This window comes from Yersinia antarctica (assembly GCF_056636475.1).
Map to the genome: position 1 here is coordinate 1093295 of NZ_JBSJQF010000001.1, position 230686 is coordinate 1323980.

A 230686-nucleotide genomic window follows, 5' to 3' on the forward strand; every position below is an offset into this window, starting at 1 on the left:
GCCATTTAAAGTGGTACGCGAGCTGGGTTTAGAACGTCGTGAGACAGTTCGGTCCCTATCTGCCGTGGGCGTTGGAAGATTGAGAGGGGCTGCTCCTAGTACGAGAGGACCGGAGTGGACGAATCACTGGTGTTCGGGTTGTCATGCCAATGGCATTGCCCGGTAGCTAAATTCGGAAGAGATAACCGCTGAAAGCATCTAAGCGGGAAACTTGCCTCGAGATGAGTCTTCCCTGGGGCTTTAAGCCCCCTGAAGGAACGTTAAAGACTATGACGTTGATAGGCTGGGTGTGTAAGTGCAGCGATGCATTGAGCTAACCAGTACTAATGATCCGTGAGGCTTAACCTTACAACACCAAAGGTGTTTTAGATTTGAGAGATAGAAATTTTCAGCGAAGTTCCGAGATTGGGCTGACTGGCTGTGTGCAGGATTGCATAGCGGGTTTAGTTTAGACAGAATTTGCCTGGCGGCCATAGCGCGGTGGTCCCACCTGATCCCATGCCGAACTCAGAAGTGAAACGCCGTAGCGCCGATGGTAGTGTGGGGTCTCCCCATGCGAGAGTAGGACACTGCCAGGCATCAAATAAGCAAAAGAGGCTACCCTAACGGGTGGCCTTTTTTGTTTGTCTGTTGTGCAGGTTCGACTTGAGCATGATATGCGACAAACTGCGAATGCAGTTTGAACAGCGCTTGCGCTGGCCCCGGAGGGGGGAGACTCATCCTCAAGATGAGACGAATATTGTAGGAAAAAAGCGTCAGGAGCGATTTTAACGTTGCTGCAACGGCCCGAAGGGCGAATGGTAGGAATGCGCCAATTCCCAAACGAAATGCAACAAAGTGACCCACCGGTCAGGTACGGATAAAATAGCCGTATTGACCCTGTCGGAGACCCTGTTGCATGAAGGGAAAACATTTGACTCAGCATGAGCGCTTTTACATCGAAAAACGAAAAGCTGAAGGCGTTAATCAGTCCTGCATTGCCAGAGAGCTCGGCGTCTCTCGCTCTACCCTGAGCCGGGAGCTCAGACGTAATACGGACCCCGCCTTCAACGGACTTTACTCCTCCAGACGCGCTGATGCCTTAGCCAGACAACGGCGGGGCGCCACCTCGGCACACAATGCCTGTGTCCCTCTGGGCCAGCAGACACAAGACTTTCTCCGGCAGGCGCTGGCTGTACATACCTCCCCTGAGGTTATCTGTGGGAGACTGAAAATCCAGTTTGATATCGCCGTCAGCAAAAATACCCTCTACCGCTATATCCGTTCGGACAGACAGGCTGGCGGTAAGCTTTACCTTCAGCTCCCTCACCGGGGTAAACGCTATCGCTATGATACGGGTGAGCCCGGACGCACGCCCATCCCGGACAGGGTTGGCATTGAGCACAGGCCTGCTGAGGCTGAACTCAAACAGGTTCCCGGGCATGTTGAAATCGATACGATTTTTGGCAAAGACCAGAAGTCATTCCTGCTGACGGTCGTGGACAAAGCCACAAAGCAGGTCATTATCCGTAAACTCCCCAATAAGTGCGCTGAGAGCGTCGTGGAAGCGTTCAGGGACATCGTGGCGAATACTTTCTGTGAGTTTAAAACCCTGACGGCAGATAACGGACCCGAGTTTGCGAAACATAAGGACATCACTCAGGTAACGGGCGCAAAGGTTTACTTTGCCCGGCCTTATCATTCCTGGGAGCGGGGGTTGAATGAGCATACCAACGGTCTGATACGGCGGTTTTATCCGAAAGGAACCGATTTTAATGGCGTCAGCGATGAAGATATTGCGAGACTGGAGCACATCCTCAACACTCGGGGGCGCAAATCTCTGGAATACAGCTCACCGAATGAGGTATTTTTAGAGTATCTACTCGCTGCATAACGCATGATGGTTTGTTGCGTTTCGTTCGGGAATGGGGCATGCCATTCGTATACTGCCAGGCATCAAATAAAGCCGAGACCCCATGCCAAAAGCGTGGGGTTTTTGCTATGGGCAGAATAGTGAAATAGGTATAAATAGTGACCTTAGAGTGGTTGCGTCGCAGGGCTCATAGTCAGACGAGTCAAATATTGCAGGGGCAGGTGAGTCAAATCCGGCCGTCACAGCGATGAATAAAACAAAAGGCTACCTTGATAGGTGGTTTTTTTTGTTTATGGATTTAGCTGTGAGGATTTGAACCAGGTAAGTAAGGTTTTATCGTAGGAATAGCGTGTTTATTGCTGTAGTGGGGTCAGTTTGCCGCTTGATAAAGGCTGTAACCTGTCATTGCACCGGCGACGTCCCAGGCAAAATCCTTCCAGCTCCAGCCAGTCCCACCTTGACGACTATCATATAACTCCTTACCCGCCCCGATCCCGATAGAAAACAGCAGGCCAAAATTACGGCTCTTGGCATCGGACCAATTTTGATGTTCACCATAGGCAGTGCCAGCGGCGGCTAAAACGGCGGAGGCAAAGAAATGTTGTGCCTTATCTTTCCCAGTCCAATTATCATTAGCCATATGCGTGCATGCAGAACTGAGAAAAAACAGTGGGGCGATAAGTAATGGGCGAAGATAAGGTGGGCACCACATGCCGTCTCTCCTCTGGCTAGATACAAAAAACCCGGCATGTAACCGGGCTTTCATATTTATAGAATGCGGCTAATCAGCCGATCGATACGGATCCTGCGCAAACGACGGATCAATTTGCGAACCTTGACTGGATATTGCTGAATATTCTCAAGCTCAAGGTAATGTGAAACAACTTTAGTATGAGTACGGATACACTCCAGCTCTTTAGCGCGCTGCTCGTGCATCTCATGCTTAGGATCGTGGATCAAAATGGCATTTTCCAGATCCAAACGCCATGCGCGTGGATTCAGGTTATTACCGGTAATCAACTGCCAATTATTATCAACCCACATTCCTTTCAGATGATAAGTATTGTCGCCATCTTTCCACAGGCGCACGATTAATTGCCCGCTATCGACAAAACGCTGTAAGCGACTCAGGAAGCGACGCAGGTTGATTTCGTATAAGTAAGGTAACGCGCCAATAATCTTAAACGGTTGATCTTCTGGAATATAAAAGTCATTTGCTGTTTTGTCACCAACAATAATCTCGACCTGTTTGCCTTCACGCAGTAGATAAATGATATTGCGGACTAACAGTGCTGGCAGATTAAAGTAAGGTGTACAAATAGTGAGTCGTTCGTCAGCGGAGGCCATTAAATGATGAATTGTTTTATTCAGTTGACTCTTTTTGCCTAAGCCAACCAATGGGGTGACGGCCAGTTCATCATTACTCGCTTGTGCCGGAAATTGATAGCCGATGTCGCGCAGTGACGAGCGAAACTGTCGGGTCTCATTTTTAATCTCAGGATTGGTCGGCCGATCAGCACGATCCAAGCGTTGCACCGCTCCTGCACTTAGCATCCGTTGTTTCACGTAATCGACCATAATTTCGGCCAATGATGGGTTCGTGATTAATTGGTATCGGTCATAACGATACTTATCGTTTTGATAGAGGTAGACATCATTGATACTGGCACCACTGTAAATCACAGTATCATCAATGATAAAACCTTTCAGATGCAACACGCCGAGTGCTTCGCGAGTATTGACTGGAACACCGTAAATCGGAACGCAAACATTCGGATGATTGGCCGCCATTTCACAGTACCAATCAGCATTGGTATTGACCGCTGCGGCTCCAATACGCCCACGTTGTGCGCGGTGCCAGTCTACCAGCACGCAAATCTCCAGTTCTGGGCGCTGAAGCTTAGCCTGATAGAGGGCATTCATTACGTCCCGGCCTGCATCATCCTGCTCCAGGTAGAGCGCCACCAGATAAATACGTTTGGTCGCCAGGCCTATTAAATCCAGCAGAGTGGAGCGGAAAACCTTGGGGCAATAAAGTGTTTGGACATCATCAACTGACTGAGGGAGTTTGGGCAGTTGTGCAAGGTGTTGTTGATGTTTACTACGTTTGAATTTTGACAACATCACAGTGCGCTTCTTCTCTTGTTATTTGATGGCAGAACCGCCATATCCTAAAAACACTAATCCATTGAGTTGGGCGATAATACCACTACTTTCGCGGATTGTGCGCAAGTTTTGCCTGCCAAAGACCGAATCGTTTGGGGTTGTGGTATATATCACGGTGATTCATGTAACTGAAATCAAAGTGTCAGCTCCAGATTAACGATCCCATCTTCCATCTGTACATCAATACTAAAACCGAGTTTTTTAGCTAAACCGATCATGCCACGGTTGTTGGGCATGGTGACTGCGGTTAACCGTGTTAACCCATGGCTGCGAGTATACTGAATCATCTTTTCTAATAGTTCCCGCCCCAGACCCAGCCCTTTAAGGTCTGAGCGCACCAACACGGCAAACTCGGCGTCAATATTGTCAGGGTCAGACAATGCGCGCGTGACGCCAATAATTTCAGGGCCATTATTTTTTTGGCGCACAGCGACAAATGCCATTTCTCGATCATAGTCAATCTGCGTCATATTCGCCAAATCCTCATGGCTGAATTCATTTATTTCACTGAAGTAGCGATAGTAGAGATCTTCTTTAGTGACTTGATCAATAAACAATTTTAGTAGTGGTTCATCTTCTGGCAAAATTGGGCGGAACAGACAGTGAGAACCATCTTTAAGTTCGACCTTTTGTTCCAACTCGTGTGGATAGGGGCGGATCGCCAACCGTGCCTGCGGATCGCCGCTGACAGGTGCCAGTTGCATCGAAACATCCAACAGCGTGAATTCGCTGCCTGACGCAAGTACCGGGTGAATATCTAACCGGCTGATTTCGGGGCAATCGAGAATTAGATTAGAGACTTGTACCAGTAAACGGCTCAAGCCAGGGATATCCAAGGGTTGTAATGATCCACGGCTGCGAATTTTGCCGCCTTTGACCGCTTGTATAATCAGGTAGCGGGCCAGTGCCATATTGAGTGGCGGCAGCGCGACGGCGGCCTGAGTTTCATGATGCCATTCGATGCCACCTTCACCTAACATGATCAACGGGCCGAAAATCGCATCTTGCTCTACTGCAATTCGCAATTCCTGAGCGCCTGCGCGGTTCGCCATACTTTGCACCAGCAACCCGTGGATACGGGCTTGCGGATAAGTGCGCCTTACCCGGTCAAGAATATCGTCAGCAGCCCGCTGTACTTCAATTGCGGTACGAAGATACAGCATTACGCCCTGGACTTCTGACTTGTGCGGGATATCCGGCGAGCGTAGTTTGATGGCAACCGGATAGCCCAATCGTTCGGCGATATGCACCGCTTCTACGCTGTCACTGGCAATCCAGGTTGGCAGTGTGCTGAGGCCATAAGCTTCAAGTATCGGTTGTACTTCATGGGTATCAAGCTGGGTGGCACCTTCTGCCAGCGCCTGGCGAATCAACTGATGCACGTGGGCGGTGTTGGCGGTGAGGCCGACAGGCAGCGCAGGTGTCTCTTTCAATTGCTTCTGGTTACGGCGATATTCCACCATATGCATAAAGGCAGTAATCGCCCCTTCCGGTGTGCGATAGGTGGGGATCCCGGCTTCGGTGAACAGTCGGCGTGCATCTTGCGATGAATATTCACCACACCAGTTAGTGAGCAGAGTAAGGCGCTTGCCACGTGGGTGCTGACGGATAGCGGAAATCAGTAATTCTGCTGTTTTGCTCCCTGGCGCAGCAGCGCTCGGGGAATGAATCAGCAATAGCGCATCGTAGTCGGTACTGTCGAGTAGCGGTTTAAGCGCCGCCAGATAGCGCTCAGCGCTGGCATCATCGCGCAAGTCTATGGGGTTACGTAAGGAAACAAAAGAGGGTAGCACGGCACTCAGCGCCGATTGGGTGGTATCAGACAGTGTTGCCAACTTGCCATTACGGCTGATCAGCTCATCCAGCGCCATGGCCGCCGGGGCGGAACCATTGCTGACAATCAATAACCGTTCACCCCGTAGTGGGTGCATGTGGCTGAGTGTTTCGACGGCGGAGAATAGCTCGTGAGTATCCTGCACCCGCAGCAGGCCAGCCCGCTGAATCGCCGCATCATAAGCCGCGTCCAGCCCTTGCTGACCATTTAGCAACTGCTGAGCACGCTGTGTGCGGCCACTTTTGACCACCAGAATCGGTTTATTGCGCGAAGCGCTGCGCGAGGCGGATAAAAACCGGCGCGCATCACTGATATGTTCGATATACAGCATAATGGCACTGGTTTTGCCATCTCTGGCCAGGAAATCGAGTAAGTCATCGACATCAATATCCAGGCTGTCACCCAGCGCAATAAAATACGAGAAGCCAACTTCCCGCTGCTGCGCCCAGTCGAGAATGGTGTTGGCTACCGCGGCTGATTGAGAGATAAATGCCAGCCGCCCTTTCTTGATGGGAACGGGTGAGAAACTGGCATTTAACCCTTGCCACGGAGCCAGCAAACCCAGGCTGTTGGGGCCAAGTAAGCGCATATGATGGCGTTGCGCGCAGGCTTTCAGCTCTGGGAACTGTTCGGTTGCGGCAGACAGAATGATGACTGCTTTACAGCCACGGATGCCGAGATCTTCCAACAGGGCCAAATTGCGGCTGTCATGAGTACACAAAATCGCCAGATCGGGCGTAATCGGCAGGCTAGCGATATCTGCGTAAGCCAATACACCACATACTGCTTTATGGGTTGGGGTCACCGGTAGAATAGGGCCATTGAAGCCGCCATCCAGCAAATTACGCATCATCAGGAAACCGGCGCGATCCGGTTTTTCAGAAGCGCCGATAACCGCAATAGACTTCGGGCGTAGTAGTGCTTCTAATCCACGTTGGCTCATCGTTTATCCCCGTTATCTTTCAAGTTGCAGGTGTGTTGGCTGCGCTCACTCAGCCTGCGGGCTCGCATCAATACTGTTCAAACTGGTTCCAGAACGATTCGCCGCCTTTCTGCGCCCTGAAATCTATTGGGTATAAGTTAAAGACAGCTTATCTGATTTTATGTGCTTTCTTCGACAGTTGCTGTGACTCGCCCCACTGGATGGTGAGGTTTTCCCGCTAAATATTGCTGGCGGAAATAGAGGAAATGGGCCGTTAATTGGTCTGCGGCCTGAATATCACCCGCTTGTTGTAGCAGAGCAGCGGCGACTTCGACCGTGCAGTGTTGCTCTGGGCGTGGGGCTTCGCGTAACAGATAATCCGAGCTATTAGTGACATTGAGTGACAGCATCGGCAGGTCAGCCAGATAGGGACTTTTGCGGAACATCTTTTTGGCTTCGTTCCAGGTGCCGTCCAGCAGTATAAATAGCGGAGGCTTATCGCTAATGGGCAAGTGATTAAGTATCTGCCGTGGCGGTTCAGCGTATTTTTCTGGGAATACGACATATGGCTGACGCGCAGGGTCGCCAATGGCCGCCAGCAATGCAGGGTCAACTTCAGTGCGCGCCCAGAGAAAGGCTTGGGTGTCGGGTAGAATATCTGCGATCAAGCGGCCGGTATTGCTGGGTTTTAGGGGTTCGGTATCAAACATAATCAGGCAAAAGCGGCTGGCGGCTGGCTGCGGTTTTATGGTATCGCACAAACAAAAACGCTCTGCCAACAGGCAGCCCTGACAACGTATTGCGCGACAGCCACGGGCACGATAGGCGCGCGTGGATGCGGCTAAACGCTGCCGGCGTAAACGCAGTACGGCATTTTCCGTCGTGAGGATCGTATCTAATAAAGCATGGTCAGTGATCAATATTTCAGTCACGACGGACTCCTGATGAAATAGCGCTATTCTAATCAACCCATACGCTTAGTCATACCATAAAACAAAAAAACAATGCCCCGACAAAAAACTGTCAGGGCATCAATCTCACCGGGCGACTACGTTGCGCCGAGACGCGATAAATGAGTTAAACTAGCTTATCGGGTGGCTGGCTCTACTGATAATTGCTCATCTAGCCAATGATCAAAAGGCGCTTTTGGCAATGCGCCACTGAGCATGTCGACCATTTTACCGTTGCGGTACAGCATAATAGTAGGAATGCTGCGGATACGGAAACGGGTACTAAGCTCGGGTTCGGCTTCGGTGTTAACTTTGACGAAACGGACTTTTCCGGCGCGTTCTGCGGCAACATCTTCAAAGATAGGCGCGAAGCTGCGGCAAGGCCCGCACCACGGAGCCCAGAAGTCGATGACCACCGGCAGGTCATCTTGCAGCAATTTATCCAGCGTTTCAGTGGTGGCGTTAATCACCTCGCCATCAAATAAAAAGTGGCCGCAGCGCCCACATTTAGCGCCGTCATCAATACGTTCTTCCGGTAGGCGGTTAGTCGCCATACAAGCTGTACATACCGTATTCATAAATTAGCCTTTATTTAGTGTCTCAATAGATAGAAGAGAAAACATCGCTGACTTGTTTCCTTGTTGTTATCTATTATGGAGATAAATGGGATAAGTGCCAAAAAGGTTTATTCGATGAATACGATAGTTGCTAGCTTTTAGCGCTTGCTTATGGCTAACCGGGCGGACATCAGGTAATCTTCGCGCCCTGCGCGTTGGTGGAGAAGACAATGAACGATTCATTTAGTGGCAAAAACGGCAAAGTTAAAGTGATGTACGTCCGCAGTGACGAAAGCAGCAGTGACGACCGTAACAACAATAACCGTAGTAAAAACCAGCGTCCGGCAAGCAAAGGTCGTCCAGGTGACAATGCGAGTCGGGGCAGTTCATCGCGTAATAATGATTCACGTCGTAATGATTCCGGCCGTAATGAACGCGTGAGTCCTAGCCGCCCGGCACGTTCTGAAGGCAATGGCCCTTACGATTCACCGTGGAAAACGGTATCCCGTGCGCCATCAGAAGAGCCAGAGTTTGATCATGGTGGCATCAGCGGTAAAAGTCATGTAGATCCGGCGCAATTGCGCCGTCAGCGGGCTGAAGAAACACGTGTTTATGGTGAGAATGCTTGTAAGGCATTGTTTGAAAGCCGCCCAGACGCTATCGTCCGCGCCTGGTTTGTGCAGTCAGTTACCCCTCGTTTTCGCGAAGCGTTGAAATGGATGGCGGCTAACCGCAAGGCTTATCATGTGGTTGAAGAAGAGGAGCTGGCGAAGGCTTCTGGCACTGAACACCATGGTGGTGTGTGCTTCCTTATCAAGAAACGTCAGGGTCTGGATGCAGAAACCTATCTGCAACAGCAGACTCAGGCTAAAGATTGTGTACTGGCGCTGGAAGATGTGGGTAACCCACATAACCTCGGCGGCATTATGCGGACCTGTGCGCATTTCGGTATTAACGGCGTGTTGTTGCAAGATCCGGCGATGCTGGAATCGGGTGCTGCAGTGCGTACGGCTGAAGGTGGTGCGGAGCATATCAAGGCTATCAATGCAGACGATTTCCTCTCGGTATTGGATACCTTCCGTAAAGCCGGTTACACCATCGTGACCACATCGAGTCATAAAGGTGTCAGTCTGTCAAAAGCTGAACTGCCTGCCAAAATGGTGCTGGTATTAGGTCAAGAGAGTGATGGCCTGACCGACAGTGCCTGGCAGCAGGGCGATATGAGTGTGTCTATCGGCGGTACTGGCCGGGTAGAAAGCCTGAATGTGTCAGTGGCAACCGGTATTTTGCTGTCGGAGTGGTGGCGTCAGAATAGCGCCCAATAATACCCTGGTCCTTGCAGCAGCAGGGTTGTTAGCGGCATTGCTTGCTGCCTACCTGCAACTCCAATGACTTTGGGTATATCATTGAGCTAGAAAAATAAAAAAGGGCGCTGATGATAAGTCAGTGCCCTTTTTGTTGCTCAGCGTTAGCCGCTAGTGCGCACCGCCGCCGCCACCGGAGGTAAAGGGTGGCTTGGCAAACCACACCAGCGCCAGCAGCAGCAGGAATACCCCCGCCGAGAGCCAGAAGATCTCATTTGCTGAGATAATCAGCCCCTGATTGGTAATTTCCCGTGCCAGATAAGCCGAGGCTTGTTGCTGATTCATCCCCAGTTTTTCCAACTCCTGATACATCAATGTCGCATTCGGGTTGAACGGGTTAACAAACTCGGTCAGTTGCGAATGGTGCATCGATTCTCTTTGCGTCCAGAGCGTTGTGGTGATGGAGGTACCAATCGATCCCGCCAAGGTTCGCAGGAAGTTAGACAAACTGGATGCTGCGGCCATGCGCTCTGGCGGCAAGCCAGATAACGTAATGGCGGTCAGTGGCATAAAGAAGCAGGCAATAGCAAAGCCTTGCACAAATTGTGGCCACGCCGATGCACCAAAATCCATTCCCGGTTCGAATGTGTAAGCCCGCCAGTAGAAACATACCGCATACATAATGAAGCTGAAGGTGACTAACTGTCGCATATCAATTCGATGAGAGAAGCGGCCAATGATCGGTGATAACAGCACCGGCAATATGCCTACCGGCGCAGATGCCAAGCCAGCCCAGGTGGCGGTGTAGCCATATACCTCCTGTAGTAGTTGTGGCAGCAAGACAATAGCGCCAAAGTACAACATATAGGCCAGGCTGATACACAAGCAACCAATGGTAAAGTTTCTCGATTTGAATAACGAGAGATCAATCACTGGGTGGTCGTCGGTTAGTTCCCAGACTATCAAGAAGGTAATGGCAATCACGGCAATGACCGTCAGGACGATAATCTCGGTCGAGTTAAACCAATCCAGCTCCTTACCTTGGTCAAGCATGATTTGTAACGCGCCGATCCCAACCACCAATAGCACCAGCCCCACCGTATCAATGGGTTTGATTTCAGTTTTGGTCTCACGCCCTTTTAAGGTACTGCCTGCGACCAAAATAACCACCAGCCCGATAGGGATGTTGATAAAGAAGATCCAGCCCCAGTGATAGTTATCGCTGATATAACCGCCGAGGATCGGCCCAAATATCGGGGCCACGACAATTGTCATCGACCACAATGCCAAGGCCATACTTCGCTTGGCTGGCGGATAATTATTCAGTAACAGGCTTTGCGATAGCGGAATCAATGGCCCTGCGACCAATCCCTGAATCACCCGGAAGAAGATAAGCATCCCCAGGCTGTTGGAAATACCACACAACCATGAAGCCAGAGCAAATAGTCCGGTTGCCCACAGGAACAGGCGCACTTCACCAATGCGCTTGGCCAGCCAGCCGGTGATGGGGATCGAAATAGCATTTGCCACCCCGAACGAAGTAATAACCCAAGTGCCTTGCGAATTGGATGAGCCTAAATCACCGGCAATAGTAGGAATAGCCACGTTTGCAATGGTGGAGTCCAACACCTGCATGAAGGTTGCTAATGATAGCGCGACCGTCATCCAGGCGAGTTGGGCACCCTCAAGCGGTTTTTGTGCCACAGAGGCCTCCGGCGCGCTTAACTTGCATTTGCATCAACATTAACCCGCATTCGCATGAACAATGTCGCTAATCATTTGATTAACCGGTGCTAAATCCAGTGACAGCGCGTTAGTTACAAATGCAGGTTCTTTACGCACATTTTGTGCCAGCACTTGGCCGTCGGTATTGGCGGTATCCACTCTAACCGTGGTAGACAGGCCAATACGCAGCGGATGTTCAGCCAGTTGTTTGTTATCCAGTTCGATACGGACTGGCAGGCGCTGAACCACTTTAATCCAGTTACCGGTGGCATTTTGCGCCGGTAACAGTGAGAAGGCACTGCCGGTCCCCATGTCCAGACCAACCACTTTCCCCTGATAAACCACGTCATCACCATAGAAATCAGTTATGACTGTGGCGCTTTGGCCAATGCGCATATTCGCTAACTGTGTCTCTTTAAAGTTAGCGTCAACCCACATCTGGTTTGCCGGGATAACTGCCATTAATGGCGCGCCATTGGCAATTTCAGCACCCACTTGCACACTGCGGCGTGAAACAAAACCGTCTACCGGGCTGACAACTTTGGTCCGTTGCAAGGAGAGCCAGGCATCACGTAACTTGGCCGCAGCCTGCTCGACAGCCGGTTGTTTTTCTAATGGGGTATTTAAAACCAATGCCTGATTGGCATTGTATTGTGCAATCGCAACATCCAGCGAAGCCTGTGCGGCATCGACGGCATCACGGGCGTGTTGCAGCTCTTCACGGCCAATGACATTAGCCGAACCGAGCACCACACGGCGTTGTAGGTCATTTTGTGATTTACTCAGTTCAGTTTTTTTCAGGGCAATATTCGCCTGATACTGCTTACTGTTAATCATGAGCTGGTGGGTTTGACGCACACTGTTAGCCAGTGCGGTTTTTGCCTGCTCAAACGCCTGTTCGGCATCAGTTGGGTCAAGAGCCAGCAGTACATCGCCACTTTTAACAAAATCTGTATTTTCGAAATTGACACTGACTACGCTGCCGGGAACCTGCGACATGATCTGTATCTGGTTGCCTGAAATATAAGCATTATCAGTCTCTTGATGATGACGTAACACCAAGAACCAATAAATAAAATAGGCCACGCCAAGGATGATAAAAATAACCGTCAGGAGAAGAAGTATGCGTTTACGTTGCTTCTTCTTGTTCTGCGGTTGTTGCGGGATTTGAGCTTCCGCGCTTGTACTCATGGTCTTCCCCACATTTTATATTGTTTTATTTTGTGAACCCTCATTGACCGGGGCCTGATGACCACCACCCAATGAACGGATCAAACTAATCTTGGCCTGCAATAAATGGTTGCTGGCGCTAAGTTCCGATTGTTGCTGTTGTAGATATTGTGATTCGGTTACCAACAGCTCATCACTGCCGATAATCCCAGTTTTATAACGGACGTTGGGCTGCAATATCCGGGTATTAGCCGAGTAAATCAATCGTCAGTTCAGCCCTTAAAAAATGGCGAACAAAGGCGTGAGTCTCCAGCTATGTGGGGATCGCATAGTTGTTTACTTGGATCAAGTAATGCGCCTGGATAGATATATTGGAATTACTGCTCCGGTACTTCCATTTGATCTAAACGAGACAGTAATTTGCGCGTCAGCGTTTCAAGCTGTTGCTGTTCGTCAGCGTCTAGGGTTGACCAAAGAAAATGCAGACATTTATGTTGTGGGGGCAGCAGCTGATTCAAAAACTCAACGCCCGCCTCGGTCAGATGCAAATGCAAACAACGGCGGTCATTGTGGCTTTCGCGGCGCTCAATCCAACCTTTCTTTTCCAGTTCGTCAGCAATGCGGGTCGCATTGCTGCGCGAAGAACCCAGTGCCGCACTCAGTTCAGACGGTTGGATACTGCGACTTTCCTGCGCATCCAGCGTAATTAATGCCATAAATAAGGTTTCGTTAATTCCTTGTGCTTTCAGCATCTTGTTGCGATTTTCTAGCAACTTACTGTGCATATGCATACACAAGCGTGTCAGTAGAATTTCCTGATAAGGGAAATCTTTCTGGCGTTTGGCACGAAAATTAAGCATCTGTTCTATAGGACTAAACGAACTTCCCATTATAATGAGCCTCATTAATTTCAAATGGTACAGTAACGATAGTGACTAATAATGTAAACGGTATAATTCGAGAAAAATTTAGCAATTCGTGTTATTCAGTCACTGTTTGTAAGTAATTAGTATCACTAATTGTAAGGTTATTGTGTTTTAGCTCACAATTCAGGCAATCTCTTATCCCAAAATCATGAGCAATTTGAATGTCAGTCCATAGCTGATCGCGCCAAATAACGTGGCGAAGATAATACTGTTGGTTTTATAAAAGCAGCCACAGATAACCAGAAAGCCAATCAGTGTCGGCATGAGTTTCTGCGGGTTATGCATAATTTCTGGTGTACTGGAAACCACCAATAACGCACAGATAGAAGCAATCCCAATGCTGTCCAACAGCAGTGAAACTCTGCCTCGTTGCAGACCCGCTTGTTTACGTGCTGGTCCCAGGCGCAGTGGCAAATAACGAAACAGGTAATTTACCGTTCCCACCACTAACCCAATAATCAGGACATCTGAATTCATGGTGTCGGCTCCTGCTCGTTATTTTCACTGTGTTCGGTCACCACTTCTGGTGTGGGTTGCAGCAGGGCGGCCAGGCACCCTGCGCCAATTCCGGCCAAAATCGCCACCGGAATAGAGAACAACACGGCGCCGAGCAATGCGCCACTCAGCGAGGCGATAACGGTTAGGCTGTATTGGCGTTTAAATGAGGCCAGCAGAAAGCTCAAGAACAACGCCGGTAACATAAAGGAGAGGGAGGCCTCAATAGCGGGATAATTCTCCAACGGGCCATTGCCAAACATGGCACCGATTGCGGTACCTGCCACCCAAGATAGCCAAGAGGTAAACGCGATACCGAGCATCCAGTTTTCGCTCCAGCGTCGCTCTTCTTTCATTAACTTGGTGGTGGCAGCAGCAAACACTTCATCGGTCAAACCAAATGCCCACAGCGCGGTTTTTTTACCGGATAATTTGGTCAGAATACGGTGTTTGAGTGCCGGTCCATACAAGATATGACGGATATCCATTGCCATCACGGTTAAGGCGGAAACCCATAATGACATCCCGGCGCTGAGCAGGGCGGTAATAACGAATTGGCTGGCACCGGCATAAATGATGCAAGAGAAGAAAATACCTTCCAGCGGGGTAAAACCCAGTTTTACCGAACTCAGACCAAAGGCGAAGGCGACGGGTAAATAGCCGATAACGATAGGCAGGCTATCGGTAATGCCCTCCGTAAAGGTGGCGGTTGACCGGGTAGCTGGAGGAGAGTCGGTGATTTGGCTTGGCATAAGATCTTTGGGTTACAGGGCAAAATAACAAGTTAGGTAACATTACCAGAGTGGTAATTTTCTTAATACCCTATAACCCAAATTTATATCTGCATTGATTATTAGTTAGCTAACTAATTAAGGTCACTCAACGGGTTGATTAACGGGAGGATCAAAGCGTTTACCGGCCAGCCACGTCGTAATATTTAGTATGCACAGCACCAAACCGGCCATTGCCACACCATACCAGCCGGCATGTTGGTATGCTGCTGCTGAAATCAGCGAACCTAACGCCCCGCCGATAAAGTAAGTGGTCATATAACCGGCGGTTAAGCGATTTCTGGCTTCCGGCATCATGCGATATATCACGCTCTGATTGGTGACATGCACCCCCTGAACCGCCAGATCCAACACCACAATGCCGATAATCAGCGCGATTATGGAATGTTGCCCCAGGGCGATAGGTATCCAAGACAACAGCAGTAATCCCAAACCAACACTGGTGGTGATGCGGGCTTTACCTTTATCCGCCAATTGGCCCGCTTTGGTCGCCATCAACGCGCCAGCAGCACCGACCAGGCCAAATAGCCCGATAGTAGCTTCTGAATAGCCGAAGGGGGGAGAAGCCAGTAAGAAGGCCATCGACGTCCACAACACACTAAAGTTGGCAAACGAGAGCGCGCCGAGCAAGGCACGGGTGCGCAGCACGGGTGTTCGAATAAACAGCGAGAATATTGAACCAAGCAGCTGGCCGTAATTTAAACCGGTATGTTGTTTATAGCGCGGCAGGTAGCGCCACAATACCAATGCCATGACGAACATCAGCGCGCTGGCGACCCAATAAATGGTGCGCCAACCGCCAATGGAGGCCAGTGCTCCTGCCACGGTTCGTGCCAGCAAAATCCCCAGCAGCAGACCACTCATAATAATACCGACCACCTTGCCGCGTTTTTCCGGCGCAGCCAGAGTGGCCGCCAGCGGCACCAGTAATTGTGCCACCACTGAGAACAAACCAGTGAGCGCGGTGCCAACAATCATCATAGTGAGGTTTTGTGACATCGCGGTAATCAGCATGCCGCCAGCAGCCAGCAAGGTCATGCCCACAATCAGCCCACGGCGTTCAAACATATCCCCTAGCGGCACCAGGAACATTAATCCCACAGCATAGCCCAACTGGGCCGCAGTAACGATAAATCCAGCTTGATTGACCGAGAGATTAAAGGCTTGTGCGATGGTTTCCAGCAGTGGCTGGGCATAGTAGTTGCTGGCAACAGCCAGTCCGGTTGCGACCGACATCAACACGATCAATGCCGGACTTAACCCGGAGTTTTCAGCTTTTTGTGTCATAAGGAATTATTCTGAATTGATAAGAGCGACAGTATTAGATAATTAGGAATGATAAACCAAGGGATAAATTTTATCTCAGTTCAGATCGGGTTTTAGTTGATACTCGATCGGTGATCACTTTGCTTCAACCAAGCAGGCTAATCGAACCGTGGCCGACTCGCTGGCGAATGACAGATAGCACTCAGCATGAAAATTATCTTATTACTGCGGTGGGCTTGTGTGCTATTTTCCGCAAAAATGCTTATGCTGAAACGATAGTTTCATTGGCCGGAGAAGGGTATGAAACAGATTGATGAACGTTTGCGGGCGCATTATGCACAGTTGACCCCGCAGGAGCAGCGCGTTACTGATTTTATTTTTGATCATTTTGACGACCTGATTAGCTATAACAGTGCTGAATTGGCGCGCTTGAGTGGGGTGTCTAAGGCCACGGTTAGCCGGCTGTTTAAGCGCTTGGGGTACGCCAGTTATCGGGAAATGCGTGAAGAAGTACGCACCTTGCGTCAAAGCGGTATGCCATTGACCGATAGTCGTGATGCGGTACAAGGGAACACCTTGCTGGCGCGCCACTATAAGCAAGAAATGGCGAATTTAACGCATTGGGTGAGTCAGTTGGATAGCCGTCAGTTAGCCGAGGTTATCGATGCGATGATACGTGCGCCGCGTATCTTATTATTGGGGCTACGAAACAGTTACCCGGTTGCTCTGCATTTACGTCAACAGTTGTTGCAGGTGCGCCAGCACGTGCAGTTGGTGCCACAAGCGGGGCAGACGCTGGCAGAGGAGTTGGTGGATGTCACGCCGCGTGATTTAGTTATTGTGGCGGCATTTCGCCGCCGGCCAAAAGTTATCCGCGAGATCCTGCTACAAATGCAGGTACAAGGCGTGCCGACGCTGCTGATTTGTGAGCCGCAAGCTCAGTCAATATTGCCGTTAGCAGGTTGGCGGTTGACTACGCCGCTCGACAGCGTATCGGCTTTTGATAGCTACTCTTCGGCCATGAGTCTGGCAAATTTACTGAGTAATGCTTTGTTGCATGAAATGCTCGCACAGGGCCGTCAGCGAATTCATCAAATCGCTGATTTATATGATGATTTAGGAGAGTTAGAGCAACGGTAGTTTGTTCGCCATATAGGTCAAAAGGCTATCGTTTAGTTCAGTGTCCGAAGGGGTAACACTCTTCTGGCTGTTGCGACAGCTTATGTCACTTTCACCTCCCGGCGGCGCGCTAACGCCTTCTTTTTATCAATTAATGCACTTTTGTGGTGCATTTTGATTGTTGATTTGCACCTTGATTGTGAGTCTCTCTCTTCGATTTATTCCTTGTGATTCGTGTAGTGAGCCTAAATATGGGCCTCTCGTCATAGGTTATCATTGGCATAGTAGTTGCAACGATGGTTTCAGTATTTGCTTTTAAAGAACCCATCGTTTCATTACTGAGTTATCGGAGATATGCTATGAACATGAAAAAGCGGATGTTGGCCTTGCTGGGTGCTGCACTGATATGGGTTCAGGCTCCTTCGGTGTTAGCCGATCAGTTAGAGCAAATTCAGCAGCGTGGTGTGTTGCGGGTCGCCGTTCCACAGGATTTCCCGCCATTTGGCTCGGTTGGTACGGATCTTCAGCCGCAGGGTTATGACATCGACATGGCACATTATTTGGCCGATAAGATGAAACTAAAGTTGCAACTGGTGCCGGTGACCAGTGCCAACCGAGTGCCTTATCTGCAAACGGATAAAGTGGATTTAGTGATTTCCAGCTTGGGTAAAAATCCTGAACGGGAAAAAGCTATCGCATTTAGCCGTGCCTATGCACCGTTTTTCTTGGGTGTATTTGGTGCTAAAGACGATGCACTGAAGCAACCAGAACAATTGGCAGGTAAAACGGTGGGGGTAACCCGTGGTGCAGTGGAAGATATGGTGCTGAGTGAGTTAGCCCCTAAAGATGCTCAGATTAAACGGTATGAAGATAACAACACTACGCTGTCAGCCTACCTGTCTGGTCAGGTGAATTATTTGGCGACGGGCAATTTGGTGGTCAGTGCACTGGTTCGCCAGAATCCAACCCAGGCACCGGTGGCGAAGTTTATGCTGAAAGATTCACCGTGTTATATCGGTTTGCGTCAGGGAGAACCGGCTCTGAAAGCCAAAGTGGATGCTCTGATTGGGGAAGCATTGCAGGATAACACGCTAAATGGTTTGTTCGAGAAATGGTTGAAGGCGCCGTTACCGGCTGATTTGGGTGCATAACAGGAGTTGGCTATGACCTATCAGCTTAATTTCTCTGCTTTGTGGCCTTATCTGCCTGAACTATTGTCGGGCCTGTTGACCACCATTGAGCTGACGGCTATGGCCACCCTCGGCGGTATTGCGCTGGGGATAGCGGGAGCAGCAATTCGCTGTGGTGATAGGGTTATATTGCGCCGGATATGGGGCGGTTATGTAGAAATTGTGCGTAATACCCCATTCGTGGTGCAACTGTTTTTTATTGTGTTTGGTTTACCGGCACTTGGCTTGAAACTTAGTGCCGGTCAGGCAGCCTTATTGGCGATGACTATCAATCTGGGCGCTTATAGCACGGAGATTATTCGTGCCGGGATTCAAGCCAGCGCTAAAGGCCAGTGGGAGGCGGGGCGGGTATTAGGGTTACGCCGTAGTCAGACTTTTTTCCGCGTGATCCTACCGCCGTCGTTACAGCGCATTTATCCGGCGCTGGTAAGCCAGTGCATTATTGTGATGCTCGGTTCTGCGGTGGTATCACAGATGTCATTTGAAGAACTGACATTTGCCGCCAACCTGATTCAGTCGCGCACCTTCCTCAGTTTTGAAGTCTATCTGGTGACCACCTTGCTCTATTTGTTGTTAGCCATCGCAATGCGCCAATTACTGCTGGCGGTTGGCCGTCGATTCTTTGGGAGCCATAACTCATGATGTTTACTGACTGGGATATCATCCGTAACTTGTTATTGGCCGCCCGCTGGACGCTGTTACTGTCACTAACGGCCTTTTTCGGTGGCACATTAGTGACATTACCATTGATGTTGATGCGCTTGAGTCGTTGGTGTTGGGCAGCTCGTTTTGTCCGTCTATATACCGAATTGTTTCAGGGTACGCCGTTGCTGATGCAACTGTTTCTGGCCTTCTTCGGCTTAGCGCTGTTGGGTATTGATGTTAGCCCGTGGGCGGCTGCGGCGATGGCTTTGACACTGTTTACCAGTGCCTTTCTGGTGGATATCTGGTGTGGCAGTATTGCAGCGTTGCCGAAAGGCCAGTGGGAGGCCTCCCGCTGTCTGGGTCTGAGTTTCAGCCAGACGTTATTGCGGGTGATTGTGCCGCAGGCGATGCGTATCGCAATTGCACCGACCGTGGGTTTCTCGGTGCAGGTTATCAAGGGCACAGCACTGGCATCGATCATTGGTTTTGTCGAATTAACCAAAGCGGGCACCATGCTCAATAATGTCACTTATCAGCCGTTTAAAGTTTTTGGCTTAGTGGCGCTGGGCTATTTCCTGATGTGTTATCCGTTGTCGCGTTACAGCCATTATCTGGAGAGGAAATTTCATGCCGCTGATCACCATTAATCAGGTTCAAAAATACTATGGCCAGAATCATGTACTTAAAGGCGTAGATCTGGATATCGAGATGGGCGAAGTGATCTCGATAATTGGCCGCAGTGGTTCAGGTAAAAGTACCTTATTGCGTTGTATCAACGGGCTGGAGGGATATCAGGACGGCAGTATCAAGTTGGGCGGTATGACGGTAACGGATCGTGATTCGCAGGCGCGGGAGATTAGCCGCTCGGTAGGCATGGTGTTCCAGAGTTTTAATCTGTTCCCACATATGACAGCGTTGGAGAATGTGATGCTGGCACCGCGTCGGGTACTGAAAAAGAGCACGACCGCGTGCCGTGAACTGGCGGCGTTGATGCTGGAAAAAGTTGGGCTGGCCGACCGGCTCGATTATTACCCGGCTAATCTTTCCGGTGGGCAGCAGCAGCGTGTGGCGATTGCCCGTGCGCTGGCGATGCAGCCGAAGGTATTGCTGTGCGATGAGATCACCTCGGCTTTGGATCCTGAGTTAGTGGGGGAAGTGTTGAAAGTCCTCGAACAGTTGGCGGCAGAAGGTATGACACTGATTCTGGTGACCCATGAGATGAATTTTGCCCGTGAAGTGGGTGACCGGGTGGTGTTTATGCATCAAGGGCGGGTGTGGGAGCAGGGCGAAAGTCGCGCCTTATTTGCTAATCCACAAACTACTGAATTAAAACAGTTTATATCATCGGTCCGTGGTTTGTAGGCCACATTTCACTGAATTATTTAAGGATGGAGATTTTCTATGTCGGCAATAAACCCTAATCCGCTGTTTTGTCAGATTAACCCACCGGCACGGTTGCTGATGGGGCCGGGGCCGATCAATGCCGATCCCCGGGTATTGCGGGCGATGGCCAGTCAGTTGATCGGGCAATACGATCCGGCGATGACAGAGTATATGAATCAGGTGATGGCGCTATATCGTGGGGTTTTCCGCACTGAGAATCAGTGGACGATGTTGATCGATGGCACCTCTCGTGCGGGTATTGAGGCGGTTCTGCTGTCGGCCATCCGCCCTGGCGATAAAGTTCTGGTGCCGGTTTTTGGCCGTTTTGGTCACTTATTGTGTGAAATTGCCCGCCGTTGCCGGGCCGAAGTCCACACTATCGAGGTGGCGTGGGGCGAGGTATTCAGCCCAGAGATGATTGAAGATGCTATCAAGAAAGTACACCCACGGCTGCTATTGACGGTGCAGGGCGATACTTCAACCACCATGTTGCAGCCGCTAGCTGAGTTGGGCGAGATCTGTCGCCGCCATCAAGTGTTGTTTTATACCGATGCGACTGCATCGCTGGGGGGGAACCTATTGGAAACTGACGCCTGGGGGTTGGACGCAGTATCTGCCGGGTTGCAAAAGTGCCTTGGCGGGCCATCAGGCAGTGCTCCGGTGACCCTCAGCCCACAATTCGCTGAGCAAATTCGGCGGCGCAAATGTATTGAGCAGGGGATCCGTACTCAGGATCATGCTGATGGCGACGAAGAGATGATCTATTCCAATTACTTTGATTTGGGCATGATCATGGATTATTGGGGGCCGGAGCGCCTGAATCATCATACCGAAGCCACCAGTATGCTGTTTGCGGCACGGGAATGCGCACGAGTAATACTGGAAGAGGGATTGGATAACGGTATTGCCCGTCATGCTTTGCATGGTGCAGCGTTGTTGGCGGGCATTCAGGGAATGGGGCTGGCGGTGTTCGGTGATATGAAGCACCGCATGAACAATGTGTTGGGGGTGGTTATTCCGACCGGTGTTCCTGGTGAGCAAGTGCGGCAACTGATGCTAAATGATTTTGGTATCGAGATTGGTACCTCATTCGGGCCGCTAAATGGCAAAATTTGGCGCATCGGCACTATGGGATATAACGCGCGTAAAGATTGTGTGATGCAAACGCTGGTGGTATTGGAGGCGGTATTAAACCGTTTAGGTTTTGCCACGGTTCAGGGCAACGGATTGCAAAGCGCGTGGAATGTCTATCAAGCTGAGAGTGATAAACCGGCTATTGATCCACTAAACGGAGCGAACTGATGGCTGTTACCCTGCCGGATGCCGAGGCAGAGCAGGCTGCATTACGGGTCTTGGCCCGTTGTGATGTGCTGGCGGCAATCAGTGAATCAGCGGATGCGCTGACGCGGGTGTACCTGTCTCCTGAACATTTGCGGGCAAATCAGCAAGTGGGTGAATGGATGCAGGCGGTCGGGATGCGCGTGTGGCAGGATGCAGTTGGTAATATTTGCGGCCGTTATGAAGGGCTGCAACCTGATGCGCCGGCCCTATTGTTAGGCTCTCATCTTGATACGGTGCGCAACGCCGGCCGTTACGATGGCATGCTAGGTGTATTAAGTGCGCTAGAAGTGGTGGGGTATTTGTATCGTCAGCAGCAGCGGCTGCCGGTGGCCATTGAGGTGATTGGTTTTGCCGATGAAGAGGGTACGCGCTTTGGTATCACCCTGCTGGGTAGTAAAGGTATCACTGGGCGCTGGCCGGCCGATTGGTTGAGTAAAACCGATGCTGAGGGTGTCAGTGTGGCGCAGGCCATGGAGAATCTTGATTTTGACCCGGCGGCTATTGTCAGTGCGCGACGTGAGGTGAGTGATTTTTGTGCTTATCTGGAGCTGCATATTGAACAGGGGCCGTGTTTAGAAAAGGCCGATTTGGCATTGGGTGTGGTGACGGCAATCAATGGCGCGCGCCGTCTGAATTGCCGATTTATTGGCTTAGCGGGCCACGCTGGTACGGTGCCGATGGGGCAGCGGCAAGATGCATTGGCCGGTGCGGCGCAATGGATTGGTGCCGTTGAACAGTTGACTGCTTGCTATGGTGAACATTTAGTGGCGACAGTTGGAACACTCAGTTGTTCGCCAGGTGCTGTGAATGTGATTGCCGCAGAGGTGGTTCTGACGCTGGATATTCGTGGCCCGCAAGACTGTCACGTGGACCAGTTACTGGCCAGCTTGTTGGCGCAGGCGCAAGTGATAGCAGCACAGCGCGGCCTGACTTTTTCATCAGAAGAGTTTTACCGTATCAGTGCTACCGAATGTGATATGGCTTTGCGCCAGCGAATCAACGCCAGTATTGATCGGGTACAGGGGCGCTCATTATTGCTGCCCAGCGGTGCGGGGCATGATGCCATTGCTGTTGCTGAGTGCTGGCCAGTAGGGATGTTGTTTGTGCGCTGCAAAGGAGGGGTAAGCCATCATCCTGATGAATCCGTCATGCATAGTGATATTGCGCTAGCCATTCAGGCTTATCTGGAAACGGTGCTATCCTGGCAGCGGGTTTAATACACTTGGGGAGCACTTTTGCGGCACGGCTCCCCCTGGTTTTACCTTTACAACAATAAAAAATCATCAACATCGCGCCATGCCGGAAAGGCTTCGCGATAGCTCTGCAATGTTTCTAAAGACAACTCAGCATCCAGTTGCGCAGCCAGTCCCGGTTCTGCTTGCGCCAACACCTCACCTTGAGCATCCAGAATCACACTGTCGCCCTGGTAGTGATGGCCGTTATCATCATCGCCGACCCGATTACATCCGGCGACGTAAGCCTGATTTTCTATCGCGCGCGCTGTCAGTAAACTTTGCCAGTGTTTGGCGCGAGGAGCTGGCCAGTTAGCGACATAGAGTGCTAAATCATAATCTTGCAAATTGCGTGACCACACCGGAAAACGCAGGTCATAGCAAACTTGCATCAAAATTCGCCAGCCGCGCCATTCCACCACCTTGCGCTCTTTGCCCGCTTGATAGTGGTGGTGCTCACCGGCCATGCGGAATAAGTGGCGTTTGTCATAATGATGAACGCGCCCATTCGGTTCAACCAGCAGGAAGCGGTTCACCGCACCCTTGGTGGTTTTCAGCGCCACACTGCCGCCAATCAGGGCATCAGTAACCGTGGCCCAATGGCGTAACCAGTTGATGACCTCACCTTCTGATAATGCATTTTCAGCCGCATTCATGGCAAAACCGGTGGTAAACATCTCTGGCAACACAATCACATCACGCTGCCGGAGTGGCTCCAACAGCATGTCAAAATGGCGCAGATTTGCCTGTGCATCCAACCATACCAATGGCTGTTGCAGCAGGGTCAGTTTTAAAGTTGACACAATCGCTCCGCCGCAGCATCCAGCGTGGCATCCTGTTTGGCGAAGCACAGTCGGATCAGTTTATGGGGAAACGGGCCTTCACAAAATACCGATAACGGTATCGCGGCCACGCCGACATGTTCGGTTAACCATTGGCAGAATTCAACATCATCAAGATCAGAAACCACGCTGTAATCGGCCAACAGGAAATAGGTGCCTTCACTCGGCAGAATTTTCAGGCGGCTGGTGGACAGCGCATTAACGAAGCGATCACGACGGGCGCGATAAAAATCGGGCAGTTGCTGCCAGTGCTCTGGTTGGGCATTGAGCATATCCGCCAATGCGAGCTGAACCGGCGTGCAAACCGAAAAGGTCAGATATTGATGAATTTTACGTACTTCGGCACTGATAGCGACGGGGGCGATGCAATACCCCCACTTTCCAACCGGTCATATGGAAGGTTTTGCCGAAAGAGGACACTGCAATGGCGCGTTGGCGCAGGTGCGGATGAGCCAGCACACTGGCATGGCCTGTGGCGCTAAAGCAGATGTGTTCGTACACCTCATCGCTCAGCACATAGATATTACGTTCAGCAATCACTTGCCACAGTTGTTCAAAGTCTTCCGCCCGCCAAACAGTCGCTGAAGGGTTATGCGGCGTATTGACGATAACCAGACGAGTACGTTCAGAAACCAGATCAGCAAATTCAGACCAGTCGGTGGCGAATGTCGGGGGTTTCAGTGCTATGCGCTTGAGTATGCCGCCCGCCAGTTTAACTACCGGTGCATAGCTGTCGTAACTGGGGTCAAAGCAGATAACTTCGTCGCCTGGGCGCACCAGGGCGGTAATGGCGGCAAACAGGGCTTCGCTGGCACCGGTAGTGATGGTGATTTCGCTGTCGGCATCGGGCTGCCAGCCGTAGATTTTAGCCGTTTTCTCCGCAATTGCATTGCGCAGCGGCGCCACGCCGGTCATTGGGGCATATTGGTTTGCACCTTGACTGACATGATAGGCCAATTGCTGTTTCAAATAGTCTGGGCCATCAAAATCGGGGAACCCTTGCGATAAGTTAATCGCTTGGTGTTTTTGCGCCAATGCACTCATTTGCGTAAAGATTGTAGTGCCTTGTGCCGGCAATTTACTGTCTGGAATAAAGGATAAAGTGCTCATGGCAGATGAATACTCCTGGCGCTGTATGTTGCCGTCAATATAACACGATGTTAAGATTTGGCAATCAAGACGCTTAGATGTTTAAACGGCTAAATGCCGTAATTCGCTAAGCATAGATAAAAATGTACTAAAGCTGATCGTCGGGCAAATTGCGGTTGCTAAATGTGATGACCCACCTACACCACAACAGGGATATGCAATGACAGAAAATGTACAACTTGGCGCGCTGTTAACCGCCTGCCACTGGATCGGGGAGAAGGGCTGGTGCCCAGCGACTGGTGGTAATATGTCCCTGCGGCTGGACTCGACTCATTGTCTGGTTACCGAATCGGGTAAAGATAAAGGCAGCCTCACCGCTGACGATTTTCTACTGGTAGAAACCGCCAACAACCATGTTCCCAGTGGGCGTACTCCCTCGGCAGAGACCGGGCTACATACCTTGCTTTATCGTCGGTATCCAGAGATCAATGCGGTGTTACATACTCACTCGGTGAATGCCACCGTGCTATCTCGGGTTGAGCGTAGCCATGAATTAGTATTGCAAGGCTATGAAATGCAGAAATCACTATCGGGTCAGCGTAGCCATTTGGATGCGGTTGCCATCCCTATTTTTGATAATGATCAGGATATTCCGGCGCTGGCCCAACGGGTTGCCGCACTGGCAGATAATAACCCGCTACACTACGGATTCTTGGTGCGCGGTCATGGCCTGTATTGCTGGGGAAATAGCGTGGTGGAAGCCCGTCGTCATCTGGAAGGGCTGGAATTCTTGTTCCAGTGTGAACTGCAACGCCGCTTGTTTGATCTCAATCCTAACGTGGGGGCTAAATGATCCAGGCTATTGTTACCGATATTGAAGGCACCACCAGTGACATCCGCTTTGTCCATCAGGTGCTGTTCCCCTATGCCCGCGAGCGACTGACGCCCTATTTGCGTGCACATCAGCAGGATGAAGAGATTGCCGTAGCGCTAACCAGTTTGCGCCATGAACTTGCACAGCCGGATGCTGATATTGAAACATTGATTACCGCGTTACATGGTTTTATGGATGAAGACCGTAAATCCACGGCGTTGAAAGCGATTCAAGGCATTATCTGGCGCACCGGTTATCTGCAAGGGGACTTTCGTGGTCATCTTTACCCAGAAGTGGCCCGGCAATTGGCCGACTGGCAGCAACAGGGTTTGGGGTTATATGTCTACTCTTCCGGCTCGGTTGCTGCGCAGAAACTGTTGTTTGGTTACAGCGATGCAGGGGATTTACGCCCGCTATTCAGTGGCTATTTTGATACCCATGTTGGGGGGAAACGTGAGGTGAGCTCTTATCAGAATATTGCTAGTCAATTAGCTATCGCCCCACAAGCACTGCTGTTCTTATCTGATATACGTCAGGAGTTGGATGCCGCGCAACTGGCGGGTTGGCAAACTTGCCAACTGATTCGCGACTTTCCTGATAACGAAAGCCGCCACCCACAGGTGAGCCGTTTTGATCAAATCGTTTTGGAGGATTTTACAGCATGAGCGGATTAACGATTTTTAGTGATGAGCAGCCGGAGCAACCGCTGTGGCAAAGCCGTGATGCTGAAGAGATCCAGCAGCAACTGACTGCTATTGGTGTGCGCTTTGAGCGCTGGCAGGCAGATCGTGAACTGGGTGAAAATCCACAGCCGGAGGCGGTGATTGCAGCTTATCAACATGAGATTGACCGGCTGGTGGCGGAGAAGGGTTATCAGAGTTGGGATGTGATTAGCATGCGGCCTGATAACGCTCAGCGGGAAGTGTTGCGTGAGAAGTTTTTATCAGAACATACCCACGGTGAAGATGAAGTGCGCTTTTTCGTTGCAGGTGCAGGGTTGTTCTGTTTGCATCTGAAAGGTAAAATTTATCAAATACTTTGTGAAAAGAATGACTTACTTTCTGTCCCTGCCGATACTCGCCACTGGTTTGATATGGGGTCTGCACCGAATTTCACGGCTATTCGGGTATTTGATAATCCTGAGGGGTGGGTGGCACATTTTACTGGCGATAAGATAGCCGATGCTTATCCACGTTTGGATTGATCACCTTCTTACTTGAAGCCGCAGCTAACACCGCTGCGGCTTCAATTGCTTTGGGGATAAAATTACAAACATTGCTAATTCTTAGCTTGGAAGAAGCCTGCCGCCACTTGTTCTGGGCTAATGACGCCGCTGTCTAATACCCAACCACTGATCAATGCTGCCGGTGTGACATCAAATGCCGGGTTATACACAGCGGCATCTTCTGGTGCCCAATGGCAACTGCCAAAGCTGCCTGAGACACCGGTCACTTCACTGGCGGCACGCTGCTCGATTGGGATCGCTGCACCATTCGGGCAGTTTGGATCGTGAGTAGTGTGCGGGGCGGCAACATAGAACGGAATATTGTGATAGTGGGCCAACACCGCCAAACTGTAAGTGCCTATTTTATTTGCCACATCGCCGTTGGCGGCAATGCGATCCGCACCAACCCAGATAGCATCCACTTTGCCCTGAGCCATCAGGCTGGCAGCCATCGAATCACAAATCAATTGATATGGAATACCTAACTCACCTAACTCCCAGGCGGTTAAGCGGCCGCCTTGTAGTAAAGGACGGGTTTCATCGACCCACACCTGCTGAATATTACCTTGCTGATGGGCTTTCAATAATACGCCGATAGCGGTACCAATGCCTGCCGTAGCGAGGCCACCGGTATTGCAGTGGGTTAGCAAGTTACTGCCCGGTTTAACCAGTGCCGCCCCATGCCGGGCAATGCGCTCGCACAATTCTCGGTCTTCATCCACCAAATGTAGCGCTTCGCGGACCAAAGTATCGACCCAGTTGGCTTGTAGCAAAGCCTGCTGCATCCGTGCCAGATTATTCATCAAGTTGACTGCCGTCGGGCGGGATTCACGCAGCGCGATGAGTGCCTGCTCAAGTTGAGCTTGCGGCAAACCACGTTCTGCCAGTAAAGCCAATAATAAACTTGCTGACAGTCCAATGAGCGGTGCACCACGGACTCGCAATGTTTGGATATGACCAATCAGTAACTCTACCGTATCAGCTAATAGCCACTCCTGACGCTGTGGTAATGCCTGCTGATCGAGTATCCAGAGCTGGTTATCGATAATTCTTAAGCTGGTGGTTTGTAAATCGAGCCTGTTAAGCGTCTGCATTGTCAGTTAAATCCATGTTGCGTTATTGCATCTGGTTTCTTATTCTGCCAACATATCTTACGGATGTGTAGACGTCTATATGGTTTTACGCCTAAATACGGATTTTTTAGCTCTAACAGAGAATAATTTCACAGCTAAGCAAGTAGTTGGCGGTGAGTGAACCAGAATCGGGTAAAGAATAAAGAGGTCGAAGATGTCGCGCTACCATACATTTACTGCTGCGGATGCTGTTGAATATGCTCGCCAATTTGGTCAGGTTGCTAATCCACTGACCTTAGTGATGGCCGATGAAATTGGGGATGGCAATCTCAATCTGGTGTTTAAAATCCGTGATGCGGCCGGCGTCAGTCGGGTGATTGTCAAGCAGGCACTGCCTTATGTGCGCTGCGTTGGGGAGTCTTGGCCGTTGACCTTGGATCGCGCCAGAATTGAAGCGCAAACCCTGCTGACACACAGCCAATTTTGCCCTCAACACACGGTCAATGTGCTGCATCACGATGCTGAATTGGCGGTTATGGTGCAAGAGGACTTATCTGATCACCATATCTGGCGCAGTGAACTGCTGGCAGGTAAACACTATCCGCAAGCGGCGGGACAACTGGCTGAATATTTGGCGCAAACCTTATTCCATACCTCAGATTTTTATCAGTCGGCACAAGCCAAAAAAGCGGCAGTGAGCTGCTATACCAATCCAGAGTTGTGCCAGATTACTGAGGATCTATTCTTTACTGACCCTTATATTGATCATGAACGTAATAATTTTGATCCGGCATTACTCCCTGATGTACTGGCTCTGCGCCAGGATAATGCTCTCAAGGTGGCGGTGGCCTCACTTAAACATCGCTTCTTGAGTAAGGCCGAAGCATTGCTGCACGGGGATATTCATAGTGGTTCTATCTTCGTTGCTGAGGGGCGTTTGAAAACTATTGATGCCGAATTTGGTTTCTATGGCCCAATCGGCTTTGATGTGGGTACCGCACTAGGGAATTTACTGCTCAATTACTGTGGACTACCCGGCTTGGCCGGCCCCCGTGATGCCGCAGCTAGCCGCGAGCAACGGCTGAAAGATGTGCATATTATCTGGCAAACATTTTCTAGCCGTTTCGTGGCGTTAAGTCAGGAAAAAACGCAGGATTTAGCCTTAGCGACCGAAGGATATGTACAACAGTTCCTGCAACAGGTTTGGCAAGATGCGATAGGGTTTTGTGGTACTGAATTAATTCGGCGTACCATTGGCCTGGCACATGTTGCTGATCTGGATAGTATCGCTGATGAAGAGATGCGCCGGGAATGTCAGCGTCATGCGTTGAGTTTGGGGCGTAGTTTGATATTGGCCGCATCACACATTGATAACATTGATAATTTGATTGCTCGCATCAGGCAGAATGGATAGCAAAAATTATTCATGGTACTCGGTGATGGTCTGAACCAGAATATAGTGACCCCGTTAAGTAATGCGGGGCTTTTTATTATTTAAATTACTATATCTAATTATAATTATAAAAAGCATTGTTCATATTTAAGTGATTAGCGGGTATTTAGGCTGTTTTAAAATACGATTAATGTTTTTTATTGTTATTATTAGTATTCCATGTGGCTTATTATTTCTTTTACTGTAATTGTAGTTGGTGTTATTTGGCTGGCTGGCTATTATTTTAATGTGTTTTTTCATTTTGTTAAGTTATTACTTCACTCCCTATTTAAATTCTAATTACTTTGATTATTTATTTGTATGTGAATCTATTATTGTTTCATGTCGATAATGAAATATCTACCATAAATAACTATTTGTTATACGTGTGAGATGAATATTAGTCTTAACCAACAGAGGTTACTCTTTGGGATGTTGGTATTTATTAATTTGTCATGCCATTTTACATTCTATTTTATGTTTATTTAATCACTTTATTAACTTGCTAACTAAAATCAACTATGTGGGCCAGTATTAAATGACGGAGGTTCTTATTATTTAAACTGGCGTGATCATCATGCTAAGCAGGCGTATTTTATGCGACATTTTTATTATCCAGAAAAATTACGGTATCAGACTAAACTGAGTTCCACAGTAATCATGTTTGCCCTTTTTTTTTGCTCACAGGTAGTCGCCGCTCCTCAGGTCATAAATGTACCGAATGCGGGTGTGATTAGTAACGAAATACGGCAAACAACGCCGGTGCCATTGCGTGCGCCACAGGAAGCTGAAATCAAACTTCCACCTTTGCTCCTTCCTACATCGTTTGGCGGTTCTACCTCGGCGGGAAGAATCATGTTACGTGAGGTTAGATTCGAGGGTGATACCCAGTTATTACGGCACAGTAACGGAAATAATAAAGCACTACGCGCCGTAATTACGCCTTGGTTGGGGCAACAATTAACCTTTAATGATTTACAAGCCATGACGTTAGCGGTAACTCGCTTTTATCGACAACAAGGATTTGTTGCCACTCAGGCAATATTGCCACCACAAACTATCCGTGAAGGTGTTGTCATAGTTCGTATTATTGCTGGCAGATTAGATAAACCGGAGATTAATAATCAGAGCCGGTTGAATACTGATTTTGCTACTGCGGTGATTGAAAGTAATAGTTGTAGCAAAGAAGTGGGTTTTGTTGGCAATAAAGATTGTGCCGCTTCTCCGGCTGAGTTATCCAGCCTTGAACGCACCACCCTTATTCTTAATGGAATTCCGGGGGTTGATGCTGCTTTGGCATTAAAACCGGGAACTCAATCGGGAATGACGAGAGTTTATGCTGATATATCCCCAGGACAGACTGCGATGGGATATCTCGGTGTGGATAACCAGGGTAATGATTATTCTGGTCATAATCGGTTATTAGTCGGTGGGGTACTCAATAATATGACCGGCTGGGGTGATCAACTACGTACTGATTTGATTTTATCCAGCTCGGTAGATGTATTCAATGGCATGTTGGATTACAACTTCCCCATTAATACTTATGGCACCCGTGCAGCGCTTAATTATAGTTATCTGGATTATACCCTAAAGGGGCCTTTCGAAATATTGGATGCTCATGGCCATTCTAACACTTGGGGCATTAATTTACGCCATCCGTGGATCCGTAATTCGGCAGCTAGAATTGATGTGAATACCGGTTATTATCAGAGCAGAATGCGTGATTCACTGATTATGCTGCCAGAACAAAAGCGCAATCTGGATGCCGGTGAGTTTGGTCTTGGTGGTACGTTTACCGCAGTACCTAGAGGACTCAGTAATTTTACTTTACTGGGTACGGCAGGCCATCTGTCATTGGATGACGAATTCAGTCAAAGCATGAATTCCTTAACTGGTATTGGTGGCACTTTTGCCCGTTTTAATTATCGTGCCGGTCATGATCAGGGTTTTGGCCCTTATTTCACCTTTTTCAACCAATTTACCGGTCAAATAGCCAGTAAGAATCTTGATAGCTCACAAAAACTGTTATTAGGTGGGCCGCTGGCGGTGCGCGCCTATGGCATTGGTGAAGGGGCGGTGGATAAAGGCACTCTTTTCACTACCGAATTACGCACCCATTGGCAACTCTTACTTCCCACATGGGCAGGAACTGGGAATCAAATCACCTTCGCGGCATTTTTTGACCAAGGGTGGGGCTCTTACTATCGCCAGCCTATCGCGGGCCTGACGGGGAATAATATTAACCTGTCTGGCTTTGGTGCCTATATCACACTCTTTCGTCCGGCAGATTACACCTTGAATCTGACTTGGGCACATCGAACCGGCCAGGCTGCAATTGCACAACCGGATAACGACCAACTTTGGCTTAGCGCTTACAAGATGTTTTAGCGCTTATTGGCATATTTGTCAGATTTAATGGACGTGAATAATGAACAGTAAATTATACAAACTTATTTTCTGCCGTCGGTTGGGATGTTTAATTGCTGTCGGAGAGTTTACCCGAGCTTACGGACGGTCCTTTTCGTCTGGCGGCAAAAAAGTCATTAATGACAATAATACAAAAGCTGGAATATTAAGCCACCTGGCCATCATGACGGGATTAGCTCTTGGCATATTACCGCTACGGGTATTCGCCCATCCCTCACTGCCGGTTAACGGCAATATTATTATCGGTCAAGGTGTGTTGAATGTTCACAACACCACCCTTACCGTGACTCAGCAAAGCGATAAGTTGGCAATCAATTGGGGCAGCTTTGATATCGCGCAGGGGAACAGCGTTATTTATAACCAGCCAGGGCAGCAGAGTATTGCGCTGAACCGGGTGCTTGGTCGCGATGCATCGCAGATATATGGCAGCCTAAAAGCGAATGGACAGGTCTTTTTACTTAATCCGAATGGCATTCTGTTTGGAAAAGGTGCGCAAGTTGATGTTGGTGGTTTGGTTGCCAGTACTAAATCCATGTCAAATCAGGATTTTGTTTCTGGGCGCTATACGTTGACCAGCCGAAAACATGAAGGCAAGTTGGTTAATCAGGCTAATTTGCACACCACCACTGGTGGCTATATCGCGCTGATTGGCCAGCAGGTTGATAATCAGGCTTCCGGTGTTATCGCGTCGCCGCAAGGAAAAGTAGCATTAGCGAGCGGGAGTCGTGTCACCCTTAATCTGGATCACGGCAGCTTGCTGAGTGTGCAAGTCCAGGGTGAACAGGTCAGTACTTTGTTGCAAAACGGCGGGCTGATTCAGGCTGATGGCGGGGTTATCCAACTGACAGCGCGCGGCAAAGAGATGTTAATGAATACTGTGATTGATAATACCGGTATTTTGCAGGCGCATAGTTTATCTGAAAAAAATGGCGTTATTTACCTCGATGGCGGCAGTGAAGGGGTGGTGAGCCAGCAAGGTGTTATTGATGTCAGTAGTGCGCAGGGCCGTGGCGGGAATGTTATCTTGCAAGGTGAAAAGATACATTTGGTCGAAACGAGCAAAATTGATGCTCGCGGGGCTGAGGGCGGTGGCAAAGTCCTGGTCGGGGGCGATTGGCAGGGTAAAAATAATGCGATAAAAAATGCCCGAGCAGTCGTCATGGATAAAGGTGCGGATATTGATGTTTCTGCTTCAAACCACGGGTCGGGTGGTACCGCCGTGCTCTGGTCAGAAGATTACACTGGCTTCTATGGCAATATTTATGCTCGTGGTGGGCTACAGTCAGGTAATGGTGGGCAGGTAGAGACATCCAGTAACCGTAATTTACAGGCTTTTGGTCAGGTTGATACTGCGGCTATTCATGGTAGTCAGGGGAGTTGGTTACTTGATCCCGCAGAGGTAAGTATTGTTGGTAGTGGTGCTGAAAGCGGGGTAATGGTTCAGATTGGGGACATTCCTGCTGGATATGTGAAAAATACCCAGGTTTTCGCTCCGACGGTCAAGGTAGCGCAAATATTGAATAGCAGTATCAATACTCAACTCGATCGCGGCACCAATGTGACGGTGACTACCACTAATCACACTTTAACCAATTGCCGCTGGTGCAATATTACGCTAGAGGCTGATATCAATAAAACAGCGGGTGGCGATGCTACGCTGACGTTACATGCTGACGGCAATGTTGTTATTAACAATAATATTACCGCTAATCTTGGCAAGCTGAATCTTAATTTATTAGCGGGTAATTCTACTGCCGACTCTGTTATTACATTAAATAATAGTGATGTGTTGTTAAATAAAGGGGATTTATTGGCAAAACATGCCAATGATAACAGTGCGACTCGTATTATTATTATGGGTGGGAAATATGATGTCGGCAACCTCACTCTTGAAGGAAATACTGGGGTGGCATCGCAAATTGGGGTGAGTATCAGTCATGCTGCTAATATTTCTGTAGCAGGTGAAACGCGTATAGCGGGTGAAAGTAGTAATGCTAATGGGCAAGGGTGGCGGGGTATTGATATATCTGAGGATTCAGTCTTGACTGGTTCGGGTAATATTTTATTTGATCTTAAGTCTAATTCTAAAAGTTCGTGGGTAGGCACATTTACGAATGCAACCATTACCGGTGATAAAGATATCACATTCCTGGTAAATACCAATGGTAGTGCATATGGTGGAATGGATTTTATTAATGGCAGTATTTATTCTAAGTCTGGCAATGTTTTATTTGATATCAATGGTGATATCTTTACCCAGACTAATCTTGGGTTACGGATAAAGGAATCACAAGTTAATGGAAATAGTGTTAAATTAAATATCAATATCACTGGAGTTGATGGTTTATTACTTAGAGATAGTAACCTTACGGCGACTGCCGGTAATATTGATGTTGATGCCACTACTACCAATAAAGGGCTGTGGATCTCAGGTAACACTAATATAAATGCCAGTGGCGATATTAATCTGAAAGGTGTAACCACGAACTCTACAGTTGCGGGTGCTGATGGCATCAGGATAAGTGGTAACTCCAGTAGTGTTCAGGTCAATATGACTGCCGGTGGTAATATATCGCTGGTGGCGGTTAATGAAGGAACGGAAATCGGTACCACAGTTGTTGCGGATTTTGCCAATATAAAAGCACAGGAAGGAGATTTTAATTTAAATATCAGTGGGGTCAAAGGCAGTCCTTTCAATAATGTCACTATCAGTGCCGATAATATTTTGATGAATGGTAATATCATCGGTAATGAAGTTGTATTGATGAAGAATACAGTTCTTACTGCTAAAAATGATATTAGAACCAATTTAACCTCCGCCGCACATAAAGCCTTCGGGTTCAGCGGTAATGGTGCGATGACGGCAGGCCAAGATATACTATTAGTTGCCAATACCTCAGCACTCGCTGTGGAGGCGGTGACAATAAATGGGACCTCATCTAACAAAGTAAATATCACTGCGGGGAAAGATATATCAATAGAAGCGAATAATCATGGCAATACTTCAGGGGCGGGTATTGGTATTGATGGGGCTAATATTGAAACTAAAAACGGAAACTTCACAGTAAATAACAATGGTTCAAAAGGCATAACCTGGGCCAATTTAGATCTCACAGCAAATGAGGTTAACGTTGTCTCTAACTCGACTAGCTCTGCCGGATTGGCAATACGTGAATCTAATATTACTGCTACAACAGGTGATATTAATGCCAATGTAACCTCCGAAAAAGAAGGTATTTTGATTAAGCCAAATACCATTTTTAATGCTAACAAAGATATTAATCTGACGGGAGTTGCCACCGGTGATGGCGGAGGGATTTTTATTCAAGGGGATTCAAATACGTCACATAATAATCTTAATGCACAAGGAGATATCACCTTAAATGGTAAGGCTGATATGGGGGCTGCTACGCGAGCATCTGTCTATCTATTAAATACGACGCTGACATCAACTGAGCACAATATTGATATCAATGGTCTGTCTCAGGGGTCGAGACATGTTTATTTTACTGATGTAGAACTTAATGCTACTGCGGGGAATGTTACTGTTTATTCTGAAACACTGGCCGCTTTACCGACTTCATTAAGCACTGCATTAAGTTTGGGGGGGAATATCAGTATAAAAGCCAAAAATGGTTCGATGATCGGTAAAGCATTTAATACGACGCAGGGCTCAGGCGTTGGTTTTAGAGCCAATAGTACCTTGTCGGTTGAAGGGAATATTGCGTTTCAAGGCGAGACAGAAGGCAATGGTGCTACCCGCAAAGGGATTGATTTTAATGGGGTGAATACACTCAATATTGCTAAAGGTAGCCAATTATCTCTCCTCGGTGAAAATAAAGGGGCACCAGCGACTGCTGGCGGAGGGGGTATTACCCATACAGATGCAGCTCAGTTAACGATAAACAATAATGGTTCTTTCAAAATGGAAGGGCGCTCAACCAGCGGTGTCGGCATTAACTTTCCTGCCAGTAATAATAGCGTGATATTAAGTGGCGAGGGTGACACTCTCATTAGCGGCAGTAGTGTCGAAGGTATTGGGGTTGCTATTTCCGGTGTGGTTAATAACGGTACCGGCCCGGTCACGATTGAAGGAACCAGTATTGATAGCGCCGGTGTTCACCTCTTCAGTGCCGAGCATCAAATTAATCATATTAATGTCACCGGGAGTTCAACGCCCCATTCCCGAACGAAACGCAACAAACCATCATGCGTTATGCAGCGAGTAGATACTCTAAAAATACCTCATTCGGTGAGCTGTATTCCAGAGATTTGCGCCCCCGAGTGTTGAGGATGTGCTCCAGTCTCGCAATATCTTCATCGCTGACGCCATTAAAATCGGTTCCTTTCGGATAAAACCGCCGTATCAGACCGTTGGTATGCTCATTCAACCCCCGCTCCCAGGAATGATAAGGCCGGGCAAAGTAAACCTTTGCGCCCGTTACCTGAGTGATGTCCTTATGTTTCGCAAACTCGGGTCCGTTATCTGCCGTCAGGGTTTTAAACTCACAGAAAGTATTCGCCACGATGTCCCTGAACGCTTCCACGACGCTCTCAGCGCACTTATTGGGGAGTTTACGGATAATGACCTGCTTTGTGGCTTTGTCCACGACCGTCAGCAGGAATGACTTCTGGTCTTTGCCAAAAATCGTATCGATTTCAACATGCCCGGGAACCTGTTTGAGTTCAGCCTCAGCAGGCCTGTGCTCAATGCCAACCCTGTCCGGGATGGGCGTGCGTCCGGGCTCACCAGTATCATAGCGATAGCGTTTACCCCGGTGAGGGAGCTGAAGGTAAAGCTTACCGCCAGCCTGTCTGTCCGAACGGATATAGCGGTAGAGGGTATTTTTGCTGACGGCGATATCAAACTGGATTTTCAGTCTCCCAGAGATAACCTCAGGGGAGGTATGTACAGCCAGCGCCTGCCGGAGAAAGTCTTGTGTCTGCTGGCCCAGAGGGAAACAGGCATTGTGTGCCGAGGTGGCGCCCCGCCGTTGTCTGGCTAAGGCATCAGCGCGTCTGGAGGAGTAAAGTCCGTTGAAGGCGGGGTCCGTATTACGTCTGAGCTCCCGGCTCAGGGTAGAGCGAGAGACGCCGAGCTCTCTGGCAATGCAGGACTGATTAACGCCTTCAGCTTTTCGTTTTTCGATGTAAAAGCGCTCATGCTGAGTCAAATGTTTTCCCTTCATGCAACAGGGTCTCCGACAGGGTCAATACGGCTATTTTATCCGTACCTGACCGGTGGGTCACTTTGTTGCATTTCGTTTGGGAATTGGCGAACCCATGCCGAAGGTCTGCGCATTAGCGGCAATGCCACTATTACTGATACCACTCTGACCGGAGAATCAATTAATGGCAATGGTGTGAAAATTGATCCACTGCCGGGTTCTAATATTGTCACTCATGCCGTGTTAGATAATGCCACGCTCAATGGCAGTAGTACTAATGGCATCGGCGTAGAGATTGCCAATGATATAAAGGGTGTCCATCAGAGTGTTATTAATGGCAGCACCGATGGTGTTGGTTATGGCATGGATATAGCAGAAAATTTATATGTCATCGGCACCAGTGAAACCGATTTGCTGACACTAAATGGGGTGGCAACAACAGATACCGGTACTGGGATAAAACTCAATGGCAATAATGATTTAAGTAATACCAGCTTAAATGGCTCGGCTGTGGATGGTATTGCATTGCATATCATCGGCCCACTGACCAATCAAGGCAATACGGTATTGAACGGCACTGCTTCCGGCAGCGGTATTGGTGTGTGGGTTAATGGCCAACTGAGCGACAGTGTGGTGAATGGGACTGCGGCCAGTGGCATTGGTGTTCAAGTTATGAATGGTGTGCTTGATGACAGCCGCATCAATGGCATCTCCGATTCTGGTTCTGGGGTTGGCGTCAATGGCGACACGGTGCTGAATGATACCGTGCTGGTGGGAAATAGTTCGGATGGTAAAGGGGTGGAGATCGTGGGCCGCCTGTCAGGTAGCCACGGCAGCGCAGTACAGGGTGAAGTGGTTAACGGCACGGGAGTGTATATCGATAGAGATGCCACTCTCACTGGTGGTGGTACGGACGATCTGTTTGCTGTCAACGGTAATGCGATGGGCGATAAAGGCACCGGTGTGCAACTGGAAGGTAATAATACCCTTGATAATACCACGCTAAACGGTAGCGCCACTCAGGGTACCGGTGTTGATATTGCCGGTCCGCTGGTGAATAACGGCAATACTCGCGTGGTGGGTATTGCCACTGGCGGCAACGGGGTGGCGCTGAACGGGGCGATCGCTGGCGGCACGGTTAATGGCAACTCGGACAGGGGGACGGGTGTCAAAGTTGATGGTGATATCCAACTTAATAACACCATCATTAACGGTAACAGCTCTGACGGCAAAGGGGTGGAGATCGCCGGTAACCTCACTGGCCGCAATGGCAGTGCGGTACAGGGCGATACCACTAACGGCACCGGGGTGGACATTGGTAAACAAATCCTCCTGGAGGGCGGTGGCCTGGGTGACCTGCTCAATGTTACCGGCAACGCCACCGGCGAGAATGGCACCGGCGTGCAGTTTGACGGTATCAATCTCCTTGATAACACCACCCTAACGGGGAATGCCACTAACGGCACCGGGGTGGATATTAATGGCTTACTACAAAATGAAGGTAACACCACGATTGGGGGGCAATCGGAGAATGGCAACGGTGTCCAGCTTGGAGGGGCAGTCAGTGGCGGCACAATTAATGGTACATCAGCTAATGGCAGCGGCATCAAGGTGGCAAATGACAGTAATCTGGACCACGCCATCCTCAACGGCAACAGCCCGGACGGTAAGGGGGTGGAGATCGCCGGTAACCTCACTGGCCGCAATGGCAGTGCGGTACAGGGCGATACCACTAACGGCACCGGGGTGGACATTGGTAAACAAATCCTCCTGGAGGGCGGTGGCCTGGGTGACCTGCTCAATGTTACCGGCAACGCCACCGGCGAGAATGGCACCGGCGTGCAGCTTGACGGTATCAATCTCCTTGATAACACCACCCTGACGGGGAATGCCACTAACGGCACCGGGGTGGATATTAATGGCTTACTACAAAATGAAGGTAATACCACGATTGGGGGGCAATCGGAGAATGGCAACGGTGTCCAGCTTGGAGGGGCAGTCAGTGGCGGCACAATTAATGGTACATCAGCTAATGGCAGCGGCATCAAGGTGGCAAATGACAGTAATCTGGACCACGCCATCCTCAACGGTAACAGCCCGGACGGTAAGGGGGTAGAGTTCGCCGCTAATCTGACAGGTGGCAACGGCAGCGTGGTGCAAGGCGATACCACTAATGGCACCGGTGTTGATATTGGTGAAAACGCCTCGCTCAGTGGCCCTGCAGCGGATGATCTGCTGACGGTGATCGGCAATGCTAGCGGTGAGAAAGGCACCGGTGTTCAGTTCGGCGGCAACAATACGCTGAATGACACCACCTTAGGCGGTAATGCCAGCGATGGTCATGGCGTGGAGATCACGGGGCTAGTATTCAACAGCGGCAATACGACGATTAATGGTGATGCCGCAGGTGATGGTCATGGTGTGCATATTGGTGGCCCAATTAGTGGGGGGAGGGTGAACGGCCGTTCCGGTAATACTCATGGTATTTTCCTCAATGATTATGCAGCGATAACTGACATTACGCTTGGCGGGAATACCGGCTCATATAAGCCATCGGTGTTTTTCACCTTGCCGGAGAATATTGGTGACAATGTGATTATCAATGGCAAACCTGTTAATAAAAATAATTTTGGCGGTAAAGTCAGGTCGGCCCCTAACCCCGGTGATAAATCGACTGGAGATAGTACGCAGGTAGCTCAGTCTCAGGAGGGGGGGGAATCAGCCTCGTTACTCATAAGACGAAATCAAATTCTCGGCGCCCTCGAAACACAAACTTTACCGCCCTCTATCCTGACTGAATATGAGCATGATAGTACAGACCATATCAGCCTCACGGTTTGTATTCCTAAGGGTATAACCTCCGAACAGGTTACCAATGAGCACGAGCTATGCGGGACCCATGTTCTCGGTAAGTGGAACCCCCTGACTAAAATATCGGGTCAGGAGTAATGGATTTTTAACTCTCTAAATTTGCTAGAGAAATCGTGATGTCGATGTGACAAGGTGAGCTGACAATGGTGGAGAAAACGGCTGAATTAGCATCAGCGGTAGAGCAGTCGACCGCATTTTCATTACCCTATTTCGAGTTTTTAGTGTGTGTGCGGCGCTATGAGGAGGCGGGGCGATTACTGGTCTTGATGTTGGAGCAACTGGACCGCCAATATGGCCGCTGGGATGTTTTTTCGCTTAAGCATCAATCGGTACAGCAACAGGAGCATTACTGTAATCGCCTGGCTGCGGCTATTGGCAACCTACTTTCTGATCCTGGTTTTGTGGTATCCGATAAAGGTTTTTTACAACTGATTAATTTCCATCGCTGGATAGCGTTGATATTTGCCGCATCACCTTTTGGCCATGCGGATCATGTGATTACCAACCTTAATCAAGCGGGGGAGGGATGCGCCCATCCTTTGCGCTTTGAGCACCATAATTTTCTGAAATTTTGCCTGATGTATTTACCTGAATCGGGTATTCCGCTTCAGCCGGATATATTGTGGCAATTTAATCCCCCTGTGGCCGCGGCACTGTTTCTGGCGTTACTGTCGCCACGTATTTTACCCAGCGCTGCTGGGCATGCGAAACGTGAGCGGCTATTAGAGTGGTTACCTGAAAAACTACTAACGCTAGAGAATCTTGAGGGCTTACCTGAACGCATCCTGCACGATGTTTATATGCATTGCAGTTATGCAGATAGAGCAGCAAAACACGCCATAAAACGCAGTATTAATTTTCACTTACGTAACACGCTGCTGCGCAATGGGCTATCTGATAACCACTCCCTCCCACCTGCGCGGGATAAACCATTTATGCTGGTTATCCTGGAGTGGTTTAACAGCGGCCATTCTATTTACCGTACTCACTCCAGTACGTTGCGCGCCGCGCGTGAGCAGTTTTCCACCCATGGCGTCACCATTGTGGGGGCCACTGATGCCATCAACCGTGACGTTTTTGATGATTTTACCGAGGTCCAGCGGGCGGGGGCGGTTGAGGCTATTGTGGCATTGGCGCAACAATTGCGACCGGATGTTATCTACTTCCCCAGTGTCGGGATGTTTCCACTCACCATTGCACTGACTAATTTACGCTTAGCGCCCTTACAGATAATGGCACTAGGCCATCCGGCAACGACCCATTCCAGCTATATTGATGCGGTATTAGTGGAAGAGGATTATCTGGGGGATCCTCAGTGTTTCTCCGAAAAAGTGGTTGCGTTACCCAAGGACTGTCTGCCCTATGTGCCGCCTGCCAATATTTGCCAGCCGGAACCGATACAACATTTCGATGAGCGCCCAGCGGTACATATCGCGGTTTGTGCCTCGGCGATGAAAATTAACCCTCGCTTTATCGATACCTGTGCTGAGATTGCCCGGCAAACATCAACGCCGGTGATATTTCATTTTTTGGTGGGTTTTTGCTGGGGAATTACCCATCGAGTGATGGAAAAAGCCGTTAATGCTGTTATCCCTCAAGCTAAAATCTATGAGCATTTGGCCTATCAGGACTATTTATTGGTCATTAATCAGTGTGACCTGTTTATTAATCCTTTTCCTTTCGGCAATACCAATGGCATCGTCGATACTGTGCGTCAGGGGTTACCCGGTGTTTGCCTGAGTGGGGCTGAAGTACACGAACATATCGATGAGGGATTGTTCCGTCGGCTGGGATTATCTGAGGAGTTGATTGCACATGATTTGGCTGAGTATATTGCGGTTACCGTGCGGCTGATCACCGATATTGAGTGGCGTAATAGCCTACGTCGCCAGTTGTTAACAATTCAGCCTGATAATGTGCTGTTTAGCGGGAAACCTGAGCAATTCGGGCTAATTATTAGAGGCCTGCTTGATGATTGTGGTGCTGAAAGAGGATAAAAAAAGCCTCCTGAATCGGAGGCTTGAGTAGACACTAACATCAATAAGACTTATTTATTACGCTGCTTCAGTTTGCCGTTGTTTGGTTGGCTGCTTTAGTGCGGGCTTGGCTGCCAAGGCATCGGCTGCAAACTCATCGACATTAATTGAGCGCAGGCGACTCTCTTCTGCTTTAGTCAAAATAGCGGCCTCTTCAACATTGATTTTCCCTTCAGCCAGCGCATTTTTTGCCAGCACATCCAGGCGAGTAAATGGCAGGCTTTTACCCGCTTCTTTACTCAGGCGCTTATGAATTGGCTCTGCTGCAATCACATCTTGCAAAGCGGCTTCCAGCAAACCTACCGGATTAAACTCGCTCGGTGTCAGATACTGACCACGACCAATACGGCTGCGGGTTGCTGACGGTACTTGCAGTAACTGCGCCAGTTGATGGTCCAACTGGTCTGACGGTGCCTGATGTACGCGACCAAACGGGAAGACCACCAACCGCATTAACCCGGCAATAACGCCATTTGGGAAGTTACGCAGTAAATCATCCAGAGCCTGCTCTGCCTGATGCAGGGCATCCTGCACACCCCAATGAACCAGCGGCAGATCTTCTTTTTGGCGGCCTTCGTCTTCATAGCGTTTCAACGTTGCTGATGCCAGATACATTTGGCTGAGAATATCCCCCAGACGGGCAGAGATACGTTCACGACGTTTCAGGCTGCCACCCAACACCCCCATTGAGACATCAGACAGTAAAGCTAAATTGGCGCTCAGGCGGTTCAGATGCTGGTAATAACGGCGAGTGCTGTCTTTGGTTGGTGTGGCACTGGTGCGGCCATTGGTCAGCCCCAACCAGAAACTACGGATTTTGCTGCTACCCACATGGCCCAAATGACCGAACAGCGCTTTATCGAAGGCGGCAACATCATTAGATTGTGCTGCTGCCATTTCATCCAGAACAAACGGATGGCAACGGATTGCCCCCTGGCCGAAGATAATCATGCTACGGGTCAGAATGTTAGCGCCTTCAACGGTGATACCGATAGGGGCACCTTGGTAGCCACGGGCTACGAAGTTGGCCGGACCAAGGCAGATCCCTTTACCGCCGGCAATATCCATGGCATCCATCACAGCGCGTTGACCACGGTGGGTACAGTGATATTTAACGATAGCGGATAACACCGCCGGTTTCTCACCTAGCATAATACCGCTGGTAATTAAGGTTGCCGCCGCGTCCATCACATAAGCATTACCGGCGATTCGCGCCAACGGCTCTTCAATCCCTTCCATTTTACCGATTGAGATTTTGAACTGACGACGAATATAGGCGTAAGCACCGATCCCCATCGCCACACTTTTTAAGCTACCAGTGGCATTGGACGGCAAGGTAATCCCGCGGCCAACAGACAGGCATTCCACCAGCATGCGCCAGCCCTGCCCAGCCATTTTTGGCCCGCCGATGATGTAATCAATCGGCACAAAGATATCGTTGCCACGGGTCGGGCCATTTTGGAATGGCACATTCAGTGGGAAGTGACGACGACCAATTTCCACCCCAGGGGTGTTGGTTGGGATCAGCGCACAGGTGATGCCTAAATCAACGGTATCGCCCAACAGATGTTCAGGGTCAGACAGTTTGAACGCCAGCCCGAGCACTGTGGCGATCGGGGCGAGGGTGATATAGCGTTTATTCCAGGTCAGGCGCATGCCCAGTACCTGCTTACCTTGCCATTCGCCCATACAGACGGTGCCGGTATCTGGGATTGCGCCGGCATCAGAACCCGCTTCTGGGCTGGTTAGGGCGAAACAAGGGATCTCGTCGCCACGAGCCAAACCAGGCAAATAATGATTTTTTTGCTCTTCAGTGCCGTAGTGTTGCAGCAATTCGCCGGGGCCGAGAGAGTTAGGTACACCAACAGTGATGGCCAAAATGCCAGACACGCCAGACAGTTTTTGCAGTACACGTGCCTGAGCATAAGCTGAGAAATCAAGGCCGCCGTACTCTTTCTTAATGATCATCGCAAAGAAGCGGTGTTCTTTCAGATACGCCCACAGTTCTGGCGGCAAGTCAGCCAGTTCGTGGGTAATTTGGAAGTCATTAGCCATACGACAGGCTTCTTCTACCGGCCCATCAATAAAAGCTTGTTCTTCGGCAGTTAACTGCGGTTTTGGGTAGTTATGCAGTTTCTTCCAGTCAGGCTGGCCCTGGAATAAATCACCTTCCCACCAAGTGGTACCTGCATCAATCGCTTCTTTTTCGGTGCGTGACATCGCAGGCATGACTTTACGGAACATGCGCAATGCTGGTGCAGAAAACAGTGACTGGCGCAGTGGGGTCAGCGTCAGGGGTAGCAAAACAATCACCAGAGGCAATAATGCCCAGAATGACCATAACTGCAACGCTCCCATCGCGGCGGTGTAAACGACAAGAATCAAACTACTGAGATAGAGGTTCACCTGGTGATAGAACAGCACACCAATAAGAACCAGTAAGGCAACAATGCTAAGAACCATCATAGTGAAGCTCCTGAGATGTAGGAGGTCTGACCTGTTGAGAGATACATTTGTTGTAGTCCATCTCATTATTTTTATCAATACCATTACATGTTATTTACAACTCATCTCACAAACTGCCCGCATTAATAGTTAAAACTCTTATGTCTTATTCATTACAGTGCTTCTCGCTGTTTATGCTATCCGGTACACTGACGGCTGATGAATATCGATGCCATAGAACTATAAAGAGGCTCCCATGTACCAGGATTTAATCCGCAGTGAATTGAATGAAGCAGCAGACACACTGGCAAACTTTTTGAAAGATGATAGCAATATCAATGCTATTGCGAGCGCAGCCGTATTATTGGCTGATTCTTTTAAGGCTGGCGGTAAAGTCTTGTCATGCGGTAATGGCGGTTCCCATTGTGATGCCATGCATTTTGCCGAAGAGTTGACCGGCCGCTACCGCGAGAATCGTCCAGGTTATCCGGCGATTGCTATTTCAGATGTTAGCCATATCTCTTGTGTTAGTAATGATTTTGGTTATGACTATATCTTCTCTCGTTATGTTGAAGCCGTCGGCCGCGCAGGGGATGTATTACTCGGTATTTCCACTTCCGGTAATTCAGCTAATGTCATTAAGGCGATTGATGCTGCTCGTGCCAAAGGGATGAAGGTGATCACCCTGACGGGTAAAGACGGTGGCAAAATGGCGGGTACGGCAGATATCGAAATTCGGGTTCCCCATTTTGGTTATGCCGATCGCATTCAGGAAATTCATATCAAAGTGATTCATATCTTGATTCAATTGATTGAAAAAGAGATGGTTAAAGCCTGATATGTCGTGGTGATCAACGGTATTATCAATCTCGTTGATCACCTAGACGGTGAGCGAGAGCAGCTACAACGCTGCAACACCAAGAGCTAAGATATACGCGGGAGGTTGGTTATGTGCGAATTGCTCGGGATGAGCGCAAATGTTCCCACGGATATTTGCTTTAGCTTTACCGGCCTAGTGCAAAGGGGCGGGGGGACTGGCCCACATAAAGATGGCTGGGGTATTACCTTTTATGAAGGTAATGGTTGCCGCACGTTTAAAGATCCCCAACCCAGTTTTAATTCACCCATAGCCCGTTTGGTACAAGACTACCCGATAAAATCCTGTGCGGTGGTTTCTCATATCCGTCAGGCAAATCGCGGTGAAGTGGCGTTAGAGAATACCCACCCTTTTACCCGCGAAATGTGGGGACGAAACTGGACGTATGCCCATAACGGCCAACTTAAAGGTTATCGTCAATTAGAGACCGGTACTTTCCGGCCTATCGGTCAGACTGACAGCGAATATGCTTTCTGCTGGCTACTTAATCAATTGGCAAAGCGCTACCCTCGTACTCCCAGTAACTGGCCAGCGGTATTCCGCTATATCGCTACCCTATGTGAGCAGTTGCGGGCCAAAGGGGTCTTTAATATGTTGCTCTCGGATGGGCGTTTTGTGATGGCGTTCTGTTCGACCAATCTGTATTGGATTACGCGCCGGGCACCTTTTGGTAAAGCGACCTTACTGGATCAAGATGTTGAGATAGATTTTCAACGCCAGACCACACCCAAAGATGTGGTCACGGTGATTGCGACTCAACCCCTGACAGGTAATGAAACCTGGCACAAAATTGCACCAGGTGAATTTGCATTATTCTGTTTTGGTGAGCGAATTTGATTTGGTGAGCGCATATTGCGATACCGGTGCATTGGAGACTGGCGGGCGGCTGAGTACATACTGCCCGTTGATCACTGCAACGGATGGGGGCATCCGGTTTTTGGTAAAATAGGCATATCCCGGCTGCAATTGCCGCCAGAAGCTGTAATCCGACGAGTTACGGTGGCGTTGCATATTTTGTTCAGTCATACGGAATGGATAGATACTGATATCCACTTTTTCCTGACCAAAGATAAATGCCGTTTGCACGTAGTTAAATATCTCGTCCATATAGGCATCGGTCATTGCATAACAGCCGATTGATTTGCAAGCGCCGTGGATCATCAGATATTTCCCTGAATAACCCTGCGACTTATCATAATCATTTGGGAAGCCAATATTGATTGCCCGATAAAACTTACTGTCAGGTTTTAAATGGCGCATATCAATACTGTAAAAACCTTCCGGGCTTTTAAAATCCCCTTCACGGCGTTTTGGGCCAAGGCCACCTGAAAATTCACAGATGCGATAGCTTTGCACTAAACGATATTCACCTTGTAGCCTGGCGTATAATTCCAGGGTACGTTCTTCTTTGAAAATCTGAATATAGACCGATGACCCGAGTAATTGTTGTTTTAGCTCTTTGGATACTGCCACAGGCTCACTGGCTGAGCTGGTGAAGGATACCGCAGGCAAACCAATTATCACCACAAACGTAAGCATCGCAAACAACCGTGCGATTTTGCCCATTTATTATTCCTACTTATATTATGTAAATTATGCCACTGCATTTTTCGATTTATAGGCGCAGATTATCAGTCGGAAAAATTTTAGCAATATATGTTTTGTATAAAATAACCACAAAGTCGGTAAACATGAATTAACGATACGGTTTTACCGAGTGGATAGATAAATTAGCCGTAAAATATTCGTGTTTGCTTGACCCAGGTCACTGCATTTGTCAGACAGTGCGGAATGAAAATGCTAAAATCGTCCACTGCTGATGGCTTGCACATGTAATCGTTATAACAGCCATTTTACCCTGAAATCATTCAATGTGGGTATCAGTACTCATTACCGCGATGCTTTCAATTAGCGTTTATGTTTATCTAATTGACTGGGTATTAAACCGTCGTTTAACTGAACCATGAAAGTATCTTATCTTTATGTGGCTGTACGCTCTGGGCTAAGTACAGCATTTGATATAACTAATAAAGTCGCTCAAACCTATGATTAAAATAAAGAAAGGACTCGACCTACCCATCGCCGGAGCACCTGTGCAGGTGATAGAGGATGGTCCTGCTATTCGTCATGTGGCTCTGCTCGGTGAAGAGTATGTGGGCATGCGCCCCTCAATGTTGGTGCAAGAAGGTGATTGGGTTAAGAAAGGCCAGGCGCTCTTTGAAGATAAAAAAAATCCAGGGGTGACCTTTACTGCGATCGCCAGTGGCAGAATTAGCGCTATTAATCGTGGTGAACGCCGGGTGCTACAATCTGTTGTGATAGAGATTGAAGGGGATGAGCAAGTACCTTTCCCACACTATGATGCAGCGGACCTTAATCATCTGAGCAATGAACAGGTGCAAAGCCTATTACTGGCGTCTGGTTTATGGACCGCATTCAGAACCCGCCCGTTTAGTAAAACCCCTGTTCCTAGTAGTCGCCCACGCGCTATTTTTGTCAGTGCAATGGATACCCAACCGCTGGCAGCCAATCCGCAGGTCATTATTGCCACTGAGTCAGACGCCTTTAAGCACGGTTTAACTGTTCTTACGCGTCTAACTGAAGGCAAGGTGCATGTGGGCCATGCCCCGGGGCAGGTGGTTGCCAACCATTCTAATGCCCAGATAACTTATAATGAATTCTCCGGCCCCCATCCTGCGGGTCTGGTTGGTACCCACATCCATTTTCTTGAACCGGTGAGCTTGCGTAAAATGGTGTGGCATGTGGGTTATCAGGATGTGATTGCTATCGGTAAATTATTTACCCGTGGTGAACTCTGTACTGACCGCATCGTTGCGCTGGCGGGTCCACAGGTAAATCAACCGGTATTAGTGCGTACCCGTTTGGGTGCCAGCCTGGCTGAATTAACCGCGGCTAAGTTAAAAGAGGGGGAGAACCGTATTATCTCTGGTTCAGTCCTCAGCGGCACGGCTTTCTCCGCAACTCATGGTTATTTGGGCCGTTTCCACCAGCAAGTATCGGTTATCCGCGAAGGGCGAGAAAAAGAACTATTTGGTTGGGTAATGCCAGGTCGCGATAAATATTCGATCACCCGCACCACGCTGGGCCATTTCTTCAAACGCAAACTGTTTGCTTTCTCAACCGACATGCACGGCGGGGAGCGCGCTATGGTGCCTATTGGCAACTATGAGCGGGTGATGCCACTGGATATCCTGGCAACCCATTTGTTGCGTGATCTGTTATCCGGTGATACCGACAGCGCGCAAGCGCTAGGGTGCCTGGAGTTAGATGAAGAAGATTTGGCTTTATGTACATTTGTCTGCCCCGGTAAGTACGAATACGGTCCGGCACTGCGCGACATATTGACCCAGATTGAGCAGGAAGGATAACTGATGGGCCTGAAAAATTTTCTTGAGAAAATAGAGCACCACTTTGAAGCGGGTGGCAAATTAGAGAAGTACTATCCGCTATATGAAGCCGCAGCCACTATTTTCTATACGCAGGGCAAAGTAACACCGGGTGCTTCCCATGTACGAGATGCAATCGACCTGAAAAGGATGATGATTCTGGTATGGCTGGCGGTATTCCCAGCCATGTTCTGGGGCATGTATAACGTAGGGCTACAGGCTATCCCGGCGCTAAACCAACTCTACAGTGGCGCGGAACTGCAACAGGTTATAGCCAGTGACTGGCATTACTGGTTGGCACAAATGCTAGGGGCGTCATTGGCTCCAGATGCTGGCTGGGCAAGCAAAATGGTGCTGGGGGCGGTTTATTTTCTGCCTATCTATGCCGTTGTGTTTGTGGTCGGTGGTTTTTGGGAAGTGGTATTCTCTATTGTCCGCAAGCATGAAATCAACGAAGGTTTCTTTGTCACCTCGATTCTGTTTGCCCTGATAGTCCCTCCCACATTGCCATTATGGCAAGCAGCACTTGGGATCTCTTTCGGTGTGGTTATTGGTAAAGAGATTTTTGGTGGCACTGGGCGTAACTTCCTCAACCCGGCACTGGCTGGGCGTGCTTTCCTATTCTTTGCTTATCCGGCACAGATATCCGGTGATTTGGTGTGGACTGCCGCTGATGGTTTTTCTGGTGCAACTCCATTGTCACAATGGAGTGTCAACGGTAGCCACAGTTTGGTTAATACCATTACTAATCAGCCTATTACGTGGATGGATGCTTTCCTCGGTAATATTCCCGGATCTATTGGCGAGGTCTCTACGCTGATGATCCTGATTGGCGGTGCCATTATTCTTTTCGGCCGCATCGCCTCGTGGCGTATTGTGGCTGGGGTCATGATTGGCATGATTGCTACGGCCTACCTATTTAACTGGGTTGGTTCCACTACCAATCCGTTATTTGCCATGCCGTGGTATTGGCATCTGGTACTCGGTGGTTTCGCTTTCGGGATGATCTTTATGGCGACCGACCCAGTGTCGGCTTCCTTTACCAATAAAGGGAAATGGTGGTATGGCGGCTTGATTGGTGCGATGTGTGTGTTAATCCGCGTCGCTAATCCAGCTTATCCCGAAGGAATGATGCTGGCGATCCTGTTCGCCAACCTGTTTGCACCGCTGTTTGACTATGTGGTTGTTCAGGCCAACATCAAGCGGAGGAAAGCGCGTGGCGAGTGATAAACCAAGAAATAATGACAGCATCAGCAAAACGTTGCTGGTGGTAATTGTGCTCTGTCTGGTGTGTTCTGTGGTGGTTTCTGGTGCGGCTGTTGGTTTGAAAGCCAAGCAGCAGGAGCAACGGCTATTAGACAAACAGCGCAATATTCTAGCGGTGGCGGGTTTGTTGCAACCAAGAATGCCGGCAGAAGACGTTCAGCGGGAATTTGCGCTGCGCATTGAACCACGGCTGCTGGATTTGCAAAGCGGTGCGTTTATTCAACAAGATCCGGCAACCTTTGATCGTGCTCAGGCACTGCGTAGTGACCAAATGAGCATTGCCCTAACGCCCGCACAGGATATTGCTGGCATCCGCCGGCGCGCGAATGTCGTTGAAATTTATCTGGTACGTGGTGAAAGCGGGCAAATCAACAAGATAGTTCTCCCTGTTTATGGCTCCGGTCTGTGGTCAATGATGTATGCCTTTGTTGCCATCGACACTGACGGCAAAACGGTGCGTGGTATCACCTACTACGATCAGGGTGAGACCCCAGGGCTGGGAGGCGAGGTTGAGAACCCAATTTGGCGTAATCAATGGATTGGTAAGCGGCTATTTGACGAGCAAGGCCAACCGGCTATTCGGATTGTTAAAGGGCGCGCACCGGCTAATGATCCTCATGCGATCGATGGTCTGTCAGGTGCAACCTTGACCTCTAATGGGGTGCAAAACAGCTTTGATTTTTGGCTCGGTGAAAACGGCTTTGGCCCGTTCCTGAAAAAAGTGCGCGAAGGAGCGTTAAAAAATGGCTGATAGCAAAGAGATTAAACGGGTTTTATTTGGGCCGTTATTTGATAACAACCCGATAGCCTTACAGATCCTTGGCGTTTGTTCCGCGCTGGCGGTGACCACCAAGCTGGAAACCGCATTAGTGATGACGCTGGCCGTTACCTTGGTAACGGCGTTCTCCAGTTTCTTTATCTCACTGATTCGCAATCATATTCCAAACAGCGTGCGCATCATTGTTCAGATGGTGATTATTGCCTCGCTGGTGATTGTGGTCGATCAGATCTTACGGGCTTATGCCTATGAGATATCCAAACAGCTATCCGTATTTGTCGGCCTGATTATTACTAACTGTATTGTGATGGGGCGTGCTGAAGCTTATGCGATGAAATCGCCGCCGATTGAAAGCTTTATGGATGGTATTGGTAATGGTTTGGGTTACGGCGTAGTGCTGGTGTTGGTGGGTTTTGTTCGCGAACTGATTGGCTCCGGCAAATTATTTGGAGTAACAGTATTTGAAACCGTCCAGAACGGCGGGTGGTATCAGCCGAACGGATTGTTCCTGTTGGCACCAAGCGCATTCTTTATCATTGGTTTGCTGATTTGGGGTCTACGTACCCTGAAACCTGCGCAGATTGAGAAGGAGTAATTGACGATGGAACATTACATCAGTCTGTTTGTCCGCGCGGTGTTTGTGGAGAATATGGCGTTAGCATTCTTTTTGGGGATGTGTACTTTCCTCGCTGTTTCCAAGAAAGTGTCGACTGCCTTTGGCCTTGGTATCGCGGTAACGGTGGTATTGGGTATCTCAGTACCTGCGAATAATCTGGTTTATAACCTGGTGCTGCGTGATGGCGCATTGGTTGAAGGGGTTGATCTTAGTTTCCTCAACTTCATCACCTTTATTGGTGTTATTGCTGCCATAGTGCAGGTGTTGGAGATGATTCTCGATCGCTATTTCCCGGCACTTTATAACGCATTGGGTATTTTCCTGCCACTGATCACCGTCAACTGCGCCATCTTCGGCGGCGTCTCCTTTATGGCGCAACGAGATTACAACTTCCCTGAGTCCATCGTTTATGGCTTTGGTTCGGGTATCGGTTGGATGCTGGCGATTGTGGCCCTCGCAGGTATTCGCGAAAAAATGAAATATGCCAATGTGCCTGCGGGCTTACAGGGGTTAGGGATCACCTTTATCACAACCGGATTGATGGCCTTAGGGTTTATGTCTTTCTCCGGTGTGAATTTATAAAGGCAGGAATAATTCATGGAAATAATTCTGGGCGTAGTGATGTTCACCCTCATCGTACTGGCATTGACGGTGATGATTCTATTTGCCAAATCAAAATTGGTGAATACCGGTGATATTACCGTTGATGTTAATGATGATGCGGACAAAAGTTTTACCGCTCCGGCAGGGGATAAGCTGCTCAACATGCTTTCCAGCCAAGGTATTTTCGTTTCTTCAGCTTGTGGTGGTGGCGGTTCCTGCGGGCAGTGCCGCGTGACAATTAAAGAAGGTGGCGGGGATATCCTGCCGACGGAACTTTCACATATCTCAAAGCGTGAAGCGAAAGAAGGCTGCCGGTTAGCTTGCCAGGTTAGCGTTAAGCAAAATCTGAAAATTGAATTGCCAGAAGAAATCTTTGGGGTGAAAAAGTGGGAGTGTGAAGTTATCTCTAATGATAATAAAGCCACATTTATCAAAGAACTGAAACTGAAGATTCCAGATGGTGAAGTGGTGCCATTCCGTGCCGGTGGTTTTATCCAAATAGAGGCCGAACCGCATACTGTTAAATACGCGGACTTCGATGTGCCTGATGAATATCGCGGTGATTGGGATAAATTCAATCTGTTCCGGTTCGAGTCAGTGGTCGTTGAACCAACGGTGCGTGCCTACTCGATGGCAAACTACCCGGAAGAGCGTGGCATTATCATGCTTAACGTGCGTATTGCCACGCCACCACCGTCAGTTCCTGATGCACCGCCGGGCATTATGTCCTCTTATATCTGGTCACTAAAACCCGGTGATAAGGTGACTATCTCTGGTCCATTTGGTGAGTTTTTTGCCAAAGATACCGATGCCGAGATGGTCTTTATTGGCGGTGGGGCGGGTATGGCACCGATGCGCTCGCATATTTTTGATCAGCTTAAGCGGCTACATTCGAAGCGTAAAATCAGTTTTTGGTATGGTGCGCGTTCACGGCGTGAAATGTTCTATGAAGAAGATTTTGACCAGTTACAGGCTGAGAATGATAATTTCCGTTGGCACGTTGCATTATCAGACCCACAGCCGGAAGATAATTGGACGGGATATACCGGCTTCATTCATAACGTGTTGTTAGAAAATTACCTTAAAAATCATCCGGCACCGGAAGATTGTGAATTCTATATGTGTGGCCCTCCGATGATGAATGCGGCAGTTATCAAGATGCTGAAGGATCTCGGTGTGGAAGACGACAATATTATGCTTGATGATTTTGGTGGCTGATTTGCCATTACACGGCTTTTTACTGCAATTGGGGATATTGTGCAGAAACAGATAACACATTGGTTCATGGCAGTGGTGGGGATTTTGCTGCTCACAGGATGTGGTCCTGAGCAAGTTAATCTCGAAGGTAAAACCATGGGAACTTCATATTCAATTAAGTATATGAGTGACTCATCCACACCCAGCCCAGAGAAGTTACAGCAGGAAATAGACCGCGAGTTGGAACAGGTTAATGACCAGATGTCGACATATCGGCCCGACTCTGAATTGAGTCGCTTCAATCAAAGTCGTGCCGTGAATACACCTTTCGCGGTTTCAGCGGCGACGGCTAAAGTCGTGCGTGAGGCTATTCGCATTAATCGCCTGACCGATGGGGCGCTGGATGTCACCGTCGGACCTTTGGTTAACTTATGGGGCTTTGGTCCTGAAGGGCGGCCAGATGTTGTTCCTACTGAGGCTGAAATTGCCAAACGTCGGGCATGGGTCGGTATTAATAATCTGGCCGTAGAAAATGGTGCCTTGCTCAAACGGATCCCTGAGTTGTATGTTGATCTATCCTCTATTGCCAAGGGATATGGGGTCGATGTTGTAGCCGAATATCTGGAAACGCAAAATATCACCAACTATATGGTTGATATCGGAGGGGAAGTACGGACTCGTGGCAATAATGGGGAAAATAAACCTTGGCGCATTGCGATAGAAAAACCTGTCGCAGGTTCTGCGCAAGGTGCTCAAGAGGTTATCGAACCTGGACGTATGGCAATAGCAACCTCAGGGGATTATCGTAATTACTTTGAACAGAATGGTGTGCGTTACTCACATACGATTGACCCGGATACTGGCCGACCAATTAACCACCGATTAGTCTCAATTACTGTTTTGGACCCAAGCTGTATGACCGCAGATGGACTGTCGACTGGGTTAGATGTCCTTGGGCCAGAAAGAGGGATGGCACTCGCTAATTTACTGGGTATTCCAGTGTTTATGATAGTAAAAACCGATGAAGGTTTTGAGGAACGCTATTCTGATGCGTTCAAACCTTATCTGCAAAAACGGCCTTGATAGGAGAGGATATGTTGACTGTTTTTATCGCATCCTTTGTCTTTTTTCTATTGGCCATCGGCGGGATGTCGTTAGGTTATATCGTAAAACGTAAAACCTTACAGGGCAGTTGCGGAGGAATAACGGGTTTGGGGATGGAGAAAGTATGTGATTGCCCTGAGCCTTGTGATTCTCGTAAGAAGCGCTTGGCTAAGGAAGCCGCTCGCCAGAAAAAATTGGATCAATACCGTATCCTATAAGATGTGTTATAGATTACGATGCTTTAATGCCGAGCATTCTGTATAAAACGTGGTTATATGCACGACAAGCAAATTTAGACATAACCCCCCAGCCAACTCAGTGTTGACCAGGGGGGTATTTACGCTTTAGTGCTATTCGTGGCTGATTAGTCTACGTCGATAATGCTGTTTTTTCATTTTCTGATTTACGTCTATACCATTGTGGTTGTTCTTTACTTATTTATTCTTACTTACTCACTATACTTTTAAAAAGTGCAGGAGAATCAACCATAACTCCATTTGCCTGTAATTCCCTCGCTTTTTTATAATCTTCGGGAGTATTGATGCCGAAGAAAATAATATGTGCGTTGGTATTCCTTCTAAAACAATCCATCGCCTCTTTATCCCAACTTAATACTGCATCAGAACGCCCTTCGCCCAACGTGTATTTTTCTACCACTTGTACTTTGCGATGTAACTCTAAACCATACCAACGTTCTTTATTATCTGCTGGCAATTCACATTTATGATCCATCGTAATATTAGCTAATTGAGTCCGAGTAAAGTTGCGGCTTTCAAATCGATTGATTTTATGTGAGATATCACTGGTTTCATTCACTTTATCCAGTGCTTCCAGATAGTTATCATCCGTAGAGTAAACTCGGGTACGTGCGAAGCGATCTTTTTCTCCTTTGCTGGTTGCGGTAAGCGTCTCTTTTAGGGCTTTGGCAAAGGTTATTGGGTTGGCATCGGGCGATTTAATGTCCAGATAGAATGTCGTGTCAGGATACTTCTTCAGCACTTCATCAAGTGTGGGAATACCTGTGTGTGTGCCAGCCTTCGGTTGAATATGATGTTTCTTATCATAGGCAACGCTCGCATCCACTTTAGCCAGTTGTTGTGCAGTATAACCTGAGATGGTACCGGACTTATCTGTCAACTCTTTGAGGTCTATAGGGCGATACAATACCGGAATATTATCTTTCGATAGTTGTAATGTAATCCATATGGCGTCAGCACCATTAGATAGTGCTTTATCGATAGCCGGTAAGGTATTTTCTGGCGCATCAGCCGTTCCTGCACGGTGGGCAATAATTTGTGGCGCTGCAAGGGTAACAGATTGGGCGTTAACAACAAAGGTAGCGGAAAGGAGTAGGGTAGCCATTATATAATTTCGCATAATATATAGTTTCCATTCATTATCTAATAATGAATTTTATGAGGTGAAGGTTAATCATATAACTAACATTTTTCGACCTTGTCGAATTTAATGGTTTTTTATTAAAAATAAATGACAAAATGCAAAAAAAAACCAATAACAGTATTCAATTCTGTTATATACGTAATTAGTTGGTGTTTTGATTAGGATAATTATGACTCATCGCGATGGTTATCTTGATATGAATAAATAGGGTGGCATTCATCAACGATAGAATTACATACTGATATTGATGATGTTTATTCCCTGTCGCGGAGTGAGAAAACTCTGTATAAATCTTAAAAACCATTAGTTAAGCAGACAAAGATTGTATTAGTGTGAGGTGAGATTTCACTGGGTTGTTGCACCTTTAAGTGCCAGATTTTAAGAAGGAATACTGTGTGTCGAAATTGCGGGTTGGTGTGATTTTTGGTGGTAAATCGGCTGAGCATGAAGTGTCGTTGCAGTCGGCTAAAAACATCGTAGAGGCGATTGATAAGGAAAAGTTTGATGTCACGCTACTGGGTATTGATAAACAGGGGAAATGGCATGTTAACGATGCATCCAGCTATTTGTTAAATGCAGAGAATCCAGCGCTGATCTCCCTGAATCACTCAAACAGAAATGTAGCGTTGATTCCCGGTCAAGAGCGCCAGCAACTGATTGCGGCGGATAATGCCACAGCATTGGCGCAACTGGATGTTATTTTCCCGATAGTACACGGTACATTAGGCGAGGATGGTTCTTTGCAAGGCTTGCTGCGCATGGCCAATATCCCCTTCGTTGGGTCCAGCGTGCTGGGATCTGCGGTCAGCATGGATAAAGATCTCACCAAGCGGTTACTGCGTGATGCCGGGTTGAATATTGCCCCTTTTATTACGCTGACACGGACAAATAAAGATAATTACAGTTTTGAGCAGATAACGGCAAAACTTGGCTTACCTTTATTTATCAAACCGGCAAATCAAGGCTCCTCGGTTGGGGTGAGTAAAGTACGCAATGCGGCTGAATACCAGCAGGCTGTTACGCTTGCGTTTGATTTTGACCATAAGGTATTAGTTGAATCAGCTATTGTTGGGCGCGAGATTGAATGTGCGGTACTGGGTAATGATAACCCTCGAGCTAGCCTGTGTGGTGAAGTGGTCGTCAGTGATGAATTTTACTCCTACGATACCAAGTATATTAATGAAACCGGTGCTCAGGTGGTTATCCCTGCAGTGATAGACAATGCAGCCAGCGACAATATTCGCGCAGTAGCATTAGCCGCGTTTCGTACGCTTGAATGCCGTGGTCTGGCACGGGTAGATGTCTTTTTAACGCCAGAAAATACCGTTATTATAAATGAAATCAATACACTACCTGGTTTCACTAATATCAGTATGTACCCCAAACTCTGGCGCGCCACGGGAGTCGGTTCTACAGAGTTGATCACAACACTGATTGAACTGGCGTTAGAACGGCATCAGCAAGATAAGTCATTGAAGAGTTCTATTTTTAGCGACCACTAAATGAAGATTGTGGTTGAACCCAGCGGTTGCCTGTAGGCAGCCGTTGCGTTTGGTGATCAGTTCGATCTGCGCGGCAAACGGGCTGGTGTGATTCTTTCGAGAGGTAATGTGGATTTAGGCCGTCTAGCCAGCTTTATCGGCGGGACTTGCTGATATTGGAGAGGACTGAGTAAACAGCTAGCAGGCTAGCCTCCGATAAGCAATCTGAGGCGGGTTGAGGATTAGGATAATCTTGAATTTTTCCTATTTAACTGTATCCTTATACAGTGGTTTGGTTGGGGAAAGATAACATGCGTAAGATTATTCATGTCGATATGGATTGCTTCTTCGCGGCAGTGGAAATGCGCGACGATCCCAGTTTGCGTGATATTCCCATCGCGATTGGCGGCAGCCGCGATCGGCGTGGAGTGATCAGTACGGCCAATTACCCTGCCAGACGTTATGGTGTTCGTAGTGCTATGCCAACGGCGATGGCACTTAAACTCTGCCCACAGCTTAAAGTTATTCCTGGCAGAATGGCGGCTTATAAAGAGGCGTCGCTGCATATCCGTGAAATTTTCGCTCGCTATACCCCGCTGATTGAGCCGCTCTCGCTGGATGAAGCCTATCTGGATGTTTCTGATTGCTCTGCATGCAGTGGTTCTGCCACTTTAATTGCTCAGGAAATCCGTCAAGCCATTTCTGATGAACTGAGTCTGACCGCCTCCGCCGGTATTGCCCCGATAAAATTTCTGGCCAAAATTGCGTCAGATCTGAATAAACCGAATGGTCAATATGTCATCACCCCTAATCAGATTCAGCCTTTCCTGCATGATTTGCCGTTGAGTAAGATTCCTGGCGTGGGGAAAGTGACCGCTAAACGTTTACAAGAACTCGGGTTGGTTACTTGCGGCGAGGTACAAAACTATCCGCAGGCTGAACTATTAAAGCGTTTTGGCAAATTCGGTCATGTGTTGTGGGAGCGTAGCCACGGTATTGATGAGCGGGAAATATCCCCGGACAGATTGCGTAAATCGGTCGGTGTTGAAAGAACGCTGGCGGAAGATATTCATGACTGGGAAAGTTGTGAGGCATTGATTGAACAGCTTTATATTGAACTGGAAACTCGATTACGTAAAGTGAGGCCGGATCTGCATATTGCGCGTCAGGGTATTAAATTGAAATTTCATGATTTTCAACAAACTACGCAGGAGCATGTCTGGCCGGAACTGAATAAGACTGATCTGCTACAAGTGGCGCGCACTGCATGGAATGAACGGCGAGCCGGGCGGGGAGTTCGCTTGGTAGGGCTACATGTCACTTTACTGGATCCACAACTTGAGCGGCAATTATTGCTTAGTTGGGAATAGTATATGCAATAAAAAACGGCGGGTCGAAGCACCGCCGTTATCACATAAAGATCAATCAGATTTGTTTATGCCCGTTCTGGAATGGCTTTTAGCAGGGCGGTCAGTAACTGCCAATATTGACCCACGCTTTCGATATGAACTTGTTCATCCGGTGAATGTGGGCCGGTCATGGTTGGCCCAATCGACACCATATCCATATCCGGGTAAGGTTTTTTGAATAAACCACACTCCAGACCCGCGTGGATAACCATGATGTTCGGTGTTTTGTTGAACAGTTTTTGGTATGTTTCCCGCACCAATGCCATGACAGGAGAGGTTGGGTCCGGCTGCCAGCCAGGGTAACCGCCTTTCGGTAGCGTTTGTGCACCAGCTAACTGACCAATTGCCGTCAGCATGCTCACCACGTAATCTTTGCCGCTGTCGATCAGGGAGCGAATCAGACAGATGATTTCTGCTTCGTTCTCATTCATGGTAACCACACCGACATTCAGTGAGGTCTCAACCACGCCTTTAACGGCATCACTCATGCGAATTACACCGTTTGGCGTGGCATTCAGCAGTGCCACTAAACGCTGCTGTGTGTCTTTAGTCAGCGCTTTTGTCTCAGTGGATACCGGTTCGAGCAGGAGTGCCAGATTTTTTTCCACCGCCGCCAGCTCGTTTTTCAACGTTGCCAGATACGCCTGACTAAGGCTTTTCAATTGATCGACTTTATCTGCACTAACTGCCAGGATCACCGAACCCTCACGCGGGATAGCGTTACGCAATGTACCGCCATTGAGATCCAATACGCGCAGATCCAGATCTTTTGCGTGTTCAAACAGGAAGCGGGCCAGCAGCTTGTTGGCATTGCCTAAACCTAAATGGATATCCGCACCGGAGTGACCACCTTTAAGGCCTTTTAAGGTCAGTTTCAGGGTTTGGAACCCAGCAGGAACGGCTTCGCGCTTCAGGGCCAGAGTGGTGATAAAATCAATACCACCAGCGCAACCCATATAGATTTCACCTTCCTGTTCAGAATCGGTATTAATCAGAATATCGGCTTTCAACCAATTAGGTTGCAGGCCGAAGGCACCATCCATACCGGCTTCTTCGGTCATGGTCAGTAACACTTCCAGTGGGCCATGTTCAACGCTGTCATCAGACAATACGGCCAGCGCAGAAGCCATACCAATGCCGTTATCCGCACCCAATGTGGTGCCACGGGCTTTAACCCATTCACCGTCGATATATGGTTGGATAGGATCTTTGGTAAAGTCATGTACCGTATCATTATTCTTCTGCGGAACCATATCCAGATGAGCTTGCAGCGCAACTGGCTTACGGTTCTCCATCCCTTTGGTAGCAGGCTTACGCAGCAAGATATTACCGACCTTGTCACGCTCAGCGTGCAGACCTTTTTCTTTGGCCCACGTCATAATGTGCTGCGCCAGCGCTTCTTCATGGTAAGACGGATGGGGGATTGAGCAGATTTTTGCGAAAATATCCCACAACGGCTGAGGCGAAAGTTGAGACAGTTCAGACACTGTAAGTCTCCTGTAACAGCATGCTCATATCGGCAACCTCAGGATGAAGATGTCAGAGATGCTATCGGGTTGATGACTAAAGATTTTAAGGGTAGTGACAAACCGCCATCGGAATGGCGAGATGGTTTGAGAATATCACTTTCATCGGCATTACGCGCGTTTCGCCGCACAATTACCGCATTAGACCCGATTAATTAACCCGATAATTGCTGGTTTTTATCCGGCTGGCTCACTATAATCTCGCGCAACCTTTTTTCCCCTTCTGATACATGGCAAGCCACTCCTTTACTGGCTGGGATTACACTTTATGAGCGAAAAATACGTCGTTACCTGGGATATGTTGCAAATTCACGCCCGCAAACTGGCACAGCGTTTACTGCCAGCCGATCAATGGAAAGGGATTATTGCGGTAAGCCGTGGTGGTTTGGTGCCTGCGGGTATTCTGGCGCGTGAGCTGGGTATTCGTTATGTCGACACCGTTTGCATCGCCAGTTATAACCATGATAACCAAGGCGAGCTTAAAGTCCTGAAACGTGCTGAAGGTGACGGCGAAGGCTTTATTGTGATTGATGATTTGGTTGATACTGGCGGCACTGCGAAAGCTATCCGTGAGATGTATCCGAAGGCACACTTTGTTACTATTTTCGCCAAACCTGCTGGTCGCCCATTAGTTGATGATTATGTGGTTGATATTCCTCAGGGCACCTGGATTGAGCAGCCGTGGGATATGGCTGTAACCTTTGTTGCTCCTTTAAGCGGTAAGTAATTTAGTTGGCTTTAAACGCCTGGTCAGCTCCGGGCGTTTCATTTTCTCCGCAGTATGAGTACACTTGACCCCATCTGACCAGCCCTTATCGGGCCTGAATCACGGCTTATGGAGGCTATCGTTACCATGGCACAAGCCAACCTCTCTGAAATTCTGTTTAAACCAAAGTTCAAGCATCCTGAAACTTCAACTCTCGTGCGGCATGCTCACTGCAACCATCCTATGACGGTACATTCTGCCTTGGACGGTGATACCACCAGCCATTGGTATCGGATGATCAACCGTTTGATATGGACCTGGCGCGGTGTTGATCCCCTTGAAATAGAAGAAGTGTTGTCACGCATTGCCTGTTCAAAGGCAGAACACAGCGATAACGAACTGCTAGATACCGTGGTGGGCTATCGCAATGGTAACTGGATTTATGAGTGGGCCCATCAGGGGATGCTGTGGCAGCAAAAAGCCATGGAAGAGAGCGACCCGATGAATGCTGGTCAATACTGGTTAAATGCGGCCAATTTATACAGCATTGCGGGTTACCCACATCTGAAAGGTGATGAGCTGGCCGAGCAAGTCGAGGTGTTATCAAACCGCGCCTATGAAGCCGCCGCTGAACACCTGCCGTATAACCTGAAAGAGCTTAATTTCGCGATTTCAGATGGCGGTACGCTGGCGGGGTTCCTGCATATGCCGACTGTTGGCAGTGCGCCATTCCCAACGGTATTGATGTGTGGTGGGTTGGATACATTGCAAAGTGACTATCATCGCCTGTTCCGTGACTATCTGGCCCCGAAAGGGATAGCCATGTTGACGGTGGACATGCCATCGGTGGGGGCTTCGTCGCGTTGGAAGTTAACGCAGGACACCAGTTATCTGCATCAGCAAGTATTGCAGGCATTGCCGGATATCCCTTGGGTTGATCATCAGCGAGTCAGTGTTTTCGGTTTCCGTTTCGGTGCCAACGTAGCGGTGCGCCTGGGGTATTTAGAGCCGCAGCGGGTGCGTGCTGTGGCATGCCTTGGGCCGATTGTGCATTATCTTCTGTGTAACGCTGACAGCCAGCGCCAGGTGCCAGATATGTATATGGATGTTATGGCCAGCCGATTGGGAATGGCTGATGCGGCAGATGAAACGCTTAGAACAGAAATGAACCGCTATTCGCTGAAAACACAGGGGTTGCTGGGGCGGCGTTGCCAAACACCTATGTTGGCGGGCTACTGGGAAAATGATCCATTCAGCCCGAAAGAAGAGGCGAAGTTAATCTGTTCTTCCTCGGCGGATGGCAAGCTATTACCTATATCATCAACGCCGCTGTACGACAATTTCCACCGTGCATTATTGCAAGCCAGTGAGTGGTTAGAAGATAAAATGCGTTAATGAGTTGCTAATTTTTAACAGTTTGCTAAAAAGGATCGTCTATATAAGGAGATTTAAGAATGACGTCGACCAGTGCTCATCCTAAAAGTAAGCTTATGAAACGTTTTGCCGCTTTAGGACCATATCTGCGTGAAGGGCAGTGCCAGAGTGACCATTTTTTCTTTGACTGTTTAGCTGTTTGCGTCAATGTGAAGCTTGCCCCCGAGAAACGTGAGTTTTGGGGCTGGTGGATAGAGTTGGAACCGGCAGAAGACCATTTTACCTACGTTTACCAGTTCGGCCTGTTTAATAAAGAAGGCAGTTGGAAAGCGGAAAAGATTAAAGATCCTGAAATACAAGAGAAACTGGAGACCACGCTGCGTGGTTTCCATAAACGCCTTGCTGAGATGTTGACTTCAATTGAAATGAGATTGGAGCCAGCGCAGCATTTTAGCGATCAGCCGCTGAAGTTGTCCGCTTAGAAGTCTGTTTGTTAATGCCTAATTAAATAGAATATTCCCCCTTTAGCACAATAAAAGGGGGAATTTCTCATTCTGACTGTTGGCATTATGCCTCCCGCCTGCTACAAAGACCCATCCCCTTCGTACATAGAGCCGCAGGGTTGTTAGCTACGTTCATTCACCCGAGTCACATTTGTTCTTACATGAATAAGCTCATCGGGATGAGTTCGCTGGCAGCCATACTGCAACTCCAATTACTTTGGGTATATATTGTTTCTTTAATTCATCCCAATGGCAGAAAAATTATGAGTGGCAGCCAGACATTGGTTGTGAAATTGGGGACGAGTGTTCTGACCGGCGGTTCCCGTCGTCTTAACCGTGCCCATATTGTTGAACTGGTGCGCCAATGTGCCCAGCAACACGCAAAAGGTCATCGTATTGTTATTGTCACCTCCGGGGCGATTGCCGCCGGGCGTGAACACTTGGGTTATCCAGAATTGCCTGCCACTATTGCCTCAAAGCAACTGTTAGCCGCAGTCGGGCAAAGCCGGCTAATCCAGCTCTGGGAACAGCTGTTTTCCATCTATGGCATCCATATCGGTCAGATGTTACTGACCCGTGCTGATTTGGAAGACAGAGAGCGTTTTCTCAATGCCCGTGACACCATGAATGCCTTGCTGGATAACCGCATCGTGCCGGTAATCAATGAGAATGATGCTGTCGCCACCGCTGAAATCAAAGTAGGCGATAACGATAATCTCTCGGCACTGGCAGCCATTCTTGCCGGTGCCGATAAGCTACTGTTACTGACCGATCAGGCGGGGTTATACACGGCTGATCCGCGTAACAATCCTGAAGCTGAGCTTATTCGCGAAGTGCATGGTATCGATGATGCTTTGCGCGGAGTTGCTGGCGATAGTGTCTCAGGCCTTGGCACTGGTGGTATGGCCACTAAACTGCAAGCAGCAGATGTTGCCTGCCGCGCTGGTATTGATGTGATTATTGCCGCGGGCAGTCAGTCCGGTGTTATTGCGAATGTGATTGATGGCACGCCGGTTGGTACTCGCTTCCATGCACTGGAAACCCCGTTGGAAAACCGTAAACGCTGGATTTTTGGTGCACCGCCAGCGGGTGAAATTACGGTCGATGATGGGGCTGTAGCCGCTATTATGGAGCGCGGCAGTTCGCTGCTGCCCAAAGGTATTCGCAGTGTTCAAGGGGATTTCTCCCGTGGTGAAGTGATCCGTATCCGCAATCTTGGCGGGCGGGATTTGGCCCACGGTGTATCACGCTATAACAGCGATGCGCTGCGCATGTTAGCGGGGCATCACTCGCAACAAATCAGTGAAATCCTCGGGTACGAATATGGCCCGGTGGCGGTTCATCGTGACGATATGATTGTTAGCTAAGGAGCGAGCATGAGCATGCTGGAACAGATGGGTAAAGCCGCCAAACAGGCTTCCTGGCAGTTGGCAATGTTGAGCACGGCAAAGAAAAATCAGGCGCTGGCAGTAATAGCTAACCTGTTGGAATCTGAAAGTCAGGCTATTTTGCATGCCAACGAGCAAGATATGCAGGCTGCACGTGATACGGGCATGAGTGAGGCGCTGCTCGATCGGCTGTTATTGACCCCGGCACGCTTAGCGGCTATTGCTAATGATGTGCGTCAGGTATGCCGCCTGAATGACCCTGTGGGCCGCGTTATTGATGGCAGCCTACTTGACAGTGGCTTAAAGCTGGAACGCCGCCGTGTGCCTCTGGGGGTGATTGGTGTCATTTATGAAGCGCGTCCTAACGTTACGATTGATGTCGCCAGCCTCTGCTTGAAAACCGGCAATGCCGTGATTTTGCGGGGTGGCAAAGAGACTCATCACACTAATCAGGCAACCGTGAAGGTTATCCAGCAGGCACTGGAACAGTGCGGCTTACCCGCGGCGGCAGTGCAGGCGATTGAAAGCCCTGATCGGGAATTGGTAAATCAGTTACTGCGTATGGATCGCTATGTCGATATGTTGATTCCACGGGGTGGGGCTGGTTTACATAAACTGTGCCGTGAGCAATCAACCATTCCGGTGATTACCGGTGGTATTGGGGTTTGTCATACCTTTGTGGATGAAAGTGCTGATTTTGAGAAAGCGTTATTAGTGATTGAAAACGCCAAAGTTCAGCGGCCAAGTGCGTGTAACTCATTGGAAACCTTGCTGGTTCATCAAGCTATTGCAGAGCGCTTCCTGCCTGTACTCAGTACCCGAATGCATGCCTTTGGCGTGACACTGCATGCCAGCCCGCAGGCGCTGCCGTATCTGACCGAAGGTAAGGCCAAGGTAGTGGCTGTTGAAGCTGCTGATTATGACGATGAATGGTTATCTCTGGATTTGAATGTGGATATTGTGGCTAATATCAATGCTGCTATTGACCATATTCGCGAGCATGGTACCAGCCATTCTGATGCTATTCTGACCCGCTCACTCAGTAGCGCGGAACATTTTGTCCGGGCGGTGGATTCATCGGCAGTTTATGTCAATGCCAGCACCCGTTTCACCGATGGCGGCCAGTTTGGTTTAGGCGCTGAAGTGGCAGTAAGTACGCAAAAACTTCATGCCCGTGGCCCGATGGGGTTGGATGCATTGACAACCTATAAGTGGATTGGCTATGGCGACGATTTAGTGCGTAGCTAATTACCAGATAGAACATATACAGTAAAACGACATCTGGCTGCTGCTGCTGTCGTTTTATTTTTTTCTCTGGTTAATCTCCCTGTGAAGTATCAGCCTTTAAGTGTGAAATAGATCATTATTCGATGTAACGCGTTTATGGCTATTCATCAATTTACCTACCCAAAAATAGACAACCAAACACTTGTTGGGTTGCTTCTGCGTGTATTGTTATCCTCTTGATTATCTATCTTTATTTTTAGTGGAATATCCTTCCTGTCAGAATATTACTATTTAAAACTTATTTTCCTATCGGAAGAACTTGAGTTACCTCACAGAAAATGTGCTGTAACTGCTTGAAAACACGCTTACGATCGTTCTCTCAACTTTGAAATAGAGTAATAAAATACGCTTTACTCTATTTAGTCAAAATAATAAAACAAGCACATGTTTAAAAACAAACAAGTGTCCATTATGACCAGCCGAGAAAAACAAATATTGCAGCTTCTGAGACGAGATCCATTGATCCCCCAGCAAGAAATTGCCGATATTCTAGGCATTAGTCGCTCGGGGGTGGCGGGTCACATTATGAATCTAATGCAAAAAGGTTATATCAAAGGAAAGGGATATATATTATCTGAGCACAGTTATGTGGTGGTGGTTGGCTCGGTAAATATGGATGTTTGTGGTTATGCAGCCAGTAAGCTCATTTATGAAGATTCCAACCCAGGGAAAATAAAATGCACCCCAGGCGGTGTTGGGCGAAATATTGCTGAAAATATTGCGCTATTAGGCAAAGAGTGCCATCTCATCTCGGTGGTGGGAGATGATTTTTATGGTGCGACCCTGATTGATGAGGCTAAACGCGCCGGTGTCAATGTCAGTAATTGCCACAGTTTGCACGGTGAAAATACCTCTACTTATGTTTCGTTACTCGATGATGGTGGCGAAATGTTGGTGGCGATTAATGATATGCGCATATTAGAAAAACTAACGCCGTCATTATTAGCAACCACCAAAGAGATAATTCAACACGCGGGAATATTAGTCGTCGACTGTAATTTAACCGAAGAAGCCCTCTCATGGATATTTACCAATGCCGGTAATGTTCCTGTATTCGTCGATACGGTTTCAGCATTCAAAGCACCCAGAATTAAAAACTGGTTATCCCATATTCACACGCTGAAACCTAATCGTCTGGAAGCAGAGATACTCAGTGGCATGAAAATTAACAGCCACGATGATATTCCGGTGGTGGCGCACTGGTTTCACCAACAAGGCGTCCAGCGCCTGGCATTAAGTATGGGAAAAGAGGGGGTTTATTTCAGTGAAATTGATGGACAGGTTGGCTGGTCATTGCCACTGAATATCAACATTGTGAATGTTACCGGGGCCGGAGACGCGATGATGTCTGGTTTAGCAAGTTGCTGGCTGGATGACATGGAATTTGCTGAGAGTATCCGTTTTGCTCAAGGGTGCTCAGCATTAACGCTCTCTTCGGAACTGACTAATAACCCCAATCTGTCAAATGGCAGTGTTAAAAAACTATTGGAATTACAACCATGACAAATAACGCAATGGCACAATCTTATTTAGATATATCACCAGAGGTTGCACAGGCTTTGGCGCAAAATAAAGCCGTCGTCGCATTAGAATCTACCATTATTTCTCATGGGATGCCTTACCCACAAAATGTAGAAACAGCGTTACTGGTAGAGCAGAAAATTCGTGAGAATGGCGCTGTGCCTGCCACTATTGCCGTTATAAACGGCCGGATGAAAGCGGGCCTATCCCGTGACGAAATAGAATTGCTGGGCAAGGAAGGCCATAGCATTATGAAAGTCAGCCGTCGTGATTTGCCTTTTGTGATAGCAAATGGACAACATGGTGCTACAACAGTGGCTTCCACCATGATTATTGCACAAATGGCGAAGATTAAGGTTTTTGCGACCGGCGGTATTGGTGGTGTACACCGTGGTGCGGCCACCACATTTGATATTTCCGCCGATTTACAGGAGTTGGCGAAAACTAATGTGACGGTGGTTTGCGCCGGCGCTAAATCTATTTTGGACTTAGGTCTAACCATGGAATATCTGGAAACTAATGGGGTGCCGGTTATTGGTTATCAGACTCGGTCACTGCCCGCTTTTTTCTGTCGGACCAGCCCGTTTGAGGTCAGTATTACCTTAGACAGTGCTGAGCAAATTGCGGCAGCAATGAATGCCAAATGGAGTATCGGCCTGCGTGGAGGAATGGTTGTTGCCAACCCCATCCCACCACAATATGCTTTACCCGAAGAGATGATCAATGCTGCCATTGATCAGGCAGTAAAAGAATCAGAAGAGCAGGGGGTTATTGGTAAAGAAAGTACGCCATTCCTGTTGGCCAGAGTAGCTGAATTAACCGGTGGTGACAGTTTAAACGCTAACATACAGTTGGTATTTAATAATGCGCAGTTAGCTGCCAAAATTGCCTGCTCCTATCAGAGCATTATTTAATAAAGAACGGTAACACGCTTTAAATATTGTCCTTATTACAAAATACTTGCTCATATCTTTGAGGTGCCCTGACACATTTGTTGTCCGAGGGGCACCTTTTCGAGCATGAGCTATCTATATAGGAACTTCGAGGTACTTCGGGGGGGTTATGGATTTATTGCGTAGTTTGGCGGGGATATGCATTTTATTGTTTATCGCCTATGTTTTTTCAGTAAATAAAAGAAAGATAAGATTACGGACCGTCGGGGCTGCATTATTATTGCAAATAACATTGGGTGCAGTCATGCTCTATGTTCCTGCTGGAAAGTGGTTTATCTCTTCGATTGCTAATACAGTGAATAGAGTTATTTCATATAGTGACGCAGGTAGCGCATTTATTTTTGGTGGTTTAGTTAGCCCAAAAATGAATGAGTTATTTGATGGCGCCGGTTTTGTTTTTGCTTTTCATGTCCTGCCGGCCATTATTTTCATCACTTCATTAATTTCTATTCTTTATTATCTCGGCATTATGGGATGGCTAATTAATATTCTCGGTTCTATATTTCAAAAGTTACTCGGTATCAGTAAAGTAGAGTCATTTGCCGCTGTCACCACTATCTTCCTTGGTCAGAATGAGATCCCAGCGGTAGTTAAACCCTTTATTAATAAGATGAACAGCAATGAACTGTTTACCGTTATCTGTAGCGGTATGGCATCCATCGCGGGTTCTATGTTGGTGGGCTATGCCGGGCTTGGGGTTCCGATTGAATATTTGTTGGCTGCTTCGTTAATGGCTATCCCTGGCGGGATATTGTTTGCGCGTATTATCAGCCCGGCGACAGAAGAGTCAAAAGTTGAATTCAATGAGATGACATTCAGTGACAAACGCCCTGCCAGTATTATCGAAGCCGCAGCCAGCGGTGCCATGCTGGGGTTAAAAATTGCCGTTGGGGTTGCCACCGTCGTGATGGCATTTGTTGCATTAATTGCGTTAATTAACGGCATTATTGGCGGAATTGGCGGCATCTTTGGTTTCGAACAGCTCAGTCTGGAAAGTATCCTTGGCTATGTGTTCTCGCCTCTGGCTTATATTATGGGCGTATCTTGGGAACATGCTTCACTGGCGGGTGGTTTTATCGGCCAGAAATTAGCCATTAATGAGTTCGTAGCCTATTTGAGTTTCTCTCCTTATCTGAAAGAAACCATAGCGACATTAGATGTAAAAACGATTGCAGTTATCTCTTTTGCGTTGTGTGGTTTTGCCAACTTTGGCTCAATTGCTGTCGTGGTGGGCGCTTTCAGTGCTGTTGCACCCGAAAGATCATCTGAAATTGCGCGCTTAGGATTCCGTGCACTACTGGCGGCAACATTATCTAATCTGATGAGTGCCACAATCGCCGGGCTATTTATTGGTTTGGGGAGTTTATTACCGGGCTAGGCTTATTGATATTTCTTCTGGTGCATTAATCTACTGATAAAAAGGATTAATGCACTAATCAACCCTTTAATCTAGCGGATGGCGCTTGAGATAGTAACTGACTTTATAATCAACCGGATTAAAGGTTATCACCGAAAAATCTACCACGACTCCGTCAGTTCCATTGGATACGGCGAGTAATTGCAGCAGCAGGGTACGTGGGTCGCAATGGAGTTGCAGGGCAAACTCCTGACTGGCGACAATAGGTAAAAATGTCTGCCGGCAACCTTCAATCTGATAATTAGCATGTTTTTCAATAAAGTCATATTTAGATGATTCAAGATGATGGTAAGTTAAATCCGGCATCAGAGAGACTGGCAGATAACTCTCTTCTATCTGAATAATCTGTTTGTCAGCATAACGTAATCGTTTGATATAATATATTTTATCGTCTTGATTGATGTTTAACTGACTGGCAATGTCTTGCGATGCCCTAATAATTTTGAACTCAGAAACTTCAGTATGTGGTGTCTTGCCGAGCATTTTCATCTGTTCGGTGAAACTGTTCAGATGATTATTATCATGTTTAAGATCTTTCCCGATAATAAATGTCCCTCGCCCTTGTTGCCGTTCCAGTAAACCATCTTGAATTAAGACATCCAGTGCTTTTCTGACTGTCATTCGTGATGCACCAAAACGCTCTGCTAACTGAATTTCTGATGGTAAGCAATCACCCAGCGAAATATCCTGATGATTTATTAATTTTCGAATATTTGTTACCAGATTTTTATATACCATTTTTATACCTATTCAGAGGGCGGCTTGTATCATGAATATTTTTGTAATTCATTGATAATTAATTATTAAAATTTCATTGGTATAAAAAATGACTCAAATGTCTAATTTGAGCGTTAATAATGTACAAGTCAGACTGATGATTTAATGCTGCCTGGATCACAAATTTTTATCAATTGCCACGTTCTCTCTCTAGTGCTCTCCGTTTAAGATTAGTTGTAAAGGATATTGGTCTGGTTCAGTCCAACAGCGTATTCAAAGCCTATGCGGGTTTCTTATATCTTGAAATCCTGGGGTGGAAATTAAACTTTCGGTTTTTTTATAAAAATAATTAAAGTAATTCAAGCATCTGCCGATAACTATACTGATACTTATATGCTCATTAAAATAATCTGGGTAGCCAGAGCAATAAATTAAAGATGGGGAATGGCAGGTGAGCGAAACGTCTAAAGAAAATTTTGTCAAAACGAATAAATTAGCGATCTGTGCAATTCTTCGAGATTTAAAGAAGAACGATACCGCAGTGATGGTTATGCATGCGCGCGGACAATTTATCAGCCGTATTCTGGATGTGGTACCTGAGACGAATCAGTTTATTTTTGATTTTGGTAGTGTAGAACACGAGAACCGTCTGGCCCTTGCTGCTAATCAATTGACTATTATTGCAGAACCTACGGGCGCAAAAATTGAATTTACTTGTAATTCACTGAAAGAAATAAAATATTTATCACTACCTGCCTTTAGCTCGGCTATTCCTGAGCAGCTTTATTTTATCCAACGGCGGGAATATTTTCGTGTAAACATTCCTCAATGGCCCCCTTATTATTGTTCTGGGAAATTTACTGATGGCAGTAATTTCTCGTACACATTAGGGGATATTTCCCTGGGGGGCATGGGTCCGGCGCGTGTCAAGGTAGTTGTCGCCTCAGTTAATTCATGCGGCCAACGTTTCACGTTCCGGATTTAACCAGACCTCATCCTGCCGGTGCCAGTTTCTCGTTGAACCTGACCACCGATGTGGATTCTGCATTTTCGCCGCTTCATAGACCGATTTACGCTGCGCCAGTAGTGCCCGATCTCGGCGCGTGTCAAGGTAGTTGTCGCCTCAGTTAATTCATGCGGCCAACGTTTCACGTTCCGGATTTAACCAGACCTCATCCTGCCGGTGCCAGTTTCTCGTTGAACCTGACCACCGATGTGGATTCTGCATTTTCGCCGCTTCATAGACCGATTTACGCTGCGCCAGTAGTGCCCGATCTTCACCTCTGTGTCGTTGCCCTGGTGTGACGTAACGGATACCACTGTGCCGATGTTCTTCGTTATACCAGCCAACGAAGGTTTCTACCCACGCCTGCGCATCCTCCAGCGTCGCGAAGCCCTTCTCCGGCCAGCTCGGCACGTATTTCAACGTCCTGAACAGCGATTCAACATACGCGTTATCGTTGCTCACCCGTGGCCGGCTGTGCGACGGGGTTATCTTAAGTTCCGCAAGCTTTACCTGCAGCACCTGTGACTTCATCGGGGCTCCGTTATCCGCATGCAGTACCAGCGGCTCCTGCCAACAGCGTTCGCTCAGCACTGTCCGATTCATCAGCTCTGCCGCATGCTCACCACTTTCAACCAAGTGAACCTCGTGACCGACGATTTTGCGGCTGAACACGTCTTCTATCAGGTACAGATAGAACCAGTGTCCTGCCGTCAGCGACCTCAGCCAGGTAATATCCCATGACCACACCTGATTCGGTGCCGTCGCCCTCCAGGTCGATAGCGGCTTGCTTTGCGCTACCCTCTGCCGACCACGGTGCGTTGTTTCGCCAGCACGTCTTAGTATCCGATAAAACGTTGACTCACTGGCGATATAGCGCTTTTCATCCGCCAACAAAGGAACGATTTGCGTCGGTGGCAGGCTGGCGAACCGCAGTTCATGACAGAGGGCTAAAACCTGTTGTTCCTCTTCGGCAGTGAGTTTGTTCTTCGGGATGGGCCGTGACGCCGTGGGTCTGCGGTCATGCGTCCCTTTTCCCCAACGCTGTAATGTTCGCTCACTAAGCCCAATAGACTGGCAAGCCTCGCTCAGCCTCGCGCCTGCAGCAACGGCTTCCTTTACGATTGTCATCAATCGCAGCCTGTCCGGAGTCGGCGTCATTCGTCCCCGTTTTCCTCGACGAACAACGCCTTGAACTTTTTTTGCAATATCAGCAATGCCGCAGCCTCAGCCAACGCCTTATCCTTGCGGGCAATTTCACGCTTAAGCTGATGAATTTCGTTTTGCTGTTTCTTGACGAGTGCTTTCTCTTCACGCGGATCTGGCTGCATTATCTCATTCTTCCACTGCTGAATTTGCTCAGGGTAGAGCCCTTTACGGCGACAGTACTCAGCAACAGCATGGGCGGAAAGAGGTGCCGTTTCAACCAGGATGGCAAAACGAGCCTCACGGGACCATTGCTGCGGGGTTTTTACCTCAACGTGGGTGCTCGCGGTCGAAATACCTGCCTTGGAGCGCCAGGTGTAAAGCGTATTGACAGGGATCCCCTCAGAGCGTGCAATCTGAACAACCGGCTGATTGTGTGGTGGCATCATTCTGGCAATCACAGCGGCTTTAAGCTCAGGTGAATACGTTTTCATTCTTGTTGTCTCCAGCCCCTTGGATGTTTTCAGTTAGAGGCGACAACTACCCTGACATGGGGGGGGTCTGTATGCAGTGAAAGGCAGTGAGTTCCCCCTTCAGGAATGCGGTATATTACGAGATGCCTCAGTGGATTTATGTGGTTTTGGTGTTTTTAAGCTGGACCTGCAGTTTATCCGAGCCATTGATAAACAGGTAGTGAATAACAAAGGTGAAACCCTCACAGTACAACGCTTGAGTTTTAAATTTCCTCGTCTGAGTCCAATCCAAGAAAAAGGGCTGCAACGCGCCATTTTTGAGTTAGAGAAACAGCAAACTGCCAAGGCACGAAAATTTCAAGACAGCATCTAGTTTCTGAAAGTATGGGGTGATTACCAACAGTCTGTGTAATAGTGGCAAGGCGGCAGGTATTTAAATTACAGTACCTGCTGTTAATGTAACCTTTTGATTTATTTCTCTCATTTTATGCCCTGATCCTTAATTTCTCCTTTGGGCTATAGTTAGTACTATTCAGCTTTTTTGCTGTCGTACGTTTATTGCGTATCGTCAGCCTTTACTCGCCCCTTTTTTATGACTGGATACTTTGGTGTATCCGTCTTTTGCTTTCCACCTTCACTCGGCATTTTTGACAGCATTCTGCCTGTAAGGCGTTTTCTGCTCAATATCACGCGGCTCGCACGGCTCAGGAAGCTCACCTGAGCAATCCGTTTGGATACGCCTTTTAACGGCTATTCCCGACTTTTCATTATGCAGATTGCCATCAGACTGTATGAGCACCCGACCAGAAAGGTACCTATGAAATTATTTCTAAAGGCTATTCTTGGATCACCCACCGCAGCGACTCCCCCTTGGCATGATACTGCACCTGTAAGGGATGAGCTATTCAGTGTGGAGCGATTGGAACAGCATGCTGAGAGCCTTGCCAAAGCGCAGTCGATAACTACCCACCCACCACGGGTATCTACTCTGCATGCCCGCCTGAATGATAATGCCAATACGCTGCTGGCAGCATATCGGGCCAGTGCCGCAGAACTGGAAAAGGGCCGCGCAGTAGTCCCTGCGGCTGAGTGGCTGTTGGATAATTATCATCTGGTTGAAGAGCAGATCCGCGAGATCCGTGATGATTTGCCGCCGGGTTATTACCGTCAATTGCCGAAGCTGGCCGACGGCCCCTTCGCTGGCTATCCACGGGTATTTGGCATTACCTGGGCTTTTGTGGCGCACACTGACAGCCATCTGGACCCGGATGTATTATGCCGTTTTATTATGGCGTATCAGCGTGTTCAACCGCTGACTATTGGTGAACTCTGGGCGGTGGCGATTACGCTGCGTATTGTGCTGATAGAGAATTTACGCCGTCTGGCTGATCAGATAACTCAAGGTCGTAAAGATCGGGCAGATGCTGAGGCGCTGGCGAATCGCTTATTGGACGCCGGCGATAGCCGATTGGCTCTGGAGTCTGATATTACGGTGCGATCCAGTGAGCCTTTATCTGAGCAATTTGCATCTCAATTGGCAAAGCGGTTACGTGATCAAGACCCACGCACCACGCCAGCATTGGGCTGGCTGGAAGATCGCCTTCAATTACAAGGGCTATCGATTAGTGAAGTTGTACAACGAGCTCAACTACGGCAGGGGTCATCTAACGTTTCGGTCCGAAATGTTATTACCAGTATGCGGTTGATCTCGGATATTGACTGGGCTGATCTGTTTGAGAGTGTAAGCCTGGTCGATGAATGCTTACGCCAGGGCAGCACCTTCGCCAGTATGGATTTTCAAACCCGCAATTTGTACCGCAGTGCCATCGAACAATTATGCCGAGGTTCCACCTTCACTGAACTGGAAATTGCCGCTCTTGCCCTGCAAGTCGCACAGACTTCAGCCGAGGCCGCGGAGCCAGAGAATGTCGAACGCTGCCGTGACCCAGGCTATCACTTGATTGGGGCGGGAAGGCGTGAATTAGAGAATCAACTCAGATTCAGTCCTTCAATACGTTTGTGGTTTAGCCGCTTGAGCGTCAGCTTTGGTGTTGGCGGTTTTATGGCGGCCATTTTCCTGGTCACTGCCGGATTACTGGCATTGGTGCTGTGGGCACTCTCTTTCCCCGGACTGGCGACGGGCTGGCTGGTATTATTTACCTTAATCGCATTTATCCCTGCGACAGATGTGGCAACTGCCCTGGTAAACCGCGTTATCACCTGGAGCTTTGGTGCCACGATTTTACCGGGATTGGAGCTAACCAGTGGCGTACCGGATGGATTGCGTACCTTGGTGGTGGTGCCCACGTTGCTCACCAGTAAAAGCGATTTATTGGAGCAAATCGAGCAGCTAGAAGTCCATCATTTATCGGGGGCTACAGGTTCTCTTACCTTTGCTCTGTTGTTGGATGGGGTTGATGCAGACCAGCAAGTCATACCGAGTGATGGTCCACTACTGCTATTAGCCGATGAGGCTATTGCACGGCTTAATCAACGATATGGCCCCGGTCCTGCCGGGCCGCGCTTTCTGCTGTTGTACCGTCAGCGAAGGTTTAATGAAAGTGAAAACCGTTGGATGGGCTGGGAGCGTAAACGGGGCAAGTTGCATGAACTTAACCGCCTGTTACGGGGGGCGACGGACACCTCATTTATTGCCACCGCCGCCGGTGAACCACAGGTGCCAACCGATGTGCGTTATGTCATTACGCTGGATGCCGATACCCGACTGCCGCGCGATGCTGCCCTGCGCTTGATTGGCAAAATGGCGCATCCGCTGAACCAACCACGCTTTAGTGCAGACCAGCAGCGGGTCATCGATGGTTATGGCATCCTTCAGCCGCGTGTGACGCTGGCATTGCCGATGGGCAAAGGTGGATCGTTATACCAACGGGTATTTTCTGGTCCTGGGGGGATGGACCCTTACGCTGCCGCAGTTTCAGATGTTTATCAGGATATGTTTGGCGAAGGCTCTTATACCGGCAAAGGTATTTATGATGTTGATGCGTTTGAAGCCTCGCTGGCCGGCAGGGTGCCAGAAAATGCCTTACTCAGCCATGATCTGTTTGAGGGGATTTTTGCCCGTGCCGGATTGGCTTCGGATATTGAAGTGGTGGAAGAGTCACCCGCCCGCTATGACGTAATTACCAAGCGTCAGCATCGCTGGACGCGGGGTGACTGGCAATTATTGCGTTGGGTGGTCAGGAACGACAAAGACAGCAAAAATGTTCCATTGCTGGGCCGTTGGAAAATGGTGGATAACTTGCGCCGCTCACTGGTTGCTCCCTTTGCGCTAATGTTGCTGGGTTGCAGTTGGATGCTACCCATGCCTGCTGCGTGGGTTGGGGTGCTGGTAGTCATCTTGCTGATCGCGTTCCCCTCTTTTCTACCCATTTTGTTCTCATTATGGCCGGCTCAGAATACTCGGCTGAGTAACCATTTACGTTCTTTACTCGATGATACTAAACGAGCAGGCAGTCAGACGTTGTTGTCATTGATTTTCCTGGCTGACCACGCCTGGCAGATGGTTGATGCTATTGGCCGCACGCTAATTCGCCTATTTATTACCCATCGTAATTTACTGGAGTGGACCACCGCCGCACAATCTGCCGGTAAACCCCACCCCGGTGTCGCCGGTTTTTATCGCCATATGGCGGGTGGAACGCTATTAGGTTTGCTGATGGCCGCCATTGCATTGATGGTTTCGCCCTTGGCCTGGCCACTGATTTTACCCTTTGCCATTATATGGTTTTTCGCTCCGGCCATCGCGTTGTGGGTCAGTCGCTCCCATCAGGTAGCACAACATAAACCGATAACGGCGGAAGATATCCCCGAGTTGCGTCTGACCGCCCGGCGCACTTGGCGCTTCTTTGAAACCTTTGTTACGCCTGATGAAAACATGCTGCCGCCTGATAACTTTCAGGAAGATCCAAAACCTGTGGTGGCACACCGCACTTCACCGACCAATATGGGATTGTATTTACTCTCGACTGTGGCTGCTCGCGATTTTGGTTGGGCGGGTACCTATCGCACCTTGATGCGGCTGGAAGCAACCTTTGAAACCTTTCATAAACTGGCGCGTTTCCGCGGGCATTTCTTTAACTGGTATGGCACGCAGGATCTACGGGCGCTGGAACCGGCTTATGTTTCTTCGGTCGACAGTGGCAACCTGGCCGGGCATTTGATTGTGCTGGCCAATACCTGTGAAGAGTGGGCGGCAGAACCGCTGGCGACTAACGGCGCTAAGGGGTTGATGGATAACCTGTTGTTGGCCGAGATATCCTTTAACGCGTTACCCGCGGGTGATGCTGATTTTAAACGTAAGCTGTGGGCAGTTTTAGAACAAATCCGTATGGATTTAAAGGGAGTCGGTGACACTGAAATGTTACCGCTGTCGTTAAAACCGTTATTGGTCAAAGCCTCAGCGATGGTGCATGGTGTCGCACGCTCTATTGATGATAATGCATTTATTGATTTGAGTTATTGGATTGAAGTACTGATTTTGGCGGCCGCTGAACATGAATATGACCAGCAACTCACGCAGGAGATGCAGGAGCAAGTTAATGATCGGTTGTTGAAATTGGCTGCTGAATCCCGCCATATGGCGCTGGCGATGGATTTTGCTTTCCTGCTTGATCCCGAGCGTAAATTATTATCCATCGGTTATTCGTTGGTGGATAACAGCCTTGATCCGAGTTGCTACGACTTACTGGCCTCAGAGGCTCGCCTTGCCAGTCTATTTGCTATCGCCAAAGGCGATGTACCGACCCGTCATTGGTTCCGTCTGGGGCGAGCGGCGACCCCGATTGGTAAAGGGGCTGCGCTGATTTCATGGTCTGGCTCGATGTTCGAATACCTGATGCCCTCACTGGTGATGCGCGCGCCGGCGGGCAGCTTGCTGGAACAAACGAATCAACTGGTGGTTGAACGGCAGCAGGTTTATGGCCGCAGCTTGAATATCCCGTGGGGCATTTCTGAGTCGGCGTACAGTGCACGTGATATCGAGTTTACTTATCAATATTCTAACTTTGGTGTCCCTGGGTTGGGGTTAAAACGTGGTTTATCAGAAAATACCGTAATCGCGCCTTATGCTACCGGGCTGGCAGCTATGATTGATCCACACGGTGCGCTGCAAAACTATGAAAAACTGGCGGAGATGGGTGCGTTAGGCCGCTATGGTTACTATGAAGCACTGGATTTCACCCGCTCGCGCTTACCGGAACATCAGCAGGTGGTAATTGTACGCAACTATATGGCGCACCATCAGGGAATGACCATTGTTGCTATTGCCAATACCTTACAGCAAGGACGGATGCGCAACCGTTTTCACCATGAGCCAATGATTCAGGCTTGCGAATTACTGTTGCAGGAGCGGATGCCTCGCAATGTGGCGATTGCTTATCCTCGGACCGAGGAGGTGTTGCTTTCAGCGGTGGCAGACAGTGCATTACCAACCATTCGCCGCTTGTCCTCACCGGTTATTGGAGCACCCGTGACTCACCTGTTATCCAATGGCCGTTATGCTGTGATGCTGACCAGCGCGGGGGCTGGCTACAGCCGATGGCTGGATGTCGCGGTCACTCGCTGGCGGGAAGATACTACTTGTGATGATTACGGCTCCTTTATTTTCCTGCGTGATTTGCGCAGTGGCCGCAGTTGGTCTGCCGGGGCGCAACTGGCCGCCAGTGATAATTCCCATCGTGAGGTGATTTTCAGTGAGGATCATGCCGAATTTATCTGCCGCGACGGTACGCTGACCAGCACCATGGATGTGCTTATCTCCAGTGAAGATGATGGTGAAGTACGGCGGATCTCGTTACTTAACACGGGTCGCCGTGCGCGGGAGATTGAACTGACCTCTTATGCTGAAGTGGTACTCACTGCGGCCGCAGCAGACAGTGCGCATCCGGCATTCGCCAAAATGTTTGTGGTTACTGAATATCTGGCGGAATTGGGTGCATTAATTGCGACGCGGCGGCCCAGAACAGCACAAGAACCGCAAGTCTGGGCGGCGCATTTCTTGGTTGCTGATGGCCTGCCGATGAGTGAGCTGCAATATGAATCGGATCGGGCCAAGTTTATTGGTCGCGGTAACCGGGTTATTAGCTCGGCTGCCATGCAAGTGGGAGTGGCACTGTCAAATACCGTGGGTACAGTGCTGGATCCGATATTCTCACTGCGCCAGAGCTTGCTGGTACCGGCGGGCAAGACGGTTACGGTTTCCTTCTGGACACTGATTGCTTCATCGAAAGAAGCTTTGCTGGATATGGTGGATAAACACCGGGACCGCAGTGCGTATGATCGTGCTAAAACATTGGCTTGGACCCAGGCTCAGGTGCAGTTACGCCATTTGGAGATTAAAGCTGAGGAGGCGGCAGATTTTCAGCAACTGGCCGCGCCTATTTTGTATGCCGATGCCCGCTTCCGTTCGCCATCGACAACTATCATACGTGGTGCAGGGGTCCAATCAGTATTATGGACTCAATCCATATCGGGTGATTTGCCGATAGTTCTGCTGCGTATTGATGATATCGAAGACATTGATCAGGTGCGGCAATTACTGCGCGCACATGAATACTGGCGCATGAAACGTTTGGCGGTTGATCTGGTTATCATCAATGAACGGGCGTCTTCTTATGTACAAGATTTGCAAATCGCTATAGAAACCGCAGTGCGCAGTAGCCAGTCACGGCCACACTTGGGTGATCAGCTACGACAAGGTTCGGCCTATGCCTTGCGTGCTGATCTGATGAGTGCAGAGACTCGATCGCTACTCCGTTCGGTTGCTCGGGTGATGTTATCAGCCCGTTATGGCACATTGGGTAATCAACTCAACCATCTGTTATTCACTCTGGACAAGAAAATTGTTCCTTCAGATAAAAAGCTGTTCGCATCGGATAAAAAGTTATTCACATCAGATAAGCGCCTGTTAGCACAGGATAAAAAGTTATTAACAGCAGATAAGAAAGTCAGTTTCTCACTGGTCAAACCGGTTAACTTGCCGACGGCAACCTTATTACCCTTACCTGAAAATCTGGAGTTCTTTAATGGTCTGGGAGGGTTTGGCTTGCAAGGGCAGGAATATATAACTTGCCTGAATGATGGGGAAAATACCCCCGCGCCCTGGGTGAATGTGATTTCCAATCAGACCTTCGGTTTTCAGGTTTCGGCTACCGGTAGTGGCTATACCTGGGCTGAAAATAGCCGAGAAAACCAGATAACGCCGTGGCTCAATGATCCCGTTATCGATTCGTCTGGCGAATGCCTGTATCTGCGCGATGAAGACTCTGGGCTGCTCTGGAGTCCTACGGCACAGCCGATCCGCGATGGTGGCACCTATATCGCTCGCCACGGTCATGGCTATAGTCGGTTTGAGCATCAGGCTAATGGTATTGGCATGACGCTGCTGCAATTTGTGCCGCTGGCGGATCCTATCAAGATATCCCGTCTGACATTGCGCAATATGTCGGATAAACCACGGCGTATCTCGGTGACCGCCTATGCCGAATGGGTACTGGCGACTTCTCGCGGGGCTACCGGGCCATTTATTATTACCGAAATGGATGAACCAACCGGTGCCATGTTGGCGCGAAATCCCTGGAGCACCGCCTTCCCCGGCAGAGTTTCCTTCGCTGACTTAAATGGACAGCAAACTAGCTGGACCGCCGATCGTAGCGAGTTCCTCGGACATTATCGAGACAGCTCTGCACCGTTAGCCCTATCGGCAATAATACCGCTTTCCGGTACGACCGGTGCCGGGTTTGATCCCTGTAGTGCGCTGCAACAAACGATTGAACTGGCGGTGGGTGAACAGGCCGAGGTGGTGTGGTTTATCGGCCAGTGTGCTTCAGTGAGTGAGGCACAAGCTTTAATTACCCGTTACCGTACGGCAAATCTGGATGCGGTGTTGAGTGACGTCACCGATTACTGGCGTACCTTGCTGAAGGCTATCCAAGTGAAAACGCCGGATCGGCAGATGGATATCATGCTCAACGGCTGGCTGCTTTATCAAACGCTGGCATGCCGTGTTTGGGCAAGGTCGGCATTTTATCAGGCCAGTGGCGCTTATGGTTTCCGCGATCAATTACAAGACGGCATGGCGCTAACCTTTGTTCAACCGGATACGACGCGACATCACCTATTGCGCGCCGCCGGGCGACAATTTATCGAAGGTGATGTACAGCACTGGTGGTTGCCTCACTCCGGGCAGGGGGTGCGAACTCGTATCTCTGATGACCGGGTTTGGCTCTCTTTTGCCACCGCCACGTATATTCTTGCAAGCGGTGATAGCGGTGTGCTGGATGAAACAGTACCGTACCTCGAAGGGCCGATATTGCACCCAGGCGAACACGATGCTTTCTTCCAGCCACTGGTGGCACAGGAAAGCGCCTCACTGTTTGAACATTGTGCCAAAGGGTTGGATCAATGCATTGAATTGACCGGAGAGCTTGGTTTACCGCTGATGGGGACCGGTGACTGGAATGATGGCATGAATCGAGTCGGTGAAGGGGGAAAAGGGGAGAGTGTTTGGTTGGGTTGGTTGCTGGTGGCAACGCTGAAAATGCTCATTCCGTTAGCGAGCGAGCGTGACCCTCGACGGGCCAGGCAGTGGCAGGAACATCTCAGTGGTTTAATCGAGGCATTAGAGCGGGAAGCATGGGATGGCGACTGGTATCGCCGTGCAACCTTTGATAATGGCAGTTGGCTGGGATCTAAAGCGTGCAACGAGTGCCGTATTGACTCTATTGCCCAGTCGTGGGCGGTGCTATCGGGGGCCGCCGACCCACTACGAGCCGTACAAGCAATGGCTTCACTGGAACAACATCTTATTCGTCCCGATGATGGGATGGCACTGCTATTCACTCCGCCTTTTGACAAAACGCCAGATGATCCTGGTTATATCAAAGGCTATCCGCCTGGTTTACGGGAAAACGGGGGGCAATATAGCCATGCTGCCATGTGGGTGATTTTAGCCTTTGCTGAATTAGGTGAGGGGGATAAGGCCCGCAACCTGTTTGCATTGCTCAATCCGATAAATCATGGCAATACCCCTGCGGGGATTGCGCGTTACAAAGTCGAACCCTATGTGGTCGCAGCCGATGTCTATTCAGTCGCACCTCATGTTGGGCGCGGTGGCTGGACGTGGTATACCGGTTCTGCGGGCTGGATGCAGCGCGCGGGTATGGAAGGTATTCTGGGGATCCGGCGTGAAGGCGGGGAACTGGTGATTAATCCTTGCATACCCGCCAGTTGGCCGGGATTTGAGGCGACGGTTAATCTGGCTAACACGCGCTATGTTATTCGTGTTGAAAGTCCGGCCCAGCGCTGTCAGGGGATTAGTTCGGCGACATTGAATGGTTTGGCACTCGCTTATCAATCCGACGGGGTACGAGTTGCTCTGGATGGTGGCGAATACGAACTGATTATTATTTTATAACCAATATCGATTCAGTCGGGGTAGTCAATTAGCACTATCTTGACTGAACAAAATAAAAACTGAAAAATATGTTGAATTATCATGCAACTGCCCCAATATTATACACTTGTCACTAAGGAGGTTGCGCATGGGAATTAGCGAAGAAGAGAGTATCCGCCGTCTGACTGATGAGAAAAGCTCTATTGGTCATTCGGCTAAATGGGTGGCAATCATTTCTGCCATCTATTTCATTATAATGCTGTTTTATCAGCATGAGTTAGGTGTGTTAACACTGGCGGGCGGGATTTTTGTTGTATCGTTTTCCATTTGGATGAAGAAACGCCAAAAAGTGAAATCTTACAAAAACCAACTGCAACAGATGGGCGACGATAAAGCAGTTTAACGCAGGCCACCATCTGATGAACCGTTAGTCCGATGTTCCGGCTTTTATTTTTCGTTTGCAGTGATGCAAGCGCTATCTGCTTATTTTCTTTCGCCTTGTAGTCGCCTGTTTATCCCTATGGTTTTCTTGCCAGTGATTTGGACATATTAAATCCTGTTACTACAAATGCCATTTGCTCATACAATCTTTTCGCTTGTGGATTATCCGCAGCGACCCGCAGTTTTATCTCAAATATGCCCTGAGCGACCAGTATATTTTCTAATTCCTGTAAACACGCAGAACCATAGCCTTTACGCTGATGTTGCGGCAGAACATAGAAATCTTTAATAAAAGCTGCGCTATCATTGTTAGCCTGGCCGTACCATAAATAGCCCACCAGTGCATTATTATCGCTCTCGCCATCCTTATTTTCGATGCAATACAGACGGTCACCGGGAGTATTAACACCCTCTGGTAAGTAACCATCAAAAATTTGCGTTGCATGATCCAATGCTTGCTCGATGCTATAACCACTATTGGATGATAAATCTTGCGCATACTCACTAATAAAGAGATTCCGATAGTCGTTTAGCTCTTCGGTATGCATTGCTCTGAGTGTGACCATAATATTCCCTTGGTATTTGAAGTGCTAAGGGGGTTAGCGGCGCTCTCACCCCTGAATAAGCTTATGGAGATGCGTTTACTTGCGGTCTGCCTACAACTCCAATAGCTTTGTGTATATAGTAGATTTAGTTTGAGATAAACATAGTAACGTTTTGTAGGAAATAGGATACATAAATTAAATCAGAAGGTTAAACCATAAAAGGGGATGTAATGACCATGCAGAATAGCCATAAAGATGCCGTTGAGCGGCAATTTGGCGATCAAGCCAATGCTTATCTGACCAGTGCGGTTCACGCTCAAGGTAAAGATTTACAGCGTCTGGCTACACTATTGCAATCTGATGGCGATGCCCGTTTACTTGACCTTGGATGTGGTGCCGGACATGCCAGTTTTACCGCTGCGGCAGTGGTGAAATCTGTAGTTTCTTATGATCTTTCAGCGCAAATGTTGCAAGTGGTCAGTCAGGCGGCAACAGATAAAGAACTGACTAATATTGAAGTACAGCAAGGATTAGCAGAGTCATTGCCGTTTAATGATCAGAGTTTTGATATTGTTATCAGCCGTTATTCTGCCCATCATTGGCATGATGTCGGCCAAGCGTTACGAGAAGTTAAACGTGTATTACGCCCCGGCGGAAAGATAATCTTTATGGATGTAGTTTCCCCCGGTCATCCGGTGCTGGATATTTATTTACAGACCGTGGAGGTGTTACGTGATACCTCACATGTGCGAAATTACTCTCCCGGCGAATGGCTGGCACTAGTGACCGATGCCGGGTTAGTGATAAATGAAGTCACCTCCGATAGACTCTATTTGGAGTTCAGTAGTTGGATTGCCAGAATGCGTACTCCACAGCATTTTGCTATCGCGATCCGTGAGTTACAAAAATCAGCATCTGATGGTGTAATCAAGCATTATGAGATCCAAACTGATGGTTCATTTACCAGTGATATTATGATGATTGTAGCAAAGCGTGACTGATACCCGTCACCTTTCAAGCCGCCTGCATCTTGCAATATATAGGGTCTACCAGCAGGCGGCGGTGTTAATGCATCGACGATTTCCCATAAATATTTGTGATTTATTTTTCTAATGACACAAATTAATTTCTTTTCTCCTTATTACTCTCACAATGATTGAGCTTCTTTACATTGCATTACGTCACCTTGCGTTAGTCCGCCCATAATTAACCTCAGCAAGACGTTACATATAACCCGTCAGTTGGAGCATATTATGAAACTATTACCTGTTATCATCGCTGCATTTATTACTACCACCTCATTCGCCACTCTGGCCGCGCAAGAAATTAGCTCAGAACAAGCCACTAAATTGCAAAGTATGGGGGTGATTTCTCTTTCTAATGTTAGCGGTTCACCCATGGATGTGGAATCAGCATTGAATACCAAAGCGAGCGCTGATGGTGCCAGCCACTATCGGGTCATTGGTATCAGTAACCCTGGTGATTCCAGCCATTACAACGCCAGTGCCGAGATTTATCGTTAATGTTCTAAGCCTAAGTTAGTGTGAGTGAAATATTTAGATACTATATTGATATGGCAATATTTTTTTAATCAGACTCTAAAAATAGGTTAACAATAATGGGTCATTGTTAACCTAAGACTGTACATTTCATTATTACCCATCGGTACTATCAATTTATCTGCTAAAAATAATTAACTCTTAGAGCAATCTTAATGCGCTCTTAATAAATATAAGGTGTTATTGTGGTCCATTCGGGTTTCCGAGGAGAGGCTATGCTAAACACTGTCCGGCGTAATTTTAAAAGTCAGTTTTCCTATTTACAGCGCTTTATTGCCTCACCACGTACCGTTGGTACGTTAGCTCCTTCTTCGCCTTGGTTATGTCAGGCGATGTTGAATCAGGTAGATTGGACCCAACACCTTAATATTGCTGAATTAGGGGCTGCTGATGGTGTGCTGACAAAGCGTATTTTGTCACATATGTCAGCAAAGTCTCACTTACAGGCCTACGAGATTCAGCCACACTTTGTTCATGCATTACACCAGATTAAAGATTTACGTTTGCAGGTAGCTGATCGTTCAGCCGAACAGTTGGATCAGAATTACGATGTGGTATTTTGTTGTTTGCCATTACTCTCGATCCCAACCAAAATCAGTATTAGAATATTGCAGCAAACTCAGCAGCGCTTACGCGCTAACAGCGGAGTGTTAGTCTTATTTCAATACAGCCACCTTTCCGAGCCACTGTTATCTCGTTATTTCACGTGGAAAAAGATACGCGTGGTACGTAATTTCCCTCCTGCATTGGTGTATATTTGTCAGCCCCGTTAATGGTCTAACCTTGATAGTCACCTCATATTACCTGTGCAATAGCCTCTGGTTTGCCAGAGGATTATCAGGTAAAAAGCCCAATCGTATTGATCAAATACACGCTTGAGTGTGACTTTCAGCGACTTTTCGCTCTCATCCAAATGCCTTCCCAATTCAATTGAGCTGATAGATAAGTAGGTTGTACTGGCAGGTTTACGTTTCGATCAGTTTGATGCTTTCGCCGGTAAAGGGCGGCCTTTCGTCATCAATCCCGATAGCTCTGATAGTCAATTGGTCCCTCGTACCGGTGTGGTCTATAAGCTGACACCGAAAGTTTCTCTTTATGACGCTTACAGTGGATCCTTCAAACCTAATTTGTCTATTGCCAACCAGATTGATTGCCACCGCAGCAGGGGTAATCTTGGGCGGTTGGCAGTAAAGTAGAATGGCTAATGGTGTATCGTTAATTTTACGATGCTGTAAAGTTTGCACTACCTTTAATTATCGGTATGATTCGCATCTACAGTGTAGAGCTGAGTGTTAATACTATTTAGCTGGTCGACAATAGTGGCCAGTTTTTTGATGCCGAGAATTTATCCTCAGAAGTTGATGCGAAAGGACTTTCAAGTAATGACACAGACTATCTTCATGGTAGGCGCGCGCGGTGCGGGTAAGACAACGGTAGGGAAGGCGTTGGCACAGGCGTTGGGATATCGTTTTATAGATACTGATCTGTTTATGCGGCAAACCTCACAGTTGAGTGTTGCTGAAGTGGTTGCTCGCGAAGGCTGGGAGGGTTTCCGCCAGCGGGAAAGTATGGCTCTACAGGCTGTCACTGCGCCTAAAACTGTTGTTGCAACCGGTGGCGGTGCGGTGCTCGCTCTTGAGAATCGTACTTTTATGCGTAAGCATGGGCAGGTTATCTATTTACGCGCATCAGCGAATGTGTTGGCTGAACGATTAGCCGAAGCCCCGGAAGATGCCCAGCGACCAAGTCTTACAGGTAAACCGATCGTAGAGGAAATGCAGGATGTGCTGGCTAGCCGGGAAGCTCTGTATCAAGAGGTTGCCCACTATGTGCTGGATGCGACTCAAGCGCCGCAAGATGTTGTTGAACAAATTTTGCAGCTTCTGACTGATGAAACCGTAAAGTAGCTGGGAAAGTAAGCGTAATTTATCCGATGAATAATTAGCCCACCTGATTGCCTGATAATTATACGAAGCGTACAATTATCACCTACGTAATCATTTCAGCGTAAATCGTTTGCGTTGATAAATGCCCCTTAAGGCAAGGCCGATCAAGGCGGGCCGATGAAAACCTTCAAATCCTTTATTCACCAACACACCAATTTTATGCCAGCGTTCTGGTCAATATTGATTGTGATTTTTGAAACCTCGCTGGCGCTGTACATCTTACGCAACCTCTAATACCACTCTTATTTCGATAAATGAACCTTCACGACAACTGTGAAGGTGTTTGCTATGGCTAATTTTCAACCATATGGCAGCTATTTACCGGCCCCAATAGGGCTATTTGCCGCTAAATTGTACGCTTTATCCACAACTTCGGGAGTGAATCCGGCGATGATCCCATTTCGCCATAATAATCAGTGACAGAGCGTTTATAGAAACCCTAATATGAAAGCTCAATCTTGATTAAGACGCGGGTACAAAACTATGCTGAAATTTAATGAGTATTTTACCGGGAAAGTGAAATCTATTGGTTTTGACAGTGACAGCATTGGGCAAGCTAGCGTTGGGGTGATGGAAAAGGGAGAGTACACCTTCAGTACGGCTAAAGCGGAAGAAATGACGGTGATCACCGGCTGCTTAAAAGTACTGATTCCTGGTTCGGCTGGCTGGGAAGTGTTTAAGCCAGGTGAAACCTTCTACATTCCAGGGGAAAGTGAGTTTAACCTGCAAGTTGCTGAAGCATCTTCGTATCTGTGTAAATATTTGAGCTAAAGAATTCAGATACTCGCCCTCTCATCGCGAAAGGGCGATATCAGCTTAAGCTGTGTTATGCACCTAAGTTAGTGCTGAGCCTCGCCACCCAAGGCTTCAATCAGATTTTTAATTAAGGCGGCCAGTTCACTGGTCATCAGAATAAAATCGGCATCGAAGCGCTGCGCAAAATCATCCCGATCAATATCATCATTCTGTTCACGCAGCGTGTCAGCGAATTTCAGACGCTTAAGTGAGCCATCATCGGACAGAACCAATTGAACGCGTTCCTGCCAATCCAGTGCCAGTTTAGTGACCAGCTTGCCCGCTTCAATATGTACTGCGATTTCATCACTGAATAGATCCTGCTTCTTGCAACGGATCACGCCGCCGTCTTCCAGAATGGCTTTCAACTCAGCTTCATCCATCAGCGCAAATCCGGCGGGCAATTCTTTACTACGCACCCACTCGGTTAACGTCAGCTCGATAGGGTTTTCTAAGGTCAGTGGTACCACCGGCAAGGAACCCAGACTTTTACGCAACAATGCCAAGGTGTCTTCAGCCCGTTTAGCGCTGGCAGCATCAACCATAATCAGATCGTTGACGGTATCAATCCACAAAAAGGTTTGGTTAAAGCGACTGAATGCGCGTGGCAATAAACTGTGCAAAACTTCATCTTTTAATGCGTCTTTTTCAGTTTTTTTCAGTTTACGATGCTGTTCACCTTCCAGGCGCTCAATTTTGGCTTGCAACTCTTGCTTAATCACTGGTGATGGCAAGATTTTCTCTTCTTTGCGGGCACAAATGACAATCTGGCCATTAACCGTATGGGTTAATGCATCGCTATGCGACCCCATCGGTGATACCCAGCCCGTTTTTGCCATATCCTGACTGCCACACGGCGTGAAACTGAGGGCGCTTAACTGTTTCTCCATTTCATCCGCAGATAGTGAAACTTCCCGGCTCAAACGGTAAACCATTAAATTCTTAAACCACAACATAGTGTTATCCCTGGCTCGGGCGCGCCTGGAGCGCGCGAGTTAATCAAACGCAGGGCGGCATGATAACGAATTGACGCCTCGGCCCCTAGTAAAAAGAATAAGAAAAAAACAGAGCCAACCGCTCATCTGCTGAGCACTATTTTAATCCACAGGGATTCAAACACGACAGAATGCAAAATAGCGGGCGACAAAGATTGTGTCACTGGGGTGTATTGTCCAAACTGAAAGAAGAAGATTTTTATTGTCGTCACGTTTTTGGCAAGCAGGGCCTTATTTTTTGATAAAATCGGTTATCACCAACAATGAATTTTCCTGTCAATGAGGTAAAGCGCTATGCGCATTGGTATAGATCTGGGTGGCACCAAAATAGAGGTCATCGCATTGGCCAACGACGGGCAGGAGTTATTTCGTAAACGGGTTGATACACCCCGCCACGATTATCAAAATACCTTGCAGGCGATTGCAACGTTAGTTGCAGATGCGGAGCAGGCGACGGGCCAGCAGGGGAGTGTGGGGGTGGGTATCCCAGGGACTCTCTCTCCGTTTACAGGCAAAGTAAAAAATGCCAATTCAGTGTGGCTGAATGGTCAGATGGTAGATAAGGATTTATCAGAACTACTCTCCCGCCCAGTGCGATTGGCAAATGATGCTAACTGTTTGGCGGTATCAGAGGCTACCGATGGTGCGGGGGCGGGGAAACATCTGGTATTTGCGGCCATTATTGGTACCGGCTGTGGCTCTGGTATTGCTATTGATGGCCGGGTACATGCTGGCGGCAATGGTATTGCGGGTGAATGGGGCCATAACCCTTTACCGTGGCAAAATGATGAAGAGCGGCAATATCAACAGGAAGTAGCCTGCTATTGTGGTAAAAAAGGGTGTATTGAGACTTTTGTCTCCGGCACCGGCTTTACGACAGATTATTTTCGTATGAGTGGCAAGCAGCTTAAAGGCCACGAAATTATCGCCTTAGTAGCACAAGGGGATGCCATCGCAGAGCAAGCAATGAGTCATTATGAACAACGCTTTGCCAAGTCGTTAGCCCATGTCATTAACCTGTTTGACCCAGATGTGGTGGTATTAGGAGGTGGCATGAGCAATGTTGAGCGGCTATATGCAACCTTGCCCGCGCTAATCAGCCCATGGATATTTGGTGGTGAGTGCCAGACCCCGGTGCGTAAAGCACTTCATGGCGATTCTAGTGGTGTGCGTGGGGCCGCTTGGTTGTGGCCTGCTATTACCCAGCATCCTTGACACTACAGCGTTGTTAGCGGCTCTCGCGCACCCGAATCACTTACTTGTGTAAGCTCATCGGGACTTACTCGTTTGCTGCCTAGCTGTAATGCCAATGCTTTTGGGTAATACTCTTTGTCCTTGACACGACAGCATTGTTAGCAGCTCTCGCGCACCCGAATCACTTACTTGTGTAAGCTCATCGGGACTTACTCGTTTGCTGCCTAGCTGTAATGCCAATGCTTTTGGGTAATACTCTTTGTCCTTGACACGACAGCGTTGTTAGCGGCTCTCGCGCACCCGAATCACTTACTTGTGTAAGCTCATCGGGACTTACTCGTTTGCTGCCTAGCTGTAATGCCAATGCTTTTGGGTAATACTTTTTGTCTTTGACACGACAGCGTTGTTAGCGGCTCTCGTGCACCCGAATTACTTACTTGTGTAAGCTCATCGGGATTAATGAGCCTCATCCTTGAGGCTCACCCTGCGGGCTAGCATAAATGCTGTTCAAATCGGTTCCCGACCGATTTGTAGCTCGTTTGCTGCTAATGACGCTGGTTAATATGCGGTTTTGCTATACCTACTTGACCTGGAAGATACTGTCTAAGCGGCTAACGCCCAGTCCGTTGACTTTCTTCACTTTAATCTGCACTGGAATCCGGTCTTTCATTGCTTCAACATGGCTGATGACTCCAATGGTTTTGCCCGACGCATTCAGGCTATCCAGAGCATCCAGTGCAGTATCCAGTGTTTCAGCATCGAGCGTACCAAAGCCTTCATCAAGAAACAGAGAGTCAATGCTGGTTTTATGGCTGACCAGATCCGACAGCGCCAGAGCAAGCGCCAAACTGACTAAAAAGCTTTCGCCCCCAGATAAGGTGCGGGTATCTCGTATTGCATCCGCCTGCCAGGTATCCACAACTTGCAGCTCTAATGCATCGCTGGTTTTGCGTTGTAACAAATAGCGGCCATGTAAGCGGCTGAGCTGGTTGTTTGCCAGATAGACCAGATGATCGAGTGTCAGACCCTGAGCAAATTTGCGGAATTTATCACCCTCTTTGGAACCAATTAAATGATTGAGATAGCTCCAATCTTCATATTGCTGCTGACTGTGCTCAATTTGCTCAAACAGTGCATGCTGGTTACTACGGCGCGCTGTATCGCTTTCTAACTGATTGCGTAACTCGCCTTGCCGTAATGTATTGGCCTTTAGTTGCATCAACAATTGCTCTGATTGCTGTTGCAATACCACCAATTCAGATGCTTTATCGACACCCGCCGGACACTGCTGTAATAGTTGCTCCAGCGCTTCACTGGCATGTTGCTGGCGGATGTTGATTTGTTGTTGTCGCTCGCTCAATTGCTGTTTTAATTGCTGCAAACGTTGCCTTTCCTCTTCATCCAGCAGTGCGGCGTTTAAGGCGGCTTCGTCCTCGAACTCGCTGATCGCCAGTGCTTGCTGTAATTGAGCTTGAGCGGTGGCAGCGCGCTGCTGATTATGCTGATATTGTTGCTCTAAGCCCGCCAGCTCACCCGCTAATCGGTTTAGCTGGGACTGAGTCTGTTGCAGGATTTCTGCCGCATTCTGTTGTATCAACTCAGCTTGCTGTTGTTGTTGGCGCAACACCTGACGAGCCTCAGTAGTACTGATATCACCAAACAGTGCCTGACGTTGCTGACTCTGTTGTTGTAATAGGGTTTCAGCCTGTTGGTGTTGTTGGGTGAGCGCCGATAACTGGTCAACGCACTCTTGTAAATGGCGACGCTCTTCTTCAATCCGCGTTTCCAGTGTTTTTTGCCCCAGAACCAACTGTTGTTGTTCTTGCTGATTCTGCTGCCAACGCTGGTATTCCTCTTCCCGCAGAGTCAGCCAACTCTGCTGCTGGTCTGCTGCTGGTACTGATAATGATAAATCAGCCAAACTATTATTGAAGTCTTGGCGCATCTGAGCTAAATCATCTTGCTGGCGTTGATGCTGTAACTGCAGTTTCTGTTGGGCTTGCTGAGTATCTTGCTGGCGCTGAGTGATTAATGCCAGTTGTTGCAAGTGTTTTTGCTGCTGTTGTTCTGCTTGAGCCAGAGCATCTTTAGCTTGTTGGTATTGCTGGTTTAGCCGCTCATATTCAGCCAATTTCCGCTGGCAGTGTTGCTCTGATTGTTCCTGCTGTTCCAGCCAATCCATTAATGCTGCATGTTCATGTAATGCAAATGTCAACGCCAGAGGTTGCGCCAGCAGCTGCCAGCGCTGTTGATAATCGGCCAATTGCTGGCGGCTGTGCTGTAACTCTTGCTCTAGATGCTGCTGCTGTTGCTGCATACTGTTTTTTTGTGCGCTTAATTCTGAGCCTTCAGTGGCGAGTTGTTCAACCTGACGGCGCAGTTTCTCGAGGCGTTCGGCTGTTTCCGACGGTTTTACCGCCTGATACTCAGTGATAGCGGGGTGATCCAATGCGCCACATAGTGGGCAGGCATCTCCCGGTTGGAGTTTGGCTCTTTCCGCTTCCAGTCTGACTATCTGATTTTCGCGTTCCCACAAGGCTTCCAGATCAGCATGATGTTGTTTTTGATGTTTGTAGCGCTGACGTTTTTCTTCTAACTGCTGTTCAAGCTGTTTTAATTGCTGCTGTTGGCTGGTGAATTGTTGCTGTTGTTTATCGTGCTGTGCCTGAACTTGTTGTGCTAAAGGTGATAATGTGGCGAGTTGTTGCCGGGCCGGTCGCTGTTGCTGCAACTCGTCAAGTTGTTGGCGCAATTGTGTTGTGGGCTGTTGCTGCTCGAATGCTGCTAATTGCTGCTGGATGCTACCTGCTTGCGAGGCCGCGTGTACTAATACGGCCTGTTGCTGTTTATCCTGCTCATTTAATGTGGTCGCTTGCTGTTGCAAGCTGCTCAGTAATAAGGCTTGCTGCTGTAATTGCTGCTCGTTAGCCACTGACTGCTGGTGCTGTATGTGCAATTGGCGGAACTGTTCGCGCCATAACGGTAGGTACTTTACCCAGTGTTGATGGTGGGGATATTGCTGTGCATATTCAGCTAATTGTTGCAGGCGCTGATGCGTCTTTAGCAACTGCTGCTCATTTAACTCAAGTTGCTGTCTACCTTGTTGTTCTTTGCCGCGCAATTGCTGCAATTGAGTGGCAAATTGCGCTAATGAGTGCTGTTGTTGCGCGATAAGGTTATCCAGCGGTACCACTTTTTGCTCAATCAGTGTTTCTTGTTCATGCTGCTTGGCCGCCTGTTGTTGGCGTGCGGTATTGGCTTGTTCCAGAGCTTGAGCCAGGGGGGTTAGTTGGCTCTGAAGCTGTTGCTGCTGTTGGGTCAGCGCGGTGATACGCAGTTGTGTCTGTTGTGCATCCTGTTGGCTGAGTGAGCAGTCACGCAGTAAAGGGCGCAACTTCTCAGCCGGTTCACTACGGGCCAGCCAGTGTAATTCAGGTTGTGCCTGCTGATATTCTTGTTCAATAATTGTTTGCTGCTGCTGATATTCTTGTAGATTCTGTTGCTGTCTTTGCCAGCCGGTTAACCAGTTTATTTGGTTTTGACTCGCTGATTGTGCTGAAACAAGCTGCTTTTCTTGTTGGTGGAGATCATCGATTTGTTGCGTTAATGCCAAGCGCTGTTCTTCATTGAGCAGTTCAATACCACTGGCACGTTGATGTAAAGCATCCAGATTGGCCTTGGCCTGTTTATGTTGCTCAAAGACATATTCAGATAGCCGCCCGTAGATATCAGTCCCCGTTAGCTCTTCCAATAATTCGGCACGGTCATTGGCATCGGCATTGAGAAAAGCAGCAAACTGCCCTTGCGATAACATCATTGATTTAGTGAAACGGCCAAAATCCAGGCCGGTGATCGCTGCAACCATCTCCAACTTATCACGCACTTTATCGGCCAGGATTTTACCGCTGTCGCATAGCGCCAACTCAACTTTAGGGGCTTGCAGATTGCCTTCCGGGCTGTTTTTTGCCCGCCGCTGGCTCCAGAATGCACGATAGCAGATGCCTTTTACTTCAAACTCAACTTCGGCTAGTGACTCCGCTGTGTGGCGTGTCATTAGCTCATTTTGGCTGGGCGTGACAGTCAAACGTGGTGTTTGGTGGTATAGCGCAAGGCATATGGCATCCAGCAGTGTGGTTTTACCTGCGCCTGTCGGGCCAGTGATAGCGAATAAACCGTTGCTGGCAAAAGGTTCGGCGGTGAAATCTATCTTCCACTCCCCTTGCAGAGAATTAATGTTTTTTAGACGTAAGCTTAAAATCCTCATGCAGGCTGCTCCTGTGCGGCATCTTTATCTTGCGTGATGTCATCAACCACCTGATTGAACATTTGACGCATCCGCTGTTGGCGCGGCTCGGCTAAGTCTGGCTCCAGCGCCAGCCTGCGTTCAAACACATCGGTAACACTCAGCTCATTGAGTGTCTCTTTTTCCTGCCGCTCGATACTGTTGTTACGTTGTTCTTTACTGCGACGTAACAATACAATTTCAACCGGTAGCTCTGTGGTCAGAGCCTGAATACGGCGTTGGATATCAGTAAGATAGTCTTGGGTGGCAACTTCTATATCTAGCCATACGGGTAAGCCTTGATGCTCAGAGAATTGAGCCAGTTGCTGCTCTATTTGCGCTAAATCCCCTTTAATTAATTGCATTGGCTGAAATTGTGGGATGAAGAGAGGGGTAACTGATGCCAGTGCCTGTTGGTGGAATTCCACCAGATAGACGCTTTTCTCCTTGCTCAATTCATCAAAACTGAGAGCAATGGGGGAGCCGCTATAACGGATATGTTCAGTTTTAGCCACTTGCTGGGCGCGATGAATATGGCCTAAAGCAATGTAATCTGCTGGTGGAAATGCCTGCGCGGGGAAAGCATCCAATGTACCAATATAGATATCGCGAACCGAGTCTGTCGTGGTGACGCCAACGGTAGTCAGGTGCCCGGTGGCAATAATGGGCAGTAGCAAACCCAGTTCGGTACGCAATTCAACCGCCCGCTGATACAGTGCCTGGTAGTGGCCCGCGATCGCTTCTTGTAAAGCCAGTTGTTTTTGCCCTCCAGATTCACCCGCCTGACTGGTGACTAAGTCCCTTGGCCGTAAAAACGGGATCGCACACAGCAGAGCCGCAGGTTGATGTTGGCGGTCTTTTAGAATAATGATTTGTTGATCGAGATTGCTGTTGGCGCACGAAATAACGGTGGTATTGAGATAAGAGAGCAAACCCCGTGATTCATTCAGTGTTGACACAGAATCGTGATTACCCCCCAATACCACTAACTGACAGCCAGTGGGTTGGAGCTCAACCACGAAACGGTTATATAGCTCACGGGCGTAACTGGGCGGGGAGCCAGTATCAAAGATATCACCTGCTACAATTAGCGCATCTACCTGATTTTCTTCGATCTGATTAATGAGCCAGTGCAGAAATGCCTGATGCTCAGCAGCGCGGCTTTTAGTGAAGAAATGCTGGCCTAAATGCCAATCAGAGGTATGAATAATGCGCATAAATCTCCCGCACGGCAGGTTATCAGTCAAAGATAATGGCGCTGATTATAAACGCTGCCCGCCGGATGTCGCGGCTAAAAAAAGGCTAGGAGGAAAATCTCCGAGACGTCTCGCAAACTTGACTGCTGTGTTTTGCAATTATCATGAAATTTATCACTATGCTTATTGCTAGTAGAAGCGTGATGTTTTTCATAAAAATGTCACAAAACTGACGCATAATGGCTCCCGAAATCAAATAGTGACCACTAACATATTGGCAGGGTTGATGATGGCAAGACGCATACTTGTGGTGGAAGATGAAGCGCCAATCCGTGAGATGGTGTGCTTTGTGTTGGAACAGAATGGTTACCAACCATTAGAAGCCGAAGATTATGACAGCGCAGTAACTCGTCTGTCGGAGCCTTTCCCTGATTTAGTGTTGTTGGACTGGATGTTACCTGGCGGCTCGGGTATTCAGTTCATTAAACATATGAAACGTGAAGCGTTGACCAGAGATATTCCGGTGATGATGCTGACGGCCCGTGGCGAAGAAGAGGATAGGGTGCGCGGTTTGGAAGTGGGCGCAGATGACTATATTACCAAGCCGTTTTCGCCGAAGGAGCTGGTTGCGCGTATTAAAGCAGTGATGCGCCGAATATCGCCGATGGCTGTTGAGGAAGTTATTGAAATGCAAGGGCTAAGCCTTGATCCTTCCTCACATCGGGTTATGGCCAATGAGCAAGCGCTGGATATGGGGCCGACCGAGTTTAAGTTATTGCACTTCTTTATGACCCACCCGGAGCGCGTTTACAGCCGTGAACAGTTGCTTAATTATGTTTGGGGCACTAACGTTTATGTAGAAGATCGTACGGTTGACGTGCATATTCGTCGGCTACGCAAGGCGCTTGAAATTGATGGTCATGACAGAATGGTACAAACTGTCCGGGGAACTGGATACCGTTTCTCAACGCGCTACTGAGTTTTCAGTGCCGGAGAATTCGTTGTGTTAGAACGCTTATCATGGAAAACGCTGGCTCTCGAGCTGGCTCTTTTTTGTCTGCCTGCATTACTCCTGGGTGCCTTCATCGGCTATCTTCCGTGGCTATTGCTGATTTCAGCTGTCGCGGCGCTGGTTTGGAATTTCTATAATCAACTTAAGTTATCTCACTGGTTGTGGTTAGACCGTAGCATGACACCACCTGCTGGTCGCTGGAGCTGGGAGCCTTTATTTTACGGCTTGTACCAAATGCAGTTGCGAAATCGTCGGCGTCGGCGCGAACTGGCTTTGCTTATCAAACGTTTCCGCAGTGGTGCCGAATCATTGCCTGACGCGGTAGTTATTACCACAATTGATGGCAATATCTTCTGGTGTAACGGTTTAGCTCAGCAGTTGTTAGGGTTTCGTTGGCCGGAGGATAACGGCCAACATATCCTTAATTTATTGCGCTACCCGGAATTCAGCCAATATCTGCAACAACAAGAGTTCTCCCGCCCGTTGACTCTGCAACTGAACAATGGTTATTACGTCGAATTTCGTGTGATGCCTTATTCAGAAGGGCAATTATTGATGGTTGCCCGTGATGTTACTCAGATGCGGCAGTTGGAAGGTGCAAGGCGTAATTTCTTTGCCAACGTCAGTCATGAATTGCGTACGCCACTGACGGTGTTGCAAGGTTATCTGGAAATGATGAATGACCAAGAGCTGGTTGGGCCATTACGGGATAAAGCACTGGGGACCATGCAAGAGCAGACTAAGCGAATGGATGGATTGGTAAAACAGCTCTTGACGCTATCACGAATTGAAGCGGCACCTAATGTGGATATGAATGAGCGGGTGGATATTCCGTTGATGCTGAAAGTGTTACAGCATGAAGTTCAGGCTCTCAGTAACGGACGACATGAGATTACCTTCCGGGTTAACGACCAATTAAAAGTGTTTGGTAACGAAGACCAACTGCGCAGTGCGGTATCAAATCTGGTTTATAACGCCGTCAATCACACGCCTGTTGGTACCCAAATTGAGGTGTGTTGGCAGCAAACGCCACAAGGTGCACAATTTCAGGTCAGCGATAATGGGCCGGGAATCGGTCCTGAACATGTTCCACGGCTAACGGAGCGGTTCTATCGGGTGGATAAAGCCCGATCACGGCAAACGGGGGGCAGTGGATTAGGGCTGGCAATTGTGAAACATGCATTGAGTCATCACGATGCACGTTTAGAGGTCATGAGCGAAGTCGGTCTGGGGACTCGATTTATCTTTACCTTGCCGAATCGATTGATTGTTCCCGCAGTTTTAGCCGAGAATGCAGTCAAATCCTAAAAACTGCATGGATACCAAGCTGATGAAATGGGCAAAACTGACGTTGTTGCATGTCATGCTATGGTTTAGCCATGCCGTTTTAGCGCAATCTGAAGCGGTATTTTCCCCTCCGGTTGCTGTTTTGCCGATGGCTTCCGTGCCTGCCACCAATACCTTATCAGGCAACCTCTCCAGTGTGGGTTCTGACACCTTAGCCAATCTGATGTCCTTGTGGGCAGATGATTTTAATCATCACTATCCTGGTGTTAATTTGCAAATTCAGGCGGCAGGTTCCTCTACTGCCCCTGCGGCGTTAGCTGTCGGTGCCGCCCAGCTTGGTCCGATGAGCCGCCCAATGAAAGCGGGTGAGATCAACGCATTTATTCAACGTTATGGCTATCCGCCACTGGCAGTTCCTGTGGCAGTTGATGCATTGGTGGTGTTTGTTCATCAGGATAACCCACTGAACAAACTGACTTTACCTCAGCTTGATGCTATTTTTTCGCAAAATCGCCGATGTGGAGAGCCACACCAGATTCAGCGCTTTGGTGAGTTGGGATTGGAAGGGGCGTGGGCGGCGCGTTCCTTACAACGTTATAGCCGGAACTCAGCTTCGGGGACCTATGGATACTTCAAACATAAGGTACTGTGCGATGGTGATTTTATAAATAATGTCAATGAGTTGCCAGGGTCCGCCTCTGTGGTACAGGCGGTGGCTGGCTCATTGAATGGCATTGGCTATGCCAGTATTGGTTTTCGTAACAGTGGTGTTAAACCGTTGTCACTGGCGGCGGTGGGGCAAGATTTTGTGATGCCAACTCCTGAGAATGTTAAAGATGGCCGCTACCCTTTATCACGTTATCTGTATATTTATATCAATAAAGCTCCGGGCCAGCCACTGGAGCCATTGACTGCGGCGTTCCTTGAGCGGGTTCTATCACCTGAGGGGCAAAAGAGGGTCACCCATGACGGTTATCTCCCCCTGCCTCCCGAGATACTGATTCACACCCGAAAAGCGTTAGGTTTTACTGATTAAGGTGTTTCAGTCGTCGTTTTTTGCCTATGCAATCTTGCATCATTTCTGTGCGTAAAATGATCAACCTCTCCTGAGTATTCGTCACCAGATTGGCGGTAAATTGTTAACGACTGGCTACAAATAATACAAATCATATGGCGTGTATTTCTTAAAACATGGCATGATTAACTGGTTTGATAACATTATCTGGATGATGGCTCTGCTTTTATGATCCCGACTTGCCTTTCTCCGCTATAAACGGTCTACTTAGCGCCGTTGTTGGCCTATTCCACCTGCAAATAACTTCAAAAACACTGCATACTGACGAAATAGATTGCTTATTAACCGCCGGAGTTTGCGTTTATCAGAGCTTTGTATCGTTTCGATCACGTAGGAAAGACCACAACTTAGAACTTTTCCTTTTGGTCATTTAACTAGGCAACGCACATCACTATGAGTCATCGTTTATCGTCTAAAGATATTATGGCATTAGGTTTTATGACCTTCGCCTTATTCGTTGGAGCTGGCAACATCATCTTCCCGCCGATGGTTGGTTTACAATCGGGTGAACATGTATGGTGGGCAGCTCTTGGCTTCCTGATAACCGCGGTTGGCTTACCGGTTATTACCATTATCGCACTGGCCCGGGTGGGCGGGGGGATTGATGCCCTGAGTAGCCCAATTGGCCGTAGTGCTGGTTTGGTACTGGCTACCGTCTGTTATTTGGCTGTCGGCCCACTGTTTGCCACGCCACGAACCGCAACAGTTTCCTTCGAAGTGGGCATCGCCCCTTTGACTGGTGATGGCCCGTTGCCGCTGTTTATTTATAGTGTGGTTTATTTCGCGCTGGTGATTGGCATTTCGCTCTATCCGGGGCGTTTGCTGGACACCGTCGGTCATATTCTGGCCCCACTGAAAATTCTGGCGCTTGCTATCTTGGGTATCGCGGCGTTGATTTGGCCTGCCGGTCCGTTGATTTCAGCCACTGATGCCTATCAGAACGTGCCTTTCTCCTCCGGTTTCGTTAATGGTTATCTGACCATGGATACCTTAGGTGCCTTGGTCTTTGGTATCGTTATCGTCAATGCGGCCCGTTCGCGTGGAGTGGTTTCCGCAGGGCTGCTGACGCGCTATACCATTTGGGCAGGATTGATTGCCGGTATCGGTTTGACGCTCGTTTACTTGAGCTTGTTTAAACTTGGCAGTGGCAGTGGCAGCCTGACGCCTGACGCACAGAATGGCGCAGTCGTGTTGCATGCTTATGTTCAGCACACCTTTGGTGGTTTGGGCAGTGTGTTCCTGGCCGCATTGATTTTCATTGCCTGTATGGTGACCGCTGTGGGCCTAACGTGTGCCTGTGCTGAATTCTTTGCTCAGTACTTGCCGCTGTCTTATCGGGCGCTGGTATTCATTCTCGGTATCTTCTCAATGATGGTATCGAATTTGGGCTTGAGTCACCTAATTCAGATTTCCATTCCGGTGCTGACAGCGATATATCCACCATGCATCGTGCTGGTTTTGATGAGCTTTACTTTGCGCTGGTGGCATCATGCCTCACGTATCGTGGCTCCGGTTATGCTGGTTAGTTTGCTGTTCGGTATTCTTGATGCGGTGAAGGCTTCTACATTCGCGCACTTCCTGCCTGAATGGACTCAGCATCTGCCATTGGCTGAACAAGGTCTGGCGTGGTTATCGCCTTCCCTGCTGGTATTCGTCGTCGTAGGGTTGTACGATCGCCTCTGCTGTCGCCAGGAAGTTGCTGCTAAGCAATAACGGCACAGTTATAGGATTTTTTTAGCCACGGCTCATCCCCGTGGCTTTTTGCTGAAAAAAGACGGGGCAATGTACATGGAATTACCAGTCAAAAATAAGCTGAAACGGGGCCTGACGACCCGTCATATCCGCTTTATGGCATTAGGGTCAGCAATAGGTACCGGCTTATTCTATGGTTCGGCTGATGCGATAAGAATGGCAGGGCCTAGTGTGTTATTGGCATACCTGATCGGTGGCGTGGTGGCATTTATCATTATGCGCGCGTTGGGTGAGATGTCAGTGAATAACCCACAGGCCAGCTCTTTCTCGCGCTATGCACAAGATTACCTTGGGCCAATGGCGGGCTATATCACCGGCTGGACGTATTGCTTTGAGATTTTGATTGTTGCTATTGCTGATGTGACCGCCTTCGGTATCTATATGGGGGTCTGGTTCCCGGACGTGCCTCATTGGGTATGGGTGCTGAGTGTGGTGCTGATTATTGGCGCAGTTAATATGATGAGTGTCAAAGTCTTCGGTGAGCTGGAGTTCTGGTTCTCATTCTTTAAAGTTGCCACCATCATCATCATGATTCTGGCCGGGTTTGGTATCATTATTTGGGGTATTGGTAACGGTGGACAGCCGACCGGTATTCATAATTTATGGACTAACGGCGGCTTCTTCAGTAACGGTTTCGTCGGCATGATCCTATCATTGCAACTGGTGATGTTTGCTTATGGTGGTATTGAGATTATCGGTATTACCGCCGGAGAAGCGGAAAATCCAAAAAGCTCCATTCCGAAAGCAATTAACTCAGTGCCGTGGCGTATCCTGGTGTTCTACGTCGGGACCCTGTTTGTCATCATGTCTATCTACCCTTGGAATCAGGTGGGCACGAACGGTAGCCCATTTGTACTGACCTTCCAGCATATGGGGATTACCGTTGCGGCAGGTATTCTCAATTTTGTGGTGATCACCGCTTCATTATCTGCCATTAACAGTGATGTCTTTGGTGTCGGGCGTATGTTGAACGGAATGGCGGAACAGGGCCACGCACCAAAAGCCTTTGCGGCAATATCCAAGCGTGGTGTGCCTTGGGTGACGGTGTTGGTGATGATGTTTGCCATGCTGATTGCGGTTTATCTGAACTACATCATGCCGGAAAATGTATTCCTGGTTATCGCATCGCTGGCGACTTTTGCCACTGTATGGGTATGGATCATGATTTTGTTTTCCCAGATTGGTTTCCGGCGTTCATTAAGCAAAGAACAGATTAAGGCGCTGGATTTCCCACTGCGTGGCGGCACCTTTACTTCGGTGCTGGCAATCATTTTCCTGGTGTTTATCATCGCTCTGATTGGCTGGTTCCCGACAACCCGCATTTCACTGTATGTAGGGTTAGTGTGGATTGCATTGCTGTTGGTGGGGTATTACTTGAAAGTGCGCCATCAAAAGAAACAGCTAGAGCTTGCCAAAGAAACTGAGTAATACTGAGTCAATACCTACTATCAAGCCGGGAGATTTCTCGGCTTTTTTTTGCTCTATACAATCTGGGGCATTCTGCTATTTACCCACATACTTCTCCTCCCCCAATCTCATCCCTGATATTTATAGTGACAGATGAGGGGGAAGCAGCCACTACATGACATTATTTATATCGGCGAGCTGTATATTCAGATAAATCGCCTATCTCAGGTGAATGTGTCGCGGCGTTAATGTCTGCACCAGATAGCCTTAACAGGAATGGTTTTGGTTAACGCAGGAGAATTTTATGCTTAGTGGTTGGCATCTTCCGGTCCCGCCTTTTGTTCGTCAGCGAGGCGACGCATTACAGATTACTTTATGGTTGCATGGCGACACATTACCAGCACAGGTTTTCTTACGCTGCGAACCGGATAATGAAGAATGGCTACTGACGATGAAAGGCCAACAGCGTGATGGCTTTTGGTGTTATCGCGCGACGCTGCCTTTACATGAAGGGCAACCTACACGGCGCTACTGTTTTAAACTGTTATGGGATGACGACCAACAATGGTTCGGCCCGCTGGGATTCTCGCGGGTTCCTCCGGCGCAACTGGCTCAGTTTGCCATTGATATGCCCGACAGTGGCCCTGACTGGGTGGCCGACCAAGTCTTTTATCAGATATTCCCCGATCGGTTTGCCAGTAGTCAGGGTGAGAACGGCGTGCAAAATGCGAGTTATCATCATCACGCTGCGGGTCATTCGGTGGCTCGTCGTGCATGGCAACAACCATTGGATGACACTAATGCCGCTTCAACATTCTATGGAGGTGACCTGGCGGGTATCAGCCAAAAAATCCCTTATTTGCAACAGCTTGGCGTTACTGCGTTGTATCTAAATCCAATTTTTACCGCACCCAGCGTACATAAATATGATACGCAAGATTATTATCAGATAGATCCCTATCTGGGCGGCGAGGCGGCTTTTCTGCAATTACGTCTGGCTACCCGTGAGGCCGGCATAAAATTGGTACTTGATGGGGTGTTTAATCATACCGGTGATTCCCATCATTGGTTTGATAGGCACCAGCAAGGGGATAATGGGGCTTGTCATCATCAGGACTCACCTTATCGGGGCTGGTTTAATTTCTTCCCCGATGGGCGAGCGTTGGATTGGAAAGGTAATGCCAGCTTGCCAAAACTCAACTTCGCGAGTGAGGACGTGGTAAATCAAATCTATCGGGGCGACGATAGTGTGGTGCGTTATTGGTTACGCCCCCCTTACAGCATTGATGGTTGGCGGTTAGATGTGGTGCATATGTTGGGGGAGGAGGGCGGAGCAAAAGGGAATTTGCGCCATTTAGCCGGTATTTATCAGGCAGCAAAAGAAGAAAATCCGCAGGCCTATATTCTGGGGGAACACTTTGGTGATGCACGTAATTGGTTACATGCCGGTGTAGAAGATTCGGCAATGAATTACATGGGTTTTGCATTACCGGTGCGTGGCTTTTTAGCGGGCCAGGATGTGGCTTATCATCCAATAAAACTCAACGCTGAGGATTGTGCCTACTGGATGGATGAGTACCGAGCCGGATTGCCGCACGGCCATCAGTTGCGTTTATTTAATCAACTGGACAGCCATGATACTGCTCGTTTTATCACGCTACTAAATAATGATAAAGCCCGGATGCAGATGGCGTTGGTGTGGTTATTTAGCTGGATTGGTGTGCCTTGCTTATTTTATGGCGATGAAATTGGTGTTGATGGTGGCAATGATCCGTTCTGCCGCAAACCCTTCCCGTGGGATCAGGCTCAGTGGGATAATGACCTATTGAAGTTATGCCAACGACTGGCGGCTCTACGGCACAAAAGCATGGCGCTGCGGCGTGGTGGTTGTCAGGTGGTTTATGCCAATGGTGACACTTTGGTGTTTATTCGTAGCTACCAACGTGAACGAGTGATGGTCGCGATACAACGTATTAGTGATATCAATGTTTCGTTGCCAGCATCCCCTTTACTCAATGTCGCTAAGTGGCTGCGTCTGGAAGGCTCATCTGAGCTGGATGGCACTGAGTCATGCGTCAATCTGCACTTGGCTGGCGAGAGTGTCACTTTGTGGCGTGGTGTTGGTGAGCGCTAACTTAATCGTTAGCCAGCAGTGATAGCGATTAAAAGCGGCCAAGCGCCGCTTTTCCTTTTGTTGAGATATTATATATATGATAGGTAATTCGTATGGCTGGCCAAACAGTGGGCAGGTAATATTCAGCAAAGGGAAAATGATATGAGCACAATTAAACGAAAGGCATTGATCACCCCCCATGTCAGGGTAGTTGTCGCCTCTAACTGAAAACATCCAAGGGGCTGGAGACAACAAGAATGAAAACGTATTCACCTGAGCTTAAAGCCGCTGTGATTGCCAGAATGATGCCACCACACAATCAGCCGGTTGTTCAGATTGCACGCTCTGAGGGGATCCCTGTCAATACGCTTTACACCTGGCGCTCCAAGGCAGGTATTTCGACCGCGAGCACCCACGTTGAGGTAAAAACCCCGCAGCAATGGTCCCGTGAGGCTCGTTTTGCCATCCTGGTTGAAACGGCACCTCTTTCCGCCCATGCTGTTGCTGAGTACTGTCGCCGTAAAGGGCTCTACCCTGAGCAAATTCAGCAGTGGAAGAATGAGATAATGCAGCCAGATCCGCGTGAAGAGAAAGCACTCGTCAAGAAACAGCAAAACGAAATTCATCAGCTTAAGCGTGAAATTGCCCGCAAGGATAAGGCGTTGGCTGAGGCTGCGGCATTGCTGATATTGCAAAAAAAGTTCAAGGCGTTGTTCGTCGAGGAAAACGGGGACGAATGACGCCGACTCCGGACAGGCTGCGATTGATGACAATCGTAAAGGAAGCCGTTGCTGCAGGCGCGAGGCTGAGCGAGGCTTGCCAGTCTATTGGGCTTAGTGAGCGAACATTACAGCGTTGGGGAAAAGGGACGCATGACCGCAGACCCACGGCGTCACGGCCCATCCCGAAGAACAAACTCACTGCCGAAGAGGAACAACAGGTTTTAGCCCTCTGTCATGAACTGCGGTTCGCCAGCCTGCCACCGACGCAAATCGTTCCTTTGTTGGCGGATGAAAAGCGCTATATCGCCAGTGAGTCAACGTTTTATCGGATACTAAGACGTGCTGGCGAAACAACGCACCGTGGTCGGCAGAGGGTAGCGCAAAGCAAGCCGCTATCGACCTGGAGGGCGACGGCACCGAATCAGGTGTGGTCATGGGATATTACCTGGCTGAGGTCGCTGACGGCAGGACTGTAGTGGCATAGTGAATTTGGCCACCTGACCAGAGGTGTTATTCTTGCCTCAATAACTTTACAGGTGATCCATGACCAAATATTTCACGGCTGAATTCAAACTCGAAGCGGCAAAGCTGGTTGTTGACCAGAAATACTCTCATTCGGAGGCCGCTAAAGCCATGAATGTCAGTCTTTCCGCCCTTAGCCGATGGGTGGGTAAGCTCAGATTGGAACGTCAGGGTAAAACCCCCGTTGGGCTTCCACTGACGCCTGAACAAATAGAACTTCGGGAAATGAAGAAAAGGATTCAACGTCTTGAAATGGAGAACGAAATTCTAAAAAAGGCCACCGCTCTCTTGATGTCGGACTCGTTGAACAGTTCGCGATAGTCGATAAATTGAGAGCGCTTTATTCGGTAAAAGCACTGTGTAAGGCTTTTGATGTTCAGCGTAGCAGCTATCGGTACTGGCATAACAGAGAACGCGTCCCAGATGTCGAGCGCACCATTAAACGCAGCCTGGTTAACGAAGTCTGGCATGCTAGCGGCGGGTCAGCCGGTGCCCGAAATATCGCCATAATGGTGACGAATAAGGGCGTAAAACTGGGGCGTTGGCTTGCCGGAAAATTGATGGCAGAGCTGAACATGACAAGTTGCCAGCGTCCCACACACAAATATAAACGGGGTGGGCAGGAGCATGTTGATATATCGAATCTATTGGAGCGGCAGTTTGCAGTAACCCAACCGAATGAGGTTTGGTGTGGCGATGTGACCTATATCTGGACAGGTAAGCGCTGGGCTTATCTGGCTGTGGTGTTGGATCTGTTTGCCCGCAAGCCCATAGGCTGGGCGATGTCGTTTTCACCTGACTCAGCGCTAACGGGTAAAGCGTTACAGATGGCATGGGAACTCAGGGGACGCCCAGGCGGAGTGATGTTCCACAGCGATCAGGGCAGTCATTACACCAGTAAAAAATACCGTCAGTTGCTGTGGCGTTACCGGATAAAACAGAGCCTAAGCCGGCGTGGGAACTGTTGGGACAACGCGCCAATGGAGCGATTTTTCAGAAGTCTGAAATCCGAATGGGTACCGACGACAGGTTACCAGAGCTTCGGGGAGGGCAGAAATGCAATCACCCGATATATAACGGGTTACTACAGCGAACTTCGCCCGCACTGGTACAACGGAGGCTTAACGCCCAATGAATCCGAACGGCTGTTCTATGAACAGTCTACTACCGTGGCCAATTTTAGTTGACCACTACACACACTGGTTCTATCTGTACCTGATAGAAGACGTGTTCAGCCGCAAAATCGTCGGTCACGAGGTTCACTTGGTTGAAAGTGGTGAGCATGCGGCAGAGCTGATGAATCGGACAGTGCTGAGCGAACGCTGTTGGCAGGAGCCGCTGGTACTGCATGCGGATAACGGAGCCCCGATGAAGTCACAGGTGCTGCAGGTAAAGCTTGCGGAACTTAAGATAACCCCGTCGCACAGCCGGCCACGGGTGAGCAACGATAACGCGTATGTTGAATCGCTGTTCAGGACGTTGAAATACGTGCCGAGCTGGCCGGAGAAGGGCTTCGCGACGCTGGAGGATGCGCAGGCGTGGGTAGAAACCTTCGTTGGCTGGTATAACGAAGAACATCGGCACAGTGGTATCCGTTACGTCACACCAGGGCAACGACACAGAGGTGAAGATCGGGCACTACTGGCGCAGCGTAAATCGGTCTATGAAGCGGCGAAAATGCAGAATCCACATCGGTGGTCAGGTTCAACGAGAAACTGGCACCGGCAGGATGAGGTCTGGTTAAATCCGGAACGTGAAACGTTGGCCGCATGAATTAACTGAGGCGACAACTACCTTGACACGCGCCGATCATTGGCGCCTCAAGAGGTTTGGGACTGGGGCTGGTTGACGAACTTAATCGCCGTGGTTGGTCAGTGACTGCGACGACACGCGGTGCTGCGAAAGATACCGCAGCCCATGCCGCCCATTGGCTAACATTGGATATTAATAAACCTGAAAGTATTAAGCAGTTTTTGCCACAGGTACAGGGGCAGATATTCGACCTCATATTTGTTAATGCGGGTATCTCTGGGCCGCAGCATCAATCAGCTCTTGAGGCGCAACCGGAAGATATTCTGGAATTATTCCAAACTAATGCCGTTTCACCTATCCGTATCGCTCAGCATCTGCTGACACAACGTAATCCAACTCAAAGTGTATTGGCCTTTATGTCTTCTCAGTTGGGGAGTATTGGTCACAATGCCTCCGGCCATAAACCTCTCTATTCAGCCAGTAAAGCCGCACTGAATATGATGACCCGTAGTTTGGTTGCTGAAGTGGCCGATCCGGCTCTGACGGTGCTATCGATTCATCCCGGTTGGGTAAAAACGGATATGGGCGGGGATGCGGCACCCCTGACTATTGCGACCAGTGTGAAGGGTGTGGTCGACCAAATTGAGCACGCTTCGGGTAAAGGGGGGCATGGATTTATCGATTATCAGGGGCAGTCATTACCCTGGTGATATATACCCGTCATACTTCAAGCTGCATGTGCGTTGGCTGCTTTCGTTCACCCGAATCACTTACCTGAGTAAGCTCATCGGGATTTACTCGATTGCCGCCTTCCTGTAACTCGAATTATTTAGGGTATATAATGAAGTGGTAAATTCCTCCATCGATATATTGATGGAGGATGAGTTACATTAGTAAGCCATTACTATCAGTAACCGATGGCGGCACCGGCAGGGCGACGGACATCGTTAGCGCCGTACAGGTAACCTTCACGAACTTTGCCGGAAACTGCCGAGTCATTCCCCGAGTTGGCCGGGCTGACACCCTCCACTCCGGCCAAACCCACCAGAATCAGTTCGGCTGCACCCCATGGGTTCTGTTCGACCATCTTATATCCCATTTTTTTCAGCAGATTAAGGCTATCTGCGGATACGCCACGTTGTTCGTAATATACCTCATCAGGTAGCCATTGGTGATGGATGCGTGGTGCATCTACCGCCTCTTGTGGTGCCATGCCATGGTCAATGACATTGAGGGCTGTTTGCAGGGTGATGGTGATAATTCGGGAGCCACCCGGAGAGCCTAACACCATAAATGTCTTACCGTCTTTGGTCACTAATGTTGGGCTCATAGACGATAGTGGGCGCTTACCGGGGGTGATGGAGTTGGTTGCCCCCTGTACTAAACCATACAGGTTTTGCTCGCCCACTTTGACGGTGAAATCATCCATTTCATCATTCAGGAAGAAGCCAGTACCTGGGGCAATCACCACGGCACCAAAGCGGCCGTTAACCGTGTAGGTGGTGGAGACCGCATTACCTTCATTATCGACGATAGAGTAGTGGGTAGTTTCTGGTTTTTCATGAGGTTGCATCCCCGGTTGTACTTCTACCGAAGGTGTCGCTTTGTTGGCAACGATTTGCTTGCGGATATCGGCGGCGTAGCTTTTGCTCAACAGGCGATCAATCGGATTCTTAACAAACTCGGGGTCACCGAGGAAAGTATTGCGGTCCATATAGGCATGGCGCATGGCTTCTGTCAGGGTATGAATGTAAGCAGCCGAATTAAAACCCATGCTTTTTAAGTCATAGCCTTCAAGCACATTCAAGGTTTCACATAATGTCACTCCACCGGAACTGGGTGGTGGTGAGGAAACAAATTTATAACCGCGATAACTACAAGTAATAGGGGCAGTTTCAGTGATTTTATAGTTGGCGAAATCAGCGGCAGTGAGGATACCTCCGCCTTTTTTGGCCGCGGCTTCTACCGCTTGAGGTATTTTACCTTGATAGAAAGCATCCGGCCCTTGCTCCGAGATTGCGCTCAGGGTTTCAGCCAGATCAGCCTGAACTAAACGATCTCCCGGTTGCAGTGCTTCACCATCTTTGCGCAAGAAAATACGCGCAGATTCAGGGTCTTGACGGAAACGTTTGACGGTAGTGTCCAGAATGTCAGTATCGGCACGCGTCAGTACAAAGCCCTCACGGGCCAGTTTGATTGCTGGAGCCATCACTTGCTGGCGCGTCAATTTACCGTATTTCTTCTGCGCGCTATCCATTCCCAATACCGTGCCAGGGACGCCGGCTGCCAGATAACCATACAAGCTGGCATCTTTAGTGACTTTTCCCTCTTTATCTAAATACATATCGGCGCTGGCAGCCGCTGGTGCAGTTTCACGGAAGTTTATAAATGTGTCAGTTCCATCGGCAAGGTGAATGGTCATAAAACCACCCCCACCGATATTGCCACAGCATGGGTTTACGACAGCCTGTGCATATCCCACCGCCACTGCGGCATCAACGGCATTGCCACCCATTTTTAAAATATCAGTCCCCACTTGTGAAGCGAGATATTGCGAGGTCACCACCATGCCATGTTTTGCTTCCACCGCCGGTGTAGAGGCCGCATGCAGTGTACCACTGACCAGTAAAGCCAATACAGCCAAGGGTTTGTTCCATTTTTTTAACAACATTCTGACTCCTGTTAGTTCCTGCCCGCCAGGGATGACCTGATCATTTTTGTCTGGCAGCTTAAAAGCGCTGCTTATGGTGTGTGCAAAAAACACACCAGTAATAATTAATAGCAGAATTAATGTTTATGGCTGCTAATTAATTGGCGGCGAAAGGATAGTTTGTCAGTTGTTGCCTGGCAGATAGGTTGATTTATGCTTGAAAGGAGCCAAGATAAATAAAAATAACTTATTGAAAATAAATAAGTATTTACGGGTTTGATACGCTGGGAATGGAAAAGATTATTATATAGACTCTGCGGCGGGTGCTTGAAGCTGTCTGCTTTGGGCATCGTTTGAACCAGTGCTGTAAGTGCCTTGGTAAAAACAGTTGTTGTCATAAAGCAGATAGGAAAAAGCCCCGTACTGAGGTTAATCAATACGAGGCTCCCTAATGCCTAGCAACATTACGGTAGCTTCTTACCTGCTGAAAGGCAAGGAGGCTGAATATGCCACAAAAATATCCCCTTCTTACTTGAAGTTACAGCGTTGTTAGCTGCTCTCGTTTACCCGAATCACTTACTTATGTAAGCTCATCGGGATTTACTCGTTTGCCGCCTAGCTGCAACTCCAATTACTTTGGGGATATATCAGTATTGTTGGTATGTCGTCGTTTGGTTTTATATCAGTATAAAAAAAGCCAGTCAGGGTGAACTGACTGGCTTGATACCCCCGAGTAAATCAGGGGCGGCATAAACTGTTATTACAGTTTAGAGGCGTTTTCAGACAGGTATTTAGCTACGCCATCTGGTGATGCGCCCATACCTGCTTTACCTTTCTCCCACTGAGCAGGGCAAACTTCGCCGTGTTCTTCGTGGAATTGCAGTGCATCAACAGTACGGATCATTTCGTCGATGTTACGGCCGATTGGCAGGTCGTTAACGATTTGGCTGCGAACGATACCATTTTTGTCGATCAGGAATGAACCGCGCAGTGCAACGCCAGCTTCTGGGTGTTCAATGCCGTAGGCTTTCTGAATTTCACGTTTGATATCAGCAACCATTGGGTATTTAACTTCACCAATGCCGCCTTTATCAACTGGGGTTTTACGCCATGCGTTGTGCACAAACTCAGAGTCAAAAGAAACACCAACAACTTCAACGCCACGTTTCTGGAATTCTTCGTAACGGTGGTCGAAAGCGATCAACTCTGAAGGACAAACGAAAGTGAAGTCCATTGGCCAGAAGAACAGGACGGCAGGGCGGCCGTTCAGGTGTTTTTTCAGGTTGAAGTTTTCAACGATTTCGCCGCTACCAAGAACAGCAGCTGCTGTAAAATCAGGGGCTTGACGAGTTACCAGAACCATAAATTACTCCTGTTAATAGGGATGGATTAACCAGTTGTCTTAAAAGTATCGGCACAGCATAGGTATTTAAGCGCAATGAATAAAGGGATAAATACCAATCGCTGTGATAGCTTTTACCTATCGTTACGACGTTTTTAGTTTCGTAGTCTTGCTAAGATACCCATTCTGGCAGAAAGCGCAAGTGACTTAGTAGCAATAACCATACAAATAAAGATGTTTTAAGCTAGATTTGTTGGCGTTGTGCCTGCAACATCATGGCAGGATAAAACGCCCAAAACAGTTGTTCTAACGGCTGATAGTGTTGTTCTATATCCTGAAAAGAGCCAGCAAGTGCTGCCAGTTTGGGCCGCCGATTAGCCATACCTTGTAACACATCAGCTATAAAGGGTAGTTCAGCATAGCGTTCCAGCCAACGCTCCTGCCACAGATAGGCATTAAGGTGCTGAAAGCGCGCGGGTGTCTGTGGTAAATGGGGCACAATCTGGTTTTGCGCATGCTGGATAAACCCGGGCAGCGTGTAGTCCGGCACCAGTTTATCCCAATTACGTGCCAGAAAATGATCCCACAGCACATCCAGAGTGATAGGGGCAACTCGGCGGTAATCAGCACTAAAATAGCGACGGGCTTCTTTGACCAGCGGCTGTGCGTCGGTCATGACATCAACGCGGCGATGCATCATAATCCCAGCCACAATCTCAGGGGCATATTCATCTTGTGGATTACCACGGACGAAATCTGCCAGCAGATTGCCCAGTAGGGAACTGTCAGCCAGTGTGGCTAAATGGAGGTGAGCGAGAAAATTCATCTGCAAAGTATATCCCTTCTTACTTGAAGTTGCAGCGGTGTTAGCTGCCGTCATTACGCGGTCAATTTCCTGGCCCACCTCTGCGAAGCTACTGTAAGCCGTGCTCAAATCCGCATCTGGCAGATTTGCCAACTGAATCACTGGTGGGAGTCAGCTTATCGAGATGCGTTCATTTACTGCCTGGCTGCGACGACAATTATTTTGGCTATAGCAAATGACCACCAATTGTCCTTATTTCTTGCAGCCAGCCCTTGAGGGCTCTAGACTAGCGGCCTGTTTTTGTGAACCGGCTCCAATCATACTCGTGAGCTGGGTCTGTTCTGATATCAAGTGGAAAGCTATGCGTGTTGCCGATTTTTCTTTTGAGCTGCCGGAATCTCTGATTGCCCATTACCCCCAGCCCCAGCGTAGCGGTTGCCGCTTACTGTCACTGGATGGCCCGACGGGAACGTTAACGCACGGCATTTTCACCGATTTGCTGGATAAACTGACGCCCGGCGATCTGCTGGTATTTAACAATACCCGCGTTATTCCAGCGCGCTTGTTTGGCCGTAAAGCCAGTGGCGGTAAGCTTGAAGTGTTAGTAGAACGTGTTTTGGACGATCATCGTGTACTGGCCCATGTAAAAGCCTCCAAAGCACCTAAACCGGGCGCTGAACTGCTGTTGGGCGATGACGAAAGTATTCGAGCCACGATGTTGGCACGCCATGACACCTTGTTCGAGTTGCGTTTTGACGATGAGCGGGATGTTTTTACTATCCTAAATGCCGTCGGCCATATGCCTTTGCCTCCTTATATTGACCGCCCTGATGAAGATGCTGACCGTGAATTGTACCAAACAGTCTACAGTGAGCGCCCAGGGGCAGTCGCCGCACCAACGGCCGGTTTACATTTTGATGAGCCAATGCTGGCCGCACTGCGCGAGAAAGGCATTGAGATGGCTTTCGTTACGCTACATGTCGGCGCGGGGACGTTCCAACCCGTGCGTGTAGACACCATTGAAGAGCACATCATGCATTCCGAGTATGCAGAGGTACCTCAAGATGTGGTAGATGCTGTTTTGGCTTGTAAAGCGCGTGGCAATCGTGTCGTGGCGGTTGGGACCACCTCGGTACGCTCATTGGAAAGTGCCGCTAAGGCGGCAGAGAACAGCCTGATTGCTCCGTTCTTTGGTGACACCCGTATCTTTATCTACCCGGGTTATCACTACCAGGTTGTGGATGCTTTAGTGACCAACTTCCATTTACCTGAATCAACATTAATAATGTTGGTGTCTGCTTTCGCTGGGTATAAAAATACCATGAATGCATACCAGCAAGCGGTGGCGGAACAATACCGCTTTTTCAGTTACGGCGATGCGATGTTTATCAGCCGTAATCCACGGGCACCGCAAGAGACGGTTAACCCGTAAATTTTAGGTCACACATATTGTGTGATCCGGCAATAACAACATTAGACTGTTTCTCTAATGCTGTTGCTTATTAGTGATTAATGGTTAACGGAAATTTACTTTAACTTCATTAACTTACAAGAGAAATTCGGTTGGCGTTTTCACTGCTTCCAGCGTCGTGTGCCAGAAATGTGACAATGCCACTGAATTTGCTTAAATGTTCACCGCTCAGGTGGGCGTATTTATTTACCATTTCAAGCTTCTCCCATCCTCCCAATTCTTTCAGTACCATGATCGGCGTTCCGCTTTGAACATGCCAACTCGCCCAAGTATGGCGAAGGTCATGGAACCTGAAATCTTCAATTCCTGATAACAACATGGCCCGGTCAAAATCGGTCCTGTTGATATACCCCTCTCTGGCCCCGTCAGCAGAAAATACAAACTCATTATCAACTGGTATTTTCCTCATGATGGCTACAGCATCATCGTTAAGCGGTAATGGCCTTGCCCTTCCAGACTTGGCATTATCCGCCGTGATGACTGCAACCCTTCGGCCTAAATCAACATCCTTCCACTTCAGCGAAAGGATCTCCCCAAGTCTAGCCCCAGTAAGTAATGCGAATGAACATACATGCTTCATCCAGTCATGGCGCAGATTGTCGATAAGGCACTTGGCCTCACTCTTTTCTATCCAGCGGATCCTCACTTTTGGCTCACGCAGAGACTGAACATATGGTTGCCTGTTCAGCCACCCGCTTTTATCTGCTAGTGAGAATCCTCGCATGATGAATGATCGGTACCGGTTTCTGGTTGCGTTGGCTAAACGCTTTCTGGTCATCAAGTTATGTGTTGGCAGATTATCTGTTATTTCCTCGCCGGATATCGAAGAGATAACGCGGCCGCCAAAAACACTAAGCCAGTACCGGGCGTATATCTGCTTAATGTGGAAACTTGATTGCCCCTCTGCATCACGCAAAGCCAGTATCACCAAATCCTCAAATAACTTTTCAGGCCGCTTATCCAGATTTTCTACCGCCCACAGCTCATGTTTTATCTTGTCGTGGAGTTGCTGAGCCTTTGCTTTTTCCTCGGTGCCAGCAGAGCGTCTAATTCTCGTTCCGTCTGGCGCTGAGACATCGATCCAGTACGTTTTACCTCTTTTGTAGATCGGCATCGCTTCTTCTCCTTACCGCCTACAACAGCCAGCCGGATAACATTGTTGTCATTTGCGGCCTGTTGTTCAAACTTTTTAAGACTGTCGGAGTTAGCTCTCCAACAATCACCAACTTTAAACATGTGAAATTTGAGCGGGTTTCTGTAAATGGTTCCGGCTGAAACCCTTATGATCGCGGCGTATTCTTTAACCTTTAGAAATTCCTCGACCTCTTGCATATGGGCCTCCTGAGAAACTCATCACCTATTCCACTTAAACTGACCATTCAGAACGCCAATAGCGAAAAGAAGCCAAGCCAGCTTGTAGCCAAGCCAGCTTGTAGCCAAGCCAGCTTGTAGCCAAGTGGCTTTAGCTTTTCGTAGTGGCGCAGGATGATAGGGCGGGTGATGGAGTCTTTATTTGTGTTAGCCGGCAGAGCGGCGAGGGTGGTTTTAATTTCGTTGTTACAATTTTTTGCGGCTGATAGGAGGGCGCTCTGTCTCTCTTCAGGAGTCACATGTCACCATCCTTTCACCCAAACGAGATAGAACGTAGCGCACACGCCAATAACTAGCAAAATCCAATCGGCGTATGCCATTACAAAGCTAGTTACACTCATAAAAACATCCCTCTCACCATCTCACTTTCAATAAAGTAAATGCTCATCAGCGCTGCATACACAGCAAACGCGATAGCTACCAATGCGGCTTCTGATAGTCGTTTCATGATGCCTCCGAACTGCCTGGAATTAATTTGATTGATTGATCGCACTCATTGCCCCAGGTATCCCACCCATCTAAATCCTTCCTTGAAAACAACTCGATGCGCTTTACATCCCCGTATAGCAATTCAAGCCGGTGACGCACTTCCCACGGCTTCTCGCTATGTTCGCCAAGCGGTGAGTAAACAACTTGCTCTACGCAAGGCATATGACCAGACGCCAATTCCGGCGAAGAAGTGACACTGGGTAAATCCGGTAAGGTCTTCTGGCTTAACATCAACAATGCTCCGTTCGTCAACATAGCCTGGTGCGATATGACCGGCTTTGATAAGGCTTCTCAGCCATTGGGCCGCGTATGGATCAATCTCGTTGTACCAAGCAAAAGGTTTGCTCATGCCGCCCTCCCTTTCCTTCGCTCATCGATTTCGAAGTCATCACGACATCCTTCGTCACAGAACAGGCCGCGAGTGATTGGCTGGCGACACTCTGAGAAGTGGCACAGGCCGGTGAATGCCATCGCTGGCTTGCGGTTCGCGATACCGATTTCAATGTTGAGTTGTTCAAGTCTTTGGGCTTGGTCTATTTCGTCGAACATTAAGCCACCTCGTCATTTACCGGTTCGGATGTGAAATCTTTCAGCGCCTTTTCACATGCAAGGCTGACGCGAGTAATATGCTGCTGCATGGCTTGCAGGGATTCGATGCCTGATTTCATAACGCCGCGCATAATCAATGCGGTAATAACTTGGCTAAGTTTTGGGTGATAGCCGACAGCCTTTTCATATGTCTGCCCGGCATATTTACTATCTTTGCCAAACACATTTTTCTGACTGAGGGTGAACTGATATTCATCACTCGTAATGACGTAGTTTTCTATTTCTATACGCATAGGGAATCTCCAGATAGCGAAATCCGCTTCCGTTAATCCTGGGTTATTTACTGCCGGTAGACTTCAGAGCAAATCAGCACAGCATCAGGCCGCCGCTCATGTATCAGGGTTGATATTTTTTGGCATTCGGTGTGGGTAGGGTAGATATCTTCGGTTACTGGTAGGGCATTGCAGGTAGAGCATGAGGTGACGAGTAGAACGAAACCTATTAATGCCACTACTCACCCCCTTAAACCGGATAGCCAGCTTTGCTGATTGCGACCTCACAAGCGCTAACGCCGTTATTAAAAGCATAAACCTCGGCTTTAGTGGTGATGTCGTCATAGCTCCACTGAAGTTTTTCTGGCAACTTAACCGGCACAAGTAGCCGCGCCTCTGCTGCCTCTAACTTGGTGCGTAGGTCTGCGACAACACGTTTGGAGCTATCGTAATTTTGCTGAGTTTCCTCCCAGTCAGCGCAAGCGGTTTTGTAGTAGCGTTTAAACTCATCACGCTCTTTCTGTGCCGCTTCCAGCTTGGCTATCAGTGCTTCATTTGAGCGGGACAACCAGCGGATACGATCCTTGGCTGCGGTCAGGTAGACGATGCTGTCAAAGCTAGTGAGATGGTCGCAAAGGAATACCGCGTTTGCTATCTCGTCATCAGTCAGTTGCCCCATTGCGAGATCCGCCCGTTCACACTGGTAGCGAGTGTTGTGTGGATCGGCTTGCCCTTCCTGCCGCCAATTCGCCGCAGGGGTAGGTTTCACTTCTATATGCTTATCCATCATGCCTCCTCAATCTCATCCCAGCAGATGTAAGCCTCTTCTGGACTGTCGATTTCTGCGTGGCCTTGCAACCCACATTTAGGGCAACTGGCTTTGTCGTTGAAGTTAATCATCCCAATCGGGGCCGCGGTTTCCACAATCACTGGCGAATGGTCACGGCGTGCGCACCACAGCCATTTAATTTCGCGTTTTTCTTTGCTCATATCACTCACCTCCCCGCAGACTGGCGGCGAACTCATCAGCAGTGCCACCTGCATCCGTAAAGAAGTTATAAGCCCTGACTGCAGCTCTCTGTTTGCAGAAATCCACAAAAGCATCAACACCCTGCGCCTTTATCTCGTTAATCGCCTGAGTGGTGGCTGGGGTTCCATCTAGTGCCTTATTCAGCTCATCGACATACCAATCCAGATATTTGTATTCCAGTAAATTACCGTGCTCTTCCCACATATCAGGCGCAGTGGCGAATTCAATCGCAGTTTTTAACGCCACATTCTCAGCGACCACGGCCTGATATTTCTTTTCGAGTTCTGCATAATCAGTATTTTCAGACATGACTATTCCTCAGCAGACTGGCTGCCGGTTATATGGGGGGGGGAGGGTGATTAAACGCGGAGACTCTGAATCATTGCTGAAACATATTTGGCTTGATGTATTGCGTCATCTAGCGCGTTGTGGTGAATACCTTCGCGAGTGAAGTCTTTAATGTTCAATGGTGATAAATCGACAACTGTTCTTACATCGCGCACATTCCAGAATTTCCAAGGTACAGCAACGTTAACTGACGCAAACCAGCTTTCAAGAATTGTGATATCGAAGATTGAGCCATTCCCCCAAACTAAGTCATTTTTATCAATTCCGCTCGCCAAGGTATTTGCTACAACTACCGGATCTTCCGTACCACTAAATGCGGCTTCTTTTGCCTCTGGCGATTGCTGTTCCCACCAATCCAGGGTTGATTGAGAAGCATGACCATACTTTTGTGCTTGTTGCCCCATGCTTGCGTAAAGCTTATCGCCAATCTCACCAGTATTTCGGTCAAAGCGAACAGCCCCGATAGATAAGACCGCGCATCCATACGTGGTACCTAATGTCTCGATGTCGATCATGATGTCTTTCATGATATTTCCCTTATTTTATTAATTAGGCTGCCGAAAGCAGTCGCAGGCATTCTTGACGCCGCGCCACTAACTCTTCCTGAGTTGAGCAGTACGGCGTAGGATTGGCTGGCATGAACTCTGGTTTAAGCCGGTATATAATCCCTTTAGCTGAAATCTCTTTAGCCTCCCAGCGCTCTTCCGTGAGCAAGTGGCGCATGTTAAGCACATACGTCAGGGGAATGTGTACCGATACCGTTTCGAATCCCTCACCCAATCCCTTGTAGAATGAGTCCTTATAATTCAACGTGCACCCGATAGTTGCACCACCAGACAAGCGACCACGCCCCACACTGCCAATTGACCGGTGGAATGAGGTTATATAAGCATCTGGATGGGCGCGGAGGCAGGCCAGTATTTGTTCTGGCTGCATGGCGATTACCTGCTGGGAGGTGCGAACTTAGAAGCGTGGGTCTTCGGAAAAGAACTGATCATCACCCTGATAGTTTCCTGAGTGAGTTGGAGCGCTGTTTACTTGCTTACGCTCATCCTTGTCCTTCAGGGTGGTGAGCATCTTCGCTATTGTTTCGGCTGGGGAGCAGTCACTTACATGTTCCTGTAGTGTTCTCTGGCTTTGTGCAAAGTACGGGATGCGAATATCAAAGTTGTAAGTCTCACGGCCATCATCTTTTGTTTTAAGCGTTTTTTGTAGCACCAGGCCCAACTTTCGGCCTACAAACTCAGGGGCGACATCAACTCCAGTCTCATTTTTAATGATGGTAAGCTGCTTAACGCCAGAGCAACCCATCATCGCATTTATCATGTTTACGCCATGCGTATTGGGGCTTCCGTCTTTCTTTACGGTATAAACATTCAGATAGTTGGCCTTACGCCCATCATCAGTTTCCACGGAGAATTCAATTGATTTAGCACCGCCAGAACTGATCACATATTTAGCTTCTGAGATGGTGAAGATATAAGCCCCAGACTCATTGATGAAACCGCTTAATCCTGCTGATAAACCTGAATCCTGGTCATAGACGAAAGTTACATTGCTCATGCTGCGTTTCCTTTAATTTGGTGAACATTATTGATGCCGTAGTAATCGCAAATATCCCGATCTACAGTCAGAAGGTCGTTTTCAATTTCTTCTGTTTCGAACAACCCCATCGGGGATTTAACTGTGTCATTGCCATTATTTTGAGTGGTGAAAAAGTATTGCTTATCGTGGACGGTTGTTTTTAAAACAATGGTAAACATCCCCTCAACCGTTACCTTTTCATCCAGCATCTTGCCGATGGTTTTCATTTTGACGCGCCCAAGGTTTGTTTCCTCGGTATGGGCCATAAAGTAAATTCGCAAGTCATCTGGCGCGTCCTGCGCTGCTTTAATGATGTCCCACATGTGACGCCCCATCTGGGCGAATTTATCAAATCCTTTTTCGTTTACTGAATCCATGAACTCGGTGCACATCACATACTGGAAGTCATCAATGATGACTATTTTCTTCCCATATTTTGTTGCCCCATTAATGACGGCCTTAATCATTGACCAGTCATGCGTCGCAATAACACTCCCTGTTTTTTTCACGCCATCCCATGGCTGCCAGTTAGTTGATTTGAACGGTAGCCGCTTCCTTACCACCTGTATTAATAGGCAATCATCAGGGTTGAGATTGCGCAAGCTGGTAGACTTCCCTGTACCAGATTCACCAAGGATTAATGTTGCGGTACCCACAAATCACCTCCATAAATGATTTACGCTTTTTGGCTGCCGATTCCCTTACTTGCTCAACCAATTCGCCTTTAATCCCCATTGCATCCAGTGCAATGATTGCCAGTTGTTCAGCCGACACGCGCCCGCACTCCAATTCATTTTTAACAAAGGCCAGAGTGTCCATGCTCTTTAACGATTCACGCCTTGTGATAATCAGTTCTTTTAATTGATCTTCTGTCATGCCGCATACTCCATGTCTTGGGAGTCATCCCAGCCAAGCCAAACAATCTGGCACCACCGGTATGCCTCATGAATTCCCTGCGCTGTATCTGGGAAAGACTTCGTATAACGTTTTTTAAATCCGCTGTGCACTTGAGATGCGGTCACTGTGCCGTCACCATTCGGTTTTATTCTCATGGTTCACCCCGCTGGTTTAATATCTCAACAAGCCGCTTGGCTGCGTTATTAGCATTGCGGCATATACGGTCGAGCAAAGTCTCAGAGCAGCCCACGCAAGGCCACCCTGCTATACAAAAGGTATGCATGGGATACTCCGGTTTAATTAGTAGTTCATCTGGATAGGTGGCTGCTGGTTTAAAAACGATTGGGCAACTTGATTTTTGATGATGGCAATAACGCAAGCCTTGGCGCACTCAGCGTCAATTCCGGCTTTATTAATCTGCTTCTTCTTCATCTGGCTCGTTAAGCCATTCTGGGCGCTCACCCTTACCAAGGTAGAAGTCGATAATATCTAACAGGCGAGGGTAGAATTTAAGTGCTGTCTTGCCGTCCATATCTGCAATCTCGCGCTTACTGAATTTGCGCCACTCATCGGCTGTGTGACTCTGACATCCGGCACGAACAGTCTCCCCGTTGCTTATTTGCAGAAAATACTTATCACCCGTGATTATGTATGTGCGATCAGGATAGGCGGCACCGCGCAGGTCGGCACCGCGCAGGTCGGCACCGCGCAGGTCGGCACCGCGCAGGTCGGCACCGCACAGGTTGGCACCGCGCAGGTCGGCATCGCGCAGGTTGGCACCGCGCAGGTTGGCACCGCGCAGGTCGGCACCGCGCAGGTTGGCACCGCGCAGGTCGGCACCGCGCAGGTTGGCATCGCGCAGGTCGGCACCGCGCAGGTTGGCACCGCGCAGGTCGGCACCGCGCAGGTCGGCACCGCGCAGGTTGGCATCGCGCAGGTCGGCACCGCACAGGTTGGCATCGCACAGGTCGGCATCGCGCAGGTTGGCACCGCACAGGTTGGCATCGCACAGGTTGGCATCGCGCAGGTCGGCATCGCGCAGGTCGGCACTGCGCAGGTTGGCATCGCGCAGGTTGGCTCTAGATCCGTTTTGTCTATATGACTCTACCCAGATTTTATGCTCGGCGAGAATTTTGTTTAAATCGGTAAGATTCATTGTTACCTCGATTTTCAGGCATGAAAAAGCCGCATAAGCGACTTGTGTTTGTAGCGAACTTACCGAAGCCCTCACGTATAAGGGCAGCGGTAAATTGACTAGGTTAATTTAGGGAATAAAAAAGGCCGCGTTATGCAGCCTCTATCAGTAAACCTAATTAATCTGCTTCTTCTTCATCTGGCTCGTTAAGCCATTCTGGGCGCTCACCCTTACCAAGGTAGAAGTCGATAATATCTAACAGGCGAGGGTAGAATTTAAGTGCTGTCTTGCCGTCCATATCTGCAATCTCGCGCTTACTGAATTTGCGCCACTCATCGGCTGTGTGACTCTGACATCCGGCACGAACAGTCTCCCCGTTGCTTATTTGCAGAAAATACTTATCACCCGTGATTATGTATGTGCGATCAGGATAGGCGGCACCGCGCAGGTCGGCACCGCACAGGTTGGCACCGCGCAGGTCGGCACCGCACAGGTCGGCACCGCACAGGTCGGCACCGCGCAGGTCGGCATCGCGCAGGTCGGCATGGCGCAGGTTGGCATCGCGCAGGTTGGCATCGCGCAGGTTGGCACCGCACAGGTTGGCACCGCACAGGTTGGCACCGCACAGGTTGGCACCGCACAGGTCGGCACCGCACAGGTTGGCACCGCACAGGTTGGCATCGCGCAGGTTGGCATCGCGCAGGTTGGCATGGCGCAGGTTGGCACCGCACAGGTCGGCACCGCGCAGGTTGGCATCGCGCAGGTTGGCATGGCGCAGGTCGGCACCGCGCAGGTTGGCATCGCGCAGGTTGGCACCGCACAGGTTGGCACCGCGCAGGTCGGCACCGCACAGGTCGGCACCGCACAGGTCGGCACCGCGCAGGTCGGCATCGCGCAGGTCGGCATGGCGCAGGTTGGCATCGCGCAGGTTGGCATCGCGCAGGTTGGCATCGCACAGGTCGGCTCTAGATCCGTTTTGTCTATATGACTCTACCCATATTTTATGCTCGGCGAGAATTTTGTTTAAATCGGTAAGATTCATTGTTACCTCGATTTTCAGGCATGAAAAAGCCGCATAAGCGACTTGTGTTTGTAGCGAACTTACCGAAGCCCTCACGTATAAGGGCAGCGGTAAATTGACTAGGTTAATTTAGGGAATAAAAAAGGCCGCGTTATGCAGCCTCTATCGTTCTGTTGCTTTTTGACATCCTCCCCGCCCTGAAGGGCGAGGTTTGCCGCGCAACCGATCAATTATTCTCTTGAGACGCCGTAACATTTTTTCGTATCTCTCTGGCTCGCTGCTCGGAAAGTGATAGCCGGGATAAGTTATATATCCGTTATCATACTCACACTTTTCTACAGGGTAGCGCTGCATGATTTTGGCCTTGGCTTCCGCATGAATCGCGCCTTTCCTTGTGAGGTATCCATATCGGCAATGTGAGTCTTGATTTTTTGATTTAACTTGTACGCCATCGTCTTACCCTCTATCAGTGAACCTAATTAATCTGCTTCTTCTTCATCTGGCTCGTTAAGCCATTCTGGTCGCTCACCCTTACCAAGGTAGAAGTCGATAATATCTAACAGGCGAGGGTAGAATTTAAGTGCTGTCTTGCCGTCCATATCTGCAATCTCGCGCTTACTGAATTTGCGCCACTCATCGGCTGTGTGACTCTGACATCCGGCACGAACAGTCTCCCCGTTGCTTATTTGCAGAAAATACTTATCACCCGTGATTATGTATGTGCGATCAGGATAGGCGGCACCGCGCAGGTCGGCACCGCACAGGTTGGCACCGCGCAGGTCGGCATCGCGCAGGTCGGCACCGCACAGGTTGGCATCGCACAGGTCGGCACCGCACAGGTCGGCACCGCGCAGGTTGGCATCGCGCAGGTCGGCACCGCGCAGGTCGGCACCGCACAGGTTGGCACCGCGCAGGTCGGCATCGCGCAGGTTGGCACCGCGCAGGTCGGCACCGCGCAGGTCGGCACCGCGCAGGTTGGCACCGCGCAGGTCGGCACCGCGCAGGTTGGCACCGCGCAGGTTGGCATCGCGCAGGTCGGCACCGCACAGGTTGGCATCGCACAGGTCGGCATCGCGCAGGTTGGCACCGCACAGGTTGGCATCGCACAGGTTGGCATCGCGCAGGTCGGCATCGCGCAGGTCGGCACTGCGCAGGTTGGCACTGCGCAGGTTGGCATCGCACAGGTTGGCTCTAGATCCGTTTTGTCTATATGACTCTACCCAGATTTTATGCTCGGCGAGAATTTTGTTTAAATCGGTAAGATTCATTGTTACCTCGATTTTCAGGCATGAAAAAGCCGCATAAGCGACTTGTGTTTGTAGCGAACTTACCGAAGCCCTCACGTATAAGGGCAGCGGTAAATTGACTAGGTTAATTTAGGGAATAAAAAAGGCCGCGTTATGCAGCCTCTATCAGTGAACCTAATTAATCTGCTTCTTCTTCATCTGGCTCGTTAAGCCATTCTGGTCGCTCACCCTTACCAAGGTAGAAGTCGATAATATCTAACAGGCGAGGGTAGAATTTAAGTGCTGTCTTGCCGTCCATATCTGCAATCTCGCGCTTACTGAATTTGCGCCACTCATCGGCTGTGTGACTCTGACATCCGGCACGAACAGTCTCCCCGTTGCTTATTTGCAGAAAATACTTATCACCCGTGATTATGTATGTGCGATCAGGATAGGCGGCACCGCACAGGTCGGCACCGAACAGGTTGGCACCGCGCAGGTCGGCACCGCGCAGGTTGGCACCGCACAGGTTGGCACCGCACAGGTCGGCACCGCACAGGTTGGCACCGCACAGGTTGGCATCGCACAGGTTGGCACCGCACAGGTTGGCACCGCACAGGTCGGCACCGCACAGGTCGGCATCGCGCAGGTTGGCATGGCGCAGGTCGGCATCGCGCAGGTTGGCATCGCGCAGGTCGGCATCGCGCAGGTCGGCACCGCGCAGGTTGGCTCTAGATCCGTTTTGTCTATATGACTCTACCCATATTTTATGCTCGGCGAGAATTTTGTTTAAATCGGTAAGATTCATTGTTACCTCGATTTTCAGGCATGAAAAAGCCGCATAAGCGACTTGTGTTTGTAGCGAACTTACCGAAGCCCTCACGTATAAGGGCAGCGGTAAATTGACTAGGTTAATTTAGGGAATAAAAAAGGCCGCGTTATGCAGCCTCTATCAGTGAACCTAATTAATCTGCTTCTTCTTCATCTGGCTCGTTAAGCCATTCTGGGCGCTCACCCTTACCAAGGTAGAAGTCGATAATATCTAACAGGCGAGGGTAGAATTTAAGTGCTGTCTTGCCGTCCATATCTGCAATCTCGCGCTTACTGAATTTGCGCCACTCATCGGCTGTGTGACTCTGACATCCGGCACGAACAGTCTCCCCGTTGCTTATTTGCAGAAAATACTTATCACCCGTGATTATGTATGTGCGATCAGGATAGGCGGCACCGCGCAGGTCGGCACCGCACAGGTTGGCACCGCGCAGGTCGGCATCGCGCAGGTCGGCACCGCACAGGTTGGCATCGCACAGGTCGGCACCGCACAGGTCGGCACCGCGCAGGTTGGCATCGCGCAGGTCGGCACCGCGCAGGTCGGCACCGCACAGGTTGGCACCGCGCAGGTCGGCATCGCGCAGGTTGGCACCGCACAGGTCGGCACCGCGCAGGTTGGCATCGCGCAGGTCGGCACCGCGCAGGTCGGCACCGCACAGGTTGGCATCGCACAGGTCGGCACCGCGCAGGTTGGCACCGCGCAGGTCGGCACCGCACAGGTTGGCATCGCACAGGTCGGCACCGCGCAGGTTGGCACCGCGCAGGTTGGCACCGCACAGGTCGGCACCGCGCAGGTCGGCACCGCGCAGGTTGGCTCTAGATCCGTTTTGTCTATATGACTCTACCCAGATTTTATGCTCGGCGAGAATTTTGTTTAAATCGGTAAGATTCATTGTTACCTCGATTTTCAGGCATGAAAAAGCCGCATAAGCGACTTGTGTTTGTAGCGAACTTACCGAAGCCCTCACGTATAAGGGCAGCGGTAAATTGACTAGGTTAATTTAGGGAATAAAAAAGGCCGCGTTATGCAGCCTCTATCGTTCTGTTGCTTTATCAATTATTCTCTTGAGACGCCGTAACATTTTTTCGTATCTCTCTGGCTCGCTGCTCGGAAAGTGATAGCCGGGATAAGTTAGATATCCGTTATCATACTCACACTTTTCTACAGGGTAGCGCTGCATGATTTTGGCCTTGGCTTCCGCATGAATCGCGCCTTTCCTTGTGAGGTATCTGCGCCCCTTAGCTGGAGAGCGCCAAACTTTGGTTGTTTCTGCCGTGACCATCCTCTTACCCCTTAACTATGTGGTGGGCCTACTTAATAACGTGATAGCAATCTTCACGAACTTTACGGAAGCCTGCTGCAAACAACGAGGCTGGTATGGCTGAACGTATAACCGCTCCCGTAGCCGCCAATATCTCTCTTTCGTTTTGCCTGCGCTCGTGTCTCCACGCTCGTCTTTTTTGCTTTGAATTCATAGTCACCTCTACTTGTTCAGCACAGGCCGCTATCAAAACGACCTGTAATAAACATTTTTGCGCTTATCACATTCACCCATACAGTGCTGCCCATTCGCGCCCGTTCTCATTCTCATGCGGGGCTAATCTTCCCATCGACCGGATCGCGCTCGGTGGTACGTCGCATTTGTGCGTAGGGGGATGACAGAGATTCTGTGACCTTCCGACTTTCTATATTGTTAAATAAGCAGCCTGTCGTCCTGACTGGCGCGGCGAGTAGTTCCTTCTGCCGCATCGATGTTTCGTTTCGATGGGTTTAATTTATCTCAAAGATAAAGAATGGTAAATAGCAAAATGATAAATAATTGGGTGTTATTGACGTTAAATTTGATAAATATATGAATGGTAAAGATAAAATAATTTATCTTTTTTGCGATGGGCATAAAAAAACCAGCTCTAGGCTGGCTTGTTTATCAATCTTGCGGTGGTCAACCTAATCGAGAGTAGGCCATTTGCCATTTACCAACAATAAACCCCTCTATGTGGAATGTTTCTTCATTGTCTGCATTTATTTCCCAACGATCATATTTTTCGTTATCGCTGATCACGACTATTTTGTCTTTTAACATTTGTAGACGTTTGATGTGCGAACCCTCGCCATAAGTGAATGCATAGATACCATCGCTACGAAATGTTCTCACGGTAATATCTATAACAACCAGCTCACCTGGGTCTATCGTCCCGATCATGCTATCGCCATCAGCGGTGGTTAGCTTAAGTGATGATGCAGGTCTACCCCCAAACATGCGTTTAGCATATTCTGGGTCAACCTCAATAGATTGAATTATGTCGGGGTAATCACCATTCACTCGCCCACCTCCGCAACTATGCTCTGTATCCAACAACTCTAACCTGTATGGATGATCAGTATAGTTTCTAGCTAGGTTTTGCAAGTTAAAAGGGTCGTCTTTATTAGTTTCTTTACTTGAACCGTTATCTAAATCAAAAGAAGCATCAGAATGTGGTACATCTAGCCACCCCCGTAGCAAGCCCATATTAGCCTCTACGCGGCGCGCTATTATGTCCCCTACGTTACGGGTGGCATTTACGCTAATAAGCTGACTAAGTTGAGACGCCGGCAATCCAATGGCATCTGCGAACTGAGCCTTTGTCTTTCCCTCACGGACATATGAATCCATTAAGGCGCGCAAATTATTGCGTCTGAAATCTTTAGTTTCCATCCCTAGATGTTCCCATGTATTAGCAAATTGATAAATATTCAAATTGATAAATTTGCATTGTTATTAATTTATCTTTGAGATAAACTGACTTTATCTTTAATAAAGAAGGTAAATAAAATGAGCAATGATTTACTCCGCTGGCGCAAATCTGCCGACAAGGAAGAGTGGGCTGCTCTTGCTCGACTTGTTGGAACCTCTGTCGGTTACATGAACTTGATTGCCTACGGTGTTCGCCGTGCATCACCTAAGCGTGCTGCAGCAATTGAAAAAGGCACAAAGTTAATTGGGAAGTATGCACCAGTGACTAAAGAAAGCCTTGTATTCATGACCGTACGAGACAACGCAGCTTAAGCACTACCGCTCTTTAACACTACTGACATCTTCATCCTTTTGGCCGGAAAGGCACTGGATGGAAAACAAAAGTGACAAGCTCACAGCTTTGTCACGTACCAACATCAAATCACAAGGGAAGAGTACGCAATGGAGCGCACAACAGCACGCAACAAGGCTCGAATCATTGAGAGCCAATTACTGAACAAGATTGCATTACGAGGCGTCACTGACATTGCTGACGCTGTAGGCGTTGATAAGTCACAGATATCGCGCTGGAAGGAAAGCTTCATTCCGAAGATGAGCATGTTACTAGCTGTTCTGGAATGGGGAGTAGTCGATGACGAGATGGCAAGGCTGGCTAAGTCAGTGGCGTTGTTGCTTACAAAACAAAAAGCCCCACCTGCGGTAACAGGCGAGGATTCTCAAATAACAATCAGCTTCTGAGGTAACTATACATGAGTTTATCAACAGTAGTAAACCAGACGATGTGCAGCGTAGAAATAGCTGAACTTCTGGAGTCGCGCCATGCAGATGTTTGCAGAACCATTGAGCGCTTGATGGAGAAAGGCGTGATTCAGGGGTATGCGCCAATGGCGTACACCCACCCCCAGAACGGCCAGCAATATCAGCAGTACCATGTAAGCAAGCGCGATAGCTACATCATCGTTGCCCAGCTTTCCCCGGAGTTCACAGCTCGCTTGGTTGACCGCTGGCAAGAACTGGAGAATCAGACACGCATTCCTCAGAACCTGCCGGATGCTTTGCGTTTGGCGGCAGACCTTGCAGAGGAAAAGCTTCAACTTGAAAATCAGCTTGCCATTGCGGCCCCCAAAGCTCAGTTCGTTGACAGCTACGTCAATGCAACAGGATCCCTTGGTTTCCGTGAGACCTGCAAACTACTTCACATCAAAGAACCAGCCTTCCGTAAGTTCCTGCTCGACAGCGAGATCATGTACCTACTGGCGGGAAAGTTAACGCCTTACGCTCAGCACATCGACGCCGGGCGCTTCACTGTTAAAACCGGCGAGAACCAGAACAACGGACACGCTTTTACTCAGAATAAATTCACCCCGAAAGGCATCCAGTGGATAGCCGGATTGTGGGCTGCTCAGCAGATTCAGGAGCAGGCCGCATGAGTACAGCAATATTCTATGACCTGAGCGCCGAACGTGAGCGCAGGAGCAACCGGATGGAGAACCAGAAGCTTGGTTACGTCCCGTTGTACCGAAGCATCAAGAAGAAAACATGGGCGAAGGATGTGTATCTCCGAACTCTTTGGGAAGATCTGTTATTTGGGGCGCAGAGAAAGCCCCGCACAGTGAATTTCAAAGGTAACCAATGGAATCTTCAAGCCGGTCAACTGGTCGTGACAGTGGCTGATTTAGGCCTGTCCCTTTGCGACAGAGAGGGGAAGCCAACCAGCCGTGACGCCGTGGGTAGGATGCTTAACTTTTTCGTCAAGGAAGGGATGATTTCCATGGACGGGGAGAAGCGAAAAGGGACGGTGATCACCATCCTAAATTACGCTGAATATGCCGAAAAAATAGACAATTTACCCGCACATAACGCCGCACTTAAACCCGCACATGGTGAGACCAGTCCCGGCGCGGCTTTAGATGGTAGTGCCGCACATAACGCCGCACTTAAAGCCGCACATCATGAACAAGAAGGTAATAACAAGAATATAAAACATAAACACATATCCCCTACCGGGGACGTGAGTGTCAGGACTGTTTTTGAATTCTGGCAGAAATCCATGAATCACCCTGGTGCAAAGCTTGACGCTAAGCGCAAAGGGCGGATCCAATCCCGCCTGAAAGACGGTTTTTCTGCTGAAGAACTCTGCATGGCAATCGAAGGTGCGAAGTCAGATCCGTGGCTGATGGGAGGTAATCCATCGAAAAAGGTTTATGACGGGATAGATACAGTGTTGCGGGATGCAGCGCAGGTGGAGAAGCTGAAAGCCCTTGCTGGGCAGCCAGTAGCTTCCAATCAGCCAGGTGACTGGAACAACCGAGAAGCATGGGAGAGAGAATTCATATGACCAATCTTGCCAGACTTATTCAAAACCGTGATGGCTCAGCTCTATCCAAGGTGATCGGTTCAGCGCCTGAGCCTGCAAAGATGGTAAACCCAGAGGCTGAGAAGCTTGTCGATGCACTGTTCAGAAATTTAAAACAGGTATTCCCCGCTGCGGTATCTACCACGTTCCGAAACCCTGAAGATGAGATTGCAGCCAAGCGACAGTGGATCGCCGCCTTTGCTGAAAACGGAATCCGCAGTCGCGAACAATTATCGGCCGGCATGCAGTTTGCCCGCGCAAATGGTTCACCGTTCTGGCCATCTCCCGGTCAATTCATCGCATGGTGTAAGCAGGGCGCTCTCAAGGCCGCTGGCCTGCCTGACGAAGACGAACTCTACGTGATGACCATGAAGTATGCCCGCCGCCGTGGTGGCTACGTCAGTGCAGAAGCCTACCCGTGGACGAGTTCGGCATCTTACTGGATGGTGACGACGCTTTATGACCACATGCGCCACGAAAACTGGTCAGATGCTCAGCTTCGCAAGGGCTGCGGCACTGAGTTGAAACTAATGGCAAAGCGAATCGAGGCAGGAGAGAAAATTCCCGCGCCGGTCGCCCGCATTCCAGAGATGAGTCTCAAAAGTGCGATGAGCAAAAGGCAGGGGCTGGAAAAGGTGGCGGAACTCCGGGCCAGGCTTGGGTTGAGAAAGGCAACTCCAAATGCTGGGTGAATACATCAAGACGCAAGTCGCACTGGCTGAGAAAGCGCTATCGGGATCATAATTAAGGGGAAGACGGAATGAAAGCACTCCATTTGCTAGTTGGCGAGAAAATAACCATCCGCTTTATTGACCGGTCAAAGTCGCAGAATCATCAATGTGAACTGGGCGCGACGGATGGCAAGAACAGCATAATTTATTGCCAAGAGGGATATCCAGAACTGATTGGTAATTCTTACTTCGAAGTTATCAAAGAAGGCTGGCGGGTATGAATAACGATTTAGAGCAGTTCAGCGAAGAAAGGCTGAAAGAATTAGTGAACGACAAGCGCATATGCGTTACCAGTGAGGTTCGCCAACTCGCCCGCATCGCGTTATCGGTAAAGCAGGTCAAGCCGGTGGCGTGTAAATTCGGAAAGAACAATGGAGATGGGACGTACACCCCGACGTATGACTATTGGCCTCTTCCCTCATTCATTAAGCCCCACAAGGACTGGCCGGTAACTTTGTTCTACGATGCACCACAGCCAGCCCATACAGAGCAGAGCGAAATGCTAAAACAGGCGCATTCCTTACGTGATTCTATTGGCGAGATAAGACAGAGAATAGACGCCAGCGGTGGGTATGACTTTGCGGCTCTGCGTAATGAGCAGGTGAACTCTCCGGCAGTGCCGGATGGTTGGGTTGCTATTCCAAAGGACATGCTTGCTGATTATCGCGATGTGAAAAATGGCGAACTTCAGACCTATAAAGCATCATTCGGAAGTCATTGCGACATCCCCCGCTCCCGATGGCAGAGAGACCTTGCCGATTTAACTGAGGAATTGGCTGAAATCGACAAGTTAATCGCCGCCCCTAAACCGGAGAGTGAATGATGGCGGATATCAATAAAGTTAGCCGGGCTCTTCACGCGCTAAACATGATGTATCAAACGGCATTCTTTTCGCTGGGTGTATCTGAGGGTCTGAGACATCAGAAAAAGCACCGAAACCTGAGCTATCACTTTAATCGAGTGGCGCTTCGCAAAAAGGCTGGCGCACTCATCGAGCACGACAGGGTGCTAAATGAGAGGTGAATGATGCAGAAAATGGAATCATGCTACCGGTGCGGAGAGAGGAAAGATGCAGATAAGTTTCGACCAGGCCAACCATACTGGCATCGATGGTGCATTCGCTGTGAAGCAACCCCCATAGGCTCCATGCCTATCAGGGAAACCTCAGAATATCGGAGGCAATCTTGACCAAACAAACCTACCAGTTACGCAACGAACAAATCCTCAGTAACGCAATAAACCACCTCCGCAACACCCCGATTAATCCAGATAAACCTTACTTCGTGACCATTCAGGAAGCCACGCGCTCTCTATCTCAGAACGCGAAGCTTTGGTGCTGCCTGACAGATATCAGCGATCAGGTCGTTTGGTATGGGCAGAAGCTCACCACTGAAGATTGGAAAAATATTTTGACTGCCGGCCTAAAAGGTCAGCGATCGGCCCCTGGCATCAACGGCGGCTTTGTTGTGCTCGGACAATCTACCAGCCGAATGACGGTCGGTGAGATGAGTGAGCTTATCGAGATGATGAGTGCGTTTGGCATTGATCAGGGCGTCAAGTTCGGTGATGAGTCTCGGCTTGCTATCGAATGGGCTAACCGGTGGGGAAATACACCATGCGACAAAGGCAAAGCAGCATAGTTGCAGTAATGGAAAATTCAATCTTCAAAGTACCCCACCGAAATAAGCCTAAACCCCAAATCCCCGCCAGCCAGATACCGACATATGACCACATATGCGTATTGCTGCGCGCCAAATTCGACAGAGTAAGGAGAACGCGATGAAAGAATTACGAGCGGGTGGAATCGCTCTTGTTATTGCAGGTAGTCGAACACTGCTTGGATTCACCGTAACCACTGAGCGACTCATTCAACCAGGGGAATTATTCCGTGGTTCTGACGGAATACTTTCTAAAAATGACATTGTGCGTCCGAAATGGCTATGCACGAATCCCGCGATAACTGTGAAGTTAGCTGATGGCACTAACACTGACGGATGGGCGCTATTCAACTCTGAATGGCTTATGCCAATCAATGGTAAAGACTTCGACGAAGAGGATGAGAAATCCAAAGACAGGGAGGTCGGCCATGCCTGAACTCCCCCAATCAATATGCGCATTCTGCCTAGCCACGCTAAAGCCAGACGAGGTGTACAGTTGCGACCAATGCGAACGCGAAAACGCTTCAATAGAAATGCTGGAGGAAGCCGATGATAAACAAGCTGCCGAATCATCGTAACTGCAAAGTATGCAAAACTAGGTTCAAGCCTGACCGCGTAGAAACGTGGTGGTGCTGTCCAGAGCATCGAGAAGAGTACGCCATACTTTTATACCGAAAAGACCGTGAGCGAAGGCAGAAGAACAAATCAGTAGCAGATAAGCAGTTAGCCAAGATACAGAAAGACGAATTGAAAGCCAGGAGAGAGAAATTAAAGACCAAACCGCAGCGAATGGCAGAGGCCCAAGCAGCGTTTAACAAGTATGTGAGGCTCAAATATTTAGGCGTCCCCTGCATCAGTTGCGGCAGGTATCCAGAGCAAAAGTACGGCGGCACGATGGAATGTGGTCACTATCGAAGCCGAGGCGCAGCCCCCCACCTCCGATTTAATCTTCACAATACTGGGTCCCAATGCGTTTATTGCAACCGACACCTAAGCGGCAACGTAGCCGGATTCAGGATAGGGCTTATCGAGCGTGACGGCTTAGACAAAGTTCAGGAAGTAGATTCAAGCCACGAAACCCGCAAGTTCGACATTCCATATCTAATCCGCATTAAAACCATCTTCACCAAAAAAGCCAAGATGCTTGAGAAAAGGCGATCCCATTTTCAGGAGGTAGCAGCGTGAACGCATATGTGAAAACCATTCCAGAGTTACTTATCGCCGCTTATGGCAACCAATCAGCTGTGGCAGCCCAGCTAAATACTCAGCGCTCAACGGTAAAGAAATACGCCAATGACGTGAAGGGCGAGCGCCATGCAATTGTTAATGGGCGGCTGATGGTTGGGACAACTGGCAGGAAGAGGATTGAGAAATGAGGCTGGAATCAATAACGAAACACTTCTTCGCTAAATCCACCATGATTAGTGACTCTCCACGGGCAACGGCCTCTGATTCACTTACCGGCACTGATATCATGGCAGCGTTAGGGTTGGCAGACCTTAAAAGCGGCTTCGGGCTGGAATTGTTCTTGGCAAAGCAGGGGATCAGTAATCCGCATCGCGCCGTGGAAAGTCTCACTCAATATGCGCTTAAAGAATCCATTAAGTACAAAGCAATCTCTAAGCTCGATGAGGATATTAAACAAAGCGTCGTGCAAACACTCGCAAGATATGCGTTTGCTGATTATGCGCGTAGTGCTGCCAGTGTTCGTGAATGTGAATGTTGCAAGGGGGAGGGGTTCACTGAGTCTGAGGTGTTCACGACTAAAACATCAATGCCACTGTTCAACAGGGAGATCGTTAAAGGCTCCATTAGTTTTGGCGTTGAGGGATTCCGGCCTTCCGAGCATGAAGTCCATAGGGATCTGCGTGAAAAGGTTAGATTGCTATGCAAACCGTGCGGCGGGAAAGGTGTGGTTTCCAACTCATGTCGCTGTAATGGGAAGGGCACAGTAGTGGACAAAGAGAAATCAGAACAACAGGGAATACCGGTTTATAAAACCTGCGGGAAATGCTCAGGCCGTGGATATTCTCGCTTACCCTCATCTGAGGCTTGTGCGGCCCTTGAGGAGTTTGTCGGAGAGATACCAGAAACCACATGGCGACGTAACTTTAAACCGATGTACGAATCGCTGATAAGCAAATGCCACGCAGAAGAGGGATTCGCTGACGCGCAATTGCATTCGGTAACACGATAGGAACACGTTTGCCACGGATGGCGACATTTTAAAAGCAAAGTGTTGACTATTTGGCGGAAATGGACTAGATTCATCTCTAACGGTGGTAATTGCATCCGTTGAAGTGGTAAGGAAGAATTAGAGGCTCAGTTAATCACTGGGCCTTTTTGCTTTTCTGCATTCGCATGGGTACTGGGTTGGTTAATCCAATCGTTGTGAAACAGTATCCAGCCGAATGTGGTGAATGCGTAGGCTGATACGGTGACTCGCGTGGGCAATGGCAACAACTTATACGGATAGAAGCACACACGCCACGGGGAACCGTAACGCTGGGATACTCAGCCCCGGTCACCACATACCAATTTTAAGGCTCACTTCGGTGGGCCTTTTTTATTTCCACTACACACCCAGCCCGTCCGGGAGGGGGAGATATGAAAATGCATAACAACCCTGACCTAATGGACATCATCACCAAGTGGATAGCCGCACATCGCCTCGAATTAGGCTATGGCGCTATCGCTGGGATTATTGCCTGGTTACGTGGGCGGTATAACGAGAAGCCGTGGCGTAGATGTTTTCTCGATGCGCTGATGTGTGCCGCAATAGCGTTTGCAGTGCGGGACGTTCTTGATTTCTTCGGGTTATCGACAGACCTCGCTTACCTCTCAAGCGTCATCATCGGTTATCTCGGTACAGATTACTTATCCAGCTTATTTAAATGGAAGGTAACAGGCAGGCCGATTGAAGAAGGGAAGGGTAATGACAAGTAATTTCAGATTCAGTCAGCGCAGCGAGAACAACCTCAAAGGCATTAATCCGAACTTATTAAAGGTAGTTCGCCGTGCGTTAGAGATTTCAGCAGTCGATTTCAGCGTGATCGAAGGACTGCGCACAGTAGAACGGCAAAAGGAGCTGGTGGCCACTGGCAAGAGTCAGACCATGAATAGCCGTCATATCTCTGGCAATGCTGTAGATCTTTTCCCTGTTGGCGGTGACTGGAACGACTATAAGTGCTGGCTACCGGTTCTTAATGCTATGCACCAGGCGGGTAAAGAATTGGGCGTTAAGCTGCGTTTTGGTATTACGTGGACTGATAACCCTAATGATAAGCCTGCTAAGTTCTTGGATGCGCCTCATATTGAGATACCAGCATGAAAGAAACCCTATTGAGATTGATAGCCGTCGCACTGACGATTTCAGTTTTAGTCGGCGGTGGGTACTGGTGGGGTAGCGATAGTAAAAATTCGGAATGGTCTCTCAAGTGGACTAAGCGCGATAAATCAGACCTAACGGCAGAAATAGCCGCCAGAAAGAGCGCCACCGATAAAGAGGCTCAACTTCAGGCTGCACAGTCAGCCGGATTAAAGGCATATCAACAAGGGGTAGTAGATGCTGAGAACAAAGCAAAAGGCACTATTGCTGCTTACCGTGCTGGCAATATCAAGCTGCAAAAGCGTTTCGAGTGTCTCGCCGCTTCAGTTGGGGATATGCCCGCTACTCCCGCCAGTGGACAGCTCACTGATGCAGCCAGAGATTGCGGATTTTCAGACTCAGATGTCGGGTTTCTTATTTCAATCTCTGAACGAGCCGATAAGTTAGTCGAAAAAATCACCGCGCTACAAAAGGTTGTCACTGACGACCGGCTAATAATCAACAGCACCACACATCAATAGCGTACAGCTTAAATAACAGAGGAAATTATGAGCGAAGCAAAACCGCAGGATGGCAGCACAGTAAAAGGCTATCGGACGCTAACTGAAAAAGACATATCCAATATGAACCGGCTGAAAGAAATCAGTCGCCAATTCATCGCACAGCTTGATTTTCTTAATAATGGTGAGAGCGATGGGCGTTGGTTAGCGATCGCTAAAACTGACATGCAAACAGCATGTATGGCGGCGTGTCGTGCTGTAGCTCGTCCTGATGCAAACAGCTAGTCATTACAGATGGCATTCATTGAGTGCCATCGATAATGTCTGTAGTAATATGGTTTCGTTATTACTTCATTGACCAGAGGTTGTTATATGCAAGACATAATGCTTTTTGGTGAGGGGTGGAATGGGGAAGTGCGCAGTATTGAGCAGGGATTGCGCAAGCTACATTTAATTCCACAAATAGAAGATCCGCATTTACGTGAAGCTATCTTTGTGGTTGCTGAACACTATTCTGATAATGGTGAAATGTATCTTGTTGGTTATATTGGGAGTGAACCATTAATGGAAGATGTTGAAGAAGCAATTATGAGACAAAAACCAAAACCAATTTAAGCCCAAACATCTTGGTCAATCACTTAGCTAATCCCAAACCATTGGCCCTATAAGCCGGTGGTTTTTCTTTTGGAGCAACGCCATGAAGACCAGCAGCATTTATAGCAGTCCATGGCAAAAAGCCAGACTGACATTTCTTCGTAGTAATCCTCTCTGCGTTATGTGCAATCAGCAGGGTAGAAAGACAGCAGCGGTCGTTGTGGATCACATGAAGCCGCATCGGATGAAAGAGGCTAAGACCCCCGATGAACTAAAGAAAGCACAAAGGCTCTTCTGGGATAAAGGAAACTGGCAGCCATTGTGTAAGCAGCATCATGACTCAACCAAGCAGAGGCAGGAGAAGAGAGGCTATGTGGCGGGCTGTACCGCTGATGGCATACCGATTGACCCCAATTCACATTGGAATAAATGAGAATCACTATCATTTGACTGATGGGTATAAATGGGAATAAATATCATCTGGAGGGCGGGTCGAAAGTTCCCACCTCTTCGCCCTCCATACCGCCAGCCCTCATTTCTGTGCACAACCGCGAATTGAAAACTTTTTTTTGGGAGGTTTTCCATGGCTGGACGCCGACCAAAACCGACCCACTTGAAGGTGGTCACCGGTAATCCGGGCAAGCGCCCACTGAATAAGAATGAACCTCAACCAGCCCGAGAAATTCCAAGCCCTCCCTCTCATTTAACTGACTGGGGCAAGGCGGCTTGGGGACGGCTGACTTTACTGCTGGATCAGATGGGCGTATTGACCGTCGCCGATACCATGGCACTGGAACGCCTTTGTGATCTGTATGCTGAAATACTTCGGTTGCGGCAGCAAGTTCTTGATGAGGGTAATACCTACACAACCAAAACCCAGATGGGGGATTTTCTTATTAAAGGACATCCCGCCGTAGGGCAGCTTGCCGATGCGGATCGCCGCTTCAAAGGTTACTTAATTGAATTCGGCCTCACCCCAGCCGCAAGATCAAAGGTGAATGTTAATGGCGGAGAAAAAGAAGAAGACCCGCTCGCCCAGTTCTTCGGTTGACCCTGCAACGCAATATGCAATGGATGTAACAGCGGGAACCATTCTTGCTGGCCCCGATATTCGTCACTCTTGCGCCCGGCATTTGCGTGATCTGGAGTTTGGCCCCGCAAGAGGCTTGGTGTGGGATGTGGAGTCTGCAAGTCGAGCGATAGACTTTTTCGCCAAAGTATTGAAGTTGAATGGCGGAGAGCATGAGGGTAAACCCTTTATTTTGCTGTCGTGGCAATGCTTTGTTGTCGGTTCGATATTCGGCTGGAAGTCCAGTGATGGCACCCGTCGCTTTCGTATGGTGTATGTGGAGTCAGGAAAGGGTTCAGGCAAATCCCCACTGGCCGGTGGTGTCGGTCTTTATTGCATGATGGCAGATAAAGAGCCTCGGGCAGAAATCTATGCAGCGGCGACCAAAAAAGACCAGGCCATGATCCTGTTTCGTGATGCTGTTTCCATGGTGGACCAGTCCCCTGCTCTTTCTCAGCGGGTTGTTAAATCCGGTACCGGCTTGAATGTGTGGAATCTGGCATTTCTGCAAACGGGTTCATTCTTTAAACCTATCAGTTCAGATGATGGTCAGTCAGGCCCGCGACCCCATTGCGCACTGATTGACGAAGTGCACGAACATAAAACCAATCAAGTTGTTGAGATGATGCGCGCCGGGACGAAAGGGCGGCGTCAGGCTCTAATATTCCTGATCACCAATAGCGGTCACGATAAAACCAGCGTTTGTTATGACTACCACGAATACGGCAAAAAGGTCGCCAGCGGCGATCTGGAAGATGACAGTTTCTTTAGTTTTATCTGTTCATTGGATGAAGGTGACGACCCATTTAAAGACGAATCTTGCTGGGGGAAAGCTAACCCCTCGCTGGGCCAGACCTTTGAACTTAAATATCTGCGCGAGCAGGTGACTGCTGCAAGGGGGATGCCGGGTAAAGAAAGCATTGTGCGTCGCCTTAACTTTTGTGAATGGGTGGAATCAGCTACACCATGGATCGGCGGTGATACATGGATGGATTGTGAAGATGAATTCGATATTGAAGAGCTGTCTGGCGAGGAGTGCTATGGCGGACTCGACTTGTCAGGCTCCCGCGACCTGACCTCGCTGGCGCTCTTTTTCCCCAAGTATAACAAGTTGTTTGTCGAGTTCTGGACACCTAAAGATAGCCTGCTTGAGCGGGCCAAAACTGACCGAGTGCCTTACGACAAATGGCTAAAGGCTGGTTTTATCCACGCGCCACCGGGTAAGGCTGTGAATTATGGTTTTGTTGCCCACCGAATCGGTGAGCTAACAGCCATGTTTGATATCAAATGCATCGCTTTTGACCAATACCGCATCAAATACCTTGAGCCTGAACTGGAAAGTAACTCGGTCAGTGTCGTTTTGGTACCCCATGGGCAGGGCTATTACAAAGCACAGGAATCCGGCTTATGGATGCCGCGCTCAATTGAACTGTTTGAGGAAAAACTCAATAACAAAGAGTTGATTATCAAGCGTAACCCTTGCCTGCGCTGGAATGCAGCCTCGGCGGTACTCGAAGCAGACCAGAAAGATAACCGTATCTTTGCCAAGAAGAAAAGCACCGGCCGCATTGATGGCGTGGTTGCTTCTGCAATGGCAATCGGCGCTGCTGAAGATGCCGATATTGAGGAGGAGGGCGATCTGGATGGTTTCTTTGATAACCCAATAATAGTAGGTATCTAATGGCACGAAATAAACATCCGGGGCGCGTTAAAAGCGCGCTCCTTAACTGGCTTGGTGTGCCAATTAGCCTCACTACTGGCACTTTCTTTCAGGAATGGTTTGGTACCAGCAGCAGCGGCAAGGTGGTCACGGCGGATAAAGTGATTCAGTTGGCCGCAGCCTGGGCATGCGTCCGGCTGATCAGTGAGTCAGTTTCGACTCTTCCTCTGAAATTGTATAAGCGGATGCCGGACGGTTCCCGAGGCACAGCAACCGATCACCCACTTTATCCGGTGCTATGCCGTAGCCCCAACTCAGAAATGACCCCCTCGCGCTTTATGTTGATGCTGGTGGCCAGTATCTGTTTGCGGGGCAATGCGTTCATAGAAAAGAGAATGATCGGTAATCGCGTAGTTTCTCTTATTCCGTTACTGCCACAGAATATGGTAGTTAAGCGCCTTGATAACGGCCAACTCGAGTACACCTATACCGAGAACGGCAAGAAGCGGGTTATTCCGGTTAAAACCATGATGCACATTCGGGGATTTGGCCTAGATGGTATGTGTGGGTTAATGCCGATGAATACCGGTCGAGATGTGTTTGGTTCAGCCATGGCGATCGAAGAGTCAGCGGCTAAAGTTTTTGAAAACGGAATGCAGAACTCGGGTTTTTTGACCAGCAAAACCGCGCTAACAAAAGATCAGAGAGACAAACTGCGTAGCAGCATGACGGCATTCACTGGCTCAAAAAATGCCGGTAAGACCATGGTACTTGAAGCCGATCTCACTTACCAAAGCGTGACCATGAATCCTGAAGATGCTCAGATGTTGGAGAGTCGGGCATTCAGTATCGAAGAGATTTGCCGCTGGTTTAGGGTACCGCCGTTTATGGTTGGACACATGACCAAACAAAGCAGTTGGGCTTCCAGTGTTGAGGGGATGAATCTCCTTTTTCTGAGCAACACCTTGCGCCCGCTGTTGGTCAATATTGAGCAGGAAATTGTCCGTTGCCTGTTGGCCGGTGATGAGGATTACTTTGCTGAATTCTCTGTTGAAGGTTTGTTACGCGCCGACAGCGCAGGCCGTTCTGCCTACTACACCACTGCGTTACAAAATGGCTGGATGAACCGCAACGATGTTCGCCGCCTTGAAAATCTGCCTCCGATCCCGGGCGGCGATATCTATACCGTGCAGCTTAACCTTGTTGCACTTGAAGACCTTAAATCACATAACGCTGTTCTTAAAGCGAAAGCCATCACTGAGCTTCACGGATACCTGTTCCCTGACATCCCGCTCGAACAGTCACCGCTAAAACAAGCCGCTTAGGAGTAGAACCTAATGACAATTAAAAACCTTCCGGCAGCGCCGGTGGGCCGCCCGTGCGCGGGTGTTTCCTGTGAGGTTTCGCCAAGTGCGGTAGAGCGCTGGAACGGTGGGTTAAAAGCCGCTTCCACTGGCGAGAACAGCATTTCAATTTTTGACGTGATCGGGCAGGACTACTGGGGCGAGGGTGTCAGCACAAAGCGCATTGCTGCGGCACTGCGGTCGATGGGCGGCGAGGATGTGACGGTTAACATCAACTCGCCAGGGGGTGACATGTTCGAGGGATTGGCTATCTATAACCTACTGCGGGAGTACAGCGGCAAAGTTACGGTGAAAGTGTTGGGGATTGCCGCTTCTGCCGCCTCCATCATTGCAATGGCCGGTGATGAAATTCAGGTAGGGCGCGGGGCGTTTCTGATGATCCACAACTGTTGGATTGTCATGATGGGCAACCGTCACGATCTGGCAAAAGCGGCTATTGATATTGAACCTTTTGATCGTGCCATGGGTGATATCTATTCAGCTCGTACCGGTCTTCCAGCGGCTGATATTGCCGCCATGATGGACAATGAAACTTACATTGCAGGCAGTGATGCAGTGGAAAAAGGCTTCGCAGACAGTTTGTTATCGGCTGATGAAATTACCAATGATGACCAAAGCCCGTCAGCAGCTATTCGCAAACTCGATGCGCTGCTGGCGAAAGCCAATACCCCACGCTCCGAGCGCCGAAAATTACTTAAAGCCTTAACCGACAGCATGCCGGGCGCTGCTGTTACTCCATCCGGTACGCCAAGCGCTACCACCGAAATCAATACTGAAACTTTAGCTAGCTTCGAGTCTGCATTAAGTGGACTGAAAGCGGCGTGCCAATAATCTGGAGAATATATGTCTGATGTAAACGATGTACTGAAAAAGGTTTCCGCAGCACTGGAAGAGGCCACTGGCAAGTTTAACGCCAAGGCAGAAGAAGCGCTGACAGAGGCTAAAAACGCGGGCCAGCTTTCTGCATCTACTAAAGAAGCTGTAGACAAAATGGCGTTAGAGTTTAACGCGCTGACAGCAGCAGAGAAAACCCTCAAAGTGGCTTTGGGCGATCTGGAGCAGCACGTTGCCCAAATGCCATTGAATAATGCTGTACAGACGGTTGAATCAATTGGTCAGCAGGTTGTATCAGCCGAGGCGTTAAAAGGTTTTGTATCAACGCTTGCAGCAAGTCAGCGGATCAGTATTCCGGTGAAAGCAGCGCTATTGTCTGTCGATGTACCGGGGCAAATTGTGGCACCACACCGCCTACCTGGTATCGATGTTGCGCCTAAACAGCGTTTGTTTATCCGTGATTTACTTGCACCTGGTCGCACTCAATCAAGCACCATTTATTGGGTTCAGCAGACCGGATTCACCAATAATGCGCGAGTCGTTGCTGAAAACACGCAAAAGCCTTATAGCGATATTCAGTTCGGAGAAAAAATCACGCCAGTTCGTACCATTGCCCACCTGTTTAAAGCCGCTAAACAGATCCTTGATGATTTCTCACAGTTACAATCAACGATTGATACTGAAATGCGCTTTGGCCTGAAATATGCCGAAGAGCAAGAGATCCTGTTTGGTGATGGCACGGGTGTTCATCTTGAAGGGATTATGCCGCAGGCGTCAATATTCGATCCGTCATTTGACGTTGCCCAACAGAACGGCATTGATGATTTGCGTCTGGCTATGCTGCAGTCTCAGCTTGCACGTTTCTCCGCCTCTGGTCATGTGTTGCACTTTATTGATTGGGCCAAGATCGAACTGACCAAAGACACATTGGGCCGTTACATCCTGGGTAATCCGTCAGCATTGACTACGCCAACCTTGTGGGGGCTGCCTGTTGTCGCTACAGAAGCGGCGGCATTCAAAGGCAAGTTCCTGACCGGTGCCTTTAACGCGGGCGCTCAGATTTTTGACCGCGAAGACGCCAATGTGGTGATCAGTACCGAAAACTCCGACGACTTTGAGAAAAACATGATCACCATTCGTTGCGAAGAGCGTCTCGCACTGGCGGTGTATCGCCCTGAAGCGTTTATTACCGGTGCGTTTACGGTTCCTGCACCTGTCGGCGGTTAATCAATTCACCTCAATTAGCGGCCTGCGGGCCGCTTTATCAGAGATAACATTATGAAACTGATAGCACTAAAGCAGATTTATTTCGGCTATAGCGTTCTTGATAATGGTCAGGAATTTGAAACGGGTGAGCAGCATGGGCGTGAATTACTGAAAAAGGGTTATGCGAAGCTGCCTGAGGTATTACAACCTGCGGAGCCAACGGAGCCAACGGAGCCAACGGAGCCAACGGAGCCAACGGAGCCAACGGAGCCAACGGAGCCAACCCCTGACTCCAATGCTGGTGGCAAGAAAAGCAAAGCTAAATAAGGTTCTACCATGATCGATATCCTCGTTGTTAAAGAGCATTGTCGGCTGGATTCTGATGCAGATGAAACCTTACTGAAGATATATATGCGGGCCGCCTGGCGATATGTTGAAAACTACACACGGCGGACGATTTTTGAAGATGCCGCAGATCCTGATTTTGGTGAAGACTCTCTTTTTCTTGATGATGATGTGCTGACAGCCATGCTGCTATGTATTGGTCATTGGTATGAAAACAGGGAAGCAACCTCTACTGTTGAATCATCAGAAGTTCCATTTGCAGTAACTTCACTTCTCCAGCCTTACCGCATCTATGGGGTATAGCTATGACTCAACGTAGATTGACTGAAGTTACCGCCACTTACCGTGCACCGTCGATAGGCGAGCTAAACAAACGCGCCCAGTTCCGCACCCGTGAAGATGTTCCCGGACACGATCATATGGGTGTTGATACCGTTTATCACAATAAGTTCGATACTTGGGCAAAGCTGTCAGCCATTGGTGATTCTGTCCGTATCGGTTCAGTGCAGATTGATGCTGCCATTACTCACCGAATTGTTATTCGCTACCGAACGGGTGTCACCACGGATGATGAGGTGGTTATCAATAAAATGGTTTATCGGGTCAAGGGAACCACGAACCTGAATGAAGCCAACCGCTTTCTTGTTATCACTGCTGAAGAGCTGGGAGCCGTGGAAGTTATTGGGGAGGGGCATTAATGGCGATTGAGAATTCAACCAGCGGTCTTTATCTGCACGTCGATTTTGCCAAAGAGCCGGAATTAACCTTTAACAAAGCGCGAGTTCGCCGGGCATTTGTCACAATAGGTCAAAGTGTTTTACGGGAATCGCGTCGATTAGTGGCGCGGCGAGCGATATCAAAAGCAGGAGAGGCTCCGGGCTATCGTACCGGTGCTTTGGCTAAATCCATTGGTTTTCGTGTGCCAACAGCAACCGCCAATCGCCCTGGCTTTTTAGTCCGAATAGCTCCCAACCAGAAGGGGGGTAAAGGTTCTCGCCCCCTCGATGGTGATTTCTATCCTGCTTTTCTTTATTACGGCGTCCGGCGTAAAGCTAAACGCAATAAAAACCATCGTCGTGGTGGTTCGGGTGGCGATGGCTGGAAAATCAAACCCCGTAAAAACTTTATGGAACAGGCTTTGTTAAATCGTCGAGCGTGGATTGAGCGCGTGCTATTTGACGCCTTACAAAGTTCATTGAGGCCAGTTAAAAAATGAAACTTTCACTTGTTATTGCCGCACTTCGATTGCGCTGTCCGTCATTTAATGGCCGTGTATCCGGTGCGGCTGAATACAAACCAATACCCGAAGTGACAAAGATGGAACTGCCATCAGCATGGGTCATTCCGCTGGATGACAATGTTGGTGAGCAAAAGTCACAAACAGACTATTGGCAGGATCTTACTGACGGTTTCGCTGTGATTGTGGTGCTGGATAACACGCCTGATCAGCGCGGGCAAAAAGCCGCCTTTGATGCCGTGGATGATATCCGGTCCGAGTTGTTTAAAGCGTTGCTGGGTTGGGAGCCTGAATCTTGCTATGACCCGATTCAATATGACGGTGGCAACCTGCTGGATATGAACCGCGCTCATCTTTATTACCAGTATGATTTCTCAGCCACACGGGATATCACAGTCGAAGATACCCATCAGTGGGACGACCTTCAGCAACTTGAAGAACTGGAGAAAATCATGGTTGATGTCGATTTTATGACCCCTGACGGCATCATTGAACACAAGTTAAACATCCCACTTAACGACGAGTAACCCCTTATGCATGTGATCCCCAAAGATGGCCGGTCAGTTCCTGACCCGGTTAGAGGTGACTTTTTGCCCGCAGAGGGTCGAAACGTCGATGAAAATATTTACTGGCACCGCCGGATAGCGTCAGGAGAAGTGACCGTAAAGGCCGCAGAACCTGAAGAAATCGCACCACCGGCACCCATCGTTCAACCTGAGCAGAAGGCCAAAAAACAATGATCAGCTTTAACAACATCCCTGATGATTTACGGGTGCCGTTGTTCTCTGCCGAAATGGATAATAGCGCGGCAAATACGGCACAGGACAGCGGGCCATCACTGATTATCGCCCACGCGCTGGCAACCAGTTCGATTGAAAAGAATACGCTCGTTATTATGCCGTCAGCAGATCGGGCAGGGCAGGTGGCCGGACGGGGTAGCCAGCTCGCACGAATGGTTGCGGCATACCGATCTGTTGATCCCTTTGGTGAGTTGTGGGTGGTTGCCGTCCCTGAAGTAGCGGGTGACCCGGCAACTGGCACACTCACTGTCACCGGCACCGCGCAATCCTCCGGCGCTCTCTCTATTTATCTTGGCTCTACTCGAGTACAGGTGATTGTCACCGCACTGGATACTCCGGCGATTATCGCTACCAGCATTGCCGCTGCGGTAAATGCGCTGGTTGATTTACCGGTTACCGCCACAGCGGCGGCGGGTGTTGTCACCCTTGCGGCCAAAAACAGCGGGCTTACTGGTAACGGTTTGCCAATTAGCCTGAACTATCGCGGTACTGTCGGCGGCGAACAGAACCCATCCGGCGTGAATGTGGCGATTGTTCCAATGGCTGGCGGTGCCGGTGCTCCGGTACTGTCTGCAACCATTGCTACCTTAGGCGATGAATTGTTTGATTTTATCGCTTTCCCGTTCAATGACTCTGCATCACTGGCCACCATCGGTAAAGAGATGAACGACGATACCGGCCGCTGGAGCTGGTCGCGGCAGTTATACGGCCATGTGTATACCGCGAAAGTGGGTGATTTGTCGGATCTGGTGGCTTTTGGGGCCACATTCAATGACCCACACCTGACCATTGCCGGGTATGAAACCGGCGTACAGATGGCAACGGATGAGCTGATTGCAGCACGAACCGCGCGTAATTCGGTGTTTATCCGCAATGATCCGGCACGACCAACGCAAACTGGCTTGCTGAATGGCGCATTACCAGCTCCAGTTGGTACACGTTTCATTCTGTCAGAGCAACAATCACTGTTAACCCATGGCATCGCCACGGCTTACAGCGAGGGCGGGGTGTTGCGTATTCAACGTGATATCACCACGTATCAGAAAAACACCTACGGCAACGCCGATAACAGTTTCCTTGATAGTGAGACGTTACATACCAGCGCCTATGTGTTGCGCCGGTTGAAGTCGGTTATCACCAGTAAGTACCCGCGCCATAAGCTGGCGAACGATGGCACTCGCTTCGGTGCGGGCCAGGCGATTGTCACGCCCAAGGTGATCCGTGGGGAATTGCTTTCCATTTATCGCCAACTGGAACGCGCGGGCATTGTTGAGAACTTTGACCTGTTCAAGCAATACCTGATTGTCGAACGCAATGCTGATAACCCTAACCGGCTTGATGTGCTGTTCCCACCTGATTATGTGAACCAACTGCGAGTGTTCGCGGTGCTTAATCAGTTCCGTCTGCAATATAACGAAGAGGTGGCCTAAATGTCCCGAGTTGGCGGCACGTGCTTTTTTAAAATTGATGGTCAGCAATTATCACTGACTGGCGGTATTGAGGTGCCAATGAACACGGCGGTGAAAGATGACGTGATCGGCATGGATGGCTCGGTGTACTACAAAGAGACTCACCGCGCCCCCTATATCAAAGCGACATTTATAGTTCCTAAAGATTACCCCATCAGCAAGATCATTTCCGCCGATACCATGACCATTACCAGCGAGCTGGCGAATGGTCAGGTGTACGTACTTTCCAGCGCCTGGCTACATGGTGAAGCGAACCATAATGCCGAGGAAGGCACGGTAGATATGGAATTCCACGGGCAAGAGGGCTTTTACCAATGATTGTGATATTAACCAAAGAAATCACCGTTGGTGGTGAGAAGGTCAAAGAGTTAAATATTCGCGCACCTGAATATGATGAAATTGCCAAGTTTGGCATGCCGTTCTCTTACTCGGATAACGGCAGCGCTAAAATTGACATGAGTTGTACGCTGGCATATTTACCGGTACTGGCCGATATTCCCCCTTCATCAGCTAAGCAACTATTGCCGAAAGACCTGATCACCATCTCAATGCAGATAGTCGGTTTTTTTACGGCATCAGAAGTGTCGGCGATCTAACTAGCCGCATTTATAACATTGCCTATTTTTGGCGAATGAATCCCCTTACCGTCATGGCTTGCCCTCTATCCAAAATATTTGAGATGGAGGCGCAGGCTGAACGCATTAATACGGAGCTGAGTAATGTCAGATAGTTTTCAGTTAAAGGCGATTATTACTGGCGTCAATAAGTTATCTCCGGCGTTGACGACTATGCAGAAGGATCTGCGTAAGTTTAAGGGGGAATTTAAAGACGTCATGCAAAGTGTGGCAATGATGGGGGCGGCAATTGGTGGTGCTTTCATTATTCCGATCAACCAGGCAATGGAATTTGAATCCTCCATGGCCGATGTGCGCAAGGTTGTGGATTTTGATACTCCCGCCCAGTTTAAGGAGATGGGCGAGGATATATTGAAGCTTTCTACTGAATTGCCAATGGCAGCGGATGGAATAGCTGCCATCGTTGCTGCAGGTGGTCAAGCAGGTATTGCCCGCGCCGATCTGAAAGCTTTTGCGACTGATGCGGTGAAGATGGGTATTGCTTTCGATCAGACGGCAGAAGAGTCCGGCCAGATGATGGCACAATGGAGAACAGCATTTAAACTGACTCAAAGTGAAGTGGTAACACTGTCAGATAAAGTTAACTACCTGGGTAATACCGGCCCTGCGAATGCGGCAAAAATATCGGAAATTGTTACTCGAATTGGCCCGTTAGGGGGCATTGCTGGCTTGGCTTCAGGGGAAATAGCCGCAATGGGCGCAACTATCGCCGGGATGGGGGTAGAGTCAGAGATAGCCTCAACCGGTATTAAAAACTTTATGCTGTCATTAACTTCAGGGAAGGCCGCGACAGCCTCACAGAAAAAAGCGTTACGAGCGTTAAGAATCAACCCCAAACAACTCGCAGCTGATATGCAGAAAGACTCTAAGGCAGCGATACTCAAGGTGTTGGAGTCACTAAGTAAGCTACCAAAAGCTGATCAGTCAGCGATGCTGACACAATTGTTTGGTAAAGAATCACTCGCTGCTATTGCTCCCTTATTGGCTAATCTCGATTTACTGAAAGATAATTTTAACAAAGTTTCTGATGCTCAAATTTATGCCGGTTCAATGCAAAAAGAATATGAATCCAGAGCGGCAACCACGGCCAACGCAGTTCAATTACTGAAGAACCAATTAGAGATTGCCAGTATTACGCTCGGGGATATGTTCCTGCCCTATATTACCGAGGGTACTAAAGAGCTTAAACCTTTATTAGAGCAGTTTCGGCAATGGGTTAAGGCCAATCCTGAATTAATAAAGACAGTTTTTAAATTGGGGATTTATTTAATTTCTGTTGCCACTGGCGTTACAGCGGTAACGAAAGCGATCGGTATTATGAACTTCGTCACCAAAATGTCACCGCTGGGTAAGTTACTTACGCTGCTGATCGGTGCAGGTGCGTTGATTGTGGCTAACTGGGATACGGTGGGACCGGTATTTAAGGATGTATGGAACCAGATTAAGCCTATCGTCGATATGGTGGGTGGCTGGGAAGGCGTAATGAAAGGGCTTGCTCTGTATATGGCCGGTGATTTTGCTTTCTCATTTTTGAAAGGAATTAACGCTGGTGGTGCAGGCGTCAGAGGGCTTAATGGTGCACTAAAAACGCTCATTTCTTATGGGGGGAAAATGGTCACTATTGGTGTGATCATTAGCTTATTTAAGCAACTGGATGACCTAAGTAAAGAGTCTCAGTCCACCAATAAATCCAAAGGGGACATTCTGGTTGATAGGCTAAATAAAGGGGAGCAGGACAGAGGCTATACAGGGTTTATTCCCCGCATGAAAGAGCTGCTAAATATGGACGGCAGTCAAAATTCTAAGGTGCCATTAGCCTCGGCTCGACATCAGGCAATCAATGGGGAAATTACTGTAAAGTTTGATAATGCGCCTCCAAATATGGCCGTTGTCAGCACTACAACCAATCAGTCAGGTTTTGGTGTGGGCTATGATGTTGGCTATAGCCGTTTCGCTAATAAGTAATTAATTCCCTATAGACCCACTTCGGTGGGTTTTTTTATGCCCGGAGAATGTATGAGCTGGAAAGATAAGCTATTACCGGCCTCGTTTCGTGGTGTGCCATTTAAAACGCAGGATGATGAGGCCACTTTCGGGCGCCGGACACAGACCCACGAATATCCCAACCGCGATAAACCTTATTCCGAGGATTTGGGGCGGGTAACGCGCCGCGATACCATTTCAGCCTATCTAATTGGCGACGATTACCAGGCACAGCGCGATCAACTGATCACAGCCATTAATCAGGCGGGACCAGGGAAACTGATTCACCCGCAGTACGGTGAACTAAATGTCTGTATAGGCGGTGAGATAAGGGTAAGCCACAGCGCGGCTGATGGCCGCATGTGTACCATCAGTTTCAACTTTGTTGAAGCCGGTGAACTCTCTTTTCCGACCTCCGGCGTTGCCACTGGTCAGAAGCTGGTTTCTTCCTGTGATGCGATGATCGATTGTGTTACCGATGCGTTCGGTAAGGATTTCGGGCTGGATGGCATGGCCGACTTTATCCAGAACGGCGTTATCAGCGATGCCAGCGACATGATGAACACGGCGATCAAAGCTTTTGACGGCGTGAATTCTGCTATTGCTGATGCGGGACGATTGTTGGATGGTGATCTGTCTGTGCTGCTGATGCCACCCAGTTCCGGCATGAATTTCGTTAATCGTCTGCAACGTATGTGGCGTTCGGGTAATAGTCTGCTGGGTAACAGTGGCGATATCATTAACAAGATTAAAGGATTGAGTGGTTTTACCCTTGGCCGTGATCTGGCTCCACGCGGGGTATGGAAAACTGACAGCAAGACCATTCAGACCCAGACCACTCAGCGCAATGTTGTGGCTCAGGCTATCCGCACCACCGCACTGACTGAAGCCGCACAGAGCGTAGCTGATTTACCGCAGGCCCGCCCGCCACTGACCGCCACAGTGACACCGCAAGCGCAACTGCCGCTAGTCACTCATCCTGCAGTCACCTCATTGGATGACGGTGTCACAGTTACGCCGCCAGTGACCTACGAGGCATTAACTGAGATCCGCGACACACTCAATGCCGCCATTGATCAGGAACTATTACGGGTGACGGATGATGCTTTGTTCCTGGCTATTAATACCGTTCGCGCTGATGTGAACCGCGATATCAGCATGCGGCTTGAACAGATAGAAAAAACTACTTTCCGAACACCAGATGAAGTGCTGCCCGCACTGGTACTGGCGGCTGACTGGTATGACTCAGCCGCGCGTGAAGCTGACATTATCGGTCGCAACAAAATCACCCATCCCGGCTTTGTGCCAGTGAAAACACTACAGGTACCTATTCGATGAATAATGATGTCACGTTACGGGTGAATGGCCGCGAGTGGGTAGGGTGGACCTCTGTCTCTATCTCAGCAGGTATCGAGCGATTGGCCCGCGACTTTAATGTGGAAATCACCCGACAATGGCCCGGCAGTGAAGAGGCCGGACACCTCCAGCCGCGAGTGAAGAAGGGCGATCCGGTCACTGTGTTGATCGGTACTGACTTAGTGGCCACCGGCTATATCGATGCAACACCGGTACGCTATGACGCCCGCTCGGTATCGGTGGGCATTGTCGGTCGCAGTAAAACAGAAGACTTGATCGACTGCGCCGCACTGATAACCCAATTTACCGGCCGCTCTTTTGTCCAGATAGCGACCCAGCTCGCCGCGCCATTTGGTGTGTCAGTGGTCAATGCCGGTGTGGAAAATACGCCAATGCAGGGGCTGCAGGTAGATTACGGTGAAACTGTGGTGGATGTGCTCGATAAGATGATGGGCATTCAGCAGGTACTAGCCTATGACAATCCAGCGGGCGCACTGGTTATTGGTCCTGTGGGCGCTTCACGTACCGTCACTGCCCTGGTGCTGGGTGAAAATATTATCTCCTGCGACACAGAACAGAGCATTAAAGACCGTTTTTCTGAATATGTGGTTGCCGGACAACGGTCGGGCAATGACGACGACTTCGGTGAGGCGACCACCAATGCGATCCGGGCTAAAACCGTTGACGGTGGCGTGAGTCGCTATCGTCCCATGGTTATCAAACAGAGCGGTAATGCGACTGGCTCCACGGTGATTGAACGCAGCCAGTTTGAAATGCTACGGCGGGCGGCGCGTACCGATGAAGTGACTTATACAGTGCAAGGTTGGCGACAGGGTAACGGCGATTTGTGGTCACCAAATCAACTGGTGACGGTGTTTGATCCAGTGCTTGGCTTTAACAACCGCGAAATGCTGATAGCAGAGGTGACTTACAGCAAAAACGAGCAGGGAACAATCACCCAGTTACGTGTTGGCCCGCCCGATGCTTACCTACCAAAACCACCCAACCCCAACAAGCGCCGGAAGAAAGCCGAAGAGGATGATTTCTGATGAACAGAATGTTCACTGGTTTACAGCGTGGCCTGTCCAATATGTTGGTTCGTGCTGTTGTTCGCCATCTGGATACCGGCAGTAAAAATCAGATGCTGCAAATCCAGATGATAGCCAATGAGCTAAAGGACAATATCGAACACCTTGAACCTTATGGGTTTACCAGCGCGCCGCTGATGGGGGCGGAGGCTTTCGCCGCTTTCCCCGATGGCGATCGTTCGCATGGTGTGGTGTTGGTGGTTGCAGATCGCCGGTACCGAATTAAAGGGCTGAAGTCTGGCGAGGTGGCGATTTACAGCGACGAAGGGGACAGCATTATTCTCAAGCGTGGTAACAAAATAGAGGTGAACACCAAGCAGTACATTGTTAACGCCGAGGAAAAGACGGTGTTCAATACGCCCCTGATTGAAACGAATGGCAAGATTAAAGCGCTGGGCAACATTGAGTCGGCATCTGATATTAAAGATAAAACCGGCACCATGGAGGCTATGCGCGATCAGTTCAACGGGCATACTCACCCGCACGGCGAACCTAACACCGACGTTCCTAACCAGCAGATGGAGTAAACCATGATCCTGATAGTGAACGGCCAGCGGCAGTCAGTATCCACACCAACGGACAATCTGACTCGCGCCGTGATTATTTCTCTGTTCACCTGGCGACGGGCTGATCCGGATGATGGGGCAGAACATCCCATGGGGTGGTGGGGAGACACTTATCCCACGGTACAAAATGACCGTATTGGCTCCCGCCTGTATCTGCTGCAGCGCACCACGCTGACCAATAAAACGGTCGAGCTGGCCAGAGGCTATTTAGAACAGGCATTAGCCTGGCTAAAAGAGGACGGTGTAGTTTCACGAATATCCATCAATGTGCAGCGGCGCGGCACTGACATGCTGACCGCTGAAGTAACGTTATACCGCAACGATGGGAATTCTCAGCTAATCACATTCGATGACTTATGGAGTGCTCTCAATGGCTGACAGCGGATTTTCCCGCCCAACACTACCCCAACTTATCACCCAAATCCGCAGTGACCTGAATTCCCGATTCCAAACTGATGCTGTTCTTCGCCGTACCGACACCGAGGTTTATAGCCGGGTGCATGCGGCGGCCGTGCATACGGTTTACGGCTACATCGATTACCTGGCCCGCAACCTATTACCGGATCAGTGCGATGAGGATTGGTTAGCGCGGCATGGGAATATGAAGCGATGCCCACGCAAGCAACCATCAACGGCGACCGGTTTTGTACGCTGGGAAGGGGTAACTAACGACATTGAAGTTCCCGCCGGCAGAATTATTCAGCGAGATGATTTGCAGGAGTACACCACCACGGCAGCAGCGACATCTGTTGCGGGTGTTCTGCGGGTGCCGGTGATTTGTTCAGTCGCTGGCACTTTGGGGAATACAGATGATGGTATCGGCATGGTGCTGACTCAGCCGATTAACGGCCTGCCATCGTCAGCGGTGGCGGATAGTATAGAGGGTGGCACTGATATTGAGCCGGTAGAGGAGTGGCGGGCGCGGATCATTGAGCGGTGGTATTACACCCCACAGGGCGGTGCGGATGGTGATTATATTATCTGGGCGAAAGAGGTGCCTGGCGTTACCCGCGCGTGGACTTACCGCCACTGGATGGGGACCGGTACTGTCGGTGTGATGGTGGCCAACAGCGATTTAGAAAACCCGATCCCAGATAATGCGGTAGTGACCGCCGTCCGTGATCACCTTTTACCGCTAGCGCCAGTGGCGGGAGCCAGTCTCTACACCTTCCCGCCGGTTGCCAAAGTGGTGCCGTTCCATATTCGGCTCACGCCAGATACCGCCGAAGTGCGTTATGCAGTGGTGGCAGAATTACGCGCCATGTTTATGCGTGATGGCATGCCTGGTGGCACGTTGGATCATTCGCGCATCAATGAGGCCATTAGTATTGCGACTGGCGAATACAAACACGTCCTGGTCAGTCCTACTGACGATATACCGCTGACTGCCACTGAATTGCCCATTGTGGGAGAACTGACGTGGACCTAACAGACGGCTATGCCAAATTATTAAAAAACCTCTTGCCCCGCGGCCCGGCATGGGAGGGAGATGATCCCCTGCTGTTGGGGCTGGCTCCGTCATATTCCCGCGTACATCAGCGCGGTGATGCGTTGATGGTAGAGATAGACCCGCGCACCACCACTGAATTGATTGATCGTTATGAACAGTTAACCGGCTTACCCGATTCCTGTGCGCCAGCAGGCGTGCAGACCTTAGCCCAACGTCAGCAACGACTTGACGCAAAAATCAATATTATCGGTGGGATTAACAAGAGTTTCTATCTGGCACAATTGGCAGCGCTGGGTTACCCAGATGCCACCATTACCCAGTTTGAAAGTGATATTTTTCGCTGCACATCCACCTGTGTTGATTCGCTTTATTCGGAAGAATGGCGCTACTGGTGGCAGGTCAACATGCCGACCGCCACACAGATCACCGATATGACTTGCGTCTCACTGTGTACCGATAGCCTGAGAACGTGGGGCGACACTACCGCCGAATGCGTCATTAACAAACTTTGCCCCTCACACACCTACGTGACTTTCTTATATCTGGAGTAACCCTTTATGCATCGCATTGATACCCCCTCCGCGCAAATTGATAAATTTGGCGTGGGTAAGAACGGCTTTACGCGTGGCAACCCACAAACTGGCGTACCGGCCACGGCATTAGATGATGATTACTTTGATGCTATCCAAGAGGAGATCGCTGGAGTTGTCGAATCGACAGGTGTAGCGCTTGATAAATCCAACAGAACTCAACTACTGACAGCATTGAAAAAACTTTTTCTGCGAACAAGTAATAATTTCTCTGAAATTGCGGCGGCTGGTTCCGCGGCAGTAACTACTGCTCTTGCAAACCTTGGTTTAAGCGACGTGGCCCATCTTCCACAATTAACGGGTGTTATAGGCACATCCCGCAATGCCCGAATGAGTGTTACTGCCGCATCAGCAACAGCCACTTTTACAGCAGATGAATTAATCGTGCAAACGGCGTTAGGTGGGCGTCAGTACAAACTGAGTAATTTTAGTAAAACAATCAACCTTGCCACTACCGGCGCTGGCGGCATGGACACTGGCACCGTTCCGGCAGCGGGCTTTGTGGCTCTGTATGCGATTTATAACCCAACTACTCAAGTTTCTGCATTGCTTGCAGTTAATGCTACGTCAGTGCTGGCCCCTGAAGTGTATGGCGGGGCTAATATGCCAGCAGGTTACACAGCATCGGCCTTGGTTAGCGTATGGCGCACTGCTAGCAGCCAGTTAACTGTGGGGTATCAGGTAGATAGATCTATTTCATTTGCAAGGGTAACTATTGTAAGTTCATCAACCGCAGCACCAACATTAACCACACTAAGCCCGACAGCCTACCTCCCAATTAATGCGAGATTTTGTAGTGTTGATGGAAACACATCTACATCAACTGCCGGGGTTGTTGGCATGGGTTTTGCTGCATCGACTACGAGCATAGCATGGAGAGCCGCAGCAGGGACTACAAGCATGAATTTTAATCATACGTATACAGCACTTGACATTCCTATAATAACACCACAGACAATTTATTACTCCGCTGCTGCCACTTCTGGAACATTCAGTAATTTCGTCTGTAGCTTAGTAGATTACAAATTCTAACCGGAGTGATTAATGGATATTTTATATGTGCAATTTTCTGATGAAACAGAGACAGTAATTACTAGCTGGTTTTGTTGTCAACAATCGTCGGAGTATTATTCATTTTTAGGTGAAGTTTACGGTGATGATCCAAGATATATTGCTTATTTTGAGTCATGCAATGAATGGGTGAAGCCATTTTTACCCCAGCCAATTTATTAACATAAAACCCTTGCATTAACTCTGTTAATAATATACTTAAATCGTGCTCTTTATTTTGTTTCTGATTTTATTTATTACCCTGTCAGCAAATATCATTATTGATGAAATAAAGAGCGATAATATCAATCCCAGTGCGAGAACGTATAAACTCCTTTGATGCAAGTCGAATAACTTAAAAACTATAAATCCAGATGTAATGTGAATAAGGTAGACAGGGTAGGATAAATTACCAGAAATTCTACTTAACTTTCCTGGGGTAATGTTTACTATATTTATAATTAGTATGGCCGACAGTATCATTGTTAAATAAAAAATCACCGTTGGTATTAAGAAGTTAACGATGCATCCAAGGTTGTAAATCATATGCAGTGAAGTTAAAAGGTAGCAAAAAGATAATGAAAATATTGAAAAGAAAAACAAAGACTTATTCTTTATAAATGAAAAGTTATAATACCTTATTGCACACCCTATTGAGAAGCCTAGAGAACCCGCCATTACTGTCCCGTATCTGTCATTCCAATTGGCGTTTAAATTATCAGATGTAATTATAAAATAGGCATGGTAAAGCATTGATGATATAACCCATATAAATATAAATCTCCGACCAAAAATTAAAGCTATAGGGATAAATGCATAAAAGAAAATCTCAACAAACAAAGTCCAACTCTGAGGTATCAATCTAGTATAAACACTAAAGTCCAACCCTATCAGAGTAATGTTCATTAACCATGATTTGATTGTTGATGGCATCTCAATGTTTGGAGAAAATGATGCTATATCAGAAGTATCAAAAACAACAAGAGTAATTACGGTAATAGATAATGATATTAAATATAAAGGATAAATCCTTAAGAGTCTATTTATACTGTATTTAATTAGCCCATCCCTTGACAATCCATACCTTTCTATAATTACAGTTGTCATTAAATACCCGCTTAGAATATAAAAACCAAACACAGCGAATCTACCAACGGCACCAATAATCCATAGGTGATTCATGCAAACCATAATGGATAGTACCAATCTAAAATAACCCATAAACCACCACTAATATTATTGTGATATTTTAAAAACAATAACGCCAAGTTTAAAGTAAACATCAAATTAAACCAAGTAACTCACCTATATATTTTGGTTAAAACCACAAGTAAAGCATCATAGCTTCCTCCGTTCGCCAAAAGTATGCGGAGATAAAATGATAGTCTGTGCATGTGAAGGTGGGCAGGGATTCCTATTTAGGTGGGGGTGTGCCAGATTTGTGCCAGAACAATGACACAAAACGGTAGAAATCAGCAAAGCATGATAAACACCACTTAAGCTGGCTGGCTTGTGTAGCGGGTTAGACAGTTGCTATCATGCGTTCCTTTTAATCACGCATTAGACTGTTTCTCTAATGCTGGAGGTTATGTGAAGTACGAATTACAAACAACTGATGGGCGCGCCCGTCGTGGTCGTCTAATCTTTGAACGTGGCGTGGTAGAAACCCCGGCATTTATGCCTGTTGGCACCTATGGCACAGTTAAAGGGATGACACCGGAAGAAGTAAAAGAGACCGGTGCGCAGATTTTGCTGGGTAACACTTTTCACCTGTGGTTGCGTCCAGGTCAGGAAATCATGAAGTTGCATGGTGACTTACATGATTTCATGCAGTGGCATGGCCCGATTCTGACTGACTCCGGCGGCTTCCAGGTATTCAGCTTGGGTGCGATGCGCAAAATCAAAGAAGAAGGGGTGACATTCCAAAACCCGATCAACGGCGATAAAGTGTTCCTTAGCCCAGAAAAATCAATGGAAATTCAGTACGATCTCGGCTCCGATATCGTGATGATTTTTGATGAATGCACCCCCTATCCCGCGGACTGGGATTATGCCAAGCGTTCGATGGAGATGTCATTGCGCTGGGCGGCCCGTAGTCGCCAACGCTTTGATGAACTGAACAATAAAAATGCATTGTTTGGTATTATTCAGGGTGGCGTTTACGAAGATTTACGTGATGTGTCAGTAAAAGGGCTGGTAGATATCGGTTTTGATGGTTACGCTGTGGGCGGTTTGGCGGTGGGTGAGCCAAAAGAAGATATGCATCGTATTTTGGAGCATGTTTGCCCGCAGATTCCGGCGGATAAACCACGTTATCTGATGGGCGTGGGGAAACCAGAGGATCTGGTAGAAGGTGTGCGCCGTGGTATCGACATGTTTGACTGTGTGATGCCTACGCGTAATGCCCGTAACGGCCATTTGTTCGTGACGGACGGTGTGGTAAAAATCCGTAATGCCAAGCATAAGAATGATGTTGCAACGTTGGATGAACATTGTGATTGCTACACTTGTCGCAATTATAGTCGTGCCTACTTGCATCATCTTGACCGTTGCAACGAAATACTGGGTGCGCGACTGAATACTATTCATAACCTGCGTTACTACCAACGCTTAATGGCGGGTTTACGTCAGGCTATTGAAGAGGGTAAATTAGAGGTCTTCGTTGAAGATTTCTATGGTCGGATTGGGAAACCTGTTCCGCCATTAAATGCCTGATTTTAAAATTATTGCCTTTGTATTTGTAGATCTAACAGTTACGATTTACCGTTTCTGTTTTATCGCACTGATTTCACATTACTGATATTGATAACAATGAGGGAATTTTAATGAGTCTTTTCATTTCCGATGCTGTCGCATCCGCTGGGGCTCCGGCTCAAAGCAGCCCGTACTCCCTGGTGATTATGCTGGTGGTATTTGGTCTTATTTTCTACTTCATGATCCTGCGTCCACAGCAAAAACGTGCCAAAGAACACAAAAAACTGATGGATTCTATTGGTAAAGGTGATGAAGTGCTAACCACGGGTGGTTTACTTGGTCGTGTAACTAAAGTTGCGGAAACGGGTTATATCGTAATCGCACTGAACGACACCACTGAAGTGATGATCAAACGTGACTTCGTTGCTGCCGTTTTACCGAAAGGTACAATGAAGGCTCTGTAATTTTCGATTTTCCCGAAGGGAATTGCCGTGTTAAACCGTTATCCTTTGTGGAAGTATCTGATGCTGATCGTTGTGATCTTCATCGGTCTGCTATACGCACTTCCCAACCTTTATGGTGAGGATCCGGCTGTTCAAATCACTGGTGCGCGAGGAATCGCCGCCAGTGAAACAACGCTGGTCCAAGTCCGTGACGTTTTAGAAAAAGACAACATAGCGAGCAAGTCTATTGCGCTGGAGAACGGTGCAATCCTGGCTCGCTTTAGAGATCCTGACGTCCAGTTGCGTGCCCGTGAGGCATTGATGGCTGCGATGGGTGACAAATACGTTATCGCGCTGAATCTGGCTCCGGCAACACCCTCTTGGCTTGCCAAGTTAGGTGCAGAGCCGATGAAGCTGGGTCTTGACCTGCGCGGCGGTGTGCACTTCCTGATGGAAGTGGATATGGATACTGCGCTGGGCAAACTGCAAGAGCAAACGATGGATACCTTGCGCACAGATCTGCGTGAGAAAAATATCCCGTATGCCACGGTGCGTAAGCTTGATAACTATGGTGTTGAAGTGCGTTTTCGCGACGATAAAACCCGCGATGATGCCGTCAGCTACCTCTCTTCTCGCCACCGTGATCTGGTCATTGGCTCCAATGGTAGCAATACCTTAAAGGCAGTGATGACTGATGACCGTCTGCGGGAAGCGCGTGAATATGCAGTTCAACAAAACATTACTATCCTGCGTAACCGGGTTAACCAGTTAGGTGTAGCCGAGCCGTTGGTTCAGCGCCAGGGATCGGATCGTATTGTGGTTGAATTACCGGGTATTCAGGATACCGCGCGTGCCAAAGAGATTCTTGGTGCGACGGCAACACTTGAATTCCGTCTGGTAAATAGCAATGTTGATGCCTCTGTTGCTGCCTCCGGTCGGGTACCGGGTGATTCAGAAGTCAAAAATACCCGTGAAGGTCGCCCGGTTGTCTTGTACAAGCGCGTTATCCTGACCGGTGACCATATTACTGACTCAACCTCCAGCACCGACGAATATAACCAAGCTCAGGTTAATATCTCGCTCGATAGCGCCGGTGGTTCTCTGATGTCTAATTTTACCAAAGACAACATCGGCAAGCCGATGGCGACTTTGTTCGTAGAATATAAAGACAGCGGCAAAAAAGATGCTAATGGCCGAGCGATTCTGGTTAAGCAGGAAGAAGTTATCAACGTAGCGACTATTCAGTCACGCTTGGGTAACAGCTTCCGTATTACTGGCATTGATAACCCGGCTGAAGCTCGTCAGCTTTCCCTGTTGCTGCGTGCTGGTGCTCTGATTGCACCTATCCAGATTGTGGAAGAGCGTACTATCGGGCCAACTTTGGGGTCACAGAACATCACCCAAGGTCTGGAAGCTTGCTTGTGGGGCCTGGCGGTATCTATCCTGTTTATGGTGATTTACTACCGTAAATTTGGTGTGATTGCCAGTACGGCGCTATTGGCTAACCTGGTGTTGATCGTGGGTGTGATGTCCTTGTTACCGGGGGCGACATTAACCATGCCGGGTATTGCCGGGATCGTATTGACATTGGCGGTAGCAGTTGATGCTAACGTACTAATTAATGAGCGAATAAAAGAAGAGTTCAGGAACGGGCGGACGATCCAGCAAGCGATTCATGAAGGGTACAAAGGCGCCTTCTCAAGTATCGTCGATGCGAACGTAACGACGCTTATCACGGCAATTATTCTTTATGCTGTGGGTACCGGTTCGATTAAAGGCTTTGCCATTACAACGGCAATCGGTGTTATAACGTCAATGTTCACCGCTATAGTCGGTACTCGTGCCATCGTCAACCTGCTTTACGGCGGCAAGCGCATTAACAAGCTGTCTATTTGAGGAGTACGTTGTGGCACAGGATTATACTGTTGAACAACTGAACTATGGCCGTAAAGTCTATGACTTTATGCGCTGGGATTACGTCGCTTTCGGCGTCTCGTTGTTGCTGTTGGTGGCATCGATTGTGGTGATGTCCACTAAAGGGTTCAACTGGGGTCTGGATTTCACCGGTGGTACGGTGATTGAAATTAACCTGGAAAAACCTGCGGATCTGGATCAACTGCGTGACACGTTGGAAAAAGCGGGCTTTGAATCGCCAATTCTGCAAAACTTTGGTAGCACCCGTGATGTGATGGTACGTATGCCACCCGCCACCGGAACTGCCGGGCAGGAATTGGGCAACAAAGTCATCTCTGTTATTAATGAGTCAGTTGATAAGAATGCTTCGGTAAAACGTATCGAATTCGTCGGGCCAAGTGTGGGCAGCGATTTAGCCCAGGCAGGCGGCATGGCGTTGATAGTCGCGTTACTGTGTATTCTAGTTTATGTTGGTTTCCGTTTTGAATGGCGTCTGGCGCTGGGGGCGGTTATCGCTTTGGCCCATGACGTGGTCATTACCATGGGGATCTTGTCGTTATTCCAGATTGAGATCGATCTGACCATCATTGCTTCATTGATGTCGGTTATTGGTTACTCACTAAACGACAGTATCGTGGTATCGGATCGTATTCGTGAGAACTTCCGCAAAATCCGTCGCGGTACGCCTTATGAAATCATGAACGTGTCTCTGACCCAGACCTTAAGTCGTACTATTATGACCTCTGCAACTACGCTGATGGTGGTATTGATGCTGTTCATCTTCGGTGGTGCGATGCTGCAAGGCTTCTCACTGACGATGTTGATCGGTGTTTCCATCGGTACCGTTTCATCCATCTACGTTGCGTCCGCGCTGGCGTTGAAACTGGGTATGAAACGTGAACACATGTTGCAGCAGAAAGTTGAGAAAGAAGGCGCAGACCAACCTTCAATCCTGCCTTAAGTTGTAAGTGGTAGTACGAAAAGAAAGCCCTGATACAATTAGTATCAGGGCTTTTTTATTCGTGTATTAACCTAATGCTTCCGCCCCATTTATTTGCAGTGTAAATATTATCGCGTTATCTTTATTTTATTGAGTAATTTGTTTTCTCTATGAATATTTATTTAATTTTTATCCATGGTTTAATTGAGTAAGAGTAAAAAATCATTAATTTTATTTTTATAAAAACTATATAAGTAATTCGATAGTTAATTATTTTAATATTATTTATTATTCTAACTTGATTTATATGCTTAATGTAGTTGGATGATGTGAGTAAATTATCGGAGAATATATGAGTGATGTGAATTTTAACGGAGTTTACATAGCTAATGATATGATATATAAGTGTTTTGATGATATTCTACAAGGAAGCGATGATTGTGATTTTGTGTGTGGTGTTAAACGTGAGCTTAATGATATTTTTGAATCATTTAAGATTAAATATGATTTTAATCAAAAGTCAAAGTTTAATGAATTTGAGATCAATTTGGGTAAAAGTGATAATGAAATTGATCTTGTAACACTCATTAATAATTATATGGGGAGTGAGAATAAGCTTACGAGTAGAGTAAATGGTATTCATTATAATTTTATTAAAAGTATTAACTTGAATTTTAATCAATCAACACTTAGTAAAAAATATGAACTTACTTTAAATCATAACGGTCGTTATGATTTAATAAAAAGAGAGTCGCCAACCTCCGTGGTTAAAAGTGCCGGTTATAATGATTTTATTTCTTACCTAAATATATCAGTTGGAACTCCAAGTGAGCAGGTAATAAACGTAAAGTCTTTAAAAAATGAAAATGTGGGGTTTGAATATTGTCAGGGTGATGAAATAGTAGATATATGCAGTGCAAATTTCCCTAAGTGGAAGGATGTTATAATTACTCATGGAAGAGGTGGGTTGAGTAATAGTGAATGGAATGAAAATTATAATTCAATCAAATCGGAAAACTCTGGAAAAGGATGTAAATTTTGGAATGAATAGTATACGTTAACAATAACTAATACTACATTACCGCAAGCTTTAGAGAATGATTTAATTTATCTTAAAAATAGAATAATCCCAAGTATATCCGATATGATTAAAGTGGTAATGGATAAAGCATACCCCCCTTCAAAGGGATTATGGGGGCGATTAATTGATTTTATTGTTGCTCATTTATTTCCTTCACTATCTAAGGAAGTAAATGAGAAAATGATTAAGTCTAAAAGTGAACTTGAAGATTTTTATTTGTTACTATTGGGTGCAAAAAAAGAAGTGCAAGATGCAGAGCAAAATATAGACAAAGCCCCCTGTATTTATCACTTGGCCCTTCAGTTATTAAAACAATGCATACCTGCGCAATACCCTTTCGACCCTCTCAATATATTATCCCCAGATCGTAAAGTTTGGTTAGCACTGCAAAAGGAATGGCTAGAGCCGCTAAAGCCACCAAACCAGAACCCGCTCAATAGTTGAATAAAGATAAACTGCCGTTTCCGCACTTTGTTGTCGTGGCAGTTCGCGGTAAACTGGGGCTAAGTTTTGGCTCACTCATCAGGAAGCACTATGCATTGCCCGTTTTGTGCCGCTGTGGATACTAAAGTCATTGACTCCCGTCTGGTGAGCGATGGTTCGCAAGTGCGCCGTCGCCGCCAGTGTTTAGATTGTAATGAACGTTTTACCACTTTTGAAGTGGCAGAACTGGTGCTACCGCGCGTGGTTAAAAGTGATGATGTGCGCGAACCCTTCAACGAAGATAAATTACGGCGTGGCATGCTGAAAGCATTAGAAAAGCGTCCGGTTAGCTCTGATGATGTCGAAACAGCAATAAGTCATATCAAATCCCAATTGCGCGCCACGGGCGAGCGGGAAGTTCCGACGAAAATGGTGGGTAACCTGGTGATGGAAGCCCTCAAACGGCTCGATAAAGTGGCCTATATTCGCTTCGCCTCGGTCTATCGTAGCTTTGAAGATATTCGTGAATTCGGTGAAGAAATTGCCCGTTTGCAGGATTAATTCGCGCCAAATGGTTATTTAGCGAGGGTCGCGCAGCCATAAAGCGGCGCAATAAACGTAAGGAAAGCCATGCAGACTGATGAGTTCTATATGGCCCGCGCTTTTGAACTCGCGCGGTTAGGGCGGTTTACTACCTCGCCAAACCCAAATGTTGGGTGTGTGTTGGTGCGTGATGGTGAAATTGTCGGCGAAGGGTATCATCTGCGTGCCGGAGAGCCACACGCCGAAGTACATGCATTACACATGGCGGGTGAAAAAGCGCGCGGTGCAACGGCTTATGTCACCCTTGAGCCTTGTAGTCACCACGGGCGCACGCCGCCTTGTGCGGATGCACTGGTGGCCGCTGGTGTAACCCGAGTCGTGGCGGCAATGCAGGACCCCAATCCGCAAGTTGCCGGGCGCGGGTTATATAAATTGAAACAGGCCGGGGTTGCAGTCGACCACGGTTTGATGTTGGCGGAAGCTGAAGCCGTGAATCTTGGTTTCCTAAAGCGGATGCGTACCGGTTTTCCTTATTTGCAATTGAAAATGGCGGCATCATTAGATGGACGTACCGCGATGGCCTCGGGTGAAAGCCAGTGGATTACGTCGCCACAGGCACGCCAGGATGTGCAGCGTTTTCGAGCTGAGAGTTCGGCGATTCTCAGTACCAGTGCCACCGTAATAGCGGATGACCCTTCGCTCACGGTGCGCTGGTCGGAGTTAGATGCCCAAACGCAAGCCTTGTATCCCCAAGATTCGCTGCGCCCACCGGTTCGGATTATATTGGATAGCCATAACCGTGTAACGCCTGAACACCAAGTGACACAACAAAATGGCCCATGCTGGCTGGCGCGCGTTGAGGCGGATCAGCAGCCATGGCCAGATAATGTCGAGCAGTTATTGTTACCTCGCCATGGTAATGGTGTGGATTTGGTATTATTGATGATGCAACTTGGCAAGCGGCAAATTAACTCAGTGTGGGTTGAAGCCGGGCCACAACTGGCAGGCGCACTATTACAGGCCGGTGTGGTTGATGAGTTAATTCTGTATATCGCGCCAAAACTGTTGGGTAGCGATGCCCGCGGATTGTGCCAGTTGGCTGGATTAACGCATTTAGCACAAGCCCCTGAATTTGTCTTCAGTGATGTACGTCAGGTGGGGCCAGACTTACGTTTGCGTTTGAAACCGAAGTATTAATTGAATTTTCCGGCAGAGTTTCCCGAAGCTCAATCATCGTCTTGCCAAGCGTTTTGTAAATGCGCAGGGGCGGGGCGTGAAAGAATATGATAGAATCCGCCCCCCTGCGGGGTATGAACCCATATTGAGGAAAGCTATGAACGTTATCGAAGGTGTTGTTGCTACTCCTAATGCCCGCGTGGCGATTGCAATTGCGCGTTTTAACAACTTTATCAACGACAGTCTGCTGGAAGGTGCAATTGATGCCCTGAAGCGCATTGGTCAGGTAGCTGATGACAACATTACTGTTGTTTGGGTACCGGGTGCCTATGAGTTGCCGCTGGTTGCCAATGTATTAGCAAAAACAAATCGTTACGATGCGGTAATTGCGCTGGGTACGGTTATCCGTGGGGGAACTGCGCACTTTGAATATGTTGCTGGTGAAGCGAGTTCTGGCTTGGCAAGTGTCGCCATGAATAGCGATATTCCAGTCGCTTTCGGTGTGCTGACCACAGAAAGTATTGAGCAGGCAATTGAGCGTGCTGGTACTAAAGCGGGTAATAAAGGTGCAGAAGCTGCCCTGACCGCACTTGAAATGATTAATGTAATCAAAGCTATTAAAGGCTGAATTTAGTTAAGGGGAATTCCGTGAAACCTGCTGCTCGTCGCCGCGCTCGTGAGTGCGCTGTTCAAGCGCTTTACTCTTGGCAGTTGTCTAAAAACGACATCGCTGATGTTGAATTACAGTTCCTGTCGGAGCAGGATGTCAAAGATGTAGACATCTCCTATTTTCGCGAATTGCTGTCAGGGGTCGCAGTTAATGCCACATCTTTGGATGCGTTAATGACACCTTTTCTTTCCCGCCAGCTCGAGGAATTAGGTCAGGTTGAAAGAGCTATTCTGCGTATTGCACTGTTTGAACTGAGCAAACGTAATGATGTCCCTTATAAAGTGGCAATCAATGAAGCTATCGAACTGGCCAAAACTTTCGGTGCGGAAGATAGTCACAAGTTCGTAAATGGCGTGCTGGATAAAGTAGCTCCGACAGTACGTAAAAAGAAATAATATACCCAAAGTCATTGGCAGCGCTAACACCGCGTCAAGTGAAGAGGGATATGATTAAGGCCGGGAACCGGCCTTAATCATATATCGGTAAACACTCCTGGAATTGTATTATGGCATGTGGCGAATTTGACCTCATTGCCCGCTACTTTGACCGGTTTAGAAGTAATCGCCGGGATGTAGAGCTGGGTATTGGAGACGACTGCGCACTTCTCACAGTGGCAGAAAAACAGCTGTTGGCCATCAGTACGGATACACTGGTGTCGGGCGTTCATTTCCTACCGGATATCGATCCGGCCGATCTTGGTTACAAATCTTTAGCGGTAAACCTTAGCGATTTAGCTGCAATGGGTGCCGATCCTGCCTGGTTATCTCTTGCTCTAACCCTACCCAATGTAAATGAAGACTGGTTGCAGGCATTCAGTGATAGCTTATTTGATCAGCTTAACTATTACGGTATGCAACTGATTGGTGGTGATACGACTCGTGGGCCATTGAGTCTAACGCTGACCATTCAAGGGTTGGTACCGGAAGGGCGGGCATTGACCCGAGCTGGTGCGCGAATTGGTGACTGGATTTATGTTACCGGTACGTTGGGTGACAGTGCCGCAGGACTGGCGATTTTGCAAAATGCGTTGCGAGTTGATAACGAAGCCGATAGGTCTGCATTAATTCACCGTCATTTGCGGCCACAGCCACGCGTGCTGCAAGGGCAGGCATTGCGCGACCTTGCCAGCTCTGCCATTGATATCTCCGATGGGTTGATTTCTGATCTGCAACATATCCTGAAAGCGAGCAATTGTGGGGCGCGTATTGAGTTGGATGCATTGCCTTACTCTGATGCGCTAACACGGCAGGTTGACGCTGAACAGGCTCTACGCTGGGCGTTGAGTGGTGGTGAAGATTATGAGTTGTGCTTTACCGTACCTGAGATAAACCGTGGTGCACTGGATGTCGCGCTCAGTAATACCGGCGCAGGCTATACTTGTATTGGGCAGGTAGGCCCGCAATCGGAAGGTGTTAAATTCTTCCGTGAAGGTAAGGCAGTACAACTGGATTTTCGTGGTTTTGATCACTTCTCAACAGGTAAATCCCATGGATGAAGCCAAACGCCGTTTGCGGTTAACCAATCCTTGGCATTTGCTGGCCACCGGCTTTGGTAGTGGTTTATCACCATGGGCACCCGGTACCATGGGGTCAATTGCGGCAATCCCATTCTGGCTGCTATTGATCCAGCTCCCATGGCAGCTTTATTCTTTGGCTGTGATGTTCAGCATCTGCATTGGTGTCTACATTTGTCATCGTACCGCCAAAGATATGCAGGTTCATGACCATGGCAGTATCGTTTGGGATGAATTTGTCGGCATGTGGATAACCCTGATGGCATTGCCCGTCAATCATTGGCAATGGGTCGCTGCGGGTTTTGTCGCGTTCCGAGTTTTTGATATCTGGAAGCCTTGGCCGATTCGCTGGTTTGATCGCAATGTCCATGGTGGCATGGGGATCATGATCGATGACATTATTGCCGGGGTGATTGCGGCTGCTATTATTTTTGTCGTGGGGCATTACTGGCCAGCAGATCTGTTCTACTGATACCCGTCATCTTTCAAGTTGCAGGTGTGTTGGCTGCATTCGCTTACCCGAATCACTGACTCATGTCAGCTCATCGGGATGCACTTACTTGCCGCCTTCCTGCACCTTGAAATCTATAGGGTATATGTGTGGTCATCTTTCAAGTTGCAGGTGAAATTCGAACCAAGGGAAACACTCCGTTCGGGTCGTAGTGGCGCGAGCCACCGGAGCGGCTGTAGGAGTGGTCGGCCTTGGCTCAATCTGCGTAAATTAAGTTGTTATCACGCCAGCCACGTTTCAATCTGGCGTTGTATACCCGCAGCATCTAACCCAAACTCAGCGCGCATTTCCTCTTGTTCACCTTGTGGCACAAAGCTGTCCGATAAACCGAGATTCAGTACCGACACTAATTGCCGTTTCGCCATCAGCAATTCATTCACACCACTACCCGCACCACCCATGATGGCGTTCTCTTCCACGGTGACTAATACCTCATGGCTGGCAGCCATTTCCAGTACCAACGCCTCATCCAATGGCTTTACAAAACGCATATCCACCAAGGTGGCATTGAGGTTATCGGCCACGAGCTGTGTCTGAGCCAGTAAAGTACCAAAGCACAATATGGCAATCTTTTCACCTTCACGACGCACAATACCTTTACCTATCGGCATGATCTCTAACGGTTTCAGGTCGGTACCGGTGCCGTTGCCACGTGGGTAACGTACCGCCGCAGGGCCGTTGTGGTGATAACCGGTGTGAAGCATCTGACGGCACTCGTTTTCATCGCTTGGGGTCATGATGATCATATTTGGAATGCAGCGCATGAATGAGAGGTCAAACGCACCCTGATGGGTTTGGCCATCCGCGCCCACCAGGCCACCACGGTCAATAGCAAATAGAACGGGCAGGTTTTGGATGGCAACATCGTGAATCAGTTGGTCATATGCTCGTTGCAGGAAGGTGGAGTAGATAGCCACAATCGGTTTGTAGCCCCCAATGGCTAACCCTGCGGCAAAGGTCACTGCATGTTGCTCAGCGATAGCCACATCGAAATATTGCTGGGGGTATTCACGAGAGAAACGCACCATCCCAGAGCCTTCGCGCATAGCAGGGGTGACGGCCATTAACTGGCTGTCTTTGGCGGCGGTTTCACATAACCACTCACCAAAAATCTTGGAGTAAGTCGGCAGGCTACCCTGGCTTTTCGGCAAAGTACCGGAGGCGGGATCAAACTTCGGCACAGCATGCCAGCCAATCGGATCTTTCTCAGCCGGTGCGTAGCCTTTGCCCTTTTTAGTCATGATGTGCAGCAGCTGCGGGCCTTTCAGGTCACGCATGTTTTTCAACGTTTGTGCCAATGCTTGTACATCGTGCCCATCAACCGGGCCAATATAATTAAAGCCTAACTCTTCGAATAAGGTACTTGGCACCACCATCCCTTTTAGGTGCTCTTCAGTCCGTTTCAACAGGTCTTTAATCGGTGGTAAGCCAGAAAATGCCTTTTTGCCACCTTCACGCAGGCTGGCATAGAGCTTACCCGATAATAACTGAGCCAGATGATTGTTCAAACCACCGACATTTTCTGAGATAGACATTTCGTTATCGTTGAGGATAACCAGCATGTCTGAGTGAATATCACCGGCATGATTCATTGCTTCGAAAGCCATACCCGCCGTAATAGCACCGTCACCGATAACACAAACAGTCCGCCGCCCTTTACCTTCCCGTTCAGCTGCGACAGCCATCCCCAGGCCTGCACTGATTGAAGTTGAGGAATGGCCAACCGAGAGCACATCATATTCACTTTCACCACGCCAAGGGAAAGGATGTAAACCATCTTTCTGGCGAATAGTACCGATCTGTTCGCGACGACCGGTTAATATTTTGTGAGGATAAGCTTGATGGCCTACGTCCCACACCAGATGGTCGAAAGGTGTGTTGTAGACGTAATGCAACGCGACAGTTAGCTCGACTACGCCCAGCCCGGAAGCAAAGTGCCCACTGGAGCGACTGACGGACGCGAGCAAATACTGGCGTAGTTCATCACATAACTTCGGCAGGCTTTCTTTGGGCAACATGCGCAGTTCTTCAGGATTTTCTGCAAGTGCCAATGTCGGGTATTTGGCTATATCAAGGCTCATTCGATGCTCATATCAAAAGTGGGTGCATACCCTTAGAATCTGTTGCAGCAGGAGGGTTCGCTTTACCTGACTGCAACGCTAAGTTCTTGGGGTATAACAGCGTTTATTAACGGTCAGTATATTTCTAATTATCACGCTCAATAATAAAACAGGCTAACGCCTGCAACGGCGCTATGTTATAGGATTGTTCTGACAAGGTATTCAGGGCGCTGAGCGCTTCCTGATACAGATCCATCGCTTTAGCTTTAGCGCAATCTAACCCCAGCAGTGCTGGATAAGTGCTTTTGCCGAGTTGCTGATCTGAACCCTGACGTTTACCAATTGTAGCTGTATCGCCAATAACGTCTAAGATATCGTCCTGAACCTGGAAGGCCAGACCAATGGCCTCACTGTACCTGTCAAGTAACGGTAACGCTTCGCGCCCTGGTGTGCCCGCAGCCAATGCACCGAGGCGAACCGCGGCACGGATCAATGCGCCGGTTTTGTGGCGGTGGATGCGTTCAAGCTCTTCCAGTGAAATCTGGCGCGCTTCGGCTTCCAGATCCAATGCCTGACCCCCACACATCCCCGCGACACCGCTGGCCTTAGCTAATTCGGCAATCATCGATAAGCGATCTTTATCTGCCACATCGGGCATCTGCGCTTCAGCCAGAATAGAGAACGCGAGCGTTTGCAGTGCGTCCCCCGCCAGAATGGCATTGGCCTCACCAAATTTCACATGGCAAGTCGGCTGCCCACGACGTAAATCATCGTCATCCATCGCCGGTAAATCATCATGAATCAATGAATAGGCATGGATACATTCAATTGCCGCCGCAGGAGCATCTAAATTAGTCAGCGACAGACCAAACATTTGGCCGGTGGCGTAAACCAGATAAGGGCGCAGCCGCTTACCGCCGAGCACGGCACCATAACGCATAGCGGCGACTAAGTCGCTGTCGCCAAAGGGTAGCGGAGCAATAAAATCAAGCAGCGCCTGATTGACCCGTTGCTGATGAGCTGCAAGTTGATGATGAAAATCAGCAGATGAGTGGGCGATAGACATAAGGCTATTCAGTATCCGGGGTGAAAGGTGCCAAGGGTGCATCTACATCATCACTGAGAAGAACTTGCACTCGCTGTTCCGCTTGTAACAAGGTTTGCTGCCCCTGGCGGGCCAGTTGCACACCCCGTTCGAATTCGTTTAACGCTTCTTCCAGCGCTAATTCACCGGACTCCAGGCGGGTCACAATCTGTTCCAGTTCACTGAGAGATGTCTCAAAACTGGTCACTTTGGTTTCTGGTGTTGCGGGTTTTTTCGCCATAGCTCTATTCGACTCGATATTTTTATGAAACGTAACATTAATGGTGCGTAACGCATTCCTGCTAATGAGGTTTTTTCTGAGAGTAACTCACCATACCAATTACATTCGGGCCAAAAAATTATTACCGGCTATTCTAGCGGATAATGAAGGGGAAATCGTGACGTTTAAGTCGGGTTTTTAGTACGCAGTGGCACGTCTAATAGTGATATACTCCTCGGCTTGCATGTTTTCGCTAAAGCCTTTGACTGTTGCTATCAATAGCAGCGCCATCACTCCATAACCAGACAACTAAAGACTGCCATGAAGTTTATCATTAAATTGTTCCCAGAAATCACCATCAAGAGTCAATCTGTGCGATTGCGCTTCATTAAGATCCTCACTACGAATATCCGCAATGTACTGAAAAACCTTGAGGACGATACCCTCGCGGTAGTCCGTCATTGGGATCATATTGAAATTCGTACCAAAGATGAAAATCTTGGCCCGGTTATCTGTGATGCGTTGACCCGCGTGCCGGGGATTCACCATATTCTCGAAGTAGAAGATCGCAGCTACACCGATATGCACAATATTTTTGAGCAGACGCTGGAAGCCTATCGCGAGACACTGATCGGGAAAACTTTCTGTGTGCGGGTGAAGCGCCGCGGTAAGCATGAATTTTCGTCAGGTGATGTTGAACGCTATGTTGGCGGCGGTCTGAATCAGCATATTGAAAGTGCAAAAGTTAAACTGACCCATCCTCAGGTTACGGTTCATTTAGAAATTGATCAGGACAAACTGACACTGATCAAGGCGCGTCATGAAGGGTTGAGTGGCTTCCCGATCGGCACACAAGAAGATGTGTTATCGCTGATTTCAGGCGGTTTTGACTCGGGTGTGTCCAGCTATATGCTGATGCGTCGTGGTTGCCGCGTGCATTATTGCTTCTTCAATCTCGGCGGCTCGGCCCATGAAATTGGTGTCAAGCAAGTAGCTCATTATCTGTGGAACCGTTTTGGCAGCTCCCATCGGGTGCGTTTTGTTGCCATTGATTTTGAACCGGTTGTCGGCGAAATCCTCGAAAAAGTCGAAGATGGTCAGATGGGCGTGGTACTCAAGCGCATGATGGTGCGTGCGGCATCGCAGGTTGCAGAACGTTATGGTGTGCAGGCACTGGTTACCGGTGAAGCTCTGGGGCAAGTTTCCAGCCAAACATTAACCAATCTGCGGTTAATTGATAATGCTTCAGACACCCTGATTTTGCGCCCACTGATTTCCCATGATAAAGAGCACATCATTAATCTGGCGCGGCAAATAGGCACTGAAGATTTCGCAAAAACCATGCCGGAATATTGCGGCGTGATTTCGAAAAGCCCGACGGTGAAAGCGGTTAAAGCCAAGATTGAAGAAGAGGAGTCCCACTTTGATTTCTCTATTCTGGACCGGGTCGTCAGCGAAGCCAAAAACGTTGATATTCGTGAAATTGCCGAGCAAAGCCGTGAGCAGGTTGTTGAGGTTGAAACTGTTGCTGAACTGGCCGATACCGATGTGTTGCTGGATATTCGCGCACCGGATGAGCAGGACGAAAAGCCGCTTAACGTGGGCAGTGTAGAAGTTCACGCATTACCGTTCTATAAACTGAGTTCGCAATTCGCCAGTCTGGATCAGAGCAAGACTTATCTGCTGTATTGCGATCGCGGGGTGATGAGTCGTTTGCAGGCGCTTTACTTGCGTGAGCAGGGGTATACAAACGTAAAAGTGTACCGCCCTTAAATTATTATATTTAACGGCTACTGCGCTTTGCCATTCTGGACTTGCGCAGTGCTCGCCGCCGTCACGTACTACGTGTACGCTCCGTTGGCTGTGCGCTGGGTGCATCCAGACTGACTTTGCTCGCTACGCCTCGTTGGGGATAGTTAACGGCTACTGCGTGTGTGGATTTTGAGCTTGCGCAGTGGTTGCTATGTTCATATTCACTATATACCCAAAGTAATTGGAGTTGCAGGTAGGCAGCCAGCAAACTCATCCCGATGAGCGCACGACGGTAAGTGATTCTGAGTAGTGCGCGTAGCTAACAACCCTGCGGCTTCAAGTCCGAAGGGTATAGTTATAAATACCTGGCGGTAGTACCAACTGCCAGGCGATTTCTTCGGCCTTTTCCCTGCCGAGCAGCAAAAATACGATCTTCAGTGCGAAATCGAGGGAAGTACCCGGCCCTTGGCTGGTGACCAAATTCACCCGCCGATCATAAACTACCCGCTGATCCATCCATTTAGTGGCATCGATTTTATCTTTCAGTGCTGGGAAGCCGGTCATATTGCCAACAGGGAACAAATTGTGATGCTCAAGTACCAAGGCGGGAGCAGCGCAAATGGCGGCCACCAGTCGTCCTTCATTATGGGTTTGACGCACAGTAGCAACCAGCAGTGGGCTATCGCGAAAACATTCCGCACCTTTTATGCCACCAGGCAGTACCACCACATCAAATTTCTGATCCGCCACATCCACTAAACGGGTATCTGCCAGCAAGCGGACACCGCGTGAACAGACAATTTCCAATGCTCCATCACTGGCGACACTGGCGGTTGTTACCTCGATACCGGCGCGCACCAGAACATCAATAGTGGTGACCGCCTCGGTCTCTTCGCTACCAGGAGCCAGGCAAACCAGCGCCGATACGCTCATACTCATTTTCCTTACGTTTTATTAAATCATATAAGTGGGCATTTTCCGGCAACGTCATACCGTGGTTGCGCGCACGCCGCAGTAAATAACCAGTAATGTAATCTATCTCGGTATGCCGCTGGCAGCGTAAATCCTGCAATAACGACGAGGTATTATCTGCGGTACTCTGGATAACATCGTTAACATAACTTAACAGGCTGCTGGTTGAGGTGTGGTAGCCCTCCATCTCCATCACACTGGCTACCTCGGCACATAAACTGCTAATCAGCTCCGGGTAGCGCTGCAAGTCACCATTGCGGCAGTTATACAGCCCTGTGAGCGGGTTAATTACACAGTTTACCGCCAGTTTTTGCCAACAAGCTGCTGATATATCGTTATGCCAGGCGACATCCGGCAGTGCCTGATGTAGTACATCGGCCAGATGGCTGATATCTATTGCCGTTGGCGAGGTTGGGCCAATATGTGTAATCCCACTGGCAACATGGACTATCGTGTTGCCGTCATGCCGGGCTGCATGAGTGGTTACACCATGCAGGAAGGTATACTCATGGCGCGGCAGTTCGTCCTCTGTGCCCATACCATTATGCAGCAGTAAAATTTTACACTCAGGGTTAAGCTTGGGTAATAGGGCGATGACAGCGCTGGATACTTGCCACGCCTTTAAGCACACCAGTAATAATTCACTTTTCGACAAGTGCTCTGGATCATTAGTCGGCAGGTTCTGGTTGAACGCCTCATTGCTTAACGTAATAACATTGACTGAACAAAAGGGCTGTGGCACACGGAGCCAGCCTTGTACATCATGGCCTTGCTGATACAGCGCTGATAGCCATAACTGCCCGAGAGCTCCGCAACCAAGCACAGTAATTTTCATTGAAACCCCCTTGGTGTAAGCGGAAAGCACACTGCATCGTTCTAAATGTTATGCCTTGATTATACCCTAAATAATTCGAGTTGCAGGAAGGCGGTAAGCGAGTGAACCCCCAAGAGCTTACATAAGTAAGTGACTGGGGTGATTGAGCGCGGCCAACGTACATGCAGCTTGAAGTATGACGGGGATATAGACTTTTTAGTCATTAAACGCAGGGCTAGCAACAAATCGGGTCCGCTAATAATGGCGGCTTCGTTGAGTAATTGTCTGCGGCATGGCTTTGTCTGCGTAGATAAAGCGGTTATTATGCTTGCCAGTCATCTTATCAGGAGGAGGGAATATGCCATCTTTCGACATCGTATCTGAAATTGATATGCAGGAAGTGCGTAACGCAGTTGAAAACGCCACCCGTGATCTGGCGAACCGTTGGGATTTTCGTAATGTTCCGGCGAGTTTTGAGCTAAATGAAAAGAACGAAAGTATCAAAGTCGTCAGTGAATCTGATTTTCAGGTTGAGCAGTTGTTGGATATCTTACGTGCTCAATTGAGCAAGCGTGGTATTGAAGGTGCTGCATTAGAAATCCCGGAAGAGATGGAGCGCAGTGGGAAAACCTACAGTGTGGACGCCAAGCTGAAACAAGGGATCGAAAGTGTCCAGGCTAAGAAGCTGGTTAAGCTGATTAAAGACAGCAAGCTGAAAGTTCAGGCACAAATTCAGGGCGAACAAGTCCGGGTAACAGGTAAGGCACGTGATGATTTACAGAGTGTCATGGCCTTGATTCGTGGTGCTGATCTGGGGCAGCCGTTCCAGTTCAATAACTTCCGCGACTGATATTGAGTTAACGAGCCAGGTACAAAGGTGTTGATAGCCTTTGTACCTTAGCGCTCTCTTATACCGCGTTAACTAACTGCTCTAACTGGTTGCGATTAGTCTGTTTGGTATCAACTTTGATATATGCACTGCGTTCGGCCATCACTACAACCGCTTCTGTCACCCCTGGTTGAGCCTTGAGCCGCTGTTCCAATGCTGAGTCTTTCACCGCCAATTCAGATAAGGTAATGCGCAGGCTACTGACATAGGGGGGTTCTTGCATAGTTGCACTGACTGCAAACCACACTAGCGCAATCACCGCACCGCCAGCAAACACCATACTTGCCCCTTCCATGCCAAATAGCCATCCCCCCAAGCTGCCGCCAATAGCCACGCCAATAAATTGACTGGTGGAATAGATCCCCATTGCCGTGCCTTTATACCCGGCTGGTGACTCTTTACTGATCAACGAGGGTAAAATAGCCTCCATCACATTGAACGCAATGAAGAATAATTGCACTCCAGCAATAATCACCCAGAGGTTGTGACCGGCAGACCACAGCACTACTTCGGCGGCAAACAGCACCGCAACGCAGCCCATAAAGACCTGTTTCATGCGGCGTTTGACTTCAGCATAAATAATGAACGGCACCACCGCTGCGAATGAAATCAGCATTGTCACCAGATACACTTTCCAGTGTTGAGCCGGGACTAAACCTGCGCTGGCCATAATCTGCGGTAATGCAACAAAGCTCGACATCAGCAAAATATGCAGGCACATAATGCCAAAATTGAGCTTAAGCAACCGGCTGTTACTTAACACCTTACTGACGCTACCTTTAACAATACTGGACTCGCGGTTAAGTACATGGTTATCAGCATCCGGCACCACAGCTAATGTAATGACAATACCTAATAGCGCCAGTATGGCGATAGCCCAGAACAGGGCATGCAGGCCAAAGGCATGGGTGACGATAGGCCCGAGCACCATGGCAATCGCAAAGGTAATACCAAAACTGACACCGATAAATGCCATGGCTTTGGTACGATTTTGTTCACGGGTCAAATCAGATAGCAGCGCCATGACGGCAGCGGCAATGGCACCGGAGCCTTGTAGCGCGCGGCCCAGAATAATGCCCCAAATAGAGTCACTCATGGCAGCAATCACACTACCAAGGGCAAAAATTAACAGGCCGCCCACGATCAGCGGTTTGCGGCCAATACGATCGGAAACTAATCCAAAGGGGATCTGAAAAATAGCTTGAGCCAGTCCGTAGATGCCAATGGCTATGCCGATTAGAGCTTCGCTGGCGCCAGACAGTGCCATACCATAGGTGGTGAGAACCGGCAAAACCATAAACATGCCCAGCATGCGCAGTGAGAAAACGCTGCCCAGCCCCCAGGTTGCCCGAAGCTCAAGCGGAGTCATTTTATTGTCGTTCATTACACCTCAAAAAACATTCTGCACGATATCGTCATCTTTCAAGGTGCCGGTGTGTTGGCCGCACTTTGAAATCTATAGGGTGTATTGTAATGATGTTAATAGGGGCCGGTAAATCTATTGATGTTTAGAATGTATTACAGGCGAGATTTTAGGTGAAAGCAGGGTAGGGCAGAAAGAGAAAGTGGCTGGCAGGAACAGGCCCATCAGCCACTCTATTTGTGTCTATCAATGTGGTAGGTGTTACCCGACGTAAGTCAGTAATCCAACCGAGGAAGGGACATTGAAATCGACTGACATCATGACGCTCAATGACGTAATAGCAATGATTGAGAAGACAAAAAGTTTTCTCGCCCATACGCTGTCATTGGTCGCTTTGTAGCCACGTAATGCCATACCCAGCCACCAGACACTGACCGCCGCTGCGACAACCAGATACTTATAACCGGCATAACCACTTAATGTCAGCATCAGGGTCGCAACCATAAACGCCAGAATATACAGGGTAATATGGTTTTTGGTGACCGATATGCCTTTTATTACCGGCAGAACCGGAATGTTGGCAGCCTGATAATCCTTAAAGCGGAAAATTGCTATGGCATAGGAGTGCGGCATCTGCCACAGACTGAAAATCAGCAGCAAAATCAATGCACCCATATCGAACTGGCCGGTGACCGCACAGTAACCAATTACTGGTGGTGCGGCTCCTGACAAGCTGCCGATCAATGTCCCGTAGACTGACTTGCGTTTCATGTAGAGGCTATAAACCCCGACATAGATAACGAAACCGATAATCGCCAGCATCATTGCTAATAGATTGGCGGCCACGTAGAGCAACAGCATGCCAACAATACCCAGTACGGACGCATAAATCAGGCTCACTTTCGGATCGATAAGCCCTTTGACCAGGACACGATTCTTCGTTCTCTCCATGATGCTATCGATATCACGGTCGATATAGTTGTTAAATACGCACCCGGAGGCAACAACTAACGAGACACCGATCAGGGTGGCGAGAAAAAGGGGGTAATCAATCACGCCTTTGGAAGCGAGGAGAAATCCCCCAACGACAGAAATTAAATTGCCGAAAATAATTCCTGGTTTAGTTACTTGCAGGTATTGCTTAATCATCACATGCAGCTCTTCAGTCAACCATCATATTGATGTTGAGGTTGTACATAATCCAGAGTGAGCCCACTACAACGATTGCGATAATCATAGCGGTGAACAGGAACGCCACCAGATTCCAACGTTCTTCAGACGATCCATTCATATGCAGGAAGTACACCAGATGCACAATAATCTGCACCACAGCTAAACCGACCACTGTGGCCAGAATAGTTGTATGAGAGGCGGTACCGCTCATCACCATAGCGAATGGAATAACTGTCAGAATCACCGATAGAATGAAGCCAATAAGATATGACTTCAAGCTACCGTGGCTGGCTCCACCGTGAGTCGTTGTTGGGTGACTAGATGTTGGATGACTCATTACATGACTCCTAACAGATAGACAACGGTGAATACGCAGATCCACACCACATCCAGGAAGTGCCAGAACAAGCTCAGACACATCAGACGGGTGCGGTTGGTTTCATTCAATCCGCGTTTTGCTACTTGAATCATCATAATGATGATCCAGACCAGACCTGCGGTAACGTGAATACCGTGGGTGGCAACCAGTGCGAAGAAGCTAGACAGGAACGCACTGCGATCCGGGCCATAGCCTTCAGCAATCAGGTGATGGAATTCATAGATTTCCATTGCCACAAAGCCCAGACCGAACAAGAAGGTCAGACCCAACCAGGTGTTGACCTGGTTTTTATGGCCTTTGTTCATGCCCAGCATCGCAATGCCGTAAGTAATACTACTGAACAACAACAGGAAGGTTTCGACCAGAACAAAGTTCAAATCGAAGATATCCCGCCCTGAAGGACCGCCAGCGGTCCCGTTTACCAGCACTGCATAGGTTGCGAACAATGTCGCAAACAAAATACAGTCGCTCATCAGGTAGATCCAGAAGCCGAAGACTTTCGTCGCTCCCGCATCGTGATGCCCATGCTCTGCATGGGCGACGTTGTGGTTAGTCAGAGTTTCAGTTGACATGATTCACGCCTGCTTTGCTGATTTGTTCATGATGAAGATCCTCAATGCGCTCAACTTCTGCAACTGGCACATAGTAATCAACATCCTCGTCGAAGCTCTTCACAATCCAGGTAACAATCATGCCGACGAAGCCAATAATGGCCAGCCACCAGATGTACCAGATCATGGCAAAGCCGAAGATCAAGCTGAAGCCAGCAATAATCACACCTGCACCGGTATTCTTCGGCATGTGGATTTCTTCGTATTTCGCCGGACGTTTGTACGCTTCGCCTTTCTCTTTCATATCCCAGAACTCGTCACGGTCGACGACGTTAGGCACTACGGCGAAGTTATAGAACGGCGGTGGGGAAGAGGTAGACCACTCCAGCGTACGGCCACCCCATGGGTCACCAGTCAAGTCACGATTTTGTTCGCGGTCACGGATACTGACGAAGACCTGAATAACCTGACACAAAATACCGCAGGCAATCAGTACTGCACCACCAGCAGCCACCATCAACATCGCGTGGAATTCTGGATTGATATCTTGGCTCAGACGACGGGTCATACCCATAAAGCCCAGAACATACAGCGGCATAAAGGCTACGAAGAAACCGATTATCCAGAACCAGAAGGCACGGATACCCCATTTCTCATTAAGCGTAAAGCCAAAGGACTTAGGCCACCAGTAAGTCAGGCCAGCAAAGCAACCGAACACCACACCACCGATAATTACGTTATGGAAGTGGGCAATCAGGAACAGGCTGTTGTGCAGTACGAAGTTCGCACCTGGAACCGCCAGCAGAACCCCGGTCATCCCACCGATAGAGAAGGTGATGATGAAGCCAATGGTCCACAGCATTGCAGAGTGAAACTGAATACGGCCCTGATACATGGTGAACAACCAGTTGAAGATTTTCACCCCAGTTGGGATGGAAATGATCATCGTAGCTATACCGAAGAAGGCGTTAACGTTGGCACCGGATCCCATAGTAAAGAAGTGGTGTAGCCAAACGATAAATGACAATACGGTGATAGCGATGGTTGCCCAAACTAAAGAGGTGTAACCAAACAGACGTTTTTTAGAGAAGGTCGCAGTAACCTCGGAGAACACCCCGAACACCGGCAGGACCAAAATGTACACTTCTGGATGGCCCCAGGCCCAAATCAAGTTGATGTACATCATCATGTTGCCACCCATATCATTGGTAAAGAAATGGGTGCCAAGGTAACGGTCCAGAGTCAGTAACGCGACAGTTACGGTCAGGATCGGGAAGGAAACGATAATCAAAATGTTGGTGCAAAGTGCCGCCCATGTGAAGACAGGCATCTTCATCATCGACATGCCAGGTGCACGCATTTTCAAAATAGTGGCGAAGAAGTTAACACCGGTCAACAAAGTCCCCAGACCGGAGATTTGTAGACTCCATATCCAGTAATCTACCCCGACACCTGGGTTGTACTCTTTACCTGATAGTGGCGGATAGGCCAACCAACCGGTTCCCGCGAATTCACCGACCCCCAGAGAGATGTTAATTAACACCACCCCGACCACAAAGAACCAGAAGCTCAATGAGTTCAGGAACGGGAAGGCAACGTCACGAGCACCGATTTGTAGCGGTACGACCACGTTCATCAGACCCACAACAAAAGGCATCGCCATGAAGAAAATCATGATAACGCCGTGAGCGGTGAAGATCTGATCATAGTGATGAGGTGGCAGGAAGCCGGCCTCACCAGCGGAAGCAAGTGCTTGCTGGCTACGCATCATGATAGCGTCGGCAAAACCACGCAACAGCATGACCATGGCGACCAGGATATACATGATACCGATTTTTTTATGGTCAACCGAAGTCAGCCATTCGCTCCATAACCATTTCCATTTGCCGAAATAGGTCAGAGCAGCAACAAGAGCCAGCCCACCTAGGACAATTGCAGCAACGGTAACCATAATGATTGGTTCGTGTAGCGGAACCGCATCAAGTGTTAATTTTCCCAACATCGTTTTATTCCTCGGCTCCGGCGTGAGCGGCGTGTTCGCCCATATCCATGCCCTGGCTCATATCCATACCTGAATGGGTATCATCGCCTTTCTGGTGCATGCTCATATCGCCCATAAACTTGCCAATAATTCCTTTAAACAGCTCCGGTTTAACACTGGAGAAATACTCAACCGGGTTATTTTCGCTCGGTTCAGCCAGTTTATTGAAATCGTCAGTGGTATTCAGGGTGTTCGGCGATTTTTTCACCTGTGCGACCCACTGGTTGAACTCTTCCTGCGTCGGTGTTGCGATTGCAGTGAATTTCATACCAGAGAAGCCTTTGCCACTGAAGCTACTGGAAATACCATTATATTTACCAGGTTCGTTAGCAATCAGATGCAGTTTGGTTTGCATCCCGGCCATCGCATAAATCTGCCCGCCTAACTGAGGGATAAAGAACGAGTTCATTACTGAGTTAGAAGTGATTTTGAAATTCACCGGAACGTCAGTAGGGAAGGCCAGTTCATTAACTGTAGCAATACCTTGTTCTGGATAGATAAACAGCCATTTCCAGTCAAGGGAAACCACTTCAATAGTGATCGGTTCTTTACCAGCCACTACGATAGGTTTGAACGGGTCAAGTTCGTGGGAGGTTTTCCAGGTTATCGTCGCCAAAATAGCGATGATAATGATTGGAACAGCCCAGACAACAAGCTCAATTTTGTTGGAATGGGACCAGTTTGGGGTGTAGGTCGCACTTTTGTTGGACGCGCGGAACTTCCATGCAAAAGCAAACGCCATAAAAATAACCGGAACCACGACGATCAACATTAAACCGATAGCAGTAAGTATCAGTGTTTTTTGTTCGACTCCGATTGCGCCTTTGGGGTTCATCAATGCCATATCGCAACCACTGAGCATTACAGTGGCTGCAAATAAAGACAACATACCCATATTTTTAATGTATTTCTTAAGTCTCATCTAACGACCTCAATTACAAAAGGGCTCTATTGTCGTTTCATGTGTGCGGGCATTTTACGGGAAGGTTGCAAGACTGTAAACATGCTTAAGATTGTGTCAGCGGCTTGTTGACACTTTATGTTAAGGGGGTCACAGATGTTGCCTTGCGCGGTAATTTACTAATAGCAACAATATGTTGGCGGTAGGACATAGCTGCCAGACTGCGGATGTTAAGGAAAAACAACAGTAATTAGCCTTTTACTCATGGGAAATACTGATTTTAAATTCGTAGATAGACTTATTTTATGTAAATAATATGTGGTGTAAAAGTAAATTAAAATATATTCCGAGGTGATCTAAATAGCCACCTCGGAATCATTTAGCTAGAAATTATATTTAATAGAGTAAATGATGGCATCTTGTAAAAAGTCTTCCCCCAACTTGTTATAAGCATAGCGGTACTGAATACCGGTGGTAAATTGCTTAATCGGTGTCCACCAAAGTGAAATGGCACCATTCACACCGTTACGGCCGCCATTGCCTGCTGCATAGCGTTCTGCACGGTTGAATTCAAGCTCGTTCCAGTTGGTAATACTGAATTTTTCATCAAACGCGGTGAAGTCATAACCTGCAACCCAACCCACCACATAACCGTTATTACCTGAATAATAGGTTTGATCAACATAATGTAATGCCACGAAAGGCTTCATCCACACGCCCGCTAGCGTTGCGTTATAGCCAATACCGTACAGGGTGTTCACTTCGTGGAAGTTACTGTAATCATTACCTTCAGCACTCGGTAGCGAGTAAGTACCATAGACGTGACCGTACAGATTGAAACCGGTATCACCTAAATAGTAGCGGCCAGTAGTTTTAAAGGTGTAGCGCTGATTATCGCCGGGTTGTGCTGTTTTTGAATTAAATGGGTTTTCTAGATCAAAGAAACCATAGACCTCCCCCCAGCTATAACCTGCACCCCCTTCTAACTCGATATAAGCGAAGTCATCTTTATGTGATGAACCTCCTGATTTATGCGTAGTGCTTCGGGTCCAGTCAAGATAGTTCATGCTGATATTACCAAAACCCCACTGGTATTCAGCTTGTGCAACTGGAGCCAAAGTGACTGTTGTCAGCGCGAGCGCACCGATAAGAATTTTACGCATAAATGCCTCTGTGTAGTTGAAAGATGTCAGGGGAAACAAAAGGACACAGTCCTTAACAAAAAGTGCGCTCATCATAGTCCCACAGCACGAAAGGATAAATAGTTGAAAGTGATGCGGATCTCATTTTGTGAATAGCAATGTGCAACTGTTACTTAAATATGTGACTCATATCAATAAGTGAGCAAGGAAGGATTCAGGTGGCTTATTTTACTGGCATAAAAAAGGCCGGTATAAGTACCGGCCTTTGTCATCTAATGCAGTTTATTAGGCTAATTTTTCGCGCCTGAGTGCCAGATAATCTAATATTCCACCCAGAAGCATCCCGACTACGCTGAGCTGAATGCCGCGTAACAACAACATATCAGCTACGTGTGGAGCGGCGGTCCAATCCAATGCGTTACTTATCAGTAAAATTAGCCATATAGCTAACAATATGCAGCCAACCGTCAACAAGCGTAGCGCCCAGCGATAAGCGGTTTTAAAAGCAGTTCGAGGCATAAATTCATCAGTTTTCTGGGTGTGTTCCAGCGTTTGGCGACAAATATACAGTAGGAATAGGCCTGGAATGGCTGCCGCAATAGAGAATAGATAGAACAATGGCCAGCCATGTGTTTCAACAAACCATCCAGCAATCGGGCCAACATAAACGCGCCCAACGGCGGACAGCGCCGATAACAGGGCAAATTGTGTCGCGGAGAATGACTTGTTACACAATGTCATCAGCAATGCGACAAAGGCCGCAGTTCCCATGCCACCACACAGATTCTCCAGGAAGATGGCACTGCCCATGGAGAAGATATTCTTGTCAGTGATGGATAACAGCCAATAACCCACATTCGAGATAGCTTGTAAAATACCGAATATCATCAACGCGCGGAACAAGCTCAGGCGTTGCATTAACAGGCCGCCATACAGTGCGCCAATAATTGTGGCAATCAGTCCTAATGATTTATTCACCAACCCGACTTCACCGGCATCAAACCCAACGCCACGGATCAGAAAAGTGGTACTCAAACTCGCGGCAAAGGCATCGCCCATTTTGTACAACACAATTAACAGCAGAATCAGCCATGCATTGTTGCGGCCAAAGAAATCACGCAATGGGGCGACGATCGCCTGTTCCAACGTTTTTGGTGGCGCGATACGGATATCAGGTTCAGGAGCTAATAAGGTAGCAAACACCCCAATTAACATTAACCCGGCCATTAACCAGTAAGTGGATTGCCAGCCAAGATAGCGATCCGCTATCCATAGCGCCAGCCCGCCAGACACCAGCATTGCGAGACGATAACCCAGTACAGAAACTGCGGCACCAGTACCGCGCTCTTCTGCGGTGAGCAAGTCGGTTTTATAGGCATCAAAAACAATATCTTGCGATGCCGAACAGAAGGCGACCAACACGGCGATTGCCGCCAACCACCATAAATGCTTCGCCGGCTCCATAAAGCCCATGGCAATAATCGCGGCGATTAATAACAGTTGGCTTATCACCAACCAACCGCGCCGACGGCCAAGAAACGAGGGAGTGTAGCGGTCCATCAAGGGGGACCAGAGGAACTTGAAGACGTAGGCCTGACCAACCAGAGAGAAGATACCAATGGTTTTCAGATCGACGTTCTCAACCGTCATCCATGCTTGCAGCGTACCACCGGTAAGGGCCAAGGGAAGGCCGGAAGCAAACCCCAACAACAGAAGAATAAGGGAGTTACGTTGGGTAAAAAGGTTTGAATAGCGATTGGGCATGTGAGACCTACATGCTCTGCCCCAAGGTCGGGGCAAAGCATTCTGTTAAGCAGTAATAATGATATTAAGCAAACAACCGATTAGCGGGCATTTTGTTTGATAAAGCCGCTGACGCTAGTATCTTGCGCCATATCTGCAATAACATCGCTCAACACCGTATTAACGGCATTGGTGATTTTTTCGTTAGTTGCAGTAAATGCGCCCTGAACGTTGTAGCTGGCACGGTAGTTTTTAACCTGTTTATTACCATTTTTTGCGGTCGCAGTAATGGAAATATCCGCTTTAGTGGTGATGTTGTAGCGCAGGTTACCTTCCTGTACATCGGCAAACAGTTGGTTTACTACAATCTGCAAATCAACTGGAGCATCGGTACCAATCATATAGCCACGAGCAGTCATCTGTTTTTCCAACACTTCCTGTAACAGGAAGCGCAGGTCACGGGATGGGGTTAATACCACCAGTTGGCCTTCACGATTTACTTTAGCCAGTGCAGCATCTTGACGCTGGTCTGCACCATTAATGCTGATAGTAATCCCCATCAGAGTTGGATCTTGTGGTGGTAATACCACCTTCGGGGTGACATTCAGAGTGTTGTTACTGGCAGCACAACCCGCCAGTATAAAAACAGCCAACAGCGGGAAAAGAATTTTCTTTAGCATGTTCACTTTCTCAATAGTTATGGAATTCTTTAATAATCAGAGCGGGATAGCTGCCATGTTATTTTGCGAATGTGCAGTCGCGCCATCATAGCACTGAGATTGGCTGGTGGAAGATCCTGATGTAGAGAAATTCAGCAAAAAAAGTGATTTTTCGCCCTGTGACCTTTCATTTCGCTTAAAGACCTTACAAGTAACCTTTTCCCCTGACTATCAGATTAGCCTTATACCTTAAATGAGCAGAAGGGAGATATTCGGGATATTTTGTATCTGAAATGTTATAAAACAGCGAAAATCAACTAATATTGCAGTAGGTAGTGGGTTTGCAATAGATAGGTATTGGGTTTGGAATAGATAGGTAGTAGGCAGCTTTCTGCCTCAGCGGTAAGGAGATCATGATGATTTTGATTCGGGAACAAATTGAAGAAAAACTAAAAGTGGCATTTGAACCGGATCATTTGGAGGTGATTAATGAAAGTTATCGCCACAATGTTCCAGCCGGTTCTGAAAGTCATTTTAAAATTGTGATCGTCAGCGATAAATTTCAAGATCAGCGCTTTCTCAGTCGCCATCGTGCGATTTATAGTGTGTTGGCTGATGAGCTGGCCGGCACTGTTCATGCATTGGCTTTACATACCTACACGCTGAAAGAGTGGGCGGGGTTACAAGACACGGTACCAACTTCTCCATCTTGTCGTGGCGCAGGTACATTGGCTTAGCAGGTACATTGGCTTAAGTGACAGTATTAATCCAAAACAGGCTGGATAACAGTAGTAATTCCGGCCTGATTTAGGGTATTAGTAGGTGAGAATTTAGCAAGCGGCCTCAGGGCCGTTTGTGTTTCTGTATAGGCGACACCTTTATTTCCTTAGTGCGCCACAGGAGTTTTAGCTGAGGGAACGATTCACGCGTGAATTTTACCGCGACAACATTCGCTTGCTTTCCTCGACTCATAACCTGTGCGCCGCTATAATGTCGCGTCTTATTTTTCCGGAATGGTTTCGGGACGCTTCTGACATCTGGGATACTCGGTTCTGTATAATGCGGCCGTCCCGGTTCTTAGAGGGTGTTTTCAGAGTTAGCATCATTTAATGGTGTTGCTTTGTTTGCAGCTTCTGGAGTTGACCGAGCACTGTGATTTTTTTGAGGTAACAAGATGCAAGTTTCTGTTGAAACCACTCAAGGCCTTGGCCGCCGTGTAACAATTACTGTTGCTGCTGACAGCATTGAGAAAGCAGTAAAAAGCGAATTAGTGAAAGCCGCTAAAAGTGTTCGTATCGACGGTTTCCGTAAAGGCCATGTGCCGATGAACATCGTTGAACAGCGTTACGGCGCATCTGTTCGCCAGGATGTTCTGGGTGACCTGATGCAACGTAATTTCGTTGATGCGATCATTAAAGAAAAAATCAACCCAGCTGGTGCACCAAACTATGTGCCTGGTGAATTCAAGCAGGGCGAAGATTTTACTTATTCCGTTGAGTTTGAAGTGTACCCAGAAGTTGAGTTGAAAGATCTGGAAAGCATTGAAGTAGAAAAGCCAGTTGTTGAAGTAAACGACGCTGACGTTGATACCATGCTGGAAACTCTGCGTAAGCAACAAGCTACCTGGAAAGAAACTGACGCTGCTGCGACTGCAGAAGATCGCGCAACTCTGGATTTCACCGGCTCTATCGACGGTGAAGAGTTTGAAGGTGGTAAAGCGTCTGATTTCGTACTGGCAATGGGCCAGGGTCGTATGATCCCAGGTTTCGAAGAAGGTGTTATCGGCCATAAAGCCGGTGAAGAATTCACCATCGACGTAAACTTCCCAGAAGATTACCACGCAGAAAACCTGAAAGGTAAATCAGCTAAATTTGACATAGTGTTGAAGAAAGTTGAAGTGCGTGAGCTGCCAGAACTGACTGAAGAATTCATCAAGCGTTTCGGCGTTGCTGATGGTTCAGTAGCAGGTCTGCGTGCTGAAGTGCGCAAAAACATGGAGCGTGAGCTGAAAGGCGCAGTGCGCAACCGTGTTAAAACTCAGGCAATTGACGGTCTGGTCAGCGCTAACGAAATTGACGTTCCCGCGGCACTGGTTGAAGGTGAAATCGACGTTCTGCGCCGTCAGGCTGCACAGCGTTTTGGTGGTAACGAGAAACAAGCTGCTGAACTGCCACGTGAATTGTTCGAAGAACAAGCTAAACGTCGCGTAGTTGTTGGTTTGTTGCTGGGCGAAGTTATCAGCCAGCACGAGCTGAAAGCGGATGAAGATCGCGTTAAAGCACTGATCGAAGAAATGGCATCTGCTTACGAAGATCCACAAGAAGTGATTGAGTTCTACAGCAAAAATAAAGAGCTGATGAACAATATGCGTAACGTTGCTCTGGAAGAACAAGCAGTAGAAACTCTGCTGGCTAAAGCCAAAGTAACTGAAAAACCAACTACCTTCAGTGAACTGATGAATCAGACCACTGCTGCGTAATGTTTTTTAGCGCATCAAGCTGGATGTAATATATCGCCAAAAAATTGGCGTTGCAGGTAGGTTGCAATTGAACAAATACCGATGAGCTAAAGCAGTAAAGTGATTCGGGTGAGTGTCGTAGCTGGCACTCTGCAACTCCTGATACGAAGGGTATATCCGGTTTTTTGATTGATTAAGCCCGTAGCCTTTGGCTACGGGCTTTTCTTTTTGTAACAATAATCACTCAATAGTATGATTAATCTGGCATGTTTCGCCCTAATCTGCGCTATATTTGAAAAGTGAAATGCAATACTTAACAGATGAACAATCAATAGAGCGTCAGGATTACAGCAAAGATAATGAGCGTCCGCTTGGTTAAAAAAAAGTGCTCAGGGGCTTGAAAAAGACGATTAATCCCCCAATTAACCTAACAGACGTTCATATAAGATGTTGATGAAACACTGGCTGATTACCACCGTCGAATGTGTCTGGGTAACCAGACGGCTTGCACGCGACCTTGATGCATGAACATAGTCATCATTACTTATCTCAAGTAGAATCGGTTATGAATGGCGCCAAAGTAAATTCTATTAGGAGACGGTAATGTCATACAGTGGCGAACGAGATCAATTTGCACCTAACATGGCTCTGGTGCCAATGGTGGTTGAGCAGACTTCACGTGGGGAGCGTTCTTACGATATCTTCTCCCGTCTGTTAAAAGAGCGCATTATTTTCCTGACCGGTCAGGTTGAAGACCATATGGCCAACCTGATTACGGCACAGATGCTGTTTCTGGAAGCAGAAAATCCAGAAAAAGACATCTTTTTGTATATCAACTCACCAGGCGGGGTGATCACTGCTGGGATGTCAATTTATGACACCATGCAATTCATTAAACCTGATGTCAGCACTATCTGTATGGGCCAGGCATGTTCAATGGGTGCGTTCCTGTTGACTGCGGGTGCTAAGGGTAAACGTTTCTGCTTGCCGAATTCACGGGTAATGATTCACCAACCGTTGGGCGGTTTCCAGGGGCAGGCGACAGATATTGAAATTCATGCCAGAGAGATTTTAAAAGTGAAATCGCGCATGAATGAACTGATGGCACTTCACACGGGAAAATCTCTTGAAGAAATAGAGAGAGACACTGAACGTGACCGTTTCTTGTCGGCTGAAGAGGCTGTAGGATACGGATTAGTTGATTCCGTGTTCACCCGTCGTGACTAACGACTTATTTCTGTGAGCCGATATACTATAGTGTATGTAAATAGAACAAATCGTGTAATCGAACAGTTGTATTGCACATTGTTCACTAACTACCCGATATATCGGCTGTCCGCTGAAGGTTAGCGTGGCGTCCAGCAATAGCGAGAATAGTCTCCCTGCCACCATAGTTTCGGGTGTGGCAGATACTGAAGAAGAGGTTTACTGATGACAGATAAGCGCAAAGACGGTTCTGGAAAGCTGCTGTATTGCTCTTTCTGCGGCAAAAGCCAGCATGAAGTGCGTAAGCTAATTGCCGGGCCGTCAGTGTATATCTGCGATGAATGTGTCGATTTGTGTAACGACATTATTCGCGAAGAGATCAAAGAAGTTGCCCCGCATCGGGAGCGCAGTTCGCTGCCTACGCCGCACGAAATCCGCCATCACCTGGATGATTATGTCATCGGTCAGGAACCGGCGAAAAAAGTGTTGGCAGTTGCGGTATACAACCACTATAAGCGTTTGCGCAATGGTGATACCAGTAATGGCATCGAACTGGGCAAAAGTAATATTCTACTGATTGGCCCAACCGGTAGTGGTAAAACACTGTTGGCAGAGACATTGGCTCGTTTCCTGGATGTGCCGTTTACCATGGCAGATGCGACCACGCTAACTGAAGCAGGTTACGTGGGCGAAGATGTTGAAAACATCATTCAGAAGTTATTGCAGAAATGTGATTACGACGTGCAGAAAGCGCAACGTGGTATCGTCTATATCGATGAAATTGATAAAATTTCACGTAAGTCTGATAACCCGTCTATCACGCGTGACGTCTCGGGTGAAGGTGTGCAGCAGGCCCTGTTGAAATTGATTGAAGGGACGATTGCTGCCGTACCACCACAAGGTGGCCGTAAGCATCCGCAGCAGGAGTTTTTGCAGGTTGATACCTCTAAAATTCTGTTTATCTGTGGTGGTGCTTTCGCCGGCCTGGACAAAGTTATCGGGCAGCGCATTAACACCGGAACGGGTATCGGTTTCGGGGCTACGGTAAAAGGCAAGTCAGAAAAAGCAACCGAAGGCGAGTTGTTGAGTCAGGCTGAGCCAGAAGATTTAATTAAATTCGGCTTGATCCCTGAATTTATTGGCCGTTTACCGGTAGTTGCAACACTGAGTGAATTGAGTGAAGACGCGCTGATTCAGATCCTGAAAGAACCGAAAAACGCACTGACCAAACAGTATCAGGCGTTGTTCAATCTCGAAGGTGTGGAGCTTGAGTTCCGCGATGAGGCGTTGACTGCAATCGCCAAGAAAGCGATGGCGCGTAAAACAGGTGCTCGTGGCCTGCGTTCTATCGTAGAGGGCGCATTGCTAGATACCATGTACGATTTACCGTCAATGGACAGTGTGGAGAAAGTGGTGGTAGATGAGTCAGTTATTGCTGGCCAATCTGCGCCGATGCTGATTTATGGCCAACCGGAAGCCCAAGCTTCTGGCGAATAATTAGCCAAATAATCCAGATGGTTAGTATGACAATGGGGGATTTTATCCCCCATTTCTTTTTCCTCGCATTGTAATCGTTGAATGTAAGACATTCGTCCCCATATACTCAATTACCTATTTAGTGAAACTCGTGATGACTCGTGTTTCACGAGATTCCCAGTAATCTGGCGGAAGCTAAACTAAGAGAGAGCTCTATGAACCCTGAGCGTTCCGAACGCATAGAAATCCCCGTATTGCCTCTGCGCGATGTGGTGGTTTATCCGCATATGGTGATCCCACTGTTTGTTGGCCGGGAAAAGTCGATTCGGTGCCTGGAAGCGGCAATGGACCATGATAAAAAAATCATGCTGGTTGCGCAGAAAGAAGCTTCGACTGATGAGCCTGGTATCAACGATCTGTTTTCAGTAGGCACTGTAGCCTCGATTTTACAAATGCTGAAGTTACCTGATGGCACGGTCAAAGTGCTGGTTGAAGGGCTACAGCGTGCGCGTATTACCACGCTTTCCGACAGCGGTGAGCATTTTGCTGCTCAGGCAGAATATCTTGAATCGCCAGTGATGGACGATCGTGAACAAGAAGTATTGGTTCGCACGGCGATTAATCAGTTTGAAGGCTATATCAAACTGAATAAAAAGATCCCACCAGAAGTGCTGGCTTCACTGCACAGCATTGATGATGCAGCACGTCTTGCTGATACTATCGCGGCACATATGCCGTTGAAGTTAAATGATAAACAGGCTGTTCTGGAGATGTTCGATGTCACCGAACGTCTGGAGTACCTGATGGCGATGATGGAATCAGAAATCGATCTGTTACAGGTTGAAAAACGGATTCGTAATCGCGTCAAAAAACAGATGGAAAAGAGCCAGCGCGAGTACTATCTGAACGAGCAAATGAAGGCCATTCAGAAAGAACTGGGCGAGATGGACGATACGCCTGATGAGCACGAAGCGCTGAAGCGTAAAATCGAAGCGGCCAAAATGCCGAAAGATGCACGTGAAAAAACCGAAGCTGAGCTGCAAAAACTGAAAATGATGTCACCGATGTCTGCGGAAGCAACCGTAGTACGTGGTTATATTGATTGGATGTTGCAGGTGCCTTGGAACAGCCGCAGTAAAGTTAAAAAAGACTTGGTAAAAGCGCAGGAAGTTCTGGATACCGATCACTATGGTTTGGAACGAGTTAAAGATCGTATTTTAGAATACCTCGCAGTACAGAGCCGTGTTAGCAAGATTAAAGGGCCAATCCTGTGCCTGGTAGGGCCTCCTGGGGTGGGGAAAACCTCTCTGGGGCAATCTATTGCTCGTGCTACTGGCCGCCAGTATGTCCGTATGGCGCTGGGAGGGGTGCGTGATGAAGCGGAAATCCGTGGTCATCGCCGCACCTATATCGGCTCTATGCCGGGTAAATTGATCCAGAAGATGGCGAAAGTTGGGGTGAAGAACCCACTCTTCCTGTTGGATGAGATTGATAAGATGGCGTCCGATATGCGCGGTGATCCTGCGTCAGCACTGCTGGAGGTTTTGGACCCAGAACAAAACGTTGCATTCAACGATCACTATCTGGAAGTGGATTATGATCTGTCGGATGTCATGTTCGTTGCCACCTCCAACTCCATGAATATTCCAGCGCCGTTGCTGGATCGTATGGAAGTTATTCGCCTGTCCGGTTATACCGAAGATGAGAAACTCAATATTGCCAAGCAGCATCTGTTGCCGAAACAGTTTGAGCGCAACGCCATTAAGAAAGGCGAACTGACCATCGATGACAGTGCCATTATGAGCATTATCCGTTATTACACCCGTGAAGCTGGGGTGCGTAGTCTGGAGCGTGAAATCTCCAAACTGTGCCGTAAAGCAGTAAAAAATCTGCTGATGGATAAAACGGTTAAGCACATTGAAATCAACGGTGACAACCTGAAAGACTTCTTAGGTGTGCAGAAGGTCGATTATGGCCGAGCTGATACTGAGAATCGCGTAGGTCAAGTGACTGGGCTGGCATGGACGGAAGTGGGTGGTGACTTACTGACTATTGAGACTGCATGCGTTCCGGGCAAAGGCAAGCTGACTTACACCGGCTCGCTGGGTGAAGTGATGCAAGAATCAATTCAGGCGGCACTGACAGTGGTACGTGCGCGCGCAGATAAATTAGGTATTAACCCTGATTTCTACGAAAAACGCGATATCCATGTGCATGTGCCTGAAGGTGCGACGCCGAAAGATGGCCCGAGTGCAGGTATTGCTATGTGTACCGCGCTGGTTTCTTGTCTGACCGGTAACCCAGTGCGCGCGGATGTGGCGATGACCGGTGAAATCACCTTGCGTGGTTTAGTATTGCCAATCGGCGGTTTGAAAGAGAAATTGCTGGCAGCTCACCGTGGCGGGATCAGAATTGTGCTGATTCCCGAGGATAACAAACGTGATTTGGAAGAGATCCCAGATAATGTTATCGCTGATCTGGAGATTCATCCGGTTAAACTAATTGATGATGTTTTAGCCATCGCGTTGCAAAATCCAGCCTTCGGGGCACAGCCGGTAGCGTCAAAATAGTGACGGATCGCAAGAAGTATTGATAAAACTGATGCTGGTAAGTGAAATGCTACTTGCCAGCTATTTTTTGTGCCGCTAAGTTAGTTCGTCTGTCCGACAAAAGTTTATGCCTTTGGGCTGCTTGCCAAGGTTGGATAGGATTGATATAACAGCTGCGCTGTCGTGTTGTCCGTAGGGATTTTCGGCGCGACGATAGAATTCTAAAGGGGATGAAAGAGTGAATAAGTCACAACTGATCGACAAAATTGCCGCAGGTGCAGATATTTCCAAAGCGGCCGCTGGGCGCGCGTTAGATGCAATTATTGCTTCTGTTACTGAATCTTTGAAAGAAGGGGATGATGTAGCTCTGGTTGGTTTTGGTACTTTTGCAGTACGTGAGCGTTCTGCACGTACTGGCCGCAACCCTCAGACAGGCAAAGAAATCAGTATTCCTGCTGCTAAAGTACCAGGCTTCCGTGCCGGTAAAGGCTTGAAAGACGCAGTAAACTGATTGCCGCGTCAATTCTCATCTGCGCGTATACCCAAAGGAAATGAAGTAGCAGCCAGGTTGTAAGCGAACGAATACCGATGAGTCTGCTCAGGTCAGCGATTCGGGTTAGTAAAAGTAGCGGGCACCTGTGCAACTTCAAGTACCAAGGGTATATATTGTTTGTGTTAAACAATAACCTGACGCAGTTGAGCTGGTAAGGTAAGATACAAGGCGCATCGTTAATGATGCGCTTTTTTTTCGCTTAGGCAGTTGAACTGGCTGAGCGCTAAACGGGGGTAAAATGTTAGTCTGACGAGAGAATATCAGCGACCCGTTTAGAGCAAAAATAGGCAGTAACAAATAGAGTAAGCAGTTTAACGCGCAGCAGCACGAAGGGCTGTCGCAAGGAATGCTGGGTTTATTTAGACCTGCGCAACAGTTTTAATCCATATTACAGCGGAGTATTGTCACATTATGATGGACAATTTACGCGCGGCTGCTAATAACGTCGTGCTCAAAATCATTCTGGCCTTGATCATGTTGTCCTTTATCCTGACCGGGGTTGGCAGCTATCTGATTGGCGGTTCCAACGACTTCGCAGCCAAAGTTAATGGCCAAGAGATTAGTCGTGCTCAGTTAGAACAAGCTGTACAGAGTGAGCGTGGCCGCTTGCAGCAGCAATTAGGTGAACAATTCTCCGCACTGGCCGCCAATGAAGGCTACATGCTGCAATTACGCCAGCAGGTATTGGGGCAGTTGGTCAACAACATGTTGCTTGACCAGTACGCCAAAAAACTGGGCCTGACTGCTAGCGACGAACAAGTTAAAGATGCCATCCGCCAGGCACCTTATTTCCAGACCGATAATAAGTTCGATAACAACAAATATCTTGAACTGGTTAATCGGATGGGCTACACCCCTGATCAATTCGCGCAATTACAGCGTCAGCAGCTCATTAATCAACAATTGCTGCAAGCGTTTGGTGATACTGGCTTTGTTCTGCCTATCGAAGCACAGGCGATGTCAGAGCTGATTTTGCAGCAACGTGAAGTTCGTCTGGCGACAGTTGATCTCAAAGCCCTTCAGGCACAGCAGAAAGTCACTGATGAAGAGCTGCAAGCCTACTACGACCAGAACAAGAATAGCTTCATTGCACCGGAACAGATGAAAGTCAGTTTCATTACGATGGATGCTGCCGCGATGCAGGACAAAATCACGCTCACCGAGGAAGATATCGCGGCGTATTATGAACTGCATAAAAGCAGCTATACCCAGCCGGAACAACGCAACTACAGTGTGATTCAGTTTAAAACTGAAGCTGAAGCCAAAGCGGCGTTAGAGGAGCTGAAAAAAGGTGCTGATTTTGCTGCGATGGCAAAAGAGAAATCTACCGATATCATTTCCCGCAAAAATGGGGGTGAACTGGGGTGGTTGGAACCAGAAACTACGGCTGATGAACTGAAACAAGCGAATTTGACCGAGAAGGGCCAACTGTCTGATGTGGTTAAATCTTCGGTGGGTTATCTGGTTGTTCGCTTAAATGACATCAAACCTGCCCTGGTTAAACCTTTGTCAGAAGTGCATGATGCACTGGCAAAACAAGTTAAGCAGGAAAAAGCTGTTGACGCTTACTACGCGTTACAGCAAAAGGTCAGTGAAGCCGCTACCAGTGATAACGAATCTCTAGCCTCAGCGGAAGAAGCAGCAGGTGCTAAAGCTAAGCAAACTGGCTGGTTTACTCGCGACGCAGTACCTGCTGAGGTTAACTTCAAACCGGTTGTACAGGCAATCTTTGACGGTGGCCTGGTCGGTGAAAATGGTGCGCCAGGTAGTAATTCAGATGTAATCACTGTTGACGGCGACCGTGCTTTTGTTATCCGCATTGATGCTCATAAACCTGAAGGTATTCAACCATTTGATCAAGTACGTGATCAGGTTGCTGAGTTGGTGAAACGTCAGAAAGCAGAACAATTGGCACGTGTTGATGGTGAGAAACTCCTGACTGCTCTGAAACAAGGTAAAGGCGAAGAGGCGATGAAAGCTGCTGGTATCAGCTTTGGCGAGAAGAAAACCTTGTCACGTGCACCAGACGATGATCAATTAGTGCAGACTATTTTTGCCTTGCCTCATCCGCAAAAAGATCAGTCGGTTTATGGCTTATCCCAGGATCGTCAAGACAACATCGTACTGATCGAACTGCTATCAGTAACGCCGGGTAAATTGCCGGAAGGCGAGATGAAGACCTTTAGCGCTAAAATGCTAGAAGGGTCAAGCGGTGTGACTTTTGATGCATTGATGGCAAATCTGCACAAACAGGCAACCATTAAGATGGGGCCAGCGGAGCAACAGCAGCCGCAATAAAACCATAATTGCCATGAGTCTCGCATACATCTGCAACTCGATGTAATAAAGAAAGGTCGCTTTGGCGACCTTTCGCATATCTGAAATCTACCCTTTGTGATGAATCGGAGGTTGCGGCAAGGTAGTCATGCTGTCAAACACAAGGAGGATACAGCATGAAATTCATAGGAAAATTATTTGTTATAACCGCATTGTTCGCAGGTCTGAATATCCAGCAGGTAGTTTTTGCCGCTCCCGTCAGCCCTACGAGTACGACTCAGAATAAAGACCTCAATTCGCAAAGCCATACTCCAATAAATAGCCAGCTAAAAGCAGGCTCTTCGCCTGCCAAAGTGGCGGATAAGACCAATGCAACGGCAACAACCACAGCTGGCAGCTCAACGGACAGTGCATATAGCCAAATCAATATTAATAGTGCTAATGCGGAACAGTTGGCCCAGTTCCTGAGCGGAATTGGCAGGAAGAAGGCAGAGGCTATCGTTAATTATCGCGAGCAGTTCGGCCCTTTTACTGATGTTGAGCAGTTACTCGAAGTTCCAGGTATCGGCCCCTCGTTTTTAGAGAGAAACAATACCAAGCTTAAAATGTAACTTTAGTTGGTGATGGGGATGTGCTGTGGTCAGACAGATATCAGTGACTATTTTCACCACAAATAATCCCCATCTTTTCATAATGTAAGTCGCAGTAGCAGAGGGAAACTGTGATTTCGCTCTAGATTATATCGTAAGCATGCGATGAAGTGATTTCCCTCTGCTAATCTTGCTGTGAGGTCGTACCAGTTGTGCGGGTATTCTCTTGCCAACTCTATTTTACTGCCGAAGGTACATAATTTTTATTCACTGTCTGGAGAAGCTCGCTGTCATGCATACTCATATTAAAGTCCGGGGTTTTCATATTGATGTTTTCCAACATGTTAATAATGCCCGCTACTTAGAGTTTCTCGAAGAAGCGCGTTGGGAATGGCTTGATGGGGAGCCAGCAGCGCAATGGATGGCTGAAAACCAAATCGCTTTTATCGTGGTTAATATCAATATCAACTACCGTCGGCCTGCAGTATTGGGGGATCTGCTACGAATCGATAGCCAGTTATTAAAGCTAAACGGTAAAAGTGGTGTGATGAAACAGACTGTCACGCTAGAGCCTGAATCTATTCCGGTGGCAGATGCAGAACTAACGTTTGTCTGTATCGATCTGCGTAGTCAGAGAGCATTGCCCATTGAGGGAGAACTAAGGGAAAAACTGGACGAGTTTGTCAATCGAGGTATTACAGGATAACTCGGCTTTGTTGCCGGGGAGGGATATTTTCCCTGAATATCTGGTTAAATGTGCAATGGCCGCGATATACCTCGCTCTGATGAGCGAGGTCACGATTAGAACAAGGCAATGGGTCGATTACAGTGGCTATCTGAGTGAACAATAATCAAGCTAGCCCGGTTTTTTGTTTCAAGCTCAATAATACTTTTGGCTTATTAGCAAGATAGAACGCCAGCCCTTTGGCTCGTAAATGGCAGGCAGCACATTGGCCGCAACCATCGCCTTGAATCCCATTGTAGCAAGTAAGTGTCTCGTGGCGGACCAGCTCGAGTTGCTGATAATAATCAGCTAGTGCCCAGGTTTCTGCTTTATCCAGCCACATTAAAGGGGTAATGAAAGCGATATCTCGGCCAATACCCAAATCGATTGCATGGTTGAGAGCCTTCACGAACTCATCCCGGCAATCAGGGTAGCCGGAGAAGTCAGTCTCACAAACCCCGGTGATAACCGTCGGAGCTTGCACTTGATAAGCATAAATTGCGGCTAAGGTCAGGAATAGAATATTGCGACCAGGGACAAACGTACTGGGAACCGTATCGGCATCCTCTTCATCAAAAGAGGGGATAGGGATACTGTCTCGGGTCAGACTGCTCACCGCTAACTCATTGAGCATGCCAACATCTAGCACTTTGTGTGCTTTAGCACCAAGCTGCGTGGCAAGCGCGCGAGCAACATCAATTTCTGCGCGGTGGCGCTGTCCGTAATCGAATGTAATGCAGTGGACTTCATCATATTGCTGTAATGCTTGAATTAAACAGGTAGTGGAATCTTGCCCACCACTAAATACAACGACAGCGCGTTTCATACTGTGACCTCGTACGGCTGTGAGCCTCGAAAGAGCCAACCCACAGCAAAATAAAGAATTGGCGGTATGTTACTCAGTTCACGGACGAAAGGGTAGCAACCTGCATTTGGCAATCAGGTAGTCGCCGGTGGGAGCCATGCCTGATTGAAATCAAACCAACCATATGCGGTTAGGGTAACACCGTTAATCCGTGGTGGAGCATTGACCTGATACTGATAATTGAATAGTGGGAGAATCAGCCCTGCCAGCATCAGACCATTATAATATTCACGCAATTGGCGGAAACGCTCAGCCGCAAGTTCAGTTTGCTGAATCTGTATCAGTGTTTGTTGCTGTAGTTCTAATTGAGCAGGGGAGAGTATACCGCGCCACAGCGGATCAAGTTGGAGCCAGCTTTCCATCGCCGCTTCAGGAGATTCACCAACTAAGTGGTCCGCTAATAATAAGTCTGCCTCTTCAATTTGATGAGTATCTTTCCACTGCTTATCACGACTGGCGCGGATTTCTAATGTGCAACCATGGGTTGCCAATACCGCTTTTAGTTGTTCGGCAACACTCTCAAGTTCCATTGGAGGTTGATAGGTCAGTATCAGATGGGCAGGCAATGGCGGGTTTTCATCGGCGCTAAACCGGGGGATAGGCCAGCCGGGTAGCATTTCATGACTAGGCGTTATCACACCACGCCGAATGGATAACTCTTCTAAGATGCCGGAAGTTTGCACTAGCATCAGCAATTTGGCTATTTGCTGGGGAGTAATATTATTGAGGTGCCGATTGATGGCCAGATAGCAAAATCCAAGGCTCATACTGCGCTGAACAGGGCGGGCTAAAGGGAAATCCTCCTCCTGTCCAATGGTTATACGTACCGGGTGTTGGCAACTCCCATCCGCTGACTGTACGACAAGGCTTGGAGTTATCCAGTATTCAATGAATTCCAGATAAGGATGTTGCAAATGGTAAAATTCGTGCTGCTCCAACCGGACCAGATGTGGGTTAAAGGTCGCTAACTTAAATGGGCCAGCCCCCAGAAGTGAGGCGTCGGGATGAAACAGTTTACACGGTAAATCTGCCAGCCGATGTGCCAGCCAGTAATCAGGATGCAGCAGCGTAAATTTCAGGCATAAAGCATGGGGCAGGGTAATCGTTGCAATATTGGCAAAACTCGGTTGGCTGCGTGGATTTGCCCGCAGCAGTGCCAGCGTTTGCAACAACTGCTCGCTGCGGATATGTTCCCCATTATGCCAACGTAATTGACTGCGTAAGAAGAATTGCCAGGTTAAACCATCATCGCTGACTTGCCAGTGATGGGCCAGATCCGGTTTTGGCAGTGGGTCTCCGGTGTTAAATCGGGTCAGGCCAGCATGTAAAGTATAAATCAGATGCTGCTCTGCCCGGCCACTGACGGTCATTGGATTTAACGGTTCAAGCTCCCGATAATAAGGGATTCGCAGTATTGGGCTATCGGCTTGCCATTGTCCCCCCATGTGAGGGTTTAGTAACGCTTGAAGGCGTTCAGGTTCCAGTTGGGCGAGTGCGAGAGCAGCTTGATGGTCACCTTGCTCAAGGAACAATTGCAGGTAGGTTGCACGCAGTGCATCAGGTTTTTTCAGGCATTGTAGTTGCGCGCGTTTGCCGCGGCCAACTTGTGAATGCCAACTGAGCCAGTCATTCGCTTGTAGTTGTTGAATCAGAGTGCGGGCATGTCGCTCACTGCAAAATAGTAAGCCTGCCAGTTCACTGACGGTGGTCGCCGCAGGTTGATCGCCAAACTTCTGATACAAGCGCTGATATTGGGTTAGTCGGTGAATAATGCGCATAATTAAGATGTTATCCCATTAAGGCTATTTTAGCTCTTGGACGAACTCATCAAATGCCTTTATTTTTAAATGACTTAGGGATCTGCACGGTTCATTCTCATGTGGCGATGAGTTACAACGTGATCTGGCACTCTCAGTGCTGTGCGTGTTCAAACTGATAGTATCCATTACGCCTATTCGGGCTGCTTATAAATCAGGAATAGTTTAATTTAATTGTTCACTATTAGTTCCGTAAATAGTACGTCATAATTTTATTCATACCACCAGTTTTGCTGTTATCGAGGTTTTAAATGTACCGTTTAGCCGCTTTTGATATGGATGGAACCTTACTGATGCGCGACCATAAAATTGGCGGCGCTACATTGAATGCGTTACACCAGTTGGTGGACAACGGGATGATCCTAACCTTTGCTACCGGTCGACATTATATTGATATGAAAGGGATTTTATCTCACTCAGGCATAAATGGTTATTTGATCACTGGCAATGGGACCCGAGTCTGTGATGTAGAGGGTGAAGCATTATACGGTATGGATTTGCCCGCAGAACTGGTGGAGTTTGTGTTACGAACTCCGTGGCAGACCCGTGCCAGTATCCATATTTTCCGTGATGATGGTTGGTTTACTGATTGTAATGACCCTGCGCTGCTGACTGCACATAAAACCAGTGGCTTCCAGTTTCAGCTCACGGCACTGAGCGCATTGCCTCTAACTGGTAATCATAAGATTTGCTTTATTGCCTCACATCAGGAATTGACCGAGCTTAAAACCCAGCTTGAGCAGCAGATGGGCGGCGAAGCCGATTTTTGTTTTTCAGCGGTTGATTGCCTTGAAGTGTTGCCTCGTGGATGCAACAAAGGGGCGGCTTTAGAGCGATTAAGCCATCATCTCAATTTAACACTGGCCGATTGTATGGCCTTTGGTGATGCGATGAATGATAAAGAGATGCTATCGCGGGTAGGTCTTGGCTTAGTGATGGGAAACGCATTACCGCAATTGAAGCAAGAGTTACCTCAGTTACAGGTTATTGGGCGCTGTGAACAACAAGGCGTCGCTCACTATTTGCAACATTGGCTAAGTTCACCACACCTCACCTATTCCCCCGAATTCTGAGGTTTATCTCCTTGGTACTTAGAGTTGTAGCAGTGTTAACGGGCTTACTCACCCGAATCACTGATGGTGTCAGCTCAGCGGATCACTCGCTTGCTGCCTAACTGTACCTTTTGATGACTTGAGGATAGCTATTAGCCAGCCGGATAATCATCCGGTTTTTTTCTGCCAAAATTCGGTTTTCCTCGGTCATCCAAGAGGGGAAAACCGAATTTTATCGGTTAATTACAGGTTATTTAATTCATTACTAAATGGGGTCAGATCACCAATGTTATTACTGACCCATTCGGTATTGTAATAGGTATCCAGATAGCGTTCGCCACTGTCGCAGAGCAACGTCACAATAGCGCCGGTTTTGCCTCGCTCACGCATCTGTTTGGCTAATTGTAATGCGCCCCAGACGTTAGTGCCGGTGGATGCCCCCACTTTGCGTCCCAAAATACCTTCCAACCAATGAATGGTTGCAACACTGGCAGCATCGGGTACGCGCAACATACTGTCGATCACTTCTGGAATAAACGAAGGCTCAGCCCGTGGGCGGCCGATCCCTTCAATACGGCTGCCGCAACTACCGGTAACCGTGCGGTCGCGGTTACAGAAACAGTCATAAAATACTGAATTCTCTGGGTCGACTACCATCAATTGGGTGTCATGCCCTTGGTAGCGGATATAGCGGCCTAAGGTCGCCGATGTGCCGCCAGTGCCAGCACTCATGACGATATAGTCAGGTACCGGGAAAGGTTCACGCGCCATTTGGCGGAAGATGCTATCGGCAATGTTGTTATTGCCACGCCAGTCGGTAGCGCGCTCTGCATAAGTGAACTGATCCATATAGTGGCCATTCAGGTCACGAGCCAGTTGTTCAGATGCTGCATAAATTTGTCCAGCGCTTTCAACAAAATGACAGCGACCACCATAGAAGGTGATCTGCTCGACTTTGCGCCGCGCAGTGCAACTTGGCATAACTGCAATAAAGGGCAGGCCAATCAGCCGGGCAAAGTAGGCTTCAGACACTGCCGTGCTTCCTGAGGAAGCCTCGATTATCGTTGTTCCTTCTGTAATCCAGCCATTACATAAGCCATAAAGAAACAGTGAACGAGCTAAACGGTGCTTTAGGCTACCGGTTGGATGGGTGCTCTCATCTTTTAAATAGAGATAAATACCGGGGAAAGCCGGCAGGTTTAGGCGGATCAGGTGAGTATCAGCGGAGCGTTGGAAGTCAGCTTCTATTTCACTGATAGCATTTTTTACCCAAGTGTTGGTCATTTCATGGCCTGCGATGTAGGTAGTAAACTAATGATGACTAGATTAACGGTTATTAAAGAAAAAAACGTTGCCATTTTTCCTTCTTTATCGCCAAATGGTAGAAATTTATTCTATGGTTACTCGTTATGTTAGATAAAACTGACCGTAAACTCCTCTGTATGTTGCAAGAAGATTGCACTCAATCACTGCAAGTACTGGCCGAAGCCGTCAATCTTACCTCCACACCCTGCTGGAAACGGTTAAAACGCCTTGAGGATGAAGGATTTATCCGTGGGCGCGTGGCACTGCTGGACAGCGAAAAATTGGGGTTGGGGCTTACGGCATTTGTGCTGATTAAAACTCAGCAGCATAATAGTGGCTGGTATCAGGAATTTGTTGAATTTACTAAGCAAATGCCAGAGGTGTTGGCGTTCTATCGTATGGCCGGAGAATATGACTATCTGATGCAGGTCGAAGTTGCCGATATGAAAAGTTACGACAATTTTTACAAACGCATGGTTAATGGTGTTCCGGGGCTGATTGATGTGACATCAAGTTTTGCGATGGAAAAAATCAAATATACAACTATGTTGCCTGTTCCTGAGTGAATATTTGGATTAAAAGCCCTTTTACCGATGCTATGCTACCCCCTTCATCGCGCGTAGCGAGAAAATACCGATGTATTCGGTGTCAGACCAGGAAAAAACTGAGTGAGATTGTTTGCACAACTAGGCTGGTATTTTCGCCGTGAATGGCGCCGCTATGTAGGCGCGGTGTTGTTGTTAATTATTATCGCTATCCTACAACTGTTGCCGCCTAAACTGGTCGGAGTAATTGTGGATGGTATCAGCACAAAACAGATGCCTACCAATATGTTACTGGTATGGATTGGTGTGATGCTGATAACCGCTATTGTGGTCTACCTACTGCGTTATGTCTGGCGTGTTTTATTATTTGGTGCCTCTTATCAATTGGCTGTGGAGTTGCGGTCAAACTTTTATCGCCAACTTAGCCGCCAGGCCCCTGGTTTCTATTTACGTCATCGTACCGGCGATTTAATGGCTCGTGCGACGAATGATGTTGATCGCGTGGTCTTTGCTGCCGGTGAGGGGGTGCTGACGCTGGTGGATTCGTTGGTGATGGGATGCGCGGTGCTGATTGTAATGAGCACCCAAATTAGCTGGCAATTAACACTGTTATCATTGTTACCTATGCCGGTAATGGCGGTGGTGATCAAATATTACGGTGACCAACTGCATCAACGTTTCAAATCGGCCCAAGGGGCATTTTCTACGCTGAATAACCAGGCGCAAGAAAGCCTGACCAGTATTCGCATGATTAAAGCTTTTGGCCTGGAAGATCATCAATCACAGCAGTTTGCTCAGGTAGCGGCAGAAGCCGGTGCCAAGAATATGTATGTCGCACGTATCGATGCCCGTTTTGATCCAACTATCTATATCGCCATCGGGATCGCGAATTTATTGGCGATTGGCGGCGGCAGTTGGATGGTGGTTAATCACAGTATTACTTTGGGTCAACTTACCAGTTTCATCATGTATCTGGGGCTGATGATCTGGCCCATGCTTGCCTTGGCGTGGATGTTCAATATCGTTGAACGAGGCAGTGCCGCCTATAGCCGTATTCGCAGTTTGCTGGAAGAAGCGCCGGTGGTTAAAGATGGTGATATTGAGCTGAGCGATGGGCGTGGCACACTCGCGGTGAATATTCGCCATTTCTATTACCCAGGTAGTGAACAGCCTGCGTTACATGATGTGGCGCTGAAATTAGCACCGGGGCAGATGTTGGGGCTATGCGGGCCTACAGGGTCGGGTAAGAGTACCTTACTGGCATTGATTCAGCGGCAGTTTGATGTGGATGATGGTGCTATTTGTTATCAAGGGCATGCGCTGTCTGATATTAGGTTGCATGACTGGCGTGGCCGTTTATCTGTGGTCAGCCAAACGCCATTCCTCTTTTCTGATACGGTTGCTGGCAACATTACATTGGGTAAACCTGATGCCACGCAGGCTCAAATTGAGCGGGCCGCTCGTTTAGCCAGTGTGCATGAAGATATTTTACGCCTTCCTCAGGGTTATGACACTGAAGTGGGTGAGCGCGGTGTGATGCTATCTGGCGGGCAGAAACAGCGGATTTCCATCGCCCGCGCACTGTTGCTGGATACTGAAATCCTGATTCTCGATGATGCGCTATCCGCAGTTGATGGTCAGACCGAATATGAAATCCTAAAAAATCTGCGTGAATGGGGTGAGCATCGTACCGTGATTATCAGTGCGCACCGTCTTTCAGCGTTGACCGAAGCCAGCGAAATTTTAGTGATGCAACATGGTGGCGTGATGCAGCGCGGGACACATAACGTATTAGTCAGTCAATCCGGCTGGTATCGGGAGATGTACCGTTATCAACAACTGGAGGCAGCATTAGATGATGGTGAGTCGGAGGCCAAAACCGATGAGTAAAGTTCAGCAACTTTGGCCGACACTTAAGCGCCTGCTCTCCTATGGCTCCCCTTATCGTAAACCGTTAGGGTTGGCGGTATTGATGTTATGGATTGCGGCTGCCGCCGAGGTCAGCGGCCCGCTTTTGATAAGTTATTTTATTGACCATGTGGTCGCAAAAGGCACTTTGCCCCTCGGTTTAGTCAGTGGGTTGGCATTGGCTTATCTGTTGCTGCAACTGTTGGCAGCAGCATTGCATTATTTTCAGGCATTGCTTTTTAACCGTGCTGCCGTAGGTGTGGTTCAGCGCCTACGTATTGAAGTGATGGATGCCGCTTTGCGTCAACCTCTCAGTGCGTTTGATACCCAGCCGGTCGGGCAATTGATTTCCCGTGTCACAAATGACACCGAAGTCATTAAAGATTTATATGTGATGGTGGTCTCCACCGTATTAAAAAGCGCGGCATTAATTGGCGCGATGCTGGTGGCGATGTTCAGTCTGGATTGGCGTATGGCGCTAATTTCTATCTGTATCTTTCCAGCAGTGCTGGTAGTGATGGCCATTTATCAACATTACAGCACACCCGTAGTGCGGCGAGTCCGGGCTTATTTGGCTGATATTAACGACGGTTTTAATGAAATTATTAACGGCATGGGCGTGATTCAGCAGTTTCGCCAGCAAGCTCGTTTTGGCGAACGTATGGAGTCTGCCAGCCGTGCGCACTATATGGCACGCATGCAAACTTTACGCTTGGAAGGGTTTTTATTGCGCCCGCTGCTGAGCCTGTTTTCTGCCTTGGTACTGTGTGGTTTGTTACTGTTGTTCGGTTTCAGTCCTGATGGCTCAGTGGGGGTGGGTGTGCTGTATGCTTTCATTAACTATCTGGGCCGCTTAAATGAACCCTTAATTGAACTCACATCACAGCAGTCAGTCATGCAGCAAGCTGTGGTGGCTGGGGAACGTATTTTTGATCTGATGGACCGCGCCCAGCAAGGATACGGTACTGATGATCGCCCACTGACCAGTGGCCGTATCCAGGTGGATAATGTCAGCTTTGCTTATCGTAGCGATAAAATGGTACTGCAAAATATCTCCCTTGATGTACCTTCGCACGGGTTTGTTGCTCTGGTCGGGCATACCGGCAGCGGAAAAAGTACGTTGGCTAACCTGTTGATGGGCTACTACCCGGTGCAACATGGTGAGATTCTGCTGGATGCTCGTCCTTTATCCGCGTTATCCCATCAGACCTTGCGCCAAGGGGTGGCCATGGTGCAACAGGACCCAGTGGTGTTGGCTGATTCCTTTTTCGCCAATGTGACTTTAGGCCGTGATATCTCTGAACAGCAAGTGTGGGAAGCTCTGGAAACGGTGCAACTGGCCCCTTTAGTCCATGCGCTACCCGATGGATTGCACAGTCTGCTTGGTGAGCAGGGGAATACCTTGTCAGTTGGGCAAAAACAGTTGCTGGCGATGGCGCGAGTATTGGTACAGGCTCCGCAAATCCTGATTTTAGATGAGGCGACTGCCAATATTGACTCTGGTACTGAGCAGGCCATTCAGCGGGCATTGCAGCTAATCCGAAAAAATACCACGCTGGTAGTGATTGCTCACCGCCTTTCAACCATTGTTGATGCTGATACCATCTTGGTGTTGCACCGTGGTGTGGCAGTGGAGCAGGGTAAGCATCAAGAGCTGCTGGCCGCCCATGGGCGTTATTATCAAATGTATCAATTGCAATTGGTTAGCGAAGATTTAGCCGCCATTGATCAGGTAGAGACGGCGGTAAGTTAATTAATAAGTTGTGGGGCTAAGCGGCCCCGCACTATTTTCTGTGTTTTCCTAAGTCAAATCGTTAATGCATATCCCCGTTAATGCCCATTTTGCAGCTTTCGTGCACCATAATCTTGCAATGCAATAGGTCGTCGATGCTGTCGTGCACTTCTGTGACGCGCTTCGCACTATTTTGGTGCGCGAAAATTATTCAACACGATGAATTCAGCCGCTACACGGCTGACTCATGTATCTCAACCGCCCTAGCTTCGCCATTTCCGCATTAAATTATATCTATCATTACTTATGGCATAGCCTTTGCTTTACTTCATTTGTGGCAGACATGAATTCGACTTAATTCGAGAAGGGGCAAATATGAAGCTGGTTACCGTGGTTATCAAACCATTTAAGCTGGAGGATGTGCGTGAAGCCTTATCCTCTGTGGGTATTCAGGGGCTGACCGTAACCGAAGTAAAAGGATTTGGTCGCCAGAAGGGACACGCAGAGCTCTATCGGGGAGCTGAATACAGTGTCAATTTCTTACCTAAAGTGAAAATTGATATCGCAATTGCTGATGATCAATTGGATGAAGTGATTGACGTGATCAGTAAGGCGGCCTATACCGGCAAAATTGGTGATGGCAAAATTTTCGTTGCTGAATTGCAACGTGTTATTCGCATCCGTACCGGCGAAACCGACGAAGCAGCACTGTAATTTGCAGGCTCAAATTTAGTGAATAGGGATGGGTTGATGATGAAAAAACTTTTATCCATGTTGGGCCTGAGTTCGGTAGCGATGCTGCCTTCTTTGGCAATGGCCGCAGCACCGGCTGTAGCTGACAAAGCTGATAATGCTTTTATGATGATTTGCACCGCGCTGGTGCTGTTTATGACTGTGCCCGGTATTGCCCTGTTCTACGGCGGTCTGCTGCGTTCCAAGAACGTATTATCGATGATGACTCAGGTCATGGTGAGCTTTGCTCTGATCTGTGTGCTGTGGGTGCTCTATGGCTATAGTCTGGCTTTCGGCACCGGCAATGCATTCTTTGGTAGTTTCGATATGGCGATGCTAAAAGGTATTGGTTTGACCAGCCTGAGTGGCACTTTCTATCAATATATCCATGTGGTGTTCCAGGCTTCATTTGCCTGTATCACGGTCGCACTGGTGGTGGGATCATTCGCCGAACGTATTCGTTTCTCTGCGGTATTAATTTTTGCAGCACTGTGGTTCACCTTCTCATATTTGCCGATGGCACATATGGTATGGGGTGGTGGTTTCCTGGCAATGGATGGCGCACTGGACTTTGCCGGTGGTACTGTTGTGCATATCAACGCCGCGATTGCTGGTTTGGTGGGCGCTTACTTACTGGGTAAACGTGCTGGTTTTGGTAAAGAAGCGTTCAAACCTCATAACTTACCTATGGTGTTTACCGGTACTGCGATTCTGTATATCGGTTGGTTTGGCTTCAATGCCGGTTCAGCCAGTGCCGCGAATGAAATTGCTGCACTTGCCTTCTTGAATACGGTAGTTGCAACAGCGGGTGCTATCTTGTCTTGGGTCTTTGCTGAGTGGATTTTACGCGGCAAACCGTCGCTGCTGGGGGCATGTTCCGGTTGTATCGCAGGTTTGGTTGCGATTACGCCAGCGGCAGGTACAGTCGGGGTTGGCGGTGCATTGATTATCGGTCTGGTCGGGGGTGTTGCCGGTCTGTGGGGTGTGGTTCTGCTGAAAAAATGGCTGCGGGTAGATGATACCTGCGACGTATTCGGTGTCCACGGCGTGTGTGGGATTGTCGGTTGTATCCTGACCGGTGTCTTCACCTCGGCTTCACTGGGCGGTACAGGTTACGCCGCTGGCGTCACTATGGGCCATCAGGTAGGTGTGCAACTGTTCAGCGTCGGTGTGTGTTTGGTCTGGTCTGGTGTTGTTGCCTTCGTTGCCTTTAAAATTGCTGACCTGTTGGTTGGCCTGCGGGTACCAGAAGAACAAGAACGCGAAGGTCTGGATGTTAACAGCCACGGCGAAAATGCATACAACCAATAAGCTAGAAGTAGCAGTAAAATAAATAATAATGATGATAGCAGCAGGGGCGATATGATATCGCCCCTGTTCTATTTTTGGCAAAGGCTATCGAGGTATCATCGATGCAAACGAATGACACCTTCCTGCACGGTAGAAGCCACTAATATCCCTTCCCGGCTGTAAATCTGGCCACGGACAAAGCCCCGCGCGCCGGAAGCAGAAGTGCTTTCTACTGCATACAGCAGCCAATCGTCCAGGCGAAATGGCCGATGGAACCACATAGAATGATCTATCGTGGCAATCTGCACTCCTGGCTCCAGGAAACCAATCCCATGTGGCTGCAAGGCCGTTGGCAGGAAATTAAAATCAGAGGCATAACCCAGTAAATACTGATGAACCCTCAGGTCATCTGGCATGGCACCGTTGGCGCGGAACCAGACATAGCGATTCGGTTCTTCTACCGAGCCTTGCAATGGGTTGTGGAATTTCACCGGGCGCATTTCAATTGGCTGATGGCCGATAAACTTTTCCCGTACTTTTTCGGGGATCATATGTGCGAACTGGCGGGCAATGTCTGTTTCTGACATCAACCCTTCCGGTGGGGGAACGTCCGGCATGGTATTTTGGTGTTCGAACCCCTCTTCTTGACTCTGGAACGATGCCGTCATATAGAAGATGGGTTTACCATTCTGAATCGCACTGACCCGGCGGGCGCTGAAGCTGTTGCCATCACGTAGTGTTTCGACGTCATAGATAATGGGCTTGCTGCTGTCCCCTGGGCGCAGAAAATAGCTGTGGAAAGAATGTACTGCCCGCTCTGCCGGTACGGTTTGTTTTGCTGCATAGATAGCCTGACCCACTACCTGACCACCAAATACCTGGCGCAAGCCCAGATCTTCACTTTGGCCACGAAAGATACCTTCTTCAATTTTCTCAAGGAAGAGCAGATCGAGTAGTTTTTCTAATGCTTGACTCATGTTGTGGCCCCTGATGGTTGAGTTTATACACAGTGTGCTGAATCCGTTGGGCGCTCGTCAATATATTGCTGTGAAAGGCCTGTTCAACTGAGGAATATCGGATAAGGAATAGTCTGATAAATGCCTCAATGGGGTAAGCGTCGGCGGGAAGTAGAATATTGTGCTATAATTGGCTTGCTAGGTGGTTGAAGCCACTTATTAAACGCCGGCTGTTGTGTAGATAGCTTGCATCTTAATAATAAGAAGGAGTGCGACCTATGAAACCTTGGCAATCAATGAAATTCTGGCAGATAGCGGGTGGGGCAGCATTAGTGGTAAGTTTGGCTGGGTGTGCTCATCGAGGGGCTGATGTTCCGGTTCCCGCGCCGGCAGGTGTAACCACTGCTGCCGCACCTATTGCACAGCCTGCTGTACAGGGGACAGTGAACATCCGCGAGCGCATTGCATTACCACCTGATGCCGTAGTTACGGTTACGCTGTCGGATGCCTCACTGGCTGATGCACCATCACGGGTTATCGCCCAGAAAGCAATTCGTACTGAGGGCAAACAGGCTCCGTTTAGTTTTGCTTTGCCGTTTAACCCAGCCGACATCCAGCCAAATGCACGTATTATTGTAAGTGCAGCGATCACTCGCAATGGCCAGTTATTGTTTATCACCGATACCATTCAAGAAGTGATCAACCGTGGCGCGGGTACCCAGGCTAATCTGTTATTGGTCCCTGCAACCTCTGTTGCTATAGAAACAACCCCAGGGGGACCGGCAACAATACAGGGCGCGCCTACCATAACAGGCAGTGCGACCATCCAGTAATGTTTAACCCGCCATGAGCCGGTTTTTCAGAAAAGCCAATTAATTTGGCAATAGCGCCACAGGATAGCCACTATTCTGTGGCGTTTTTATTAGCGGTATTGCCAGCGATAGCGGCGTAAATCAATTCTACCCGAAGTATCGATATCAATACCTTCAGCCAGTAATGCCTTTTTTTGTCTAAGATAATCATCACCAATTAATGATATTTCGCCATGACGATTAATCACCCGATACCAGGGTAAGGCAGAGCCTTCCGGCAAGCGTTTGAGAACTCCACCGACTTGGCGTGCAGCTCTGGGGGAGCCAATCAGCCGCGCGATATCGCCATAAGTAGTCACCTGTCCATAGGGGATAGCGGCCACCACTTGGAAGACCCGCTGGCGGAAACTGTCGACAAACGGTAGGTCACCCGATTCTGTGGGCAAATCTGATATTGCAGATTCCCACTGATTTTGGCTCTCTGTTTTTGATGATGTCACAGCATTCTCTTTTTTATCTGCATGGGCGGATAGTGCGACGTTATAGAAATAAATAGAGCGATATAAATAGAACGAGATAAATAAATAACATCATCAATGCTTTTGGTGCTAGCAGAAAAGAGATTTAACCCAAACCTGAGGGGAAGTGGGCAAGAAACCACCGGTTAGTGCGGGTTGTCTTGCTATTTGGTGGGTCATGGTCGATAATGCCCACCGCTCCAGAGTACAAGGAGCCGTTAACGTCAATGGAGGTCCTGTTGGTTCTCCCGCAACACTAACTTGTGAACTCGGTCAGATCCGGAAGGAAGCAGCCGTAGCAGGCGAGGTGTGTGCCGGGATGTAGCTGGCAGGGCCTCCACCATTTCTGATAAGTGCATGATATCCATCATATTAAACACTTGTTTCGTGCATTGAAACGGCAGTGATACAACTTTTGTGTATCACCTAGGGCGCTAATCAATGTCACATCTTATACTTTCCCGTCATGGAATCTGGTACTACCATAGAGTCTACCTGACACCTAGAAAACGTCGTGAAATTCGAATCAGCTTTATCACAATGATATTATGCCAGTGCATAGTGTTTTTGGTGCTTCCGTATCGATAATCTGAATCCTATTCAAACCTTTCTACTTTGAAACTAGCTTGTTTTTTATTATCTGTCCGTCTTTCATGATGATAGTCAGGTTTTTTTCAGGATCTGCCAGCAGTCCGATATCAGCGAGTGGATCGCCGTTAACCAGCAATAAATCAGCTAAGGCTCCGACTTCGACAACACCAAGTTTTCCTGGATATGGATTGCGTCGATCTGATAGTGCTAACAATTTTGCATTATCAGATGTTGCCATTCTGAGCACTTCGGCGGGCGTATACCACCGTGTCATTGTAGAAAGCTGTGAGCCTTGTCGGGCTGCCAAATTTCCATCAAATAAAACATCTGTTCCGAACGCAACTTTCACCCCGTATTTTTTAGCTAAGCGATAAGCGTTATCAGTCCCGGCAAAAATCTGCGCTGCTCTGGCTTGTCCCGCGGGATCGGGCAGTTGATTTGCATTCTCGTCCGCCAAAAAAGGCTGCAGACTCCACCATGTACCTGTATCTGCCATTAATTTTGCAGTTGCATCATCTGCCAATTGACCATGCTCAATTACTTTTGCTCCAGCTTTGATAGCATTGCTAATGGCTTCAGGGGTATAAGCATGGACTGTCACATAAGTACCCCAATTAGCCGCGGCCTCGACTGCGGCGTGAATTTCATCGACGCTAAGTTGAACTGTATCTAATGGGCCATAGGGAGAAGATACGCCACCGCCTCCTGTCAACTTGATTTGGCTAGCTCCTTGCAACAATTGCTCTCTGGTGCGCTTTCGAATTTCATCGGCTGAATCAGCTATCGCAGACATGCCAATTCGTTCTGGGTAACTTAATTGATCAGGGGTAGCCGGTATTTCTGAAAGCATCCGAAAATCACCATGACCACCCGTTTGTGAAATCATTGCTCCTGATGGCCAGATGCGTGGCCCTTTGATTACGCCATTATCAATTGCGAGTTTTAAGCCAAACGCGGGTCCACCCAAATCTCGAACGCTGGTAAAACCGCGTAGAAGTGTTGACTCTGCTTCAGCACCGGCCAGCAATGTGATAAAACTTAACGGAGCGGTTGAAGCTAATGCCATGGAAGGACGAGCCATAAAAGTATGCCAGTGGGCATCGATAAGGCCCGGCATCAATGTTTGACCATTGCCAGCGATATGCACGGCATCAGTTGCTGGATTAATCGGTTGAGCAGAAATTTGAGTGATTTTATTGCCTTCAACAACCACATTCATTTTGGACGTTAAGGTTGTGCCGTCAAAGACCCGGACATCTTCGAAGATAGTCATTGGTAATTTATTTGGCGATTGAGCATAAGATAGTGAGGGTAGGAGGCTGACCATACAGGCAGCCAAAAATGTTGTTTTGATTGTCTTTGACATCAGTATTTTCCTCTCGTATCTGAGAACAAGATAGCGTTGAATATTATATATATCTTATCATCTCTTTTATTTTGGCACTGTTGCAAATAGCTGCTTAGGGCAAACTGTTGCAAATAGCTGCTTAGGGCAAACTGTTGCAAATAGCTGCTTAGGGCAAACTGTTGATGATAGGAGCTTGGATCCATTTTTTGCCCGACTGCTGCCGTGATTATATCTGGCATGATCTCGCGGCGGGGCTTTATTTCCTTAGCGATTGATACCTATTTCTTCGTCAGCCAGGGAGACGTTGTGCTCCAAAAAATAATATCTGCACCAAGATAATCGTCGGCAAATTGTACAAACTCATCCTTGCTAAATGGCTTACCCGTGTTGGGGTTCTTGTAGGTCAAGGTAGGCTCCTGCACTGCCATGGCAATGAGTGCTAGCCTCCACCATTTCTGATGTTATCTTCCTAGTGTGCTTACCTAAAGTGTCAACCCTTCTTGTTGAACCTCTTCTTTACGTTTTCTTATGCTATTGGTCAGATATTTTCAGCTAGACGTATTAATGAAGGGGAAAATAAGATTTTTCTCATTTATTTATTGGTTTAGGTGTCTATTTACATTTAAGATTTAGCAAAGGATTAATAATATTTTGAAATTATTAGCGCTAAGAGTGAATTTTAATAAATGAAGCGGACAAAGCACTTTGACTTAAATGCCCTTCCACTCTACTGATAACTCACTGGATTTACCTAAATCTGATATGCAATAACGTGGGATTCAAGTTAACCTTCAATACCGTGGGCCTATCAAGACATTTATCTCAAATTAAAACACGAACGAATTGCCTGGTTCATTGAAGCCGATAACGACTATCGGCTCAACGTTGTGTGTCTTAACCAGCGTTAAGCAGACTATTTCACATGTTGCCAAACCGTAGGTGGGATTTTATCATAAAGCTTATTCATTGTGAGTTCAGCCAGGCGATGGTCTGCCGCTGAGTAAAATAATTCCAACTCATCATCGGAAAGCTCATACTTATTCTTTTCAATTACACGTTCCAATGTATCAATAGTCGTACATTTTCTTAAACGCATCAGGTAGTCAGTTTTTGTCATGGTGGTTTTTCTTCTCGATATACAAATTAATATAGGGAAACTATCCCTTAAGTTTTCATCAGGGTACAGATGTATTCTCCTGAGAAAAGTCTGAATAAACGCTCTTTGGTTTTTTGCCAGCGCCGCAATTCAGGATCATTGATTCCGTAACTACTAAACAAAGTATATGTATCGTCTAAATATTCTTCCACTAACTCTGAAAGGTCGCCGTCATCCGGGTATTTTATTTTAAAACTCATCACAAATGAAGCTATATGCTCGATCAAATCATTGAGTTGCAGATTTACGGCAGATGTTGGGTCATTTACCCACCCATGATGGCTGTCGCCAAGGGTAGCAATGCCTTCATCATACAAGTTTTCACATAGAAACTTCAACTGGGCAATGTCATGCCGTTTAGGCGAGTACTCATCCATATCATCCCCTCCGTAAAGTCTTAATTCGGTGTTGATAACACAATGTGAGTAGATAGATAATCATATAAATGTAGAAGCTTATCGTTAACGTAAATAAACTTGTCTTGATATGAATATAAATCATTTCTTCGCTCACCGCGCAACTTTATTACTTAATCTTACAATTCGTCAGCGGTTGAGGGCCTGTCATTGTTAATTATATCAAAAGTGATTCTTTCTGGATGTACAATAAATGTTACAGCACCGGTTAAGGTTTCTTCAGTATTGATATCCAAACAGGGGTTAAAGATATGCCATTGATAACAGTAAGTCATTGAATAGCAGTTATCTTCTACGTGAGAAATATCAAGAATTTCTAATGAACCCGCCGTGTACCTGGCATTTTCCGAATAATACATTAAGCCGGAAACCAAACTTCCTTCAATTTCACGGATATTATTGCTGATAACACTCTTGAGTAATGAAATCGCGTAACACCCTGAGGTGAAGTCCCCGGCTATTTCATTGTTCATTAATTGTACGCTCATGGTGGCAAGATTAATTCATTCCTGTATCGCTATTGTAACAAAAAATGCTTTGGCATTTGTTTTTCAGCAACTACGAGCATGATTTGAATCAAAAAAATCAAATTTAATGAGATTTTTTCAACTAATACTATCAGCTACATGTTGTGATGTTATTTGATGCACTTGCTTTCAATAACACGCTCTTCCTATAAAATAACGCAGTCTAAATAGGGTTCTTCATATTTAGGGTTATTACTCACGATTAATTTAACTACTCTCTATTAACCTAGAATGCTCAGCGGGTTTGGTCAAGAGCAGGGGGGGATATTACCTGTTTTCTATTGTGTAATTTATCGTTTTGCGAGCATTACCGAACAATGTTGAGGTTAGAATACCAAAACCCTGCCTGACCTCACCAGTGGAGTAACAGTAAAAATTGTTTAATTTACTGTTACTAAGCATGTTTGCGCTGTCTAGTTTGCCATTAGCGGCAAGTTTGCTTCCGTTTACTGAGGGCGGTGGGGCTAGCGTGCTAAAACTTGTTACTTTTAAAACTCGTCAATCATGATGTTTTCTTGAATTTAATAATTTTATGTGATGTTATAATATATCACATGAAAACACATGCTCTGTTCTACTATGAATAAACACGCTTTCCTTACCTGGTTAAACCAGCCTTCCTACTGGACATTGTTCTCACTTTCGTCATTACAGCGCATCTCTGGCGTCGCCTTACTTTGCTTGCTGCTGTGGGGAGCTATTTATTGGGCGAATATATTGCCATGATAAAGTTGAGAAATATTGAGATTGGATATGATCGGCATGCACTTACCCCGCCAATTAATGGTGGTTTTGCTGCCGGGTCTCTCACGGCCATTATTGGGGCAAATGGAGCGGGTAAATCAATCCTACTTAAAACATTGGCAGATTTACAACCCGCAGTGATGGGGGAAATAACTTTTACCGGAGAAGATCGCCCTCAAATAGCCTATCTCCCACAGCAAGCTGAGTTAGATAAACAGTTCCCCATTGTCGTTCAGGATGTCGTGGCGATGGGATGCTGGCCCCAAAGTGGGCTACTAGGGGGCATTAATCATCAATCACGGCAACGAATCAAAAAGGCATTAGACACGGTCGGTATGCCGGAAATGGCGCGCCAACCCGTCGCTGAGCTTTCCGGCGGGCAGTTACAGCGGGTGCTGTTTGCCCGTCTTTTAGTGCAACAAGCACAACTGATATTACTGGATGAGCCTTTTACCGGTATTGATAGCCAGACCGTGCGGCTGTTACTCGATGTTATTCATCGGTTACACGATGAGGGGCGGACGATTATTGCTGTCTTACACGATATGTCGATGGTCGCTGAACATTTCCCCCGCGCCTTGTGGTTGACACCTCTTGGTAACTGTTGGGACTCATCTGAGCAGGTTCTGGCGCAATGGCATCACTGCCACAGCTCATCTTGCGCACTCTCTTCTCTGGCTCCTCAACCCGAACAGCAAAGGGTTATCAACTGATGACATTGTTCCATTTATTTGCTGATCCTTTTGTAGATTTTGGCTTTATGCGGCGGGCATTAGTCGCCTGTCTGGCTTTGTCACTCAGTTCAGCTCCTTTAGGGGTTTTCTTGTTATTACGGCGAATGAGCCTGGTGGGGGATGCTCTATCTCACGCGGTATTGCCGGGAGCGGCTATCGGTTACCTCATTTCAGGAATGTCACTGGTGGCAATGGGCGTGGGTGGGTTTATTGCCGGATTAGCGGTTGCTATGTTGTCCGGTTGGGTCAGCCGACGAACACTATTAAGAGAAGATGCCAGCTTTGCCGGTTTCTATCTGGGCTCGCTGGCATTGGGGGTCACGCTGGTCTCTCTACGTGGCTCGAGCATGGATCTGCTCCATGTGTTATTTGGTTCTATTTTGGCTGTTGATGTCAGTGCCATGACCATGGTCGGCGTTATCACGACGGTCTCGATGTTGGCTTTAGCGGCGATTTATCGCGCACTGGTGATTGAGTCATTCGACCCTGTCTTTCTACGGGTCAGTATGGGGCGCTGGCTGATGGTGGTCCACGCTCTGTTTTTATCGCTGGTGGTTATCAATCTGGTCGCCGGGTTTCAGATTCTTGGCACCCTGATGTCGGTAGGATTAATGATGTTGCCTGCTGCCAGTGCCCGTTTTTGGGCCAAAAATCTTCCTCATACATTAGGTATTGCCATGGCCATCGGCATGGTTGCCAGTTTTGTCGGCTTGTTGTGGTCTTATTACGCCTCGTTACCTGCCGGGCCGGCAATAGTCCTTAGCGCCAGCCTGATTTTCTTTGTATCTATTTTATTTGGAACGCGTGGTGGTGTTTTAGCAACCGCGCGCCGTTAAGAAGTACCGGTCGTTAAAGGAGAGTTAAATGAAGCGTTTACCTATTAGTTTGGCGGTAGCTGCCCTACTGTCTAGCCCATTGGCGATGGCAAAAACTGTTGAAGCTGTAGCCAGTTTTTCTATTTTAGGCGATATCGTCCAGCAGGTGGGGGGCGAGCATGTCAATGTGGTGACATTGGTCGGCCCGGATGGGGATCCCCATAGTTTTGAACCGATGCCGAAAAATAGTAAACAGTTATCTAACGCTGATGTAGTGTTTATCAGCGGGCTAGGGCTTGAAGGGTGGTTGGAGCGTTTGATCAGTGCTTCTGGCTATAAAGGGCAGGTCGTTGTCGCCTCAACCGGGATCGATACGCGTAAAATGGATGAAGAGGGAAAGAGGGTGACGGACCCCCACGCATGGAACAGCATGGCGAATGGTATCAAGTATGCCAACAACGTAATGAATGCATTGATTGTCGCCGATCCTGAGGATGCTGATTATTTCCGTAAACGTGGTGGAGAATACATTCAGCAATTGGAAAAACTGGATGCTTATGCGAAAGCTCAGTTTGCCACGATCCCGATAGATAAGCGTAAGGTCCTGACCAGCCATGATGCTTTCGGCTATTTTAGCCAAGAGTATGGGGTTAACTTCTTATCGCCCGTCGGATTCTCCACTGAGGCTGAAGCCAGTGCCAGCGATGTAGCCGCGCTAATTAAACAGATCAAACAAGAGAAAATAAAAACGTATTTTATTGAAAATCAGACTGATCCGCGTTTAGTAAAACAGATTGCCGCAGCCAGTGGTGCTAAAGCTGGTGGTGAGCTTTACCCTGAAGCCTTATCCGCAACCGGTGGCCCGGCAGCAACCTATGCTGAAGCTTTTAAACACAATGTAGATACCATTGTGAACAGTATGAAGTAACTATAAACCAATAAACAAAGTGGCTAGTGCTCAGTCTTTGATTTTGGTCAGAGGCTGAGTACTTGACCTTGGTTGATAACTCTCTTCTTTAACATGAAAAAGCCCCGTTGGGCAGTAACGGGGCTTATCAATACCATCAACTGATGGGCTAAAAACCAAATCAAAATCAACGCTTCTTATGAGTCCCTCCCTGAACTGCTTTAAAACGTGGATTACTTTTACAAATAACGTATACCCGACCACGGCGACGAACGATTTTACAATCGGGATGACGGTTTTTAGCTGAACGTAATGAACTCAATACTTGCATGATTAACTCTCAGGATTAGCTGGTTTTTTTAGTCAAGAAGCGACCAAAACGTTGATTGAAGCGCGCAGTACTGCCTTCTTTGGAGAACTCTTTTTGTTTACCGGTGTAGTACGGATGTGAGGCTGAGGAGATATCCAGCGTGACATAAGGATAGGTCTGCCCATCGCGCTCAATGGTGCGTGCTGTGGCAATGGTGGAACCCACGGTGAAATAGGTATCTGCGCTGGTGTCGTGAAAAACCACTGTCCGGTAGTTAGGGTGGATGCCGGGTTTCATAAAAACTCCAATTGTTATGTTATACTATAACAATAATTATGCGCTATTCACTTTTGAGTTTCAAGTACAGAAAATAAAAAACCCGCAAACCTAAGTCTGCGGGTTTTCTTAATGATGTATTTCATCAATTGTGGTGACGTAAGGTTTACTTGGCCTTATGGTCAACCGCATGCGAGTGTTCTACATCTTCGTTTTTTCGACTAAAGCGACGGCGAACCACCACGAAGAAGACCGGAACAAAGAAGATAGCCAGTACAGTTGCGGTTACCATCCCGCCCATAACACCTGTACCTACCGCATTCTGTGCACCAGAACCTGCGCCACTACTGATAACCAGTGGCAGAACCCCTAGGATAAAGGCTAATGACGTCATCAGAATTGGTCGCAGACGCATACGTACTGCTTCCAAGGTTGATTCCACCAAACCTTTCCCTTCTTTGTCCATTAAGTCTTTAGCAAACTCAACAATCAAGATGGCGTTCTTGGCCGATAGTCCGATAGTGGTCAATAAGCCTACCTGGAAGTAAACGTCGTTATTGAGCCCACGCAGAGAGGCCGCCAGTAACGCGCCCACAACACCCAGCGGTACCACCAACATAACTGAGAATGGAATCGACCAGCTTTCATACAGCGCAGCCAGACATAAGAACACCACAATCAGTGAGATGGCATACAACGCGGGAGCCTGGTTACCTGACAGACGTTCTTGATAAGACATGCCGGTCCAGTCATAACCGATGCCGCTTGGCAATTTAGACGCCAGATCCTGCATCAGGTCCATTGCCTCACCGGTACTTTTACCCGGCGCTGCCTGACCCAGAATTTCCATGGATGGCAGACCGTTATAACGTTCAAGTCGAGGTGAGCCGTATTCCCATTTCGCGGTGGAGAAAGTATTAAACGATACCATCTGACCGGTGTTGTTACGGACATACCACTTATCGATATCACCCGGTAACATACGGAAAGGCGCATCAGCTTGTACATAAACTTTCTTCACACGACCACGGTCGATAAAGTCGTTTACGTAACTGCCGCCCATCGCTGAACCGAGCGTGGTATTGATATCGGAAATCGAAACACCAAGAGCCTGTGCTTTTTCCTGATCAACTTCCACTTTGAACTGAGGTGTATCTTCCAGTCCGTTCGGCCGCATACCGACCAGCATATCTGAGTGTTGCGCCGCCATACCGAGCAGTTGGTTACGCGCTTCAGTTAATTTCTGATGGCCGACGTTACCCTGATCAATTAACTGGAAGTCAAAGCCGGTAGCAGTACCCAACTCCACAATCGCTGGCAAGTTAAAGGCGAAGACCAAACCGTCTTTGATTTGCGAGAAGGCAGCAGATGCGCGGCCGACAATTGCTGGAACTTTGTTCTGTTCTCCCGGACGCTCATCCCAGTTTTTCAGACTGACGAATGCCAGACCCGTGTTCTGACCCTGACCACTGAAACCGAAGCCGTTAACGGTAAATACAGAGTTAACCACGTCTTTTTCTTTGTCGAGATAATAGTCAGTAACCTGATTTAGCACTTTCTGAGTACGTTCTTGCGTCGCACCCGCAGGCATTTGCACCATGGTCAGGAATACACCCTGATCTTCTTCTGGTAAGAATGATGTCGGCAAGCGTAGGAACAACACGCCCATACCAATCACTATCAGCAGATAGATCAGCAGATAACGGCCAGTGCTGCGCAAAATGTTGGCAACGCTGTCAGTGTAGTGATGGGTGCTTTTCTCGAACATGCGGTTAAACCAACCGAAGAAGCCGGTACTCGGCCCATGTTCACCTTTGGTTATAGGTTTCAGCATTGTCGCGCACAGTGCGGGTGTCAGAATCAATGCCACCAGAACCGAGAGCACCATGGCTGAAACAATGGTGATAGAGAACTGACGATAAATCGCCCCGGTTGCGCCGCCAAAGAAGGCCATCGGGATAAATACTGCCGACAGTACCATCGCGATCCCCACCAATGCGCCCTGGATTTGCTCCATAGACTTTTTGGTGGCTTCTTTCGGCGGTAGCCCTTCTTCCTGCATCACACGTTCGACGTTCTCTACCACCACGATGGCGTCATCTACCAATAGACCTATCGCCAACACCATCCCGAACATCGTTAGGGTGTTTATCGAATAGCCAAAGGCGGAGAGAATAGCGAAAGTACCCAGCAATACGACCGGTACTGCAATCGTTGGAATCAATGTTGCCCGGAAGTTCTGCAAGAACAGATACATTACCAGGAACACCAAAATGATAGCTTCAACCAGTGTTTTAACCACTTCGTTAATAGAGATTTTAACGAATGGGGTGGTGTCGTACGGATAAACCACTTTCAACCCATTCGGGAAGAAGGGTTGTAATTTCGCCAGTTCAGCTTTTACTGCAGCAGAGGTGTCCAGGGCGTTAGCACCGGTTGCCAGTTTAATACCGATACCTGCCGCAGGTTTACCATTATAACGGGCGATGATGTTATAGCTTTCAGCACCCAGTTGAACGATAGCCACATCTTTCAGGCGAACCTGCGAACCGTCAGTATTCACTTTCAGCAAGATCTGGCTGAATTCTTCTGCGTTGGTTAAACGGGTCTGCGCAATGATTGATGAGTTCAGCTCTTGACCAGGTACGGGTGGAGTCCCCCCTAACTGGCCTGCTGCGACCTGATTGTTCTGTACTTTAATGGCATTAATAACATCAACCGGTGTCAGTTTGAAATTATTCAGTTTATGCGGATCCATCCAGATACGCATTGCGTATTGGGAACCAAATAACTGAACGTCACCCACACCGGCGGTACGGCTAATTGGATCTTTAACGTTAGAACCCACATAGTCCGCGATATCTTCTTGTTTCATGGTGCCGTCTTCAGAAATAAAGCCGGCAACCATGAGGAAGCTACTACTGGACTTTTCAACGCTCACGCCCTGCTGCTGCACTTCTTGCGGCAGTAATGGCATCGCTAATTGCAGTTTGTTCTGGACCTGAACCTGAGCGATATCTGGGTCAGTGCCTGAGTTAAAGGTCAACGTCAACTGAACGTTACCGGAGGAATCACTGCTGGAAGACATATACAGCAGGTTATCGATACCGTTCATGTTCTGTTCGATAACCTGCGTAACTGTATTCTGAACAGTAGTCGCATCGGCGCCAGGATAGTTGGCGGAGATTGTAATTGCCGGTGGCGCAATGGTTGGATATTGCGCAACGGGTAATTTCATTATCGCAAGTGCACCAGCCAACATCAGAATGATGGCGAGAACCCAAGCGAAAATAGGGCGATCTATAAAGAACTTAGCCATGAATTACCGGCTCCTTTTAAGACTTCTTCGCTGTATCAGCCGGAGCTGCTTTTTGCGCCGGGTCAGTAACTTCCTGCACTTTTACCTGCACGCCCGGTCTGATTTTCTGCAAGCCGGAAACAATAAGACGATCACCTGCTTTCAATCCTTCAGTAACCAACCATTTATTACCAATGGCCTGATTAGCAACCAGCGTGCGCATTTCAACTTTGTCATCTGCGCCGACAACCATAGCAGTAGCTTCGCCACGTGGGTTACGCGTCACACCTTGTTGAGGCACCAACAGTGCATCAGGTCTGACACCTTCATCCAAACGGGCACGAACAAACATGCCAGGCAGCAGCGCCTCGTTCGGGTTAGGGAAGATGGCACGGATAGTAATTGAACCGGTCGTTTCATCGACGGTGACACCAGAGAATTCCAGAGTACCGGTTTCTGCGTATTCAGAGCCGTTTTCCAGTAACAAGCGAACCTTGGCCTTACCGTTTTCTTGCTTGAGCGTGCCATCAGCCAGCTCTTTTTTCAGGCGCAAGAATTCATCGCTTGATTGAGTCACATCGACATACATCGGGTCAAGTTGCTGAACTGTGGTCATTGCCGTTGCCTGACCACTGGTCACCAATGCACCTTCAGTAACTGAAGATTTACCGGTACGCCCACTGATTGGCGACGTAACCTGAGTATATGCCAGGTTAATACGCGCTGTTTCTACCGCCGCTTTTGCTGCCAGAACACTCGCATTAGCTTGCATTGAGTCAGACATAGCCTGGTCATACTCTTGCTTACTGATGTAATTGGTACCCAGTAATGGTTTGTAGCGATTCACTGTCAGGCGGGCAATTTCAGCGGCAGCTTGTGCTTTCGCTAAATCACCTTTGGCGCTGTCATAAGCGGCCTGATATGTGGCTGGATCAATTTGATAAAGTGATGTTCCTGCGGTGACATCACTGCCTTCAACATAGTTACGTTTAAGAATGATCCCGCTAACTTGTGGGCGAACTTCTGCAACACGGAATGCGGACGTGCGGCCCGGTAGTTCGGTTGTGATATTCAGTGGTGCTGCTTTCAATGTCACAATACCAACTTCAGGTGCCTGTTGAGCATGGGCTTGCGCCGCATCTTTATCATTACATCCTATAAGTACTAAGCTGCCTGAAAGTACCAGAATTGCAGCCAGAGGCATTACCCCTCTGTTTTTGCTCATAGATAAACCTCAAGTGTCCGATTTTTAATTTAATTCAATGGATCACAAGCTTTAAAACCCATTGCTGCGTAAATTATATGTGCGTGCTATGGTACATACATTCGTGAATGTATGTAAATCGCACCCCCTCGAAAAAACAACGCTATGGCACGAAAAACCAAACAGCAAGCCGAAGAGACCCGGCAACAAATTCTTGATGCCGCAGTGCGGGAGTTTTCTGCGCATGGCGTTTCCGGCACTTCACTTACTGATATTGCCGCCGCCGCAGGCGTAACCCGAGGCGCAATTTATTGGCACTTCAAGAATAAGGTAGACCTGTTTAACGAAGTTTGGGAGTTATCAGAGTCTAAAATTGATCAGCTCGAATTAGAGTATCAGGCAAAATATCCCGATAATCCACTCCGCATCCTGCGTGAAATACTCATCTATGTTCTTGTTTCTACGCGTGAGGATTGCCGACGCCGTGCACTAATGGAGATTGTATTCCATAAATGTGAGTTTATCGGTGAGATGACCTCAGTCCATGACGCGCGTAAAGTTCTTGATTTAGCTAGTTATGAGCGAATTGAATCGGTTTTGCAAGACTGTATTGATGCAAATCAATTGCCCGTCAACCTTGATACTCGTCGAGCTGCGATTATCATGAAAGCTTATATTACAGGTTTGATGGAAAACTGGCTCTTTATGCCAGAAAGTTTTGATATAAAACAAGAGGCACCGGTATTAATTGATGCCTATCTGGAGATGCTAGGCCATAGTCTTTCGTTGCGAAAAGGGCTAAATAGCAAAGCATCGGATTAACTGGAGGTTTATATGAGTAGTTCACTGGTTGTGATTGCGAATGGGGCTGCCTATGGCCATGAGTCATTATTTAATGCTCTGCGTTTATCTATTGCGTTAAAAGAACAACAAGCCGATCTCGATTTACGCCTTTTTTTAATGTCTGATGCCGTCATTGCTGGCCTTAACGGGCAACAACCACGTGAAGGTTACAATTTACAGCAGATGCTAGAGATTCTTACAGCACAGAATGTTCCGGTTAAATTATGCAAAACTTGCGCCGATGCCCGTGGTGTGACTGGGTTAACGCTGGTTGATGGTGCAGAAATCGGTACTTTGGTTGAGTTGGCTCAATGGACGTTAGCCGCTGATAAAGTTCTCACATTCTAAGTAATAATGGGATTACTGCTCTTCCCCGAATCAACCGATATTGCTGGTTGTTACATCCTATTCAACAACAACTGCGTAACAGCCCGCATTATTACAGCTATTCACGTTCTGAAAGATTTTTCTTATTATTACTCGAGACTGAACGTGATAGGATTTCAGCCTCTCTGTTGAAATGAAGTTCAAATATGAGCAGCAGATCCCATAATCAATATTCTTTACCCTTATCCATGCCAGTCATGACGTCAGTGGGGGCATTTTTATTACGCCTTCAGACAATGCTTACCCTGCTTATAATTGCCTTTATATCTTTGCCATCGACTTTTGCATCTGGAATCAATATTGATGTGCCGACCCGCACTGAGGTATTAAGCCAACTGGATACACTATCAAAACAAAAAATATTGTCGCCAGCGGAAAAGCTATCACAGCAGGATCTAACTAAAACGTTGGAATACCTTGATACCATTGAGCTTACCAAGCAAGAGGCCAGTCAACTTAAACAACAACTGGCACAAGCTCCCGCAAAATTACGGCAGGCGACAGAGGGGCTGGATGCGCTTAAGAATAGTACCGCTGACACGCTGACTCGGGAGTCATTGGCGAATTATTCGCTGCGCCAATTGGAATCACGTCTAAATGAAACGCTGGATGATTTACAATCAGCTCAGGAAGACCTCTCCGCTTATAATAGCCAGTTAATTGCCCTGCAAACTCAGCCCGAACGGGTGCAGAGTGCGATGTATAACGCATCAATGCGTTTAATGCAGATTCGCAATCAACTCAATGGATTAGCGCCAAATCAAGAGGTTCTGCGTCCAACCCAGCAGCAAGAGTTATTGACTGAGCAGGTGATGTTAAATGCGCAGCTGGATTTGCAACGTAAAAATCTGGAAGCTAACACCACCTTACAGGATTTACTGCAAAAACAACGGGATTACACTACTGCTCACATAAACCAACTGGAGCGCTACGTACAGCTACTGCAAGAGGTGGTCAGCGGCAAACGATTAATCCTATCAGAAAAAACAGCCAAAGAAGCGCAAGCACCTAATGATGCAACTGATATTCAAAATGATCCGTTAGTTAGCCGAGAACTGACGATTAACAAAGAATTAAGTCAGCGCCTGATTAATGCCACGAAAGAAGGCAACACCCTGGTACAACAGAATATTAGAGTTAAAAACTGGCTGGACCGCGCGCTGCAATCGGAACGTAACTTAAAAGAACAAATTACCGTATTACGCGGTAGCTTGTTGCTTTCGCGTATCTTGTATCAACAGCAGCTCAATTTACCGGCTGCTGGTTTGATAACCAATATGGGTCCACGTATTGCTGACTTGCGCTTGGAGCAATTTGAAATAAATCAGCAACGTGACCAGCTATTCCAGGGGGATGACTATATCCAAACCCTGATGAATGACAGTAAAGAGAAGATCAGTCCTGATGTAGAAGACGCGCTGGGGCAAATTGTTGATATCCGCCGTGAGCTACTGGATCAGTTGAATAAACAGTTGGGTAACCAACTGACATTGGCTATCAATCTGCAAATTAACCAACAGCAGTTGCTCAGCGTCAATGAATCACTGCAACATACTCTGACACAGCAGATTTTTTGGGTCAGTAGCAATAAACCGATGGACTGGTCTTGGCTAAAAGCCTTACCGGGCGCACTTAAATCTGAACTGAGCAATTTTCACTTTACCCTGTCACCGGGTGATGTGTTAGCGGGGTTGATCAAATCAGTGGTGTTCTTGCTACCCATGTTGATTGTGGTGGGGGTGATCCGATCACGCTATAACATCATTAATAAACATTTGGATAGACTGGCGGCTGACGTCGGGCAACTCAAGCACGACAGCCAAATGCATACGCCAAATGCCATTATGCTCACTTTACTGAAAGTCTTGCCTGGGGCCTTAATTATCCTAGGTTTTGGCTATTGGTGTCTGCGTTCAGACTTTAATCTTAGTGACTTCCTCTGGAGCTTATTCCAACGTTTGGCGCTGTTCTGGCTAATATTTGATCTGACCTATCGTATGCTCTCGCCAGGGGGAATTACCGAGCGACACTTTATGATTGCGGCTGACCGATGCGCGCATTATCGCCGCCAAATGGTGCGATTAGGGGGGGCATTGTTGCCGGTGATATTCTGGTCGGAATTGGGAGAGAAAAGTCCACTTCGATTGGTCGATGATGTCATCGGGCAAATTGTTATTGTTATTGCATTGGCACTGCTGGCCCTGTTTGTCTATCCATTCTGCCGCGATAGTTGGCGTGAAAAAGATTCCCATGCGGTGCGGTTGGTGATTGTGACTGCGGTTGCTGTAACCCCCATCATATTGATTGGCTTAATGATGGCAGGATATTTTTATACGACACTACAACTGGCTGGTCGCTGGATTGATAGTCTGTACTTATTGTTCCTGTGGAATATCGTTTACCTGACGGCAATTCGAGGTTTAGGGGTTGCCGCGCGGCGTTTGGCCTATCGTAGGGCAATTGCCCGGCGGCAAAGTTTGGTGAAAGAGGGGGCTGAAGGTGGTGAGCCGGTTGAAGAGCCGCCATTAGCCTTGGACCAAATTAACCAACAGTCATTACGCCTGACAACGATGGCGCTCTTCCTGATTTTTGCCACTTGTTTCTATTGGATTTGGGCGGACCTGATAACGGTTATTTCCTATCTGGATAGTATCTCTTTGTGGCATTACACCTCAACAGTCGCTGGTGCTAGCGTCGCGCAGGCTGTGACCTTGGGGAATATGCTGGTGGCTTTGATGGCATTGGTGGTTGCCTATGTTCTGACTCGTAACTTGCCGGGCTTACTTGAGGTTGTGGTATTGTCGCGCCTGCAACTGCGCCAAGGCACTTCTTATGCCATCACCACCATTCTGACTTATCTCATCACGGCGGTCGGTGGGATAACCGCGTTAAGTTCGCTCGGTGTTTCGTGGGATAAATTGCAATGGTTAGTGGCGGCACTGTCTGTTGGTTTGGGGTTTGGCTTGCAGGAAATCTTTGCCAACTTTGTATCCGGTTTGATTATTCTGTTTGAGCGGCCCGTTCGTATCGGCGATACCATTACCATTGGTACTTTTTCGGGGAATGTCAGCAAGATACGCATCCGTGCGACGACAATTACCGATTTTGACCGTAAAGAAGTCATTATTCCGAACAAAGCATTTGTTACCGAGCGCCTGATCAACTGGTCACTGTCAGATACCATTACGCGCATCATCATTAAAGTGGGTGTCGCCTATGGTTCTGATCTGGCGAAAGTAAAAGATGTACTGTTACAAGCCGCCCATGAGAATCCACGAGTTATGGTTGATCCTGAACCACAAGTCTTCTTCCTAAACTTCGGTTCCAGCACTCTTGATCATGAGTTACGCCTGTATGTTCGTGAATTGAGAGATCGCAGCTATACGGTGGATGAATTGAACAGGGCTATTGATAAGTTATGTCGTGATAATGACATTAATATCGCCTTTAACCAGTTGGAAGTGTATCTGCACAAACCAGATGGTACCGAGGTTCAGGAAGTCAGTCGCCCGCTTGATAAACAAGGCTTACCGGCTGAGCAATCGGAATTGGGAGATACTAAGCCTGACTTACCGGATATCAATAAGCCGCTTGCTTAAGGCATTAGGCTGTATAGGCAGTAGCGCGCCATTACTGATGGAGTCTCTACAGGTCGGGTCATATACCTGCATCACTAAGGCGACACGTTAGTGTATCGCCTTGGCTAAATAGCAGAAGTGATATCTTCAATCTGAGTTTTGACGGCGGAGCTTACGCTGATAATCAAGTTGCACGATCGCTAACGCCGCCAGTGCTGTCTCGGGCGCTATCTCATTGCATTCCAGCAGATAGATAAGATCTACTGCCAGTTGCAGTTCTGGTGGAGCTTTTTCAACTGACATAATCTGACCAACATTTGATTTGCAGTTAATCGGGAAGTCGGGTGTGAATATCGTACCAGGGTTCCACCTGACCTGATTCAACCTATATACCCACTAGATTTCAACATGCTGGAAAGCGGTAAGCGAGGTAATCCCGATTAACTGACACCAGTCAGTAATTCGGGTGAACGCAAGCCGTCAACATCTGCATTTGAAAGAGGGCGGGCATAAACATTATAGAGAACTATTTGCTGTCGGAATCTCAATGATTCAAAAAATGTGACAAATATTCAAAAACCGTTCTCTTTTTTCTCAATACTGCGTTCTATTCTTATCAACGCCTGCCGGCAGCGCATTAGGCGCCCCTCGAGTGCCGCTAGCTCTTTCTGTATTTTCTGCTGCTCAGATAACAAACTTTGCTTACCAAGTTGGCTCTCTCTATCCTGAATCATGGCCAATATTCGCCGTTCATAATCTTGATGTTCAGCCAGCTTATGGTAAGGGTCCAATTTATTATCCCGAGGTTCAGGATTGGATTTTCTTAATTTTTGTGTAGCCAATTCTCTTTGCAATGCAGAAATCTGGGCAACCAGTTTTTCAGCGAGAAAAGCAACCTGTTGTGTGCGATTATCAGCAACCACCTGCTTTAGTTGGGCCATATTTTTACGTATTTCCTGAAGATAATCGCGGAAACGGTTGCCATGATTACCAAACAGGTTTAGATCAAAACGGGCTTGCTGAGAGGGGGTGTTTGCCTGAGGGCCAACTTGCGCTGACAGCGCTTCAATTTGGCTTTCAAGCACCTGCAATAATTTTTCCGTACTCATGGCGCTTCTCCTTGGCATTTCCCGCCAGCTTGCCTTCGAATGGCGGCAGATACAAGCTTGGAGGAGGGTAAATAAAATAGATACCGATGTCTTGTGCAAATAATGGCAAGAATATCTATTGATGATGTTCAACGCATGGGTTAATGATAACGCTTCATTAAAGTGATGATAAAGGGAGCTTATGTCTCGTTGGTTTTTGATAACCTTGGGTTGGCTGGCGGTGATATTGGCAACGTTAGGTGTCGTGCTTCCTCTGTTACCCACCACACCGTTTTTGCTGTTGGCCGCTTGGTGTTTTGCACGATCCTCCCCGCGATTTCATCACTGGTTGCTCTACCGTTCATGGTTTGGTAGCTATATACGTACCTGGCAACAACATCGAGCATTGCCTGTGGGCACTAAATGGAAGGCAATACTGGTTACCATACTTACATTTGCTGTTTCACTTTGGTTGGTGAAAATCTGGTGGGTGAGAGGCATATTACTTATTATGTTAATCCTACTGTTGACCTTTATGTGGCGAATGCCAGTTATTGACCTATCGCAACAAAAACGGCGCTGAGCAATTCACACTAGTTGCATTTTAGTGCCAGTTTGCATAGATTTGAGCGTTTTCGTGCGCGGGGTGATCCCTCGTTGCATCCTTAATGTTAAGGATGCAGTGACTTTAACTATCGGAGTATTATCGATAGTGAGACTAAGTTACTCAGCCGATGCCATTTAACATCGACTGGCCGCGCTTAAGTATGTACAGCAGTTTTATCAGGCACAAATTATGACCGCTACTGCACCTAATACAGCACAACAGCTTCAATATATTAAAGACAGTATCAAAACCATCCCCGATTATCCAAAAGCGGGAATACTGTTTCGTGATGTGACCAGCTTGCTAGAAGATCCATTAGCCTATGCCGCTAGCATCGAATTGCTGGTAGAGCGCTATCTGGGTAAAGGCGTGACTAAAGTAGTGGGTACTGAAGCTCGCGGCTTTCTGTTTGGTGCTCCGGTCGCCCTGTCGCTGGGTGTCGGTTTTGTTCCGGTGCGTAAACCCGGTAAATTGCCGCGGGAAACTATCAGCGAAAGCTATGAGTTGGAGTATGGCACGGACAAACTTGAGATCCACACCGATAGCATTAAACCGGGCGATAATGTCTTAGTGATTGACGATTTGCTGGCTACCGGCGGCACAATCGAGGCAACGGTTAAGCTCATCCGTCGGCTGGGTGGCGTCGTGACTGACGCTGCATTTGTGATTGATTTGCCTGAATTGGGTGGCGAAGCGCGCCTGACTCAGCAAGGGATCACTTGCTATAGTTTGGTCTCGTTCAGCGGGCATTGATTTTATCCCCAAAGAATGTGGAGTTGCAGGTAGGCTGCAAGTGAATACATCCCGATAAACTTACCCAGATAGATGATTTGGGTGAGTGAAAAAAGCCAACAGCACTCTGGACTGAAACATGGTAGGCATAATAATCTGGTGGTCATCAACGGTGACTGTCAGATTATTCGATGAATGTTGGGAAAATATTATCAATGCAAACTGCCATTCACTTATTAGAGTGGCAGCGAATAAATACGTGAAGACTCGCCCCATGGGTGATAACCCAATCCAGTAAAAGTAAAACCATACTTTTCGTAGAACCCGATATGGTCAGTACATAAATGTAGTGTATCAAAACCTAATTGTTTGGTTTCTTTAGCAATATGCTTGATCAGTAATTCACCATAAGCATACCCTCGGTGTTGCTCTTCAATATAAAGCGCACATAACCAAGGGTACAGATCCATACGGCTAATAAAATCATTGGTGATTAATCCAGCGCAACCAATAATTTCATTATTCATTTCCATCAAATACCATTGAGGTAAAGGATTTTTAGCTGCAATACAAAGACTGATGCAATCCTGATAAAGCATTTTAGTCTCTTCCGTGGCCCACTTATTCTGAAAATAGCGGATAGATTGATCTTTATACTCAGGGTGACTTCTCACCGAGATGATTCTTATCATTATTATTTTCCTAACGCACTAATTATACTCACTATTTTTGGTAAAGATCCCAGCGATTACCGTAAATATCTTCGAATACAACCACCATGCCATATTTCTCTTTGCGAGGTTCTTCGCAGAATGTCACTCCTTTTGATTTCATCAACTCATAATCACGCCAGAAGTTATCTGTCTCAAGAAAAAGGAATACTCGACCACCACATTGATTACCAATAAACGCAGTTTGATGGTCATTGGATGCCCGAGCTAGCAATAAACGACACTCACTGTCTTCTGTCGGCGAAACCGACACCCAACGTTTCCCTGGTTGTGCCTCATCTTCTCGCAGAAAAAAACCTAACTTTTCGGTATAAAATTCAATCGCTTTATCGTAATCATCAACGACGATAGCAATATAGCCCATCCCTCTTTTTTTACTTGTCATAAATCCGTCCATTGTTAATTGACCCAAACTGGGTGCCGCTGATTATTAACTATAACTTCTTGATAGCCTAGGCATCGGCACCGATTGAATACCATGCAAAATCCAGCAGTCAGGGAAGCACCTTACACTCTGCTAATCTCCGTTACCTGTCAGAGCAAATTTCCGATCGTACTAAGGCCGGTATTTCGGAATAGATTGCCAGCATAACATCCAGATTGTGGAATAAAAATGAATAGGCCACCGTTGTAAAATTCATTGCTGGCAATATCGATTCTTTCAACATGGGGGAGAGTCCGAAAGGAAATAAGAACGGGTTTATTACGGCATCGCAGGGTACAAAGAATCGACAACTCTACTTCCACAAAGTAAATTTGTGGGAATGACGATGGGCGTACTGGTACACTAAGATTCAACCTGTAGCTATTCGGGTTAATGTGTTCAAAAACAAACCACTTAATATATGTAGGTTAAATAGTGGTTTTTTTACTGGTGATTAAATTATTCTTTATAAATCAATGATGAAGTATTAATGAGCTATCAGGTCCTTGCCCGTAAGTGGCGCCCCCAAACGTTCGCAGACGTCGTTGGTCAGGAGCATGTCCTGACGGCGCTGGCTAATGGCCTTTCATTAGGGCGAATTCATCACGCCTATCTATTCTCCGGCACCCGTGGCGTTGGCAAGACGTCGATTGCACGGCTATTAGCCAAAGGTCTTAACTGCGAAACCGGCATTACAGCGACGCCTTGCGGTACCTGTGCTAACTGCCTGGAGATCGAGCAAGGCCGTTTTGTTGACCTGATCGAGATAGATGCCGCCTCGCGCACGAAGGTAGAAGATACCCGAGAACTGCTGGA

The 230686-nt window shown here is 48.2% G+C and carries 218 protein-coding genes, 2 rRNA genes, 1 other RNA gene and 8 pseudogenes (2 of these 229 cut by a window edge); 145 read left to right on the forward strand and 84 right to left on the reverse strand.

All coding sequences use genetic code 11. The annotated features are described in order from the left end of the window. From ACWJJO_RS04850 to ACWJJO_RS04860, 3 genes are all read left to right on the forward strand, one after another. Positions 1 to 348: ribosomal RNA gene (locus ACWJJO_RS04850) — 23S ribosomal RNA — on the forward strand (it extends 2560 nt beyond the left edge of the window). A 114-nt stretch (positions 349 to 462) separates the two neighbouring features. Next, a 5S ribosomal RNA gene (gene rrf, locus ACWJJO_RS04855) occupies positions 463 to 578 on the forward strand. 320 nt (positions 579 to 898) lie between these two features. Next, positions 899 to 1873, forward strand: a complete 975-nt coding sequence (locus ACWJJO_RS04860; RefSeq protein WP_481090692.1) for an IS30 family transposase — start codon at positions 899 to 901, stop codon at positions 1871 to 1873. A 349-nt stretch (positions 1874 to 2222) separates the two neighbouring features. Here ACWJJO_RS04860 and ACWJJO_RS04865 read toward each other — a convergent pair whose 3' ends face one another. From ACWJJO_RS04865 to trxC, 5 genes are all read right to left on the reverse strand, one after another. Beyond that, entirely contained in the window at positions 2223 to 2564 is a 342-nt protein-coding gene (locus tag ACWJJO_RS04865) for a YfiM family lipoprotein (RefSeq protein ID WP_083160207.1), read from the reverse strand. A gap of 56 nt (positions 2565 to 2620) precedes the next feature. Then, entirely contained in the window at positions 2621 to 3973 is a 1353-nt protein-coding gene (gene pssA / locus ACWJJO_RS04870) for a CDP-diacylglycerol--serine O-phosphatidyltransferase (RefSeq protein ID WP_372559835.1), read from the reverse strand. 179 nt (positions 3974 to 4152) lie between these two features. Next, the gene (locus ACWJJO_RS04875; protein WP_442848094.1) at positions 4153 to 6795 is read right to left on the reverse strand and encodes a bifunctional acetate--CoA ligase family protein/GNAT family N-acetyltransferase; all 2643 of its coding nucleotides are present in this window, start codon (positions 6793 to 6795) and stop codon (positions 4153 to 4155) included. A gap of 158 nt (positions 6796 to 6953) precedes the next feature. Beyond that, positions 6954 to 7706, reverse strand: coding sequence for a tRNA-uridine aminocarboxypropyltransferase (locus ACWJJO_RS04880; RefSeq protein ID WP_083160201.1), 753 nt, complete (start codon positions 7704 to 7706; stop codon positions 6954 to 6956). Positions 7707 to 7861: 155 nt separating this feature from the next. Next, on the reverse strand, positions 7862 to 8302 hold the full coding sequence (gene trxC, locus ACWJJO_RS04885) for a thioredoxin TrxC (protein ID WP_481090693.1): 441 nt from the start codon (positions 8300 to 8302) through the stop codon (positions 7862 to 7864). A gap of 209 nt (positions 8303 to 8511) precedes the next feature. Here trxC and ACWJJO_RS04890 point away from each other — a divergent pair, with 209 nt between their 5' ends. Then, on the forward strand, positions 8512 to 9606 hold the full coding sequence (locus ACWJJO_RS04890; RefSeq protein WP_083160197.1) for a tRNA/rRNA methyltransferase: 1095 nt from the start codon (positions 8512 to 8514) through the stop codon (positions 9604 to 9606). A 150-nt stretch (positions 9607 to 9756) separates the two neighbouring features. Here ACWJJO_RS04890 and emrB read toward each other — a convergent pair whose 3' ends face one another. The 7 genes and pseudogenes from emrB to ACWJJO_RS04925 form a co-directional block, all read right to left on the reverse strand. Beyond that, positions 9757 to 11289, reverse strand: coding sequence for a multidrug efflux MFS transporter permease subunit EmrB (gene emrB, locus ACWJJO_RS04895; protein ID WP_083160195.1), 1533 nt, complete (start codon positions 11287 to 11289; stop codon positions 9757 to 9759). Positions 11290 to 11328: 39 nt separating this feature from the next. Next, positions 11329 to 12501 (reverse strand): multidrug efflux MFS transporter periplasmic adaptor subunit EmrA, encoded by a 1173-nt coding sequence (gene emrA, locus ACWJJO_RS04900; RefSeq protein WP_083160193.1) that lies wholly within the window; start codon positions 12499 to 12501, stop codon positions 11329 to 11331. Between the two features lie 15 nt (positions 12502 to 12516). Beyond that, a pseudogene (locus ACWJJO_RS04905) lies at positions 12517 to 12708 on the reverse strand (efflux transporter outer membrane subunit); the annotation flags it as partial. A gap of 149 nt (positions 12709 to 12857) precedes the next feature. Beyond that, positions 12858 to 13370 (reverse strand): transcriptional repressor MprA, encoded by a 513-nt coding sequence (mprA, locus tag ACWJJO_RS04910; RefSeq protein ID WP_481090694.1) that lies wholly within the window; start codon positions 13368 to 13370, stop codon positions 12858 to 12860. 171 nt (positions 13371 to 13541) lie between these two features. Further along, entirely contained in the window at positions 13542 to 13883 is a 342-nt protein-coding gene (ygaH, locus tag ACWJJO_RS04915) for an L-valine transporter subunit YgaH (protein WP_083160189.1), read from the reverse strand. Beyond that, positions 13880 to 14653, reverse strand: a complete 774-nt coding sequence (locus ACWJJO_RS04920; protein ID WP_083160187.1) for an AzlC family ABC transporter permease — start codon at positions 14651 to 14653, stop codon at positions 13880 to 13882. Before ACWJJO_RS04920 ends, ygaH begins: the two co-directional genes overlap by 4 nt. Before the next feature lie 123 nt (positions 14654 to 14776). Next, positions 14777 to 15979 (reverse strand): MFS transporter, encoded by a 1203-nt coding sequence (locus tag ACWJJO_RS04925; RefSeq protein WP_442848092.1) that lies wholly within the window; start codon positions 15977 to 15979, stop codon positions 14777 to 14779. A 279-nt stretch (positions 15980 to 16258) separates the two neighbouring features. Between ACWJJO_RS04925 and ACWJJO_RS04930 the strand changes: the two genes are divergently transcribed. The 7 genes from ACWJJO_RS04930 to hpxK all read left to right on the forward strand — a co-directional run bounded on the left by ACWJJO_RS04930 (position 16259) and on the right by hpxK (position 22853). After that, the gene (locus tag ACWJJO_RS04930; protein ID WP_481090695.1) at positions 16259 to 17098 is read left to right on the forward strand and encodes a MurR/RpiR family transcriptional regulator; all 840 of its coding nucleotides are present in this window, start codon (positions 16259 to 16261) and stop codon (positions 17096 to 17098) included. A gap of 338 nt (positions 17099 to 17436) precedes the next feature. After that, on the forward strand, positions 17437 to 18228 hold the full coding sequence (locus tag ACWJJO_RS04935; protein WP_481090696.1) for a transporter substrate-binding domain-containing protein: 792 nt from the start codon (positions 17437 to 17439) through the stop codon (positions 18226 to 18228). A 12-nt stretch (positions 18229 to 18240) separates the two neighbouring features. Further along, the gene (locus tag ACWJJO_RS04940; protein WP_481090697.1) at positions 18241 to 18909 is read left to right on the forward strand and encodes an amino acid ABC transporter permease; all 669 of its coding nucleotides are present in this window, start codon (positions 18241 to 18243) and stop codon (positions 18907 to 18909) included. Continuing rightward, positions 18906 to 19559 (forward strand): amino acid ABC transporter permease, encoded by a 654-nt coding sequence (locus ACWJJO_RS04945; protein ID WP_372558134.1) that lies wholly within the window; start codon positions 18906 to 18908, stop codon positions 19557 to 19559. Before ACWJJO_RS04940 ends, ACWJJO_RS04945 begins: the two co-directional genes overlap by 4 nt. Next, positions 19540 to 20274 carry an amino acid ABC transporter ATP-binding protein gene (locus tag ACWJJO_RS04950; RefSeq protein WP_083160177.1) on the forward strand — a complete coding sequence of 245 codons (735 nt, stop codon included), beginning with the start codon at positions 19540 to 19542 and terminating at the stop codon, positions 20272 to 20274. Before ACWJJO_RS04945 ends, ACWJJO_RS04950 begins: the two co-directional genes overlap by 20 nt. Positions 20275 to 20313: 39 nt before the next feature. Next, positions 20314 to 21597 carry a pyridoxal-phosphate-dependent aminotransferase family protein gene (locus ACWJJO_RS04955; RefSeq protein WP_481090698.1) on the forward strand — a complete coding sequence of 428 codons (1284 nt, stop codon included), beginning with the start codon at positions 20314 to 20316 and terminating at the stop codon, positions 21595 to 21597. Then, the gene (gene hpxK / locus ACWJJO_RS04960; RefSeq protein ID WP_420073159.1) at positions 21597 to 22853 is read left to right on the forward strand and encodes an allantoate amidohydrolase; all 1257 of its coding nucleotides are present in this window, start codon (positions 21597 to 21599) and stop codon (positions 22851 to 22853) included. The genes ACWJJO_RS04955 and hpxK overlap by 1 nt, the downstream gene beginning before the upstream one ends. Before the next feature lie 47 nt (positions 22854 to 22900). Here the strand turns inward: hpxK and ACWJJO_RS04965 are convergent, their stop codons facing one another. After that, on the reverse strand, positions 22901 to 23671 hold the full coding sequence (locus ACWJJO_RS04965; protein WP_481090699.1) for an amidohydrolase: 771 nt from the start codon (positions 23669 to 23671) through the stop codon (positions 22901 to 22903). Continuing rightward, a pseudogene (locus ACWJJO_RS04970) lies at positions 23659 to 24820 on the reverse strand (pyridoxal phosphate-dependent aminotransferase). Before ACWJJO_RS04970 ends, ACWJJO_RS04965 begins: the two are co-directional and overlap by 13 nt. Before the next feature lie 199 nt (positions 24821 to 25019). On the opposite strand from ACWJJO_RS04970, the gene ACWJJO_RS04975 reads away from it, so the two are divergent. From ACWJJO_RS04975 to ACWJJO_RS04985, 3 genes are read left to right on the forward strand one after another with little or no spacing between them, the layout of a single operon-like run. Beyond that, positions 25020 to 25652, forward strand: coding sequence for a methylthioribulose 1-phosphate dehydratase (locus ACWJJO_RS04975; protein WP_420073158.1), 633 nt, complete (start codon positions 25020 to 25022; stop codon positions 25650 to 25652). Beyond that, entirely contained in the window at positions 25649 to 26338 is a 690-nt protein-coding gene (gene mtnC, locus ACWJJO_RS04980) for an acireductone synthase (RefSeq protein WP_083160167.1), read from the forward strand. The genes ACWJJO_RS04975 and mtnC overlap by 4 nt, the downstream gene beginning before the upstream one ends. Further along, positions 26335 to 26877 (forward strand): 1,2-dihydroxy-3-keto-5-methylthiopentene dioxygenase, encoded by a 543-nt coding sequence (locus ACWJJO_RS04985; protein WP_481090700.1) that lies wholly within the window; start codon positions 26335 to 26337, stop codon positions 26875 to 26877. Before mtnC ends, ACWJJO_RS04985 begins: the two co-directional genes overlap by 4 nt. A 74-nt stretch (positions 26878 to 26951) precedes the next feature. Here ACWJJO_RS04985 and mtnA read toward each other — a convergent pair whose 3' ends face one another. Then, positions 26952 to 27992 carry an S-methyl-5-thioribose-1-phosphate isomerase gene (gene mtnA / locus ACWJJO_RS04990; RefSeq protein WP_372568740.1) on the reverse strand — a complete coding sequence of 347 codons (1041 nt, stop codon included), beginning with the start codon at positions 27990 to 27992 and terminating at the stop codon, positions 26952 to 26954. A 193-nt stretch (positions 27993 to 28185) separates the two neighbouring features. Between mtnA and mtnK the strand changes: the two genes are divergently transcribed. The 3 genes from mtnK (at position 28186) to ACWJJO_RS05005 (ending at position 36124) form a co-directional block, all read left to right on the forward strand. Next, on the forward strand, positions 28186 to 29385 hold the full coding sequence (mtnK, locus tag ACWJJO_RS04995; RefSeq protein ID WP_083160161.1) for an S-methyl-5-thioribose kinase: 1200 nt from the start codon (positions 28186 to 28188) through the stop codon (positions 29383 to 29385). A gap of 615 nt (positions 29386 to 30000) precedes the next feature. After that, entirely contained in the window at positions 30001 to 31794 is a 1794-nt protein-coding gene (locus tag ACWJJO_RS05000; RefSeq protein WP_481090701.1) for a ShlB/FhaC/HecB family hemolysin secretion/activation protein, read from the forward strand. A 40-nt stretch (positions 31795 to 31834) separates the two neighbouring features. Further along, positions 31835 to 36124 (forward strand): two-partner secretion domain-containing protein, encoded by a 4290-nt coding sequence (locus ACWJJO_RS05005; RefSeq protein WP_481090702.1) that lies wholly within the window; start codon positions 31835 to 31837, stop codon positions 36122 to 36124. On the opposite strand, the gene ACWJJO_RS05010 is transcribed toward ACWJJO_RS05005, so the two are convergent. Then, on the reverse strand, positions 36048 to 37022 hold the full coding sequence (locus ACWJJO_RS05010; RefSeq protein ID WP_481090518.1) for an IS30 family transposase: 975 nt from the start codon (positions 37020 to 37022) through the stop codon (positions 36048 to 36050). The two genes, ACWJJO_RS05005 and ACWJJO_RS05010, sit on opposite strands and share 77 nt — an antisense overlap. Here ACWJJO_RS05010 and ACWJJO_RS05015 point away from each other — a divergent pair. Both ACWJJO_RS05015 and ACWJJO_RS05020 read left to right on the forward strand, forming a co-directional pair. Next, entirely contained in the window at positions 37008 to 39950 is a 2943-nt protein-coding gene (locus ACWJJO_RS05015; RefSeq protein WP_481090703.1) for a beta strand repeat-containing protein, read from the forward strand. The two genes, ACWJJO_RS05010 and ACWJJO_RS05015, sit on opposite strands and share 15 nt — an antisense overlap. 65 nt (positions 39951 to 40015) lie before the next feature. Continuing rightward, positions 40016 to 41869, forward strand: coding sequence for a glycosyltransferase (locus ACWJJO_RS05020; protein ID WP_481090704.1), 1854 nt, complete (start codon positions 40016 to 40018; stop codon positions 41867 to 41869). Between the two features lie 57 nt (positions 41870 to 41926). On the opposite strand, the gene fadE is transcribed toward ACWJJO_RS05020, so the two are convergent. Beyond that, positions 41927 to 44374, reverse strand: a complete 2448-nt coding sequence (gene fadE, locus ACWJJO_RS05025; RefSeq protein WP_083160153.1) for an acyl-CoA dehydrogenase FadE — start codon at positions 44372 to 44374, stop codon at positions 41927 to 41929. A gap of 235 nt (positions 44375 to 44609) precedes the next feature. On the opposite strand from fadE, the gene lpcA reads away from it, so the two are divergent. Further along, complete coding sequence (gene lpcA / locus ACWJJO_RS05030; RefSeq protein WP_083160151.1) at positions 44610 to 45191, forward strand: D-sedoheptulose 7-phosphate isomerase; 582 nt, start codon at positions 44610 to 44612, stop codon at positions 45189 to 45191. Between the two features lie 111 nt (positions 45192 to 45302). Beyond that, a complete protein-coding gene (locus ACWJJO_RS05035; protein ID WP_102970460.1) occupies positions 45303 to 46067 on the forward strand; it encodes a class II glutamine amidotransferase in 765 nt (254 codons plus the stop codon). Here the strand turns inward: ACWJJO_RS05035 and dpaA are convergent. Beyond that, a complete protein-coding gene (dpaA, locus tag ACWJJO_RS05040) occupies positions 46041 to 46796 on the reverse strand; it encodes a peptidoglycan meso-diaminopimelic acid protein amidase (RefSeq protein WP_083160149.1) in 756 nt (251 codons plus the stop codon). The two genes, ACWJJO_RS05035 and dpaA, sit on opposite strands and share 27 nt — an antisense overlap. Before the next feature lie 479 nt (positions 46797 to 47275). On the opposite strand from dpaA, the gene ACWJJO_RS05045 reads away from it, so the two are divergent. From ACWJJO_RS05045 to nqrM, 8 genes are read left to right on the forward strand one after another with little or no spacing between them, the layout of a single operon-like run. After that, positions 47276 to 48619, forward strand: coding sequence for a Na(+)-translocating NADH-quinone reductase subunit A (locus ACWJJO_RS05045; protein ID WP_420073270.1), 1344 nt, complete (start codon positions 47276 to 47278; stop codon positions 48617 to 48619). Positions 48620 to 48622: 3 nt separating this feature from the next. After that, positions 48623 to 49864, forward strand: coding sequence for an NADH:ubiquinone reductase (Na(+)-transporting) subunit B (locus ACWJJO_RS05050; RefSeq protein ID WP_083160144.1), 1242 nt, complete (start codon positions 48623 to 48625; stop codon positions 49862 to 49864). Next, positions 49854 to 50654 carry a Na(+)-translocating NADH-quinone reductase subunit C gene (locus ACWJJO_RS05055; RefSeq protein ID WP_083160142.1) on the forward strand — a complete coding sequence of 267 codons (801 nt, stop codon included), beginning with the start codon at positions 49854 to 49856 and terminating at the stop codon, positions 50652 to 50654. Before ACWJJO_RS05050 ends, ACWJJO_RS05055 begins: the two co-directional genes overlap by 11 nt. Next, positions 50647 to 51276, forward strand: coding sequence for an NADH:ubiquinone reductase (Na(+)-transporting) subunit D (locus ACWJJO_RS05060; protein WP_083160140.1), 630 nt, complete (start codon positions 50647 to 50649; stop codon positions 51274 to 51276). The genes ACWJJO_RS05055 and ACWJJO_RS05060 overlap by 8 nt, the downstream gene beginning before the upstream one ends. Before the next feature lie 6 nt (positions 51277 to 51282). Further along, positions 51283 to 51879, forward strand: coding sequence for an NADH:ubiquinone reductase (Na(+)-transporting) subunit E (gene nqrE, locus ACWJJO_RS05065; protein ID WP_004392325.1), 597 nt, complete (start codon positions 51283 to 51285; stop codon positions 51877 to 51879). Between the two features lie 15 nt (positions 51880 to 51894). Further along, positions 51895 to 53118: an NADH:ubiquinone reductase (Na(+)-transporting) subunit F gene (gene nqrF / locus ACWJJO_RS05070; protein WP_083160138.1), complete on the forward strand. Its 1224-nt coding sequence runs from the start codon at positions 51895 to 51897 to the stop codon at positions 53116 to 53118. Positions 53119 to 53157: 39 nt separating this feature from the next. Beyond that, the gene (locus tag ACWJJO_RS05075) at positions 53158 to 54180 is read left to right on the forward strand and encodes an FAD:protein FMN transferase (RefSeq protein ID WP_420073271.1); all 1023 of its coding nucleotides are present in this window, start codon (positions 53158 to 53160) and stop codon (positions 54178 to 54180) included. 11 nt (positions 54181 to 54191) lie between these two features. Continuing rightward, a complete protein-coding gene (gene nqrM, locus ACWJJO_RS05080; protein ID WP_083160133.1) occupies positions 54192 to 54419 on the forward strand; it encodes a (Na+)-NQR maturation NqrM in 228 nt (75 codons plus the stop codon). Between the two features lie 226 nt (positions 54420 to 54645). Here nqrM and ACWJJO_RS05085 read toward each other — a convergent pair whose 3' ends face one another. Further along, on the reverse strand, positions 54646 to 55578 hold the full coding sequence (locus ACWJJO_RS05085; protein WP_420073272.1) for a glycerophosphodiester phosphodiesterase family protein: 933 nt from the start codon (positions 55576 to 55578) through the stop codon (positions 54646 to 54648). Between the two features lie 419 nt (positions 55579 to 55997). On the opposite strand from ACWJJO_RS05085, the gene ddlA reads away from it, so the two are divergent. Together ddlA and dinB are read left to right on the forward strand one after the other, a co-directional pair. Then, complete coding sequence (ddlA, locus tag ACWJJO_RS05090; protein WP_083160129.1) at positions 55998 to 57104, forward strand: D-alanine--D-alanine ligase; 1107 nt, start codon at positions 55998 to 56000, stop codon at positions 57102 to 57104. A 290-nt stretch (positions 57105 to 57394) separates the two neighbouring features. Continuing rightward, positions 57395 to 58453, forward strand: coding sequence for a DNA polymerase IV (dinB, locus tag ACWJJO_RS05095; RefSeq protein ID WP_083160127.1), 1059 nt, complete (start codon positions 57395 to 57397; stop codon positions 58451 to 58453). A gap of 65 nt (positions 58454 to 58518) precedes the next feature. On the opposite strand, the gene pepD is transcribed toward dinB, so the two are convergent. After that, positions 58519 to 59979, reverse strand: coding sequence for a beta-Ala-His dipeptidase (gene pepD / locus ACWJJO_RS05100; RefSeq protein WP_083160125.1), 1461 nt, complete (start codon positions 59977 to 59979; stop codon positions 58519 to 58521). Between the two features lie 307 nt (positions 59980 to 60286). On the opposite strand from pepD, the gene gpt reads away from it, so the two are divergent. The 8 genes from gpt (at position 60287) to ACWJJO_RS05140 (ending at position 69128) form a co-directional block, all read left to right on the forward strand. Next, the gene (gene gpt, locus ACWJJO_RS05105) at positions 60287 to 60745 is read left to right on the forward strand and encodes a xanthine phosphoribosyltransferase (protein WP_083160123.1); all 459 of its coding nucleotides are present in this window, start codon (positions 60287 to 60289) and stop codon (positions 60743 to 60745) included. Between the two features lie 126 nt (positions 60746 to 60871). Next, the gene (frsA, locus tag ACWJJO_RS05110; protein ID WP_083160121.1) at positions 60872 to 62119 is read left to right on the forward strand and encodes an esterase FrsA; all 1248 of its coding nucleotides are present in this window, start codon (positions 60872 to 60874) and stop codon (positions 62117 to 62119) included. Between the two features lie 59 nt (positions 62120 to 62178). Continuing rightward, the gene (gene crl / locus ACWJJO_RS05115; protein WP_083160119.1) at positions 62179 to 62580 is read left to right on the forward strand and encodes a sigma factor-binding protein Crl; all 402 of its coding nucleotides are present in this window, start codon (positions 62179 to 62181) and stop codon (positions 62578 to 62580) included. A gap of 284 nt (positions 62581 to 62864) precedes the next feature. Then, the gene (proB, locus tag ACWJJO_RS05120; protein ID WP_083163836.1) at positions 62865 to 63968 is read left to right on the forward strand and encodes a glutamate 5-kinase; all 1104 of its coding nucleotides are present in this window, start codon (positions 62865 to 62867) and stop codon (positions 63966 to 63968) included. 15 nt (positions 63969 to 63983) lie between these two features. After that, complete coding sequence (proA, locus tag ACWJJO_RS05125; RefSeq protein WP_420073550.1) at positions 63984 to 65237, forward strand: glutamate-5-semialdehyde dehydrogenase; 1254 nt, start codon at positions 63984 to 63986, stop codon at positions 65235 to 65237. Between the two features lie 423 nt (positions 65238 to 65660). Then, entirely contained in the window at positions 65661 to 66779 is a 1119-nt protein-coding gene (locus tag ACWJJO_RS05130; RefSeq protein WP_372568751.1) for a PfkB family carbohydrate kinase, read from the forward strand. After that, positions 66776 to 67711, forward strand: coding sequence for a pseudouridine-5'-phosphate glycosidase (locus ACWJJO_RS05135; protein WP_083160113.1), 936 nt, complete (start codon positions 66776 to 66778; stop codon positions 67709 to 67711). The genes ACWJJO_RS05130 and ACWJJO_RS05135 overlap by 4 nt, the downstream gene beginning before the upstream one ends. A 148-nt stretch (positions 67712 to 67859) precedes the next feature. Then, positions 67860 to 69128, forward strand: coding sequence for a NupC/NupG family nucleoside CNT transporter (locus ACWJJO_RS05140; RefSeq protein WP_083160111.1), 1269 nt, complete (start codon positions 67860 to 67862; stop codon positions 69126 to 69128). A 66-nt stretch (positions 69129 to 69194) separates the two neighbouring features. Here ACWJJO_RS05140 and ACWJJO_RS05145 read toward each other — a convergent pair whose 3' ends face one another. Next, positions 69195 to 69905: a GntR family transcriptional regulator gene (locus ACWJJO_RS05145; protein ID WP_083160109.1), complete on the reverse strand. Its 711-nt coding sequence runs from the start codon at positions 69903 to 69905 to the stop codon at positions 69195 to 69197. A 430-nt stretch (positions 69906 to 70335) separates the two neighbouring features. On the opposite strand from ACWJJO_RS05145, the pseudogene ACWJJO_RS05150 reads away from it, so the two are divergent. Further along, positions 70336 to 70800 (forward strand): annotated as a pseudogene (locus tag ACWJJO_RS05150) (flagellar brake protein); the annotation flags it as partial. A 216-nt stretch (positions 70801 to 71016) separates the two neighbouring features. Here the strand turns inward: ACWJJO_RS05150 and ACWJJO_RS05155 are convergent. Further along, a protein-coding gene (locus ACWJJO_RS05155; protein ID WP_481090522.1) for an IS3 family transposase occupies positions 71017 to 72527 on the reverse strand; the annotation gives its coding sequence in 2 pieces (ribosomal slippage) (positions 71017 to 72092 and positions 72092 to 72527; 1512 coding nt in all). A 58-nt stretch (positions 72528 to 72585) separates the two neighbouring features. On the opposite strand from ACWJJO_RS05155, the pseudogene ACWJJO_RS05160 reads away from it, so the two are divergent. The 3 genes and pseudogenes from ACWJJO_RS05160 to ACWJJO_RS05170 all read left to right on the forward strand — a co-directional run. Continuing rightward, positions 72586 to 72879: pseudogene (locus ACWJJO_RS05160) on the forward strand (PilZ domain-containing protein); the annotation flags it as partial. Positions 72880 to 73323: 444 nt separating this feature from the next. Next, positions 73324 to 81939, forward strand: coding sequence for a GH36-type glycosyl hydrolase domain-containing protein (locus ACWJJO_RS05165; protein ID WP_481090705.1), 8616 nt, complete (start codon positions 73324 to 73326; stop codon positions 81937 to 81939). 127 nt (positions 81940 to 82066) lie between these two features. After that, on the forward strand, positions 82067 to 82321 hold the full coding sequence (locus ACWJJO_RS05170) for a hypothetical protein (RefSeq protein WP_083160103.1): 255 nt from the start codon (positions 82067 to 82069) through the stop codon (positions 82319 to 82321). Positions 82322 to 82436: 115 nt separating this feature from the next. Here the strand turns inward: ACWJJO_RS05170 and ACWJJO_RS05175 are convergent, their stop codons facing one another. Beyond that, the gene (locus tag ACWJJO_RS05175; RefSeq protein WP_083160102.1) at positions 82437 to 82925 is read right to left on the reverse strand and encodes a GNAT family N-acetyltransferase; all 489 of its coding nucleotides are present in this window, start codon (positions 82923 to 82925) and stop codon (positions 82437 to 82439) included. 209 nt (positions 82926 to 83134) lie between these two features. Here ACWJJO_RS05175 and ACWJJO_RS05180 point away from each other — a divergent pair, with 209 nt between their 5' ends. From ACWJJO_RS05180 to ppnP, 7 genes and pseudogenes are all read left to right on the forward strand, one after another. Next, complete coding sequence (locus tag ACWJJO_RS05180) at positions 83135 to 83905, forward strand: class I SAM-dependent methyltransferase (RefSeq protein ID WP_372558166.1); 771 nt, start codon at positions 83135 to 83137, stop codon at positions 83903 to 83905. 252 nt (positions 83906 to 84157) lie between these two features. Then, complete coding sequence (locus ACWJJO_RS05185) at positions 84158 to 84427, forward strand: YdgH/BhsA/McbA-like domain containing protein (RefSeq protein ID WP_442848083.1); 270 nt, start codon at positions 84158 to 84160, stop codon at positions 84425 to 84427. A gap of 251 nt (positions 84428 to 84678) precedes the next feature. Beyond that, a complete protein-coding gene (locus tag ACWJJO_RS05190) occupies positions 84679 to 85236 on the forward strand; it encodes a class I SAM-dependent methyltransferase (protein ID WP_372568754.1) in 558 nt (185 codons plus the stop codon). Positions 85237 to 85413: 177 nt separating this feature from the next. After that, positions 85414 to 85614: pseudogene (locus ACWJJO_RS05195) on the forward strand (TonB-dependent receptor domain-containing protein); the annotation flags it as partial. Between the two features lie 231 nt (positions 85615 to 85845). Next, the gene (aroL, locus tag ACWJJO_RS05200; protein ID WP_083160095.1) at positions 85846 to 86370 is read left to right on the forward strand and encodes a shikimate kinase AroL; all 525 of its coding nucleotides are present in this window, start codon (positions 85846 to 85848) and stop codon (positions 86368 to 86370) included. A gap of 327 nt (positions 86371 to 86697) precedes the next feature. Beyond that, positions 86698 to 86829 (forward strand): hypothetical protein, encoded by a 132-nt coding sequence (locus ACWJJO_RS05205; protein WP_265331634.1) that lies wholly within the window; start codon positions 86698 to 86700, stop codon positions 86827 to 86829. Positions 86830 to 86892: 63 nt separating this feature from the next. Continuing rightward, positions 86893 to 87180 (forward strand): pyrimidine/purine nucleoside phosphorylase, encoded by a 288-nt coding sequence (gene ppnP / locus ACWJJO_RS05210; RefSeq protein ID WP_005189270.1) that lies wholly within the window; start codon positions 86893 to 86895, stop codon positions 87178 to 87180. Positions 87181 to 87248: 68 nt separating this feature from the next. On the opposite strand, the gene rdgC is transcribed toward ppnP, so the two are convergent. Beyond that, entirely contained in the window at positions 87249 to 88160 is a 912-nt protein-coding gene (gene rdgC, locus ACWJJO_RS05215) for a recombination-associated protein RdgC (RefSeq protein WP_083160093.1), read from the reverse strand. A 333-nt stretch (positions 88161 to 88493) separates the two neighbouring features. Here rdgC and mak point away from each other — a divergent pair, with 333 nt between their 5' ends. After that, positions 88494 to 89414: a fructokinase gene (gene mak / locus ACWJJO_RS05220; RefSeq protein ID WP_481090706.1), complete on the forward strand. Its 921-nt coding sequence runs from the start codon at positions 88494 to 88496 to the stop codon at positions 89412 to 89414. 559 nt (positions 89415 to 89973) lie between these two features. On the opposite strand, the gene ACWJJO_RS05225 is transcribed toward mak, so the two are convergent. Next, entirely contained in the window at positions 89974 to 93657 is a 3684-nt protein-coding gene (locus ACWJJO_RS05225; RefSeq protein WP_481090707.1) for an AAA family ATPase, read from the reverse strand. Continuing rightward, a complete protein-coding gene (gene sbcD / locus ACWJJO_RS05230; RefSeq protein WP_083160087.1) occupies positions 93654 to 94892 on the reverse strand; it encodes an exonuclease subunit SbcD in 1239 nt (412 codons plus the stop codon). Before sbcD ends, ACWJJO_RS05225 begins: the two co-directional genes overlap by 4 nt. Before the next feature lie 268 nt (positions 94893 to 95160). On the opposite strand from sbcD, the gene phoB reads away from it, so the two are divergent. From phoB to ACWJJO_RS05285, 11 genes and pseudogenes are all read left to right on the forward strand, one after another. Continuing rightward, positions 95161 to 95850: a phosphate response regulator transcription factor PhoB gene (phoB, locus tag ACWJJO_RS05235; RefSeq protein WP_025377384.1), complete on the forward strand. Its 690-nt coding sequence runs from the start codon at positions 95161 to 95163 to the stop codon at positions 95848 to 95850. A 24-nt stretch (positions 95851 to 95874) separates the two neighbouring features. Next, the gene (phoR, locus tag ACWJJO_RS05240) at positions 95875 to 97191 is read left to right on the forward strand and encodes a phosphate regulon sensor histidine kinase PhoR (RefSeq protein ID WP_083160085.1); all 1317 of its coding nucleotides are present in this window, start codon (positions 95875 to 95877) and stop codon (positions 97189 to 97191) included. 22 nt (positions 97192 to 97213) lie between these two features. Then, a complete protein-coding gene (locus ACWJJO_RS05245) occupies positions 97214 to 98206 on the forward strand; it encodes a PstS family phosphate ABC transporter substrate-binding protein (protein ID WP_372568758.1) in 993 nt (330 codons plus the stop codon). Positions 98207 to 98638: 432 nt separating this feature from the next. After that, complete coding sequence (gene brnQ / locus ACWJJO_RS05250; RefSeq protein ID WP_083160081.1) at positions 98639 to 99958, forward strand: branched-chain amino acid transport system II carrier protein; 1320 nt, start codon at positions 98639 to 98641, stop codon at positions 99956 to 99958. A gap of 75 nt (positions 99959 to 100033) precedes the next feature. Beyond that, complete coding sequence (proY, locus tag ACWJJO_RS05255; RefSeq protein WP_083160079.1) at positions 100034 to 101425, forward strand: proline-specific permease ProY; 1392 nt, start codon at positions 100034 to 100036, stop codon at positions 101423 to 101425. A gap of 283 nt (positions 101426 to 101708) precedes the next feature. Further along, complete coding sequence (gene malZ, locus ACWJJO_RS05260) at positions 101709 to 103538, forward strand: maltodextrin glucosidase (protein ID WP_481090708.1); 1830 nt, start codon at positions 101709 to 101711, stop codon at positions 103536 to 103538. Positions 103539 to 103774: 236 nt separating this feature from the next. Continuing rightward, positions 103775 to 104257 carry a transposase gene (locus ACWJJO_RS05265; RefSeq protein ID WP_481090709.1) on the forward strand — a complete coding sequence of 161 codons (483 nt, stop codon included), beginning with the start codon at positions 103775 to 103777 and terminating at the stop codon, positions 104255 to 104257. 26 nt (positions 104258 to 104283) lie between these two features. Then, on the forward strand, positions 104284 to 104715 hold the full coding sequence (locus ACWJJO_RS05270) for a helix-turn-helix domain-containing protein (protein ID WP_481090710.1): 432 nt from the start codon (positions 104284 to 104286) through the stop codon (positions 104713 to 104715). Positions 104716 to 104782: 67 nt separating this feature from the next. After that, a protein-coding gene (locus ACWJJO_RS05275; RefSeq protein ID WP_481090614.1) for an IS3 family transposase occupies positions 104783 to 105948 on the forward strand; the annotation gives its coding sequence in 2 pieces (ribosomal slippage) (positions 104783 to 105038 and positions 105038 to 105948; 1167 coding nt in all). Then, positions 105926 to 106534, forward strand: a pseudogene (locus ACWJJO_RS05280) (transposase); the annotation flags it as partial. The gene ACWJJO_RS05275 and the pseudogene ACWJJO_RS05280, both read left to right, overlap by 23 nt. 35 nt (positions 106535 to 106569) lie before the next feature. Further along, positions 106570 to 107223, forward strand: coding sequence for an SDR family oxidoreductase (locus tag ACWJJO_RS05285; RefSeq protein ID WP_481091561.1), 654 nt, complete (start codon positions 106570 to 106572; stop codon positions 107221 to 107223). Positions 107224 to 107420: 197 nt separating this feature from the next. Here the strand turns inward: ACWJJO_RS05285 and ggt are convergent, their stop codons facing one another. The 3 genes from ggt to ACWJJO_RS05300 form a co-directional block, all read right to left on the reverse strand. Continuing rightward, positions 107421 to 109184 carry a gamma-glutamyltransferase gene (gene ggt, locus ACWJJO_RS05290; protein WP_481090711.1) on the reverse strand — a complete coding sequence of 588 codons (1764 nt, stop codon included), beginning with the start codon at positions 109182 to 109184 and terminating at the stop codon, positions 107421 to 107423. Positions 109185 to 109923: 739 nt separating this feature from the next. Then, the gene (locus ACWJJO_RS05295) at positions 109924 to 110526 is read right to left on the reverse strand and encodes a peroxiredoxin C (RefSeq protein ID WP_004393160.1); all 603 of its coding nucleotides are present in this window, start codon (positions 110524 to 110526) and stop codon (positions 109924 to 109926) included. A gap of 223 nt (positions 110527 to 110749) precedes the next feature. Next, on the reverse strand, positions 110750 to 111331 hold the full coding sequence (locus tag ACWJJO_RS05300) for an acyl carrier protein phosphodiesterase (RefSeq protein ID WP_083163835.1): 582 nt from the start codon (positions 111329 to 111331) through the stop codon (positions 110750 to 110752). Positions 111332 to 111671: 340 nt separating this feature from the next. Between ACWJJO_RS05300 and queA the strand changes: the two genes are divergently transcribed. Then, positions 111672 to 112742: a tRNA preQ1(34) S-adenosylmethionine ribosyltransferase-isomerase QueA gene (queA, locus tag ACWJJO_RS05305; protein WP_442821212.1), complete on the forward strand. Its 1071-nt coding sequence runs from the start codon at positions 111672 to 111674 to the stop codon at positions 112740 to 112742. Positions 112743 to 112851: 109 nt separating this feature from the next. Here the strand turns inward: queA and ACWJJO_RS05310 are convergent, their stop codons facing one another. The 23 genes and pseudogenes from ACWJJO_RS05310 to ACWJJO_RS05420 all read right to left on the reverse strand — a co-directional run bounded on the left by ACWJJO_RS05310 (position 112852) and on the right by ACWJJO_RS05420 (position 126230). Then, on the reverse strand, positions 112852 to 113895 hold the full coding sequence (locus tag ACWJJO_RS05310) for a tyrosine-type recombinase/integrase (protein ID WP_481090712.1): 1044 nt from the start codon (positions 113893 to 113895) through the stop codon (positions 112852 to 112854). Between the two features lie 265 nt (positions 113896 to 114160). Beyond that, entirely contained in the window at positions 114161 to 114391 is a 231-nt protein-coding gene (locus ACWJJO_RS05315; protein WP_481090713.1) for a hypothetical protein, read from the reverse strand. A 205-nt stretch (positions 114392 to 114596) separates the two neighbouring features. Further along, a pseudogene (locus ACWJJO_RS05320) lies at positions 114597 to 114794 on the reverse strand (MT-A70 family methyltransferase); the annotation flags it as partial. Beyond that, positions 114787 to 114990, reverse strand: a pseudogene (locus ACWJJO_RS05325) (DNA cytosine methyltransferase); the annotation flags it as partial. The pseudogenes ACWJJO_RS05320 and ACWJJO_RS05325, both read right to left, overlap by 8 nt. After that, positions 114987 to 115190: a hypothetical protein gene (locus ACWJJO_RS05330; protein WP_481090714.1), complete on the reverse strand. Its 204-nt coding sequence runs from the start codon at positions 115188 to 115190 to the stop codon at positions 114987 to 114989. The pseudogene ACWJJO_RS05325 and the gene ACWJJO_RS05330, both read right to left, overlap by 4 nt. Then, a complete protein-coding gene (locus tag ACWJJO_RS05335; RefSeq protein ID WP_481090715.1) occupies positions 115190 to 115483 on the reverse strand; it encodes a DUF5405 family protein in 294 nt (97 codons plus the stop codon). Before ACWJJO_RS05335 ends, ACWJJO_RS05330 begins: the two co-directional genes overlap by 1 nt. Before the next feature lie 47 nt (positions 115484 to 115530). Further along, the gene (locus ACWJJO_RS05340) at positions 115531 to 115701 is read right to left on the reverse strand and encodes a hypothetical protein (RefSeq protein WP_481090716.1); all 171 of its coding nucleotides are present in this window, start codon (positions 115699 to 115701) and stop codon (positions 115531 to 115533) included. Between the two features lie 11 nt (positions 115702 to 115712). Further along, the gene (locus ACWJJO_RS05345) at positions 115713 to 116249 is read right to left on the reverse strand and encodes a hypothetical protein (protein WP_481090717.1); all 537 of its coding nucleotides are present in this window, start codon (positions 116247 to 116249) and stop codon (positions 115713 to 115715) included. Beyond that, positions 116249 to 116452, reverse strand: a complete 204-nt coding sequence (locus tag ACWJJO_RS05350; protein ID WP_481090718.1) for a hypothetical protein — start codon at positions 116450 to 116452, stop codon at positions 116249 to 116251. Before ACWJJO_RS05350 ends, ACWJJO_RS05345 begins: the two co-directional genes overlap by 1 nt. Before the next feature lies 1 nt (position 116453). Next, on the reverse strand, positions 116454 to 116801 hold the full coding sequence (locus ACWJJO_RS05355) for a hypothetical protein (RefSeq protein ID WP_481090719.1): 348 nt from the start codon (positions 116799 to 116801) through the stop codon (positions 116454 to 116456). Between the two features lie 50 nt (positions 116802 to 116851). Continuing rightward, positions 116852 to 117367: a 3'-5' exonuclease gene (locus tag ACWJJO_RS05360; RefSeq protein WP_481090720.1), complete on the reverse strand. Its 516-nt coding sequence runs from the start codon at positions 117365 to 117367 to the stop codon at positions 116852 to 116854. Between the two features lie 22 nt (positions 117368 to 117389). Next, on the reverse strand, positions 117390 to 117776 hold the full coding sequence (locus ACWJJO_RS05365; RefSeq protein ID WP_481090721.1) for a hypothetical protein: 387 nt from the start codon (positions 117774 to 117776) through the stop codon (positions 117390 to 117392). Between the two features lie 27 nt (positions 117777 to 117803). Then, on the reverse strand, positions 117804 to 118403 hold the full coding sequence (locus ACWJJO_RS05370) for a DUF669 domain-containing protein (RefSeq protein ID WP_481090722.1): 600 nt from the start codon (positions 118401 to 118403) through the stop codon (positions 117804 to 117806). Continuing rightward, positions 118400 to 119080: a DEAD/DEAH box helicase family protein gene (locus ACWJJO_RS05375; protein WP_481090723.1), complete on the reverse strand. Its 681-nt coding sequence runs from the start codon at positions 119078 to 119080 to the stop codon at positions 118400 to 118402. The genes ACWJJO_RS05370 and ACWJJO_RS05375 overlap by 4 nt, the downstream gene beginning before the upstream one ends. After that, complete coding sequence (locus ACWJJO_RS05380) at positions 119052 to 119300, reverse strand: hypothetical protein (protein ID WP_481090724.1); 249 nt, start codon at positions 119298 to 119300, stop codon at positions 119052 to 119054. The genes ACWJJO_RS05375 and ACWJJO_RS05380 overlap by 29 nt, the downstream gene beginning before the upstream one ends. Beyond that, positions 119297 to 119476: a DUF5444 family protein gene (locus ACWJJO_RS05385; protein WP_481090725.1), complete on the reverse strand. Its 180-nt coding sequence runs from the start codon at positions 119474 to 119476 to the stop codon at positions 119297 to 119299. The genes ACWJJO_RS05380 and ACWJJO_RS05385 overlap by 4 nt, the downstream gene beginning before the upstream one ends. Further along, on the reverse strand, positions 119473 to 119604 hold the full coding sequence (locus ACWJJO_RS05390) for a protease FtsH-inhibitory lysogeny factor CIII (RefSeq protein ID WP_481091562.1): 132 nt from the start codon (positions 119602 to 119604) through the stop codon (positions 119473 to 119475). Before ACWJJO_RS05390 ends, ACWJJO_RS05385 begins: the two co-directional genes overlap by 4 nt. A gap of 129 nt (positions 119605 to 119733) precedes the next feature. Beyond that, a complete protein-coding gene (locus ACWJJO_RS05395; RefSeq protein WP_481090726.1) occupies positions 119734 to 120477 on the reverse strand; it encodes a pentapeptide repeat-containing protein in 744 nt (247 codons plus the stop codon). Between the two features lie 157 nt (positions 120478 to 120634). Continuing rightward, positions 120635 to 121498, reverse strand: coding sequence for a pentapeptide repeat-containing protein (locus tag ACWJJO_RS05400; RefSeq protein ID WP_481090727.1), 864 nt, complete (start codon positions 121496 to 121498; stop codon positions 120635 to 120637). A gap of 458 nt (positions 121499 to 121956) precedes the next feature. Then, positions 121957 to 122745 carry a pentapeptide repeat-containing protein gene (locus ACWJJO_RS05405; RefSeq protein ID WP_481090728.1) on the reverse strand — a complete coding sequence of 263 codons (789 nt, stop codon included), beginning with the start codon at positions 122743 to 122745 and terminating at the stop codon, positions 121957 to 121959. A gap of 157 nt (positions 122746 to 122902) precedes the next feature. Then, positions 122903 to 123511 (reverse strand): pentapeptide repeat-containing protein, encoded by a 609-nt coding sequence (locus ACWJJO_RS05410; protein WP_481090729.1) that lies wholly within the window; start codon positions 123509 to 123511, stop codon positions 122903 to 122905. Between the two features lie 157 nt (positions 123512 to 123668). Further along, positions 123669 to 124427: a pentapeptide repeat-containing protein gene (locus tag ACWJJO_RS05415; RefSeq protein WP_481090730.1), complete on the reverse strand. Its 759-nt coding sequence runs from the start codon at positions 124425 to 124427 to the stop codon at positions 123669 to 123671. Between the two features lie 1050 nt (positions 124428 to 125477). Beyond that, positions 125478 to 126230, reverse strand: a complete 753-nt coding sequence (locus ACWJJO_RS05420) for a S24 family peptidase (protein ID WP_481090731.1) — start codon at positions 126228 to 126230, stop codon at positions 125478 to 125480. 117 nt (positions 126231 to 126347) lie between these two features. On the opposite strand from ACWJJO_RS05420, the gene ACWJJO_RS05425 reads away from it, so the two are divergent. The 42 genes from ACWJJO_RS05425 (at position 126348) to ACWJJO_RS05630 (ending at position 154321) form a co-directional block, all read left to right on the forward strand. Next, positions 126348 to 126581 carry a helix-turn-helix domain-containing protein gene (locus ACWJJO_RS05425; protein ID WP_057636568.1) on the forward strand — a complete coding sequence of 78 codons (234 nt, stop codon included), beginning with the start codon at positions 126348 to 126350 and terminating at the stop codon, positions 126579 to 126581. 129 nt (positions 126582 to 126710) lie between these two features. Then, the gene (locus tag ACWJJO_RS05430) at positions 126711 to 127007 is read left to right on the forward strand and encodes a CII family transcriptional regulator (protein ID WP_481090732.1); all 297 of its coding nucleotides are present in this window, start codon (positions 126711 to 126713) and stop codon (positions 127005 to 127007) included. A gap of 11 nt (positions 127008 to 127018) precedes the next feature. Then, the gene (locus ACWJJO_RS05435; RefSeq protein ID WP_481090733.1) at positions 127019 to 127699 is read left to right on the forward strand and encodes a phage antirepressor KilAC domain-containing protein; all 681 of its coding nucleotides are present in this window, start codon (positions 127019 to 127021) and stop codon (positions 127697 to 127699) included. A gap of 53 nt (positions 127700 to 127752) precedes the next feature. Beyond that, positions 127753 to 128607, forward strand: coding sequence for a replication protein (locus ACWJJO_RS05440; protein ID WP_481091563.1), 855 nt, complete (start codon positions 127753 to 127755; stop codon positions 128605 to 128607). Next, on the forward strand, positions 128604 to 129317 hold the full coding sequence (locus ACWJJO_RS05445) for a replication protein P (RefSeq protein ID WP_481090734.1): 714 nt from the start codon (positions 128604 to 128606) through the stop codon (positions 129315 to 129317). The genes ACWJJO_RS05440 and ACWJJO_RS05445 overlap by 4 nt, the downstream gene beginning before the upstream one ends. 68 nt (positions 129318 to 129385) lie before the next feature. Continuing rightward, positions 129386 to 129577 (forward strand): hypothetical protein, encoded by a 192-nt coding sequence (locus ACWJJO_RS05450; protein WP_481090735.1) that lies wholly within the window; start codon positions 129386 to 129388, stop codon positions 129575 to 129577. Then, positions 129574 to 130179 (forward strand): hypothetical protein, encoded by a 606-nt coding sequence (locus ACWJJO_RS05455; RefSeq protein ID WP_481090736.1) that lies wholly within the window; start codon positions 129574 to 129576, stop codon positions 130177 to 130179. Before ACWJJO_RS05450 ends, ACWJJO_RS05455 begins: the two co-directional genes overlap by 4 nt. 212 nt (positions 130180 to 130391) lie before the next feature. Next, complete coding sequence (ninD, locus tag ACWJJO_RS05460; RefSeq protein WP_481091564.1) at positions 130392 to 130544, forward strand: protein NinD; 153 nt, start codon at positions 130392 to 130394, stop codon at positions 130542 to 130544. Continuing rightward, positions 130541 to 130996, forward strand: coding sequence for a recombination protein NinB (locus ACWJJO_RS05465; RefSeq protein WP_481090737.1), 456 nt, complete (start codon positions 130541 to 130543; stop codon positions 130994 to 130996). Before ninD ends, ACWJJO_RS05465 begins: the two co-directional genes overlap by 4 nt. Positions 130997 to 131135: 139 nt before the next feature. Then, positions 131136 to 131450: a hypothetical protein gene (locus ACWJJO_RS05470; RefSeq protein WP_481090738.1), complete on the forward strand. Its 315-nt coding sequence runs from the start codon at positions 131136 to 131138 to the stop codon at positions 131448 to 131450. A gap of 113 nt (positions 131451 to 131563) precedes the next feature. After that, the gene (locus ACWJJO_RS05475) at positions 131564 to 132199 is read left to right on the forward strand and encodes a recombination protein NinG (protein WP_481090739.1); all 636 of its coding nucleotides are present in this window, start codon (positions 131564 to 131566) and stop codon (positions 132197 to 132199) included. Then, complete coding sequence (locus tag ACWJJO_RS05480) at positions 132196 to 132390, forward strand: protein ninH (protein WP_050088899.1); 195 nt, start codon at positions 132196 to 132198, stop codon at positions 132388 to 132390. Before ACWJJO_RS05475 ends, ACWJJO_RS05480 begins: the two co-directional genes overlap by 4 nt. After that, on the forward strand, positions 132387 to 133211 hold the full coding sequence (locus ACWJJO_RS05485; protein WP_481090740.1) for an antitermination protein: 825 nt from the start codon (positions 132387 to 132389) through the stop codon (positions 133209 to 133211). The genes ACWJJO_RS05480 and ACWJJO_RS05485 overlap by 4 nt, the downstream gene beginning before the upstream one ends. A 410-nt stretch (positions 133212 to 133621) precedes the next feature. Then, positions 133622 to 133960 (forward strand): phage holin, lambda family, encoded by a 339-nt coding sequence (locus tag ACWJJO_RS05490; protein WP_481090741.1) that lies wholly within the window; start codon positions 133622 to 133624, stop codon positions 133958 to 133960. Next, positions 133950 to 134345, forward strand: coding sequence for a M15 family metallopeptidase (locus ACWJJO_RS05495; RefSeq protein ID WP_481090742.1), 396 nt, complete (start codon positions 133950 to 133952; stop codon positions 134343 to 134345). Before ACWJJO_RS05490 ends, ACWJJO_RS05495 begins: the two co-directional genes overlap by 11 nt. Then, positions 134342 to 134863 carry a DUF2514 family protein gene (locus ACWJJO_RS05500; RefSeq protein WP_481090743.1) on the forward strand — a complete coding sequence of 174 codons (522 nt, stop codon included), beginning with the start codon at positions 134342 to 134344 and terminating at the stop codon, positions 134861 to 134863. Before ACWJJO_RS05495 ends, ACWJJO_RS05500 begins: the two co-directional genes overlap by 4 nt. A gap of 27 nt (positions 134864 to 134890) precedes the next feature. Next, the gene (locus ACWJJO_RS05505; protein ID WP_481090744.1) at positions 134891 to 135127 is read left to right on the forward strand and encodes an Acb2/Tad1 domain-containing protein; all 237 of its coding nucleotides are present in this window, start codon (positions 134891 to 134893) and stop codon (positions 135125 to 135127) included. Positions 135128 to 135214: 87 nt separating this feature from the next. Further along, on the forward strand, positions 135215 to 135457 hold the full coding sequence (locus ACWJJO_RS05510) for a hypothetical protein (RefSeq protein ID WP_481090745.1): 243 nt from the start codon (positions 135215 to 135217) through the stop codon (positions 135455 to 135457). Positions 135458 to 135539: 82 nt separating this feature from the next. Further along, positions 135540 to 135869, forward strand: a complete 330-nt coding sequence (locus ACWJJO_RS05515) for an HNH endonuclease signature motif containing protein (RefSeq protein WP_481090746.1) — start codon at positions 135540 to 135542, stop codon at positions 135867 to 135869. A 150-nt stretch (positions 135870 to 136019) separates the two neighbouring features. After that, a complete protein-coding gene (locus ACWJJO_RS05520) occupies positions 136020 to 136487 on the forward strand; it encodes a phage terminase small subunit P27 family (RefSeq protein WP_042806576.1) in 468 nt (155 codons plus the stop codon). Continuing rightward, positions 136441 to 138186 carry a terminase large subunit gene (locus tag ACWJJO_RS05525; RefSeq protein ID WP_481090747.1) on the forward strand — a complete coding sequence of 582 codons (1746 nt, stop codon included), beginning with the start codon at positions 136441 to 136443 and terminating at the stop codon, positions 138184 to 138186. The genes ACWJJO_RS05520 and ACWJJO_RS05525 overlap by 47 nt, the downstream gene beginning before the upstream one ends. Then, positions 138186 to 139490 (forward strand): phage portal protein, encoded by a 1305-nt coding sequence (locus ACWJJO_RS05530; RefSeq protein ID WP_481090748.1) that lies wholly within the window; start codon positions 138186 to 138188, stop codon positions 139488 to 139490. The genes ACWJJO_RS05525 and ACWJJO_RS05530 overlap by 1 nt, the downstream gene beginning before the upstream one ends. Positions 139491 to 139502: 12 nt before the next feature. Continuing rightward, positions 139503 to 140360: a head maturation protease, ClpP-related gene (locus tag ACWJJO_RS05535; protein WP_481090749.1), complete on the forward strand. Its 858-nt coding sequence runs from the start codon at positions 139503 to 139505 to the stop codon at positions 140358 to 140360. Positions 140361 to 140372: 12 nt separating this feature from the next. Next, on the forward strand, positions 140373 to 141590 hold the full coding sequence (locus tag ACWJJO_RS05540; RefSeq protein WP_481090750.1) for a phage major capsid protein: 1218 nt from the start codon (positions 140373 to 140375) through the stop codon (positions 141588 to 141590). 51 nt (positions 141591 to 141641) lie between these two features. Continuing rightward, entirely contained in the window at positions 141642 to 141896 is a 255-nt protein-coding gene (locus ACWJJO_RS05545; RefSeq protein WP_481090751.1) for a DUF7210 family protein, read from the forward strand. Between the two features lie 9 nt (positions 141897 to 141905). After that, positions 141906 to 142217 carry a head-tail connector protein gene (locus ACWJJO_RS05550; protein WP_049611640.1) on the forward strand — a complete coding sequence of 104 codons (312 nt, stop codon included), beginning with the start codon at positions 141906 to 141908 and terminating at the stop codon, positions 142215 to 142217. 2 nt (positions 142218 to 142219) lie between these two features. Then, positions 142220 to 142612, forward strand: coding sequence for a phage head closure protein (locus tag ACWJJO_RS05555; RefSeq protein ID WP_481090752.1), 393 nt, complete (start codon positions 142220 to 142222; stop codon positions 142610 to 142612). Then, on the forward strand, positions 142612 to 143130 hold the full coding sequence (locus ACWJJO_RS05560) for a hypothetical protein (RefSeq protein ID WP_049611646.1): 519 nt from the start codon (positions 142612 to 142614) through the stop codon (positions 143128 to 143130). Before ACWJJO_RS05555 ends, ACWJJO_RS05560 begins: the two co-directional genes overlap by 1 nt. After that, positions 143127 to 143678, forward strand: coding sequence for a phage tail terminator protein (locus tag ACWJJO_RS05565; protein ID WP_049611648.1), 552 nt, complete (start codon positions 143127 to 143129; stop codon positions 143676 to 143678). The genes ACWJJO_RS05560 and ACWJJO_RS05565 overlap by 4 nt, the downstream gene beginning before the upstream one ends. A 6-nt stretch (positions 143679 to 143684) precedes the next feature. Continuing rightward, positions 143685 to 143891, forward strand: coding sequence for a DUF2635 domain-containing protein (locus ACWJJO_RS05570; protein ID WP_481090753.1), 207 nt, complete (start codon positions 143685 to 143687; stop codon positions 143889 to 143891). Continuing rightward, the gene (locus tag ACWJJO_RS05575; RefSeq protein ID WP_481090754.1) at positions 143888 to 145381 is read left to right on the forward strand and encodes a phage tail sheath subtilisin-like domain-containing protein; all 1494 of its coding nucleotides are present in this window, start codon (positions 143888 to 143890) and stop codon (positions 145379 to 145381) included. The genes ACWJJO_RS05570 and ACWJJO_RS05575 overlap by 4 nt, the downstream gene beginning before the upstream one ends. Then, complete coding sequence (locus tag ACWJJO_RS05580; RefSeq protein ID WP_481090755.1) at positions 145382 to 145738, forward strand: phage tail tube protein; 357 nt, start codon at positions 145382 to 145384, stop codon at positions 145736 to 145738. Then, positions 145735 to 146016, forward strand: coding sequence for a phage tail assembly protein (locus ACWJJO_RS05585; protein WP_481090756.1), 282 nt, complete (start codon positions 145735 to 145737; stop codon positions 146014 to 146016). Before ACWJJO_RS05580 ends, ACWJJO_RS05585 begins: the two co-directional genes overlap by 4 nt. Positions 146017 to 146139: 123 nt before the next feature. After that, positions 146140 to 148020: a phage tail tape measure protein gene (locus tag ACWJJO_RS05590; RefSeq protein ID WP_481090757.1), complete on the forward strand. Its 1881-nt coding sequence runs from the start codon at positions 146140 to 146142 to the stop codon at positions 148018 to 148020. 51 nt (positions 148021 to 148071) lie between these two features. Beyond that, positions 148072 to 149376 carry a DNA circularization protein gene (locus ACWJJO_RS05595; RefSeq protein WP_481090758.1) on the forward strand — a complete coding sequence of 435 codons (1305 nt, stop codon included), beginning with the start codon at positions 148072 to 148074 and terminating at the stop codon, positions 149374 to 149376. Further along, positions 149373 to 150443 carry a phage baseplate assembly protein gene (locus tag ACWJJO_RS05600; protein ID WP_481090759.1) on the forward strand — a complete coding sequence of 357 codons (1071 nt, stop codon included), beginning with the start codon at positions 149373 to 149375 and terminating at the stop codon, positions 150441 to 150443. The genes ACWJJO_RS05595 and ACWJJO_RS05600 overlap by 4 nt, the downstream gene beginning before the upstream one ends. Beyond that, positions 150443 to 151009: a phage baseplate assembly protein V gene (locus ACWJJO_RS05605; RefSeq protein WP_481090760.1), complete on the forward strand. Its 567-nt coding sequence runs from the start codon at positions 150443 to 150445 to the stop codon at positions 151007 to 151009. The genes ACWJJO_RS05600 and ACWJJO_RS05605 overlap by 1 nt, the downstream gene beginning before the upstream one ends. Before the next feature lie 3 nt (positions 151010 to 151012). After that, positions 151013 to 151426 carry a phage GP46 family protein gene (locus ACWJJO_RS05610; protein WP_481090761.1) on the forward strand — a complete coding sequence of 138 codons (414 nt, stop codon included), beginning with the start codon at positions 151013 to 151015 and terminating at the stop codon, positions 151424 to 151426. After that, positions 151419 to 152477 (forward strand): baseplate J/gp47 family protein, encoded by a 1059-nt coding sequence (locus ACWJJO_RS05615; RefSeq protein WP_481090762.1) that lies wholly within the window; start codon positions 151419 to 151421, stop codon positions 152475 to 152477. Before ACWJJO_RS05610 ends, ACWJJO_RS05615 begins: the two co-directional genes overlap by 8 nt. Then, positions 152468 to 153049, forward strand: coding sequence for a YmfQ family protein (locus ACWJJO_RS05620; RefSeq protein ID WP_481090763.1), 582 nt, complete (start codon positions 152468 to 152470; stop codon positions 153047 to 153049). The genes ACWJJO_RS05615 and ACWJJO_RS05620 overlap by 10 nt, the downstream gene beginning before the upstream one ends. Before the next feature lie 6 nt (positions 153050 to 153055). Then, positions 153056 to 154120, forward strand: a complete 1065-nt coding sequence (locus ACWJJO_RS05625; protein ID WP_481090764.1) for a hypothetical protein — start codon at positions 153056 to 153058, stop codon at positions 154118 to 154120. 12 nt (positions 154121 to 154132) lie between these two features. Continuing rightward, positions 154133 to 154321, forward strand: coding sequence for a hypothetical protein (locus ACWJJO_RS05630; RefSeq protein WP_481090765.1), 189 nt, complete (start codon positions 154133 to 154135; stop codon positions 154319 to 154321). A gap of 36 nt (positions 154322 to 154357) precedes the next feature. On the opposite strand, the gene ACWJJO_RS05635 is transcribed toward ACWJJO_RS05630, so the two are convergent. Further along, a complete protein-coding gene (locus ACWJJO_RS05635) occupies positions 154358 to 155359 on the reverse strand; it encodes an acyltransferase family protein (RefSeq protein WP_481090766.1) in 1002 nt (333 codons plus the stop codon). A gap of 369 nt (positions 155360 to 155728) precedes the next feature. Between ACWJJO_RS05635 and tgt the strand changes: the two genes are divergently transcribed. The 12 genes from tgt to pgpA all read left to right on the forward strand — a co-directional run bounded on the left by tgt (position 155729) and on the right by pgpA (position 166007). Continuing rightward, positions 155729 to 156853 (forward strand): tRNA guanosine(34) transglycosylase Tgt, encoded by a 1125-nt coding sequence (gene tgt / locus ACWJJO_RS05640; protein ID WP_083160069.1) that lies wholly within the window; start codon positions 155729 to 155731, stop codon positions 156851 to 156853. A 110-nt stretch (positions 156854 to 156963) separates the two neighbouring features. Continuing rightward, positions 156964 to 157296, forward strand: coding sequence for a preprotein translocase subunit YajC (yajC, locus tag ACWJJO_RS05645; RefSeq protein WP_005166605.1), 333 nt, complete (start codon positions 156964 to 156966; stop codon positions 157294 to 157296). A gap of 27 nt (positions 157297 to 157323) precedes the next feature. Next, complete coding sequence (gene secD, locus ACWJJO_RS05650; protein WP_083160067.1) at positions 157324 to 159171, forward strand: protein translocase subunit SecD; 1848 nt, start codon at positions 157324 to 157326, stop codon at positions 159169 to 159171. A gap of 10 nt (positions 159172 to 159181) precedes the next feature. Then, on the forward strand, positions 159182 to 160150 hold the full coding sequence (gene secF, locus ACWJJO_RS05655) for a protein translocase subunit SecF (RefSeq protein ID WP_083160065.1): 969 nt from the start codon (positions 159182 to 159184) through the stop codon (positions 160148 to 160150). A 331-nt stretch (positions 160151 to 160481) separates the two neighbouring features. Then, positions 160482 to 161180 carry a hypothetical protein gene (locus ACWJJO_RS05660; RefSeq protein ID WP_481090767.1) on the forward strand — a complete coding sequence of 233 codons (699 nt, stop codon included), beginning with the start codon at positions 160482 to 160484 and terminating at the stop codon, positions 161178 to 161180. A 108-nt stretch (positions 161181 to 161288) separates the two neighbouring features. Next, positions 161289 to 161654 carry a hypothetical protein gene (locus ACWJJO_RS05665; RefSeq protein ID WP_481090768.1) on the forward strand — a complete coding sequence of 122 codons (366 nt, stop codon included), beginning with the start codon at positions 161289 to 161291 and terminating at the stop codon, positions 161652 to 161654. A 90-nt stretch (positions 161655 to 161744) separates the two neighbouring features. After that, positions 161745 to 162194 (forward strand): transcriptional regulator NrdR, encoded by a 450-nt coding sequence (gene nrdR, locus ACWJJO_RS05670; protein ID WP_005182112.1) that lies wholly within the window; start codon positions 161745 to 161747, stop codon positions 162192 to 162194. Between the two features lie 69 nt (positions 162195 to 162263). After that, complete coding sequence (gene ribD, locus ACWJJO_RS05675) at positions 162264 to 163373, forward strand: bifunctional diaminohydroxyphosphoribosylaminopyrimidine deaminase/5-amino-6-(5-phosphoribosylamino)uracil reductase RibD (RefSeq protein WP_083160061.1); 1110 nt, start codon at positions 162264 to 162266, stop codon at positions 163371 to 163373. A gap of 136 nt (positions 163374 to 163509) precedes the next feature. After that, positions 163510 to 163980 (forward strand): 6,7-dimethyl-8-ribityllumazine synthase, encoded by a 471-nt coding sequence (gene ribH / locus ACWJJO_RS05680; RefSeq protein WP_005182120.1) that lies wholly within the window; start codon positions 163510 to 163512, stop codon positions 163978 to 163980. A 20-nt stretch (positions 163981 to 164000) separates the two neighbouring features. Then, complete coding sequence (nusB, locus tag ACWJJO_RS05685) at positions 164001 to 164417, forward strand: transcription antitermination factor NusB (protein WP_083160059.1); 417 nt, start codon at positions 164001 to 164003, stop codon at positions 164415 to 164417. Between the two features lie 110 nt (positions 164418 to 164527). Further along, the gene (gene thiL, locus ACWJJO_RS05690; RefSeq protein ID WP_083160057.1) at positions 164528 to 165517 is read left to right on the forward strand and encodes a thiamine-phosphate kinase; all 990 of its coding nucleotides are present in this window, start codon (positions 164528 to 164530) and stop codon (positions 165515 to 165517) included. Further along, entirely contained in the window at positions 165510 to 166007 is a 498-nt protein-coding gene (pgpA, locus tag ACWJJO_RS05695) for a phosphatidylglycerophosphatase A (RefSeq protein WP_032905591.1), read from the forward strand. Before thiL ends, pgpA begins: the two co-directional genes overlap by 8 nt. 260 nt (positions 166008 to 166267) lie before the next feature. Here pgpA and dxs read toward each other — a convergent pair whose 3' ends face one another. From dxs to xseB, 3 genes are all read right to left on the reverse strand, one after another. Next, on the reverse strand, positions 166268 to 168127 hold the full coding sequence (gene dxs / locus ACWJJO_RS05700; protein ID WP_083160055.1) for a 1-deoxy-D-xylulose-5-phosphate synthase: 1860 nt from the start codon (positions 168125 to 168127) through the stop codon (positions 166268 to 166270). A gap of 124 nt (positions 168128 to 168251) precedes the next feature. Next, positions 168252 to 169172, reverse strand: coding sequence for a (2E,6E)-farnesyl diphosphate synthase (gene ispA, locus ACWJJO_RS05705; RefSeq protein ID WP_083160053.1), 921 nt, complete (start codon positions 169170 to 169172; stop codon positions 168252 to 168254). A 4-nt stretch (positions 169173 to 169176) separates the two neighbouring features. Next, positions 169177 to 169431, reverse strand: a complete 255-nt coding sequence (gene xseB / locus ACWJJO_RS05710; protein WP_083160051.1) for an exodeoxyribonuclease VII small subunit — start codon at positions 169429 to 169431, stop codon at positions 169177 to 169179. A gap of 300 nt (positions 169432 to 169731) precedes the next feature. On the opposite strand from xseB, the gene thiI reads away from it, so the two are divergent. After that, positions 169732 to 171183, forward strand: a complete 1452-nt coding sequence (gene thiI / locus ACWJJO_RS05715; protein ID WP_481090769.1) for a tRNA uracil 4-sulfurtransferase ThiI — start codon at positions 169732 to 169734, stop codon at positions 171181 to 171183. A gap of 315 nt (positions 171184 to 171498) precedes the next feature. On the opposite strand, the gene yajL is transcribed toward thiI, so the two are convergent. Both yajL and panE read right to left on the reverse strand, forming a co-directional pair. Beyond that, positions 171499 to 172095, reverse strand: a complete 597-nt coding sequence (gene yajL / locus ACWJJO_RS05720; RefSeq protein WP_083160047.1) for a protein deglycase YajL — start codon at positions 172093 to 172095, stop codon at positions 171499 to 171501. Continuing rightward, positions 172058 to 172969 (reverse strand): 2-dehydropantoate 2-reductase, encoded by a 912-nt coding sequence (panE, locus tag ACWJJO_RS05725; protein WP_083160045.1) that lies wholly within the window; start codon positions 172967 to 172969, stop codon positions 172058 to 172060. Before panE ends, yajL begins: the two co-directional genes overlap by 38 nt. A gap of 337 nt (positions 172970 to 173306) precedes the next feature. On the opposite strand from panE, the gene ACWJJO_RS05730 reads away from it, so the two are divergent. Then, positions 173307 to 173798, forward strand: a complete 492-nt coding sequence (locus tag ACWJJO_RS05730) for a YajQ family cyclic di-GMP-binding protein (RefSeq protein WP_083160041.1) — start codon at positions 173307 to 173309, stop codon at positions 173796 to 173798. 58 nt (positions 173799 to 173856) lie between these two features. Here the strand turns inward: ACWJJO_RS05730 and ACWJJO_RS05735 are convergent, their stop codons facing one another. The 9 genes from ACWJJO_RS05735 to ACWJJO_RS05775 form a co-directional block, all read right to left on the reverse strand. Then, on the reverse strand, positions 173857 to 175221 hold the full coding sequence (locus ACWJJO_RS05735) for an MFS transporter (RefSeq protein ID WP_102970458.1): 1365 nt from the start codon (positions 175219 to 175221) through the stop codon (positions 173857 to 173859). 240 nt (positions 175222 to 175461) lie between these two features. Then, positions 175462 to 176349 carry a heme o synthase gene (gene cyoE / locus ACWJJO_RS05740; RefSeq protein ID WP_083160039.1) on the reverse strand — a complete coding sequence of 296 codons (888 nt, stop codon included), beginning with the start codon at positions 176347 to 176349 and terminating at the stop codon, positions 175462 to 175464. A 13-nt stretch (positions 176350 to 176362) separates the two neighbouring features. Further along, entirely contained in the window at positions 176363 to 176710 is a 348-nt protein-coding gene (locus ACWJJO_RS05745) for a cytochrome o ubiquinol oxidase subunit IV (protein WP_032812973.1), read from the reverse strand. Continuing rightward, positions 176710 to 177324, reverse strand: coding sequence for a cytochrome o ubiquinol oxidase subunit III (locus ACWJJO_RS05750; RefSeq protein WP_083160037.1), 615 nt, complete (start codon positions 177322 to 177324; stop codon positions 176710 to 176712). Before ACWJJO_RS05750 ends, ACWJJO_RS05745 begins: the two co-directional genes overlap by 1 nt. Continuing rightward, complete coding sequence (gene cyoB / locus ACWJJO_RS05755) at positions 177314 to 179305, reverse strand: cytochrome o ubiquinol oxidase subunit I (protein WP_083160035.1); 1992 nt, start codon at positions 179303 to 179305, stop codon at positions 177314 to 177316. Before cyoB ends, ACWJJO_RS05750 begins: the two co-directional genes overlap by 11 nt. Positions 179306 to 179309: 4 nt before the next feature. After that, positions 179310 to 180266: a cytochrome o ubiquinol oxidase subunit II gene (cyoA, locus tag ACWJJO_RS05760; RefSeq protein ID WP_481090770.1), complete on the reverse strand. Its 957-nt coding sequence runs from the start codon at positions 180264 to 180266 to the stop codon at positions 179310 to 179312. A gap of 362 nt (positions 180267 to 180628) precedes the next feature. Beyond that, on the reverse strand, positions 180629 to 181408 hold the full coding sequence (locus tag ACWJJO_RS05765) for a nucleoside-specific channel-forming Tsx family protein (protein WP_083160031.1): 780 nt from the start codon (positions 181406 to 181408) through the stop codon (positions 180629 to 180631). 264 nt (positions 181409 to 181672) lie between these two features. Next, positions 181673 to 183151: a muropeptide MFS transporter AmpG gene (gene ampG, locus ACWJJO_RS05770; RefSeq protein WP_083160029.1), complete on the reverse strand. Its 1479-nt coding sequence runs from the start codon at positions 183149 to 183151 to the stop codon at positions 181673 to 181675. A gap of 80 nt (positions 183152 to 183231) precedes the next feature. Beyond that, a complete protein-coding gene (locus tag ACWJJO_RS05775; RefSeq protein ID WP_083160027.1) occupies positions 183232 to 183810 on the reverse strand; it encodes a lipoprotein in 579 nt (192 codons plus the stop codon). Between the two features lie 395 nt (positions 183811 to 184205). On the opposite strand from ACWJJO_RS05775, the gene bolA reads away from it, so the two are divergent. From bolA to ACWJJO_RS05820, 9 genes are all read left to right on the forward strand, one after another. Then, on the forward strand, positions 184206 to 184526 hold the full coding sequence (gene bolA / locus ACWJJO_RS05780) for a transcriptional regulator BolA (RefSeq protein ID WP_083160025.1): 321 nt from the start codon (positions 184206 to 184208) through the stop codon (positions 184524 to 184526). A 437-nt stretch (positions 184527 to 184963) separates the two neighbouring features. Continuing rightward, positions 184964 to 186268: a trigger factor gene (tig, locus tag ACWJJO_RS05785; protein WP_083160023.1), complete on the forward strand. Its 1305-nt coding sequence runs from the start codon at positions 184964 to 184966 to the stop codon at positions 186266 to 186268. Between the two features lie 582 nt (positions 186269 to 186850). Beyond that, a complete protein-coding gene (gene clpP / locus ACWJJO_RS05790; protein WP_005272733.1) occupies positions 186851 to 187474 on the forward strand; it encodes an ATP-dependent Clp endopeptidase proteolytic subunit ClpP in 624 nt (207 codons plus the stop codon). A 204-nt stretch (positions 187475 to 187678) separates the two neighbouring features. Next, positions 187679 to 188950 carry an ATP-dependent protease ATP-binding subunit ClpX gene (gene clpX / locus ACWJJO_RS05795; RefSeq protein ID WP_004703362.1) on the forward strand — a complete coding sequence of 424 codons (1272 nt, stop codon included), beginning with the start codon at positions 187679 to 187681 and terminating at the stop codon, positions 188948 to 188950. Between the two features lie 194 nt (positions 188951 to 189144). Then, a complete protein-coding gene (lon, locus tag ACWJJO_RS05800) occupies positions 189145 to 191499 on the forward strand; it encodes an endopeptidase La (RefSeq protein WP_481090771.1) in 2355 nt (784 codons plus the stop codon). Positions 191500 to 191716: 217 nt separating this feature from the next. Further along, entirely contained in the window at positions 191717 to 191989 is a 273-nt protein-coding gene (gene hupB, locus ACWJJO_RS05805) for a nucleoid-associated protein HU-beta (protein ID WP_004392663.1), read from the forward strand. A 453-nt stretch (positions 191990 to 192442) separates the two neighbouring features. Then, the gene (gene ppiD, locus ACWJJO_RS05810) at positions 192443 to 194329 is read left to right on the forward strand and encodes a peptidylprolyl isomerase (protein WP_083160021.1); all 1887 of its coding nucleotides are present in this window, start codon (positions 192443 to 192445) and stop codon (positions 194327 to 194329) included. A 155-nt stretch (positions 194330 to 194484) separates the two neighbouring features. Continuing rightward, positions 194485 to 194919, forward strand: coding sequence for a ComEA family DNA-binding protein (locus tag ACWJJO_RS05815; RefSeq protein ID WP_372568766.1), 435 nt, complete (start codon positions 194485 to 194487; stop codon positions 194917 to 194919). 271 nt (positions 194920 to 195190) lie between these two features. Continuing rightward, on the forward strand, positions 195191 to 195604 hold the full coding sequence (locus ACWJJO_RS05820) for an acyl-CoA thioesterase (protein ID WP_372568767.1): 414 nt from the start codon (positions 195191 to 195193) through the stop codon (positions 195602 to 195604). A 145-nt stretch (positions 195605 to 195749) separates the two neighbouring features. Here ACWJJO_RS05820 and queC read toward each other — a convergent pair whose 3' ends face one another. Further along, a complete protein-coding gene (gene queC, locus ACWJJO_RS05825; RefSeq protein ID WP_083160015.1) occupies positions 195750 to 196448 on the reverse strand; it encodes a 7-cyano-7-deazaguanine synthase QueC in 699 nt (232 codons plus the stop codon). A gap of 113 nt (positions 196449 to 196561) precedes the next feature. Continuing rightward, positions 196562 to 198265: an SgrR family transcriptional regulator gene (locus tag ACWJJO_RS05830; RefSeq protein WP_083160013.1), complete on the reverse strand. Its 1704-nt coding sequence runs from the start codon at positions 198263 to 198265 to the stop codon at positions 196562 to 196564. Positions 198266 to 198555: 290 nt separating this feature from the next. Between ACWJJO_RS05830 and cof the strand changes: the two genes are divergently transcribed. Further along, entirely contained in the window at positions 198556 to 199377 is an 822-nt protein-coding gene (cof, locus tag ACWJJO_RS05835) for an HMP-PP phosphatase (protein WP_372568768.1), read from the forward strand. Positions 199378 to 199599: 222 nt separating this feature from the next. On the opposite strand, the gene ACWJJO_RS05840 is transcribed toward cof, so the two are convergent. After that, positions 199600 to 200640 carry a PLP-dependent cysteine synthase family protein gene (locus tag ACWJJO_RS05840; protein WP_083160009.1) on the reverse strand — a complete coding sequence of 347 codons (1041 nt, stop codon included), beginning with the start codon at positions 200638 to 200640 and terminating at the stop codon, positions 199600 to 199602. A gap of 125 nt (positions 200641 to 200765) precedes the next feature. Between ACWJJO_RS05840 and ACWJJO_RS05845 the strand changes: the two genes are divergently transcribed. The 5 genes from ACWJJO_RS05845 (at position 200766) to amtB (ending at position 206889) form a co-directional block, all read left to right on the forward strand. Continuing rightward, entirely contained in the window at positions 200766 to 201227 is a 462-nt protein-coding gene (locus ACWJJO_RS05845; RefSeq protein WP_083160007.1) for an Lrp/AsnC family transcriptional regulator, read from the forward strand. A gap of 102 nt (positions 201228 to 201329) precedes the next feature. After that, positions 201330 to 203096 (forward strand): SmdA family multidrug ABC transporter permease/ATP-binding protein, encoded by a 1767-nt coding sequence (locus ACWJJO_RS05850; RefSeq protein ID WP_481090772.1) that lies wholly within the window; start codon positions 201330 to 201332, stop codon positions 203094 to 203096. Beyond that, positions 203089 to 204867 carry a SmdB family multidrug efflux ABC transporter permease/ATP-binding protein gene (locus tag ACWJJO_RS05855; protein ID WP_083160003.1) on the forward strand — a complete coding sequence of 593 codons (1779 nt, stop codon included), beginning with the start codon at positions 203089 to 203091 and terminating at the stop codon, positions 204865 to 204867. The genes ACWJJO_RS05850 and ACWJJO_RS05855 overlap by 8 nt, the downstream gene beginning before the upstream one ends. Positions 204868 to 205221: 354 nt before the next feature. Beyond that, entirely contained in the window at positions 205222 to 205560 is a 339-nt protein-coding gene (gene glnK / locus ACWJJO_RS05860) for a P-II family nitrogen regulator (protein WP_002208627.1), read from the forward strand. A gap of 39 nt (positions 205561 to 205599) precedes the next feature. Further along, positions 205600 to 206889, forward strand: coding sequence for an ammonium transporter AmtB (gene amtB, locus ACWJJO_RS05865; RefSeq protein ID WP_083163833.1), 1290 nt, complete (start codon positions 205600 to 205602; stop codon positions 206887 to 206889). 95 nt (positions 206890 to 206984) lie between these two features. Here amtB and tesB read toward each other — a convergent pair whose 3' ends face one another. Beyond that, positions 206985 to 207845: an acyl-CoA thioesterase II gene (gene tesB / locus ACWJJO_RS05870; protein ID WP_083160001.1), complete on the reverse strand. Its 861-nt coding sequence runs from the start codon at positions 207843 to 207845 to the stop codon at positions 206985 to 206987. A 257-nt stretch (positions 207846 to 208102) separates the two neighbouring features. Here tesB and ACWJJO_RS05875 point away from each other — a divergent pair, with 257 nt between their 5' ends. Next, positions 208103 to 208657, forward strand: coding sequence for a YbaY family lipoprotein (locus ACWJJO_RS05875; protein ID WP_372568771.1), 555 nt, complete (start codon positions 208103 to 208105; stop codon positions 208655 to 208657). Between the two features lie 89 nt (positions 208658 to 208746). Here ACWJJO_RS05875 and ACWJJO_RS05880 read toward each other — a convergent pair whose 3' ends face one another. Then, positions 208747 to 209091, reverse strand: coding sequence for an MGMT family protein (locus ACWJJO_RS05880; RefSeq protein ID WP_227746600.1), 345 nt, complete (start codon positions 209089 to 209091; stop codon positions 208747 to 208749). Positions 209092 to 209391: 300 nt separating this feature from the next. On the opposite strand from ACWJJO_RS05880, the gene ffs reads away from it, so the two are divergent. After that, positions 209392 to 209488: signal recognition particle sRNA small type (ffs, locus tag ACWJJO_RS05885), an RNA gene on the forward strand. 276 nt (positions 209489 to 209764) lie between these two features. On the opposite strand, the gene ACWJJO_RS05890 is transcribed toward ffs, so the two are convergent. From ACWJJO_RS05890 to ACWJJO_RS05905, 4 genes are all read right to left on the reverse strand, one after another. Further along, positions 209765 to 211072 (reverse strand): metal-dependent hydrolase family protein, encoded by a 1308-nt coding sequence (locus tag ACWJJO_RS05890; protein WP_442848353.1) that lies wholly within the window; start codon positions 211070 to 211072, stop codon positions 209765 to 209767. A 934-nt stretch (positions 211073 to 212006) separates the two neighbouring features. Further along, positions 212007 to 212210 carry an expression modulating protein YmoA gene (gene ymoA, locus ACWJJO_RS05895; protein WP_002208622.1) on the reverse strand — a complete coding sequence of 68 codons (204 nt, stop codon included), beginning with the start codon at positions 212208 to 212210 and terminating at the stop codon, positions 212007 to 212009. A gap of 47 nt (positions 212211 to 212257) precedes the next feature. After that, positions 212258 to 212626: an Hha toxicity modulator TomB gene (gene tomB / locus ACWJJO_RS05900; protein WP_083159993.1), complete on the reverse strand. Its 369-nt coding sequence runs from the start codon at positions 212624 to 212626 to the stop codon at positions 212258 to 212260. 158 nt (positions 212627 to 212784) lie between these two features. After that, positions 212785 to 213138: a hypothetical protein gene (locus ACWJJO_RS05905; protein WP_083159991.1), complete on the reverse strand. Its 354-nt coding sequence runs from the start codon at positions 213136 to 213138 to the stop codon at positions 212785 to 212787. A 776-nt stretch (positions 213139 to 213914) separates the two neighbouring features. Here ACWJJO_RS05905 and ACWJJO_RS05910 point away from each other — a divergent pair. From ACWJJO_RS05910 to ACWJJO_RS05920, 3 genes are read left to right on the forward strand one after another with little or no spacing between them, the layout of a single operon-like run. Next, positions 213915 to 214649 carry a metal ABC transporter ATP-binding protein gene (locus ACWJJO_RS05910; protein WP_481090773.1) on the forward strand — a complete coding sequence of 245 codons (735 nt, stop codon included), beginning with the start codon at positions 213915 to 213917 and terminating at the stop codon, positions 214647 to 214649. Beyond that, positions 214649 to 215506, forward strand: coding sequence for a metal ABC transporter permease (locus tag ACWJJO_RS05915; protein ID WP_083159987.1), 858 nt, complete (start codon positions 214649 to 214651; stop codon positions 215504 to 215506). Before ACWJJO_RS05910 ends, ACWJJO_RS05915 begins: the two co-directional genes overlap by 1 nt. A 28-nt stretch (positions 215507 to 215534) precedes the next feature. Beyond that, positions 215535 to 216413 carry a metal ABC transporter substrate-binding protein gene (locus ACWJJO_RS05920; protein ID WP_083159985.1) on the forward strand — a complete coding sequence of 293 codons (879 nt, stop codon included), beginning with the start codon at positions 215535 to 215537 and terminating at the stop codon, positions 216411 to 216413. A gap of 166 nt (positions 216414 to 216579) precedes the next feature. Here ACWJJO_RS05920 and ykgO read toward each other — a convergent pair whose 3' ends face one another. From ykgO to acrA, 4 genes are all read right to left on the reverse strand, one after another. Continuing rightward, complete coding sequence (gene ykgO / locus ACWJJO_RS05925) at positions 216580 to 216723, reverse strand: type B 50S ribosomal protein L36 (protein ID WP_002208618.1); 144 nt, start codon at positions 216721 to 216723, stop codon at positions 216580 to 216582. Between the two features lie 15 nt (positions 216724 to 216738). Next, complete coding sequence (locus ACWJJO_RS05930; protein ID WP_083159983.1) at positions 216739 to 216999, reverse strand: type B 50S ribosomal protein L31; 261 nt, start codon at positions 216997 to 216999, stop codon at positions 216739 to 216741. A 145-nt stretch (positions 217000 to 217144) separates the two neighbouring features. Next, entirely contained in the window at positions 217145 to 220297 is a 3153-nt protein-coding gene (gene acrB / locus ACWJJO_RS05935; protein ID WP_102970455.1) for an efflux RND transporter permease AcrB, read from the reverse strand. Between the two features lie 16 nt (positions 220298 to 220313). After that, the gene (gene acrA / locus ACWJJO_RS05940; protein ID WP_083159981.1) at positions 220314 to 221501 is read right to left on the reverse strand and encodes an efflux RND transporter adaptor subunit AcrA; all 1188 of its coding nucleotides are present in this window, start codon (positions 221499 to 221501) and stop codon (positions 220314 to 220316) included. Positions 221502 to 221645: 144 nt separating this feature from the next. On the opposite strand from acrA, the gene acrR reads away from it, so the two are divergent. The 3 genes from acrR (at position 221646) to mscK (ending at position 226309) form a co-directional block, all read left to right on the forward strand. Next, positions 221646 to 222302: a multidrug efflux transporter transcriptional repressor AcrR gene (gene acrR, locus ACWJJO_RS05945; RefSeq protein WP_083159979.1), complete on the forward strand. Its 657-nt coding sequence runs from the start codon at positions 221646 to 221648 to the stop codon at positions 222300 to 222302. 12 nt (positions 222303 to 222314) lie between these two features. Next, positions 222315 to 222671, forward strand: coding sequence for a DsrE/DsrF/TusD sulfur relay family protein (locus ACWJJO_RS05950; RefSeq protein ID WP_083159977.1), 357 nt, complete (start codon positions 222315 to 222317; stop codon positions 222669 to 222671). A 185-nt stretch (positions 222672 to 222856) separates the two neighbouring features. Then, complete coding sequence (mscK, locus tag ACWJJO_RS05955; RefSeq protein WP_481090774.1) at positions 222857 to 226309, forward strand: mechanosensitive channel MscK; 3453 nt, start codon at positions 222857 to 222859, stop codon at positions 226307 to 226309. A gap of 126 nt (positions 226310 to 226435) precedes the next feature. Here mscK and rsmS read toward each other — a convergent pair whose 3' ends face one another. After that, positions 226436 to 226591 (reverse strand): pleiotropic regulatory protein RsmS, encoded by a 156-nt coding sequence (gene rsmS / locus ACWJJO_RS05960; protein ID WP_050086075.1) that lies wholly within the window; start codon positions 226589 to 226591, stop codon positions 226436 to 226438. Between the two features lie 269 nt (positions 226592 to 226860). Beyond that, a complete protein-coding gene (gene priC, locus ACWJJO_RS05965; protein ID WP_420073245.1) occupies positions 226861 to 227397 on the reverse strand; it encodes a primosomal replication protein PriC in 537 nt (178 codons plus the stop codon). A 181-nt stretch (positions 227398 to 227578) separates the two neighbouring features. Here priC and ACWJJO_RS05970 point away from each other — a divergent pair, with 181 nt between their 5' ends. Further along, complete coding sequence (locus ACWJJO_RS05970; RefSeq protein WP_083159971.1) at positions 227579 to 227959, forward strand: DUF454 family protein; 381 nt, start codon at positions 227579 to 227581, stop codon at positions 227957 to 227959. Positions 227960 to 228172: 213 nt separating this feature from the next. Then, positions 228173 to 228736 carry an adenine phosphoribosyltransferase gene (gene apt, locus ACWJJO_RS05975; RefSeq protein ID WP_083159969.1) on the forward strand — a complete coding sequence of 188 codons (564 nt, stop codon included), beginning with the start codon at positions 228173 to 228175 and terminating at the stop codon, positions 228734 to 228736. Between the two features lie 215 nt (positions 228737 to 228951). Here the strand turns inward: apt and ACWJJO_RS05980 are convergent, their stop codons facing one another. Both ACWJJO_RS05980 and ACWJJO_RS05985 read right to left on the reverse strand, forming a co-directional pair. Continuing rightward, positions 228952 to 229407 (reverse strand): GNAT family N-acetyltransferase, encoded by a 456-nt coding sequence (locus ACWJJO_RS05980; protein ID WP_372568774.1) that lies wholly within the window; start codon positions 229405 to 229407, stop codon positions 228952 to 228954. A 31-nt stretch (positions 229408 to 229438) separates the two neighbouring features. Next, complete coding sequence (locus ACWJJO_RS05985) at positions 229439 to 229831, reverse strand: VOC family protein (RefSeq protein ID WP_193784713.1); 393 nt, start codon at positions 229829 to 229831, stop codon at positions 229439 to 229441. Between the two features lie 529 nt (positions 229832 to 230360). Between ACWJJO_RS05985 and dnaX the strand changes: the two genes are divergently transcribed. Continuing rightward, positions 230361 to 230686, forward strand: partial view of a DNA polymerase III subunit gamma/tau gene (gene dnaX / locus ACWJJO_RS05990; RefSeq protein WP_481090775.1) — the beginning only. It continues 1633 nt past the right edge of the window; the window shows 326 of its 1959 coding nt (coding positions 1-326); it begins with the start codon at positions 230361 to 230363; its stop codon lies off the right edge, out of view.

Coding starts and splice junctions, on each gene's coding strand:
- ACWJJO_RS05595 (WP_481090758.1), top strand. CDS start 148,072: ATGAGCTGGAAAGATAAGCTATTACCGGCCTCGTTTCGTGGTGTGCCA.
- cof (WP_372568768.1), top strand. CDS start 198,556: ATGTACCGTTTAGCCGCTTTTGATATGGATGGAACCTTACTGATGCGC.
- ACWJJO_RS05175 (WP_083160102.1), bottom strand. CDS start 82,925: ATGGTCACACTCAGAGCAATGCATACCGAAGAGCTAAACGACTATCGG.
- ppnP (WP_005189270.1), top strand. CDS start 86,893: ATGCTGAAATTTAATGAGTATTTTACCGGGAAAGTGAAATCTATTGGT.
- ACWJJO_RS05165 (WP_481090705.1), top strand. CDS start 73,324: ATGAAATTATTTCTAAAGGCTATTCTTGGATCACCCACCGCAGCGACT.
- ACWJJO_RS05525 (WP_481090747.1), top strand. CDS start 136,441: ATGGCGGAGAAAAAGAAGAAGACCCGCTCGCCCAGTTCTTCGGTTGAC.
- mak (WP_481090706.1), top strand. CDS start 88,494: ATGCGCATTGGTATAGATCTGGGTGGCACCAAAATAGAGGTCATCGCA.
- ACWJJO_RS05395 (WP_481090726.1), bottom strand. CDS start 120,477: ATGAATCTTACCGATTTAAACAAAATTCTCGCCGAGCATAAAATCTGG.
- ACWJJO_RS05735 (WP_102970458.1), bottom strand. CDS start 175,221: ATGAACGACAATAAAATGACTCCGCTTGAGCTTCGGGCAACCTGGGGG.
- ACWJJO_RS05050 (WP_083160144.1), top strand. CDS start 48,623: ATGGGCCTGAAAAATTTTCTTGAGAAAATAGAGCACCACTTTGAAGCG.
- ACWJJO_RS05385 (WP_481090725.1), bottom strand. CDS start 119,476: ATGAGAATAAAACCGAATGGTGACGGCACAGTGACCGCATCTCAAGTG.
- sbcD (WP_083160087.1), bottom strand. CDS start 94,892: ATGCGCATTATTCATACCTCTGATTGGCATTTAGGCCAGCATTTCTTC.
- queC (WP_083160015.1), bottom strand. CDS start 196,448: ATGAAACGCGCTGTCGTTGTATTTAGTGGTGGGCAAGATTCCACTACC.
- ymoA (WP_002208622.1), bottom strand. CDS start 212,210: ATGACAAAAACTGACTACCTGATGCGTTTAAGAAAATGTACGACTATT.
- crl (WP_083160119.1), top strand. CDS start 62,179: ATGACGTCGACCAGTGCTCATCCTAAAAGTAAGCTTATGAAACGTTTT.
- ACWJJO_RS04860 (WP_481090692.1), top strand. CDS start 899: ATGAAGGGAAAACATTTGACTCAGCATGAGCGCTTTTACATCGAAAAA.
- ACWJJO_RS05515 (WP_481090746.1), top strand. CDS start 135,540: ATGAAGACCAGCAGCATTTATAGCAGTCCATGGCAAAAAGCCAGACTG.
- ACWJJO_RS05565 (WP_049611648.1), top strand. CDS start 143,127: ATGAAACTTTCACTTGTTATTGCCGCACTTCGATTGCGCTGTCCGTCA.
- nrdR (WP_005182112.1), top strand. CDS start 161,745: ATGCATTGCCCGTTTTGTGCCGCTGTGGATACTAAAGTCATTGACTCC.
- ACWJJO_RS05085 (WP_420073272.1), bottom strand. CDS start 55,578: ATGCGAAATTATATAATGGCTACCCTACTCCTTTCCGCTACCTTTGTT.
- ACWJJO_RS05225 (WP_481090707.1), bottom strand. CDS start 93,657: ATGAGGATTTTAAGCTTACGTCTAAAAAACATTAATTCTCTGCAAGGG.
- amtB (WP_083163833.1), top strand. CDS start 205,600: ATGAAAAAACTTTTATCCATGTTGGGCCTGAGTTCGGTAGCGATGCTG.
- ACWJJO_RS05910 (WP_481090773.1), top strand. CDS start 213,915: ATGATAAAGTTGAGAAATATTGAGATTGGATATGATCGGCATGCACTT.
- lpcA (WP_083160151.1), top strand. CDS start 44,610: ATGTACCAGGATTTAATCCGCAGTGAATTGAATGAAGCAGCAGACACA.
- ACWJJO_RS05600 (WP_481090759.1), top strand. CDS start 149,373: ATGAATAATGATGTCACGTTACGGGTGAATGGCCGCGAGTGGGTAGGG.
- ACWJJO_RS05530 (WP_481090748.1), top strand. CDS start 138,186: ATGGCACGAAATAAACATCCGGGGCGCGTTAAAAGCGCGCTCCTTAAC.
- ACWJJO_RS05845 (WP_083160007.1), top strand. CDS start 200,766: ATGTTAGATAAAACTGACCGTAAACTCCTCTGTATGTTGCAAGAAGAT.
- cyoB (WP_083160035.1), bottom strand. CDS start 179,305: ATGTTGGGAAAATTAACACTTGATGCGGTTCCGCTACACGAACCAATC.
- ACWJJO_RS05020 (WP_481090704.1), top strand. CDS start 40,016: ATGGTGGAGAAAACGGCTGAATTAGCATCAGCGGTAGAGCAGTCGACC.
- nqrE (WP_004392325.1), top strand. CDS start 51,283: ATGGAACATTACATCAGTCTGTTTGTCCGCGCGGTGTTTGTGGAGAAT.
- nqrF (WP_083160138.1), top strand. CDS start 51,895: ATGGAAATAATTCTGGGCGTAGTGATGTTCACCCTCATCGTACTGGCA.
- proY (WP_083160079.1), top strand. CDS start 100,034: ATGGAATTACCAGTCAAAAATAAGCTGAAACGGGGCCTGACGACCCGT.
- ACWJJO_RS05350 (WP_481090718.1), bottom strand. CDS start 116,452: ATGAGCAAAGAAAAACGCGAAATTAAATGGCTGTGGTGCGCACGCCGT.
- ACWJJO_RS05855 (WP_083160003.1), top strand. CDS start 203,089: ATGAGTAAAGTTCAGCAACTTTGGCCGACACTTAAGCGCCTGCTCTCC.
- ACWJJO_RS05980 (WP_372568774.1), bottom strand. CDS start 229,407: ATGATAAGAATCATCTCGGTGAGAAGTCACCCTGAGTATAAAGATCAA.
- ACWJJO_RS05535 (WP_481090749.1), top strand. CDS start 139,503: ATGACAATTAAAAACCTTCCGGCAGCGCCGGTGGGCCGCCCGTGCGCG.
- ACWJJO_RS05500 (WP_481090743.1), top strand. CDS start 134,342: ATGAAAGAAACCCTATTGAGATTGATAGCCGTCGCACTGACGATTTCA.
- ACWJJO_RS05950 (WP_083159977.1), top strand. CDS start 222,315: ATGAGTAGTTCACTGGTTGTGATTGCGAATGGGGCTGCCTATGGCCAT.
- rdgC (WP_083160093.1), bottom strand. CDS start 88,160: ATGTTGTGGTTTAAGAATTTAATGGTTTACCGTTTGAGCCGGGAAGTT.
- ACWJJO_RS05605 (WP_481090760.1), top strand. CDS start 150,443: ATGAACAGAATGTTCACTGGTTTACAGCGTGGCCTGTCCAATATGTTG.
- ACWJJO_RS05400 (WP_481090727.1), bottom strand. CDS start 121,498: ATGAATCTTACCGATTTAAACAAAATTCTCGCCGAGCATAAAATATGG.
- ACWJJO_RS05665 (WP_481090768.1), top strand. CDS start 161,289: ATGGATAAAGCATACCCCCCTTCAAAGGGATTATGGGGGCGATTAATT.
- thiI (WP_481090769.1), top strand. CDS start 169,732: ATGAAGTTTATCATTAAATTGTTCCCAGAAATCACCATCAAGAGTCAA.
- ACWJJO_RS05010 (WP_481090518.1), bottom strand. CDS start 37,022: ATGAAGGGAAAACATTTGACTCAGCATGAGCGCTTTTACATCGAAAAA.
- ACWJJO_RS05005 (WP_481090702.1), top strand. CDS start 31,835: ATGAACAGTAAATTATACAAACTTATTTTCTGCCGTCGGTTGGGATGT.
- ACWJJO_RS05590 (WP_481090757.1), top strand. CDS start 146,140: ATGTCAGATAGTTTTCAGTTAAAGGCGATTATTACTGGCGTCAATAAG.
- hpxK (WP_420073159.1), top strand. CDS start 21,597: ATGGCTGTTACCCTGCCGGATGCCGAGGCAGAGCAGGCTGCATTACGG.
- ACWJJO_RS05485 (WP_481090740.1), top strand. CDS start 132,387: ATGAGGCTGGAATCAATAACGAAACACTTCTTCGCTAAATCCACCATG.
- ACWJJO_RS05035 (WP_102970460.1), top strand. CDS start 45,303: ATGTGCGAATTGCTCGGGATGAGCGCAAATGTTCCCACGGATATTTGC.
- ACWJJO_RS05295 (WP_004393160.1), bottom strand. CDS start 110,526: ATGGTTCTGGTAACTCGTCAAGCCCCTGATTTTACAGCAGCTGCTGTT.
- ACWJJO_RS05060 (WP_083160140.1), top strand. CDS start 50,647: ATGGCTGATAGCAAAGAGATTAAACGGGTTTTATTTGGGCCGTTATTT.
- ACWJJO_RS05490 (WP_481090741.1), top strand. CDS start 133,622: ATGAAAATGCATAACAACCCTGACCTAATGGACATCATCACCAAGTGG.
- ampG (WP_083160029.1), bottom strand. CDS start 183,151: ATGCCCAATCGCTATTCAAACCTTTTTACCCAACGTAACTCCCTTATT.
- ACWJJO_RS05000 (WP_481090701.1), top strand. CDS start 30,001: ATGCGACATTTTTATTATCCAGAAAAATTACGGTATCAGACTAAACTG.
- ACWJJO_RS05470 (WP_481090738.1), top strand. CDS start 131,136: ATGAAAGAATTACGAGCGGGTGGAATCGCTCTTGTTATTGCAGGTAGT.
- ninD (WP_481091564.1), top strand. CDS start 130,392: ATGGAATCATGCTACCGGTGCGGAGAGAGGAAAGATGCAGATAAGTTT.
- ACWJJO_RS05180 (WP_372558166.1), top strand. CDS start 83,135: ATGACCATGCAGAATAGCCATAAAGATGCCGTTGAGCGGCAATTTGGC.
- ACWJJO_RS05630 (WP_481090765.1), top strand. CDS start 154,133: ATGGATATTTTATATGTGCAATTTTCTGATGAAACAGAGACAGTAATT.
- ACWJJO_RS04975 (WP_420073158.1), top strand. CDS start 25,020: ATGACAGAAAATGTACAACTTGGCGCGCTGTTAACCGCCTGCCACTGG.
- dinB (WP_083160127.1), top strand. CDS start 57,395: ATGCGTAAGATTATTCATGTCGATATGGATTGCTTCTTCGCGGCAGTG.
- ACWJJO_RS05365 (WP_481090721.1), bottom strand. CDS start 117,776: ATGCAGCCAGAACAAATACTGGCCTGCCTCCGCGCCCATCCAGATGCT.
- emrA (WP_083160193.1), bottom strand. CDS start 12,501: ATGAGTACAAGCGCGGAAGCTCAAATCCCGCAACAACCGCAGAACAAG.
- ACWJJO_RS05920 (WP_083159985.1), top strand. CDS start 215,535: ATGAAGCGTTTACCTATTAGTTTGGCGGTAGCTGCCCTACTGTCTAGC.
- xseB (WP_083160051.1), bottom strand. CDS start 169,431: ATGGCGAAAAAACCCGCAACACCAGAAACCAAAGTGACCAGTTTTGAG.
- ACWJJO_RS04950 (WP_083160177.1), top strand. CDS start 19,540: ATGCCGCTGATCACCATTAATCAGGTTCAAAAATACTATGGCCAGAAT.
- ACWJJO_RS05140 (WP_083160111.1), top strand. CDS start 67,860: ATGGATTTATTGCGTAGTTTGGCGGGGATATGCATTTTATTGTTTATC.
- malZ (WP_481090708.1), top strand. CDS start 101,709: ATGCTTAGTGGTTGGCATCTTCCGGTCCCGCCTTTTGTTCGTCAGCGA.
- clpX (WP_004703362.1), top strand. CDS start 187,679: ATGACAGATAAGCGCAAAGACGGTTCTGGAAAGCTGCTGTATTGCTCT.
- ACWJJO_RS05170 (WP_083160103.1), top strand. CDS start 82,067: ATGGGAATTAGCGAAGAAGAGAGTATCCGCCGTCTGACTGATGAGAAA.
- ACWJJO_RS05130 (WP_372568751.1), top strand. CDS start 65,661: ATGTTTAAAAACAAACAAGTGTCCATTATGACCAGCCGAGAAAAACAA.
- ACWJJO_RS04875 (WP_442848094.1), bottom strand. CDS start 6,795: ATGAGCCAACGTGGATTAGAAGCACTACTACGCCCGAAGTCTATTGCG.
- bolA (WP_083160025.1), top strand. CDS start 184,206: ATGATTTTGATTCGGGAACAAATTGAAGAAAAACTAAAAGTGGCATTT.
- ACWJJO_RS05575 (WP_481090754.1), top strand. CDS start 143,888: ATGATCAGCTTTAACAACATCCCTGATGATTTACGGGTGCCGTTGTTC.
- ACWJJO_RS04955 (WP_481090698.1), top strand. CDS start 20,314: ATGTCGGCAATAAACCCTAATCCGCTGTTTTGTCAGATTAACCCACCG.
- acrR (WP_083159979.1), top strand. CDS start 221,646: ATGGCACGAAAAACCAAACAGCAAGCCGAAGAGACCCGGCAACAAATT.
- proB (WP_083163836.1), top strand. CDS start 62,865: ATGAGTGGCAGCCAGACATTGGTTGTGAAATTGGGGACGAGTGTTCTG.
- ACWJJO_RS05540 (WP_481090750.1), top strand. CDS start 140,373: ATGTCTGATGTAAACGATGTACTGAAAAAGGTTTCCGCAGCACTGGAA.
- ACWJJO_RS05475 (WP_481090739.1), top strand. CDS start 131,564: ATGATAAACAAGCTGCCGAATCATCGTAACTGCAAAGTATGCAAAACT.
- ACWJJO_RS05345 (WP_481090717.1), bottom strand. CDS start 116,249: ATGGATAAGCATATAGAAGTGAAACCTACCCCTGCGGCGAATTGGCGG.
- ACWJJO_RS05915 (WP_083159987.1), top strand. CDS start 214,649: ATGACATTGTTCCATTTATTTGCTGATCCTTTTGTAGATTTTGGCTTT.
- ACWJJO_RS05425 (WP_057636568.1), top strand. CDS start 126,348: ATGAGCAATGATTTACTCCGCTGGCGCAAATCTGCCGACAAGGAAGAG.
- ACWJJO_RS05660 (WP_481090767.1), top strand. CDS start 160,482: ATGAGTGATGTGAATTTTAACGGAGTTTACATAGCTAATGATATGATA.
- dpaA (WP_083160149.1), bottom strand. CDS start 46,796: ATGGGCAAAATCGCACGGTTGTTTGCGATGCTTACGTTTGTGGTGATA.
- ACWJJO_RS05190 (WP_372568754.1), top strand. CDS start 84,679: ATGCTAAACACTGTCCGGCGTAATTTTAAAAGTCAGTTTTCCTATTTA.
- ACWJJO_RS05985 (WP_193784713.1), bottom strand. CDS start 229,831: ATGACAAGTAAAAAAAGAGGGATGGGCTATATTGCTATCGTCGTTGAT.
- ACWJJO_RS05440 (WP_481091563.1), top strand. CDS start 127,753: ATGGAGAACCAGAAGCTTGGTTACGTCCCGTTGTACCGAAGCATCAAG.
- thiL (WP_083160057.1), top strand. CDS start 164,528: ATGGCATGTGGCGAATTTGACCTCATTGCCCGCTACTTTGACCGGTTT.
- ACWJJO_RS04920 (WP_083160187.1), bottom strand. CDS start 14,653: ATGCCAAGCCAAATCACCGACTCTCCTCCAGCTACCCGGTCAACCGCC.
- dxs (WP_083160055.1), bottom strand. CDS start 168,127: ATGAGCCTTGATATAGCCAAATACCCGACATTGGCACTTGCAGAAAAT.
- ribH (WP_005182120.1), top strand. CDS start 163,510: ATGAACGTTATCGAAGGTGTTGTTGCTACTCCTAATGCCCGCGTGGCG.
- ppiD (WP_083160021.1), top strand. CDS start 192,443: ATGATGGACAATTTACGCGCGGCTGCTAATAACGTCGTGCTCAAAATC.
- ACWJJO_RS05410 (WP_481090729.1), bottom strand. CDS start 123,511: ATGAATCTTACCGATTTAAACAAAATTCTCGCCGAGCATAAAATATGG.
- ACWJJO_RS05510 (WP_481090745.1), top strand. CDS start 135,215: ATGCAAGACATAATGCTTTTTGGTGAGGGGTGGAATGGGGAAGTGCGC.
- ACWJJO_RS05335 (WP_481090715.1), bottom strand. CDS start 115,483: ATGCGTATAGAAATAGAAAACTACGTCATTACGAGTGATGAATATCAG.
- ispA (WP_083160053.1), bottom strand. CDS start 169,172: ATGTCTATCGCCCACTCATCTGCTGATTTTCATCATCAACTTGCAGCT.
- ACWJJO_RS05505 (WP_481090744.1), top strand. CDS start 134,891: ATGAGCGAAGCAAAACCGCAGGATGGCAGCACAGTAAAAGGCTATCGG.
- ACWJJO_RS05245 (WP_372568758.1), top strand. CDS start 97,214: ATGAAATGGGCAAAACTGACGTTGTTGCATGTCATGCTATGGTTTAGC.
- ACWJJO_RS05185 (WP_442848083.1), top strand. CDS start 84,158: ATGAAACTATTACCTGTTATCATCGCTGCATTTATTACTACCACCTCA.
- nqrM (WP_083160133.1), top strand. CDS start 54,192: ATGTTGACTGTTTTTATCGCATCCTTTGTCTTTTTTCTATTGGCCATC.
- ACWJJO_RS05905 (WP_083159991.1), bottom strand. CDS start 213,138: ATGAACAATGAAATAGCCGGGGACTTCACCTCAGGGTGTTACGCGATT.
- ACWJJO_RS05570 (WP_481090753.1), top strand. CDS start 143,685: ATGCATGTGATCCCCAAAGATGGCCGGTCAGTTCCTGACCCGGTTAGA.
- ACWJJO_RS05445 (WP_481090734.1), top strand. CDS start 128,604: ATGACCAATCTTGCCAGACTTATTCAAAACCGTGATGGCTCAGCTCTA.
- ACWJJO_RS05205 (WP_265331634.1), top strand. CDS start 86,698: ATGGCTAATTTTCAACCATATGGCAGCTATTTACCGGCCCCAATAGGG.
- brnQ (WP_083160081.1), top strand. CDS start 98,639: ATGAGTCATCGTTTATCGTCTAAAGATATTATGGCATTAGGTTTTATG.
- ACWJJO_RS05310 (WP_481090712.1), bottom strand. CDS start 113,895: ATGCCGATCTACAAAAGAGGTAAAACGTACTGGATCGATGTCTCAGCG.
- mtnK (WP_083160161.1), top strand. CDS start 28,186: ATGTCGCGCTACCATACATTTACTGCTGCGGATGCTGTTGAATATGCT.
- ACWJJO_RS05840 (WP_083160009.1), bottom strand. CDS start 200,640: ATGACCAACACTTGGGTAAAAAATGCTATCAGTGAAATAGAAGCTGAC.
- cyoA (WP_481090770.1), bottom strand. CDS start 180,266: ATGAGACTTAAGAAATACATTAAAAATATGGGTATGTTGTCTTTATTT.
- ACWJJO_RS05430 (WP_481090732.1), top strand. CDS start 126,711: ATGGAGCGCACAACAGCACGCAACAAGGCTCGAATCATTGAGAGCCAA.
- ACWJJO_RS04945 (WP_372558134.1), top strand. CDS start 18,906: ATGATGTTTACTGACTGGGATATCATCCGTAACTTGTTATTGGCCGCC.
- ACWJJO_RS05455 (WP_481090736.1), top strand. CDS start 129,574: ATGAATAACGATTTAGAGCAGTTCAGCGAAGAAAGGCTGAAAGAATTA.
- clpP (WP_005272733.1), top strand. CDS start 186,851: ATGTCATACAGTGGCGAACGAGATCAATTTGCACCTAACATGGCTCTG.
- ACWJJO_RS05265 (WP_481090709.1), top strand. CDS start 103,775: ATGAAAACGTATTCACCTGAGCTTAAAGCCGCTGTGATTGCCAGAATG.
- ACWJJO_RS05405 (WP_481090728.1), bottom strand. CDS start 122,745: ATGAATCTTACCGATTTAAACAAAATTCTCGCCGAGCATAAAATCTGG.
- ACWJJO_RS05875 (WP_372568771.1), top strand. CDS start 208,103: ATGAAACCTTGGCAATCAATGAAATTCTGGCAGATAGCGGGTGGGGCA.
- acrA (WP_083159981.1), bottom strand. CDS start 221,501: ATGAGCAAAAACAGAGGGGTAATGCCTCTGGCTGCAATTCTGGTACTT.
- ACWJJO_RS05270 (WP_481090710.1), top strand. CDS start 104,284: ATGACAATCGTAAAGGAAGCCGTTGCTGCAGGCGCGAGGCTGAGCGAG.
- ACWJJO_RS05495 (WP_481090742.1), top strand. CDS start 133,950: ATGACAAGTAATTTCAGATTCAGTCAGCGCAGCGAGAACAACCTCAAA.
- ACWJJO_RS05355 (WP_481090719.1), bottom strand. CDS start 116,801: ATGTCTGAAAATACTGATTATGCAGAACTCGAAAAGAAATATCAGGCC.
- ACWJJO_RS05415 (WP_481090730.1), bottom strand. CDS start 124,427: ATGAATCTTACCGATTTAAACAAAATTCTCGCCGAGCATAAAATCTGG.
- ACWJJO_RS05890 (WP_442848353.1), bottom strand. CDS start 211,072: ATGGTCAGCCTCCTACCCTCACTATCTTATGCTCAATCGCCAAATAAA.
- ACWJJO_RS05420 (WP_481090731.1), bottom strand. CDS start 126,230: ATGGAAACTAAAGATTTCAGACGCAATAATTTGCGCGCCTTAATGGAT.
- phoB (WP_025377384.1), top strand. CDS start 95,161: ATGGCAAGACGCATACTTGTGGTGGAAGATGAAGCGCCAATCCGTGAG.
- ykgO (WP_002208618.1), bottom strand. CDS start 216,723: ATGCAAGTATTGAGTTCATTACGTTCAGCTAAAAACCGTCATCCCGAT.
- ACWJJO_RS05625 (WP_481090764.1), top strand. CDS start 153,056: ATGCATCGCATTGATACCCCCTCCGCGCAAATTGATAAATTTGGCGTG.
- tig (WP_083160023.1), top strand. CDS start 184,964: ATGCAAGTTTCTGTTGAAACCACTCAAGGCCTTGGCCGCCGTGTAACA.
- yajC (WP_005166605.1), top strand. CDS start 156,964: ATGAGTCTTTTCATTTCCGATGCTGTCGCATCCGCTGGGGCTCCGGCT.
- ACWJJO_RS05045 (WP_420073270.1), top strand. CDS start 47,276: ATGATTAAAATAAAGAAAGGACTCGACCTACCCATCGCCGGAGCACCT.
- panE (WP_083160045.1), bottom strand. CDS start 172,969: ATGAAAATTACTGTGCTTGGTTGCGGAGCTCTCGGGCAGTTATGGCTA.
- yajL (WP_083160047.1), bottom strand. CDS start 172,095: ATGAGCGTATCGGCGCTGGTTTGCCTGGCTCCTGGTAGCGAAGAGACC.
- ggt (WP_481090711.1), bottom strand. CDS start 109,184: ATGTTGTTAAAAAAATGGAACAAACCCTTGGCTGTATTGGCTTTACTG.
- ACWJJO_RS05370 (WP_481090722.1), bottom strand. CDS start 118,403: ATGAGCAATGTAACTTTCGTCTATGACCAGGATTCAGGTTTATCAGCA.
- acrB (WP_102970455.1), bottom strand. CDS start 220,297: ATGGCTAAGTTCTTTATAGATCGCCCTATTTTCGCTTGGGTTCTCGCC.
- ACWJJO_RS04930 (WP_481090695.1), top strand. CDS start 16,259: ATGAAACAGATTGATGAACGTTTGCGGGCGCATTATGCACAGTTGACC.
- ACWJJO_RS05815 (WP_372568766.1), top strand. CDS start 194,485: ATGAAATTCATAGGAAAATTATTTGTTATAACCGCATTGTTCGCAGGT.
- ACWJJO_RS05555 (WP_481090752.1), top strand. CDS start 142,220: ATGACTCAACGTAGATTGACTGAAGTTACCGCCACTTACCGTGCACCG.
- aroL (WP_083160095.1), top strand. CDS start 85,846: ATGACACAGACTATCTTCATGGTAGGCGCGCGCGGTGCGGGTAAGACA.
- ACWJJO_RS05545 (WP_481090751.1), top strand. CDS start 141,642: ATGAAACTGATAGCACTAAAGCAGATTTATTTCGGCTATAGCGTTCTT.
- glnK (WP_002208627.1), top strand. CDS start 205,222: ATGAAGCTGGTTACCGTGGTTATCAAACCATTTAAGCTGGAGGATGTG.
- ACWJJO_RS05775 (WP_083160027.1), bottom strand. CDS start 183,810: ATGCTAAAGAAAATTCTTTTCCCGCTGTTGGCTGTTTTTATACTGGCG.
- ACWJJO_RS04985 (WP_481090700.1), top strand. CDS start 26,335: ATGAGCGGATTAACGATTTTTAGTGATGAGCAGCCGGAGCAACCGCTG.
- ACWJJO_RS05145 (WP_083160109.1), bottom strand. CDS start 69,905: ATGGTATATAAAAATCTGGTAACAAATATTCGAAAATTAATAAATCAT.
- ribD (WP_083160061.1), top strand. CDS start 162,264: ATGCAGACTGATGAGTTCTATATGGCCCGCGCTTTTGAACTCGCGCGG.
- proA (WP_420073550.1), top strand. CDS start 63,984: ATGCTGGAACAGATGGGTAAAGCCGCCAAACAGGCTTCCTGGCAGTTG.
- ACWJJO_RS04940 (WP_481090697.1), top strand. CDS start 18,241: ATGACCTATCAGCTTAATTTCTCTGCTTTGTGGCCTTATCTGCCTGAA.
- ACWJJO_RS05330 (WP_481090714.1), bottom strand. CDS start 115,190: ATGTTCGACGAAATAGACCAAGCCCAAAGACTTGAACAACTCAACATT.
- ACWJJO_RS05580 (WP_481090755.1), top strand. CDS start 145,382: ATGTCCCGAGTTGGCGGCACGTGCTTTTTTAAAATTGATGGTCAGCAA.
- ACWJJO_RS05380 (WP_481090724.1), bottom strand. CDS start 119,300: ATGACAGAAGATCAATTAAAAGAACTGATTATCACAAGGCGTGAATCG.
- rsmS (WP_050086075.1), bottom strand. CDS start 226,591: ATGTCAGTTGAAAAAGCTCCACCAGAACTGCAACTGGCAGTAGATCTT.
- ACWJJO_RS05450 (WP_481090735.1), top strand. CDS start 129,386: ATGAAAGCACTCCATTTGCTAGTTGGCGAGAAAATAACCATCCGCTTT.
- ACWJJO_RS05830 (WP_083160013.1), bottom strand. CDS start 198,265: ATGCGCATTATTCACCGACTAACCCAATATCAGCGCTTGTATCAGAAG.
- mtnC (WP_083160167.1), top strand. CDS start 25,649: ATGATCCAGGCTATTGTTACCGATATTGAAGGCACCACCAGTGACATC.
- ACWJJO_RS04890 (WP_083160197.1), top strand. CDS start 8,512: ATGAACGATTCATTTAGTGGCAAAAACGGCAAAGTTAAAGTGATGTAC.
- fadE (WP_083160153.1), bottom strand. CDS start 44,374: ATGATGGTTCTTAGCATTGTTGCCTTACTGGTTCTTATTGGTGTGCTG.
- lon (WP_481090771.1), top strand. CDS start 189,145: ATGAACCCTGAGCGTTCCGAACGCATAGAAATCCCCGTATTGCCTCTG.
- mprA (WP_481090694.1), bottom strand. CDS start 13,370: ATGGGAAGTTCGTTTAGTCCTATAGAACAGATGCTTAATTTTCGTGCC.
- gpt (WP_083160123.1), top strand. CDS start 60,287: ATGAGCGAAAAATACGTCGTTACCTGGGATATGTTGCAAATTCACGCC.
- ACWJJO_RS05015 (WP_481090703.1), top strand. CDS start 37,008: ATGTTTTCCCTTCATGCAACAGGGTCTCCGACAGGGTCAATACGGCTA.
- ACWJJO_RS05560 (WP_049611646.1), top strand. CDS start 142,612: ATGGCGATTGAGAATTCAACCAGCGGTCTTTATCTGCACGTCGATTTT.
- ACWJJO_RS04925 (WP_442848092.1), bottom strand. CDS start 15,979: ATGACACAAAAAGCTGAAAACTCCGGGTTAAGTCCGGCATTGATCGTG.
- ACWJJO_RS05435 (WP_481090733.1), top strand. CDS start 127,019: ATGAGTTTATCAACAGTAGTAAACCAGACGATGTGCAGCGTAGAAATA.
- ACWJJO_RS05820 (WP_372568767.1), top strand. CDS start 195,191: ATGCATACTCATATTAAAGTCCGGGGTTTTCATATTGATGTTTTCCAA.
- tesB (WP_083160001.1), bottom strand. CDS start 207,845: ATGAGTCAAGCATTAGAAAAACTACTCGATCTGCTCTTCCTTGAGAAA.
- tomB (WP_083159993.1), bottom strand. CDS start 212,626: ATGGATGAGTACTCGCCTAAACGGCATGACATTGCCCAGTTGAAGTTT.
- ACWJJO_RS05970 (WP_083159971.1), top strand. CDS start 227,579: ATGTCTCGTTGGTTTTTGATAACCTTGGGTTGGCTGGCGGTGATATTG.
- ACWJJO_RS05135 (WP_083160113.1), top strand. CDS start 66,776: ATGACAAATAACGCAATGGCACAATCTTATTTAGATATATCACCAGAG.
- ACWJJO_RS04865 (WP_083160207.1), bottom strand. CDS start 2,564: ATGTGGTGCCCACCTTATCTTCGCCCATTACTTATCGCCCCACTGTTT.
- ACWJJO_RS05765 (WP_083160031.1), bottom strand. CDS start 181,408: ATGCGTAAAATTCTTATCGGTGCGCTCGCGCTGACAACAGTCACTTTG.
- ACWJJO_RS05360 (WP_481090720.1), bottom strand. CDS start 117,367: ATGAAAGACATCATGATCGACATCGAGACATTAGGTACCACGTATGGA.
- ACWJJO_RS05520 (WP_042806576.1), top strand. CDS start 136,020: ATGGCTGGACGCCGACCAAAACCGACCCACTTGAAGGTGGTCACCGGT.
- ACWJJO_RS05300 (WP_083163835.1), bottom strand. CDS start 111,331: ATGAATTTTCTCGCTCACCTCCATTTAGCCACACTGGCTGACAGTTCC.
- ACWJJO_RS05750 (WP_083160037.1), bottom strand. CDS start 177,324: ATGTCAACTGAAACTCTGACTAACCACAACGTCGCCCATGCAGAGCAT.
- ACWJJO_RS05550 (WP_049611640.1), top strand. CDS start 141,906: ATGATCGATATCCTCGTTGTTAAAGAGCATTGTCGGCTGGATTCTGAT.
- mscK (WP_481090774.1), top strand. CDS start 222,857: ATGAGCAGCAGATCCCATAATCAATATTCTTTACCCTTATCCATGCCA.
- queA (WP_442821212.1), top strand. CDS start 111,672: ATGCGTGTTGCCGATTTTTCTTTTGAGCTGCCGGAATCTCTGATTGCC.
- ACWJJO_RS05585 (WP_481090756.1), top strand. CDS start 145,735: ATGATTGTGATATTAACCAAAGAAATCACCGTTGGTGGTGAGAAGGTC.
- apt (WP_083159969.1), top strand. CDS start 228,173: ATGACCGCTACTGCACCTAATACAGCACAACAGCTTCAATATATTAAA.
- ACWJJO_RS05730 (WP_083160041.1), top strand. CDS start 173,307: ATGCCATCTTTCGACATCGTATCTGAAATTGATATGCAGGAAGTGCGT.
- trxC (WP_481090693.1), bottom strand. CDS start 8,302: ATGAATACGGTATGTACAGCTTGTATGGCGACTAACCGCCTACCGGAA.
- ACWJJO_RS05610 (WP_481090761.1), top strand. CDS start 151,013: ATGATCCTGATAGTGAACGGCCAGCGGCAGTCAGTATCCACACCAACG.
- ACWJJO_RS05390 (WP_481091562.1), bottom strand. CDS start 119,604: ATGCATACCTTTTGTATAGCAGGGTGGCCTTGCGTGGGCTGCTCTGAG.
- frsA (WP_083160121.1), top strand. CDS start 60,872: ATGGCACAAGCCAACCTCTCTGAAATTCTGTTTAAACCAAAGTTCAAG.
- cyoE (WP_083160039.1), bottom strand. CDS start 176,349: ATGATTAAGCAATACCTGCAAGTAACTAAACCAGGAATTATTTTCGGC.
- mtnA (WP_372568740.1), bottom strand. CDS start 27,992: ATGCAGACGCTTAACAGGCTCGATTTACAAACCACCAGCTTAAGAATT.
- ACWJJO_RS05745 (WP_032812973.1), bottom strand. CDS start 176,710: ATGAGTCATCCAACATCTAGTCACCCAACAACGACTCACGGTGGAGCC.
- ACWJJO_RS05635 (WP_481090766.1), bottom strand. CDS start 155,359: ATGGGTTATTTTAGATTGGTACTATCCATTATGGTTTGCATGAATCAC.
- ACWJJO_RS04935 (WP_481090696.1), top strand. CDS start 17,437: ATGAACATGAAAAAGCGGATGTTGGCCTTGCTGGGTGCTGCACTGATA.
- ygaH (WP_083160189.1), bottom strand. CDS start 13,883: ATGAATTCAGATGTCCTGATTATTGGGTTAGTGGTGGGAACGGTAAAT.
- ACWJJO_RS05930 (WP_083159983.1), bottom strand. CDS start 216,999: ATGAAACCCGGCATCCACCCTAACTACCGGACAGTGGTTTTTCACGAC.
- pgpA (WP_032905591.1), top strand. CDS start 165,510: ATGGATGAAGCCAAACGCCGTTTGCGGTTAACCAATCCTTGGCATTTG.
- priC (WP_420073245.1), bottom strand. CDS start 227,397: ATGAGTACGGAAAAATTATTGCAGGTGCTTGAAAGCCAAATTGAAGCG.
- ACWJJO_RS05615 (WP_481090762.1), top strand. CDS start 151,419: ATGGCTGACAGCGGATTTTCCCGCCCAACACTACCCCAACTTATCACC.